The organism is Rhodococcus sp. AD45-ID (assembly GCF_003023755.1).
GTDB classification, from domain to species: Bacteria; Actinomycetota; Actinomycetes; order Mycobacteriales; family Mycobacteriaceae; genus Rhodococcus_F; species Rhodococcus_F globerula.
In genome coordinates this window covers 967,990-1,198,675 of record NZ_PYHL01000002.1, presented here as the reverse complement: position 1 = coordinate 1,198,675, position 230,686 = coordinate 967,990, and the positions used below count along the sequence as shown (strand labels likewise).

Here is a 230,686-nt window from a genome sequence, read left to right as displayed (position 1 = left end):
GGCGTCGGCAACGCGGGAGAGTCGATCGGTTGTCAGAACCACGTCGGCCGCCTCCGACGACGCTGTCGCGCCGCGCGCGCCCATCGCGATTCCGACCGATGCTGCCGCCAAGGCCGGTGCGTCGTTGATTCCGTCACCGACCATCAGCGTCACCGCCTGGGCCGACTCTTCGCGGACACGTGCGACTTTGTCGTCCGGTTCTTGTTCTGCATGAACGCAATCGAGCCCCAATGCAGATCCGACCTCGACTGCGGGTTCTGGTCGGTCACCCGTCAGCATGACAATCTTGCGTATCCCGGCTGAGCGCAGTCGCCGTATCGTCCACGGCGCGTCCGTCCGTATCGGGTCGAGCAGTAGAATTGCGCCACTGAGAGTGCCGTCGATACTCACCCAGGCAATCACGGCGCCGTCCAGACGCGCACGATTCTCCACTGCGGCAACCCACTCGGGACGATCGACAGTCCCGTCAATTCTCCCCACTGTGACGATTCGGCCGTCGACCGTCGCAACAACACCATAGCCGGGTCGCTCAGTCACCATTTCTGGTGTGCTCAGCGATAATCCACGTGAGCGGGCACTGCGAACGATCGCTTCGGCCAAAATATGTGACGACACCTGATCGGCAGATGCCGCCAATCGAAGGAGCGTCGCACTGTCGTAGCTATCACCACATACAACATCTGATTGTGTCGGCCGTCCGCTGGTCAGAGTACCTGTCTTGTCGATAACGAGGGTGTGGGCGCTTCCGAGCTTCTCGAGCGCTCCACCCGACCTGACGATCACGCCGATGCGCGAAGCGCGCGAAAGTCCGGAGACAATGGCCACGGGAGCGGCCAACAACAACGGGCACGGCGTCGCGACAACCAGCACCGCGACAGCCCGAGGGAAGGAGTCACTGATAGCCCACGCGGAACCGGATATGATCAACGTGGCCGGAAGGAACCAACCCGCTACCCGATCAGCGAGTCGCACAACCGGTGCGCTCTCGGCTGCCGCGTCCTGCGCCAACCGAACGATTCCTGCGTAGGTGCTCGATTGCGCATCGCGACTTGCCTCGATGCGGCAGGCCCCACCGGCATTGACCGCACCGCTCCGCACGGCGTCGCTCACAGGTCTTTCCACGACGTTGGCCTCGCCGGTCAGTGCAGATTCGTCCAGCAGTGCCGGCTCGCCGACAATCCAACCGTCGGTGGGCACCACGCTGCCAGGCCCGACCAATATCAGATCTCCGGGACCGATCTCGTCGAGTTTCACTGTCTCGAGTTGTCCGTCATGCTCGCGTTGCGCAGTGCCCGGTACGTGGTCGCGAAGAGAACGCAGATCCCGCGTCGCTCTGCGGTTGGCTGCGGCGTCGAGCGTGCGACCGGTCGCCAACATGACGGCGATCAACGCGCCGGCGAGATATTCGTCGATCCACAGCGTTCCGAGGAGGGAAAGGACGGCGATGACGTCCACGCCCACTCGACCTCGGCGTAGCGCATCGATGACCCACCATGCTGCGGGGATCACGGCCACGATCGCCCCCGCTGCCCACAATGCCTCCGCTGACGGACGACTGTCGAATACCCAGGCGAGAGCGCCAGCAGTCAACGTCGTGACCGTTACGACCAATAGGACCGTCTCTGCGTTGGACAGCAAACGCGCGAGCAGGTCTCGAATCACCGGCATGTTTCCAGCGTGGCTTGGCCGATCGAATATCCGGTAGTGCCGTAATGCCTGGTTCGATCACCGCAAGACCCCGTGACAACCGCCCCGGCTTCCGAACACACTTGAAGGCAAGAGGGGTAGCGAACCGACACTGTCTCGGCAATTCGAGGAGCAAATTCAGGTGGATACGCGGGACTCGTACATCGATGTACACGAGACGACTACAGGTGTGGTCCTTCTTGTCCGTGAGCGCGCGTACAAGATCAAAAAAGCGCTATCGACCGCCTACCTGGATTTCGGAACACCTACGCAACGACAGACGGCGCTGCTCCGCGAACTCGAACTCAACCGCAGGATGAGCCCGGACGTGTATCTGGGCGTAACACAGCTCAACGATCCGCTCGACGCAACAAGAGAGCCGATACTGGTGATGGCCCGGATGCCTGAGGACCGGCGACTGTCATCGATGATCACCTCAGGTCAGGACGCCGCGGGCGAAGTGCACAGTATCGCTTCCCTGATAGCCGATTTCCACCGCCGAGCTATCCGAGGCGCGTGGATAGACGAGCAAGCGACAGCGGAGAGTGTCGGCGCCCGGTGGAAATCGAACATTGCCGAACTACGAGAATTATGTGTCGGCACCGTTCCCGTCGGCAGCGTCGATGAGATCAGCACAATGGCCGAGACGTTCTTGTTGGGCCGAACAGTGCTGTTCGACAGGAGAATTGCCGACGGACATATCGTTGACGGACACGGCGACCTGCTGTCCGACGACATATTCGTCCTTCCTGACGGTCCCCGAATCCTCGATTGCCTCGACTTCGACGACCAACTCAGATTCGTCGACACGATAGACGATGCAAGTTTCCTCGCTATGGACCTGGAATTCCTCGGGCGAGAGGATCTAGCGGACGAGTTTCTCACCACGATAGTCGCGCTGTCGCAGGATCTTCCACCGCGGGCGCTGATCGACCACTACATCGCATATCGTGCGACTGTCCGCGCGAAAGTCGATGCACTGCGTATGAGGCAAGGTGGAACGGGCAGCATCGCGCGACTCGAACGCCACCTCGCTCTTGCCTGTTCTCACCTTCGGCGTGCCGAGGTGCGGTTGTGCCTGGTCGGCGGACTCCCAGGTTCGGGTAAATCAACACTGTCGGTCGGTCTCGCCGAACATACTGGCGCTGTTGTCATTTCGAGTGACCGAGTGCGTCGCGAACTGATGGAGGATGGCACACTCACCGGCGCGGCAGACGAGTACCGGCAAGGTCTCTACTCCCCCGCAGCTCTGGACACGGTCTATGCCGAGATGTTGGCACGGGCGCACCGGCAGCTGACGATGGGACAGTCCGTCATCCTGGATGCGACATGGTCAGATTCCAGGTATCGACACAACGCTCAGGGATTGTGTTTGTCCACGTCGTCGGCGTTGATCGAAATCTGCTGCAGTACGCCGTTACCTGTTGCTGTACAACGAATTGCGATGCGCACGGAGTCGCTGTCCGACGCCACCGCCACAACGGCGGCCGCTATCGAAGCCGGACAGGATCCGTGGCCTGAATCCGTTTCGATCGACACCAACATCGACATCGACGTCAGCATCGAAGCCGCGGTGAATGTGTGGAATTCATCAGGGCATTCACCCGTCGACGGTGCGTAATCACGGTACGACAGTCAGGACCTCCTCGACCGTGCGCCTACCCGAGACAACTGGTTCTGTAGCTCCCAACTGCGCTTGCCCCGATGCTGTCTCCGCGGAATGCGATGATAATCCGATCCGGATCATGATCTGCGGATTCTGGAATGTCTCGCCCGACCTACATGCGACGTCGCGCACGATCTCCCGACTTGCCTCCACCTCCGTGAGGTGTGTCAGTGGACAGGTGGCGAGATGCGAGGCAGTTGCGTGTAGCAATACCGACGACAATGCCTGTCCCGCGTTCAACCAGTCTTTCGGCGTATCCGATGCAGTGCTGAGCAGAACCAACGCAGCATTATCGCGTGCACCGCGTTGGATCTTCAGGTGCCCGGAAGGGAATGCTCGGGCGGATACGTCCTCGTGTGAGGAGAGCGCATCGGGCAATGCACCAAGAGGAACGCCGGCCTCGGCACCATCCGGAGTAGTCCACGCCTCGAGTTCGTTCCAATAGGCGGTATCACTGCGGTGCTCCTGCGCGGCGATCCTGGACGCCTTGTCGAGCATCGCGCCGTAGCGGCGCACGATGACCGTCATCGACGCCTCGAATTCGCGCGCGTTCACTACCAAACCGGTCAACGCCCCAGCCCGAGGTGGATCGAATGGGCGTCTGTCGGTCCGTCGACGCTCCAAGGTCGAGAACAGGGCTGCGCTCGAACCTATCGGTTCCGCTCGACCCCGGAACGTGATCGAGGCCAACAGATCCGGGTCGGTGCGGTCCGGGAGTGTCGCAACGATCGGTTCGAGGAGATTGTGTTCCAGAGCAACTCGCAGGTGATGGAGCGCTGCGCCACAGCTGATGACCAGTTGCCTACCGCTTGGGTCCTCGATTGGGATCGAGCGGCGACGATCGACGTACAGACTGAGTTCACCGCGCCGCAATCGCCAGGACCACGGTTGAATGTTGTGGACGGACGGGGCCAGGCATGCGTATGAAACGGCACTCGAGATCGTTTCGGCATCCGCGCTTGCGTAGTGCACCATGTTCGATCACTCTCGTCTGGAATTTCCCACGGCAGAGCGCACCGCGGGCATCTTTCGATCGTGCGCCGATCGCCACTGGTCTCGCTACGGCCGTTGGTCATCATGATCATCACCCTGGCTTCAGGGCGAGTTCTCGAGTTCGTTTCGAAGGTTCGTGACGATTCCCTCGGCCCATTGTTCGATGTCGGACCAATCTCGCGCGTCACCGTACTTGCCGCCCATGAGGGCAAACACGCATCGCCCGAACAGTGGCCAATCGCCGCGTCTGACTACGCCGGCAAACTGTCGATGGTCGCGTAGGTCAGACCCTGACCTGAGTCGCGCGACGGTATTCGGCTCCCTGGCCGTCGCGCGAATGCGCCGCGTAAGTCGGTCAGCAACAAGACTCGATGTCTCGCCCCAGGTGGACACCGAGAACGCCCACACCGGTGGTACCTGTTCGCCGGCGAGCAGTCGATCCACCGCCGTGCGAGCCGGGGGCAACCAGTCCCGATCGTGTACTGCACTGCCCAATATCACAGCGTCGAACCGGCCGAGATCTGAATCTTGTTCCGTCGAAACAATTTTCGTGTCCGCTCCCAGATTCTCACAGCATTCTCCGATCCTTCGGGCGATTCCTTCCGTGGATCCTTTGGCGCTCGCGTACTCGATCAGAATTCGGGGCATCGTCATTCGCCCCTGTCCGGGAGCGGAACGGACCACACCAGGGTGGTGCCAGACCGGGTAGTCGTTCGCACATCGAATGTTCCGTCGAGTTCAGCTGCCCGCTCAGCCAAGTTGCGTAGTCCCCGCCTGTGGATTCCCAGCGGAATCCCGACTCCGTCGTCGGCTATCGTCATCGTCAGATCATCGAGCACCTCGACGGCAACCGTTGCCGACGACGCCTGCGCATGCTTGACCACATTGCTGAGTCCTTCACGCAGTACGGCTTCGACCTGGTCTGCGACCTTCGGACCTATTACGGTCAGTGGACCTTTCACCTGCAAAGAGACCTTCAAGTCGGTGTCCGCGGTAACCTCGGCGATCACGCTGTGCAGACGGCCGCGAAGGGTGGGGACTTCATCCCCGAATGCATGCAGATCGAAGATAGTCCTACGTATGTCCTGAATGATGTCCTGCAAATCGTCAATAGTTGCCGTGAGCCTGCGCTGAACCTCCGGTGTCCGCGCACGTTGCAAGGTGCCTTGAATCGACAACCCGACGGCGAATACGCGTTGAATGACGTGATCATGGAGGTCACGCGCGATCCGATCACGGTCGGCGAGTACGTCGAGCTCACGTAACCGACGTTGATTGTGGGCCAGCCGAAGCGCGACCGCTCCTTGATCGGCAAATGCCGACATCTTCTCCACGTCGTCCGGTCGGTAAGCTTGGGATTCCCGAACTTTCAGGACAGCCAGTACTCCTGAGACCTGTTGTCCATCGCGTAGAGGGAGAACGATTGCCGGACCGTAATCGTGTTCGTCATCAAACCCCGGATCGAATGCCAGCGAGTTCGTGCTGATCGGCTTCTTCAGCCGGTAGGCCTGCCCTGACGTGGAGCAGTCCAACGGAATGCCGTGGCCGACGAGTAAGTCGGTGCCAGGGCCGCTCGCGACCGTGATGACCAATTCGACAGGATCAGCGGACGTCAGTTCCGGATCAGGTGGCACTGCCAGGAACGCGCAATCCGATTGTGTGAGTGACAGAGATCTGTCGGTGATGAGCTGAAGAACCGCGACTGGATCCGCACCTGCAAGCAAGGCCGTGACAACCTCGCCTGTCGCATATTGCCACTGTTGCTTGATGTTTGTCTGTGCGTAGAGCTGTGAGTTTTCGATCGCGATCCCGGCTGCCGACGCGAGGATCTTCACGATCATCTCGTCGTGCTCGGTGAAGGACTGCCCGTTCGTCTTCTCTGTGAGATAGAGATTGCCGAACACCACCCCTCTGGTTTGGATGGGTACACCGAGAAAACTGTGCATCGGGGGGTGGTGGTGAGGGAACCCGACAGACGCCTCGTGCTGGGACAGATCGTCCAGACGCAAGGGTTTCGGGTCCGAAATCAGCACGCCGAGCACACCACGACCACGCGGGAGGTCCCCGATCTGCGCGCGAGTCGCCTCGTCGATTCCCTCGAACACGAATTGCTTCAACTCGTGACCTTCACCCAGGACACCGAGCGCACCGTGTTTTGCGTCGACCAAGGAAATTGCGGATTTGACGATGGTACGCAGCGTTACATCCAGATCAAGTCCTGCCGAGACTGCAAGCAACGCTTCCAAAAACCCGTCGACGCGAATGAGTTCGTCTGATCGGGCATCACATTCGTTTTGAGGATGCCCGAACAGTCTTTCGTGATCCAGCTCGTCGTTAGTCATTGCGGTGGCAGATGCTCATGCATTTTCGTAGCGAGAATCGCAGCTTGGGTGCGACGTTCGACACCCAGTTTGCTCAACAAACGCGAGACATAGTTTTTCACGGTCTTCTCCGCCAGGAACATCCTCGCGGCAATCTGCCTGTTCGTCAGACCCTCACCCAGTAGACCCAGTAACACGCGCTCCTGATCGGTCAGTTCTTCGAAGGGGCCGTTCTTCTCCGCCGCATCGGTCCGAAGCTTCGCCATCAGCGCCGCGGCGGCACGGTTGTCGAGCAGCGACTTTCCCGATCCGACGTCATGGACGGCACGGGTCAGATCCAGCCCCTTGATGTCTTTCACGACATACCCACTGGCTCCGGCCAGGATCGCGTCCAGCATCGCCTGATCGTCTTCGAAGGAGGTGAGTATCAAGCAACGAAGTGCGGGCAATTTCGACAGCAGTTCCCGGCACAGTTCGATCCCGTTTCCGTCTGGCAGGCGAACGTCGAGGACCGCGACATCAGGCACAAGAGCCGGGATCCGCGCCAGCGCATGCGCGTAGCTCGACGCTTCACCGACGACGCGGAGATCCGGATCGTCGTCGAGCAACTCCGCAAGACCACGACGTACAACTTCGTGGTCGTCGACCAGAAATACGTCGATCATCGATACGTCCGTTCTCCCGCGTGGATAGGTGCGATTACCCACACTTCCCGGCTACCCATCGCAGAGTGAACGAATCAGTAACTCGAGAAGACGTCGGTCACGGGCCGGCGCGGCGTCGGTTGTGGGCGGGTACCGGTCGGGGCCCGGCCGATACGCACGAGCATCTGCGGTGTTCCGATTTCGGGCACCATCCGTTGAATTATCGAACGACTTCTCGGCACCTCGGTCACATGCGACAACGGACACGTCGCTGCCCCTCGCACCGTGGCTTCGAGCAGAATTGACGAGAGGGCGTGGCCACAGCGCAACCAGTCCATGCGACTGTCCGATGGCGTACCGAGCGCGAGCACTGTCGACTCGTCGGCGAATCCTGTCGGATCGGTCGGCGCATTCTGCCGCGTGGGAAAGGTTCGGCCGATCGGAACCCCACCTGAACCTGCCACCAGCGACGTCTCCGGGATCCCTCCTGATGTCATGGAATGCCCAGCCCACCAATGCAGCTCGGTTTGATATTCCACGTCGTAACGTCGAGCAGCCGCTGTCGACCGCGTTGCCTCGACAAGACCTTCCCTCTGGGCTTCATCCAAGGCGATAACGCTGACGTTCAACTCCTGCGCCTGGTCGACAGCGCTCTCGACCAGAGAGCTGATTTCGTCGAAGATGCCGAAGGCCCGGCGATCAGTCCGACGACGGCGAATCGCCGTCAGCATGTCGAAGTCATGTGAGCGCGGACGCGCATCACGCCGGAAGCCGATCGTGGCAAGCAAGTCCGGGGACATGGCGCGGCGTTCGTATCGAATGTCAGTAGTCCACCGCAACCCAAGCAAACCAACACTCAGATGGTGCAGCGCGGCACCGCAACTGATGTGCAATTGGCGACCGGTGGGATCAGCCGCCGGAAGTAGCCTGGTGCGGTCACCGAAAAGCTTCAGCTCACCACCAGAGTGCTCCCATCGCCACGGCTGGCTGTTGTGCAAAGAGGGTGCCCGACATGCTAACTCGACGGCAAGCTGCAACACGCTCGAATCGGGTCTGGTGATGTCCATTTCCCCTTCTCCTCCAGTGTCAACCGAACAAAGCTTCCGGATACTGCTGTCAGTAGAAGCGTCGCAGCACCGAGGCATCTACAGAAGTGCCGATTGTCACCGCCTCACAGATATCGGAAACCAGATAACGCGCAGAAGGGGAATGACACCGGAAATGACTTTCTCCTCTGCTATCAGGACTGCCACTAGCCGACGATTCAATAACAGTCCCGTCGTTCTTGCCGCGAGCCGAAGGAGATCAGCCGTGAGAATCAAACCCCCTGTAGTTGTCGGATACGACGGATCGGTGCAATCACGTCAGGCAGTGTCGTGGGGTGCGCGCGACGCTGCTCTTCGCAGCGCGCCCCTGCTTGTAGTGACCACCATGTTCACCCCCTCGAACTACGGTGTTCCGATCGGCATGCCTGCTCTCTACTTCGATGAGCAGGCGGCATCGGCGAAAAGACGCTTGGCGGACGCTACCGAACTGGCGACCGATGCAGCGGGAGAGCATGAACTCGACGTCGACGTCGAACTTGCCAGCGATCCACCTGTCGTTGCACTCCGTGAAATCTCCAAGACTGCAAGATTATTGGCTGTAGGAACCCGGGGTCATGGTGAATTCACGGGCGGGTTGGTAGGTTCGGTGAGCTCGTCCCTGGCGGTGCACGCACTGTGTCCCGTGGTCGTCCTTCGTGGAAACTTCGACGAGGACCAAGACGCCGACACGCGTCCTGTCGTCGTCGGTGTCGACGGAAGCGTGCACAGCGAACCCGCTATCGCTGCAGCTTTCGAGGAAGCCTCGCTGCGAGGGGTCGACCTCGTCGCGGTGCACGCCTGGTCGGATGTGGCTCTCGACGTTGTTTTCTCGAAGTTCAGGGATGCCGATTGGGAGGCACGGCAGAACACCGAACAGGCGCTCACGGCGGAAAGCCTCGCCGGATACGGTGACCGATACCCGGACGTACGTGTGACAACCATTGTGGTCAAGGACAAGCCAGGCAAGAATCTGATCGACCATTCCGGACGCGCACAATTGATTGTTCTCGGTCGCCGTGGGCGCGGCGGATTCAGTGGAATGCTCCTCGGAAGCACCTGCCGAGAAGTTCTACACGAGGCACAGTGTCCACTGATGATCGTCAACAGTCATCGGTGACCGACGTGAGCCACAGCGCCCGACCTTCGGCATCTATGACAGCGTGGCAGGCACGCAACCCCGGAACGATCAGAACCCATCCCCTGGTCGAGGTACGGACCCTGCGCCCGACGATCGGAGTCGGCGAAATTCTGGTTCGAGTTCTCGCGTGCGGGGTGTGCCGCACCGATCTCCATGTCGCCGAAGGTGATCTACCGGCACACCGGGCCTGCGTGATCCCGGGCCACGAAATTGTCGGGGTGGTCGAGGAGGTCGGAAGCAGCGTCGAGTCGTTCGCTCCAGGTGACCGCGTCGGAATTCCCTGGCTGCATTCGACGTGCGGCCGATGCCGTTACTGCCTTCGCGGCGCAGAGAACTTGTGCCCGCATTCGACGTACACCGGATGGGATGTCGATGGCGGATACGCCGAATACGTCTGCGCATCAGCAGAGTTCGCGCTCTCCCTGCCATCCGGATACTCCGATGTCGAACTGGCGCCGCTACTCTGCGCAGGAATCATCGGGTTTCGTGCCCTGAACCGTGCGTCCCTGCCAGAGGATGGTCGACTGGGAATCTACGGCTTCGGCGGCAGCGCCCACATCGCCGCCCAGGTAGCACTTGCCCGAGGAGCAGAAGTACATGTCATGACACGCAGCAAATCTGCGCGTGCCCTTGCGACCAGCCTGGGTGCCACCTCCGTACAGGGCGCGTACGACCGCCCTCCAACGGTGCTCGATTCGTCCCTCCTCTTTGCACCGGTCGGTGACCTCGTTCCCACCGCACTCGAAGCGTTGGACCGAGGTGGAATCCTCTCGATCGCCGGCATACACCTCTCGGACGTCCCGTCTCTGAACTATCAGAGGCACCTGTTCTACGAACGCGAGATACGTTCGGTCACAGCGAATACTCGCCGCGATGCCGTCGAATTCCTCGACTTCGCCGGGCGCCATCACCTGGACATCAGCACCGTCGCCTACCCTCTCGACCAAGCCAATCGCGCCTTGGTCGATCTTGCAGCAGACAGAACTATCGGTGCCGCAGTGCTCGTGCCATGACAACCCAGGACCGCAATACACCACGATGAGCGATGAACAGACGGCCGAAAAGACCCAGCCGCTAGGTCAGTTGGACTGTGGCGCCCGGGTGAAGTTGCACGACCTGACCACGGCACTCGACCTCGATTGGTGGCTGCGTCCCCGCCGCGGCGCTGACCCGCACTACCTTGCGATTGATACACAGACGCAGTCGATGGCCCCGGTAGAAAATGGGAAACTCGAGGGTGCCTAGTTGCTCCGGCCAGTGCGGGGAAAAGATAAGGCGGTCACCTCGCGTCTCGAGCCCGGTAAAACACCGTTGCAGCAGATCGACACTGCCGGCCATGGCAGCTAAGTGAATTCCCTCCGCGGTGGTTCCCCCCTGAATATCGGCGATGTCGGATTTGAGCGCCAGGTCGAAGAACTCCATCGCTCGATCGCGGTTTGCTCGTGCCAGCACCCAGGAATGGACAACGCCACTCAGCGTCGAGCCGTGCGAAGTGCGTGCCATGTAGTAGTCGATGGTTCTCGGTATGGCGTCACCGGCGAACTCATAGCCCAAACCGTCGAGGATGTACCGTAACTCGTCGGAGGAGAGCAGGTAGAACAGCATCATGACGTCGGCTTGCTTCGATGCCTTGTAGCAGTTGACGTCGTCACCCTCGGCCTCGAGGATTCGATCGAGGCGTTGGATGTCGCCGTAGCGGCGGCGATACTCTTCCCAATTCAGTTCCGGAAGGTCGGCATATCCCTCGAACTGGCTGATGACCTGATCGTGAAACGGGACGAACATGTGGGCAGTGATATCCCTCCAACGATCGATTTCCACCGTGGTCAGTCCCAGCGCCTGAGTCAGGTCCGAGCGAATCTGAAGCGGGACCACGTCGAGCGCGTCGAGTGCCCGCAGCATCACCCAGACCGACATGACATTGGTATATGCGTTGTTGTCGATCCCACCGAAAGGGGCGTTCGGGTATCCGGAGTGGAACTCGTCAGGTCCGATGACGCCTCGGATGACATAACGACCGAGCGCCTGGTCGAAGGAGGTGAGGCTGGCATAGAAACGTGCAATTTCCACCAAAACCTCTGCACCGCAATCGATCAGGTACTCCATATCTCCAGTGACCTGATAGTACTGCCATACGTTGTAGGCGATCGCGATGCCGATATGGTGCTGGCGCCGACTTGGGTCCGGGTGCCAGCGACCGGATCTCGGATTGAGATGCAATTGCTGGCTCTCCTCCCGACCGTCACTGCCCGACTGCCACGGGAACATCGCGCCCTGGTGACCGGCTTCGCTCGCCGCCCGGCGGGCCTCCCCCAAACGGCGGTACCGATACCGCAGCAATGATCGGGTCAGCGTGGGCATCCGAAGGTTCAGCACCGAAAAAACGAACAACTCGTCCCAGAAGATATGGCCTCGATACGCCTCCCCATGCAGTCCGCGTGCCGGTACGCCTACGTCACGGTCGGCGCTGTTCGGTGAGACCGACTGCAACACGTGAAGGACATGGAACCGTACGACGCGCAGCGCGTGGCCGTGGCCCTCGAAGTCGATGCCCATACGGTCCCACAAAGACACCAGCGCCAGCACATGACGGTCGAGCACCACATCGAAACGGCCTAGCCGGGAGAGCCAGCGCTCGGCTTCGTCAGCCGGCTCGGACACCGCGTGATCACGGCCGGTGAACACAGTCACCATTTTCTCGAGAGTGACAGAACAGCCCGTGTCGAGGTCCACGGTGATGTCGTGCCCGATCCGGCCGCCGCCCTCGACTAGCCGGTATCGACTTGGGAAGGGATCGCCGTCACGCCACACCGTATTCCGGGCTGCCATCGCCACCGGTATTCGAGATTGGTTGGTCTGCACCACAAGCAGCACCGAGTCGTTAGAGAGTGCGGCGGCCTTCGTCAGTGCGAGGTGACGGCTGCTGAGTCCGCGGTAGCGCTCGACCAGTGTGTTTTCGACCGTGCCGTCGAGTTCCGAACGGATCTCGAGTCGGCCCGACCAGTTTTCGGCCACAATTGTCATCTCGAGGGCACAGGCATGCGAGAGGTGCATGGCAACAAATCTTCGCTGGACGATCGAGGTGGTGTAACCCGCGTTGTCGCGGATCCGGAAGCGGCGAGTGAGAATGGCCCGGCGAAGATCAAAGTACTGCTGGAACTCGAGCACTTCCGCAGCGTCGATGTCGAACCACGACCCGCCGTCGATCCGGAATGTCACCGGCAACCAGTTCGGCAGGTTCACCATGCTTTCGTTGTCGAGGGTGCTCCCGGTCATTTCGTCCTGGAGACGGTTGAATATGCCGGACGCGTACGTACCCGGGTAGTGCCCGGCACCTGCGGAGGATTCAGGTGCGCAACCGCGAGTGGCGACAGCACCGTTACCTACCGTGCAGAGTGCCTCTCGAAGTTTCTCGGCCTTCGGGTCGTACCCGTCGAAGAACACTGTCCAAGGATCACTCGGCTCCGGCACTGTCGCCGAATGGCTTCCCAGCAGATCGGCCAGCCATTGCAACAGGTGGCAGACCTCGTCGGGGCTGTCGACCGCGAATCTGGCAGCCGACCGTCGATCGCCGTCCTCGAAGTGGCGCACCACGATACCGACTCCGAGGTCCGCCACCGCGGAAAAGGCATCCTCGTCGGTGAAGTCGTCACCGATATAAATCGGCAGTACGTTGCCGGTGTCTGTGAGGTGGTCGAGAATCCAGTCCAGTGTCTGGCCTTTGTCCCAGTCGACGTCGGGGCGAAGCTCGACGACCTTGCGCCCGCTGGTGACACGGAGCCCGGCTCGATCCGCGACTTTGTGGACCGTGGCGACCACCTCGTCGACCATGTCCATATCCACCGTTCGGTAATGGACGGCAACAGTAAAATTCTTGTGCTCCAATACAACTCCCGGAACGCTGGACAGGCGGTCCCGAAGCATGTGCGTGGCACGTTCGAGATCCGGCACAGACGACAGGGCTCTGTCATTCCGGTAGTGATGTCCGCCTGGTCCGACGACTTCGAAACCGTGACTCCCCGCATACCAGATCCCGGTCATGCCAACTCGAGTCTGTATGTCTGACAGATCGCGGCCGCTGATCACACCTACCGGGCAGCAGTGTGCGAGCCGGGCAAGCTCGTGTGCGACACCGTCGACCAGGGTGGCAGCGGCCGGGTCGTTCACGATGTTCGAGAGTGTGCCGTCGAAGTCCAGGAAGACTGCTGGCTGCCGGGAACGCACAAGGGCGGTCAACTGATCTCGGGACGCCAAAGCTTCCGGTATCTCCGACATTCGGCGGCCGAGAGGGCTTGCCGGAGCCCGTGTCATCGAGTCAGCTCCAACGGTGTGTGCACAATGTTCTCTCTCCTGGTTTCCATGATGTCGGAGTGGTTCGGTGGCCATGCCTCAGTTGACCGGTCCCACCACAAACCCTGCTTTCGCAAGATCTGCAAACGCAGGGTCCGTGCGTGAACCGTCGTCCCGAACCTCGACGTATCGCGCGGAATACCCACGCGGGTCGGGGGTGCTGCCGACCTCCGGTCGCCTCTCGAGCACCACGGCGCCCGGCCACCGTGCATGCACAGCGGCACTCAAGAGCGTTCCGTCGACGACGCCTACCGAAATCGGGCCACCCTCACCGACCGCTACTACTCTCCGGCCGTCGGTCAACATCCACACACCGACGGGAAACGACCGAACCTCACCCGGTCCGCCGATGACCACCATCTCACCTATCGCGCTCACACAGTGTGCAGACTCCCGAGATTCCATTGTGCTTGTGCCCTCCTGCGTTGGCGTCATCGATCACACGGTGATCGTCACTCTCGACGTTAGTGGGATAACCCGCGTCAAACCCGTGCCGTCGGAACACAAGTGAGATGGTCCAAAGGCCCTTTTTCATGCACCTGGTGACTCTCGCGTCAGGCAAGTCGCCGCGGAACAATTCGAGTTGAAGGCCCCGCCCTCGAGTCGCGAGGCTTACGGCAGCAGCCAGATTCAAGCATCGGCACCAACCACTTGCACGGAGGCATTCATGAGGGCCCTGGTCACCGCTGCTAGTCGGCACGGCTCGACTACTGAGATCGCCGCCGTTCTCGCTGAAACTTTCCGTGGCAACGGCGTGGACGTTGATCTTGTCGCCCCAGGTGAAGTACATGAACTCACCGGTTACGACACGATCGTCCTCGGCAGTGCAGTCTATTACGGCCGCTGGATGAAAGAAGCCAAGGACTTCGCGGATCGCTTCTCCGATGCGCTGCGGCTACGGCAGGTTTGGCTGTTCTCGTCCGGACCGATCGGGCCGGACGAGCCCTCAGGCGGCGATCCCTCCGACCTTGCCTCCCTGGTTGACAAGACCGGCGCCGCCGAGCACCGATCGTTCTCCGGCAAACTCGATCGCACTGTCCTCGGATTCAGCGAAAAGCTCGCATCCCGGGCGGTGCACGCTCCGGAAGGGGACTTCCGCAATTGGGCGTCGGTGCGCAGTTGGGCAGAGTCGATTATCGACACACCCCGGCGAACACGCCACTTGGAACCGGAAGGCAACTCATGACCATGCGCGCACCGATTGTCGTCGGAGTCGACCGTTCCGACGCCGCATCGAACGCCGTTCGGTGGGCTGCTCGAGAAGCCGCACTACGGGCACGCCCACTGCACCTGGTCGCCACGATGCCCGGTACGGAAACTACTTTCCGAAACGCCGTAGCGCTGCAAGCACCTGAGTTCCCGGATCAACGCTACGAAGGTGAGGAACGGCTCTCGAAAGCCCATGCGGAGGCACTGAACTCAGCCGACTCCACACGACTCACCATCGTCAAGCACTTGAGATTCGGCAATGCTGTCGAACTGCTGCTGGACGAATCGCACGACGCCGCAATGCTTGTCGTGGGGTCGCACGGGCTTGATCAATTCGCATCAGGTGTTCTCGGCTCCACAAGCGCGGCAGTGGTGTTGCATGCTCCATGTCCGGTGGCGATCGTTCGACACATTCCTGGCGCGAACCGATCGCCGCTCGACGGTCCGGTGGTAGTGGGTGTCGACGGCACGGAAAACAGCGAACCTGCCATCGCCGAAGCATTCGAAGTTGCATCCCTGCACGGAGTCGATCTCGTTGCAGTCCATGCCTGGCGCGATTCTCATCTCACGACCGCCTTCACCTCCGACCCCAACGGTGTCGCCCTCGACTGGGACGCGATCGCTACCGCCGAACACGCCGTGCTCGCTGAACGACTCGCCGGGTGGAAAGAAAAGTACCCCGATGTCGCGGTTCGGCGGGTCGTCGTCAAAGACCGCCCTGCACGGCAGTTGAATGCCGAATCGACATCAGCACAACTCGTCGTCGTGGGACGACGCGGGCGCGGCGGAATTTCTTCGATGCTTCTCGGTTCCACAAGCCGGCACCTCATGCATACGGTGTGGTGCCCTCTGTTGATCGTCCATTCCCCCGTTGCATCCTAACCGAAAATCCGACAACAAATGAGCACATCAGACTGATCGGGCTGGCAATGACCACACACTTCGAACCGTCCGCATCCCCAGAGACATCGCGGTCCTCACAGCGATCGCTGACTGTCAACCGCCTCGCCGCCGAGTTCTCCGGACGCATCTCCCCGGAATGTATCGACATCGTCGTTGAAGGCTGTATTGCCGACCTGTCATGGGCATCGTCGAAGGCTCTCCCCGAATTGAGCGAACGCCTCGCTCGTCAACGGATCATCAGTTACCTCGACAGCAAGGCCAATAACTTCGACTGAGAGGGCGCCGTGAACGACGTCAAGGGAAAAAGTGCACTCGTCACCGGTGGCGCGCGCGGGATGGGCGCAGCTATAGCTAAAGCCCTGTCGGAAGAAGGTATCGGAGTCCTGATCGGAGACCTCCTTGATACGGAAGGCGAAAAAAGCGCAGCGAAGCTGGGCAACCAGGTGGCCTTCCAACGTCTCGACGTCACACAAACCGAGAGCTGGAAATCTGCCATCGACACAGCAGAAACGACATTCGGCCCCCTGTCCGTTCTCGTCAACAATGCAGGCATTCTCGAGTCCGGCAGCATTCAAGAGCAACATCCGACGCAGTTCAGACACGTCCTGAACACCAACCTGTACGGTGCCTGGCTCGGAATGCATTGCGCTGCACAGTCACTGATGAGATCGCACAGTGGCGCCATCGTGAATATTTCCTCCACCGCCGCTCTGACCGGCTACGGGGGACTCGGAGCGTACGTTGCAAGCCAGTGGGGCCTTCGAGGGCTTACGAAGACTGCCGCGCTTGACTTCAGCCCGTACAACATACGGGTCTGCTCAGTTCACCCCGGACCCATCGACAATGCAATGACAGCGCCGTTCGGTTCCTCATTCGTTGCCGGGCAACCGATCCCGCGCTGCGGAAGCCCTGGGGAGGTTGCCTCGATGGTGCGGTTCATAGTCTGCGAAGCGACGTACTCGACCGGCTCCGAATTCATCCTCGACGGCGGGTGCACATCGGGATTCACTCACCCCGTTCCCGATGGGAAATAACGATTCGCACCCAATGAGAAAATCCATTGACACGGAACCGATTTCGCGGGAGCGAATGGGCGGTTAGCTGCCTCTCGTCTCGGTGACCAATCTCGCGAACGAGGAAGCAGAGAAAAAAATAGAACAGACCCCGCTGACCGGGATGGGAGTCACAATCAGCGGGGCCCGGCACCGTCGACAACGTCGATGACGCGAAGATGAACTTAATGCCCCGCGTTGGGGTCCGCCACTTACATACCGGTAACTACGAGGTGGTCACAACCTCACACCGAGGTTACTTTCTGTCATGTCGGGACCGATACCGGTACCCGGGTAGGTACTTCTGCCCGTGTACATTGCTTTTTTCACTGGCAGTATCAGAACGTACCTCCACGCAGTGATCGAAGGTGATGGCATGTCGACCGTCAAGGCCCAACTGGACAATTGTCAGTTTCTGCTGAACCGCGCCCAGCTTGCCGGCAACGACGATGCGATTCGGCAGCTCTCGGAGCGCCGACTCACGTTGGTTAGGCAGCTAGCCAGCATAAGAACTCACCTTCACCTGGTGTAGGTACGCAGCCGGGCTGCATTGCAGCCCGGCTGCCCCGTGCCAATACCCCCGACCTCACACCGAGGCCAGGGGTATTAGCGTCATCCGCGCCGAGCACACGACACGGCGACCCACTATCCACACCAAGACTCGCCCCCTCATGTTGAATCTCGACACAACGACCATACGGTCGTCAACGACGTTTCGACGCAGGATCATTCGAATAGATGACGAAAGACCCATCATCAATTACTTTCGGCCAATCAGCACAAACGTTTCGTCGTGCGGTGACTCATCCGTATCAGACACGTGACGGTACCGATCTGGGTGGACTGATGTGTGCCGCAGCCGGCAACGACAGGTGCGTATCTGGGTGACCCATCTGGGCGGTCGTCAGCATCAGCCACGTGGATCGGTGCACGCCGAGACATCGCCAACCATTGACATCTCTCGCCCAACCTCGACACAGGTGCAGAGAAACCGTTGTAGCCCAACATCATTGCTGACATCAGACTAGAAGAATGAGGCTGAGGGCTCGGCTGAGCGAACCACTTCCGGGCAACCCGGTCAAGTTCGGAAGTTCACTCGTCATCGAATCGAGGACAGTTGACCCTACTGACCCCACCCGGTGAGGAGTGAAATCGGAGGCATCAGCAACCATTTCCATCACAGGAGTCAGCTATGAGCGTTCTTTCCCCCAGAAGCTCCCGCCCGGCAATGCTACCGGCGTGGCCGTCACTTCCCGACTGGTCCGATTTGATGGCCAGATTCGAGGCGATGCCGGCATGGTCCTCGCTCGAAGGCCACATGATTCGCGTCGAGGAACACCTCGAAAAGGGCCGATACGTCCTGCGCGCCGAACTCCCCGGAGTAGACCCCGAACACGATGTCGATATCAGCGTCCGCGACGGCCAACTGACAATCAAGGCAGAACGCACCGAGAAGCAGGAAGAGGGCACCCGGTCAGAATTCCACTACGGGAGCTTCTTCCGGTCGATGTCCTTGCCCACTGGCGCCCAGGAAGACGACATCGCCGCAACCTACGACGATGGCATCTTGATGGTGACGGTACCGGTTTCCGAAGCACAATCGCCGGAAAAGCACGTCGAAGTCAAGAAGGCAATCGCCAAGGGCGGCAAGAAGAACTGAACGATCAATCCTCTGTCCGTCAAGGCTGGTACAGTCCGCCGTTCTCGATCGAAGCAGGTATGCCTAAATCAGTGGTCTCCCTGATCGTTGCGCTCTGGCTCGCACTGGCAGCGGTAGCGGCGTGGAGCACCGTCGCCTTCGTGATCGCTACGCTCAGCGCCCTCACTCTGGGTCTGTGCACACCGGCGCGATTATCGAATCCAGCAACCAACAGCCAAGGCTGAAAACCACGAAAAGAACCTCACCACTAGTCAGTCCTCTTCGGATTCTTCCGGGCTGCCTTCGCCAGGATTCACTGGCGAAAGCCATTACCCACCAAAGAAACCAACCGATGCGGACGATATGTTGTCCACCGCATTACCGAGGAGATGAACACAATGTCATCTACCCACGCACCCATGCACACGCATCCAGACATCGTCGCACTGCGCGAGCGCCACGATCAGGTAGCCCAGGAACCTACCGCCCAAATCACCGACGGCATGATGATGATGTCCGGACTGTACGGCGCTGCATCCGCGTGGATCGTCGGCTTCGACAACCAAACTCCCCTGACCGTAACGAACCTGATCACCGGTCTGGCTATCGCAGTGCTCTCGGTCGCGTTCGCAACCGCATACGGCCGCAGTCACGGCCTGACCTTCGTCGCACCGTTACTCGGGATCTGGTTGATCGTCTCCCCCTGGATCGTTTCCGGTGTCGATACCAGCACGGCGATGATCTGGTCCAACTCCGTTGTCGCAGCACTGGTGTGCCTTCTTGGGCTTGCCACTGCAGCAGTAGGAATGGGACCGCGCATTCAACGACGGGAATCGCATGACCAGTGACCCGAACGCGATTGCCTCCGCCAAACAGAGACACGGTCACGTCGAATGGTTCAACCAGGCGAGCGGGTTCGGGTTCATTGCACCCGACGGCGACGGCCCTAGCGTCTTCGTGCACCATTCCGAGATCGCAGGAAGCGGTTTCCGCACGCTTGATGACGGAGAGCTAGTTACCTACGACCTCGACCTGACAACACACCCGCCCCAGGCCCGCAATGTCCACAAAAATACGCGTACCCGGCGCACACGAGCCGAAATAACGTGAACATCGTTGCGAACCAATATGGTCCGGTGCATCGGCGGGCAGAGGAGTGAGTCGAAATAAGAGCAGTTCCACCAGAACATCTGCGGGCAGACCGGAACAGGTCTTTCGGAATCGTCGAGAAGCAGGTCGCATGCTCGGGGAACTACTGACGGTTTACCGCGGCAACTCGGATGTCGTCGTCCTCGGCCTCGCACGCGGAGGCGTTCCCGTGGCATGGGAAGTAGCGGCAGCGCTGGACGCTCCTCTCGATGCGTTTGTCGTGCGCAAACTCGGCATCCCTGGGCATGACGAATATGCCATGGGAGCCCTCGCCAGCGGCGGGTCCGTGGTCCTCAACGACGACCTTCTCCGAGACCTCGCCATCTCCTCGGCGCAACTGAGCGAAGTCGTGGTCAAGGAAGGCCGCGAACTGGCACGACGCGAAGCCGTGTACCGGGAGAATCGGCCGCCACCCGAGGTCGCGGGCAAGACAGTGATTCTTGTCGACGACGGTCTCGCCACCGGCGCCAGCATCTTCGCCGCGGTCGACTCGATCCGTCGACAGGAGCCTGCGCGGATCGTCGTCGCGGTGCCAGCGGCACCAGAATCGACGTGCCGCGAACTCGGCGCAATGGTCGACGACATGGTGTGTGCGACCATGCCCTTTCCGTTCCGCGCGGTCGGCGCCTCGTTCTGGGATTTCAGCCAGGTGACGGACGAGGAAGTATGCACATTACTGCGCACCTCGACCCGCGGCAGGAACACAGATGGCGCCAGGATTCACGAATTCACCTCGGCTGCGGGAATTATTCGAATTGCCAGCGAAAGCGCGCCAAACGGTGTTCCCCCTCGTGACGCCCTACTCGATCTTGTCGGTGATGCACGCGTAGTGCTGATCGGCGAGAGTTCACACGGCACTCACGAGTTCTACGCTGCACGTGCCGAGATGACACGAATCCTGATCGAGGACAAGGGTTTCAATGCTGTCGCTGCAGAAGCCGACTGGCCGGATGCCTACCGAATCAACCGATATGCTCGCGGGCAGGGGCAGGACACTTCGGCGGAGCAGTCACTGCGCGGCTTCGAACGATTCCCTGCCTGGATGTGGCGCAATACGGAAGTACTCGACTTCGTTGCCTGGCTACGCGAGCACAACACGGCCAGCGCAGCAGTCGACGGTCACCAGGTGGGATTCTACGGACTCGATCTCTACAGCATGCACCGATCCATCCAGGAAGTGATCGAATACCTCGAACGCGTGGATCCGGATGCAGCACGACGCGCTCGTGATCGATATTCCTGTTTCGACCAGGTAGCAACAGAGGACGGTCAGTCCTACGGCTACGCAGCAGCTTTCGGCGCCGGCGAATCGTGTGAGACACAGGTCGTCGAACAGCTGAAAGATCTTCAGTGCCATGCCATCGACTACGTTGGCCAAGACGGCAGCGCCCCGGAGGACGAACAGTTCTATGCCGAGCGCAACGCGGCCACGGTGCGTGATGCAGAAGAGTACTACCGCACCATGTTCCGAGCCAGGGTCTCGTCATGGAACATGCGCGACCGCCACATGGTCGACACACTCGATGCACTGGTCAAGCACCTCGACATTGGGGCCGAAACGCCGTCGCGTGTGGTGGTGTGGGCCCACAACTCGCATGTCGGCGATGCCCGTGCCACCGAGGTGGGAGCGCACGGCGAGCTGACGGTCGGGCAACTGGTCCGCGAACGATATCCTGACACCTGTCGTCTGATCGGCTTCAGTACGTATGAAGGGACTGTCACTGCCGCCGGCGAATGGGGCGGACCGGCCGAACGCAAAGTTGTCCGCGCGGCCTTGCCCAGTAGCGTCGAGGAACTTTTCCACGAGGTCGGCAGAGGTTCATTCCTCATACGCACCCACCACGGACCTGCTGCCGACGCACTGCGGACTGCACGTCTGGAACGTGCTATCGGTGTGATCTACCGTCCCGAAACGGAAAGACAGAGCCACTACTTCCATGCCAGGTTGTCCGACCAATTCGACGCGGTGGTGCACGTAGATACGACAAGGGCCCTTGAACCGCTCGACCGCACAAGTTTGTGGATAGAAGGAGAACGGCCCGAAACCTATCCCTTTGCACTGTAACCCTTTACGCCGTGCCAGCCGGACATCTACCCCTGTCACTGACTCCATGCGAGAACTACTGCGATGATCGCGATGTCGACGGCGACGGCGACGGCGACGGCGAACGAGAGCCGGCGGGGAAAGAAGACAGGATTCGGGAGGTACTGCGGGCCCTGTTCCACGGATCTTCCGATACCCGATATCGAACGGTCCGAACCTGAGGTCGGTAACCACAGTGTGCGCAACACCGGGCAGATGTTTGTCGACTTCATGCGCGTTCGATCCCGACGAATACCGCGGTTCCGGACTCCTTCGCCGAGGCGCGCAACAGAATCCTTCCGACATCATCACCGCGAGGCCAGATTGGCGGTACACGGACGTACGCAATCGAGCTGCGGGGAGACCAGGGCACCGGCCTTCGTCCGGTATACCTCGGCGGGAGTGGTGAAGTACTCGTCGTGGCGCTGGTGGAAGTAGAACCGGCCCCGTATGGCGGTGGCGATCAGCATGACCATTCCGATCAGCGATAAGACACCCCACCGACGAGCAAGACTATTTTGTGCCGGTATTCACTTGAACCGCCTTCCGACAGGGCATTCCCACACGGTGTCCATCCGCTGGCAGCGAGATGCGATCGACCAGGGCCGCACGGTGATCACCGGCCACACCGCAATCGAGCGCCTCACCGGGGTACTCGGTCGCAACGGTCATGAGGACAGCAGTGAGGGAACTGGCAGAGAGGAGCCGCTGGTTTCCTACATTGCTAGAGATGCATCGGATACCCCTGAAAGCGAAGGCAGCGTACATGTTCGCCGAGGAAGGGGAACAAATGCGATCTCAGGACGGTATGCGAGTGGAAACGTAGTCAGTGATATTTGCCAGCGTGACTAGTGCGGCATAGTCGGACTCCGGAATATCGACTCCGAGCCTCGAGTGCAGTCTGACAAGGAAATTCAGCCAGTCCATCGAATCGAGGTCCACTTGACTTCGAAGCGATTGATCGCGGACGAGTTCGCTGTCGTCGATTTCGGGTGCGATGTCTTGCAGCGCCGCGATCACCGACGTCTCGATGTCGGATGCGTTCACGTTCAGCTCCTTTACAGATCTTGCGGATGTTGCAGCAGTTCACTGATTGCGGTCAGGAACTGAGCTCCGCGATGCCCGTCGGAAGCTCTGTGGTCGGCTGCGAGCGATGAGGTGACCACTTTGTGAACACACAGTTTTCCGTCATCAACCCACGGCCGCTCGGCGATCTGGCCGAATCCGACCAGCGCCACTTGCGGCGGGTATATGACTCCGAGGACTGCTTCGACGCTGCGTTCGCCCAGGTTCGTCACCGTCAGTGTCGGATCCGACATCTCGGAGCTGCGCATCGACCCGGCACGTGCGCGTGCCACCAAGTCTGTCAACTCGGTCATCAGTTGTCGGAGGGGTTTGTCAGCGGTGTCGTGAATGGCCGGGGCGACCAGACCTCCTTGACGCAGAGATATCGCAACACCCACGTGCACGGACTTGTGGGTTCGGAACTCGCCGTCCTGCCAGAACCCGTTCATCTCGGGGAAGCGTTGCGCTGCAAGTGCAACCGCCTTGAGTTGCAGCACAGCGGCCAACAGGCGCTCAGTCACCGGGCGACCGGTGTTTTCACGTTCGAGCCAAGCGGCAGCTGCTTCCAAGGGGATGTGGTCGGTCAAGTAGTAGTGCGGTATCTCGCGCTTGGACCGGCTCATCGATGCTGCGATTGCCCGGCGCATCTCCTTGGCCTTGTCTGCGGCAACGACCTCGGTCGGTTCCGAAGTCCTCGAATGCGCGGCATTGAGCACATCGTTCAGTGTTACTGACGAGAGCGGTCCTGTTCCCTCGAGTGAGGCGATGTCGATGCCGAGTTTCTCAGCTTCTCGGCGCGCCACCGGGGATACACGAATTCGTCGTTGCGGTTCCGCTTTGTCCTGCAATGGTTTCGGCTCCGGAGCCGTGTCGGGAGCGGACTCGCCTGGTGCGAGGAGCGTTGCCATGGCAGTCCCCACCGACACGGTCGTCCCGGGTTCGATCAGCAATTGATATATCGTTCCTTTCTGCCAGATTTCCACGTCCACTGCTGCTTTCACGGTGTCTACCGTTGCGACGGCTTGACCGCGTTCGACTTCCTCGCCCGGCTTGACCAGCCAGTCGGTGAGTGTGCCCTCCTCCATATCGGAGCCGAGGGAAGGCAGTACGAAATCAAACATGGGGGTTCCTCACGTCACCGATCACCTGTCACGTTCCGCGCCGTGGACACGATCGTCTCTATCTGCGGGATAGCAGCCTGCTCGAGGTGTTTCGGGTACGGCACGGGAACTTCCGCGCTGCATACTCGACGCGGTGGCGCGTCGAGTTCGTAGAACGCTGTCTCCACGATGCGAGTCATAACTTCAGATGCCAGACTTCCACTGCGCCAACCTTCGTCGACGACCACAGCTCGGTGAGTCTTGCTCACAGATGATGTGATTGCCTCGGTATCGAGTGGTCGTAGGACGCGGAGGTCGAGCACCTCGGCATCAAGGCCCTCCTCGGCGAGTGTGTCTGCTGCAGCCAAGGTCTTGGGCATGGACCCGCCGTAGCTGATCAAGGTGATGTCCTTGCCGACTCGACGAACCTTCGCGGAGTCGATATCGACGGGCTGCGGCCAGTCGATATCTGCGACACTGTTGTATAGCCCGACGTGCTCGAAGATGATCACCGGATCCGGATCCGCGAGGGCTTGGGCGAGCATGCCGCGGGCGTCGGTCACCGTTGCGGGAGCGAGCACACGAATCCCGGGGATGTGGGCATACCAATTCTCGAGACTGTGGGAGTGCTGGGCCGCAAGTTGTCGACCTGCACCGGTAGCCATCCGGATAACGACCGGCACCGAGAATTGTCCGCCGGACATGTGTCGTATCGACGCTGCTGTGTTCACGATCTGGTCAAGTGCCAGCAAGCTGAAATTGACCGTCATGATTTCGACGATCGGCCGCATCCCACCGATCGCCGCGCCGATCCCGACACCGACGAATCCCAATTCCGACAGTGGCGCGTCTCGGATACGGTCGGGTCCGAACTCGGCGAGCAGCCCTTTCGAGACTGCGTACGTGCCTCCGTAACGACCGATGTCCTCCCCCATCAGGAAGACACGGTCATCTGCCGACATCGCTTCGCGGATCGCCTCCCGCATCGCTTCGCGGTAACTTGTCTTCATCAGATCTCCTTCGCCGCATCCGCGGGAGTCAGGACATCTCGCAGGAGGTCCTCGGGTGACTCCCAGGTGCCGGCTTCAGCGAAAGCGACAGCGGCGTCCACTTCCGCTGCTACGGCATCGTCGATTCGAAGGAATTCCGTCTCGCTGAACAGGCCCAGCCCTTTCAGTCGAGCTGAGAATGTGTGGATCGGGCCACGTGCCTTCCACGCGTCGACTTCCGCTTTGTCTCGATACAGTTCCGGATCGAACATCGAGTGCGCGCGGAAGCGGTAAGTCTGAAACTCTACGAAGTGAGGCCCCCCAGTTGCCCGTACATGGGCCGCGCCCGCCCGCGCGGCTTCGAGGCTCGCAATGACATCCATTCCGTCGGCCCGCAGGGTCGGGACGTCGAAGGAAGCAGCCTTGACGCACAAATCTGTCTGGGACTCGGACCGTGCGAGTGCGGTACCCATGGCGTACAAGTTGTTCTCACAACAGAACAGCACCGGAAGTTGCCACAGGGATGCCAGATTCATCGATTCGTGGAAGGCTCCTTCGGCCATGGCTCCTTCTCCGAAAAAGCAAGCGGTAATGCTCTTTCGTCCCTGCATCTTGTCCGCCATCGCCAGCCCTACGGCAAGGGGGATGCCGCCGGCGACGATAGCGTTGCCACCGTAGAAATGTGTCTTCGCGTCGAACAGGTGCATGGAGCCGCCCCTGCCTCGCGAGCAGCCCTCGCGTTTTCCGAACATTTCCGCCATGATTGCGTTCATCGGCACCCCATGGATGAGTGCGTGGCCGTGTTCGCGATACGTGGCAACCACCGAATCTTCTGGCAGTAATGCGTGTAGTGCGCCAACTGCGACAGCTTCCTCGCCGACGTACAGGTGCAGGAACCCGCGAATCTTCCCCGCGCCGTACAGTTCTGCGGCCTTTTCTTCGAGTCGTCTGATACGGAGCATGTCGGTGAGAAGCTCGACTGCGAAGGCCTTGTCGTAAGCAAAGGTGTTCACAGTCATTCACCTTCGCTCGTCTGCGTCGACCTACTGTCGTCGCTCTCGAGCGTCGATGTGTCACCCTCCGGCAACCCGAGTTCTCTGGCCTTGAGCAACCGCCGCATGATCTTGCCGCTTCGTGTGTGGGGCAGCACGTCGACGAATTCGATTTCTTTGGGTGCGACCGCGGCTCCGAGCTTTGTTCGTGCATATCCGAGCAGTTCTCGACGGAGCGCGTCGTCGGGCTTCCACCCACTCTTGACCGCCACGAAGGCTTTCACAACCTCGCCGACGATCGCGTCCGGTTTTCCGATCACTCCTGCTTCGGCAACCGCCGGATGCTCGGTGAGGACGTTTTCTACCTCGAACGGGCCGATAAGGTGCCCTGCCGATTTGATGACGTCATCAGCGCGGCCGACGAACCAGAAGTAGCCGTCGGCATCGCGTTTGGCGAGATCACCGGTCAGGTACCATTCGCCGGAAAAGCACTTACGGTAGCGTTCGTCGTCGTGTAGATACCCGCGGAACATGGCCGGCCACCCACGTCGGAGGGCGAGTTCACCCTCGACGCCGGGTTCTTCGACGACGGAGACCGTGCCGTCCGCGGATCGGGTGACGATACCGGCGTCGACACCGGGTAGCGGACGCCCCATCGACCCTGGTTTGATGGCGAATCCTGGGGTGTTGGCGATCATGATTCCGCCGGTTTCTGTCTGCCACCAGTTGTCGTGAATCGGGTGGCCGAGTACGTCTCGGCCCCACAGCACTGCATCGGGGTTGAGGGGTTCGCCGACACTGGCGATGAATCTCAGTGTCGGGAAGGAAAATTCGCGCGCAAGATCCGATCCGTATTTCATCAACATACGAATGGCTGTGGGGGCGGTGTACCAGACCGTCACCTTCAACTGTTCAAGGATGCGGTACCACCGCTCGGCGTTGAACTCTTCGGTGTCTACGACGGACGTGACGCCGTGCAGTAGCGGGGTGATGACGCCGTACGACGTTCCGGTTACCCAGCCGGGGTCGGCGCTGCACCAGTACGTGTCGGTCGAGTGCAGATCAAGCGCGTAGCGCCCGGTCGCGAAATGTGTTGCGACAGCGCCGTGGACATGGATGGCGCCCTTGGGTGTTCCCGTGGTTCCGCTGGTGAAATGAAGCAGAGCGATGTCGTCAGCGGTGGTCGGTGTGATCTCTGCATCGTCGTCGACTTCCGACATCGCGGTGTGCAAGTCGATCGTTCCTGGAAGGTCGGTAGGTGTATCACTTGTACCGATCAACAGCACGTGGCGCAGCGTCGGGAGATCTGCGCGAATCTTCTCCACACGTTGGCGGTAGAGGCGTTCGGTGGTGACGAGGACCCTGGCGCCACCGAGCCTGATACGGGTTGCGAGGGGTTCCGGACCGAATGCGGAGAACATCGGTGAAACGATGCATCCGTTGCGTAGTGCGCCGAAGAACACGGTGTACAACTCCGAAATGCGTCCCATGTAAAGGAACACCGGATCACCTTTGTCGACCCCGAGTTTCCGGAGCACATTGGTGAAGGTCCTCGACCGTTTGGATAATTCACCGAAGCTGATATCACTCGTTGTCAAGTCAGTGGACTCGCCCGAGGGCCCGATGACGCGGAAGGCTGTCTCGTCCCGCAGTGGTCCGTCGGCATGCCTGTCGACGGCATAGTAGGCGATGTTGCATCCCCCAGGGGCCCAACCGAGTTCACGGTTGATCTCGGTCCAGGAAAAGCGTTTCCGTTCGCCTTCGTAGTCCATGAAGTTCGGTGGACGATCGACGTTGAGTGAACGGTCGATGATATCCATGGGTGGCCCCGTCGGTTCGGCGTAGTGCGTGTCGATCGTTTAGGTTCACTTCCAGCGTTGTCCGTGCACTGTCAGCCGGATAGGGGCTAAGGACCGTAGGGGGCCTCTGAAAAGTCGCTGGCCGATGTCTGCGCGGCCCCTAGGGAATCGGATGCTCGTACGGTGCGGGGCCGCGCTCGCGCGGGTCGCAGAATCTGCATCAGCGGCGGTACACACGCCACTGCCAAGCACCGTGTGTGCACATGTCGAGCGTCGGCGCTACCCAGACTGGAATTGTGGCCAAACTGATGGTCCGGGGATGCACCTGAGCTGTTGAGGTATCTCGGCGTCAGCGTCACGACTTCAGGGACCTGAACAATGTCGTGCCGTCGACACGAGGATACGGTTTCGACACGGTGAACGTCCTTCAAGCGCCACTCACCCACAAGAGACCAGATATCACCTCTCCCTGAGCCAGACCCCCATTACCTGGAACGACGAGAGCGTCGACCAACATGCGCCGAAGATGACTTTCTCCTCTGATGTCGATACAGCGCTCCTCTCAGGATGGAAGAGCAGCCCACCGGAAGTTCGACCGCTACCGAGTCCCGCCGACAGTCGGAGGCATCACGTGAATACCAATCCACCCATTGTCGTAGGCATCGATGGAACGCCACAGTCGGATGAGGCTGTGTGGTGGGGTGCACGCGAGGCGGAGCTACGCGAGGCCCCGCTGCTATTGATAACCGCGTTTCTCACCCCCACCACCTACGGAACCACGTTCAGCATTCCAAACGTCTTCTTCGACGACCACGAAGGCAGAGCAGAACAGAGGTTGGCGCAGGCAACAATACTCGCCCGAAAAGCCGTCGAGGGCCATCCGCTGAACATCCACTGCGAACTGCGCACCGACCTCACGATTCCCGCACTCCGCCGCGCATCGCAGGACGCCGCGATCCCGATAGTCGGATCTCACGCGCAGAAGGAATCCGTTGGCAGCATCGTCAGCTCGGCGCTAGCTGTTCACTCATTGTGCCCCTTCATTATTGCCAGAGGATTGACTCAGACCCCGGCCAACCACTCTCGGCGCCCGATACTGCTGGGTGTCGACGGAACCGAGCACAGTCGACCTGCCATCACAGCAGCATTCGCGGAAGCATCTCTGCGCGGTGTCGACCTCCTCGCAGTGCACGCCTGGTCCGACATCACCATCGCTGTGGTATTCCCAACATTCCGCGATGCCGACTGGATCGATCACCAAAAACGATCAACGAAACCGTCTCGAGGAAAATCTCCGAGAATTCCGAGACCTGTATCCCGAGGTAACAGTGCGTCCGCTTTTGGCCAAGGACCAGCCGGGCAAGTGCCTGATCGAGTACTCCCGGCGCGCGCAGTTGGTGGTGGTGGGCCGACGAGGCCGCGGCGGATTCAACGGCATGCTCCTCGGAAACACTTGCCGTGAAGTCATCCACGCCGCCCAATGTCCAGTGATGATCGCCAACAGCGGCCGATGACATGACTGCCTATAGCAAGCGCCGTCGTTTCCACGCTGGGCGGAGAGCCCTCGAAGCGATCCATATCGACGGACCGGTATGCCAGCGCCCGCCGTGCTGTCACCTCGTGGTCGGAGTCGACGCACACCCTGGCATTCATCCTGCACTGGCGTTCGCGATCGGCTTCGCTCGGCAACTCAACGCTGAACTGCACGTGGTCCACAGCATCGATCTCGCCGACTACCCCATCGAACCCGACTCGCCACGCTACGAACACGAGTTCGCCGAGACACTCGAATCCGAACGCGCTCGAACATGCGCCACACTCGCATCGTTTGGCGGTCCCTGGTCCTACGAGCTCTCACCGGAGGATCCCGTGAGACTGCTGACAGCCACCGCAAACGCATGCGACGCGGTGATGATTGTCATCGGAACACCACGGAGAGGGATCACTTCGATCATCGAACGCATATCCGGTGAGTCTGTCTTAGCCCACCTGATCCACCACACCCATCGTCCGCTGCTGATGATCCCGGACAGTGCGGCATTTCCCGGCCAGCCCGCCAGCCCACCGGCGTCAGCCCCATGACGTGTCATCCACTCCTGCGGCGACAAACAGTGACGCATCCCGTTATGAATCAGTGAATCTGATTCATAACAACAGTTTCTCCGGTTTCCAGAGGAACCGATTTCGCCGTTTCTGCCGGGCGGCGCGTGCGACGCGGCCTGGTCAGGCCGCGCTGACGGTTTGGCTCGACGCCGGTGGGCGCTCGGTTCCGCTAGCCGCCGTCGAGGGGTTACCGGCGGGTAGTTCCTTCACATCTGTTGTCTCGCAATGCCGCACGGCCGCATTGATTCCCATAACCCCACACCACCACGCTTCACGTTTCTCGGATTCGGTCCACACCACTAGATCGACGTCACGTGAATCTATGTCACTCTCCTTAAACCATCTCGTGTGGTACCCAGTTCGCATCAAGCGAAACGGTGCCTAAGGCGAAGACGAGATGCTGAGCCGACTACTCCAGCGATTGCTCCACGTTTGCTGTGCGGCGACTGCGGAACGTGTCAGGGAGCGGTCTCGACGCCGGATCGCTGGTCCTTAACGATGATTCTTCCGTGACGCCATAGTCGCCTCGCCATCTTCTCCTCAGGTATCGGCGGGCCGTCGTACAGGGCGGCGCCTGCGGTCACACCCGCTCCCACTGCGACGAGCACTGTGCGTGCACGTGTCGAACGTCCGCGTTCTTCCCTCTCCAAAGCTGCGATCAGTGCAGCGGTGTGCATGTGCTCGTCGTCAGCCACGGTGACGCGCGACTCCGGCATTCCCAGCTTTGCTGCCAGTGCGGCCCGAAACCCAGGGCGGGCGGGCGCGGCCACGACGGAATCGACCTCTGCCAGTTCCAGTTTCGCCTCCTGCAGACATGTGGCGACTGCTTCGTAACCCGCCGCAGCGTAGTCCTCGTCGAGCGAACTTGACTCATGGAAACGCAACACATTCCGGTTGTCGTTCTGACCAACCGTCGCCCGGAACGAGTCCCCTCCATCGATACGATTCACCCAATGCACCTGGCCGAGCCCATAGTGATCATCGGTCCAGCAGCACAACGCCGCTCCCCCCACTGCCGAGAAGGGAAACCTCTCGCTGAGCCCGTGCCCCGGGTCGGCATCACTGGCGACGATGAGTGCGCGTTCGATCACACGGGAACGAAGAAATCCGTCAACAATCTGCAGCGCGGTCAACACGCCACAGGTACCGTTCGCGACATCGAAGGAGAACGTTCCATGGTCGCCGGTGTGCGGATCCTCTGGATGGGCGCCGATGTCGTCTTGAATGAGAGCGGCAAGGGCCGGTTCACCGAGATTTCGGTCGCGATACAGACCTGCGTTCAGGAGGAGATCGAGGTCGTCGGGGCGACATCCGGCCTTGTTGAGGCAGGACCGCGCCGCCGCTGACGCGAGGTGAAGTGCACTGTGCCGACTCCGCCATCCACCCCGGGTGAGGGACAACTGCTCAATGATCGTTCCCATAGCGCGCCACCAGTTCTCCGTCGATTTCCACTAGAACTACCCCGATCTCCAACCCAGAGGCCAAGGAGATCAACGCGACAGTCTCTCCCGGCTGGATACGGCCGGCCTCGAGTTCCTCGACCAACGCCACCGTGTGAGTTGTCGACGCTGTGTTCCCGTATCGGTCGACTGTGATGACCGCGTCATGCCGCGGACTGTCTCCGAACGACGCCTCCATCTGAGCCATACCCTTCTTGATTGCCCGCGCGGAAGTCTGATGAGTGATCACATGGTCGATGTCGTGTATCGACAGCTCGAGTGAGTCGAGTACCTCATGTAGGAGCAGCGGGGTGTCGGCGATGGCTGCCTTCTGAATCGCGCGCGAATTGGTAAACATGCGAGCGCCCGGAGCACCGCCCTTCGGGTAAGCGAGACATAAACGGCTGTAATCGGCCACGGTGGTGAATCCGGCAAGTCGGATCCCGGCGGCACCGGCGGGCGCCCGTTCGAGGACAAGCGCTGCGCCCGCATCGCCCAATGTCAACGAGGCCAACTCTTTACTCATGATGTTGTGGATATGCTGCGCGGCATTGCGGCCGAGTTGGGAAATATATTCACCACTCACGATCAAAGCCCGCTCGACGACACCCTGGCGTATCCAGTTGTTGGCCACCATGACACCGGTGAGCATCCCTGCGCATGCATTTGAAAGATCGAACGTCATGGTCTTGTTCGCTCCGAGAGCCCGCGCGACGACACCGCTCATCGTGGGTTCAATCCATTGAGTGAGACCATCACGAAACTTGGTGATGCTGCAGCTGATCACTACGTCTATCGACTCAATCGAACGGCCCGACTTCTCCAAGGCATCCCGTGCGGCCGCGGTTGCAAGGGTGTAGGAATCCTCATCACCCACACTGACGCGGCGCTCGTGAATCCCGGTCAAACGTTCGAGATCGATATGGGTCGAATGCCGTGTTGTCGTCATCAATTCGTCGGTCGTGAGCCGTGTGACGGGAAGGTGCCGACCTGCCCCCGCGATCCGCGTCCGGTAAGGCTCTCGGATGTCATTGCCTTCAGCGTCCGTCACCAGCCAGTGCTTGACCATTTCGCTCTATTCCTCGGTTCGTCTTGCGCCGTACTTTCTGCCACTGGGCATCGCATCGTGTTGACATTCAGCAGTATTCGCGCGGTGACCACCCTGGACTTCTCGCCTGCTTCCGCGCTGAGCGGCAACGTCGACCTCAATCCGCTACGAGACGGGACGTGCCAGCGTTCGGCTAATTCATTGCACTGCTCGAATTACATTGCAAATCATATGAATTGACTAGTCACATCATCGGCATCATGTGCATGGGCGGAAGTACGCCCAAACTGTGAAGACACATCATGAAGGTGTGACACATCTGCATCGCGTTCACTGCGATCACTCCTTTCGTTACGCCCTGTGGAGTCACTCAGGGAGATGATTGTGTCCTGAGAACGGTCAGGCGGTTCTTGTACTCGTCTTCGTCGATCTCTCCACGTGCGAACCGCTCGGCAAGCATCGTCTCCGCACTGTGGCGCGGTAGGGATCCAGGTGGAGGATCCGCGGATCCATGTCCGACATAACGAATCAACAGAAAGATTCCGACGATCAACAAACTCCAAAACAGCGCCATACCTATGAACATCAGTGCGTAATCCCAACCCCAACTACTGAGATGGTGGTTATACATCACAGCGAGGCCTCCTGCATTCTCCCTTCGGCAATGAACACGCCCGGTCTCGCAGCGCCCCACGCCTCTTCTCCTATCGTGCGCTCTTTCCCGATCGGCCCACAGGGTCTTTCTGCTCGTCTTGACAGGCGGCCCGAGTTCTCGATCAACATGCCGGAAGTCCTTGCCATGAGAGTTCTTCGGCCCTACCTGTCCGGATGTCCGGGGCGGGATTCTCAGGGTCAAGTGCGTTCCGGCAACTCCTGGGAGGCCTGATGCCATGGTCACGCGCAGTTCTCCCTGCGCTAACAGGGAATCCCGCAGCTGTATTCGGTGTTGCACATAGCGAGGTAGCAGCCAACGACCTCCGATCGAATGAGAAGTACACATCATGACAAGTCCCCGTGAGGTCGAGAGCATCCGCCCGACTCTGATCCCGGTGCCGATGCGTTCCGAGCTTTCCGGGCAACGCGTTATGCTCGTCGATCCTCGTTTCGGTCAGCTGGCCGGGCAGTTCTTCCGACTCTTCGAGCGGCCCTCGAGCGGTGGCGGCGCTCTTGCGGTCTACTTCGGCGGCGAGCCAGTTGTCGACATCTGGTCTGGGTGGGCGACCCGTGACACGCGCTGGCAACCAGAGACAGTATCCATGTCCTTCTCCACCGGAAAAGGTGTTGCGAGTACGGTTCTGCACCGTGTCGCAGAACGCGGGATGATCGAATACGACACACCTGTCGCCGAATACTGGCCCGAGTTCGCGAGTGCTGGCAAGGACGCCGTCACGGTACGGCAACTGTTGACTCACCAAGCCGGATTACATCGTGTACGTGGCCTGGTTCCGGGACAGTTGGCTCTGCTCGATCACGACAGCATTGTCAGCGCTCTCGCGTCGGCTACACCAGACCGACGAGGCCTCACTACGCCCGGATATCACGCAGTCACCTTCGGTTCCCTCGTCGCAGAACTTACAAGCCGGGCAACCGGTACATCGTTCACCGATCTTGTCCGCACCGAAATCGCGGAACCCCTGGGAATCGACGAGTTCTGGTTCCAGGTACCCGAGGATCAACGCCATCGAATTGCGAAACTCTTCCCCCAGATCAACCCCTTCAAGATGCCATGGGACACCGCTTCCTCCACGCTGGCACGGATGCCGGCATTCCGAAATATCGCCGATGCAGGTATGCCGGAGGGATTCGACAAACTGGTCCACAATCCTTCCATCCACGATTACGTCATGCCCGGATGGAACGGCGTTTTCAGTGCACGCGCCCTCGCCCGCATGTACGCAGCACTCGCGAACCGAGGTGTCGTGGGAGGTAACCGGTTCCTAGGGGAAGAGACCCTCGAACAACTCGGTGAGGTGCAGACAATTGCACGTGACTACGTCCTTGGAATCCGGATGAACTGGCGACTCGGCTATCACTCGGCGTTCGTTGCCCACCGCAATCAATCGCCACATGCCTTCGGGCACTACGGACTGGGCGGATCGGGCGCATTCGCCGACCCGGAAACCGGCCTGGCACTAGCCTTCGTCACAAACAGAATGGGTGGCGCTCTCACACCGTTCGTTGACCTGAGATTGGCCAGATTGGGTGCCCAAGCGGAAGCGATCGCCCACTCTTTGTGATGTGAACCCGATCGATTCAACTCCATGTTCCTACGACCATCCTCTCCCGAATGGAACGCTCCGGAACACGGTGACGGCAGCCTTCTCTCCTGCATCGACAAGGTTCCGTGATAGACGAACCTTGTGGCCTACTAGGGGGCGACCGATGATCTGAGTACGACATGCGACAATGGGGGCTGAAGAACGTCCTCCATTGCGTCGAGCGGCACAGGTTCGTCAACGAGAGTTGCCCACGGATATTTCTCACTCGTTGCGGCGAGGAACGCAACTGCCTGACCGAGATGCCGCGGTTCGTAATTGTGCACACCAGTGATGGTCAGCCACCGACGAACAACATCCTCCGGGTCCACTGCAACGGCAGGGCCCGGGCTGACTGATCCGGCGAGTACAAGACGACCTCCGAGGTCGAGGCGTTGCAGGGCGGCGTTCACTGCAGCCGGGGCACCGGAGAAGTCAATTGCGATGTCGGCAAGTAATCGGTCATCATCGTCGGAGGCACCGAACTGATGAGATTGACTTTGCCGCAACGGATTCGGCTCGACCATCTGCACTACGGCACCGGCCTCCGTTGCAGCAGCGGCAGCCGTGACACCAAGCATCCCAGCCCCGTAGATCAGTACTCGTTTGTCAGTGAGATCCCCCGCCGCTTCGAGCGCTGCCATCACGGTCGCGGTTGCACACGCTGCCGGTGCGGCCACCGCGTCGGGCAATGAATCGGGAACCAGCGAGATCGCGGTCCCGCTCGGCAGAACGATATGTGCGGCGTACGACCCACTCAATGTCCATGGCCCTAGCGCTGATTCGTGCCCAACTTTGCGCACGTTCACGCATTTGGCGGTGAAACCCTTGGCGCAGCGTGGGCAGCGATGGCACGGGACCGTCACCGACCACACGACTCGGTCACCGACAGCGAGTGGGCGCACGCACTCCCCCACAACCTCAGGGTTTACGCCACGACCGATGGCGACTACTCGCCCGACGGCTTCGTGCCCGAGGATCGACGGACACGGCGCGTCGCGGCGTCCGGACACAGTGTGCAGGTCGCTGCCACATACCGTGGCGAGGCTGACACGAACGAGGACCTCCCCCGGACCCAGTTCGGGAATCTCCAGTTCCCGGATGTCGACGCCATCGCGTGTCCATACGGCTGCCCGCGTCAAACGAGGAGTGATCTGATCCATCCGGAAATCCTTTCCACGATGTAGACGATGACAAAAATGACGATGACGATCGCACCGGCGATCTGGAAGTTCAGAGTGCGAATCGACTCGAACAGCAGGAATCCCACGCCGCCGGCGCCAACGATGCCCAAGACGGTCGACGTGCGGATGTTGACGTCGAGTAGATACAGACTGGATCCGACAATCGAAGGAATAGATTGTGGCAGAACAGCACTGAAGATTCGGTTCCACCAACCGCCACCCACCGAGGTCACTGCGTCGAGCGGCCCCGGGTCGATCTCCTCGACAGCGTCGGCAACAAGTTTGCCCAGAAATCCCACCGAGCCGATCGCCAGGGCGCACGTACCCGCCACCGGGCCAAGCCCGACAGCTGCAACGAATACGACGGCGAGAATGAGTTCTGGTACGGCACGCACCACGACGATCCACGCCCTCGCGAGCCAATAAAGCACAGGATGCGGCGTCGCATTGGCAGCAGCCAGGATTCCGACCGGGATCGAAAGTCCGACGCCGATAGCCGTGGATACGACGCCGATTGCGACAGTCTGGACGGTGGCGTCGAGCAGTTCGGCACCGAGCGAGGAGAAATCGGGCGGCACCATGCGCCCGAAGACCTCCACGGAAGGCCCAACCCACGTCAACAGCGCTCGGGGGTCGATGTCGAGTACGACAAACGAGGCGATGCAGGAGGCAATTAACAGCGTCGATGCACCCATACGCATCGCTCGATCACGTCGGGGTCCACCGATCGACGGGACTAGCAGCGTGCGCCGTACAGCGATCGCAACCAATTCCATCGCGGCGATGATGGCCAGAATGACGAGCACAATCCCCAGGGCGCGCGGGTAGATCAGTCCGCGCAACGCATCTTGTAGCGCAAACCCGATTCCGCCGGCACCGACAAATCCGAGAACCACCGACATGCGCAGGTTGATGTCGATGCGGTAGACGAACGCGCCGATCCAAGCGGGAACAACCTGGGGTACAACAGCATTGATCATTTCACGCAGGTATCCGGCGCCGGTGGCTCGGATCGCTTCCCGCGGTCCGCTGTCGGTTTGCTCGATGGCATCGGCAAACAACTTGCCGAGCATGCCGATCGAATGCAGCGCCAGCGCAAGAATCCCGGGGAGGACACCGATGCCCAGTGCTCGGACGAACAGCACTGCGAACAGTAGGTCGGGCATGGCCCGACAGAACGTGATGACGGCCCGCGCGACGCTGTACACCCACGGATGCGGAGTCGTATTGCGCGCAGCGAGGAAAGCCAAGGGAATGGAAGCGATCGCGGCCAGGACAGTACCAAGCACGGCCATCAGCAGCGTGTCGAAGGCGAGCGAGACGATACGCCCGGTGTCGTCCACGCGGGGCGGGAGCATGCGTCCGAGTAGGCGCTGAACATCTTCGAGGCCGTCGATCAGTGTCGCGGGTGCAAAGTTGATGTACTGCGCCGACAGAAGCGTCGCAACCACTGCAGCCACACTCAACGCGGGTAGTAGCCAACGTCTATTTCGCGTAACTGTCTGCGGGGAATCAGTTTTCGGTGGTGGTTGACCGAGCGTGGTGGTCACGTCGATCTCACAACCGACAGCGCGTCACGCTCGGGTGCGAGGCGTTGATAGATCGGCATGACATCCTCGCGTAACAGCCCGCTCGCCGGACGATCGAGAACTACTTCTCCATCGCGAAGGCCGACGAGCCGGTGTGCCCAGCCCAGCGCGAGGTCGACCTGATGGAGCGTGCACACGACGGTCAGCTGTTCCTCGGTGCACACCCGCTGCAGCAGATCCATGACAACACCGGCGTTCTCCGGGTCGAGCGAGGCCACCGGTTCGTCGGCGAGCACGATGCTCGGCCGCTGCATCAGGGTGCGCGCGATAGCCACGCGCTGTTGCTGTCCGCCGGAGAGGGTATCGGCGCGGCGCTCGGCCAGATCTGCGAGTCCAACCCGGTCGAGGCAGTTGAGAGCCTCGATGCGCATCGACTTCGGATACGTCAGCGTCCCGTAGCGCGGGATGCGCAGTCGTCCGAGACCTCCGACGAGAACATTCTCGAGACAGCTGAGGCGTCCGACGAGATTGAAATGCTGGAAGATGAATCCGATGTTCTTGCGCAGTTCCCGCACGTCACGCGCCGGAGCTGAGTCGATGCGGGTGCCCAGCGCGGTAACGCTGCCAGAGGTGATCGGATGGAGTCCGTTGATGCAGCGCAGCAGCGTGGACTTGCCGGAGCCCGAAAGACCGAGCAGCACGAGCATTTCACTGCGGTGCACGTCGAGGTTGACGTTCTGGAGTGCGGTGGTGGAACCGAAGGTCTTCGTGACGTCGCGTGCGCTGATGACTATGTCGTTCGGGGGTGTGGGCATGATCAGCCTTGGCACTTCTGCGAACCGGTGACCTCGCACACGTGGCGGACGCCGTCGTAATCGCTGTCCTGTGCCGGTACGACGCCCCAGGCGCGCTCGTCGGTGATGCGGCATTCGTCGGAGCAGATGCCGTCAGCCTGGAAGGCCTTGGCGTTCATGCCTTCGCTGAATACAGCCTTCAGCTTCGCGATCGCGTCGGCACCGAGTTCGTCGTTGGCAGCGAACAACGATCCTGCGATCATCTCCGACTTCCAGACAGTCTTGAGCTCACCTGGCTTCAGCTCACCGTTGTCGATCATGGTCTTGTCGACCATCGTGTCGAATGCAAAACCGGCGTCGCAGTCACCGCTCTTGACTGCGAGCGCCGACGCGTCATGTCCGCCTGCGTAGATGGGTGTGACCGCGGCGGAGATGTCTGCCTCCGAACCGGAGGCGATCACGCCTTCTTCGATGAGTCCGGCAGTGGGATACAGAAATCCGGATGTCGAACTGGGATCGACGAAGCAGACCTTTTTGCCTGCATAGTCGGTGAGACCGTTGACGGACTGGTTGTCCGAGCGGGTGATTGCGTAGGACTGGTATCCGGGAGGAGTTCCTTCGTTCTTCACGACGGCCCCGAGGGGTGTCATCTGTGCACCGTTGATACCGGCGACAACATAGGCGAAGGGACCGAAGAACGCGAGGTCGACGTTGCCGGCGATGAGACCTTCGACCACGCCCGCGTAATCGGATGCCTGGACGAATTCGACTTTCGCCCCGGTCTCGCGTTCCAGTCGTTCGATCACCGGGTCGTAACTGGATTTGAGGTCGGTGGAGTTTTCAGCCGGAATTGCGGCCAGTGTCAGGGTTTTCGGGAATCCCTGTTCAGTTGTGGTTTCAGCACCTGAGCTGGAACAACCGGCAGCGACAAGTGCGGCGGTGGAAAGAAGGGCCGCAGCAATGCTGGCGCGGCGAAGAGTGCGGGTACTCATGTCGTGGTCCGTTCGGTCGAGTGAAGGCAGGGAAGATAAGGCATCAGTCGAGTTCAGGGCTGAGCGAACTCAGGGCTAGCGAATTCAGCGAAGTACGAGGCTCGGGAGATCGGTGATGCTGTCGAGGATGTGGGTCGCGCCGGCATCGATCAGAACCTCACTCCGGTGGGCGCCGGTGCGGACGCCGGCGACGACGGACGCACCTGCGCGTCGACCCGATCGGATATCGCTCGCGGTGTCACCGACCACGGCGACAGCCGCCATGTCACTGACTCTGCACTGCAGTGCAGCAGCAAGCACGAGATCCGGATGCGGACGCCCTCGGAACGAATCCCCCGGCGCCAGATAAGCATCAGCGACAGTGCGCCACTCCAAAGCGTCCAGAATTCGATGCTGCGTGGCCGGCGAAAAGCCGGTCGTCAACACCACTGCAACGCCGGCCTCCCGGAGTTGTGTGATGGCGTCTGCGGCACCCGGTACCGAGGTCACGCCGCCGTCGATGCGCGCGTCGTACGCCGCTTCGAAAGCGTGATTGGCGGCTTGGGCGCGGTCTTCTGCGCCGAAGAGTGCTCGAAAGACTTCGATTTTGGACTGGCCCATCGTTTCGAGGACGTAGCGGCGAGCGTCGTCGCGGTCTTCGCCGGACTCGGCGAGACCCACCGCAGTGGCCGCGGCATCAAAGGCGTCGATGACGAGACCATCGTCGGCGACGGTGGTGCCGGCCATGTCCATCACAACCAGTTCAATGGCAGGTCCAACTAGGGCAGTTTCGCTAAGCGCTTGTGTCGCGGTCGAATTCGTCATGACCCATACGATGCATGTTGGTATAGACCAAGGCGAATCCGTTGCGTGAACTGACAATGAACTAACAGTGACATCTTGGTCTAGACCAAGAAATGGTAGTGTCTGACGCATGGTGGTCGACGCAGAACCTCGGATGCTCAAGCATCAGATCGTGCGCAAGAATCTCGACGCACTTCTCGACGACCTGTCACCAGGAGACTCATTTCCCTCCGAACGAGATCTCGCCGAGAGATACGACGTGTCTCGGGAAACCCTGCGTCAAGCGATGCGGGAATTGCTCGTTGCCGGCCGCATCGAGCGGCGCGGTCGAACAACCGTTGTCGCAGACCCTAAAGTCGTTCTGCCACTAGCTATCGGCTCCTACACCGAAGCCGCGCGCAACAAGGGCATGACCGCTACCCGAATTCTGGTCGGATGGTCCGTCGACGGCGCTGACGACAATCTCGCGGATCTCCTGCACATTGAAACGGGTGACGCGGTCGTACAACTCGAGCGAGTGTTCACGACCGACAACGTCCGAGTCGGACTGGAAACAACCCGCATCGCCGCCCACAGAATCCCCGGCCTCATGGAGACCTTCGACTACAGAGATTCTCTCTACGCCGAACTAAGCACACGCGGAATACAATTCGATCGCGTCGTCGACAGCATTGAGACCGTACTGCCCGACGCCCGAGAAGTATCACTGCTCAACGTCGACCCGCGGACCCCGATGTTCCTCCTCAACCGAGTGTCCTACGACATCGACGGTGTTCCAATCGAACAGAGACGATCCCTCTACCGCGGTGACCGCATGACCTTCACTGCAGTCATGCACGCGTAAACACACGCGCGATCAATCGTCGCCGACTAAAGTTCTGGTCATGGAGCGAAGCAGCGACGCTGCTCAAACCCGCAGTGGCGGTAACCGCCGCTCGCGGTTTGACGTGTTCGTCGAACATGCAGAGTTGCGAGTCAGTCAGGCACCGTTCTTCTTCCTGTGTGTCGCCATCGTGGTGGCCTGGTTTATCAGCTTGCCGTGGTGGACGGATCTCAAGACCTGGCAGGTTGCCATTCATACAGTCGCGAGTGTTTTCACACTGCTGTTGGTAGTGCTGCTCGAGAATGCCGGCCGCCGCGCGAGCGAAGCGTCGCAAGAAAAGCTCAACGTCATCGCCGAGGCACTGGCAGCAATGCTGGATTCATCCGCATTCGATGATCCCGAGCTCCGAACTGCCGCCAAACGACTCCGGGAAGCTGTTGGACTCGAAGAACGCCACTGAAATGTGACTGTCCATTTCGCCCGAACCGTCGCGACGAGTCCGAATTTGCGGTTCTATGGACGTGCATGCTCGTTCGTCAGATTTTCCATCGCTGTGGCAATGGAGAAGACGTGAAGGAAGTGCACAGTGGTCGAACACATCGGTAGCAGCGCCGAGGACATCCTGCTCCGCGGCGGGCGCTTCTTCACTCCTGGGAAATTCTCGGACGACCTTCGCACCGTGAACCGCACGGGCGGCCGCGAAGGCGATATCTTCTACCGCGATCGTTGGAGCCACGACAAAGTGGTGCGCTCTACGCACGGGGTCAACTGCACCGGGTCGTGTTCTTGGAAGATTTATGTCAAAGACGGCATCATCACCTGGGAAACGCAGGAGACCGACTATCCGACAGTAGGGCCGGACCGCCCCGAGTACGAACCGCGCGGCTGCCCACGCGGTGCCGCGTTCTCCTGGTACACGTACTCGCCCACGAGGGTCCGCTACCCCTACGCACGTGGTGTTCTCGTCGAAATGTACCGCGAGGCACTCGCCCGACTCGGTGATCCCGTAGATGCGTGGGCCGACATTCAAGCCGATCCGGAACGTCGGCGAAAGTACCAGCAGGCCAGGGGAAAAGGTGGCCTGGTCCGGGTCACGTGGGGCGAGGCCACCGAGATGATCGCCGCGGCACACGTGCACACCATCAAGAAGTACGGGCCCGACCGCGTTGCGGGGTTCTCCCCCATTCCGGCGATGTCGATGGTGTCGTTCGCGGCGGGATCGAGGTTCATCGAACTCATCGGCGGCGTCATGACGTCCTTCTACGACTGGTATGCGGACCTCCCGGTGGCGTCACCTCAAGTGTTCGGTGACCAGACAGACGTGCCCGAGTCCGGGGATTGGTGGGACGCGTCGTATCTGTTGATGTGGGGATCCAACGTCCCGGTCACCCGCACCCCAGACGCTCATTGGATGGCCGAGGTTCGGTACCGCGGAACCAAGGTTGTCGCTATCAGCCCCGATTACGCGGACAACACCAAGTTCGCCGACGAGTGGATGCCGTGCGCCGCCGGCACCGACGGAGCCATGGCGATGGCGATGGGCCATGTCGTCCTGTCGGAGTTCTTCGTGAAGCAGCGTGAGCCGTTCTTCGACGACTACGTGCGGCAATTCACCGACCTTCCGTTCCTCGTCACGATCGAGGAACGCGACGGCCGACTTGTCGCCGGCAAGAACCTGACCGCCGCCGATCTGGGTGAGACCAGTGAAAATGCCGCGTTCAAGCCGGTTGTGCTCGACCGCACCACAGATGAGGTGGTTATACCGAACGGCTCTCTCGGTTTCCGCTTCGGCGACGAAGGTGTCGGAAAGTGGAATCTCGACCTCGGCGACATCGTTCCTGCTCTGAGCGTCGACACCGATTGGGGTGAAACTGCAGAAATACATCTTCCGCGCTTCGACACACCGGATGGTCACGGCGAAACCATGGTCCGGGGTGTACCGGTGCGCCGTGTGGGTGATCGACTGGTGTGCACTGTCTTCGATCTGATGCTCGCCCAGTACGGGGTGCAGCGCGACGGAATGCCGGGGCAGTGGCCGTCCGGCTTCGACGACCCGGCTGAGCCATACACCCCCGCGTGGCAGGAATCGATAACCGGCGTCAGCGCCGCGCAAGTGATTCGCATAGCGCGTGAATTTGCCACCAACGCAGTCGAATCGGGTGGCCGATCGATGATCATCATGGGTGCGGGTATTTGTCAGTGGTTCCACGGCGATGCCACCTATCGAGCAGTTCTCAGCCTCCTGCTGCTCACCGGGTCGATGGGACGCAACGGCGGCGGGTGGGCGCACTACGTCGGCCAGGAAAAATGCAGACCCGTCACAGGTTGGGCGACAGTGGCAATGGGGACGGATTGGCTCCGTCCGCCGCGTCAGATGGCCGGGACTTCCTACTGGTATGTCCACACCGACCAGTGGCGCTACGACGGTTACCAAGCTGATGCACTCTCCAGCCCCGTTGGCCGAGGTAATTTCAGTGGCCGACACACGATGGACGTGATGACATCGGCCGTGTCGATGGGATGGACACCTTTCTATCCCCAGTTCGATCGATCGAGCCTCGATCTGGCTGACGAGGCAGATGCACACGAATGTGACGTCGCCGAGCACGTTGCTAACCAATTATCTTCGGGTGCACTCAAACTCGCTGTCACCGATCCCGACAATCCCCAGAACTGGCCGCGAGTGCTGAGCGTATGGCGCGCAAATCTTCTCGGGTCGTCGAGCAAGGGAAACGAATACTTCCTTCGCCACCTACTCGGCACGGATTCGAACCTGCAGGCCGAGCCGACGCCGGAGAACCTGCGCCCCAATGACATAACGTGGACCGACGACATCCCCGAGGGGAAACTCGATCTGTTGATGTCGATCGACTTTCGGATGACGTCCACAACTTTGCTTTCCGACGTGGTGCTGCCTGCGGCAACGTGGTACGAGAAACACGACCTGTCGAGCACGGACATGCATCCGTTCCTTCATGCATTCTCCCCCGCTATCGACCCGCCGTGGGAAACCCGCTCGGATTTCGACGCTTTCGGCGCGGTTGCCAAGGCATTCAGCGTGCTGGCGGAAAAGCATCTCGGAAAACGCCGGGACGTCGTGATGGGAACACTGCAACACGACACACCCGGCGCTATGGCCTACGCCTCGGGTAGAGAACAAGATTGGCACTCGCAAGGAAAGACACCCGTCCCGGGCAAGACGATGGGTCCCCTCGTCGTCGTCGAACGCGACTATCCCGCCGTCGCGGAGCAGTGGGCTGCACTGGGCCCGCTGGTCGAGAAGGCCGGCCTCACCACCAAGGGCGTCACGACACATCCGAAGCGTGAGGTGGAAGAACTCGCCGCCAAACACGGGGTCTTCGATTCGGGTGCTGCCGCAGGTAGACCGGCACTCGATACTGCCGAAAAGATGGCTGAGGCAATCCTCGCGCTGTCCGGAACTTCGAACGGCAGGCTCGCAGTACAAGGGTTCGCCGAACTGGAGAAACGAACCGGAAGACCACTGACACATTTGGCGTCGGGCAGTGAGGAACGCCGAATCACCTTCGCGGACACACAGGCTCGACCTGTCCCGGTGATCACCAGTCCGGAATGGTCAGGCAGCGAAACCGGTGGCCGACGCTACGCGCCGTTCACCGTCAACATCGAGGAGCTCAAACCCTTCCACACGCTCACCGGTCGAATGCACTTCTACCTCGATCACGACTGGATCGAGGAACTGGGCGAACAACTACCGATCTACCGCCCACCACTCGACATGGCAAGCCTGTTCGGCGAACCTGCTCTCGGAGATCGCAACGGCGGAATCGGTCTCAGCGTCCGCTATCTGACGCCTCATTCGAAATGGTCGATCCACTCCGAGTACCAGGACAACCTGTTCATGCTCTCCCTCTCGAGGGGCGGGCCGACGATGTGGATGAGCCCCGGCGACGCCGCCAAAATCGAGGTATCGGACAACGATTGGGTCGAAGCCGTCAACCGTAACGGTGTCGTCGTGTGCAGGGCGATCGTGTCGCATCGAATGCCGGACGGCGTGGTCTTCGTTTATCACGCCCAGGAACGCACCATCGACGTGCCGCTCACGGAGACAACGGGAAAGCGTGGCGGCATCCATAATTCGTTGACCAGACTGTTGATCAAACCTTCCCACCTTGCCGGCGGCTATGCCCAAACGTCATTTGCCTTCAACTATCTCGGGCCCACCGGAAACCAACGCGACGAAGTAACCGTGGTGCGTCGTCGCTCGCAGGAGGTGACGTACTGATGCGAGTCATGGCGCAACTGGCGATGGTGATGAATCTCGACAAGTGCATCGGCTGTCACACCTGTTCCGTGACGTGTAAGCAGGCGTGGACCAACCGATCAGGTACCGAGTACGTGTGGTTCAACAATGTGGAAACCCGTCCGGGCCAGGGTTATCCGCGCACGTACGAGGACCAGGAGAAGTGGAACGGCGGGTGGGTTCGCGACAAGAACGGCCGACTTCGACTGCGTGACGGTGGCCGATTGAAGAAGCTCTCGCGCATCTTCGCGAATCCGAAGATGCCGTCCATTCAGGACTACTACGAACCCTGGACCTACGACTACGAGAATCTCACCCAGGCTCCCCTCGGGGAGCATATGCCGGTAGCCGCGCCGCGAAGCCTCATCAGCGGTGAACCCATGAAGGTGGAATGGTCCGCCAACTGGGACGACGACCTGGCCGGCTCACCCGAAATCGTTCCCGACGACCCGATTCTGAAAAAGATCAGCGCGGAGGTCAAACTCCAACTCGAAGACACGTTCATGTTCTACCTGCCGCGTATCTGCGAGCACTGCCTCAATCCGTCGTGTGTTGCGTCCTGCCCGTCGGGTGCGATGTACAAGCGGTCCGAGGACGGGATCGTGCTCGTCGACCAGGACAAGTGCCGCGGCTGGCGCATGTGCGTGTCCGGATGCCCGTACAAGAAGGTGTATTTCAACCACAAGACCGGTAAAGCCGAGAAATGCACGTTCTGTTATCCCCGCGTCGAAGTGGGCTTGCCGACGGTGTGCGCGGAGACCTGCGTCGGCCGTCTGCGATACATCGGCCTCATCTTCTACGACGTGGACAAGGTTCTCGCAGCCGCGACAGTTCCGGATGACAAAGACCTGTACGAGGCGCAACTCGACGTGCTACTTGATCCGAATGATCCCGAGGTCGTCGAAGGTGCTCGCGCAGAGGGCATCTCGGACGAATGGATCGAAGCAGCACAGAAATCTCCCATCCACGCACTGATCAAGGACTATCGCGTCGCGCTGCCGCTTCATCCGGAGTTCCGCACCATGCCGATGGTCTGGTACGTCCCACCGCTGTCCCCCGTCGTCGACGCCGTGAGCCGCGACGGTCATGACGGTGAAGACGTCGGAAATCTTTTCGGGGCTCTCGACTCGTTGCGCATTCCGATCGAATATCTCGCCGGCCTTTTCTCCGCGGGCGACACCGATGTGATCGACGGAGTTCTGCGACGGCTGGCTGCTATGCGGTCGTACATGCGCGACATCAACCTAGGACGCGAACCGCAGCCGCATATACCCGAGGCCGTGGGAATGACCGAGGAAAGCATGTACGAGATGTATCGCCTCCTTGCCTTGGCGAAGTACGACGAGCGGTACATCATTCCCACCGCCTACGCCGTCGACGGGCACAAACTCGAAGAGAGCGCCACCGAGTGTTCGCTCGATTTCGACGGCGGACCCGGCATGCACGAGTCCGGCCCGTTCGGCGAAGCCAGTGGCGGTCCGGTCCCGGTGGCAGTCGAGACTTTTCACGCGCTACGCGAGCGTCAAACCACTGGCGAAATGTCCGCCAACTCGACCAACCCGTCCCGGGTCAACCTTCTGAACTGGGATGGCAAAGGTTCGCCGAGCGGACTCTTTCCTGATCGAGGCGAGAACCAATGATCAGCTTCGGCCGACGTCGGCGCAGCGCCGGGCAGGACCGCTTGGTGTGGCACGCTGCCGGTTTGTTGTTGGCGTACCCCGACAGTGGACAAGGCGAAAGGCTCGCGGTTGTCGGGGACATTCTCGGGCATCTCCCGTCAGCTCCCCGAGAGCAACTCACTCTCACTCACCGCTTTCTTCGCGACAGCGAGGAATTCACAGCGGCGGCGCAGTACGTCGAGACATTCGATCTGAAACGGCGCAGCACGCTGTACCTCACGTACTGGACGGCAGGTGACACCCGCAATCGCGGGCGTGAAATCCTCGCCATCGCCGACGCCTATCGCGCGGCCGGAGTTGATCCGCCGAAAAGCGAGTCGGCAGACCACCTGACTGTCGTCCTCGAATTCGCTGCTCTCGTCGACCCGGATACCGGCGCGAAGCTGCTTTCGGCGCATCGCGTCCCATTGGACATGATCCGATCGTCACTGACCGACGTGGACTCGCCGTACGCTCCAGTTCTCAGGGCAGTGTGCAACACACTGCCCCCAGCTTCCGACAACGACATGCGTCGCGCCCAGCAGCTCGCCGCCTCGGGGCCACCCGCCGAATCTGTCGGACTCCCACTCTTCACCCTGACCGTCCCACCCCGCCGCGAAGGAGTGACGTGAGATGTCTGCCGGTGAAATCTACTGGGACATAGTGCCGTACGTCGTGTTGGCAATCTTCGTGAGCGGCACATGGTGGCGTTATCGCTACGACAAATTCGGCTGGACAACGCGGTCGTCGCAACTGTACGAGCATCGATTGTTGAGAATTGGCAGCCCCCTGTTCCATTTCGGCATTCTGGTGGTCATCATCGGACATGTCATCGGCCTGGTGATCCCGCAATCCTGGACCGACGCAATCGGGGTAAGCGACCACATCTATCACCTGCAGGCCCTCGTTCTCGGTTCGATCGCGGGCCTGGCAACCTTGGTCGGCGCCGGGATCCTGGTGTATCGCAGGCGGACCCGGGGACCGGTGTTCATGGCCACGACCTGGAACGACAAGCTGATGTACGTCGTACTGATCGCCGCAATCGTCGCTGGTCTCGCCACGACAGTGCTGGGATCCGGAGCGTTCGGCGAAGAATCCAACTACCGGACGACGGTCTCCCCGTGGTTCCGATCCATCTGGATCTTCCAGCCCCGTGGTGATCTCATGGCACAGGCGTCACTCGACTTCCACATTCACGTCACGATCGCGATGGTGTTGTTTGCACTGTGGCCGTTCACGCGCCTGGTACACGTATTCAGCGCGCCGGTCGCATACCTGTTTCGGCCGTACATCGTCTACCGCAGTCGCGACGACGCCCGGAAGGGCGAACCCGTCGGCTCACGCCCCCACCGTCGGGGTTGGTGAACTCACAGTCCACAATCGCCACACAGATGCGATCAGCAGAACTACGCACAGGACTACTGCCGGCCACACCAGAATTTCGCCAACTATCTTCAACCACGGGGTCGACGCCGTCCCCGCAACGGTTAACGACGCCGCCGACGTCATCCCCATCGGGAAAGCCGTCGACCAACGTCTGACGTCGTATTCCAGTCGAGGCCAGATCAATTCGCATATAAACAACACGCCGTAACAGCCGAGCACGAGAATCATGAGCACGATGCTCAATCGTTGAAACGACAGGTGTAGCGTTTCCGACCAGCCCACGACGGGCGCTGCCGCTGTGAGTTTTCCGGCCGCGAGCGTCGAGATTGCCAGGGCGCCGCCGAACACCCAGTGATCACCGGCCCCGACTCGGAGCTGATTGAACGAGAACCGTACGAGCACCGACACGTAGAACCCCAGGCCGAGCACAAACGCAGCCGCCGACGGAAGCGCAATCCAGTGCGCCGTCGTCGTGGCCGCGAGCGTCGCACCGAGTACGGCCAAACCCTGCGTTGCTACGCACAGCAGAAAGTGCACGCCGACGGTTGGCGAGGTCCAGTGTCGAATTACCGCCGGTATGAGCACGATCCACGCCACCAGCGCAATCGCGAGCGCGACATAACCGACCGAGTCCCAGTCGAGCAGTACAACCCGAGTACCCAACACGGTTGTCGCGGCCACTCCCGTGAGAGCCGGCGGAGTGTCGGCCTCGTCGATCCACCGGGCGCGATTGTCGACCAACCGCGATACGAACACCACAGCCAGAACCAGCCAGATTGCTGCGCCAATCCCCAGCCATACCAGCGAAAAGACCTCGAATCCCACCAGATGCAAGGCCACCGACACGATTCCCGAAGACATCGCGGCGGCTCCCGCACCGGGAGGAATTACCTCGAGCGTGCGGTTGGCTGTCGATCTCGCGCGATGATCGCCGGTCACATCCTCAATGATGAGCGATGATGCGGTGTATGTCCTGATTTCGACTCCACGTACTTCCCCGACAGCATTCACCCAGATTTCTCACGGCGAACGTCGAGAGCAGTCACAGTGAACATGCAGGTATCGCAAATACTGTTGGCTCCATGATGATCCGACGCTCTCCGAGTACTTCCTCAGCCAGTCCTGGTCGCCGCCGCATTGCCTTCGTGTCCGTCCTGCTCGCCGGCGGGCTGCTTCTGGGCGGGTGCACCGCCGAGACAGCCGGTACCAACTCGGCAACGTCGGCGTCCACGTCGACGGTGTCGTCCACTGTCGCGTCTGCGAACTCGACTGACTCGACGACCACAGCCGAAACGATCACCGACACCGCAGCAGCGACCGAAGCATTTCTGCAGACATTGTCAGCCGAGCAGCGCGAGGCGGTTCTCTACGCCTACGACGACGAAACCAAAACGACGTCGTGGTCGAACTTTCCGGTGACGTTCGTCGATCGAGCGGGACTCAATATCTCCGAACTGACCGATGAGCAACGAGCGGCCGCCATGAAGGTACTCGAAGCACTGCTGAGCGAGGCAGGTTACGACACCGTCACCGGCATCATGGGCGGCGACGAATATCTGCACGAGAACAGTACGTCGACGGAAGATTCTCTCGGTCAGTACTACATCGCATTCTTCGGCGATCCGTCGAACACGGATGCGTGGGCAGTTCAGTTCGGCGGACACCACCTCGGCATCAACGCAACGCTCGACGGCTCCGCCGACTCCATCACGTTCGCACCGACTCACCTGGGCATACAGCCCGCCGTCTACACCGATGCCGACGGCAACGAGGTTCAGCCGTTCGATGGTATCTACACGAGCGCGTTCGCCTTCTACGACAGCTTGTCCGATGAGCAGAGGGCTCAGTTGTATCAGGGCGAGACCGTAGCGAATATGGTGTGCGCGCCGGGCAGTACTTGTGACTACCCGACTGGCAGAGGGCTTTCCGGTTCAGACCTGACGGACGAGCAGAAGCAGTTGCTGCTCGGCGTGATCGCGAACTGGGTTGGCATTGCAGACGAGGAGACCACTGCGGACGCGCTCGCGAAGATCGAGGCGAGCCTCGACGAAACGTACGTGAACTGGTCCGGTGCAACCGAGTACGACATGACGCAGGGCGATGGCATCTACTTCCAGATCTCCGGACCGGATGTCTACGTCGAGTTTGCCGCGCAGCAGGGATCTGCCGGCGCGGACGTCGAAGGCGTGAATACCTCAGGTTGGGGCCACGTTCACACCATCTACCGAGACCCGAGTAACGACTACGCCGGAAGTGTTGTCCAGCAGGAAGCTACGGGTATGGGCGGTGGCGCGGGCGCACCCGGCAGTGGCGGCGCACCAGGTACAGGTGGGCCCGGTAGCACGCCCCCGAACGGCAGCTAGGTCCCGGAGCCAGAAAGGTGAGCCTCCTCAGTCGGTGCCCGATTCACGGACGAGATCAGCCGATGAACCGCCATGTAACAGGAATCCTTCCGTCCGAAAGATTACCCAACCTCTTGAACGCGGCTGGTGAAAGATCAAGATCACCGGCAGCGCAGCCTGGACAGGTATCTACGATGGTGACAGTTACGGATCTCGGCCCGCTCGAGGCCAGAATTTGTTTTCCGCACAACGCTCTGGTCCAGATCCTTGCGGATATCGCAACCACGTAGTCGGTATCTGCTGACATACCGCCGCAACTACCGAGACCGGCATGAAAGTACGTCGCATCGCCACTGTGTGTTGTCGCGTCGTCGGTTGTATCGCCTGCACTACCCGCACTACCTGTGGAGGCGCCTCCCAGTAGGTCGAACATTGTGGGCTGCGCCTCCGCGACAGAGGTTCCCGCCAATACAGCAGCGGACGCCGTCACCGCGACGGCCACGGATACCGCAATTCGTCGCACCGAACATCGGGACAAAGCGACCTCCTGTTTTCAATCGAGAAATCGGACATTTCCGATGTTGGGCGACGGTATCGGCCGGCCGGTACTCCCGCTGGGTAGGCTCGCCGGACATTCCGACTGGGTTCGGTAATAGTGACGATGGTCCCGGGCGTCAATGCGCTCCTGTCACTGCCTAAGGCAGCGACAGCTCGTGAATCGACGGTCCGCACATAAGCAGATGATCCTCACCCATGCCACCCGTTTAGGTGGTCCCAGGTCGAGGCCATTTCGGCGAAGGCCCGGCCCGCGGCCGTGCGATAGGCACCCTTCCGTCGGAGCAGGGCCACCGTACGCGGGGGCAATGCCGGTGACAGCGGAATCGAGGACAGGCCCCGTTGTTCGAGGGTGATCGCGTCAGGCAGCACCGTCGCGAGACTGCCGCGGCGGACGATCTCCACGATCGCGCCGATCGAGCTGACCTCGATAGCCGTCCGAGGTGTGATGTCCTGCTGCTTGAAGTACCGATCGATGTGAAGCCGCGTCGCGAAATCACTGCTGAGCAACACCAGGGCCTGATCCTCCAGTGTCTTCGCAGGCAGCGGTTTCGACCGACCGGCATGCGAATGCTCTTCACCGACAACGAGACTGAGAGTTTCGACAAACAGCGACTCGCTCTCGATCTCCTCCGAGCGCACGTCCGCAAACGCAATGCCGACGTCGAGTCCGTCGCGTGCCAACTCCGCCTCGATTCGGTCCTGAGTCATCTCCTGAACGGTGACGGCAATGCCTGGGTGGCGCGTCGTGAATCGGTCCATCAACGGACCCACCAGGTAGGCCGCGAAGGTGGGCGTCGTCGCCAGCCTCAGCGAGCCGCGACTGAGGTCCTGGACATCGTGGATCGCGCGCTCGGCGGCATCCAGATCCTGCAGAGCTCGCCGCGCGTAATGCAGGAAAGCCTCGCCGGCGTCGGTGGTTCGTACCGTTCGCCCGGACCGGTCCAGCAACTGCACCCGCAGAGCGGATTCGAGCTGCTTGATCTGCTGGGACAGAGTCGGCTGCGACACATGCAGCGACTCCGCCGCCCGGGTGAAGTTTCCATGTTCGGCGACCGCAAGCAGATAACGGATATGACGTAGCTCCATCACTAGAACTATAGGCACTGTCTATCGAAGTAATGAATAACAAGTCTTGGACACTATCGACCATCGAGGTCATCCTTGAGTCATCACCATTGCAAGGAGGCAACATGCACGACATCATCAACGGCTTTCTGACATTCCAGAAGGACGCCTTTCAGAAACGCTCCGGACTTTTCAAGGAACTCGCGACGACTCAGAACCCGCAGGCCCTATTCGTCAGCTGCTCTGACAGCCGAGTGGTCCCGGAACTGGTAACCCAACGCGAACCCGGCGATCTGTTCGTCATCCGCAACGCCGGCAACATCGTCCCGTCGTACGGGCCGGAACCGGGCGGCGTATCCGCCACCGTCGAGTACGCGGTCGCAGTTCTCGGTGTCACCGACATCGTGATCCTCGGCCATTCCGATTGCGGCGCGATGACGGCGATCTCCACCGGCAAGCCCCTCGACGAGATGCCTGCCGTCGCGCACTGGCTCCAGCACGCAGACTCCGCGAGGGTCGTCAACGCCGCCCGCACGCACGGCTCGGCAGCCGAGAAACTGAACGCACTGGTCCACGAGAACGTCATCGCCCAGTTGACCAACCTCGCAACCCACCCCTCGGTCGCTCTCGCACTCGAACAAGGTCGACTGAACCTGCACGGCTGGGTCTACGACATCGAAACCGGCTCGATCGAAGCCCTCGACGGCGGCACCCGCCGGTTCGTCTCGCTCGTCGAACACCCCCAGACCTGCGCCGTGACAACAATGCCCGGCGTCCCCGCTTGATCCCCCATCCAAAATAAAGAAGGAAATCATTATGATTCAGTCACAGTTCACCCAGGGACCCCGCGAAGAACTCGCCGCAGCCGTCATCGACGCCAAAGCCCGAAAAGACCTGTCCTGGCAGGAGCTGACCGACGACACGGGGCTGAGTGTGGCCTTTGTAACCGCAGCCCTCCTCGGTCAGCATGCACTTCCCGCCGCCGCCGCGAAGGTCGTCGCGGACAAGCTCAGTCTGGACGAAGACGCGGTGCGATTGCTACAGACCATCCCTCTGCGCGGTTCCATCCCCGGCGGCGTGCCCACCGACCCGACCATCTACCGCTTCTACGAGATGCTTCAGGTCTACGGCACCACCCTCAAGGCATTGGTGCACGAGCAGTTCGGCGACGGCATTATCAGTGCAATCAACTTCAAGCTCGACATCAAAAAGGTTGCCGATCCGGATGGCGGCGAGCGCGCGGTCATCACGCTCGACGGCAAGTACCTGCCGACCAAGCCCTTCTAGCTTCGGCGTGACGGCGGCCTTGCTCCCGAGGCCGCCGCCCCTGAACACCTTCCTGAAACACACTGTCAGACAAGGACTGTCATGGACCCTATTCAACGAACCATCGATATCGCGAATGCCAATGTCGCCGAGGGCGGCCGGCCCTTCGCCACCGTCATCGCCCGCGACGGTGAGATCCTCGCCGAAAGCCCCAACCTGGTGGCCCAGACGAACGACCCGACAGCGCACGCGGAGATCCTCGCGATCCGTGCCGCCTGCACCGCACTGGGCACCGAGCATCTGACCGGGTGCACCATCTATGTGCTCGCGCATCCCTGCCCGATGTGTCTCGGTTCGCTGTATTACTGCAGTCCGGACCGGGTCGTATTCCTCACGCAACGCACCGACTACGAACCGTATTACGTCGACGACCGCAAGTACTTCGAACTGAGCACCTTCTACGGAGAATTCGCCAAGGACCCGGTTGAGCGCCGACTACCGATGGACTACCAACCCCACGACGGCGCAATCGAGGTCTACCGCGCCTGGCAGGAGCGGAACTACTCCACTACCTAGTTCCAGTTGTCGATCTTGACGTCGCGGGGATCCGGTGCGCCAGTGCCGGTTTCGACCTTCGACTTCAGGCTCATCAGGAAGAGCGCCCACTTGGTGCTGCAATGGTGCAGAAACTCCACCGGCTCCTTCCACCCTTCATGCGCGAAGAGGACGACGGTGAAATCGCCGTCGCGTCGGAGGTCCCACACCACGCGGGTCCCGAGCCATTCTTCCGGCCCTGCGGTCACCTCCCACAGCACTCGTTTGTCGGGCTGGAGTTCTACCACTTTCATATCAATCCGGCCTTCACCGAAGCGGAATTGAAGCGTGCCTCCGATATTCGGATCTCCGTCCGTATCGCTGGTCCACCAGCCGGCCAGACCGTCAACTGTCGTCAACGCTGCGTAGACATCGCCGACAGAAGACGACTTGATCCCAACCCTGTGCAGAATGTCGACCATCGCGGGTTCCTCCTTCTTCTCATTTCCGGTTGTTATGTTCGATTGCTTCCGCAATCCGTTTGATGCGCTGCAACCGGGCATCCCACGACGAACCGACTGCATTCAGCTGCGCTACGGCGCGGGCGAGTTGCGCGGCATCGACCCGGTAGAGCCTCTCCCGGCCGGCGGGCGTCACATGTACCAAACCAACGCGGTCGAGAGTGCCGAGGTGTTTCGCGACAGCTTGACGGGTTACGGGTAGCTGTTCACTCAGAGTGGTCGCCGTCCCCTCCCCATTTGCCAACAGCAAGTCGAGCATTCGTCGGCGTGTGGGGTCCCCGATCGCTGTCCAGAGGTCGTCGTCGATAAGGCTCATCCGCTCGCACCCAGTCGGGCTGCGCACTCGACAAGCCGCGGCAGATGCCGGTTCCACCCCTCGACGTGTGAGTTGTACTGCTCCTCGAGAACCGCGACCTCCCATCCCATTTCACGGAACCCGGTTTCCGTCATACGCAGCGTCGTGCCCTCTCCCGAGGGACTGAGTTCGAATGTCACCAACAGACTGTTCATTGGGGGCACCGCGTCATCGGACAAGTGAGCCCATCGGAATGAAAACAATCGGGGTGGCGCAGCGTCGACCACCTCGATCCGGGCAACATGACTGTCAGGCGAGGTCCGCTCTCCCCACACGAGTTCGCCGACAGAGCCCGGAACCGGTTCCAGGTCGACAACCTCGTCGGACCACCACTCCTTCAAATGCTCAGGACTGCTGATGACCTCGTAAACCACGTCGGGTGCGGCGTCGACGTAGATTGACCGCTCGATTTGTCCGTACTCCATACCGGCACCTCTTCTGCAACCTTTGGTTGCATATCAGAATACCCAGCTGAAGTCGCATACGCAACCGATCATTGCGCTTCGCGAAGTCGCTACACCGGACCATCATCCGATGTAGCGACTTCGCTACGCCTGTACGGGAATTCAGGACCCCGCGACTCCACAGTTTCCGCATGTCCTGCGGCGCACCGGAGTAATGTCGACACCGTCAGATCAGATTGCAACCGTGCGACGCCGCCTCATTTCAACGGCGACGGCAAGGCCGTCTGCCCCACGTCGGGAGACCGGAAGTGACACAACTCCTGAACGCGGCAAGCGTGTCTCACCGGCAAAAGATCGCACACGGCAGGCAGCGTTCACCATCGCCTGACTGATTCTTCCAGTGAAAGGGTTTTCGATGACAACAGAACATCAACAACACTCGGAACATGAACACAGCCATGGTGAAGGGTGCGGCCACGTCGCCGTTCCGCACGGTGACCATGTCGATTATGCGCACGACGGGCACCTACATCGTCCCCACGGCGATCATGTCGACGAATGTGAGACGTCGGAGCACGTCGTCCACGAAGGCCATGATCACGTCCACGGCGAAGGGTGTGGCCACGTCGCCGTTCCGCACGGCGATCACACGGACTACGTCCACGATGGCCATCGACACGCCGCACATGGTGAGCACTACGACGAACACTGACCGCCACGTTGGCCACGTTCGTACGGGACTGGCGCTCACCACATTCCATGAGGTCAATCGTTCCGATTCGGTTGACACGAAAGGCTTTTCAATCTTCATCCCAGACCCGACTGGCATGTCCTGCGATAACCGGTATTTTGGTCAGCCTTCTGAAAACCGTTGACAGTTGACCAATCGCGACTTCTCAGTCCCCGCTCGTCCACGACAGCACATCGACCCCAGTGGCCCCTGTCGGTACCCGATGCAAAGATCTGCCCATGACATCCGAAGCGTCCGTCTCGTCTGAGAATTGCACCAGGTCGAAGGCTAGTCCCATGCGTAGGTGCATCATGATCGTCGGACTGCTGTGGGGCGCAGCGATGCTGACCGGTTCCGCGACTTTGTCCACATCGTTCGCAGTCCGCGATGGACAGCCTTCCGAGTATTGGATAGTCACCGCTATGACGGTCATCTCGGTACTGACACTCGGTGCTGTTGTGGTGTTCTCCGAAAACAAGTGGGTTCGACGATCATCAGTGGCAGCGCTCGGACTGCTCGGAGCACTCGGCGCAATCGCCAACTTCTTGTTACTCGAGTCGCCAGCCGCTTCTTCCACTCCACCTCTCCCCGATGTCATTCGTTGGATGATCTTCGGAACAATCGCACTCGCTGGTCCGGCGACAGCCCACGCGGTGTCGATCGTCTACCGTGCCGCCAACGAATTCTCCGACCGAAACGACGCCATCCTCTCCGAAGTCGCACTCGCCCGGTGATCCACTGACTTTCGTTACACCGGTAGCCCAACAGATACGCACCCTGCCGTGCGCTCATCCAAGATGAACCAGCATTGATTAGTGAATGCCTCGACTCTTGGCCGCCCTAACCAGCGTGTTTGCGAAAGATCCGCGTATCGCACGATCACCTGAGAACGCCGACGCCGAACCGTTTGCGAGTTTCGGGTTGCGAAGGGGTCAATTCCCAGACACCGCGGACACGCACTCTCACGACGATTGACAATAACGAGTGATCATTCGGCCATCGCCGTCATCCGCGCGTGGTTATTCGATGTACCCGGATTCGGGGTCGATCATGCCGAGGAAGTTTCTGATCGACCTGCGGTGATCGTCAATCGTCGACAGGTACGGCTCGGCGTCCGGAACCTCGCCATCCGGAACATCGAAACCCGGAACACCGGCCACCTGGACTGGGCCACCACCGAACCCGTAGTTCTTGTTCGGTCCGGATTCCCAGGTGTAATCCTCACTGCCATTTTCGCGCACCGTGACGGCGAAAACCTCGCCCTCGACGATGAGAGTGAAGGGACTGTCTTCAGCTTGCGGGCGGTAGCCGTCTGCCCACTCGTTGGTGTTCACGCACCGACGCTCTCACGAATGAACGAGAGGAGCAGCGCGAATGGTAACGAAGGAATCGGAAAACCCGAACCACTCAAACATAGATTTCAAGGTTACTGGTCGAGGCGGATCACTGACGAGCATCGTCTGATTTACACAAAATCGCCGACGACCAGATCCGAATCGCTGCGTGCCGCTACCACTACGGACGCTGAACACGCTCACCCGATCGTCCAGGCAAGTAGCGCGGCGCCGCACATCGACGGCCCATGAGGGACCTGCGACCGCCGCGCCAGCAGAACGGCCACCACTAATGTGATCACCGGAGCCAGAAAAGCGGAAAACAGCCAGACCTGCGCACCACCCAACCCCGTGATCGCACCCAGCGGAAGTGCCAGCTTCACGTCACCTGCGCCCAGGGATCCCGGCGAAATCAGGCGCAGCACAAGGTGGATTCCCGAGAGCATTACCGATCCCATCAGCGCTGCCCACAGCGTTCCCGCAAACAAGGCGCCGGCGATAACGACACCATAAGCGGGCACAGTGAAAGTGTTCGGCAACCGCCGCACAGACACATCGACAAGTGACACGGCCACACACCACCACACGAACGCCAGGCCCGAAACAAGCTGTAGTGCAGATGAAGTCGCTACACCGACAAGCAACCAGCCCACCGCGACGCACAATTCAGGCACACCGCAACGGACTGAAATCCCGGCATACAGGTTTCGGCGCAACCAATCGTCAGCAAGAAAACGCGCACCAAAACCGCCAACAGCACCCGCAGTTGCCAACCCCACCAACATCCACATGGCATTGAGCATGAGCCGACCGTCGACCGGCCGCAGCCTACGAAATCGTGCTGTGCACTACGGCGGCACTGTGGATAAAGCTAAGTGGTCATCGCCAGAAGTTCGTCGGGGGTCACGCGGCATCCCGGAGCGTGGCGTCGTGCTCAAGGCGCTGCAAGTGTCTATACAGGTGGCCGCAGGTGTAGCTCCATTGGAACGGCGTGGCTGTGGCGTTGTAGCGCTCCGTTTCTTGTCACCAGACCCCAAGCGTTACCGAACGATCGGTATGCGGCAATGTAGTGCGTTCGACAGTCTGGAGATTGGCGCCCGGCTACCGAGGCGGATGGTTTGTTGGCGTCGGAAACGTACGTGTCGGGGCGTGTCGGTAGGTTGTCGGGAGGTTTGTCGGGAGGTTTCGGAAACGGGGAGTGGTTGTGGCTGATGACGTTTGGACCAGTCTGTTTGAGGACATCCAACTGGTGCTGTACCCGGACTGGGATGACGACGAGACGCTGATTTCGCCGACGGATGGCGACAGCCTTCAACTGCGCGACACGTTGACCGGGCAGCGGATCCTGTTCCGAGAAGATGACAAAGGACTTGATATCAGGGTGACGGTGCCCGATGAACCGGTGACGGCTGCCCGATTACGGGCGGTGATCCAGTCGCAGCGGACCACCTTGTTTTCCCAGGTCCGTGACCGTGAGTCCGGTCGTTGGGTGCCACGCGACCAGCCGTTGTGGAAGTCTGTCGAAATCCATATCGGCCGCGATCACGACGTCGAACACGAGGGCCAGCGTGTCGAGGAGTATGCGCGGGAGTGGAGAACGGGATGGCGCCACAATGCCGACGACCAACGATACGAGATCGCCGCTGCAATCGTCGCGGTGTTGCGCGACGGACTGGGTACGACTCCTGACCGGCTCCGTGTCAGCTCTTACAACGACTTCGGCCCCACCCGCACACAGGCCGTGGGCGAGGTCGCTTCCGACCGTCCGACGTTGTCCGGCCTTCCGGCACGGTGCTCAGGGTGGGACGAGTTCGTCACGCGGTTCGAGTGGGTTCTGGCCACTTTGCCGTGGCTGGGCAATGTCATCCTGGATGCCCCTCAAAAAGGATCGAACAACCAGGTTGACGTACAGTTCTACAACTCCGGTGGTGGTGACATCGACAGCGCGTGCGGTTTCGGGGATGCTGCAAGATCGGACCTGAAGGAAATCAACCGGCTGATGAGCGTTCTCGGGTGGCAGTGGACGCCCGATCACCACGGGGCTGTCGACGCGCCGATCTGGCTGGGCCCGCCGACCGGAAGGGACACGACGCATCCCACCATGCACGAACTGGCCGTTCGGACAATGGTGACCTTGCGCGACGTCGCTGGAGTGGCACATCCCAACGAGCTTGCTTTCACGGCATTCTCGAATGCCCAGGGCGTCGACGACATGTCGTACGTGGGTGCGGAACTCGGTATCGCCCCGGCCTGAGGACCAGGTACCCACCTTCACCGATAACCGCGGGACTGCAATCGGCACATCTACCTGACGGCCGAAGACGTAGACCGACTATCGACCGAGGCAGACCGTCACGGGCACGGGCTCCTTGTGCTGGTGCTCGCCTACTGTGGCTGCCGCTGGAGTGAGGCCATCGCACTGCGAGTCCGCGATATGAACTTCACCCGGGCGCGACTGACGGTCTCCGACACCGAGGTTCAGTTGGGCAGCAAGCACTACAGCGGGACCACCAAGGGCAAGACGGTCCGGTGAGGTCGCGGTACCGAAATTCGTCCTCGACGGACTCAAAGAGTGCTCTACCTCGCCGACCCCACCGCCTGGAAACCACCCCCGACGAACTTCTGACCAGGACCACTAAGCGATAGCGGCAGCCATCGCCTCACGTGGTGCGGGCTTACCCGTGAACTGCTCAACCTGCCCGAAGGCCTGATTGAGCAACATCGCCAGGCCACCGATCACGGTGCCACCGGCGGCCTCGACGGCCGAGGCCAGCGGCGTCGGCCAGGGGTTGTAAATCGCGTCGAGGACAAAAGGTGCCTTACCCAGTTCCGCGGCAAAGGGTGCCGCCGCATCAGCGGGAACGGTGCTGACCAGAACTGCCGAATCGGCACAGATTCCGCCGAGACGAGGATCATCGAAGGCAACAAGATCAATGTCCAAGCCAACCGCAGCGCCGCATTCGATGGCGCCCGATGCACGACCCGGATCGCGGGCGACGACAGTCACGTTGCGAACACCCATATCCGCCAAGGCAACCAGCGACGGCCGAGCCGTTCCGCCGGCCCCGACCACCACGGCGGGGGCACCGGTGAGATCACCGACACCGCCGGCGATCAACGCACCGCTGACACCGTCCACATCGGTGCAGTCAGCCCGCCATCCACCGTCGATGCGCACCAATGTGTTTGCCGACCCGATGACAACGGCGCGCGCAGTGCGCTCCGACGCGTATTCGAGGGCTGCGATCTTGCCCGGCATCGTGACCGACAGCCCAACCCATTCGGGCCCGAGCCCGTCGACAAGCGCGGGCAACTGCTCCCCCGTGCATTCGATCCGCTCGTAGGTCCAGTCGGTCAGACCCAAGGCCTCGTACGCCGCGAGATGCAGCAACGGGGACTTCGAATGCTGAATGGGGCTGCCGAGAACTGCTGCCTTGCGTGCGGTTGAGGTGCTACCGACCACTGTCGAGAATCCCGCTTTCCTGCGCTAGAACGATGTTGGCGAGGTGCTCGTCGTAACTGTGAGTGAAGAGCGTTTCGCCTTGCATGTTGATGGTGACGAAGTACAGCCAGTCCCCGGGGGCCGGAGATTCGACTGCCTGAAGCGCTTCGATGCTCGGTGACGCAATCGGGGTCGCGGGCAATCCCGGCATTGCGTAGGTGTTCCACGGCGTCACCCGTGCGCGATCATCATCCGTCGTTGCAACTTCGGTGGTGTCGAGCGAGTAGTTGACAGTGGAGTCGAACTGCAACGGCTGATCTACGGCCAAGCGGTTGACGATCACGCGGGCGACCTTTGACATGTCGTCGGGCAGAGCCTCACGCTCGACCAGCGACGCCGCGACCAACAGTTGGTACGGCGAGAGTCCGACGCCGGATCCGGCTGTCAGAATGCCGGTGCTTTCGTACTTCTCGGCGCTGCCTTGGACTAGTGTCCGCAGGATTTCCGTCGGCGTTCCGGTGGGATCGAAATCCCAACTACTTGCCGCAATGAGACCTTCGAGTTGACGGTCTTTGTCCGGCACACCCTGCACGGACGACATCGCCCACGAGGGAACTCCCAACGCCGCGAGATCGGAAGATGCTCCCGCAGTATTCAATTCGTCGGCCGTCACACAGGTCTGCGCGCTAGCTGATCCGACGCAGCTGGCTTCCTCGATGAGGTTGTAGATGCCCTTCTTGAGAGCACCGGTCTGCGCGTCACTGCTGTCGTGGAGTTGACGCCCTGCGGCAACGACGACCAGGCCGACACGAGATTCAGGAGCGACCAGGGTGTCCAGAGCCTCTGCTGCACTGCTTTGCACAGGAACCTGGTAGAAACCGGGCTGAACTTTCTGGATCTCCGCCGAGTTACTCACGGCCGCGTTGTAGAACGCCGCCGAACTGGCAACCACGTCCTTCTCGGCAAGCGTGGCACCGATCTCCGAGGCAGTTTCACCCGGAAGGATCTGGATCACGACGGGCGCCCCGCCCGGCCCGGCGTAGTCGGCCGCCGCTTGAGTGCGGTTCATGTACCACGTCGCACCGTAGGCACCCACGCCCAGAACCGCGATCACCAAGACGAGGAGCGCGAGGACACCGACCTTCTTGCCACGCTTGGCTCGCTTGGACTGCGCTTCACGTTGTTTGCGCGCTTCAGCTCTGGACATGTGCGGCGGCTCGATGGTCTGTGGCAGCGCACGCATGACCATGGTCTCGTCGTTGTCGAAATCGAATGAACCGGTGGGCCGGCCGGAGCCGCCCTCATCCCACCGCCCGCTCACCGATCGGACTCCGACACAGGCGTGTCCCCCGACGACTCCCCTGGTTTCACTGCTCTACTCCGCTCGTCCAGCCAGCCTTGCAGGATCTCCACTGCCGCAGCCTGATCGATCATCGGACGCTGACCGCGAGCTTTGACTCCACTTTCGCGGAGGTTGCGCGCAGCCGTGACCGTCGTCAGTCGCTCGTCGGACAGTCTCACCGGGATCGGTTCGACGGCCCGCTGCAGTCGTTTTGCGAATGCAGTGGCGATGCCGGCGGCTTTGCCTTGCTCGCCGCGCAGCGTCTGTGGCAGTCCGACGATAACCTCCACGGCCTCGTATTCGGACACGATGTCGATAATCCGCCGGATATCCGGCGCGTCGGGTCCACGTTCCTTCGAGCGAGGCACAGTCTCGACCGGTGTCGCAAGAATCCCGTCGGGGTCGCTGGACGCAACCCCGATCCGGACACTGCCAACATCGATCGCGACGCGGCGTCCGCGGCCAGGGTCGTCGACGCCGGGGCGATCGGGACCCTGCACAGCCGCTGCCACCGTTAGCTGCCGCCCGCCAGTTCTGCGACCCGGTCCCGGATCGCATCGAGCGCCGCCGGGATTCCGGAGGCGTCGGAACCCGACCCCTGAGCCATGTCGGGCTTTCCGCCGCCTCGACCACCGATCTTCGGTCCGAACGAGCCGACGAGGTCGCCTGCCTTCACGCCGAGCGCCTGCGCAGCCTTACTGGTGGCAACCACGAAGGGCACCTTGCCGTCGGTGTCGCCGAGCAATGCGACCACTGCGGGCTCCGAGCCCAGGCGACCCTTGATGTCGGTGACGAGCGTGCGCAGGTCGTTGGCTCCGACACCGGCGGGTGCAGGTTCTGCGATCACGAGCACACTGCCGATGCGCTTGGCCTTGTCGACGAACTCGCCGGCTGCAGCCAGAACAGCCTTGGCCTTGGTCTGCTCCAGTTCCTTCTCGGCCACCTTGAGACGCTCGACAAGCGCTTCGACGCGAGCCGGAACCTCTTCGGACGGAACCTTGAGCGATGCGGACAGTCCGGCCAGAAGCGCGCGCTCCTTGGCCAGATAACGGTAGGAATCCAAACCGACGTACGCCTCGACACGGCGGATGCCGGAGCCGACGGACTGCTCACCGAGCAGAGTGACCTGACCGATCTGAGCGGAACTTCCGACGTGCGTGCCGCCGCAGAGTTCCATCGAGAACGGGCCGCCGATTTCTACGACGCGAACCTCGTCGCCGTAGTTCTCACCGAAGAGTGCCATGGCACCCATCGACTTGGCCTTGTCGAGGTCCGTCACAAACGTGTTGACCGCGAAGTTGGACGCGACAGCCTCGTTGGTGACAACTTCGATGTCCTGCTTCTGGGACTCGGAAAGCGCACCCTGCCAAGAGAAGTCGAAGCGGAGGTAGCCTGGCTTGTTGAGTGAGCCGGCCTGTACGGCGTTGGGGCCGAGCACCTGACGCAGCGCGGCGTGCACCATGTGGGTACCGGAGTGTCCCTGGGTTGCACCCTTGCGCCATTCGGCGTCGACATGTGCGAGAACGATGTCGCCTTCGGTGATCTCGCCCTTCTGGACGGTGACCTTGTGCGTCCAGACCTTCTTGGCGATCTTCTGAACGTCGTTGACCTTGGCTTCGAGTCCCGGCGCCGTGAGCGATCCGATGTCGGCGATCTGTCCACCGGACTCTGCGTAGAGCGGGCTGCGGTCGAGGATGACCTCAACCGACTGCCCCGCCTTGGCGACCGGCACACGAACGCCGTCGACGATGAGCGCGAGGACGTGAGCTTCGGAGACCAACTCGTTGAAGCCGGTGAACTCGGTGGGACCGCGATCGAGCAGTTCCTTGTAGACGGTGAGGTCGGCATGCGCGTGCTTACGAGCCTGAGCGTCGTCCTTGGCGCGCTTGCGCTGCTCGGCCATGAGCGTGCGGAAGCCGTCTTCGTCGACGGTGAGACCGGCCTCGGACGCCATTTCAAGCGTCAAGTCGATCGGGAAGCCGTAGGTGTCGTGCAAGGCAAATGCCTGATCGCCGGCGATGACCGACTTTCCGGACGACTTGACCGTCTCGGCAGCATTCTCGAACAACGCCGATCCCGATGCCAGAGTCTTGAGGAACGCTGTTTCCTCACCGACGGCAACATTCTCGATGCGCGTGAAGTCGGTTTCGAGAACCGGGTACGACGGAGCCATGGTGTCGCGGACGACGATCATGAACTCGCGCATGGTGGGCTGCTCGCTGCCGAGCAGTTTGGCCGAGCGCACGATGCGGCGAAGCAACCGGCGCAGCACGTAGCCGCGGCCGTAGTTGCCGGGATTGACGCCGTCCGCAATCAGCATCGCGGCGGTGCGGGCGTGGTCGGCGATGACGCGGAAACGAACATCGGACGTGTGATCGGTGCCGTACACGCTGCCGGTCAGCTCAGCGGCCTTCTCGATGACGGGACGGAGAAGGTCTGTCTCGTAGACGTTTTCGACGCCCTGCAAGAGGAAGGCAACACGCTCGACGCCCATGCCGGTATCGATGTTCTTCTTCGGCAGGGGGCCGAGGATCGGGTAGTCACCCTTGGTGGTGCCTTCGCCGCGCTCGTTCTGCATGAACACGAGATTCCAGATCTCGATGTAGCGATCCTCGTCGGCTTCCGGGCCGCCCTCTACGCCGTACTCGGCGCCGCGGTCGTAGAAGATTTCCGAGCAGGGTCCACACGGTCCGGGGATGCCCATCGACCAGTAGTTGTCTTTCATGCCGCGACGCTGAATGCGCTCTTCCGGCACGCCAACCTCGTCGCGCCAGATGGCAAATGCTTCGTCGTCGTCGTGAAAGACGGTGGCCCACAGGCGCGTCGGGTCGATACCGTAGCCGCCGTCGTCAACCGAACCGGTCAGCAGCGCCCAGGCGTGCGAGATGGCTTCCTTCTTGAAGTAGTCACCGAAGGAGAAATTGCCGGCCATCTGGAAGAACGTGTTGTGGCGGGTGGTGATGCCCACCTCTTCGATGTCCAAGGTGCGAACACACTTCTGCACAGACGTCGCACGCGAGTATGGCGGCGTCTGCTGGCCGAGGAAGAACGGCACGAAGGGAACCATGCCGGCGTTGACGAACAGAAGGTTCGGATCGTCGAGAATCAGCGACGCGCTGGGCACCTCAGTGTGGCCGGCCTTGACGAAGTGGTCGAGGAATCGCCTGCGGATCTCGTGGGTTTGCACTAACCGGTCCTTACCTTCATGAGCGTCGAACTGTCGTTGTCCAGCCTAGCGTGCAGGGACCTTACAGCTTTAACCCCGCACGATTACAGCTTCAACCCCGCACGATTCGACGCAATTTTCCCACTCGATCGGCGATCTCCCGCTCATTTCCGTGGCCAGTCGGCTTGTAATAGTCGACACCGACCAGTTCGTCCGGTGGATATTGCTGCCGTAGAACGCCGTCGCGGGTGTCGTGTGGGTACTTGTATCCGACCGCGTTTCCCAATTTCTCAGCCCCCTTGTAATGACCGTCACGTAGATGCGGCGGCACGAGACCTGACTTTCCGGCAGCCACATCGGCCATGGCCGCACCCAGCGCTTCGATGACGGCACCCGATTTCGGCGCGGTCGCGAGATGGATCGTGGCCTGGGCAAGCGCGAGACGTGCCTCCGGCATTCCGATCAACTGCACGGCCTGAGCAGCAGCCATCGCCGTCTGCAATGCCATCGGATCGGCCATCCCGATGTCTTCGCTGGCGTGAACCACCAGTCGCCTCGCAATGAATCGCGGGTCCTCCCCCGCAGTCAGCATGCGCGCAAGGTAATGCAGCGCCGCGTCTACGTCGGAACCTCGAATGCTCTTGATGAATGCGCTGATGACGTCGTAGTGCTGGTCGCCGTCACGGTCGTACCGAACGGCGGCTTTGTCGACACTGGCCTCCACGGTCGCGAGATCGACTTCGACGGGTCCGGGTTGGCCGCCAGCGGTGTCGAGCGCAGCGCCTGCTGCTGCCTCGAGAGCAGTGAGCGCACGGCGGGCGTCACCGGACGCCAGCCGCACCAGATGTTCCATCGCGTCGTCGGCAATGGTGACTGAGCCACCGAACCCACGCTCGTCGATCACTGCCCGCTCGAGAAGCTCCTGAACATCGGCTGCGGTGAGCGCCTGCAATTGCAGAACCAGCGAACGGGACAGCAACGCCGACACCACGGAGAACGACGGATTCTCGGTGGTAGCGCCCACCAACAGGACGATCCGATTCTCGACAGCGGCCAACAACGCATCCTGCTGGGTTTTCGAGAATCGGTGTACCTCGTCGATGAACAGGACGGTCTGCTCGCCGTTCAGGAGCCGTCGCCTAGCCAGTTCGATCACACCGCGAACCTCTTTGACACCGGCCGACAGTGCAGACAGCGCCTCGAAACGCCGACCGGTCGCGCCGGAAATCAACGACGCCAGTGTGGTCTTGCCGGTACCAGGAGGCCCGTACAGAAGTACCGATGCGGCACCGGATCCCTCGACCATTCGCCGCAGCGGCGCACCGGGCCCGAGTAGGTGCTGCTGGCCGACAACCTCACCAAGAGTGCGCGGGCGCATGCGGACAGCCAGCGGAGCACCGGGCGGCAACGAGGACAAGGCGCGCTCGGCTACCGAGACGACATCTGGTTCATCCACGATCTCGGATTCTTCCGGAGTTGCCTCGAACAGGCCGTCATCTGCCACCACGCTGTCTTCAGCTTGCCAATCGCTCACAAAACGACGCTACTAGAAGGTACCGACGCGTCGAAGTCCCAACTGGAAAGCACGGTCGGGCCGAATTGGATAGCGTGTCGCCATGAGCACTTCTGAGATCGCCACCGTTCTCGCGTGGCATGACGCACTCAACAGCCAAGACATCGACACGCTCCTGCAGTTGTCGAGCGACGATATCGAGGTGGGTGGAGCCGACGGGGCAACGCAAGGATTAGCAGCACTGAGCGAGTGGGCGTCGAACGCCGGTTTGACGCTTGTTCCCGGCAAGATGTACGTCCACCACGGAGTTGTCGTTGTCGAGCAGACTGCGACGTGGGCCGCAGAACCCGGCAAGACCGCCACCATTGCGTCGGCGTTCCGGGTGGTCGAGGACCAGGTCACGTCTACCTTCCGGCATCCCGATCTCGCGACGGCGCTGGCGGCAACGGATCTGTCCGAGGCGGACGCTCTCGCCGACAACTGAGCTTCGACATGCAAAAGCGCCCGTGCTCCGGCACGGGCGCTTTATCGGTTCGTGTGTGCGTTACTCAGCGTGTGCGCGGAGTGCAGCGACAACCTCGTTCGCGTGGTCATGCACAGCGACGTTGCCTGCGAGTTCGGCTGATCGCGCCAACCGTGCCCAACGGCGCAGCAACGCATCCGAACGCGGAATCGACAGATGGTGCTCGCGCACTGCGGCTATCCGCGAATGATCATTGGGCAGGAACATGTAGGTGCTCAGCCATACCCAGATGAGCTGAGCCTCGACCAGTCCTCGACCCAATTCGGCTTCGTCGGCAAGCGCCGGCCACAAGCCCACCACTTCCGAACGCCACGCGTCGACCATCGCCGACGCGCGTTCCTCGGTCAGGTCGACGTTGCACAGGCATCCCGGGAACGACACGAGTGCGTACGTGATGTCGAGAAGCGCGTCTCGGTATCCACCCCACTCGTAGTCGAGGAATCGAACACCTTCGCCGTTGACGATGATGTTGTCCGGACACAGATCGGACGGACTGAAGGCGCGGAATCGCCCACCGCTGAACAGATTCTGCGCGTGGTGAACCTGTTCGAGAATATTCGGATCGACAACAACACCCAGTGTGTCCGCCAACATCGACGGCACGTCGGTGATGACGCGCGCCACCTGATCAGCCACTTCGTCGGAACTGTGGACAACCTCGGCACGTCGAAGCAGGGCTGTGAAATCTTCTTCACGTCCTACGGTGGCGGCGTGCATGCGACCCATTGCCTGGGCCATTGCCATCAGGGTATTCGTGACGGTGTCTGCGTCGCTGTCCTGGAAAAGAACGCTGATCGCGGTGGCGTCACCGAGGTCGCTGAGCACGAGGAGCCTGGCGTCCAAGTCGTATGCCAGCAGTTCCGCGCCGGGACGGGCGTCCTTGGCCAATGCGTTGGCGAATTGGTACGACACGGCTTCACGCAGGAACGCGGTATCAGGATCGAACACGTGGATTGCCTCAGCGGGCGGGGTAACGCCGTTCTTGACACCCAGATAGGGATCACGGACCTGCTTGATCACCAATGTGCGAGGTAGGGAAAACGGGTTTTCGGCAACTCGAACGCGCAGCACGATGGTGCGTCCACTGCCACCCAGATCCGTGGGATCCACGAGGGTAACGGGTGCTCCGGTGCGGCGCGTGAGCAACTGCTCGGCAGCTGCCACGACTTCGGATACGGGGTCTGCCAGTAATACGGTCATCACTGATCAACTTACCCGTAAGTTACTGGAATCATGCGTCTTCGCTCTCTACTGTCAGCGCGCTTTCTCGTCGCCGATCAAACCTGAAATGCCTTTCAGCGCTGCAGCAAACTCTTCATCGGCTCGGGTCTTGAACCACAATACGAGTGTGCAAGCGGTGACAATTCCCAGCATGTTGACGGCGAGCTGAAGCGACGACAGCCCGGCGATACGCCATTCACCGTTAGCCGCAGCAACTACTGCGAAACCGGCCGCCGGGACTGTAGTCACTGATATGAACACGCCGACCAGTGCGGCGGATTTCGCCGATATCAAGGCCAACATGCCCGCAGAACCGGCCAGGAGGGCGACAACAAACGAGATCGGTCCCACTTTGTAGATGAAGTCGACTTGATGCAGTGATTCGAGGGTGGTGACGTCCATCCAGTCGAAGAACTTCACCACAAAGGTGGCGAGCAGAGTGATACCCATCGCCACCGGGAACGCGACGACCAACGCAAGAATCGAACGTCTACGTAGCTTTCGATCACGTCGAACCAGGGCAACCGAGAGCGCGGCCAGCGGGCCGAATTCCGGCCCCACAACCATCGCTCCGACGATGGTGACCGGTGAATCCGTGACTACACCGATTGCGGCCAGGAGGCAGGCGATAGTCAGGAAAGCGACAAACAATCCATTGAGAGTCGATTCCTCCCGAGTCCGGGACAACAGTTCTTCCCAGACCACAGTCTCGGCGCCGTCACCAGGTGCATCGTGTTCTGCTTTGCGTGCCGCGGCCGACAACACTGTCTCCACGGGAACCAGCGTCACCGCGCCGTGCTCGGGGATGCCGAGATCCTGCATCGCGACTATGACGTCGTTCGCAGACTCGCGGGCAACATCGGCCTGCACGACATCGCCGCGCGGATCGATGGCAATGCCACGCGACACCACAATGTGGGTAGCCCCGCATTCCGCCTCGAGCGCACCGAGAACTTCCTCGGTGCGCTCGGGCGGGCAGATCACCCTCAGGTGCAGCATGGCGATCTGGGGTCGGTCTACTTGCCGTCTGCGGTGTCGCCACCGGCAGCGTCAGCCTTCTTCTCCGGCTTCGCATCGACGCCGGATTCCTTACGCTGCTGCGCCGTGATCGGGGTAGGTGCGTCCGTCAGCGGATCGACACCGCCACCCGACTTCGGGAACGCGATGACCTCACGAATGGAATCCATGCCGGCGAGGAGCGCGGTGATGCGGTCCCAACCGAAGGCGATTCCGCCGTGCGGGGGTGCGCCGAAGGCAAAGGCGTCGAGCAGGAAGCCGAACTTGTCCTGCGCCTCTTCCTCGGAAATACCCATCACCTTGAACACTCGTTCCTGAATGTCCTTGCGGTGGATACGGATACTGCCGCCGCCGATTTCGTTGCCGTTGCAGACGATGTCGTAGGCGTAGGCGAGAGCGGTTCCGGGATCGGTGTCGAACGTGTCGAAGAACTCGGGCTTGGGCGAGGTGAACGCGTGGTGCACCGCGGTCCAAGCCGAGTGGCCGAGAGCAACGTCACCGGACGCGGTGGCGTCGGCGGCCGGCTCGAACATGGGAGCGTCGACGATCCAGACGAAGGCCCAGGCCTTGGGGTCGATGAGATCCTTCTTGCGGGCGATCTCGCCGCGGGCAGCACCGAGAAGCGCGCGCATCGGCTTGGTTGCACCCGCCGCGAAGAAGATGCAGTCACCTGGCTGTGCGCCGACGTGAGCGGCCAGACCCTCGCGCTCGGCGTCGGTGAGGTTCTTGGCAACCGGTCCGCCGAGCGTTCCGTCTTCGCCGACCAGCACGTAGGCAAGTCCCTTGGCGCCGCGCTGCTTGGCCCATTCCTGCCACGCGTCGAGCTGCTTACGCGGCTGGCTTGCGCCACCCGGCATGACAACAGCGCCGACGTACTCGGCCTGGAACACGCGGAACGTGGTGTCCTTGAAGAACTTCATGCACTCGACGAGTTCGATGTCGAAACGCAGGTCGGGCTTGTCGCTGCCGTAACGACGCATCGACTCGTTGTAGGTCATGCGCGCGATCGGCGTCTTGATCTCGTGGCCGACGAGCTTCCACAACGCGGTCAGGACTTCCTCGGCCAACAGCATGACGTCGTCCTGGTTGACGAACGCCATCTCGATGTCGAGCTGAGTGAACTCCGGCTGGCGATCGGCGCGGAAATCCTCATCGCGGTAGCAGCGCGCGATCTGGTAGTAGCGCTCGATGCCACCCACCATGAGGAGCTGCTTGAAGAGCTGGGGGCTCTGCGGCAGAGCGTAGAAGCTACCGGGCTGCAAACGCGCCGGAACCAGGAAGTCGCGGGCACCTTCAGGGGTGGAACGCGTGAGTGTCGGGGTCTCGACCTCGACGAACTGGTGGTGCGCGAGGACGCCACGCGCAGCGGCATTCACCTTGGAGCGCAAGCGAATTGCGTGTCCGGGTCCTTCACGACGCAGGTCGAGGTAGCGGTACTTCAGACGCGCTTCCTCGCCGACCTGATCGTCGAGCTGGAACGGCAGCGGAGCACTCTCGTTGAGCACCTCGAGCTCGGTGGCGTTGACCTCGATTGCGCCGGTGGGGATCTCGAAGTTCTGGTTTCCCTCGGGGCGGACCTCGACGACACCGGTCACGCGAACGCAGTATTCCGCGCGCAGACGGTGCGCCTGCTCGGCGACGTCACCTGCCCGGAAAACTACCTGCGAAACACCGGATGCATCACGGAGATCGATGAAGATCACTCCGCCGTGATCACGACGCCTGGCTACCCAACCGGTGAGCGTTACGGTCTGCCCTGCCTGCTCGGGTCGCAATGAACCGGCGAGATGTGTGCGCAGCACGGGATTCCTTTCGAACAACTTCAATAACCGACGACCGACTACTTTGCCTGCGATCCTACGGAGCGAACAGCCCAGACCGGAAACGCGCACCCGCCTCGCATGCGAAGCTATCCACCAGAAGTGACGGCAAGCACTTGTTCACGACAGCAGAAAGCGGACATAGATGACCTTCAACGAGGGGGCCCGCGGTGAAGCGGGACGCGTTCAGGTTCAAGGCGGCGGGGGCGGTAGCCGGGGCAGCAAGGTGGCAATCGGCGGCGGCGCCGGTGGCATCATCGTGCTCATTCTTGCCCTTCTGTTCGGCGGAGATCCCGGTTCGCCACTGGGAACGTCCACCGAAACATCGAGTTCCTCGAGCGAACTCAGTTCGGTCGACGACTGCACCGGTACCGATGCCAACAACGACGTGAACTGCCGCGTCACACTTACCGTCGGTAGCCTCGACGACGTCTGGGAAGAACAACTGATCAAACAAACTGGGACGGCGTACGTACGCCCGGCAGTGCGATTGTTCAGCGGATCGGTCAATACGGGTTGCGGTCAGGCAACCAGCGAAGTCGGTCCGTTCTACTGCCCGGCCGATCAGACCGCGTACTTCGACACAAGCTTCTTCCAATTGCTGGTCGACCGATTCGGATCAAGCGCCGGCCCCTTGGCGCAGGAGTACGTCGTTGCCCATGAATTCGGTCACCACATCCAGAATCAACTCGGGGATATCAGCCGCGCGCAGGCCGACCCGCAGGGCGCAGAGTCAGGCGCGGTGCGCACCGAACTGCAGGCAGACTGCTACGCCGGCGTGTGGGCACATTACGCCGACACCATCCCCGACGAAGCGACCGGCCAACCATTCCTGAAGACGCTGTCGCAGAACGATATCCGCGATGCACTGTCGGCCGCATCGTCGGTCGGCGATGACCGGATCCAACAGTCGACCAGCGGGCGAGTCAACCCCGAAGGCTGGACTCACGGTTCATCCCAACAGCGGCAGTTGTGGTTTGCAGCCGGATACAAGACCGGCCAGGTGTCTGCATGCGACACCTACTCGGCGCGTGATTTGAACAATCCCGCGGCGCTGAGCAAGTAGAGCTTGCCCAACAACCATCCCACCGACAAATTATTTTGTCTTGACAAGTAATTCTGTCGGTGGGATGGTTTTCTCATGTTGGAAGTCGCAGTCATCGACAAACCTGCTGCCGCGGAAGCGTCACTCGACCCGGTTCGGCAGCAAATCCTCGCCGCGCTTGTGAACCCGTCGTCGGCTGCTGCGCTGGCACCCCTCGTCGGACTGACCCGCCAAAAGGTCAACTACCACCTGCGAACCCTGGAAGAACACGGGCTCGTTCATCTCGTCGAAGAACGCAAACGCGGAAACATGACCGAACGAGTCATGCAGGCAAGTGCCGCGTCGTACGTCATCTCCCCCGCCGCGATGTCCGCGCTGGCTCCGGATCCACGGAAGTTCCCAGACCAACTCTCGGCGCGATGGCTCGTCGCGGTGGCAGCGCGGGTCGTCCGAGAGGTCGGCGAGTTGATCGCCGGAGCAACCGCCGCCGGAAAGCCCCTCGCTTCCTATGCCATCGACAGTGACATCACATTCGCGACAGCCTCCGACCGAGCGGACTTCGCCCGCGAACTCGGCGAGGCAGTCAACGGACTGGTTGCCAAATACCACGACGGCAACACCGCGACCGGCCGCCCGCACCGCCTCGTCGTAGCGCTTCACCCAAGCCTGAAACCGTCCACACACTCAACCGAATCGGAGAACTAGCCATGTCGAAGAAGTTCGAAATCCGCCGCGAAGTTGTTGTACCCGGAACCCAGGAGCAGATCTGGGCCGCCATCTCCGCCGAGACTGCCGGATGGATGTTCCCATCGCCTCTCGAGATTCCGGCCGACGGCTCGCGCCCCGACAGTCCCGTCATCGCTACCTGGGAACCGCCCACCGAACTCGGCATCCACATGGACGGCCCCGATGGCTGGTTCAATCACCTCGAATACCTCGTGGAAGCCCGCGACAACAGCACGGCCGTCGTGCGCTACGTCCATGCCGGCGTCTTTGCCGACGACTGGGACAACCAGTACGACGGGGCAAGCAAGCACACAGACTTCTACCTCCACAGCCTTGGCCAGTACGTGCGCTACTTCGCCGGGCAGAGCGCCACCTACGTGAGCGCCGAAGGTCCGGAAGCATCCGGCACACCCGCAGCGATGGCAACTCTGCGCAGCGCACTCGGAATCGGATCCGACACCGCCGTCGACGACACCGTGACTTTCGACGTTCCCGTCATCGGCACGATCACTGCTGTGGTCGACTACCTCAACGACTGGTTTGTCGGACTGCGTACCGACGACGCGCTACTTCGGTTCTACGGCCGAAATGCCTTCGGCGGCAATGTCGATGTGGCACACCACCTGTTTGCAGCCGGCGCTGACGGCGAAGCAGCCAGCGCAGGCTGGAAAGGCTGGTTGGACGGCGTCTATGCCTAAGCGCGATATGCAGAGAAGCGCCCTGTGGTCTGCTGTCGAAACCGAGCGCACCGCTCTGCTCGGTGAGCTTGTCAGCCTGAATCAGGCACAGTGGAATCAGCAGTCGTTGTGCGGGCGGTGGACTGTCGAGGACGTCGTCGCGCATCTCACAGCGGCTGCGAGCGTCGGTGCACTTCGTTGGCTTGTCAGTGTCCTGGGCACACGGTTCGACTTCGACCTACACAACGACCGGCGCCTCGCCGAGTACCGAGGCGCGACCCCGGACGAGACCCTCGATCGGTTCCGACGGGTGATCACCAGCAGAACCTCGGCGCCAGGGCCCACTGTGGCGTGGCTCGGCGAGGTGGTAGTCCACGCCCAGGACATCCGGCGTCCGCTCGGTCTCTCGTACATTCCAGCCGTCGAGACGCTCACCGAAGTTGCTCGTTTCTACGCTCGACGGGACTTCACTGTGCCCAGTCGCAGCACGATCAAAGGTCTTCGCGTCGAAGCGACCGACGGGCCATTCTCGACTGGAGACGGTCCACTCGTCAGCGGCACGACCTTGGCTCTCACCATGGCCATGGCTGGTCGGCGCGTGTACTGCGACGATCTCACCGGGCCCGGTGCTGCGACGATGCGAGAGCGTTGCACAACCTGACGGCCCTCCAGCAATTCCTGGGCGGGTCAGATTCCGGTCTGTGCGGTCACCCGTCCCGTGTCGATCGCTGTCATAAGTGCGGCATGATCACGAGCATTTCGTTTGGTGTACGCCGCTGCAAACTCACTGATCGCGAGATCGAATTCCGTTCCCTCGCCAAGATATTCGGCAATCGCAATGCGGTCGCCCGAACGAGCGTGTGCATAGGCCAGAACCCGCGCGCATAAGCGGCCGTACGCTTCCATGCCTTCGGGTTTCATGCCTTCGATCACCGCTGAGCCCTTGCCGTCGCGAAGTTGACGGATGTAGAAGTCATGCTCGAGCTCGTCCGGACCTGGCCCTCGCTCCCAACCGAGAAAGATATCGCTGCTGGCCTGCATCAGCCGCTGACCATTCACCACCCGCTCCCCCTCATTGCGGAATATCGGGCCGTTCACATAGCCGGACAACACCGACGGCAACGCCTGCTTCACCTGCAGGATCAGTGGATCATCGGCGTCGCGTCCCTTCATCAAGATCATCCAGGCTCTCGTGCCGACACTGCCGACGCCGACCACCTTGCGCGCGATGTGCATCATCTCGAAGCTCTGTAGCAGCACGCGGCGATCCCACTGAAGGGTGCTGCGGTACGAACGAATTCGTCCGTGGAGCACCTCCTCGACATCCTCGAGATCCCGCCCGTCGTATAGCTCCTCGACCGGCACGATCAACGGTGGATCACTGATGAATCGCCTTCTGCCATCGACAATCTCGGTGAATTTCGACGCGGCTTGAACGCTGTCCCGTCGGCGTGCCTTATCGAGAGTGGAACGCGCCCGTTCAAGCATTCGTTTCTTGATCTGAATACTCAGTTCTTCGAGGCCGTCCTCTGGTTCGATGTGCGAATACCACACCGCAAGGTTTCCCAATTCCGCCTGGCGAATCATCGTTTCCCGATATTCGGCGGCACAACCAACAGTTATCTTCCTTCGTTCCTTACCCGAATAGCCGTTGTCCTTACCCGCTATCGCCAAACTCGCAGCCAAGCGTTTGACGTCCCATTCGAATGGACCTGGGTAGGTCTCGTCGAAATCGTTGATATCGAATGCAAGTTTGCGCTCCGGCGTGGCGTAGACCCCGAAATTACTCAGATGCGCATCTCCGCACAGTTGGGTATTCATGTCGGAATTGCGATTGCGTGAAAGGTCGTCGCACATAACCAGGGCCGCGCCACGAAAGAACGAGAAACGCGACGCAGACATGCGGCCGTAACGAATCGGCACCAATTCAGGCACCCGCGCTTCGGCCTGAGATTCCAGGAGTGAAATCGGGTCGCGGTCGCTGTCGGCAAGTTCGGCCAGCATCGCGAGCGGCGTATCTCGGCGAGCCTGCCGACCATCTTCCCTCCGCTCGTCAACGGTGGGGTGCTGCGCAGGAACTGCCTTGTCAGCTGGCGCAACCTTGTCAACCGGTACTGCAGTCATCTGCCCGACCTTTCAGTCCTCGGTGGGCCTGCGGAGTCGACGGCCCTTGCTACGGCTGCGAGGCGTCGGACGTCGCGTCCCCACCTGATCCGCGTGCTGCGCGGGCCAGCAATTGGGGACTCGACACCAACGCCTTGCGCCATGGAAGTACCCCGTCGATCTCAATCTGAATCGACAGGCTCAGAACGGTTCGAATCAAGACGATCATTCCGAGTACTGCAGCATCTGTCAGAGAAGGCGACGACGTCACGGTTTTGACTAGATCTGCGGCAACCAGAATCTCCAGTCCGAGAAGAATGACGGCGCCGAGGGTTTCGCGGAGAGTCTTGAACGCGGCACTACCGTTGCGAGTACGGAACCACGACCGGCCGGCAATGCCAAAGGCGAATACAAACCCGAAAACCATCGCGACAACACCGAGTACTTCGAACAATTCGGTGACCCACTCGAAGAACTTCACGGTGTCCATGGTGTTGATTCTCGAGGTATATCGCTCAGAAGTCGAGCAAGCGCGCCGGTTCTCTCCAACCCACCACCAGATCGTGTGCTGTAATTGGCCGGTGACGACTTTCGTACAGCTCTGGTGGCCGCATTCACTGCGGCCTTGAACTGTGCACTTTCCGGCCGCCTCGCGCGCGGCCGACGATCGTTGCCTACATCTATCCCGGTTGACGCAGTGAGGTGCCCCCTACTGTGAGGACCACACATGACCTTTGAAAATGACAACCGCGTCGACGGGATCGGCAAGATGCTGATCAGTTCTCGTTCGCTTGCCGAATACCAGGCGATGTTCGCCCTCACCGACGATGACCTGTCCGTGCGAATCCTCGACTGCCCCAGCGGCGCCGCGGATTTCACCAGTGCGGTGAGCAACCTCGGCGGCAACGTAACTGCATGCGATGCAGCCTATTTCGGAAACAGCCCCGACAATCTCGCTACTATTGCCACATCGGAGACGGAGCGAGGCAATCGATATGTCCGCGCACACGCAGAAGAGTACGAGTGGACTTTCTTCGCTGATCCCGATGAACACCAACATGTCAGGCAGCACGCCGCCCACCAGTTCGCAGCTCATATTCGCCAACACCCCGGTCACTACATCCCAGGTCGGTTGCCCGCACTGCCTTTCCCTGACGACGCCTTCGATCTGGTACTCAGCTCTCATCTGTTGTTCAGCTACGCCGACAGCCTCGACCACGCCTTCCACCTCGACGCGATTACCGAATTGATGCGCGTCACCTCAGGAGAGCTGCGCATCTTTCCGTTGGTGGCGATTGGATCGGCGGAGCCGTACTCACAACTTGTCGAGCTGCTGTCCGAACTGCGAGCTCGCGGCATCGCCGGCCGTAACGTCGAGGTCGACTACGAATTCCAAAAAGGCGCCAACCACATGCTGGTATGCCATCACGAATCGTGATCCGGCACAATATATCTGGTACTTACATCAATTTTCTCGGCCTGGTCGACAGAGGCTTCAGCGCGAATTTCGATTGACGCGCGAATTCCTGGAGATCCCGTACGATCTGTCAGTGACCAATACAACTCCCGAAAAGTCGGGTTTCTGGAGCCGCCCCACCCTGTGGAAGCTGCTGTTGATAGTCGTCGTCTATCTAGCTTTCTACCTCGCAGTTGGACAGGTGATCTCGCGCGTTTTCTCCGATCAGATCGATAGCGACAACGTGGTCGCAAGCGCCTCGAGCATCATTTTCGGCCTCGCATTGCCTATCGCGATCGGTGCTGTCGCGCTGCTGATATTCATAGTGAAGCTGGGCTGGCTACGCAGTATTTTCGGCCCGCAACCTATACGTGGCCGCGGCTGGATGTGGATCGGACCGATTCTCGTAGCCGCCGCCATTGCAGCGCACCTGACCGGAACCGACTGGAGCGCGTGGTCAGCCGGCGAGATCATCTCGCTACTTGCCCTCGGGGTGTGCGTTGGCATTGCCGAGGAACTCCTCACCCGCGGTATTGCGGTGAAAATGTTGCGTGACGCCGGCCATGGCGAACGCTTCGTCGCGGTCGTGTCGTCGCTGCTGTTCGCGCTGATGCACACGGTCAACTTCATCTCCGGGATGGAAGTGTCAACCGTTCTGGCGACCGTCGTCTACACGTTCGGTTTCGGGATGTGCATGTATCTGACTATGCGCGTGACGGGCACAATCTGGGCCGCGATCGTGTTGCATGGCCTCACCGACCCCACAACGATCCTCTCGACGGGCGGACTCGACACCTCCGTGACTGGAGCCAGCGGCGCCACCGTCGTCGCCACGTTCATCACAATCCTGCTGGTCCTCTTCGCCGTCGTCGCTATCTTCTTCGTCCGAGGGCGAGTCAGCCAAGAACAGCCCGCGAACGCGACAAGCTGACAGCTCCTCGTTTCGCCGATCCTGAATGTGGTGAAGCCGCCGGACACCGTAAGGTGCCGGCGGCTTCGTCATATTCGGGAAGGAGGGCGACCATTCGGCGCCACCCGTACTCGTAGCGGTGAAACTACCTCCCTCAGCCGAAGATTCGCTCGATGTCATCGAGGCGTAACTGAACGCGCGCGGAGAGTAACCAGAACCCCAGAGGTTGTCACCTGACGCCTGGACGAATGAGGACAGCGAACCAGGCCGAATTCTGTTGCGAATACAACACACGTCATCCACAACACACGTCGTCGTCGTATTCTGATTCTGTTGCAGCACCGTCTTCACTGCATGATGGTTTTTGCCTTCAGCGCCCGGAACTCGTCCTCGTTGATCGCGCCGGCATCGAGAAGGCCCTTGGCGGCTGTGATCTGATCAGCCGAAGATTGTCCAGCGACCTCGCGCACGTACGCGCCTTGTGCCTGCATCTGCTTTTGCGCTGCGGCAATCGAGCGCTGAGTCATACCGTCATTCCGGACGATCACATAGATCATCGCCGACAGGAAGGGCACGACAAAGAGGAAAACGATCCAGATCGCCTTGAACCAGCCTGACATCTCATGATCTCGGAACAGATCCGTGATGATCGAGAACAACACGCTCAAGTAGGCGACAAATGCGAGACAGACAAACATGAACCAGAAAAACTCCCAGAAGCCTTCCATTTTCGCCAACTCCGTACTGTCGGTGTTTCCGGATAGGAAGTCAGGTCACGACCTATGACGTCCTACTTGTGAATCAACTGTTGCCACTGCGCCGGTAACCGCCCGTTAGCCGACCGGCACTCGGCATCTCCCGAAATGCATTATCTCCGTTGGTAATACGTACCGAGAATTCGTACCGATAATACGTACCACAGATGAATGACAGAGGTACTACATAGCGGGTACTACATAGCGATCTCGGACGCAGCGCGGGCAATGTCACTTCGCGCCGCCTTTTCAACGAGGAGCGGGACGAATGCTCGTATCCGTCCTCTTTTGAATCGTGCGTGAATCATCCGCACGCTTCGTTCGATATCTGCGGGTGAGACGGTCGGATAGCGGGTGATCAGCCGTGCAATCACCTGTTCGACCTGGAGCAACTCTTCGTCGCCGGTCATCGGCTAATCGTCTGTCCGGAAGCCCGCTGCCGTCAAGACTCGAAATAGATTCGAAAGCATCACGATTCGGGATTCGATCAAGCCAGGAATAACTTTGCCAATCACGGGGCATACACAAGCAAAGGGTGTGTTTGATCAAGAACGTCCTGCGTGGAAGCACTGTCCGGAATATGGGTGTCGAGGAGCGAGCGTGGGAAAGAAGTCGAAGCACAAGAAACACAAGAACTCTGAGCTCGAAGCTCCCCGAGTTGCCGGCGTGGAACCCTCCTCAGCCGTGACAGAAAAGCCGATGAAGTACAAGGAATACCGCCGTGATCTCAAGCCTGTTCACGCAGAACTCGTCGCATTGCAGGAGTGGGTCAAATCCTCCGGCGCCAAGGTCTGCATCGTGTTCGAGGGCCGTGACACTGCAGGAAAAGGTGGGGTGATCAAAGCGATCACCGAGCGAGTGAGCCCTCGTGTCTTCCGCGTTGTTGCCCTCCCGGCCCCGACTGAACGGGAAAAATCCCAGATGTACATCCAACGGTATGTGCCGCATCTACCCGCAGCCGGCGAGATAGTCATCTTCGATCGCAGTTGGTACAACCGTGCCGGAGTCGAACGGGTCATGGGCTACTGCACCAACGAGCAAGCACACGAATTCCTCCAGCTCATCCCGACAGTCGAACGCGCAATTGTGGAATCCGGGGTAATTCTGTTGAAGTACTGGCTCGAGGTGAGTGAGGAACAGCAAATGCTGCGCCTGCAGAGCCGGATCGACGACCCGCGGAAAATCTGGAAGTTGTCGGGCCTCGATCTGAAGTCGTACAGCCATTGGTACGACTATTCACGGGCCCGCGACGAGATGTTCCGCTATACCGACACCGGATGGGCGCCTTGGTATGTCGCGGTCAACGACGACAAGAAGCGCGGCCGGCTCAACATCATCAGCCACATCCTGAGTCAGATTCCGTACGAACCTTTGGAACATCCCGATATCAAACTGCCACACCGACAACGCCCCGACGGATACAAGACACCCCAGCAACCGCTGCACTGGATTCCTACCCCCTACTGAAAATCCTGCCCAGGGAAAGGACGTGCGGCACATGAGCCCCACGGAAGCCGCGCCGCAGAATCGAGCGCACACAGACCCGGCCGAGAACACGCCCTGGCATGCCCAGAGTGCCGAATCCGTCCTCGCAGCACTGACTTCTGATCAGGAGTCGGGACTGAGTGCCGAGGACGTGGTGGACCGTCGACGTCAGCACGGGCCCAACGAAATTGCGTCGACGCCACCACCCTCGATGTGGTCGATAGCGCTGGCGCAGTTGAGGGACCCGATGAATCTGATGCTTGTCGCGGTAGCTGTGGTCAGCATCGTCATCGGCGAAATCCCCACGGCCATCGTCGTTGCGGTACTCGTCGTACTCAACATCGTGCTCGGCACCCGGCAGGAGGTGAAGGCCCGCGCCAGCGTGGACGCACTGGCGAAGATGCAGACGCCCCAAGCACGGGTAATCCGCGATGGGACTCTGATCCAGCTCGACGCTACTGAGTTGGTGCCTGGCGATATCGTCGAACTCGAAGCGGGCGATATCGTCGCCGCCGACGGACGCCTTCTCACCTCCACCACCTTGGAAACTCAAGAAGCAGCGTTGACCGGTGAAAGCGCACCCATCCCGAAGGATCCGAAGACGCTGGGCAGCACAGACATTCCCCTGGGTGACCGAAGCAACCTGGTGTTCCAGAACACCTCGGTCACCCGCGGTACCGCCACCATGGTGGTCACCGAAACCGGGATGCACACCCAGATAGGGCAGATCGCGTCGATGTTGTCGGCAGTTGCACCCGGCAAATCGCCGTTGCAACGCGAACTCGACTCGCTCACCAAACTACTCGGGATCATCGCGTGGGGCGCAGTGACAATCATCGTGGTTATCGGCGTGATCCGTGGCCAAGATCTGACAACGCTTCTCCTGCTGGGTATTGCCATGGGAGTTTCCGCAATCCCGACCGGCCTTCCCACTTTCGTCCAGGCCATGTTGGCGTATGGAGCTCGTCAGCTGGCCGACGCGAAGGCCGTCGTGAAAAACCTCACCGACGTCGAGACACTCGGCGCGACGAGCGCCATCAACTCGGATAAGACCGGCACACTGACGATGAATCAGATGACCGTACGGTCGTTGTACGTCCACGGCCGGTGGTACATCGTCGAGGGCGAGGGTTACGCCAAGAGCGGCAGAATCACGCAGGTCGCGGGTGAGGCGCCGCCGGACTTCACGCTGCTTGCCTACGGTCTGTGCCTGGACAGCGACGCCACAGTCTCCGATGCCGGCGAAGTTGTGGGCGACCCCACCGAGGCAGCGCTTGTTGTTCTCGCGGCAAAGATCGGCGTCGACGCCCCACTCACCAGAAAGACGTACCCGCGGGTCGCGACGGTTCCCTTCGACTCGGCATACAAGTTCATGGCGACGTTCCATCATCTCCAGGTGGACGGCGGCAACCAATTTGTGGAACTGGTCAAGGGCGGTCCGGACGTGGTCCTGGCTCGGTGCGGGGCAGCGTTCCTGCCCGGCCGCCGACCTGTACCGATCGACGAGGTCCGCGAAGAACTGACTGCCGCGAACCGGGCTATGTCCGAGAAGGGTCTCCGGGTGCTGGCGTTTGCCGTTCGACGACTCGACGGGCAGGAATCAGCCGTTGGGGCTGACCCCATGTCGTTTGTCGAGGACCTCACGTTTGTCGGCATGGCCGGCATCATCGATCCCCTTCGCGCGGAAGCGATCGAGTCGGTGCGCACTGCCCACACGGCGGGCATCCATGTCCGCATGATCACCGGCGATCACGCGATCACCGCGTCGGCGATCGGAGCCGAACTCGGACTGGGACCAGGGGCGATCGGCGGCGGCGAACTTCAAGCCATGACCGACGAGGAGCTGTCGGACGCAATGCCGAACCTGCATGTCTTCGGCCGCGTCACCCCGCAGGACAAACTGCGTCTGGTCGACATCATGCAGAAAAACGGTGCGGTTGTCGCGATGACGGGTGATGCCGTCAACGACGCCGCCGCACTGAAGAAAGCCGACATCGGCGTCGCCATGGGGTCAGGCAGCGAAGTGACAAAACAGGCGGGCAAGATGGTGCTCACCGACGACAACTTCGGGACCCTCATCACCGCAATCAGCTTGGGACGCAATATCTACGGCAAGATCGTGTCCTACATTCGCTACCAGATGTCGAAATTGTTCTCGCTGGTTCTGCTCTTCCTGGCCGCGAGCATCTTCAATATCAACGAAGGTGTTGCGCTCACCCCGCTGATGGTGCTGTTCCAGCACTTCTTCATCACCCTGTTCCCCGTTGCGGTCATCATGCTCGACCCGCCGCCGCCGGACCTGATGAAGAAACCACCCCGTGACCCCAAGACGCCGATAGCCAACCGACGGGCGGTCATACAGTGGCTGGCTTACGGCATCCTGCAGTTTGCCGTCACACTTGCCGCAATGCTGCTCGCCCCAGGCGAGATGAGTACCACCGAGGCAAATATTCCCATGACCATGGCGTTTGTGGTGCTGTCGTTGGGCTCCATCTTCGCCGGACTGACCATGCGCCGCGATCCGGAATCCGGCCTCATTCCACCGGTGCTCGGCGCGCTCAAGATCTTGGCTATCCCGACCGTCGTCACGGTCTTCGCCGTCGAGGCCGGAGTACTCCAGGATCTCCTCATGACCACCTCATTGACGGGTAGCCAGTGGCTCGCCTGCCTCGGGTGGTCGCTGATCATTCCGATCGTCGTGGAGTTGGACAAGGCATTCCGACGCCGACGCCTCCTGAAGTCGCACACCATTGTCTCCCCCACCGCTGCGGTAGCCCCACAGCGCGCTCACGCGCAATGATGCACACTCGTCGTACCCACTCCGGGCGACCGATTCAACGGATTTCTGAGCTTTGTGGCTGCGACGGGAAGGAATCGCGATATGTCGTGGACAAAGGGGCTGGGTCGGCTGCCTGGGATCGCAACGGCCCGGGGGTATCACCGCGAATGGCTGCGTACGGACATCACCGCCGGACTTGTCCTCACAGCCCTGCTGATACCCGCGGGCATGGGGTATGCCGAAGCTGCTGGCCTCCCGGCATACGCCGGCCTGTACGCCACCATCGTGCCGCTCCTCGCGTACGCACTCGTCGGGCCGTCGAAAATCCTTGTCCTGGGGCCAGACTCGTCGCTCGCGCCACTTATCGCCGCCGCGATCCTGCCACTGGCGATCGTCGGCGATGAAGACAACGCACTTGCCCTGGCCGGCGTCCTGGCCATCCTCGTCGGGCTCATCCTCCTGATCGGGGGGTTCCTGCGCCTCGGTTTTGTCACCGAACTGCTCTCGAAACCCATCCGACTCGGCTACCTCAATGCCATTGCGCTAGTCGTTGTTATCGGTCAGATTCCCAAACTGCTGGGGTTCTCCGTTGACGCGTCCGGTCTGCTCGGCGAAATAGGTGAGATCGGAAAGTCCGTGGCAGGCGGGGATATCGACCCCGTTGCTGCCGCGGTCGGAATCGGGTCGCTTGCTGTCATCGTCGCGTTCCGACTCTGGGTCCCCGTTGTCCCCGGAGTCCTGGTGGCCGTCGTCGGCGCAATCATTTTGTCCGCCGCGGCCGGCCTCACGGATGACATCGGAATGGTCGGTGCTCTCCCTGAAGGTCTCCCTCTGCCCTCCGTAGGAGGCGTCAGCTGGCAGGACGTAGGACACCTGATCGGACCTGCGGCCGGTATCGCTCTGATCGCATTTGCCGACACCGGCGTTCTCTCCCGGACCTTTGCCGCCCGGCACGGTGAAGACGTGAACGGCAGCACCGAAATGAAGGCAATCGGCGTCGCCAATGTGGCAGGTGGACTGTTCGGCGGGTTCCCCATCTCGGCGAGCGGCTCACGAACACCTGTAGCCGAACAAAGCGGCGCCCATACACAATTGGCAGGTGTTGTCGGCGCGCTCGCCGTGCTGGTCTTTGTCCTCGTCGCCCCAGGCCTCACCGCGTACCTACCCGATGCAACACTCGCAGCCGTGGTCATCGTCGCGGCCTGCGCGCTGATCGACGTGGGTGGAATGGTCCGGATGTGGCGCATGAGCACCGTGGAGTTCGGCCTCGCTGTCGCAGCCTTCCTCGGCGTTGCACTTGTCGGAGTACTCCAGGGCATTCTCGTGGCGATCGGCCTGTCGTTTGTCGCGGTGGTAGCGCAAGTCTGGCAGCCACATCGCACCGAACTCGTGGAGATCGCACACCTACAGGGATTTCACGACGTCGAACGACATCCAGATGGACAGCGCATTCCCGGCCTGGTGCTGGTGCGCTTCGACGCTCCCCTCTTCTTCGCAAACGGTGAGATCTTCGACGAGTACGTACGCTCCGTAGTCGCCGATGCGCCGGCGCCCGTCGAATGGGTAGTCATTGCAGCAGAGCCGATTACCGGCCTCGACACCACCGCAGTCGACGAGTTGGTCGACCTCGACACCTACCTCGAAGGCAAAGGGATCCGGCTGGCGTTTGCCGAGATGAAGGGGCCGATCAAAGACAAACTCATCAGATTCGGCGTCGGCGACCGATTCGACGCGACGCATTTCTTCCCGACCATCGAAGCTGCCGTCAACGAATTCCGCAGCCGAAGTGGGAACTCCAACCACTCGACCGACCACTGATCCCGGGAGCGCGAGACATGGATTCTTTCTGGACGGTCTTCTGGCTCAGCGTCATCTCTCTCGCGCTGCTGTCTTACCTGGTACTGCTGTTCGAGATCAGCGCCGATCTGTTCCGTGACCGTCAGACATCGGGGTGGATGCGCGCACTCTGGGTGTGTTTCTTACTCCTCGTCCCCTTTGTGTCGGGACTGGTGTACGTGATCGTGAAAAGTGACGGCATGGCCGAGCGATCCCGAATCGCGAGCGGAGCACCCCGGAGTTGACGGGGTTCGTCAGACCTTCTTGACGACGCTCGACTTCAGCTGCATCGGGCCGATACCGTCGACCTTACAGTCGATGTCGTGATCACCGATCCCCTTGACCAGACGGATGTTTCGCACCTTCGTGCCGGATTTGATTCCGGTGGGGCTGCCCTTGACCTTGAGTGTCTTGATGACCGTCACGGTGTCACCGTCGGTGAGTACGTTTCCGACGGCGTCCTTGATGACGCCATCTTCTTCGGCGGCCGAGTCTTCCGTCGACCACTCGTGTGCACATTCGGGGCACACCATGAGCGCACCCATCTCGTAGGTGAACTCACTGGAACATTCAGGGCACGGCGGCAAGGTGTCTTCCACCCGATCAGCCTATCCGCCGCCCCGTCTGTCCGACTTTTGCACTTCATAACCAGCGATTGGGAAATATTTTGCACTCGATGAAAGTTTGCACTCTGTGCAATTATTGAAGGCATGGGTAGCGAAACACTAGGGCTTCGAGAACGTAAGCGAATTGCGACACGCGAACTGATCGAACGCACCGCCGTCGAACTCGTGCTGGAACTGGGTTACGACGAAGTGACCGTGGAACGAATCTGCGAAGCCTGCGATCTGTCCACCCGCACATTCTTCAACTACTTCCCTACCAAGGACGCCGCGATTGGCGGAATCGCGATAGTCGTCCCGCCCACAGAGGTGATCTCCGAACTACTCGACGCCCACCCGAATGACCCACTCCACGGAGCGCTGGCCGTCTTCGCCGAAGCGATGAAGATCATGGACGAACGACCCGATCTCCTCGTCCACCGACGCCAATTGTTCGAGCGACACCCGACCTTGCTCCAACAGCATCTGGCCACGTTCCACGAACTCGAGGACACGCTCACCCGGATGCTCACGGAGGAACTACTCGAACGACCAACCCATGGTCGACTACCCGCCGATATGGCGGCGGCCGATGAGGCCACCGCCACCGTGATCATCGCCGGAGCCTCGATGCGATACGTGTTTCGTGCCTGGCAGAAAAGCGAAAGAGATCGTCCGCGAGCCGAACTCGTGGATCCCGCATTGACGTTGATGGCCCACATCCTGCGGTCCGCCCACTAGCTCGTCTACCGCTCTCGTCACCAAGGAGCCCTATGTCCACTCGAGAAGCTGCACCCACAAGCGCAGACGAACCCGACACCACGTCGGACAAAAGATCCATCATCCTGGTGTTCGTCGGCCTGATGATCACGATGCTTCTGGCATCCCTCGACCAGATGATCTTCAGCACGGCGTTGCCCACCATCGTCGGCGAACTGAACGGCGTCAACCACATGGTGTGGGTGACAACGGCATACATCCTGGCGTCGACGATCATGATGCCGGTCTACGGAAAAATGGGCGATCTGATCGGCCGCAAAGGGCTGTTCATCGGTGCGATCAGCATTTTCATCGTCGGTTCTGTGATCGGCGGTTTGTCCCACGACATGACCACGCTCATCGCCGGCCGCGCAGTTCAGGGACTCGGCGGCGGCGGTCTTATTCTGCTGTCGCAGGCCATCATCGCCGACGTCGTTCCGGCCCGGCAGCGCGGCCGCTACATGGGCGCGATGGGCGGCGTTTTTGCCCTCGCGTCGGTTGCGGGCCCACTCCTGGGCGGTTGGTTCACCGAAGGCATCGGTTGGCGGTGGGCGTTCTGGATCAACGTCCCGTTGGGTCTGCTCGCGATAGCCAGTGCCTCGGCCTTCCTGCATCTACCCAAGCCCAAGCTTGGCAAGCCGTCCATCGACTACCCCGGCATGATCCTGGTTGCAACCTCGGCAACCTGCTTGATCCTGTTCACGACATGGGGCGGCAACACCTACGACTGGGATTCGGCCGTCATCATCGGGCTGATCATCGGCAGCATCGTCAGCGCAATTGCCTTTGTCATGGTCGAGCGACGAGCAACCGAACCGGTCATTCCCATGCATCTGTTCTCGGAGCGCAACTTCGTACTGACCACCACCGCCGGACTGATCATCGGCATCGCAATGTTCGGCGCTCTCGCCTACCTTCCTACGTACATTCAGATGGTGACCGGCAAGAACGCCACCGAAGCCGGCCTGATGATGATTCCGATGATGGCGGGACTGCTGGTGTCCTCGATCGGTTCCGGGCAGATCGTCAGCAAGACCGGGCGCTACAAGGCCTTTCCGATCGTCGGCACGTCCATCGTCGCCGTCTCTTTGGTCTTACTTTCCAGGCTGACTCCGTCGACCTCACTTGTCGTGTTCGGAATCTATATCGCGATCATGGGTGTCGGTCTCGGTCTGGTCATGCAAATCCTGATCCTGATCGTTCAAAACACCTTCCCCGCAGCCGAAGTCGGCACCGCAACAGCGTCGAACAACTTCTTTCGCCAGATCGGCGCCTCATTGGGTAGCGCGATCGTCGGCAGCCTCTTCGCATCCCGGTTGTCGAATCTGCTCGCGGAGCGGTTGCCAGCCGGCGGCGGCGGTGTCGGCGGTGAAGAGAACTCGTTGACTCCGGGAATCCTCTGGAAATTGCCGGATCAAATCCGCGAAATCATCGTAGGCGCCTACAACGACGCGCTCGCCCCGATCTTCATGTACCTCGTTCCGCTGGTAGTCGCAGCGGTGATCCTCCTGCTCTTCGTCAAGGAGAAGCCGCTGGCCACCACTATCGACCGCTCGGCCGCGCCGATCGAGTAGAAACCGATTGTTCGCTATTGTGGCGTGATGTCAGCAGACAAGAATCCGACCAGATCCACGTTTGTGGTTCTGGTCGGATTCTGCGCTGTGCTGGCAATTGTCATCGCCGGCGGATTCTGGTGGGTCACGCGTAGCAACGACGCGCTTGCCGGCGAGACACTCGACGCCTTCCCCACCCTCGACCGCAGCACACTCAGTCAGTCACAGAGTGAACTACTGGCGACACTCGAGAAGGAATGGGAATCCGGTGCACCCGGCACCACGTATGCCGAAGGTGTCGAAGAATCCTGGTGCGCTGACTTCGTCAGTTGGAATATGAACAAAATCGGCATGCCGTATTCGAACCCCAATTCCGGTTCGTGGCGAATCCCCGGCGTCTACACACTGCAGGAGTACTACGAATCCGTCGGAACATTTGTGCCGCTCGGTCAGGACTATCGACTGAAGACCGGCGACACGATTCTGTACGACGATTCCAGCCCCTTCGGGCAGCACGTCAACATCGTGCTCCGCAATGACGCCGGCATTGTCACCACCGTCGGCGGCAACGAGAACAATTCAGTGATGCTTCACCGGTTCAACCCTGATGATGTCGCCGGCATCGTGGGGTTCGGGTCGTTCTGACGGCCAACTCCCTTCTCGTAGATGTTGCGATGTGAGTGGAGGGTTGGTGACATGGTCAGTTTCTGGTGTGCGTTGGGTCGATCGAACTTCGGAAATTTATTCGGTAAATTACCTGTTTCCGTCGCCCACTGACTATTTGCCTTTGCGAATGAAACTTTCCGCCAAAGGGAATTCGCCAATCTGATCTAGCTGAACCTGGCCGCTCTTCCCACAAAACGGAATGGCTGGCAGATGCTCTGCCAACCCTTCCGACGATGTGACTGCAAGCGAGACGACTCCCCTGACTCGGAGCTACTACGCGCTGTCTACACCTGGAGATTCACGTCCGCTTGGATCACGAAGCACGTGAGACTGCGGTGCTCAGCGCGTTGGTGATTCGGTCCGCTCCCCACGGCAGCGAAATCGGGGACGGAAATCCAAGGGCATTCGGCACTCCGGAGTTGCGGGCAATCGACACAACCGAACCGCGCTGGACTGCAGACAGATTACGCCACTGCTCGTTGTCGCGCATGTAGTCGATGTCCCCCGCTGGTGAGATGACAACCGCGATGTCGGTGTCGAGTTGGGCGACATACTCGTAGCTGATCACTCCTCGCCCGTCAGCATCGGTCGGCACTGTCTGCGCCCAGTCGGTCAGTTGGAAACCCAAGTCATTCATGAGCATTCCGATACCGCGATCCTCACCGGCGAGGATGTACAGCTGCCCGTTCAGATCTCCGATCACCGCGTTGAAATTCACGCCCTCGAATTCTGGGTGCGCTGCGCGGACGGCAGCCAGGTCGGCTTCGGCCGATCCGACGGCGGCCTGCGCTTCATCCTCTCGACCGAGTGCTTTGCCGATCTTGCGCGTCGAGTCCTGCCACGGTTCCACGTTTGCCTGTTCATCGAAATGCACGACCGGGGCAATGCTCGAAAGCTGCTCATAGGCACGCTCATTGAGACTCCATTGCCCCGTGGCAACGATGACGTCAGGATCAAGGGCCACAATTTGTTCGACGTACGACTGCGGGTCACCCTCGAACAGCAGTGTCGGAATCTCCTTGTCACCGGCGGACAACAGCGCGTCGACGCCACCACCGGGGTTCGGCGGCAACACCTGATACCCCATGTCGGCCAATGCATCGACCTGCCAAGGCCACGCCCCGACGCCGTTTGTCGAGACGAGAATGTTCGTATCGGTGGGCAGTGCAATGGGTGCGACACCCATCGAGATCACCATGTCCGCGTCCTGCGGCGACAACGGGAGCACCCGCTCGGCGCCGAGTGGTACCTGGGCTTCACCGAATTTGCCGGTGACGGTGACTGTTTCCCCCTCGGCAGTGTCGAGGGAGTTCCCGCCGCACGAGGTCAGGAGAAGTGCGAGGGCAACAAATGCGGCGGAGAGTGCGCGCTTCACAGCGGGTGTCCATTCGGTCCGCCGGGATTACCCGGGACGGTGCACGTGGCCATAGCGCGATGCGCCAGGAAACAAAGACTGTCGTTACTCAATTTCCACTGCCCGTCGATCCAATACCATTTGAGGGTCGCTTGTCCCGGCGCAGAGCCGGGCAACGAGGTCACGAGCTGGGCGCGCGCCACCTCGTCGGTCACCGTGACCGGGTCGGTGAGATCCCAGCGGTAGATTCCGGCCGCGATGTTCAAGGCGCTTCCCACAGCGCGCACGGTGGGCACGCCGGCCGCGCCGCCTTCGAGTGCGGAGGCGACGTCCGCGTCACTTGTCGCCGAGTTGAGGCCGCGCTGCAGTTGACTGTTCAGTTCGGCGATGTCCGGCGTCGACGGCCCTTCGGGTGCCGATGCAACCGCCGGCGCGGCACTCGCCGCCGGAGCGCTGGCCGAGGCAGGTGCTGCGCCCGCTGCCGGGGCGCTGACCGCCGCCGACGCTGCAGGTGCGGGGGCGGCCGCCGGCGCCGGAACCTGAGGTTCGAGCACCGTGACGCCGTCGTTGGCCGCAGCGGCGGTCGAGCCCGCGGTGCCAGCCCCCGCCGGAGAAGCCATGGTCACGACCACTTGACGTTCCTGGTCGCCGAGGTTCATACCAAACAGAACGAGTCCGGGGATCGCAATCCCCACAACCATTGCCGCACACGTGGACACCGCGACTGTCGGCCAATGAACGCCGCGGCGCGGCGCGGCGGTTTGTGGATGGCGACCGACGTCCTCGTCTCTCGACTCATCGAGGTCGTAGTCCGTCTGAATGCTCATCGCGTCGTCTCCGTTAGGCGCTCGGGTCTTCCTGATGGCCCAATTCGTTGAGGCCGTTGCGTGGTGAGTGGGTTCTCACCATCACGTCAGGATTTAGGTTAGCGTAGGCTAACATTCGCATAACGGTCGACCGTACACAGGCCCGTAACCAAGGGGTTGAGCGATCCCCTGCGAACACTCAATTCACAGATTCAGCCGCCGTTCGGCGGGGTGCCCATCGACCCTGCCGGCGCTCCCCCGCCGCCCATGCCGGAAGCTTCCTGCTGCGTAACACTGTTGGCATAGTCATTGGTGGGGTCTCGGTAGATGGTGTGGATGTGACCCCAACCCGCGGTTGTGTATCCCGCGACGTCAGCGCCGGCCGATCCCTGCTGATTAGCGAAATCTCGCGCTGCGTAACTACTACGGGCGGTGCGGGTTCCGCGAGGTTGGTCGACGCGATTTCGACGCAGACTCGTTGAGCGTCACATTGTTCGAACGAACACTCGGATAACGAACTTCGACCGCTCGACGCGTATGTCTGCAGCGCGTAAGGCCGCAGACTTCGCACGGTTGGCGAAGAACGGAACTTCCGTCAGTAGCTCCGATGACTGCGCAAGTTGCGCAGCGGTACTCAATCACGAATTCGGCTGTCACTGAATGGGTTTTTCGATCTGTTCACGAAGGATATCGGCGTGACCTGCGTGCCGGGCGAACTCTTGGGTCATGGCAAGCAGTGTCCATCGCATGCTGACTTTTCCCTCGCGCGGGTTGTCCACGTTGTCGTCAAGGTCGAAACGGGACACGATCACCCGTGATCGTTGGCTGGCGCGCTCGAATTCCGCAATGACATCTGCCAGCGACTCGTCGTCGGCGACAGCGAAGGTGCCCTCGTCGCGACGCGAGTATCCATCACATTCGGATTCATCGAGTCCTGCCCAAATCCGTTGAAACCAGATCCGTTCCGCGGCAGCGGCATGCTTGATCAACGAGATCGGTGTCGTCAGCGAGGCGACGAGCCGTCGGCGGGAGTCAGCTTCAGACAGGCCTCGTACGGCCTCGATCAATGCCTCACGGCTTTGGTCGAGCATGTTCTCGATGATCGAACGCTCCGTGCCGATAGTACTTGTGTTGATGGACATAAGATTTCACTCGATTCTGTTGTAGGGTTGGTCAAGCCAAGACACCCTGTGCCAGTCAAAGTGAGTAATGGAACGCAGCGATCCGCTCGCTGTCAGGGAGTACGCGCTCGAGAGTTCCGCCAGAATGGCCAGCGCCAGTACCGCAGCCCAGGATGCTTGTGAACTGCTGCCAAAGCGCAGCTTATCGCACAGGTGCGATTCGGGAAAGGAAATTGACCCGAACGCTGCCGGGATCTGATCGGACGCCTTCCGTGTGCGCACCCACCTAGGCTAAGGATGTCTTGACAGCCTGTTCCGTGAAACAACCTCGAACAGGTGCAGCGAAGGTAGCACTGGCGGGGCTGCCGAAAATCTATCGCAGGGAAGGGATTCGGAGCCTGGACAGGCAAGCGCTTCGTCGAGTTGTCTCAACTGTCCGACGATGCGCCAGATGTTCAGATACTGAGGGCGGACATGATCTCGCCGAATGCACCTTCACGCCCCGGCAAGATGACCTTCTGAAACAGCGTCAGCACGCACTCGTCGATGCCGTCGGTCGCGGACAAACTCTTGCGCGACACCTCAATTGCACGAAGTCCACGCGCACGCACGTACCGAGCCAGCTCGATTCCGTCGCGCCGCGCTGCTGCCTTACGACCTGACGAATGTTCGAACCGATAGTGACGCCCAGCGACCGCAACTTCGCAGAGTTTGTTCCTGCGCCGCATCCCATGACGCTTCTCGTCCGTAACGCTCACAGCGGTACCGTCCGGGAATCGTAAGGTCGCGGGCGTACTCTTGGTCAGCGCGGGGCCGAATCGATCGATCCGTTCGGCCAGCGTCTCCCGCTTCAACCTGCCGAAATGCGCGTTGAACTCGTCGCCTGCGGCTGGAAAGAGTTCGGCGCGCACTATTCCGGCAGGATCGAATATCGCGACGGACGAGAGGTCCGCCGCGATACGCACAGACCATCCTGTCTCGGTGGGACTCTTCCAATTCATGATCCGCAGTATCCCACCGCGGCAGTGGCCAGACTGACATCACGGGTGCCACCGACTCGCGGGTCTGATCATGGTTCAGGAGCCGACGCATGAAGTTGGAATGTCGCGCCCTTCTCGAGTTCGTCCGTGGTGAACTCCGGTGACGTGAAACTCCCCGCGTAGGGCGCTGAACTGCTGACCGTGAGTGAGTAATTGCGTTGATTCGCGGGGATGGCATCGAAGCGCGCCACATACGTGCAGGTACCGGTGCCATCGGGATTCTGTTCCACGGAGTCGACTTCCAGCACAGACCTTGTCGATGCGGCGCCGCTTCCTCCATCAACGAATATCGTGTCGTTCGGCGCGACCGCGATTGTTCCGACGATGCACTGTCCGGAATCCGGATCGACTCGTTCAGCGTCCCCGATGACGGTCACCACGGCAGCAAAGGTCTTCGGATCATCTGTATTGGACACACAACCGGTCAGCGCAAACGTCCCGATTGACAGCAATACTGCAGCGTGTCGGCCCCTTCGCCCCATGGACTCACAGTAGACCGACACGAGCGGATGGAAGGTTGATGTCCGAGAAAGTCTGAAAATCAGGGCACAGGCGGAAAATTAACGACTGCCCCGTCGAGCGGCAACTGGTCGGTGCGGTCACCCTCGTTCGGTCCCTTGACGAGAGCGCCGGTATCTGCCGATCCGACAAACGTGAAGCTGTCGATCTCGTAGGGCACATTGTCGCCGGACAGCGGCACCGCCGCCCGTGACACATGGAAGTGCAGATGCGCTTCTGAGGTGTTGCCCGAGTTGCCGAGGTTCCCGATCACCTGACCCGTGGTCACCAGATCCCCTACATTCACAGTCGCCGACATCGGTTTCAGGTGGGCATAGAACGCATAGTTTCCGTTGCCGATGTCGATGATGACGTAGTTGCCACCCAATTGATCGAACGGCATGTCCTTCGGAACTTGTTGCGGCATTTGATCCTGCTCGCCCGAGACGACAGCCACGACGGTGCCGTCGGCCACCGCCAGCAGAGGCGCGCCGTAGGCGAAGTAGTCCTCATTTTTCGATCCGTCACCACGAGACCTGCTGAGCGGGACTGCATCCGGGTCGATCCTCAGCCAGTCGACGGCAAATCGCTCGGTGCCGTTGATCCTGCCACCGACCGCCATCATCCCGGCGCGATGCTGCGAGAGCCCGCAGCAACCGTCCCCGACCACCCAACTGTCGCCGGCTAGTGGCGGACCGATAACCACCGGCAAGTCTGTGCTGGTCATCACTGTTCCGCCGAACTGCGTGACGTTATCGGGATATCGTGCAGCACTGGCAGCGTCCTCCGGCGTTGCTTGGCCAAACGTCGCAGTCAGTCGATGGGTCACCACAGACGGAACATCGTCGGGGCTCTCGTATTCGTCGTCGAGCACCATCAGCACAGTGCGCCCCACCGGGATCTCGGTGAACGGCGTCCAGGAAAAGTTCCCTACCAGAATCGAACGCGCAGATACTTGGCCCTGATCGAGGGTCGATACGACGGTCCCGTCCGGTCCCCCGGCCAGCGTTTCGATCTTTGTGATGGTCGCGGGCCGCGGTGAGAAGTTCAGCACTTCGATCTCGTAGGCCACGTGCAGCATTCCGTCAGTCCCGGTGACAGGGATCGGATTCGGCCCGAGCGCCGAGATCACCAACGGCGACGTGACGTCGGTTTCGGTCGGATAGCCGCGCGGGATCCCCCCTCGACTGTCGATGGTCGACGTCGTGAGCACGGTCGGTCCGGTGGTGTCGATCGACGATGAACACCCGGCGATGACGAGCGTCATTACTGCGGCGGCGATTGCCCACCCTGCCCAAGGGCTGTGTGAAGTCGTCATGCGAACTCCAGAGCAGGCCCCTGCCCAGTGCGTCGGCCCAGTTGTTTCGAGCCTAGGCACGAAAGACCCTCTTTGTCCTGATTTTGTGGATCAGGACAAAGAGGGTCAAATCCTCGTGATCAGGCGCCTACGTACGACGCGAGATGCTGGCCGGTCAGGGTTGAGCGATCGGCGACAAGATCGCTCGGCGTGCCCTCGAACACAATCCGTCCACCGTCGTGACCGGCACCGGGACCAAGATCGATAATCCAGTCTGCATGTGCCATGACCGCTTGGTGATGCTCGATGACGATAACCGACTTCCCGGAGTCGACGAGTCGATCCAGTAGTCCGAGCAGCTGCTCGACGTCAGCCAAGTGAAGGCCTGTGGTCGGCTCGTCGAGGACATACACGCCGCCCTTTTCGGCCAGGTGCGTGGCAAGCTTGATGCGCTGACGTTCACCACCCGACAGCGTCGTGAGGGGCTGGCCGATGGTGAGGTAGCCGAGCCCCACATCCACGAGTCGCACCAGAATCTTGTGTGCGGCCAAGGTTTTAGCCTCACCGTCACCGAAGAACTCTTCAGCCTCGGCGGCCGACATCGCTAGAACCTCGCTGATGTCCTTCCCTCCGAATTTGTACTCCAGGACATCGGCCTGGAACCGCTTCCCCTCGCACTCCTCACACACCGTCGCAACGCCGGCCATCATCGCCAGATCGCTGTAGATGACGCCGTTGCCGTTGCATGTGGGGCAGGCGCCCTCGGAGTTGGCGCTGAACAGCGCCGGCTTCACACCGTTGGCCTTCGCAAACGCCTTGCGGATGGGGTCGAGCAGACCGGTGTACGTTGCAGGGTTGCTCCGACGCGAACCGCGGATCGCGCCCTGATCGATCGACACCACTCCCTCCCGCTTCGCGAGCGAGCCATGGATCAACGAACTCTTCCCGGACCCGGCGACGCCCGTCACCACAACCAGCACACCGAGTGGCACATCGACGTCGACGTTCTGCAAGTTGTGGGAGGTTGCGCCACGGATTTCCATTGCGCCCGTTGACTTTCGCACGCTCGCTTTGAGTGCAGCTCGGTCGTCGAAATGACGTCCCGTGACCGTGTCACTGGCCCGCAAGCCGTCGACGGTGCCCTCGAAGCAGACAGTTCCGCCCGCGGCACCTGCGCCGGGGCCGAGATCGACGATGTGATCGCCGATAACGATCGTCTCCGGCTTGTGCTCGACGACAAGCACCGTATTTCCCTTGTCACGCAACTGCAGCAGTAGGTCGTTCATGCGCGCGATGTCGTGGGGATGAAGGCCAGTCGTGGGTTCGTCGAACACGTACGTGATGTCGGTGAGCGAGGACCCTAGATGGCGAATCATCTTGGTGCGCTGAGCTTCACCACCGGACAGTGTCCCGGACGGCCGGTCAAGGCTCAGATAGCCCAGTCCGATCTCCACGAACGAGTCGAGCGTTTCACCGAGCGTCGTCAACAAGGGCGCCACTGACGGTTCTTTCAAACCGCCGACCCACTCCGCGAGATCGCTGATCTGCATCGCACACGCATCAGCGATGTTGATGCCTTTGATCTTCGACGATCGCGCACCCTCACTCAGCCGTGTGCCATCGCACTCGGGGCATGTGGTGAACGTGATTGCCCGCTCAACGAACGCCCGAATGTGCGGCTGCATCGCGTCGACATCCTTGGACAGGAACGACTTCTGGATCTGCGGAATCAGTCCTGTGTACGTCAGGTTGATTCCTTCGACCTTGATCTTCGTCGGTTCTTTGTAGAGCAGGTCGTTCAGTTCCTTCTTGGTGTACTTCTTGATCGGCTTGTCGGGATCGAAGTAGCCGCATCCCCGGTAAATCCGGCCGTACCAACCGTCCATGCTGTAGCCGGGAACAGTGATCGCACTATCGTTGAGCGACTTGGTGTCGTCGTACAGCGCTGTCAGGTCGAAATCGTTGACCGAGCCGCGCCCCTCACAACGCGGACACATTCCACCGGTGATGCTGAAGGTCCGCCGTTCCTTCGTCTGACGGCCACCGCGCTCCACGGTGAGCGCACCCGCACCGGAGGCTGACGCGACATTGAACGAAAATGCCTGGGGCGAACCGATATGCGGCTTACCGAGACGACTGAAGAGAATACGAAGCATCGCGTTCGCGTCGGTGGCAGTACCTACCGTCGAGCGAGGGTCGACGCCCATCCGTTGCTGATCGACGATGATCGCCGTGGTCAAACCGTCGAGCACGTCGACGTCCGGCCGCGCCAGAGTCGGCATGAACCCCTGAACGAAGGCGCTGTACGTCTCATTGATCATCCGCTGCGACTCCGCGGCGATGGTGCTGAACACCAATGAGCTCTTGCCCGAACCCGAGACACCGGTGAAGACCGTCAGCCTGCGCTTGGGAATTTCGACGCTGATGTCCTGGAGGTTGTTCACGCGCGCGCCCTGCACGCGGATCAGGTCGTGGGTGTCCGCAACATGTAGCTCTCGCTCCGCCATTTCAGCCGTGCTCATCATGTCTCCATCTCTCAGGTGAGGGCCACCCACACAGTGTCGCCCTGTGTGGGTGGCCGCGGTTCTCTTCAGTTGACTCAGCGGAGCTCTTGGATGCGGATCAAGTTGCCTGCTGGGTCGCGGACGGCGCAGTCCCGAACACCGTACGGTTGCTCGGTCGGCTCCTGGACGACGTCGATGTCGCCGGCCTGCAGCCGCTCGAAAGTACCGTCGAGATCCTTGGTGGCCAACAGAATACCGGCATAGGTGCCCTTGGCCATCATTTCGACGATGGTGCGACGCTCCTCGTCGGTGATACCCGGATCGACGGCCGGGGGATGCAACACGATCGACGTGTTGGGCTGGTCGGGCGGGCCGACGGTTATCCAGCGCATCCCGTCGTAGCCGACGTCGAGGCGGACCTCGAAACCGAGCAAGTCGCGGTAGAAGGAAAGGGCGGCCTCCGGGTCGTCCTGCGGAAGGAAACTCGATGCAATGGTGATGTCCATGAATGTCACGCTATCTGCGGCTGGGGGCCGGCGCTTCTCGATTCCTGATCGGTCTTGTCACCTGTTTCGACACGCAGGACGGCATGCCCTCGGTCACGCCGGCAGCCTCGTCTCGATAGACGCTCGGTGGAACGCCGACCAACTCGGTGAAACGAGTGCTGAAGGTACCGAGCGATGAACAGCCAACGGCAAAACACACCTCGGTGACACTGAGATCACCGCGACGCAGCAGCGCCATGGCGCGCTCGATGCGTCGTGTCATCAGATAGGAATACGGCGGCTCGCCGTACGCCAGCCTGAACTGGCGACTGAGGTGCCCGGCCGACATGTTCACTCCGCGGGCAAGCGCCTCCACGTCCAGGGGTTGCGCGTACTCCCGGTCGATCCGGTCACGAACACGCCGAAGAAGCGCGAGGTCGCGCAGTTGTTGCGTGGTCGCGGGTCTACTTGTCACAGGTTTGATCGTGCCACGTCCGCGCCCGTTCTCGCCGATTTCCGCGGGGAAGCGAACAATGATTTCGTCAAGCTGACACGGCTTCCAGCACGCTGAAATGTGTGCTCACTGTTTGCAAGCCGTGTTAGCTCCGACGCATCTACTACCGCAACATGGCCACAAACGCCGCGATGTTCGTAACCACGCGGTCAGCCTTCTCCTGCTCGGTGAGATTTTCCTGGTACCGGTTCCCTGCCGACGGCCGACGCTTGTTGCGCGCATACAGCGGACAGGCCAGGTCAGTACACATATAGGTGCCAATGGTGTCGCCGCGTCGGCCGGCCTCACCGATCTTGGCCGCGGTCAGCAGTGATACTCCCCCGCTGCCGTGCGTCGTGAGGCAAATCGTGCACATTTGCGCGCGACCTGATTTGCCGGTTTGGTATCGGAGGGCGATGCCGACCAATTCGTCGCCCTGCGGGATCACCAGATATCCCCGCCCGGGCATGGTCGGATCATTCCACCCGAAGAAATCCAGGTCTTCCCATGGGCGCTTCTCGAGATCCCGTGGCACCGGCAATCGTTTTGCGTCGCCTTTCGAACAATTCACGAACGACGCGCGGATTTCGCGTTCGGTGAGCGGCAGCACGGTGGAACTCCATTTCGACAGGTGGATCAAGCCGAACCGACGCTACGCACGATCGTTACCTCGCGCAACGTATTTTCCGGGCTACGCGATCTAATCCGTCTCGAGGTCGACCACCAAGAAATCCTCCCGGCGTGGCCCCCACTCCCGGTCTGATAGTTGATAGGAACGCAGCCCCTGCGGCGGGTGCGCCAACTCGTAGAACTGTTCGGTCCCGGAAACGAACTGCATCGATGCCCACCCCCAGCGCGAACCGTGCGGTTGCCGCGGATCAGGCTGCATATCCGAAACGATGGACACGAGTCGAAGTCCACGAACAACTCCTGTAGCAACGGCGTCCGCGTCGAAATCCTGCCAGGCCTGCGACGCATTCGAATTCTTCCGCATCGTGCCCGCACGTAGATGCAGCGCACCGGACACCTCGATCTGCGACGGAATCGGTAGATCAGCGTTGAACGTGAACTGCAGATTGCCCACACCGCCGATCGAAGGTTGTTGTACCACATCAATATCCGGGTCTGCAGTCAACCGCCGCACTATCGGATTCGAACTGTGGCGAACGTCCGCGACACACGACCAGGTCGGCTCCAACGCAGCCCACCTCCGCGGACTGTCAGGGTTCCACGACAATCCCCAACGGATGGTTTCTCCCAGCTTCGGCGGCACAAACCACCGAAACCGTAACCAGTCGATCACCACCGGAGTGTTCATGCCTGACCGTACCAAGCAGCGTTCTCAGAAAAGCGTCAATGCCGCTCCGGCACCGACCAATTCGCGTTCAACCCGTGGACCCTCGAGCTCACGATGCTGCGACGGTCCCGCCAATCCATGACGCTCCACCAGCGGTTCGACGCGCTTCTTGAGCCAACTCTTGTACTCCGGCGTGACGTAGGCACCGCGTCCGTAAAGTTCGCGATACCGGCGGATCAGCGCGGGATGCTCTTGGGCCAGCCAGTTCAGGAACCATCCGCGCGTACTGCCGCGAAGGTGCATCGGAAAGACCGTCACGCCGGTGGCACCGGCGTCGGCGAGTGCGGCAAACAGTTCGTCGAGGTGCTGGCTCGAATCTGTGAGGAACGGGATGACCGGCGCGACCATCACGTTGCACGAGAATCCGGCGTCGGTGATTGCCCGGATCATCTCCAGTCGAGCGCGCGGCGATGGTGTGCCAGGTTCGATCTGCTTCTGTAAGACGGGATCGTTGATCGCCAGCGACACTCCGATGCCGACATCGACCTGGGTGGCAGCCATTTTGAGCAACGGCAGATCTCGGCGCAGCAAAGTCCCTTTCGTAAGGATCGAAAAGGGCGTACCGGATTCTGTCATCGCTCGAATGATGCCGGGCATCAATCGGTATCGGCCTTCGGCCCGCTGATACGGATCGGTGTTGGTGCCCAGCGCTACGGGTTCACGCTTCCATGACTTTCGCGCTAATTCCTTGCGCAGAACCGCCGCAACGTTGGTCTTCACGACAACTTGCGAATCAAAGTCCCGGCCGGCGTCGAGGTCGAGGTACTCATGGCTCGGCCGCGCGAAGCAGTACCGGCACGCATGGGAACAACCGCGAAACGCATTGACCGTGTAGTTGAATGGCAACGTCGATGCTTCCGGCATCTTGTTGAGCGCACTCTTACAGAGCACTTCGTGGAACGTGATGCCCTCGAACTCAGGCGTCTGCACCGAGCGGACCAACCCGGCTCGCTCGAGCCCGGGCAACGCTCCGTCGTCTGCATCCAATGCCTGACCCGACCACCTCATAACCCCAAGTCGAACACTTGTTCTATGCTATGTCAAGATGAACCGTGGAAGCGACCCGTGCTTCACCACGGTCGATCAGTTGTTGGCAGAATCAACGCCATGTCCAACAGAATCAACATCTCGTCCGGTTCCGAATGGGAACCGAAGATCGGTTACTCCCGCGCCGTCCGCATCGGCAACCAGGTTGCCGTCTCGGGCACCACCGCCCCCGGCGAAACCCTGAACGATCAGACCCGTGCCGCCCTCGACACCATCAAGGCCGCACTCGAAGAAGCCGGCGCTTCGCTCGGTGACGTCATCCGCACCCGCATGTACCTGCGCGACATGTCGCAGTGGGAGCAGGCCGCACTCGCTCACGGTGAAGTATTCGGCGACATCCGCCCGGCTACGACAATCCTCGAGGTCAGCTCGTTGATCGACCCCGCTCTACTCATCGAGATCGAAGCCGACGCAGTTCTGAGCTGACTGCAGTTCCGAGCTGATTGCCAACCCGGCAATCATGAATCGGTTCAACTACTGTGAGCCGATGAAATCGAGCCGAATCGTGACCACAGCGATCGCACTGAGTTTCACATTCGCTCTACTCTTGCCCGGATCCGTAGCTGCGGATCCGGGCAAGAATCTATCCATAGCCTGCGGAACTCCACTGACTGCCGGCGAGGTCGAAAGAATTGCGTACCTCAGCGACGTATCGATGCTGCACGGAGAAGGCCTCGAACGCTTGGAGTCCGCAGTCGAGCGGCATCACCAAATCACCACAATCCTTGTATCACATCATGATTGGCGCGGACTCTTCTCGATCGGTCTCGATGCCGTCGAGCATGAGGCGGTCATGCCTCTACAGCGCGATCCGGGAGTATTCGCCAACAGATCCTGGGCACATTCGGTCAGTTTCGAACTACTACGCCGTTATCTAGCGAATATCCACGCCGAATTCACCGGCGCCCCTACCGATCCCGCATGGTCCAACTATTTCTCGTTGACGCGCCAATGCGATATCAGTCCCGCACGCGTCGCCATGGCTGGCTACAACGCACACCCCACAGTCGATCTCGCCTACACCGTGGCCACCGCTACCACCCAGCCCGTCGATATCCCAGATTTCTACAAGATCGTCGATTCCATCGCGACAAAAGGCGGTTCGATAGTTTCCGACACCAAAGCCGAATACGGCGCCGACTTGGGCCCACTGTGGCGGTTCTACTTCGTCGGTGAGGGGCTCGATCGGCTGACCGGAAACTCCGAACCGTCCCAGCTTCTGCTCAGGGCCGCCGACAGTGGATACAACACGATCACGTTGACCAACGGTTTTGCACTACAGAACCCGTATACGAAGGCCGGCACCGAACAGGAGATCGACGCACTGTGGCGCACTACCGACGTCGCGCTCGACGCGCTCGCACGCCTTGGCGGCCTGTGACGCCGCGACCGACATGACGATCAATCGGACATGCCTGCGACAATGGAGCCATGACGGGCTACACCGCGCGAATCTCGGTACCGAACCCAGCCATGCGTGCGGTACGAGATCTGTTGCGGGGACCGGCAATTGTATGTTCCGGGGAATCCTCCATCCGCGATGCCGCTGTACTGATGACCGAAGCCGGGCGTCGAGCCGTCGTAATTCCCACAGATGCAAGCACTTACGGAATCTTCACGGAGGGCGATCTGCGCAGCCGAGTTGTTGTCGGAGGAATCGACAGCGCTCGCCCGGTCTCCACGGTGATGACGCCGTCTGCCGTGACGGTGGATCCGGATCGACTCGGAGCCGACGCTGTCACGGACATGCTCGAACACGGATTGCGCCACCTTCCCGTCGTCACGGCGTCCGGCGAACTTCTGGGGGTGCTCGAACTGAGCGACCTTCTGACGTCGGCAACAAATCAGGGCTTCGAACTTCGCGCCGCCCTTGCGACTGCCAAGACCGACGTCGAACTCATTGCCACGGCCCGAGCTGTACCTGAGCTGGTCACCGGCCTGGTCGACGCACGGGTCTCACCCATCGATATCAGTGGCACGCTATCGGTCTTGATCGACGTGACGGTGCGGCGCGCAATCGAACTGGTGGTGGGCGGCGACGAACGCCCGGACTTTGCCTGGCTGTCACTCGGCAGCGCGGCCCGGCGCGAGGCTCTGCCGTCGTCGGACATCGACAGCGCGTTGGTGTGGGGCGGAGAGTCGCACCGCGAAGGTGCGGATGCGGCGCAGCGGATCCACGAGATTCTCGACCGGTGTGGATTCCCTCGCGACGCGCAGAACGCAGTCGCAACTCAGGCACGATTCGCACGTACGCTCCCGCAGTGGCGCCGCGCCTTACGCAAGTGGGTAGCCAATCCCTACCAGGACCAGGCCCTCGTCATGCTGTCGATGCTGGCAGACGCCCGCGTTGTTGCGGGAGATCCTGCCCTCGATCCGAGGCCCGAAGCCTTGGATCAGTTACGCCTCAACCCGGCCGTCATGCGACTACTACTTCGAGAAGCCGTGGGCGAGAAGGCAAAACTACATTCGTTGCGGGACGTGGTGACACGCCGTACCGGTACCGTCAACCTGAAATCCACAGCTGTTCAACCGATCGTGAATATCGCACGCTGGGCCGGCACGTCCGTAGGCGCACGTACGAGCACCACCGTCGAACGCCTGAAGGTTGCTGCCGACACCGGTTTCCTCCCCGCCGACGACACGCGGGTGCTCATCGAGTCTTTCGAGGTTCTCCAGCAGATCCGAGTCCGTCACCAGACGGATCAGTTTGCCGCCGGCATGATGCCCACCGACGAGATCGTGGTCGCGGACCTCACTCCCCTCTCGCGCAGCCTGCTCGGCAATGCGGTGAGAGAAGTAGCCGGGGTGCAACGCCGACTCGAGTACGAGGCATCAGCATCCGCGCTACCGGATATCGAACCCTAGATACATCCGAACTGCACAAACGCCGAATGTGTCCGGAGCGCAATCGCTCCGGACACATTCAGAAGTGTTCAACCACAAGGGTGGTTAGACGGACAGGCTCTGTCCGGGGAAGATCAGGTTGATGTTTGCGACCTGACCTGCAAGAGCGTCGAGCGAGATGCCGTGAGCTGAAGCGATCGAAGACAAGGTGTCGCCGACCTGGATCACGTAGTTGCCGCCGGTAGTGGCAACAGGAGCGGATTCGACGCTGGCCTCAGCCGTGACGGGTGCAGAAGCCTCCTGGTAGGTGGCTGCAGTGGTTCCGCCGGTCAGGTACTGGCCGCACACGGGCCATGCGCCGACGCCCTGGCCTTCGAGAACGTTCTCGGCGACGCGGACCTGCTCGGACTGGCTTGCGTTGGCAGCGTTGCCCGATCCGCCGTATGCCTCCCACGTGCTCTGCGTGAACTGCAGGCCGCCGTAGAAGCCGTTTCCGGTGTTGGCTGCCCAGTTTCCGGAAGACTCGCAGTTCGCGACTCCGGACCAGTCGTGGCCGGCTGCGGAGGCGGTGCCGGTGCTCATCGCGAGCGGGATGGCTACTACTGCGCCGGCTGTTGCAACTGCGCCGAGGGCGCGCTTGAAAGTAATGCTGGTCATCAGGTAAATCCTCTCCGCTACCGCGGACGACATCGGACCTGGCACATGTGTGCCGTATCGAACGACTCGCCTGTTTCACTCCTGCCCCGCGAAGGTTTGGGGAGTACCGGACCCGCGGGGCAGAAGCACGCAGTTGCGGGCCGGTGTTTGTCCGGCTGTTTCGGACTGCCAACGACGCTAGGCGATGGTCACGGAAAGGTCACGGGGCAATTTTTTGGCACGCCCGTATCATTAGCCCGCCCGAAATCGGCAGAAAATTGCAGGTCGGAGGTTTGATTCGAGCTTCAACCATACCGATCGTTATCCATCCGTTACGTGACGACCATCACAGACTTTTTGTGACTCGCCGCACGGAAATCACGGCCTTGTTATCAAATTTGTGCATCGAGAACCGTCGCCAGGTCCTTCATCCACACCAAGAACTCTTCCGGATCACTGAACGCAACCCCGTCGACTGCGGCAACTTCCGGCGCGATGTCGACGCCGCCGACTACCAATGCGTCGCCGCCGAGCGCCAACACGGCCGCAAATGCCGGCAAGTCACCCCGGTCGTCACCCGCGTATGCCACCGCATCGACGCCAGCGGCCCGGATCGCCCGCTGCAATCCCGTCCCCTTGTCCTCGTCTACAGGAGCGCGCAACTCCTCGACGAGCTTGCCCGGCTCGCGGCGCAGCCCGGTCTTCGCTGCGACCTCACGCACCACATGCTCCACGAACGCCGCAGCGGCAACTCTCTCGCGTGCCTGCCGCCAATGCACAGCGACGGCAAGCCCCTTTCCCTCGACGTGAATCCCTGGGACGTCTGCGGCATCAATCATTCGCCGTAGTTCGGCCTCGGCCTCGGCAACCGCCGGCTGCCACTGCGCTACGGCCGGTAATACTCGAATTTCCCCGTCAACCCACGTCTCGACTCCGTACGAGCCCATGAGGACAACATTCTCGCCGGGCACCCGCTCACGAAGGAAAGAGACGGGACGACCGGAAAGCAAGCCCACCATTGCGAGATGACGTGACAGCGCGTCGAGTACCTCGGCGGTGCCCGGCAAGAGAGCGCTCGCGGCCGGATCGTCGACTATCGGAGCGAGAACCCCGTCGAAGTCCATCACCAATCCGGAACGGGTGGGATCGGACGCAAGTCGGGCAATAACGTCCGAGGCAGTTTTCATGGGTTCAGTCTCTCAAAGGCGTCGGGGCACACGAACATGCACTCGATCTATTCATTCCGTTAGAGTCCTGCGAAGACGCTTACCAACTACGGGGGTAATGATGAGCGAGCTTTCTGTCGTCACCGACGACATCCGCACGTACGGCACTACAGCAGCAGAATCTGCCGGTCAGGTTGCCCACGCCGCGGTAATGGATCTGAACGCCAACCTCGCAGCCGTAGCACCGGCAGTCGGGCCCGTCGGACTCGAGTTCCTCGAAGCCTTCGCACGTGCACAGGCGACGCACACCAAAGACGTTGCGGCACTTGCCGCGTACTATGCCGGCACTGCTGCGACGGCCGGTGCGGCCGCGAGCACATACGACGGCACCGACCAATCGGGCGCCGCCGACCTCCGACGTACCGCTGCCACCAACGGGGACCTTGCATGAGCACTCCGGACGACCCTACGACGGTTCTCGAGTTTCTCCAGGGCAGTGCGCTTGCACCCGTTCTCGGCCTGGAACTGCCCGAGCCCGTCGAGAACTCGGCGATTCCTGATTTCCTCATGGCGCCGCCCACGCCGGAACTCCCGCAGGGCGCCGCCGATCTGATCATGCAAGGAATTTCACTGCCGTCCCTGCCCGGTGTGGACCAACTGTTCACACCGCTGATCCAGCTTGGGCAGAGCCTCGGTTCGGGGGTCTTCAGTGGTGTTGATCCGGTCAACGTCCTCAGTTCGGCCAGTGCACTCATCGACAAGGCAGCCGGACTGTCCACACAGGGGCTTTCCTCAGTGAGCCAAACATGGAGCGGCGCAGGTAACCAGGCCGCTACACAGATCAACGAGGTAGCTCAACGCAGCGGATCAGAGCTCAGCGATCGTGGGAATGCAATCTCCCAAACCACTGCTGCAGCGGCGGAATCCGTGCAGCGTGGCAACGCTCAATTGGCGACCATCGCACAATCATTTGCCTCGGCAGTGGTAGCGGCAGCGCCGATAGCGTTGACCCCGCCCGGGCAGGCCATGCTGCTCGCGGCAGCGGCAGAACACATGCAGGCGGCCATCGCAGCAGTAAATGCGACCCGCTCGGAAATGCTCGCACACACTGCCACGATGAACTCCCTTGCCGGTTCGATCCCGGTTCCGGCACCACCAGTCAGCGATGCACTCGCTGCAGCTGGACCGCTCGCCCAACAAGCATCAGAGCTGATGGACGGCGCTACCGGTGGAGCCACACAATTACAGTCCGCCACCGGTGGTTCAGCAGCCGGCGCCACACCATCCGGACCGGCGCAGACCAGCGCAGCGCACGCCGCAGCGGCATTGAACTCGGGCGTCGACAAACTCTGGGGCACTGGAAATCCGTTCGCCGCTTCGGGCGCAGGCGTCTCACACCAACTCGGAAGTGCGGGTGGTGCAATCGGGCCCGCAGCCACCACGCGCGCGGGCAGCGGAACGTTCGGAGCCTCCTCAGGTGGCGGTGGCATCGTCGGACCTTCAGGAATTGCAGCGCTACAACCCCTTTCGTCGACCAGCCAATCCCCTACCCCCTTTGCGCCGTCGGGAACTGCTGGTGGTGCAGTGACCGGCACGAGCCCAGGAGGCGCCATGATGGGTGGTGGAGCAGGCGCGATGGGTGGTGCCCGGGGGCAACAGGACAGTTCGAGGACCACACCGGGTTACCTGATCGAGGTATCGGACAACAACGCTGTCATCGGGGATCTCCCCATGGTCACTCCCGCGGTGATCGGATCAGAAGATCCCGACCAGGCATTGTTCACCGGGCTCTGAGACAACCCACACACTCGACGGGTACGTGCACACTACGTTCGAGAGACGTTGAGCCAGCGGGTGACTGGAGTCGATTTTGTCCGATATGAGTAACACCGGCGAATGTGGGGGCGATTGAATCCGTGAATGGTCGTCCAAACGAGAGCAGGAGTGTGCATATGGGTTCCATCGACATTCTCAATTGGCTTCACGAGGGAGCAAGTGCCGGAGACCCCATCAGGGGACCGCTCTACGTTGTGGCGTTCATCGCGATCGGACTGGTCAGCGTACTTAGCGGCGGAGCCGTGATCTAGGCGCACCTGGCAAGTTGATCGTCGGTGTGAGAAATTTTGGGTCACGAGCGTCGGGGGTCGAGGTCCACACGGTCAGCCTTGTATCAGTCAGTCTTCGACGTACTCGACTGATAGACCTCCCCCTGACGCATTCCTTCGCAGCGAAGTCGGCGATCGCCAACGCCGCAATCGGATCTGGGATCAGCCGAACAGGCTGTTGAGCACAAGGCCTACCAGCAGGACAGTCGCGAGATACGTAAAGCGAAGTGTCGGCTTCGAATCCGCAACTGCCGACGCCGAGCCGAGTTCGCGGTGCGTCGACCGACACGTACGAAGCCAACGCGAAAGCGAAGATACTGCGCCATCAGCAATATCCGTCAGTATCAGTATCAACGAGACCGATCACATCCTCGAGAGCGCGTCCGATCCGTGGATCAGTAGGTTCATATCTACCTGGGCCTGGCTTGTAATTACCATAGTCAGACCCTAGGGTTCTGACTATAGAAAGCACAAGTCAGATGTCAGCCGAACTACGGGAGCCCTCGATATGACTGTCACCACCACGACATCGCACAGCGCCACTTTCGAGGCGAGCTGGAAGAGTTTCGACGGAATCCATGGTGGCCTCCTCGTCGCGAGCATGATCCGAGCAGCAGTCGACGCCACCGGCGCCTCGCCTGCCGCGGTCAGCGCGCACCTCGATCGGCCGGTCCCACCCGGCGTAGCCGCCCTGACAGTCGATGACGTGCATGGCGGCCGTACCGTCAGTTGCCGGGTCGCACTTGCCGATTCCGCTACCGCGCTCGTTCGTCTCGCGCGCGATGTCGGCCACACAGTCCGGACGACCTCATCAGTGGAACCGGCCTCTGACGACCCGTCGACTCTGCCACGCCTCGAGATACCGATCGACTTCGTACCGTTCTCACAGCATCTCGACATTCGCCCGATCAACGCCGCCCGACCGTTTGCAGGTGGCGACTCCCCCGAGTTCGATGTCTGGATTCGCTTGCTCGACAATCTCGATTTCACGACGACAGAGCGCTCTGCAGTCCTACTCGACGCATTGCCGCCCGGGCTTTTTGCGACCCTGACGATGCCTGTTGCAATTCCCACCGTCGAGTTCAGCGCACATTTTGCTCCCACCACACCGTCGGATTCACCGTGGCACCGCCTGCGCCATCGCACCGTGTGGGCAACAGACACGCTGTGCGTCGACGAGACCGAATTATTCACCGCAACAGGCGAACTCGCGGCCCAGGCGAGACAGCTGCGTCGGATACTGAACTGAGAGCCGGACCTGACCGACTTCGGCGCAACACTGCTCTGATTGACCTGGTTTTGCTACGAGCCGTCCTCGAACTGGTACCACGGGCCGCCGACATTGATGAGCGAGAGCAAAAATCGCGTGCCACCGGGTAGCTTCACCAGCCATGCCAGCTTGGCCGCGACGATAACCAACAAATCCGGTGCGGCGACAACAACGATTCGTGTCGTACCCCAGGTATGGAAAGGCCACCATGCGAAGTACGGGCCGAGCAGAACAAACATTGCAACCACGGCGCCCACTGGAACGACGTATCGGTGAGGGTCTCGTCACGAAAGGTGTAGTGCTGGGTAAACAACGGAAATCACCTAACCTACGCGACACTCGGAAGCGATGGAAACCAATTCGGGAGCATGGCAGATCAGTAACCCAGCGACCCAACTACTCCAATCCGAGAGCTCGGACTCGCCTTGCCACGCCTGCAGTCCGGGTGAAGGATGGGCGCGACACCTAATTTCCCGCCTGCTGGAGGGCACCGTAATGAATCTCGTTCGCCGACTGGCCATCTGCTCGTCCGTAGTGATCGGTTCGGCTCTGGCGCCGGTAGCCGCGGCCTCCGGTGCAGTCACCGTTCCGTTCCAGATCGATCCGGCTCCGTACGGGAACCCGAATGGCAGCTTCGACGCACCCGCGGTCCGCTGTGTGGCCGTGGTCGGCGAACAAGCGGGCACGCTGAGGATCACCGGAGGTAAAGAAGGCCGGTGGGGGTGCCTGCTCTCGTCGGAAGTGCGCTGGTTGAACTTGTCGACCGGGACGTCCGGAACCGCCCGACTGTCTGACGGACTGCACGGATACCCGGCCGAGGCGACCCTGCAGACCGGCACCGGGCAAATCGCAGTCGCGGTTCTATCTACGGCCGGAACGATTACCCCTGGTGTCGCAACCTTTTTCGTTCCGTAGGTGATCGCCACACTCTGAGCCGCCGGACCCCCGATATCCAACGGGCGCAAATTTACAGCCATGCACCTCAACGATTCCGCAGACGGGTCTCGCGGCCTGAAATAGTGATGTCCCCCGCGGGTTGCGGTCCAGCGCTTTTCGAGCGCTGGACGCTAGTCTGCTCGGCAAACTCTTCAATTCAGATCGTTATCGCAATTCACAGGACCGATGGACGGACTCGGGCGCTTTGCCGGCCCGTTGCTTGTCGTCCGAGCCGGGCGCAGACCGCGTCTATTCCACGTCGTGCGAGACCGGCCGGATCGCCAGGCCTTTCCATGAGCGTCTTGAACAGTTCCCGCTCGAAGTTCGCGTGGTTCCACAAGCCGCTGTCAGCGGTCGGGCCGGGATGCTCGACGTAGGTGACGGTCAACGGTGTGGTCATGGTGTCCACAATGCACAGGCAACAGAGAGGAACTCGTCGCCACGGGCGTAGCCGTCATCTTCGAGTAGGTCTACGAATGCATGGTTGAGCGCCACAGCGCATCTCTGAACACCTGCATCTCTGACCACCCAAAGATTGGCAGCATGGGTGTATCCGGTGTACCTGAGATAGGATCACTCATAGTTCCTCGTCAAGCCGCGGCAACGAACTGTCTTCATCAGCCATTGCAATATTGCAACGGCCACGCCTAGACAGGTAGGACAGCCATGCCCCTTACGAAGAAATTCTCGGAAAAGTACAACGACGCACTGATCGCTTTGGCCACCGCTACCCATCGCCCCGCCAACGTGGTCAACCTTGCCGGTGACTACGCCATCCGCGTCGACCTCGAATACAACCGCTACGTCTTGGCCACCAACACCGGCCGGGGCCTCTCGGACGAGCCCGATACAAGTGGATCCTGGACGGTTCGCGTCTTTCAAACCAACATCGAGTCGATACCGGACACACTGCTCGGCGAGGCTGCAGACCCATGGCTCGTAGACGCGTTCGATTCCGCACTCACCCGCCTCGAAGCCGACGGTAACAAGATTGTCGCGGACGCAGACTTCGGTGACATGGCACGGCCTGATGCAACCGCATCAACCGATGTCATGGCACCATCTCAAGCCGGGTCGTCAGTCGTGTCGCTCAGCTGAGAGATCGCGGCCAGAATCGAATTCTCGGCTTCCAGCAAGAAATCGTTCGATTCCAACGAGCGTGATTCCGTCATCGATCACCTCAGTGCTGGGCCCATGTCGGTGTGGGCATCGAGTTGCCTTCATGGTTCCAAAACTTCTGTTGCGGAGGAGCATTGGGCAGGACTGAACCGATAGGCGGCACTTTGCCATTCAACGGGCACTTGCCATTCAACGGGCACTTCTCCGTGAGACTGCCGTCCGGTCGGGCGAAATCGGGAAACAAACCCGCCCGGACACGCTATGGAGACCCCGACGGTCGATCCGCTCTCGAAGCCATCGAACAACGTTCGAGCGATAACCCCTCAGAGATTTGGACCTGCGAGGATTTGGACCTGCGAACCCGGCCTAGGATCAGCGAGATATGGCGTTAGCCGCAAAAACCGGCCAGCGTGTTGTTTCGGCCACCCGCTCAGCCGATATCCACGGTCAACTCTTCTGATACGGGATGCCCGAATATCTTGGCGGCGATTCCTAGCGCGGGTTCCGGCGTGTTCACGGTGGAACTGCCCGAGGCAATGTCGCCGCTATGAGCGAACGGGATGTCGATCGCCGTCATCGCGTTCGCGAGGTGAAGGGATGTACGAGCGCCCGTCTAAGCATCCACGTTCTTTAAATCTACATCGGCCAACACAGATAATTCGCATGCCCGAAAGAGCAACAACTTAGGCGAGACATTTCCCGAAAAGACTGATGCGCGCCCTGAACAGCTGAAATGCAGGAAACTCTGGAGGTCAGCCAGTGCCGACTGGGCCAAATCTACACCCATAGATATAGATTTTATAGTCACAGATGTTAAGGTCGCGTGACAACCCATTACGATCAGCCGATTACGATGAGGAGGTTCACCGTGACTTTCGAACGTCAACCGCCCTCACTGCGCGGCGTGTACGGGATCTCGGTGATGTCGGAGTTGTCCGGCATCGGACCGCAGACCTTAAGGCTCTACGACCGAAGAGGGTTGTTGACCCCGACGCGCACCGATGGCGGAACCCGCCGCTACAGCGAAGCGGATCTGACCACGCTACGTCGCATTAGCGAATTGATCGCCAACGGAGTGAACTTAGTCGGAATCGGATTGATCCTCTCACTCGAGGCCGAGAACGCAACTCTTGCGACGCGGATCAATCAGATGCACTAATCGGCCGACGCGCAGCTTTGATTGTCGAGACCGGCGACATCAGCTGGGAGTGACGTCGCGGGGCTGCTGATACTCCCGAAGTCAACATCGGCAACAACTTGTTGCCGAGAGCCTCAAGGTGATGGAGGGCAGAATCGAAAGCGTCGACGAGCCTTTGGTGTGTCGCTTCGGCGAGACGTTGATCCGATACGCCGTCGATTTCGGCCTGAAAGAATCGAACCAACGGGGCCGAACTAGGCGCACTCCCTGCCTGATGGGGCGCCGGCCACGCATCCATCACGCAGAGAGCAGCGAAACTGCTCTGCCACAACATTTCCCAGCGAAACACTTCCCATATTCGGCGTTACTCGTTACCAACCGGAACCTCGCGGAGGACCACCCTTTCCGCCAACTCGAGCACGGACACGTTCATCTCCTGCGAGAGCGTTCGAAGCATCTGAAACGCCGCTATGGCATCGACGTCGAAACGTTCCATGAGCATGCCCTTGGCTTGACCGATCAGATCACGTGAGGCCAGCGCACTGCGAAACTGCTCACCGCGACGTGCACTCGAAAGCGCAATGGCCGCATGGGTAGCCAGATTGATCGCCTGCTCCTCCATTTCGGCGTCGAACCCGCCGGCATTGTCCGAGAACAGGTTCAATGCGCCGAGTTCGTCGCCATCGGTATAAAGCTGGATCGACAACACAGACCGAACCGGAGTCTGCTCCCGCACCGCAGTCATAAACGCGGGCCACCGCGGATCCGAAATTACGTCGACTATCCGCACCGTCTGACGAGACCAGATCGCATCGAAACACGGCCCCTCACCGTGCTCGTGCTGCAATTCGTCGAACCGCGTCGGCACTCTACCGGTCGCTGCAGCCGACTCGAAATGCTCAGGACGATGTCCAGGACGATGGCGGCGCACCAAGGTGATCCCCGCATGATCGACACCATGGAGCAGTTTCACCGCAGCCTCGGCGACCTCCTCGAGCACCTCCGACGGTGCCATAACACCACCGGTAAGCGTTCCGTGCACCGTCCGCGCCACCTGCGAAATCCGCCCATAAACATCCAGAACCGACTTCTCCGATGTCTCCACTGCCATTCTTCCTTCCACCCGCAGTGTCACCATAAAAATCATCTACGCGCAGGTCGGCGCCGACTCCCGACCGGGATCGAAGAATACTCGAACTCCCAGCCCACTCCATCATCCGGTCCGACGAACTGCCGGCACATAGTGAGCCCGCCACATATGGCGATCGACGAATGCCACCGGTGCCGGGCACCCGAGAACACACCGCCGCGAGTCTTACCGCACAGTCGAGCGTCTCACCCAGTATCGGCCGCGCCGGATCCCGCAGCCTTGTCGATCGCCCATATCGACTCCGAAGGACCGCACATCCGACTGCACTAACTCGCCGCAGAGGAGACCCGGCCCCTGGCACCGCTCACCTCTCACAGTCGATGCGTCAACTACCGCGAGTGGCGTCGACATTCGGCTACTGCCGACAATCAATGCCGAACCTATGACGGCGCAAGCGATTACGCAGCGACTACGTTCCCAATTGCGAGTGTTTTTCACCAGATAACGTTCGGCTGTATCGGTGAGCCGGAAACATCTAACCCGCCGTGGAAATTGGGGTCCACCGCCAGCTCCGCAGCAGACTCTTCCTACTCAGTGAAACTGTCGGATAATCCATTGCGCAACACGTTTCTCGCCCCAATCTCGATGTGCACTGCACGACCGGCAGGGCATCAAGCAGCACCGCTTCAATGTCACTGCAGACGTTTCAGGCACAATCTGCGACCCGGAGCTCATCAATCGACAGCAATAAATCTATCCCGTAGGACACAGATTTTACGGAAGGGGAAGGGGAGGTTTCGCCCCCCAAATGCGACATAAACAAGCATTTCATCTGGCAACGGCCCAAAAACTGGTGATGCAAACCATGTTTTCGCCTCCAGTTTCGCCCGTCCAGGCTTGCCAATTATCTACTTCTCCTGGTATAGATTTAGAGCGCCTGAAACTGCACATACTGCCGCTACTGCACACTTGGCTTCAGGAGGACGATGACAGCGATCGACATCCAGTCCGCTCGGCCCGGCGCGATCAAACCCCGGAAGTTCAACTGTGAACACCGGGAGCTCGAGTTCCGGATCGCCCCGATGTTCGGGGACCCCATGAGGAAGGAATTGGCCGCAAGCATCGGCTGAACAGACAGAGACGATCTTTGGATGATGCCGCAACTGCACGCACACATTCGCGCGAACAGTTCGACATCTCAAGAGAGGAAGACGTATGTCCGATTCACGATACCGGGACTGAGCACTGACGACGGCGCGAACGTGGCTGCAGTGCCGCAGAAACGACTGAGCGCATACAACCATCCACACCTCACCGAAGACTTACTCATCAGCCAAGAGTCAGCCGACAAAGCGCGCCAAGACTGAACCCGCCGTTGTACGGCGTTCAGCCGGATAGCTACCGGCGATAAGTGAGGAGAACTCCGGAACCGTGACGCAACGCGAACATCGCATCTTCCAACGGCAGCAACGCTTGTTGCCGGGTTCGATCATGGCAGAACATCGCTCGGCGCCGCAGCGATCGCTTCCTTCTAACAGAACGACATCAATGGAGGAATTCACACAATGAGCGCAATAACCAAAGCAATGTACAAACCGCTTTCCCTCGCAACGAGCGTGATTGGTGGAATCGCCGCTGGAGCGGTGTTTCAACAGATCTGGAAGCGCGTCGGGCATGACGAAAAAGCCCCCGACCCGCAAGATCTCAACAGATCGAGCAAAGAAGTCCTGATCGCGGCGGCGCTCCAGGGAGCAGTTTTCGCCGTCGTGAAAGCAGCAGTGGACCGAGCTGGCGCAAAAAGCTACCGGGCTCTCACTCACGAGGACCCGATGTGAACTTCAGCCACTTCGCGCATGAGACACGTCGAGCATCGTCGCATCTCGAATAACTGAATGCCAGGCGCGAAACATGGACGGCAGCAACGATAGTCGATTCCCCTCGGCCGACGAGCCGAGATGAACCCCGGAGGTACTTTGACCGACAAGCAAGCACGTACAGGCGAGGGTCCACCCGACGACATCGAGACTGTCCACACAGATCCCAGCAGCGAAAACGCAGCCGGGGACGTGCAATCGGATCCTTCCGGCGGCGAAACCTGGTCCGACGAGGGCGGCGCCACCACACAAGGACCTGCAACCGATCCACACTCGCGATAGAGCGGACCAGAGGCGATACCCGCACCGCAGGAAGGTTTTCTTGGACAAGCTACCGCACCGTACCCGACGTGCGTGATGATCAGAAATAGGCAGCGTTCGGGGATTCCAACGATATTCGCTGATCCACAAAACATCACTGGCCCGTACCACCGGGCTGAACAGCAACACGCATCGCTGACGGAGTGAAATGCGGGCGAGCCAAAATTTCCGCGATTGATCCATTCGTCGAGGTTCACCCCGTACCGGCACTTCATCGGGAACGGAACAAGCCCTACCGCAAAGTGCGCTCCCGCGCTCTCTCCACGACACATATTTCTGACAAGTTTCTGACAGAGAATCGAGGAGTCATCGTGTCCAAAAAAATCTCTAAAAAGAGCCCTCCGATCTCCGGAGCGCCCGGCCAGGCGACTCCGCCGCTGGAGGAACCGGTCAAGCCACGCATTCCGTTGCCCCCGAAGGCCGATCAACGCGCCCCACAACTTCGCACTGCAACAGCCGAAGTCGTCGACGGCCCTGACTACGCGCGTGGACAGCAGGGTGAATATCTGACCACCGCACAGGGCGCCCGCCTTTACGACACAGACCACTCTCTCAAAGCCGGGGAACGCGGCCCAACTCTGCTCCAGGACCACCACTTACGGGAAAAGATCACCCACTTCGATCACGAGCGGATCCCCGAGCGCGTCGTTCACGCCCGCGGCGCCGGCGCCCACGGAGTGTTCCGCGCCTTCGGCGCCGCTGAAAAGGTCACCAAGGCAGGCTTCCTCCGCAGAGGAGTCGAAACCCCCGTATTCGTCCGTTTCTCCACAGTGCTCGGCTCACGCGGCTCCGCAGACGCAGTCCGAGACACCCGCGGCTTCGCCACCAAGTTCTACACAGCCGAAGGAACATTCGACCTGGTCGGCAACAACATCCCGGTCTTCTTCATCCAAGACGGAATCAAATTCCCCGACATCATCCATGCCGCGAAACCACATCCCGACCGCGAGATCCCGCAAGCACAAAGCGCACACGACACATTCTGGGATTTCGTCTCCCTCCACACCGAAGCCACCGCGCACACCCTCTGGAACATGTCCGACCGCGGTATCCCCCGGTCGTATCGAATGATGGAAGGATTCGGCGTTCACACCTTCCGGCTTCTCAACGACGACGGAGAAACCTCGCTCGTGAAGTTCCACTGGAAGCCCCGCCTGGGCGTGCACTCGGTGGTATGGGAAGAAGCACAACTGATCAACGGATTCGATCCCGACTTCCACCGCCGCGATCTCGCCGACGCCATCGAAGCCGGTGCGTACCCGGAATGGGAACTGGGCATCCAAATCTTCCCCGACACCCCCGAGCAGATGTTCGAGGGCATCGACCTCCTCGATCCCACCAAATTCGTTCCCGAAGAACTGGCCCCGGTGCAACCGATCGGGGTGATGACGCTCAACGCGAACCCGACCAATTTCTTCGCCGAAACCGAACAGATCGCCTTCCACCCAGGGCACCTCGTGCCCGGTATCGACGTCACCGACGACCCGCTACTACAGGCCCGCCTGTTCTCTTACCTGGACACCCAGATCAGCCGGCTGGGTGGACCCAATTTCGGTCAGATCCCGATCAATCGCCCACATGCACCGGTCAACGACATGTTCCGGGACGGAATGCACCAAAGCGCAGTACATTCCGGTGTCGCCCCCTACAAGCCGAATTCACTGGACGGGGGTTGTCCCTTCATGGCCGGCGCAGAGTCCGGGGCGTTCGTCGAAGTACCGGTAGCGCTCGAGGCCGGTACGAAACTTCGCGGCGCGCCAGCCACTTTTGACGACCATTACTCGCAGGCGCGTCTGTTTTACAGCAGTCTCACTGTCATCGAACAAGACCATGTGGCACAGGCGTACACCTTTGAACTAGGAAAGTGCTACGAACAAACGATCAAGGAACGAGCCCTCGGTGTGATCGCCAACATCGATCCCGACCTGTGCGCGAGAGTCGCCGCCGGCCTTGGCCTCCCGGCCCCGCAGCCGTCCGTCCCGTTCGACGACGCACCGATGCCTAGCTCTGCCCTGTCCCAGATCGGCGCGCAGTGGCCGGTCACCGGCCGGGTGATCGGCATCGTCGCCGATGAGAACTCCGACCTTCCCGCCGTCGAAGCGATAGTGTCAGGTCTCGCAGAAAGCGGGATAGTGCCGCTGGTGATCGCCCCGCACGGCGGCACATTGGTCTCGGACTCGGTCACTGTTCCCGTCTCGCGCACCTTCGACACTGCACGATCGATCGAATTCGACGCGCTTCTACTCGCCGGGGCACCTGCAGACCCACGCCTGGACATTCTCCTCTCGGAAATGTTTCGGCACGGCAAGGCCATCGGCGCATGGAATGACGCGACGGAACTTCTCGAAACCGCAGAACTCACTGCGGCGGACGGCGTCGTGACCGGCGAGGACAGCGTATCGGTACTTGAACAAGTGGTCACACTGCTCAAGTCGCATCGAGTATGGAGCCGACTCTGACAAATTGTCAGTGAGCGGCTCCCGGTGCGGCCGAAATCGGCAGTCACGCTGCACCGCCGAGGAAGATCAGTTCTGTAACTGCAGAGGAGCCATTCTCCGTCGTTCTTCTTCGTACATGGGGATGGTTCCCCATGTAAACCCATAGCCCTGGAGACTCCAGGGCACGTGACGAGCCACTGATGGCCCGGCCGATTTTGTTTGCACTTCAGTCGTTTAGGGCAGGCGAACGGCGACAACATTCCAGCGAGAAGAGGTCGATCAACGTGCGCGCAGTTACATGGCAAGGTAAGCGGAAGATCAGCGTCGAAACAGTTCCCGATCCCACCATCGTCGAACCCACCGACGCCATCATCAAAGTCACCACCACAAACATCTGTGGATCCGACCTACACCTGTACGAGACCTTGGGCGCGTTCATGAACCCGGGGGACATCCTCGGTCACGAGCCCATCGGGATTGTCGAGGAGATCGGATCCGACATCACTGATCTCGAAGTCGGTGACCGTGTCGTCATCCCCTTCCAAATTTCATGCGGCAACTGCTTCATGTGCAACTCCAGCTTGTACACGCAGTGCGAAACGACGCAGGTCCGTGACCAAGGCACCGGCGCGGCATTGTTCGGATTCTCCGAACTTTACGGCTCGGTACCAGGCGGACAAGCTGAGTACTTGCGGGTCCCACAAGCGCAGTTCACTCATATCAAAGTGCCTGAAGGACCTGACGATTCACGCTTCGTGTACCTTTCCGACGTGCTGCCGACGGCCTGGCAATCGGTTGAGTACGCCGCAGTGCCACCGGGTGGTTCCGTGACGATCCTCGGCCTCGGACCGATCGGAGATATGTCCGCTCGCATTGCTCAACACAAAGGGTTTCGAGTCATCGGCATCGACCGGGTACCCGAACGCCTCGCACGCCTGGAAAAGCGCGGCGTTGAAACACTCAACCTCGACGACTACGGCGACAAGATCGGCGACGCCGTCCGCGCTCTCACCGACGGCCGCGGAACGGATTCCGTGATCGACGCTGTCGGCATGGAGGCTCACGGGTCGCCAATCGCGAAGCTAGCGCAGCAATTCATCGGACTACTTCCCGACGCGATTGCCGCACCGGCAATGCGCACCGCCGGTCTCGACCGTTTAGGCGCGTTGTATTCGGCAATTGACATCGTCCGACGCGGCGGAACGATCTCGGTGATCGGCGTGTACGGCGGAAAGATCGACCCACTTCCTCTGATGACTTTGTTCGACAAGCAGATTCAACTGCGAATGGGCCAAGCCAACGTCAAGAAGTGGGTCAACGACATCATTCCGCTCCTGACGGACGACGACCCTCTCGGAGTCGACACCTTCGCAACCCACCAACTGCCATTGGAACAGGCACCGCACGCGTACGAGATCTTTCAGAAAAAGCAGGATGGAGCAGTCAAGATTCAACTGAAGCCTCACCTGTAGCAACCTGCGAGCACCTGCTCGGCTTCGCATGTCACGCAGTAGGTGGTCGCACAGTCTGGAAACGCCCCACCTCGCAGACTCACGCGGTGGGGCGTTTCCGGCCACAATCGATCAAAAGCTCCCCCACCGGCATCCGACGCCAGAATTTCACCCGAACACGGGCGGTCCGCGGTTCTCTCAATCCCGCACCGACCGCGTATCGACGGAGCTTCTTACCGAACCGCACAACCACCGCTCACGGACGCGGTCGACATAACGACGAAAATCCTTGTGTCCGAGGAAAACAAGATCGTTGCAGACGCAGAATTCCAGCAAATCGCGTGTTCAATCAAGCAAGGCTGTCGGCAGATTCACTCAACTGAGCAATCCGCGCCGCAAGCACCGAATTCTCCGCCTCGAGCGAAAGAATCAACCGCACACCAACCAAATTGACCCCGTCATCGACCAACCCGGTAATACGACGCAAAGTCTCCAAATCTGACTCGCTGTACCGACGCGTTCCACCACCAGTGCGAGTAGGCGTCAACAACCCCCGCCGCTCGTACAAACGCAACGTCTGAGGCCCGACTCCGGATAGCTCCGACATCACCGAGATCCCGTAAACACCGCGCAGTGAATGCGACTGAGACTCCAACGCCACTGCACACCTCCTCACGGATACCTGGGCACTACGCCGATTTTAGCATCCGACATTATAGAATCTCGACCACCAGATACAGATTCCTTGCAGCCAGAGAGACAAATCATCCATGCTTCCGCCTTATCCACCTCGGCAAGCAGATTCGGCTACCAGAGGGAGAACTAACATCGAGAAATCGTAACCGACATCACGCCATTGTTGATGGACGCACCTCTCGTTTCCCAACAGATCAGGGCAATTTGCACTGCAAGAGACTGTCTCTGATCGGTGTTTCGCCCCGGACGCTCAGACAGTGCAGAAGTTCCGCTCAATTTCCGTCACAAATCAAATTCCGCGGCCGGAGCTAATGATTAACTGTAAGTTCGGGGCAACTCACAAGTCGAGTACCGCTGAAATTTTCAGTAGTGAGACAGCAGAACAGTGAGACAGCAGAACCTAGACTCCGCAACCCCCTTGCCGGCAATCACCCAACTAAACGATCGACCCAACTGACCGAGCGGCGCGGCAGACACGCAAGCGATCATCTCGAACCTCGACCTAGCCAAAATCTGCCTCGACAAAGCGGAACTCCGAGCGTCTATGTCGTCGGTCGACGAGGCGCTCGACGCGAACCGGCGACCGCGCGACCATCTCGCGACAATAACCCCCAATGTCTACGCGAAGTTGAGAGTGCCAGGCACGAGGCCATCAGCGTCAGTAGTCAACCCGCGCTGTAGTGCTCGATTGCCGTCGCGGCAAAAACAGAGCATCCAACGATTGTGAACTCGAGTTCGTCTGCGTCGCCATCCGCCAAGAGATCCACCAGCACCGCCTGGTCCGTGACAACCAATTCTTCGCTCCTGCTGTGGTCCACCACATGAGAGACGATCAATGCAGATTGGCCGTTCGGCGCTTCGATAACTATCGCTACCGGCTCGCGCAGTATTCCATCGCTCCGTTGCAGGACTACGCGAGTGCATTCCTTGCCGCAAGTGCGTACGCGACCTCTGGACACATTTCGCGCCGAGAAAGCCGGCCGTCGAACAACTCTAACTGGAGCTAGACGGCCGACGTAAAGGTTTGCCATCACGGTGATCAACGACTGCTGACAACCGGGCTTGACCTTGACACAGTGACAAGCACTCAAATGGTCGACGAAGGAGGTGGTTGTCGTGAACACAACCAATAACGGTGGGTCGAATACCCATCTCGTCGACGCGCTGGCTGCAGCGGATTCGTCGGACCGGCTTCGGGCTGCACTCGCTCTAGGTACCCGGGGTGATCCGGGCTCGATGGAAGCCCTTGTCGATCGGTGCGCTGTTGAACCGGATTTCTTTGTCCGCGACATGCTTACCTGGGCATTGTGCCGACTCCCCGCCGAAGTGACAGTGCCGAGACTGACCGGCGAGCTCGAATCCGACTCCGTCCAGGCTCGCAGCCAGGCGCTGCACACCCTGTCCAAGATCGGGGACCCTGACTCCTGGCCTGCCGTGATAGCACTGCTGCATGACGACCACGACGAGGTCGCGCGCAGCGCCTGGCGGGCGGCCGTGGCACTCGTACGACCACGCGACGAGGCCGCGCTTGCGACTGATCTGGCCACTGAACTCGGACGAGGCGACACGGACATGCACCTCAGCCTCAGCCGGGCGCTGGTGAGTCTCGGGGATTCCGCTATACCGATCCTCGACGCGGCTGCGACGAGTCCTGATCCAAAGGTTCGCGCACATGCAGTTGCAACTAAGCGGCTTTACTTGGATCCCGACAGTGGCTTCACCCTCGCAGTGGAATTGGCGCAGCGTGTAGCTATCGTCGGGCCGCACACGTAGAGAACAGGAGTAAAGATGTTGATCGGCGAAGTCTCGCGGCAGTCCGGTGTCAGTACGCGAATGTTGCGTCACTACGACGCCTTGGGCCTGGTGGAGCCCACCGGCCGCACGTCCGGCGGCTACCGCGAGTACTCAGCCGACGACATCCGCCGGCTCTTCCATGTCGAGAGCCTGAGGACGCTCGGGCTCTCGTTGGACGAAACCAGACGCGCCCTGGACGAGCCCGATTTTGCTCCCGCCGATCTGGTGGGTGATCTCATCAAACACACGCGCCAGCGCATCGCTGCCGAACAGGAACTGCTCACGAAACTCGAACGCGTCGACGCCACGGCACCGTCGGAGTGGGAGGACGTTTTACGAATGGTCACCCTGTTGCGTGCGCTCGAGTCGGAGTTTGCTGCCCGCCGTCAACAAGCAATCCTGAATCAGGAGGGCAATGCGTCGTTGCCCATCGACGCATTGGTCGAGGCTGCATTGACGGAAGACGACCTCAATGTCGCCGGCGCGCTCCAGTGGTCGTTGGCCAGGGCCGCCGGTCAGGGAGTCACAAATCTCGCCGTCGGCCTCCAGTCACAGGAGGTCGACGTCCGACGCCGCGCCGTTGCCGCAATTGCAGCCGTACACACCTCGGAGGCAACCACACATCTGAGACAAGCACTCGAGGATTCCGACGCCACCGTCCGCTCACGCGCGGCTCTCGCTCTCGGCGCTCGGGGAAGCGTCGACGCGATCCCTGCCCTCCTCGAAATGGTCTTGACAGGCCAGCTCGACGTCGAGGCTGCCGAAGTTCTAGGCGTCTTGACGGACGTCTCGCCATCACCCGACACCATCGTCGATCAGATGCAGATCACGCTCGACAGCATCGCCGACGCACCGACGCGGTTGCGAATTACTCAGGCGCTTGCGGAGATTCCCGGTCCATCGGCACTCGGAGCTCTCGCCCGGCTGACTCAGGACAACGATCGAACGATCGCGGCCACTGCGGCTGCGATTTTATCCACCCACGAGCGCGGGCATAGACAGCGTTAACCGCTAGTTGCCGAGATTCGGTGAAAACAAAGCCCCACAACATATTCCTGGCCCACATCACGTTTATCCGGGTTATTCCGGGGAACCGGCCGGATCCCGCGCGCCACCTGCGTTAGCGTGGGATTGCGAAGAACGTCTTCGAGACACCTCTTCAGAGATACGAGGTCACCACGGTGACAAAGTCGCTGGCAGATGACCCAACCGCGGACAATGTCTCACGACGCGCCGGCTACGAACCCGAACTGAAGCGAACTCTGAACTCATTCCAGATGTTCGCGATCTCGTTTGCGTTCATCTCCGTGGTAATCGGCATCTTCGGAACCTTCGATTCCGTCCTTGCCAACGCAGGACCAGTCGGAATCTGGTTGTGGGTCGTGGCAGTATGCGGGCAAATCCTGGTGGCGTTGGTTTACGCGCAATTCGCAGCCCGCATTCCGCTCAGCGGGTCTTCCTACCAATGGGCGTCGCGGCTGGCGAACCCCAAAGTGGGCTGGGTATTCGGCTGGCTGGCAGTCTGGGCGTTGGCGATCGGTGTGAGCGCAATCGACAATGCGCTTGCCAGTCAGTGCCTCATGCCCCTGCTCAACATGGAACCGAACGAGGACACGGCACGAGTAATCACCGTAGTCATTCTGCTGATTCAGACTGTGCTCGCCATTGCCTCGACACGGATTGTCGCACTGGTTAACTCAGCCGCTGTAGGTGTCGAATTGGCGATTGTTGTGGTGCTCGGCATTGCGCTGATCGTTGCTGTGGTGGTGACGGGAAACGGCACAGCCGACAACCTCACATCGCGTGGTATCACCGAAGGCGCTCCCGATTACTTTGCCGTCGGCGGCGGGGTGATGGCTGCGATGATTCTGGGTTTTGCCACGCTCCAGGGATTCGACGCCGCAGCGAACATGGCTGAAGAGGCCAGAGACCCGTTTCGGAGTGTCCCCCGCGCAATCGTCGGATCGGTAGTGGCAGCCGGGATTCTGGGAATGTTCTTCCTGATCGCGCTGACCGTCGCCATCGACGATATCCCCCAGATAACCGAAAGCGGCTCACCGGTTGCGGCGATCATGCGAGATCAACTTGGTCCCGTGGTGGAGCGAATATTGTTGGTAGCGATATCATTAGCGTTCTTTGCCGCCGGACTGGTCGTGATGACTGGAGTGTCACGAATAATTTTTGCGATGTCACGCGATGCACGCTTCCCTGCGCACCGACTGATGCGGCGAGTCAACCCTCGTACCAAGACACCGATCCCGGCGACGATACTGGTTCTTGTCATCGGCGTCGTCTTGATGATCGCACTACCAGGTGCCGCATTGCTCGAATTGATCCTGGCATCAACGATCATTCCGTTCCTCCTCTACGGCATGACGATCGTCCTCTATCTGGCCGTACGCAGGCGACTCGATCACAAGCCGGGCGCGTTCGACCTCGGTCGCTTCGAGTTGCCGATCGCGATTGCCGCGCTCGTGTGGATACTGTTCAGCTTGTTCGTACTGATTGCGTCGGGAACGTTGACCCCGGTATTGGTGGTGGCCGGCTTGATCACAGTAGGAGCGATGTACTTCTGCTATCTGCTCAAATTGAAACCCGAGACACTGAACAACGAGCCTGGACTCGAGGATGCTTTCGAAATCTAGTTGAACCGGCGCATGCGTGTGGGCCTCGCATCGTCTTAGCTGGTGATGCGAAGCTTGGGCGCGGTATCTATTTCCGGCGCAGCCGGATTCAGTCTCGGTGGACTGGTCCCTGGCGGGCGGTGGAGCGTCGGCGTCGTTGTTTCGGGTCAATCGCAGCTGGTGGGATGAACCACGGTTTATGATCATCGCCCATCTTGACTTCCCAGATCCCGCGAAACCCACTGGTGCTGTGGATCAGCCGGTGGTGGCTACGGCAGAGGAGGGTGAGATTGTCCACCACCGTCAGACCGCCCACTGACCACGGTTTTATGTGGTGGGCGTCGCACCAAGCCGGAACCGCATCACAGTTCGGGAAGGCGCAGCCTTTGTCCCGAGCGATCAGCGCAGTCCGCTGCTCGGGTGTGACGAGGCGTTTGTGCGGCGTCGCATCGAGCGGTGCACCGTTGCCGTCCATCAACACGGTGGAGAGCATGCAATCGCAGGCGAGCATCCGGGTCAGGCTCACACTCAGCGGACCCATCCACGGCATGTACCCGACATCAAGATCCTCGACCTCAGGCTCGTCGCCATCGAATGCACTGCCGTAGAACTCGCCATCATCCGATGCGGTTTCGCTGCGCATGGTCGCGCATTCGCGATGCTCGGCAAGATCTTTCGCGGTGATATGCACATTCACGTGCGGACGCTGACCCCCGTCAACACCGGTCATGGCATTGTCGAGATACCGGCGAATCAATTCCGTGAAGGCGTCGGCGGTGCGTTTGGCTGCCGATCGCTGATCCGGGGTTCCGTCCGCGGCCGGTTTCGGCATCGACAACCCCGAGAGGGCCGACAACAACATCTCACCGGTCAACGCGTCGAAATCACCCTTGATCGCCACGCGCCCGTTGAGCGTCGGCGAAATCCGCAACACATTGAGATCATCATCCTCACCGGGCGGGATCTCATCGGATTCGAAGATCCGCTCCAAAACCGCAATCGCATACCGCAGCTTGATAGTGGTCGCCTCCACCCCGGATGCCGCAGCCAACAGAGTCTTCATACAGGACGGTAACGCCCTGTCCGGCATTCCTTTTGGTGGAGATTCACAGAACGCGACGATCATTGCCGCATGATCGAGCGAGAGATCGCCGGCCTCGAATTGGGCAGTAATATCCGGGAACCCCCGCAGTGCGGCACCGAGGGCGGCGATCTTGTTACCGGCCGCGTTCTGCAGCATCGTGTTCGCCGCCAACCAGCGACCAACACCGCGGTAACAGAGCACCTGTTCATCCGGATTGAGCGCCAATTCGTCGACTGCGGCAACTCGAATCGCTTCCAGCCGAAGGATTTCCGCAGATACACTCACAGCAACATCCCGAACCTCGGCCGGTCGCAATCGCCACAACCTGCCCCGCACACCCACAGCCGAACCGGCAACAACATCCCCCACCGAAACAAAATCGTTCACCGCAGTCATCAGAGCCTCCCCACCCTCGACCCAATTATACTCGAACAACCATTCGACTCAAGGGATATTCCGGACAGGTTTCAAGAATATCCACTCGAGAGTGATTGATGCACAGCAATATTCGTCATGGAGGCTGCTGCTGCGGCTTGGCTCGTTACCCCGAAATCACCGAAAACAATCGAGATTCTGTCACGTTGTCGCCGCCGCAGCATCCTGCTCGTCGAAGCCGGCGAACATGTCTACCAGCCCCTGCGGCGAATTCTCACTGAAGAGAATTTCGAGGCTCTCGGCAGATTCGACAGCAGCCTTGGCTGCTCGCGGAAATAGCTCTGCTTCATAGGCAGCGAGCGCAGATTCGACGTCACCGGAGTGTTCGCTGACTGCCAGGGCGAGCAACGCACCGTCGTACATCGCAAGATTCGCGCCTTCTCCTGCGAATGGGGACATCACGTGCGCGGCGTCGCCAAGGAGGGTGACGCCGGGGACGCGCTTCCAGGAATGATCTATAGGGAGGGCGACGATGCGGCGCGGAGTCAAGCCGGTGTCGGCACGGGCAATCAAGTCACGAAGGGAGTTGTCCCATCCGTCGAGCAATCGGAGAATCGCACTCGTTGCCGCGGGAACATCAGTGAAATCGATAGTGTCAATCCAGTTCTCATCGGCACGGACACCCAAGTAACTGTGCAGACTCCCATCACTTTCGCGGTGGCCCAGGATTCCGATGTTTCCGCGGAATGCAAAAAGCATGCCGCCGCCCATGACCGCAGCCGCCGAGGGGTGACGTTCATCGGCGTCGAGCAGGTCCGCTTCGATGAAGGAGATCCCGCTGTACGTCGGCCAGGCGTCGGAGACGAGCGGCCGGACTTTCGACCAGGCGCCGTCGGCACCGATGAGGAGGTCGGTAGTGATGCTCCCACCGTCCGCAAAGGAAACCTCGTGGCGACCGGCAACGCCCTCGACCTGACTGATTCGGGTGACTTTGTGCCCCCAATGAATAGCCTCGTCGGGTAGAGAATCTATGAGCATGTCGCGGAGGTGGCCGCGGTCTACCTCGGGTCGCGAGAGAGTGCCGCCATCAGCCTCTTCCCGAAGGATTGTTCCGGCGTGATCGAGTATGCGCATTGCTTCGCCACCAGGGTGAATCAACGCGCAGAAGGGTTCCCACAAACCGGCGGCGCGTATGGCCTTCTGGCCGTTGTGGTCGTGGATATCGAGCATGCCGCCTTGCACTCGGGTGCTGCGGCTGGGCTCGAGTTCGAACACAGCCGACGTGATGCCGTGAACATGGAGGACGCGGGCAGCGATGAGGCCACCGAGCCCCCCACCGATGATCGCGATGGGGTAGTGAGTAGTCATGGTTCTCCTCGAAAAGTAGTTTCAGTCAGGGCGATTCGTGGTGTGTGAGTGATGTCGGAGTGGCCGCGATACCGGCAATGAGCGCTCGTATCGACCACGTCATGCGCTCGGTGGGCGCGCCGGCGAGAATCGCATCGGCATGCTCGGCGATGCTGGGAAGTTCCTTGGGGTCGGCAGTTCGAACCGCGCGCACAAGGCCTTCCCACGCGGCCTCGTCATCAACGGATGCGTCGATGTCGCTCGGACTGGGAGTGCTGTGCTCGGCGGCGGCCGCGGTGGCATTCTGGAGAAGCAGATCAGCACCCCAAGCCGCACGCGCAGGATCAACCCCGCCGTCGATCAACAGCCCGAGCACCCGATCGAATATCCGGAGCGAATTCGGGCCAGACGGACGAAGCACGAGTGCCGATCTCGCCAAACCGGGGAACGCGAATAGAACGTCCGCGTAGTCGCGCAGTAGCGTCACCAGCCGATCTTGCCAGTCTCCGTCGGGTGCCACTTCCAGCGTCCGAACGAGTTCGTCGAGGACGCCGCCATGCAGTTCGGCAGTGTTCGCGACATAGACGTACAACGCGGAAGGACCTGTGTCGAGCGCTTGCGCGACACGACGCATGGTTGCCTTCTCGAGCCCCTCGGCGCGCACGATCTCGATAGTCGCGGCGATGATCCCCTCGCGAGAAAGCGCGGGTTTTGCCGGCCGTTCACGGCGACTGCGGTTGGGGGTTGACATACCGAAACTCTACACGAACATGTTCGTTACGAACATGTTCGTCGGGTCTCTTTTTAGGAAAGCGTCGCGGTTTCGCCACCACGCAAGACGAACCAGTTCACTCCCGCAGCACAAATGAGCCCCCGCAGCATTGATCAGGCGCGCGGGGGCGCAATCAGCGCGCGACGCGGCGGAACCACACCAAGCGCTGCAACAGCAAACGGCTCCGCAAATTTGGGCCCGAGTCCGGTTCAGGCAAACCCGAGTTCGCGCACCGCGTTTCGTTCTTGTTCCAGCTCGTTCACCGAAATATCGATGCGAGCGCGCGAGAATTCGTCGATCGACAGCCCCTGAACGATGCTGTACTCGCCACCGGCACACGTGACGGGGAACGACGAGATCAAGCCCTCGGGAACGCCGTACGAACCATCCGACGGAACCGCCATCGACACCCAGTCCCCCTCGGCCGTTCCGCCGACCCAGTCGCGGACGTGATCGATCGACGCACTTGCCGCACTCGCCGCTGACGACGATCCACGGGCCGCGATAATCGCCGTACCCCGCACCTGGACCGTCGGGATGAAATCGTTCTCCACCCACTCGCGGTCATTGATCACGTCGAGCGCCGGCTTGCCCTCGACCGTCGCGTGAGACAGGTCCGGGTACTGGCTCGCGGAGTGATTACCCCAGATCGATACCCTACGAACCGACGCTGCCGCCGCACCGGTCTTCTTGACCACCTGCGCAATGGCGCGATTGTGATCGAGCCTGGTCAAAGCTGTGAAGCGTACGTTCGGAACATCAGGAGCGTTGTTCATCGCGATCAGCGCATTGGTGTTGGCGGGGTTGCCCACTACCAGCAGCTTCACGTCGGAGGCCGCATTGTTGTTGATCGCTTTGCCGTGTGCAGTGAAGATCGCGCCGTTGGCACTGAGCAGATCGGCGCGCTCCATGCCCTTGCTGCGCGGCCGAGCGCCCACCAACATCCCGACGTTTGCGCCGGAGAACGCAACGTCGGGATTGTCGGTGATGTCGATAGAGTCCAGCAACGGGAATGCGCCGTCTTCGAGTTCCATCGCCACCCCCTCGGCAGAGGACACGGCAGAAGGAATTTCGAGCAGTCGCAAGCGAACCGGAACATCGGGTCCGAGCATGTCACCTGCAGCGATCCGGAAAAGTAATCCGTAGGCGATCTGACCCGACGCTCCGGTCACCGTGACGGTTACTGGCGAAACACTCATTGCCGACTCCTCCACTTGCCGTTCTGCTTTCACTTCTGCGAACGACTTCCACGCTAGTCCAGCAAACCCGCCACTTCGTGGTCCGTGAGTGTGGTTCTCGGCACTCTTCCCGTTGCGCTCACCAGCTCCACTGCCCGGTACAGTGGCCGCTCCGCCAAACCGGCACCACGCGCTTCCGCGCGCAGTTGCTCGATCAGCACCGACGACAAAGCTGCCGCGGGCACCAACTCACTCGACGCCAAGGCGTCGGCCAGCTTGCGGAGCGCCAGGATTTCCAGCTCGCGCCCTCCCCCTGCGGTGTAGAGAGCAAGGGGAATTCGCACGCTGGATCGCGCGTCGGTCAACTTCATACTGACTTCGCTGATCCGCCCCGTGCGCACCATGAGCTCGGCGGTGACCACCTCCGCCGCGTCGACCTCACCGGTGCGGAAACCCGCCTGCGCCCGAATCTTCTTGCCGTACAACGTGATGTGTCGACGCAAGGTCATCAAGATCGCAAGCGACGTCGGAACGGCGATGATGAAGCCGACCAGCAGCGCCACCGTCGTCGAGGCAAAGACGCTCACGACCAGGCCGACCACAACACCGAGCACAATCACCGCGACGGCAATCCGCTTGAGTCTCGGCGCAATCAGCGCGATCGGGACAAGATCAAGCGAAACCGGTTCTACGTCACGAGACAACGAGAGTCCCGAGCCTGTCGACGATTTCATCGAGCGAAACCGACTCCTGCTCACCCGTCGAGAGGTGCTTGAGGACAACAACACCTTCTTCGAGTTCACGCTCACCCAGGACAAGCGCAAAGGCCGCACCGGACTTGTCGGCAGCCTTCATCGACCCCTTGACGCCACGGTTTCCGTAGGCCAGATCGACACGAATGCCATTGCCACGCAACTGATGTGCAATGGCAACCAACTTACCCTTCGCTTCGGATCCCATCGGCACGCCGAACACATCGACGCGCGCCGGCGGAGCGACGGACTTGCCCTCAGCTTCGAGTGCCAGCACCGTGCGGTCGACACCGATACCAAAACCGATGCCGGACAACGGCTGTCCACCCAACTGCTCCATCAGACCGTCGTATCGACCGCCGCCGCCGATACCGGACTGCGCGCCCAGACCGTCGTGGACGAACTCGAACGTCGTCTTCGTGTAGTAGTCGAGGCCACGGACCATGCGCGGATTGACGACGTACGGAACACCCAACGCGTCGAGGTGGCTCAGGACCTCGTCGAAGTGCGCCTTGCAGCTGTCCGACAAGTGATCGAGCATGAGCGGCGCATCTGCCGTCATCGCCCGGACATCGGGACGCTTGTCATCTAGGACGCGCAGCGGATTGATCTCGGCGCGGCGACGGGTTTCTTCGTCGAGAGGCAGCGCAAAGAGGAACTTCTGCAGCAGTTCACGGTACTGCGGGCGGCAGGTGTCGTCGCCGAGCGAGGTGATCTCGAGACGGAAGCCGTCGAGTCCCAACGAACGGAACCCGGCGTCGGCAATGGCGATGACCTCGGCGTCGAGCGCCGGATCGTCGATACCGATGGCCTCGACGCCCACCTGCTGCAGCTGACGGTACCGACCCGCCTGCGGACGCTCGTAGCGGAAGAACGGGCCCGCGTAGCTGACCTTGACGGGAAGCGTGCCACGGTCGAGGTTGTGCTCGATCACGGCGCGCATGACTCCGGCCGTGCCCTCGGGGCGCAGAGTCACGGAACGATCGCCGCGATCGGCGAACGTGTACATCTCTTTGCTGACGACGTCGGTCGACTCGCCAACGCCGCGGGCGAACAGTGCGGTGTCCTCGAAGATCGGCAATTCGATGTGGCCGTATCCGGCCAGACGTGCGGCGCGCGTCAATCCGTCACGGACGGCGACAAATTCGGCGGATTGCGGCGGAACGTAATCCGGGACGCCCTTGGGTGCAGAGAAGGTGCTGGCTTTACTCACGAGTGGTTACTTTTCCTTATTTCTGTCCGCTGAGTCCAACGAGAAACGGATTGGAGCTTCTTTCGGCGCCGATCGAACTGTTGTCGCCGTGCCCGGGAAGGATGACTGTCGCGTCGTCGAGAATCAGAAGTTTCTTCGCGACGGAATCGAGCAATTGTTCATGGTTGCCACCGGGAAGGTCGCTTCGCCCGATCGAGCCCTGGAACAGGGTGTCGCCTGTGAAAGCCAGATCGACTGGACCTTCTGCAGTACCCGCCTGGGTGCGGAAGACAACAGAGCCCTGTGTATGGCCCGGCGTGTGATCGACCGCAAAGGACATTCCGGCGAGCTCGAACGAGTCCCCGTCGGATAGTTCGATGACCTCGTCCGGTTCGACGAAGGACATTTCCTTGATGAAGTCCTTCATCGTCGGACCGATTCCCCGGGCAGGGTCGGTGAGCATGTAGCGATCATCCGGGTGAATGTAGGCCGGCGCCGAGTACCGCTCGCAGACCTCACGCGCAGACCACATGTGATCGAGATGCCCGTGCGTCAGCAGCACGGCCGTCACCGACATGTCCTTGGAGTCGAGAAACTCGAACAGCGGCTCAGCAGCGTCCTGACCCGGATCGATCACCACACACTCGCAGGCATCGTCCTGAGCGAGTATGTAGCAGTTGGTCTGGAACATCCCGGCCGGAAAACCAGTCACGAGCACTTGAGGTAACTCCTCTTCGAAGGGCGAATCAGGCAACACGGTGTCACGTACAGCCTAAAGCTGCTGCCCCGCCAGTAAGTTCTCAGGTTGCAGTGGGAGACTTTCCGACAACTGAAGTTATACCGACCAGACGCAGTTCCACCCGTGAATATGGAGGACTCCAGCAGTGCCGAGTAACGAGCAGCGCCGCCAGGCGGCAAAACGCAAGCTCGAGCGCCAGCTCGAACGCCGCGCCGAGCGGGCGCGCAAGCGCAAGCAAATGACAATCGTCTACACGGCTGCTGGTGTCGTCGTGGCTGTTGCCGTCGTCGCCGGGATCGTCCTGCTCACCCGAGGTGACGACAGCAGCACCGAGAACACCGCTGACGACGCCACATCGACGTCTGAGCAGACGGCCGGCGCCATGCCTGCCGGTTTGCTCACGCCCTTGGCAGAGACCGTCTCGTGCGCTTACCCGACTGACGCTGCGCCGGCATCCAAGCCGAACAACCCGCCGCGCGCGGACGGCATCCCCACTACGGCGCCGGACGCGACGCCGAGCATCAGCATGGAAACGTCGCAGGGAAATATCGGCCTCGTCCTCGACGGAACGAAGTCGCCGTGCACGGTCAACAACTTTGTGAGCCTCGCGGGTCAGAACTACTTCGACGCCACGACATGCCATCGCCTGACGACGAGCCCCTCATTGCAGGTTTTGCAATGCGGCGATCCGTCGGGCACCGGTAGCGGCGGACCCGGTTACCGCTTCGACAACGAGTACCCGACCACTGCGTTCGACGCCGCAGACCCGGCCGCTCAGATGCCGGTGACGTACAGCCGCGGAACGATCGCGATGGCCAACGCCGGAGCCGGCACAAACGGCAGCCAGTTCTTCCTCGTCTACGGCGATTCACAGCTCCCGCCTGACTACACCGTATTCGGCACGATCGACGAGACCGGGCTTGCGACGCTCGACAAGATCGCAGCGGGTGGCAGCACACCCGAGGGCGACGGCACGCCGAACCTCACCACCGATATCAAGACTGTAAGGATCGACTGATGAAACGCACGTCCCTTCTGATCGCGGCCGTCGGCGCCACCGCCCTCGTTCTCGCCGGATGTTCCAGTAACGACTCCACGACCGATTCGGCGTCGTCGAGCACTCAGGCGAGCGCGAAGTCGACCACGAAGTCAGCGCCCCTGGACATGTCGCAGTTCGAGCAGTTGCCCGCCGTTCCGGCGCCTGCTGGTGCCACGGTCGACTGCACCTATGCCCCGGCGGCGGGTGCAGCCAAGACGGTTGACACGCCGACTTCCACCGGCGTCCCCGCCGAGGGCACCGTAAACGTCCAGTTGACCACCACCGCCGGACCGATCGGTATGGAACTCAACCGCACCGCCGCCCCGTGCACCGTCAACAGCATGGTCAGCCTGGTCGAGCAGAAGTACTTCGACGACACCCCGTGCCATCGCCTCGTCACCAGCCCGGGCCTGCAGATCCTCCAGTGCGGAGATCCTTCGGGCCAGGGCACGGGCGGACCGGGATTCGGCTTTGCCAACGAGTACCCGACCACCGTGTACGCCGAGAACGATCCGGCGCTGTCGTTGCCGGTCGTCTACCCGCGCGGCACTCTGGCCATGGCTCATTCATCACAGCCGGACAGCAACGGTAGCCAGTTCTTCCTCGTATACGACGATTCACTCCTCCCGCCCGACTACACCGTTTTCGGGACCATCGACGAGGCCGGTCTTGCAACCATCGAGAAGATCGCCGCCGACGGTGACGACGGAAGCATGGGAGCCACCGGCGGCGGTGCCCCGAACACCCCGATCACCATCGAAACAGCAGTAGTCGCCTGATCTGACAGCACAGAAAGGGGCGATACGAGAGATTCCTCTCGTATCGCCCTTTTCTGTTTTGTATCACCGACAAAGCGGGATCATCACTGCATGAGGATTCTGATCGCAACAGCGAGCAAGCACGGATCGACTGCCGAAATCGGTGAGCAGTTAGGCCGCGCGATTACTTCGGGGTTACGGGCACGGAATATCGAGCCTCAGGTCGATGTCAAGAAAGCCCACGACGTCGACACGGTCGAAGGCTATGACGCCGTCGTTCTCGGCAGCGCGATCTACCTCGGGAAATGGCTCAAGGATGCGACCCGTCTGGTGGATCGCGATCTCGATGCCCTGCAGAAGCGTCCGGTGTGGTTGTTCTCCAGCGGCCCAATCACCCCTGGTGACAATGCCGACAATCTCAAGTGGATCAACACCCCCTGGGCCGTTGAGCACCACATGTTCGGCGGCAAACTCGATCCGTCGGTGCTCTCGTTCACCGAGCGCATTGCGACCAGAGCGGCAAAAGCGACCGAGGGCGATTTCCGATCGCCGGACGACATCGCCGCTTGGGCCGACAGCATCTGCTCGACCCTCGCCGCCCACCCGGATCGGTGAAGGTCGAAGGACACACGTGACCGCCGTAGATCTGTACTGGCTTCCGCTCGGCGCTGGCGGACATGTGGTGCGCTTCAACGGCATTGTCTACGAACGGTTGAGCGCCTGGTTCACTCATCGAACACCGGTGCCGCTTTACCATTGCGCGCTGCGAATCACAGTGCCGCCCAACGTCTATTCGATCGAGATGACTCCGGTGTGGCAGCACAAGGAACCCGATCGCGGTGTTGTCGCGGAAGGTCCGGTCGGCGCGCACTGGGCCGGTGGATCGAAGTACTTCCGGTACGAAGTGCACTGTTGGCGGAACGGAACGGTCGACGATATCGAGGAAGCTGTCGAGAGTCCGCTGCGTCTATCGGCGGATTCGGCAGTTGCCGAGCAGATCCTCGACGAGATTCGAACGGTTCCCACCTTCGTCTGGGGACGGGATGCCGTCGGCGTAGGTGACATGTGGAACTCGAATTCCGTTGTGGCCTGGGTCTTGACCCGATGCGGCGTCGACCTTTCCGGAATCGAGCCACCGCGCGGCGGGCAGGCTCCCGGCTGGAACGCCGGAATCGCTGCAGCGGCAAGACCTTCCAGGCGCACGTAAGCGACTGGCGCCGAGCAGGGAATCTGCTCGGCGCCAGTCGGTGTGAGAGAACTACGACGCCGACGTCACTCGATACACGTCGTACACGCCTTCCACATTGCGGACCACGTTGAGAACGTGGCCGAGATGCTTCGGGTCACCCATCTCGAAGGTGAACTTGCTGATGGCAACTCGATCACCGGACGTGTTGACCGACGCAGACAAGATGTTGACCTTCTCGTCTGCCAACGCCTTGGTCACATCGGAAAGCAAGCGGTGACGATCGAGCGCCTCGATCTGGATCGCGACCAGGAACACCGACGACGCGGACGGTGCCCACTCGACGTCGATGATCCGTTCGGACTGGTCGTGCAGCGAATTGGCGTTGGTGCAATCCGTGCGGTGAACACTGACCGCGCCGCCGCGCGTGACGAAGCCCAGAATGGAATCGCCAGGCACCGGTGTGCAGCACTTGGCAAGCTTTGCCACCGTGCCCGGAGCACCGGGAACCAGGATGCCGGAGTCGCCGGTACTGCGAGTACGCACCGGCATGTTCGACGGTGTGGACCTTTCGGCCAGTTCCTCCTCGACTGCGCCGACGCCGCCGAGATGAGCCACCAGACGCTGTACGACGTGGTGCGCACTGACCTGGCTCTCACCCACCGCCGTGTACAACGCCGAGACGTCCGGGTACCGAAGCTCGTTCGCGATCGTGCTCATCGACTCGGCATTCATCAAGCGCTGCAACGGAAGTCCGACGCGTCGTACTTCCTTGGCGATTTGATCCTTACCGGATTCGAGAGCTTCCTCGCGTCGTTCCTTCGCGAACCACTGACGAATCTTTGCCTTGGCCCGCGGGGAGACGACAAACGACTGCCAGTCACGGCTGGGGCCTGCGGTGGCCGCCTTCGACGTGAAGACTTCCACCACCTCGCCGTTGTCGAGCTTGCGCTCGAGGGCGACCAGACGTCCGTTGACGCGGGCACCGATACAGCGGTGGCCCACCTCGGTGTGCACGGCGTAGGCAAAGTCGACCGGCGTCGAACCTGCAGGCAAGGTCACCACGTCACCCTTGGGGGTGAAGACGAAGATCTCCTTGACGGCAAGGTCGTAGCGCAGCGACTCGAGGAACTCCCCCGGGTCGGCCGCTTCACGCTGCCAGTCGAGTAGCTGGCGCATCCACGCCATGTCGTCGACCTCGGCGATGTCGCCGGCGTGCTTGCCCTTGGTCTCCTTGTACCGCCAGTGCGCGGCGATACCGAACTCGGCCGTCCGGTGCATGTCCTGCGTACGGATCTGGACCTCGAGGGGCTTGCCCTCCGGACCCACGACCGTGGTGTGCAGCGACTGATACACGCCGTACCGCGGTTGCGCGATGTAGTCCTTGAACCGCCCCGCCATCGGCTGCCACAGTGAATGCACAACACCGACTGCCGCGTAACAGTCACGGACCTCGTCACACAGAATGCGGACGCCGACCAGGTCATGGATGTCGTCGAAGTCGCGGCCCTTGACGATCATCTTCTGATAGATCGACCAGTAGTGCTTTGGCCGTCCTTCAACCACCGCATTGATCCGCGACGCGGACAGCGTGGAGTTGATCTCGGCCCGCACCTTCGCCAGGTAGGTGTCCCGCGACGGCGCGCGATCGGCAACCAGACGCACGATCTCGTCGTACTTCTTGGGGTGCAGGATCGCGAACGACAAGTCTTCGAGTTCCCACTTGACTGTCGCCATTCCAAGCCGATGAGCAAGGGGTGCAATAACTTCGAGAGTTTCGCGAGCCTTGCGCGCCTGCTTCTCCGGCGGCAGGAAGCGCATGGTCCGCATGTTGTGCAGGCGGTCGGCAACCTTGATGACCAGCACCCGAGGATCACGCGCCATCGCGATGATCATCTTGCGGATGGTCTCGCCCTCGGCGGCGGTGCCCAGGACAACCTTGTCGAGTTTGGTGACGCCGTCGACCAAGTGCGCAACTTCGTCGCCGAAATCGCGCGTCAATTCTTCGAGCGAGTAACCGGTGTCCTCAACGGTGTCGTGAAGCAATGCGGCCACCAGTGTGGTGGTGTCCATCCCCAACTCGGCGAGGATGCTCGCGACAGCCAGCGGGTGCGTGATGTAGGGATCGCCGGACTTACGACGCTGACTGGAGTGTCGTTCCTCCGCGACGTCGTACGCGCGCTGGAGAAGCGCCAGATCGGCCTTCGGGTACAGCTCACGATGCAAACTGACCAGCGGCTCGAGAACCGGGCGGATAGTGGCATTACGCTGCCCCGTGATGCGCCGAGCAAGGCGAGCGCGAACGCGGCGAGACGCCGACGCCGGTACGGCTGCACTCTGACCGATCCGATTGCCTGCTGTTTGCGACGAAGCGGAACTGTCGTCCGGAGCACCGGACTTCGATGGTGTCGTATCCGGAGCCGGGTTGGTACCCGATTCCTGCGACACTGCACCCGAGTTCTGTGATCGATCAAGATTCGACGTCATGTCGCCACCTCCTACCACCGAGTTGGTTAGGCAACCGCCCTGCAACGGGAAATTGCCCTGGAGGTCTACCAGACCCCCAGGAGCCAACTTTAGTACTCAGACCTTGACCAGGGACGTCAGCGGGTACTTTACGAACCGATCACGGCCCCTGAGTTCCTCGATCTCGAGCACCACGGCCACCGCGACGACGGTGGCGCCGGCCAGTTCCACCAACTGCACGGCTGCTTCCAATGTCCCTCCGGTAGCCAGAACGTCGTCGATGACCAGAACATTCCGTCCGGTGAGATCGAACCCGTTTGCCGGAATCTCGAGCGTCGACGACCCGTATTCGAGGCTGTACGAACGTGAGAGAACAGGTGGCGGCAGTTTGCCCACCTTGCGCACCGCAACCACACCGGCGCCCATTCGAGCGGCAGCACCGGCTCCGAGCAGGAAACCACGCGCGTCGACGGCCGCAATCGTGTCCACATCGGGCGCACATGCAATCAAACCGTCGAGAACAGCACTGAAACCTTCGGCGTCCGCGAACACCGGCGTCAGGTCTGCAAAACGCACACCCGGACCTGGGAAATTGTCGGCCCACCGTGTCAACCGGACTACGGCATCCGACGCGGCCAGATGCACTGCCTTCAATTCGTCTGACGTCATCCTTGTCCCACCCACACTGATTTCATTCGAAATCGTCATCTACGCAATACCCATCTGTCCATGTTCCAGCCGCTGGCCGATCGAGTCGGATTGGCCACCACGGCACTCATTCCTTGAGCGACGGCAACAGTTCGCACCTGATTGAACAGAGGAATAGTAGGCACCTGCGTCCAGAGGATGTTCTCCGCCTCCACCGACAGTCCCAATTGCGCAGCTATTGCAGGATCGGTGTCCAACTGGTCGATAATCTGATCGACCCGCACATTTCCGTATTCACCGAAATTCGAGGAGTTACCCGACCGCAGTGCTCCGCGCGCGTCGATCATGTCCGCCATGCCCGCCGCACCCGCTTGACCGGCGGTGCCGGCCAGGACCGCGTCGACGCCACCCGTGCGCAGTGCGTCCGGTGTGAAATCCGGGGAGCTGACGTCCTCGATCGTGACTCCGGCAGGTTCGCACGCCGCCTTCACGTCGGCCACGATCTGGGACCGCACCGGATCCGGAGCCAGGTACCCGACACGCACGGTCAACGCATCCAATCCGGCCTCGGACAACGAGACCTTGGTGGCTGCGACGTCCGCTGCGCTGTATCGATTACCGTCGGTCGCCGCGGCATCGCTGTACACCAACGAATCGGGGACTACGAGACGCGAATCCACCGTTCCGGATCCGACGCCGACCGCCGGCGCGTCGGGCGTGCTTCCGTACTGATCGAACAGCGTCGACCGAGGCACACAATGCCCGAATGCCCGCCGGGCTGCTTCGTCGCCGAGAACCCCCGACGTCGACAAGATGAATTGCTCGATGGACCTCGACGGGATCTGCTCGCTGGTGAAACCGGAGAGCGCGCTGAGGTCCCCGGCCGAACCGGAACCGACGTCGATCACTTCGATCGATTGGTCGACAGCATCCTTGGTGAGGTCCACTCCACGGGGCCACACCACGATGCGGTCAGTGGCCGGTGCATTGCCCCACCACCGCTCGTTGGCGACCAGCACCAGCCCACCGTCTTCGGTGTAGTCCTCGACTCGGTACGGGCCCGAGGACGGCAATACCGACGTATCCAACTGACCGGGCGTCATGTTCCACCCGGTGTTCCAGAATTCGGCGATCTTCGTCAGTGCCTCGGTGTCATCCGAGTTCACGGCCGACACCAGGTCTGGCACGCCGGCGCGTTGCATCGCGATGTGCGACGGCATCAGTGCCGTCGCCCCGAACAGGGAACGCCACTCGGTGAACGCGCGGCCGGGTTTGAACACGACGGTCGCGTCTTTTGCACCGGGCTGGCACTGCACCTGGTCGATATCGGAGTACCCCAACGTGTTGGCTACATCGAACATCGGCACGTCCGCGCCGTCGACGGTTTTCGTGAATCGGCCACTCGATGCGGCCCACGTGAGAACCAGGTCGTCGCAGGTCAGCGGAACACCATCGGAGTACACGGACGAGGGATTGAGCGTGTACGACACCGTCAGCGCCTCACCCGGCAACTGCGCCGCGGTACCGATGTCTGTGTCCGATACCGGAGCGCCGACCGGCCCGGTGAAGGTGAAGCCGGGTAGCACCCGGCTGAGCGCCGCCATCGTTCCCGAGACGGCCCCGGCCGTCGTGTTGCCGTTGTACGTGGTGATCGTGTTGTCGATTGCGTATCCGATGGACGGAGCCTGCTCGGTGTCGTCCTCCGAGCAGGCCGCCAACGAACCTGTGACCACCGCGGTGGCAGCAACAAACGACAGTGAGCGAACTACTGCTCGCCTCGCTTGGAGCATGATCAGTGAGCCTTCTTTTTCCGCTTTCCGGTCGGCCGAGCGCCAGGCGCGGGAGCAACTGCGGCACGTTGCGTTACCGATGCTCCGGCACCGACAGACTCTGCGGTCTTGGCACCGAGACCCTTTTCGGCAAGCGTAGCCCGGCGAGCGAGAACCTTGCGGGTGTGAACGGCCACAGGTCCCCATCGTTCCTTCATCGACACGAGGAGCGGGGTCGCGAAGAAGATCGACGAGTAGGCGCCAACGACGATGCCGACCAACTGGACGAGGGCCAGGTCCTTGAGCGTTCCGACGCCGAGCATCCACACCGCGACCACCATCAGGGCAATCACGGGCAACACACTGATGACCGTTGTGTTGATCGAGCGCATGAGCGTCTGGTTGACGGCGAGGTTCGCCTGTTCACCGTACGTGCGACGCGTCAGATGCAGGATGCCTCTCGTGTTCTCCTCCACCTTGTCGAACACGACGACGGTGTCGTACAGCGAGAAGCCGAGAATGGTGAGTAGACCGATCACCGTCGCGGGTGTGACCTCGAAACCGACGAGTGCGTAGATACCCGCGGTGACGATGATGTCGAAGAACAGCGCGATGATCGCGGCTACCGCCATGTCTCTCTCGAAACGAATCGCGATATAGATACTCACGATGACCAGGAAGACGATCAGCGCGAGCAGAGCCTTCTTGGTGATCTGGCCACCCCAGGTCTCGCTCACATCGGCAAAGCTGATGGCATCGCGGGACGGATTACCGTTTCTGTCCTCGGGCTGGAATTCGTCGAAGAGTGCATTCTGGAGCGTCACGATCTGCTGCGCATCGAGCGTTTCCGAGCGAATCTGCACGGTGGCACTCGAACCCGAACCCACCGTCTGCACGCTGACCGGTTCGAAACCGAGTGCTTCGGAGTACACAGTTTCGACCTGCGATGTCTCGACGCCGTCTCCGGCCGGGAACTGGATGCGCGATCCGCCCTCGAAATCGATACCGAACGTGAAACCGCGGATCAGCATTGCAAGCAGTGCGATCGCTACCAACGCGCCGGTCAGGCCGTAGTAGAACCGACGCTTGCCGACTACCTCGAATGCGCCGGTGCCGGTGTACAGACGCGACAGCAGACTATGTTTCGGCATCGAGGCCTGGTCGACCCCGGAATCTGCTGTTACGGAACGTGCTTCGCGGTCCGCCGAGGAATTTTCGGCAGAGTTGTTGTTGGACTCACTCATGCTCGTGTCTCCTTAGCCGACGCAGCGGCGGCAACCTTACGTTCGCGGGCTACCTCTTGGACTGCTCCCAATCCGTTGACGCTGGGCTTGGACCAGAACGCCGAACGGGAAGCCAGATGAACCAGAGGCCACGTCACGAGGAAGACAACTACGACGTCGAGGATGGTGGTCAGGCCGAGGGTGAACGCAAATCCGCGCACCTGGCCCACCGCCAGTAGGTACAGAACGGCGGCCGCGATGAAGCTCACGGCGTTGCCCGAGAGGATGGTGCGGCGGGCACGGGCCCAACCACGGGGTACTGCGGAACGGAAGCTGCGGCCCTCTCGCATCTCGTCCTTGATGCGTTCGAAGAATACGACAAACGAGTCGGCTGTCATACCGATACCGATGATCAGACCTGCCATGCCGGCGAGGTCGAGGGTAAACCCGATATACCGGCCGAGCAGCACCATGATGGCGTACACCATGATTCCCGAGAGGACGAGCGACAGCGCGGTCAGCACGCCAAGCATTCGGTAGTAGACGAGGCAGTACACGAGCACGAGAACAAGGCCGACTGCGCCCGCGATCAACGCTGCTTGCAGAGACGCCAGTCCGAGCGTCGCCGATACTGTCTCGGCTTCCGAAGCCGCGAACGAGAGCGGCAGCGAACCGTACTTCAGTGTGTTCGCCAGTTCCTCCGCGCTTTCCGCGGTGAAGCTGCCGGTGATCGAGGTGGCGCTACCAGCGGGCGTTGCGCCTTGAATCGTGGGCGCGCTGACAACCTTCGAGTCGAGGACAAAGGCTGCCTGCTTGCCGATGTTTGCCGCGGTGAACTGTGCCCAGGTGTTGCTGCCCGTGGTCTTGAACGACAGGCTGATCTCGTGGCGAGACTGCTGGGAGTTGAATATCGACGACGCGTCGGAGATTTCCTGGCCGTCGATGATCGAGGGGCCGAGGAGGTAGATGTACGCACCGTCCTGGGAGCATGCGACGAGCGGAAGCGTCGGATCGTCGTTGCCACGCAGCGGATCGGCTACCGAACAGTCGAGATTCGCGACGGCCTGCTCTTGAACCGTGGGATCGGTGCTCTGACGCAGCGCGCGCGCAGCAGCGATCTCGGCTGCGGCGGCGTCACTGGCGTCGGCGGAGTCACTCGGAGCGGCCGGTGCCGGCGGCTCTGTTGTTGGCGCTGCTTCCGATGTGGGAGCGGGTTCGCTGGTTGCCGGTTCTTGTGCTGGGAACGGGCGGTTCTGCGGAGCCTGTGTGGCCGGTGCCTCCGTTGCGGGCGCCTCTGCTGCCGGTGTTTCTGCCGCCGGTGTTTCGGTGCCGGGAGCGACCGTCGTGCGGTTGGCGTCGCGAGTGGCGACATCGATCGATCCGGTCACCGGACGGATGTACAGGCGAGCCGTCTGACCCAACGACCGCGCCTGTGCACTGTCGTCGCCTGGCACCGTGATGACGAGGTTGTCACCGTCGATGAGTACCTCGGATCCGGACACGCCGAGCCCGTTGACGCGGGTCTCGATGATTTCCTTAGCCTGCTTCAGACTGTCCTGACTGGGCGCGCTGCCGTCCGGCGTGCGCGCGGTCAGCGTGACACGCGTTCCACCCTGCAAGTCGATACCGAGCTTCGGTGTGGCCGATTTATCGCCAGTAAAGAACACCAGTGCATACAGCGCCACGACCAGGACCCCGAACAGGGCTAGGTAGCGGGCCGGATGCACCGTTCCGGTGGAAGGTGCCACGATCTTTAAGTCTCCTCATTAGGTGCCGGACGTGAGCGGTCCACGACCGCTCGAGTTGCGCCGTTCGAACGTGCGGCGATGCGTTAACTACACAGTAACTCTAGAGCAGGGTCACGACGTGACTGCGTTCAGGAATCCTTGGTGAGTCGGATTTCGGTGTCAGTCGCCGATTCTTCGAACTCGGAAGACGCGTCTTCGTCGTCACTGTAATCCTCGACGACATCACTGACACGCTCGCGGATAACCAGACGCGACCAGGTGGTGACGACGCCGGGCGCGATCTCCAGTTCCACGGTGTCGTCGTCCAACGACGTGATGGTCGCGTACAGGCCGGCCGTGGTCTGCACACGGTCGCCCACCTGCAACGAATCCTGCATCTCGGAAGTCGCGGCCATGGCCTTCTTCTGCTTGCGCATGCCCAGGAACATCGGCACCAGCAGTGCGAGGATCAGGAGGGGGAAAAGCAAACTCGACATGTGTTGATCAACCTCGGTTTTGTAGCATGTTTTTCGCCACGCGGGCCCCGGATGGACCTACGCAAGACACCAGTGTGCCACTAGTTCCTTAGGAAACCCGACAGTTCACCACTAACGGGAGGCTCCGACAACGCGAAATCACTCCGCGTCCGGGTCGAACAACGACGCTTGTGGCTCCCTTACGCGAACCTCGATACCACCCGCAGCGGCGTCCGGTGGCGGCGTCATGCCGAGCTGTTTCCAGGCTGCAGCAGTGGCTACACGACCGCGCGGGGTCCTGGCGATCATGCCGGCGCGAACCAGGAACGGCTCGCACACCTCTTCGACAGTCGACGGTTCCTCACCGACCGCAACCGCCAAGGTGGACACTCCCACCGGGCCGCCGCCGAATGAACGCACGAGCGCACTCAACACAGATCTGTCGAGACGATCCAGTCCGAGTTGGTCGACGTCGTAAACGGCGAGAGCGGCGCGGGCGACCTCCATCGTCACGATCCCATCTGCCCTCACTTCGGCAAAATCTCGCACTCGCCGCAGCAACCGGTTGGCGATACGCGGCGTCCCTCGCGAGCGTCGAGCAATTTCGGCACTGGCATCAACTTCGAGATTCACGCCGAGGATGCCCGCCGATCGCATCAGAATCTGTTGCAGCTCATCGGGTTCGTAGAAATCCATGTGCGCGGTGAACCCGAACCGATCTCGCAGCGGACCGGTAAGGGCGCCGGATCGGGTGGTCGCCCCAACGAGAGTGAACGGCGCGACTTCCAGCGGAATCGAAGTAGCACCTGGACCCTTGCCGACCACGACGTCGACTCGGAAGTCCTCCATCGCGAGGTACAGCATTTCCTCGGCGGGACGGGCGATCCGATGAATCTCGTCGATGAAGAGAACGTCACCCTCCACCAGATTGCTCAACATCGCCGCAAGATCACCGGCCCGCTCGAGAGCCGGACCTGACGTCAACCGCAGTGAAGAACCCAGCTCACCCGCGATGATCATCGCCATCGACGTCTTGCCGAGTCCGGGCGGTCCGGACATCAGAATGTGGTCGGGTGTTCCGCCGCGCATCTTTGCCCCGGTGAGTACCAGTTGCAATTGCTCGCGCACGCGCGGTTGACCGATGAAATCGTCCAGGCTCTTGGGCCGGAGACTTGCCTCGACCTCACCGTCCCCCGCCACCAATTCGGCGCTGACCTGGGATTCGTCGTCGAAGTCGTCGATCGGGTCGAAATTCATCGAGTTTTACCGAGCAGGGAGAGAGCGGATCGAAGTGCGACGGACGTAGTTGCGGCGGGTGTTTCCGCGAGCACGGAATCCGTGGCTTGTTCGGCTTGCTTGAGCGGGAACCCGAGCCCTTCCAAGGCCTCGACAATCTGATCACGGATCGCATTTGCTGCGACTGCCCCCGACACCCCGGCGGTCGTCGGTACTGCGTCGACCTTGTCTCGCAGTTCCACAACCATGCGTTCGGCACCACGTTTTCCGATGCCAGGCACTCTCGTCAACGCGGTGAGATTGCCCTCCGAGAGCGCTCGCCGCAGCGCATCCGGCTCGAGTACCGCAAGCGTGGCCATCGCCAGGCGAGGGCCGACGCCCGACACCGTCTGGAGAAGGCTGAACAGATCCTTGGACTCGAGATCGGAGAAACCGTAGAGCGTCATCGAATCCTCACGCACGATCATCGTCGTGAAAAGCCTCGCCTCACTCCCCCGGTGCAACGCACCCAGCGTCACCGGCGTTGCGTTGACGCGGTAACCGACACCCGCAGCCTCGATAACCGCATGATCGAGAGCTATGTCGAGTACCTCGCCGCGAACCGACGCGATCATCGTGAACCTGCCTTCTTCGTGGTCTCGGCCAATTTTGCCTGATACTTACGCATCTGCTCCGCAGCCATTGCCTCGGCGCGCGCCATTCGTTCGATCATGGGTGCCCGCCAACAGTGGCAGATCGCCAGCGCGAGTGCGTCCGCCGCGTCGGCGGGTTTCGGAGCGGTTTTGAGATTGAGGATTCGAGTCACCATCGCGGTGACCTGCGCCTTGTCTGCAGTTCCACTCCCGGTGACAGCCGCTTTCACCTCGCTGGGCGTGTGAAAGAACACGGGAATGCCACGGCGCGTGGCCGCAACCGCAACAACACCACCGGCTTGCGCCGTCCCCATTGCCGTACTGACGTTGTGTTGCGCGAATACCCGCTCGATGGCAACGACGTCAGGTTTGTACTGCTCGATCCACAGTTCCGCCGCATCCGAGATTCGGAGCAAGCGAGGTCCGAGGTCCATGTCAGCAGGCGTACGCACCACGTCGACGGCAATGGGACGCACAACTCTGCCGTTACTCCCATCGACCACACCCAACCCGCAACGGGTCAAGCCAGGGTCCACTCCGAGCACGCGCACTTTTGTCACACCTCTCCACACCGAACAGCTGTTCGATAGCTTAGCGGTGTACGGGCGAACTGCCGACATCAACACGCAACCCGGCCGCGACGATTACCGTCACGGCCGGGTTGAGCATGGCTGCGTCGAACTAGTTCAGCGTCGACCTAGTCGGCGTCGAGTGCTGCAAGCACCTCGTCGGACAGATCGATATTCGTGTAGACGTTCTGCACGTCGTCGGAATCCTCGAGCGCGTCGACGAGCTTGAAGATCTTGCGGGCGCCGTCGACGTCCAGCGGAACCTCTACGGATGCACGGAAATCGGCTTCGGCGGAGTCGTAGTCGATCTCGGCTTCCTGCAGAGCACTGCGAACCGCGACAAGATCTTGTGGCTCACAGACGATTTCGAAGGTCTCACCGAGATCGGTGACCTCTTCTGCGCCGGCATCGAGTACTGCCATCAACACGTCGTCCTCGGACTGCCCGTTCTTCTCGAGCGTCACGACGCCCTTGCGAGCGAACAGGTACGAGACCGAACCCGGATCGGCAAGGTTGCCGCCGTTGCGCGTCATTGCGGTACGAACTTCACCAGCTGCACGGTTGCGGTTGTCGGTCAGGCACTCGATCAGCACAGCAACACCGTTGGGCCCGTAGCCCTCGTACATGATGGTCTGCCAGTCCGCGCCGCCAGCTTCTTCACCTGCGCCGCGCTTGCGCGCACGCTCGATGTTGTCGTTGGGGACAGACGTCTTCTTAGCCTTCTGAATGGCATCGAACAACGTGGGGTTGCCCGTGGGATCGCCACCGCCGGTTCGTGCCGCCACCTCGATGTTCTTGATCAGCTTCGCGAAGGATTTGCCACGACGTGCGTCGATCACAGCCTTCTTGTGCTTGGTGGTGGCCCATTTTGAGTGGCCGCTCATGCGATTCAAGCCCCTTTCCTGCTGTGTTGCGCACGCCGAATGCGCTTCTTTCAGCTCTGACGATGTTACCCGTCCCACGTCGCCACATGCTGCATCCCCCGCACACTAATTCGTCAAACACGAGATTGTTTGCATAGAATGCAAACATGTTGATTCGCATCGATCACGCCTCGGCGACGCCACTCGCCGATCAGATTGCGGCCGGAGTGCGCGGGGCCGTCATCCGCGGCGAGGTCGGCCCCGGCGATCGACTTCCGTCCGCTCGCGCACTCGCCGAGTCGGTTGACGTCAATCTGCACACCGTTCTGCGTGCGTACGCGGCGCTGCGCGACGAGGGCCTCATCGATCTACGACGCGGGCGCGGCGCCGTCATCCGCGCCGAGTTCGATTCCGGCGCAACAGCTCTCCACGAATCAGCACGAGAGTTTGTCCGCCAGGCCCGCAATCTGGGTCTCGACACAGCCCACATGCTCGACCTCATCAAGGAGACCAGCACACAATGACGACCAGCAAGGTCCGGCTCTGGACCGCAGCCTCGTTGACCTTCATCCCCACGGCGGTGTTGATCGTGGCACGCCTACTGTGGGGCGATCAGCTTCCGCACACTGTCGCCAGTCACTGGTCCGGATCGACGCCGGACGGATTCGCCACAACCACAACGTTCTTCGCCATCACACTGGTGGTGTCGTTGATCGCCTCCGTCGTTGCCGCGGTCACGGCGATTCGTGCGGGCGACTCCGCTCCCCTGCTGTTGTCCGTCACAGCCACCGCAGCCGCGACGTCAGCGACGATCTGGATCCTCAGCGTTGCCTTGACCCTCGACGCCGGCGCCCCGGAGAACGCACGTATCGGGTGGTGGATAGCTCTTCCCATCGCTGCGGCAATGACGGGAATCGCCGCTTGGGCGCTCACCTCACGGGGCGGAGCCAATGTCGAACCGCTGCTCCCCACCCCGACGCTGGACACACCGCTCACTGCCACCGAACGCGCAGCGTGGATCGGCCGCGCACACAGCGTCTGGCCGTGGGTCCTCTCCGCCGGTCTGACAGCACTCACGGTCGGCACCGCCGCATATTCCGACTGGTGGGTAGCTGTCATCCTGCTCGCCGCCACCGTCATGACAGCAGCTTTCGCGTCCGTCACGGTCCGCGTGGATAATTCCGGACTGAGCATCAGCTCGTGGGGCATCCGGTGGAAGAAGATTGCCATCTCGAGAGTGAAGTCCGCGTCCGCCGACGCCATCCGGCCCATTGAGTGGGGTGGATACGGCTATCGCATCACTCCACGCGGCACGGCGGTGACACTGCGCTCCGGCGAGGCAATCGTGCTCACGCTCGAGACCGGGCGCGTTTTCGCCGTCACCGTCGACCACCCGGAAGATGGTGTCCGACTCCTCAATTCACTCGTCCAACAGGCTGGCGCTCGCGAAATCTAGCCCCGAACCAGGTCGACGAAGAGCTCGTGCACACGACGGTCCCCCGTCACCTCCGGATGGAACGACGTCGCAATCACCGAACCTTGCCGAACAGCCACGATCCGGCCGGCAGCTTCGCCTGCTGCCGCCGGCACCTGGGCAAGAACCTCGACGCCCGGGCCTACCCGTTCCACCCACGGCGCGCGAATGAACACGGCCCGGACAGGATCTCCGACAATGCCCTCGAATTCGAGGTCCGATTCGAACGAATCGACCTGACGTCCGAAAGCGTTGCGGCGCACGGTCATATCAATAGCATTGAGGTGCTCGGCATCGGGCCGGGTGTCGAGCACCTCGCTGGCCAGCAAGATCATGCCGGCGCACGAACCGTAGGCAGGCAACCCACCGCGAAGCCGTTCGCGAAGCGGTTCGAGCAGTTCGAAAACCTGCAAAAGCCGGCTCATCGTTGTCGATTCACCGCCGGGAATCACGATGCCGTCAACCTTGTCGAGTTCCTCGGGACGGCGCACGCCCACGGCGTCCGCCCCCGAATCCGCCAAGGCAGCAAGGTGCTCCCGCACGTCACCCTGGAGTGCGAGTACGCCGATCAACGGACGAGTCATGCCTGTGTTCCTACCTTGTCTTCACTACCCGAGGGGTCTTCACTAACCGAGGGCTCGCGTTCGATCCGCGACAAGCCTTCCTGGACTACCGCTGCCACCATATTGCCGCTTCGATCGTAAATGCGCCCCTGCGTCAGCGCTCGCCCGAACCCGGCCGACGGCGACGTCTGGTCGTACATCAGCCATTCGTCGGCCCGGAACGGACGCAGGAACCACATCGCATGATCGAGTGAGGCATTCTGCGTCTTCACGTCCTTGTGCGGCACATTCGAGGTGTTGAGCAGCGTCATGTCACTCAGATAGGCCAAGGTGCAGATGTGCAGAAGTGGGCGATCCGGCAAGGTGTTGCGGTAACGGATCCAAACCCGCTGCTGCGCAGGCATATCCGGTGCCGAGTTCGCAACGTCTGCAGGCACGATTCGCAGATCCCAGTTCCGCCACTCCTCGTGAAGCGGTGTTCCGGCAAAATCGGGAATGGTCAACGGGTCCGGCAGTTCCTCCGGCATCGGGACATTCGGCATCCGGTCCTGATGCTCGATGCCCTGGTCTTCGACGTGGAACGACGCCGACATCGAGAAGATCGTCTTCCCGTCCTGGACGGCGTTCACCCGGCGTGTACAGAACGAGCGCCCGTCACGGATCCGGTCCACGAGATACACCGTGGGAATCTTGGGATTACCCGGCCGCAGAAAATATCCGTGCAACGAATGCACGTGGAAGCGCTCGTCAACGGTGCTGACTGCGGATACCAGAGACTGGCCGGCTACCTGTCCACCGAAGGTGCGCTGCATGACAGTGGGGTGAACTGCCCCTCTGAAAATATCCTTTTCCAGCGTTTCGAGCTCGAGGATCTCCTCGATACCAATCATGTGTCCTCCGGCAGAGTAGAGGCCGACAGCGCCGGCGGGCAACGGGTTCACATTATCGGTTCGCCGCCCGCACACGGCACCATGGTGGTGTGAACGCCTTCATCCCCTCGACCCCGCAGGCACTGGCCGAACAGGTTGTATCGCTGTGTGAATCACACCCGACAGTTGCGGTGGTGGCGCTGGACGGTGCTGATTGCGCTCGGCCGGTCGAACTAGCCGAGTTGATCGGTGTTGCCGCGCAGGCGCGGCAACGTCCGAGTGCTGTTGTCTCTCTTCACGACTACGTGCGGCCGGCGTCGTTGCGGCTCGAGTTCGGGCACGAAGATCCGCTGAGCTATCGAACGATGTGGTTCGACTACGACGCTCTGGACCGTGAAGTCGTGACGGCGGCGCGGGCGCGTCGTACGTGGCTTCCCCAACTGTGGGACGAGACAGCAGACCGGTCGGCACGCTCATCCCGCCGAACCGTTCACGAGCGAACGGTGATCATTGTCGCCGGACCGATGCTGCTTGGCCGCGGTCTCGACTTCGACGTCACCGTCCGATTGAACATGTCCGAGGCGGCGATCCGGCGGCACACACCGCCTGCACAGCTGTGGACCGTCGACCCGCTACTCGAGCATCAGGATGGTGTGACCGACCGGATCGATCTGGACGTGCGTTACGACCACCCCGCTCGACCTGCCGTTCGCGTCTACTGAGTACGAAGGTGACGCGTCAAACCTTCCTGAACCACCGCGGCGACCATGTTTCCGCGTCGGTCGAAAATCCGTCCCTGAGTCAGCGCGCGACCGAACCCGGCCGACGGCGAGGTCTGGTCGTACAACAACCACTCGTCCGCCCGAAACGGGCGCAGGAACCACATTGCGTGATCGAGCGATGCGGCCTGCATTGGTGTGTCCTTGTGCGGGATACGAGAGGATCCCAGCAAGGTCATGTCGCTCATGTACGCGAGGGCACACACGTGGAAGACCGGGTCATCCGGTAGTGCCTCCCGCGAGCGGAACCACACTTGCTGCTGAGCCGCGGCGCCTGGACGCTTGCTGATATCAGCTTGTGGGACGAGCCGTAGGTCCCAGTCTGCCCATTCGCGAGCCAGCCACGCGGTCTCGCCGTCGTCGGAGTCGGTGGCCAGGCCCAGCGTCTCAGGGTCGGGCACAGGCGGCATCTCGTCCTGGTGCTCGATGCCCTCGTCTTGAACGTGGAACGACGCCGACATCGTGAAGATCGCCTGCCCGTCTTGGATTCCTGTCACCCGTCGTGTGGCAAAAGATCGGCCATCGCGCACGCGGTCGACCAGAAAGACAGTGGGCTCCTTCGGGTTTCCGGGTCGGAGAAAATATCCGTGCAGGGAATGAACCAAGAATTCCGGATCAACGGTGCGCACGGCCGAGACAAGTGCCTGACCTGCCACTTGCCCACCGAATGTTCGGGGCAGCGTGGTCTCCGCAATTATCCCTCGGAAAATGTCGCGTTCGAGGCGTTCCAGTTCCAGAATTTCTTCGATCGTCGCCATCGCTACTCCCGTTCTCCGCATCCGCCGAATTCTCACCGACAGTCACACAATGCCTGATGGTGGACAAATTCAGCGAATTCAACCAGCGCAGACACGCGAAACACCTAAAACGGACACGGTCGTTCTTTACGATTCAAGTTACAGCTGAATTCGCGATCGCAGACCGGGAGAACCCATGCGCCGTCACAGCACAACAGCAGCCGTCGCTTTGACGATGAGTCTCGTCGCCCTGACCGGGTGCGGCACCTCGTCGGAGGAGAGCGATTCCACTGACGTGTCGCAGACTCAGGTCACGTCGTCAAACAATGCCCCGGCACCGGCGTACGCGGCAACCTTGCAGCCGACCATCGAGAAACTGATGAAAGACAACGTCATTCCCGGCGTAGTGGTGCTGATCTCGTCGCCGACGCAAGGCGACTGGACCGCGACATTCGGCACACAGGTCATCGGCGAGGACAAACCCATGTCACTGGACGACTATTTCCGCGTCGGAAGCAATACCAAGACCATGACGTCGACGGTCATTCTCCAGTTGGTGCAGGAAGGAAAGCTCAGCCTGGACGATCCCATCGGTAAATACATCGACGGGGTGCCCAACGGCGATACGATCACCATTGCGCAGCTATCCGACATGCACAGCGGGCTGTACAGCTATTCCTTCGACCCACAATTCAACGCGACGCTCGACAACGACCCGCAGAAGGCGTGGACACCGGAGGAATTGCTGGCCATCGCGTTCTCCCACCCCGTCGATTTTGCTCCGGGCGAGAAGTTCGAGTACAGCAATACCAACATCGTGCTACTCGGCCTGGTCATCGAAGAACTCACCGATATGACTGCGGCACAGGCATTCCAGGAGCGCATCTACGAACCCCTCGGGCTGACACACACGTCGTTACCGGCCGCAACCGATTCCTCGATCCCCGACCCCCATCCGCAGGGCTATTCCTTCGGTACCAATGTCTCCACGATCGACACCTTCGCACTACCCGAACCAGAACTGAGCGCAGCGCTGGCCGGCACCTTGAAGCCGAACAACGAGACCGATGCCAACCCGTCCTGGACGTGGACGGCGGGCGGCGCAATTTCGACGGTCGGAGATCTGGCTACCTACGTCAAAGCCCTTGTCGGCGGCGGGTTGCTGAATGACGACATGCAGAAGATTCGCCTCGACAGCATTCAACCCACTGATCCGAGCAATCCCTCGGCCGCCGGCTACGGTTTGGGCATCGCACGCTTCGGACCTGCCCTGATCGGCCACGACGGCCAGATTCCCGGATTCATGTCGTTCATGGCCCACGACCCGAACACCGACCTCACCATTGTGATCGCCACCAACCTGGCGACGGTACCGAGCGGTGAGGGATCGGCGCTGGTTCTGGCCAAGGGCATCATTCCCACCTTCTACGGCGGGGGCGGCGTACCGGGCGGTGACCCCGCGGCGGTACCCGCGGCGCCAACACCGACCCGCTGACTAGTGATCTTCGTCCAACTCGCCCGATTAGTCCCCTCTCGCGTGAGAAAATAAGACATGACCGCCAACGATCTCTCCTCGAACTCACCAGTCGCCGTACTCGCAGCCGAAGAAAGCTGGAAGCTGCTGAGCCAAGCCACATTGGGCCGGATTGTGGTCGGAGCTTCCGGACACGTGGACATTTTTCCGGTCAATTACGTGGTCGATGACAACCACATCTACTTCCGCACCGCGGAGGGAGCCAAACTCGTCGAACTGACCATCAACGATCGCGTTCTGTTCGAAGCCGATCACGTTGGCCCAGAACAGGGATGGAGCGTCGTAGTACGCGGAACCGCTCGCGTGATCACGTCATTCACCGAAACCGCCAGGATCGACGAATTGGGGTTGCGGTCCTGGATTCCGACGCCCAAGTACAACGTTGTCGAGATCACCGCATCCGAAATCACCGGCCGCGCCGTGAAATTGGATCACACCCAGAGCTGAGCGAAAACGCGGACATAGCACTGCCAGGTCAACCCACCGCCCCGGCCGCCAGTGCAGCTTGCCAACCTCCGTACTCGCTGATGTCTTTGCCCGTGGACGCTACTTCCTGGTCACAGCCGAACCCGGTTCCCCAACTGCCGTCGTCGAATTCGACCGATCCGAGCATCATCGGCGTCGGCAGTGCCGCGAGAAATGTGCCGAGTGCGGCGGGAGTGAGTTGCCAGCGCTCCCCCACAATCGACTCGCCGCCCTCGCTCACCCGGATCAATCCTGGTTTAGGTGGCGCGGTGTCCAGCGCACTGAGTCGGTAGCGCGGAGCGGTGGCTACCGGCCCACACCAGCGGGCACCGAGTCCGGTCAGCTGATGCTCGAGCGGCTGACCGCGCAGGTGAGCGCCGAATACTGCCAGCTCGACCGTGTCCGCGGGCGCTGAAGTCCATCCGGTTGCCTGGTCGCCATTCACCATCGCCGCGATGTCAGCAGCGACGCCGTCCTCGAACGCACGCGCCAGCACCGTCACCCCGAACTGCGCATCGCCTGCCCTACCAGCTGGAACCGCGACAGCTGACAGGTCGAAGAGATTGCAGAAGTTGGTGTACGTGCCCATACGGGAGTTCACGCCGATCGGATCGCCCGCAACGTCGGCGATCGTCGGATGTTCCGGGGCCGTCGGCACCATGAGGGCATCGAGTCCGTCGAGCTCCTTCATCGCCCGGTTCCGCAACTGCGCCAACAATTCCCGGTCCGCGAGTAGTCGATGTGCCGGTATGACTCCGGCCGGCGCAATGATCGAACGTACCGTCGGGTCCACCGCATCGGCGTGCGCGTCGACGAATTCGCCTACCGCCGCATACCTTTCAGCGACAAGCGCACCGTCGTACAGCAGCTTCGCGGCGTCGAGGAAAAGCGTCAGGTCAATCTCGACTACCTCGGCACCCGCAGCCCGCAGCTGTTCGACAGCTGCTCCGAACGCTGCCGCCCACTGCTCGTCGAGTCCGGGCAACACAGCTGGAACTGCGACGCGTGGCCGCGGCGGCGCGGCCAACCGGACGTCGCTCGGCCACTGGCGGCCCGGTGCGCCTGATGCCATCACGGCCATCGCAGACTCGGCGCCGGCCAGATCCGCCGCGAAAATGGTCACGCAATCGTAGGAACTGCACGCCGGGACCACTCCCTCGGTCGAGACGACCCCGACGGTCGGCTTGATGCCGACAATGCCCTGCAGACCTGCTGGAACACGGCCGGACCCTGCGGTGTCGGTACCGATCGCGATGTCGACCAGCCCGAGCGCAACAGCTACCGCGGATCCAGAACTCGAGCCACCCGAGATGTACTCCGGCCGACGCGAGTCGCGCACAGCGCCGTGGGGGCTGCGTGTGCCGACCAGTCCGGTGGCGAACTGGTCGAGGTTCGTCTTACCCAGCACTACTGCGCCCGCCGCCCGCAGAGCCGAAACGGCGGCCGCGTCGACCGCGGGTGTGTAGGCGAACTCGGGACATCCGGCGGTGGTGGGTAAGCCTGCCACGTCGACGTTGTCCTTTACTGCAAGCACCAGACCTCGTAGCGGCAGGTCAGCGGTGGAGGCATCGACGCGCGCGGCCTCGGCCATCGCGTCGACCTCGGGGCGCAGGTGTATCCAGATCTCCGGCCGGTCGACGCGCTCGATCGACCGATATGCCGCCGATACCCGCTCGGTCGCGCTCACGCGGCTACCTCCTTGACTGTTGTTGTGGTGCGGGCAAACTCACCTGCAGCTGACCACGCGTCCCGCTCGGCGCCGAACGCTACGGCCTGAGTTGCACGGAATGCCGCAATGGAGTCCGCATTGTCGGTCAGGAACTGCTCGTGTTCGGCGAGGGAGAAACTGCCGTCGGTGATCTGCACGCCGCCAGGCCCACCTGCCGCCGTCTCGGCGCGCAGTTCGAGCAACTCGTCCGGCTCGACGGGATACCAGGAGATCCGGTCGAAGAACCGTAGCAACCAGGGCGTACCGTCCTCGAACGGTCCGGACTTCTCGGGATAACGGTGGTTCCACACCTGGGTGGTGCGTCCCACGAACTGGTAGCCGCCTGGCCCCTCCATGCCGTAAATGCACAGGTACGCGCCGCCGATACCGACCGCGTTCTCCGGCGTCCAGGTACGTGCCGGGTTGTACTTGGTGGTGACCAACCTGTGTCGCGGGTCGAGCGGAGTGGCAACCGGCGCACCGAGATAGACGTCGCCGAGTCCGAGGACGAGGTACTCGGCGTCGAAGACCGTGTCGAAGACGTCAGCGACCGAATCCAGCCCGTTCATGCGCCGAATGAACTCGATGTTCCACGGGCACCACGGCGCATCGGCACGAACACCGTGCATGTAGCGCTTGATCGCCTCGCGGGTGGACGGGTCGTCCCAGGACAAGGGCATCCGCACCGATCGGCTGGGGACCACGAGTTCGGACGAATCCGGGATCTGTTCCTCAGCTTCGGCGAGCAAACCCATCAGCTTCGACACCGGAAGCACATCAGGGTCGACGCGCACCTGCAGCGACCGGATGCCGGGGGTGAGATCGAGTAGCCCAGCCGGCTTCTCTGCCTCGAGACGCTGATGCAGCGCGTGCGCCCGCGCCCGGAGCGCGAGGTCGAGCGTCATGTCCCCGTATTCGACAAGAACGTTGTCGTCGCCCGAGCGGCGATACGTCACCGCAGTCTTGCCGTCGCGGCGGGCGATCACTCCGTCGTCCCCGTCGCCGCCGTCGCTGAACACTGCCGGCAGGCTCGCGCGCCGACTCAGGCCCAGTTGACCTTTCGATGCGGCACGATCGGCGCGGATCGGCACAAATCGAACCGTATCGCCGGGGCTCAGTTGGCCGAGCTTCCACCGTTCCGCGGATACGACGGTAACCGGGCAGACAAATCCACCCAGACTCGGACCGTCCGGCCCGAGCAGGATGGGGGTGTCACCGGTGAAGTCCAGTGCGCCAACCGAATAGGCGTTGTCGTGAATGTTCGAGGGGTGCAGTCCGGCCTCGCCGCCGTCGTTGCGCGCCCAGTCAGGCTGCGGGCCGATCAACCGGACGCCCGTGCGATCGGAGTTGAAGTGCACCTCGTAGTCGGTGGCGTACAGCGTGTCGATATCGTTGCGGGTGAAGAACTCCGGTGCGCCGTGTGGACCCTCGGTAACGGCGATCTCCCAGCGGCCACCGATCACCGGTACGTGTTCCATCGGAACTGGTTGGGCGGCACCGGGGTTGCATGGCCCCGCTCCGCAGCTCAACACGTCACCCTCGCGCAGCGTCCGCCCCTCGTGACCGCCGAACTTGCCGAGCGTGAACGTCGCACCGCTGCCCAGGTAGTCGGGCACGTCGATCCCGCCGCGGACCAACACGTAGATCCGTAGTCCCGGACCTGTTGTCGCCCCGACGTCGAGGACACCGCCGGCGGGAACCTGCACCGGCGCCCAGGCCCGGACCTGCAGTCCGTTCACTCGGACAGTGGCAGGTGCGCCGGTGACACACACGACGGTGGCCTCGGCGAATCGCAGTGCTGGTCCGGCCATCGTGCATTCGAGCCCGGCGGCTCCCGGTTCGTTCCCGAGTGCTTCGTTGCCGAGCCTGAAAGACAGGTCGTCCATCGGGCCTGACGGGGGAACACCGATCTGCCAGTAGCCGACGCGGCCTGGCCAGTCCTGGACGGTGCTCAACATACCGGGGCGCTGAACGGTGATCTCGGTCATCGCTCTTCCTCCGGACGGGTCACGATCATCCGTACCTCTGTGGGGTCGAAACCGTTGCAGGGGTTGTTGATCTGCGGGCAGTTCGATACGAGTACAAGCGTGTCGATCTCAGCGCGCAGGGCGAGGCGCTTACCCGGCGCGGAGAGCCCGTCGACAATGCCGAGTGTGCCGTCCGCGTCGACCGGCACGTTCATGAAGAAATTGATGTTGGAGACCAAGTCTCGTTTACCAAGGCCCCACTTGGCTCCCTCGATCAGGAAGTTCTCGACACACGCGTGCTGATGCTTGGTGTGGTGGCCGTAGCGCAGGGTGTTCGACTCCTGCGAGCACGCGCCACCGACGGTGTCATGGTTGCCGACCTCGTCACCGACAAGCGTCATCAGAGCTGTTCCGTCGTCGGCGCGAAGCACGGACCCTGTCGTGAGAAACAGATTGCGCTGAGCTGCAACAGTTGCGGCGGCCGAGTACCGAACAGCATGATCATCGGCAGCATAGAAGAGGGAGTCGACGGCCTGATTGCCGTGCAGGTCGACGATGGTCAGGACGTCACCGGCCCGCACGATCGCGGACCAGGGTCCGCGGGCGCCGACAGTGTCATCGAGGATCACGGCTCCGGGGACAAGAGCGGGAGTGTCTACGGCGGTGGTCATTTGGCGTCCCTTCCGAGCTGTGCTGCATTGACGGGCTGTGCTTCATTGACGGGCTGTGCTTCATTGACGGGCTTGGCGGCGTTCCAGGCGTCCTCGGTGTTGAGGACTGCGCGGCGGTACTCGGGATCGTTGTTCGGCAGAGCCTCCAGATCCTCGGGTGCCGTCCATGCCACTACCTCGAGGGATGTGGTGCCGAACGTTGTGGCCGGGTCAAGCGGGTGTGCGGTATTGGCGATCAGCACGATCACCGGGAGATGAATCAGCAGCTCCAGCTCTGTTCCGGCGCCGGCATTTCCGGTGCTGGTGAGTCCGCCGTCGGACTCGACGCGCACTCCGTGGAACAGGGACAGCACCGGCGGCAGGTCACGCGCGGTCAGACCGTGTTTGGCCGCAGCCAGTGTCAGCAGTTCCCGGCCCGCGGGCGCACCCGAATGGACGGATCCTTCGCCGTACTTGGCTGTGTTCGTAGCCAGTGAAGTGGTTCCGCAGAACGCGTCGTGGTGACCGGAGGTATCGGCCACAACGGTGGCCAGCACCCGTCCCTGGTCGGAGAGCAGCGGATGCCCCACCCTCAGGTACGCCTGCCACGGAACCTTGACGGTATCGGCGATGTTGAGCCGCTCGTGCGGAGCGTCGGCCCGGTACAGCAGCAGGTTCGCGCAGGCACTGCCGGCGATGTCGCGCAATCGGAGCCGCGTGCCGCGGGCCAGCACCTTCGAGGTGTAGCGGCCGCTGGGCACAGTCTCCGCCCAGGTGAGCCGGTCAGCGTCGATACCCGCCGGAGGCGTGGGCCAATCGGAGGCGGGAAGGACGGGCATCGAGTCGGTGATCGCACGGGCCTGCGAGCGGGCGTGTTCGCGGGCGGCTGCTGTGGTGTCGGTGGCAGTGTCGGTCGTGGTCACTTCGTAGCTCCAATCGTGACGGGGTTCGGAACGGTTTTGCCGCGCGGGTAGCAGAGAGCGCCCACCAGGACGACGGCAATCACGGTGATCGGGGCGGCCCATTGCAGGATCGGCATGTCACCGGACGGGTTGAAGATTTCGGCGCGCGGCCAGGACAGGTTGATCACCATTGCGGCTCCGTACAGCACCGCCGCGATGTTGACCGGGACGCCGAAGACGCCCAGTGAGAACAGCTTTCGGCCTTCGGAGTCGTACTGGACATCTCCGTGCGGCCAGCCTTGCAACCGTCGACGCAGCAGCGGAACGGTGACCATCAGGTAGGCAAGGTAGATCAGCACGATGCACACACTCGACAGTGTCGTGAAGATTGCCGAGTTCCCGACGTTGACCGCGAGCACCAGGATGCAAGCGATACCGATCAGGACGGACGGCGCGATGGGAGTTCCGGTGCGGGCGTTGACCTTCGAGAGGGTCTTCGATGCGGGCAGGCGGCCGTCGCGGGCCATGGAGAACATCAACCGGGACGCAGCGGTCTGAATCGCGAGGGTACAGACGAATACCGCGATAGCGACGTCGATCAGCAGCAGGGTGCCCCACGGGGAGCTCAGGATTGCGCCGAGCACGTACGGCAAGCCTTCGGTGGCGAGCCGACCGTCGGTGAGGCTCGGCGCTGCCATCAGCGCGCCGACGATCATCAGGCCACCACCAAGAGCAGACACCGACAGTGCCAACCGAATGGTGCGCGGTGCGACGCGACGCGGATTACGGGTCTCCTCGGCGAGCTCGCCTGCCGAGCCGAAGCCGACCATGACGTACGCGGCCATCAATCCCGAGACGATCCAGGCCCAGATGTAGCCGGGCTCGCTGCCTGCGGCGCCGGTGTCGAATACCACCTGCGGGCCACGCTGGGCGTGGGTGAAGAACATGCCGATCACCGCAATGACGCCGATGATCTCGCAGGTCACGCCGATATTGTTGATGCGCGACATCCAGTTCACGCCAACGCAATTGATCGTTGTCGTGAGCACCAACAGCACCGAACCGAGCAGTACCGCGTTGGTCGCGCCACTCGACGATGTCAGCGAGCTGTCCTCGCCGACGATCTGAAATCCGCTCCACACGTTTGGCAACACCACCTGCAGGGCGATCGCCGCCGCAGAGGCGGTAACGATCTGCGCGATGATCATGAACCATCCGGCAAACCACCCGATGATCTCGCCGCCCATCCGCCGGGACCACTGGTAGATAGCCCCTGAGATCGGATACCGCGCAGCAAGTTCGGCGAAGCTCAGCGCCACCATGAACTGGCCCAGGAACACACAGGGCCACGTCCAGAAGAATGCCGGTCCGGCAAAGCTGAAGCCGAGTCCGAACAACTGGAAGATCGTGGTCAGGATGGAGACGAACGAGAAGCCCGCCGCGAACGACGCGAACTTGCCGAGCGAGCGGTGCAGTTGCTGCTCGTAGCCGAACTCGGCGAGGTCGTTGTCGTCGCTGGGCTTGGATGCCGCGATCGTCATTGATTCTCCTGGGGCCTGGGGGCTGTATTCCTGTCAGTTGACAGTTTTCTGCGCTCCCGTTCCCTACTGGTGTCTCTCATGTTTCGCTGTGTAGCGATTGCGTTGCGAGTCGATGACATCGGTTACCGGAACGTTTCCGAACCCTCACGCGGGTAGTCGGTGACACCCGACAGAGCGGCACAGCATTAGATAAGGGCCATGAACGTCGTCCGCGATCCATCGATGCTTCCGGTGGGCGAGTTGTTGCGTGGTCCTGCATTGACCTGCGGCCCTGAGACAACCGCCGCCGACGCTGCCCGCGCCATGACCGCAGCCGGCCGACGGTACGTACTTATCCCCATCCGCGGGAATGCGCTGGGCATCTTCACCGACGGAGACCTCCGTCGGAGGATTGTCGCGGCCGGACTGGGCACCACCACCCCCGTTTCCGAGGTGATGACCACTCCCGTACACACGGCCGACGCTGACCGGCTCGGCGCGGACGTGCTGCTCGATATGCTCGAACGCGGCGTGCGGCACCTGCCGGTACTGTCCGCTCGCGGCGACGTTCTTGGTGTGGTCGAGGACGCGGATCTGTTCGCCACCGCAACTCGGAGCGGATTTCTGGTGCGCAGCACAATTTCTCAGGCCGCCGACGCCGACGAACTCGTAGCTGCGACAGCACGGATACCGGAGCTTGCAGTGGGACTCTGGCGAGCGCGCGTAGCGGCGCTCGACGTCAGCGCGATCGCGTCGGTACTCATGGACGCCGCCGTCACCCGAGCCGCGAGCTTGCTCGCCGAAGGCCATCCCGGTTCAACCTGGCTCTCACTCGGCAGCATCGCCCGCCGCGAGGCCATGCCAAGTTCCGATGTGGACAGTGCCCTGATCTGGGCGAACGACGACAGTCCCGAACAGCAGGCCCGCGAAACCGCGTACGGAAAGCGGGTGCACGAACTACTGGAACGCTGCGGACTCCCCTCGGACGCCAACGGGGCGGTAGCGTCGAGCCCGCGGTTCGCGCGTTCCGAATCCGACTGGCTGCGGGGACTGGACGGCTGGCTCGCCGATCCTTATGCCGATCAGGGCATCGTCATGGTGTCACTGCTCGCCGACAGTCGCGTTGCGCTCGGCGACAACCGACTTGCTCTGTCCCCCGTCGTATCCGAGCGACTCGATCCCGACGCGCTTCGACTGCTGCTCAAGGAAGCAGTCGAAGGTAAGGCGCGGATGCATTCACTGCGCGAGCGTCTCACCCGCCGCACCGATTCCGTCGACATCAAGGCACAAGGCGTGATGCCGATCGTGAACATCGCGCGGTGGGCTGGGCTCGCCGCAGGCTGCGCGGACCCGTCAACCACCGTGCGACTGCGAACGGCAGCGAACTCGGGAATCCTGCCCGACGACGACGCGACGATGCTCGCCGAGTCGTTCGACGTGCTGGCTCAGATCCGGCTACGGCATCAGTGCGAGCAGATCGAGCGCGGCGAGGCCCCGACCGACGTCCTGGCACTGGACTCGCTGACGCCCCTGTACCGGAGTCTGCTCGCGAGCGCCGTCCGCGAGATCGCAGGGATACAACGGAAACTCGCATACACGGGGCCGCCGGCATGACGGAATTGACCGCCGCTCAGCGTCACGCGGTCCTTCAGACCGTGGCGGCCGAGCGACTCGAGGGATGGCAGCCCACTGGCGACGACCTCACCGATCTGGACGCGCTGGCCGTCGGCATGTTCACGTACGAGGACTACATCGAACGCCACCGTAGTGCCGCGTCGACGCGCGCGGTCCCACGCCGGAGGTTACGACTGGCGCTACCTCGTCCGTACCTTGTCACCGGGACTTCTGTGCTGCGCAACAACTTCGGATTCAGAGACCGGACCCAGCTTCGGGACGTCGAGTACGTCGCGACCGCAGCCCGACTGCTCCAAGCGCATCTGCAACAAGCGCCGACTCCGCGCCAGGTGGACGCCGAGTACATCTTCGGGTTGCACGGGCGTGTGTTCGGTGACGTGTTCGGATGGGCGGGGCAGCAACGCATCGTCGACATCACCAAGAACGGGGACGGTTTCGCGCCGGTCGGGACGATCGGCCGTTATCTGCGTGAAGTCGAGATCGCGGTTGCCGCGACGGACTGGCACCGCGCGGACCGCGGACGCCTGGCCTACGCGCTGGCCACTGTTTATGTCACCTACAACCACGCGCACCCGTTTCGCGAAGGAAACGGCCGTACCGGCACCCTGCTCCTGCACCAACTCGTAAGCTCGACCGGGTTCCTCCTCGACCTGTCGGGTATCGATGCGGCGGAATGGGTTGCCGCCTCTCGTGATTCGTCTCCCTTTCGCCGCACCGGCGCACCGTCGCCGCGACCCATGATTCCCGTGTTGCGGCGCGCACTCGTAGACCGCAGTGATGGAAGGATGGTGTGATGACCACAACCGGAGCCGGCCGCCCACGGCTGTCGACACGCAAGCGTCCCGGAGCAACGGCACGCGATGAGATTCTCGATGCCGCGGCCGAGTTGTTCACCACCGGAGGCTTCACCAGTACGTCGACCCGAATGATCGCCGACGCAGTGGGCATCCGGCAGGCGTCGCTCTACCACCACTTCGCAAACAAGGACGACCTGCTGACCGCGCTGCTTGTCGGGACAGTCACCTCCCCCTTGGCTTTTGCGGAAGACATGCGCGAGAGCCCGGAATCCGCCGCAGTGCGTATGTACGCCCTGACCTGCTTCGACGCGCAGCAACTCGCAAACTCGCGATGGAATCTTGGTGCCCTTTACCTGCTACCGGAGCTACGGACCGAACGATTCGAACCGTTCCGAGCGCAACGCGGAACACTCATGGATCTGTACACGGAATTCGCCCGTGACGCGCTGGTCCAGATCAATCCTGACGCCGAAGTCGATCTCCGCATTGCGCAGCTACCGTTCCGACTCGTCGAGACGGTGATCAACACAAGGTCGGACGCTGAAGCGGAAGGTTCCAGTGCCTCACCTTCGCCGGAGGTGATCGCTGATGCCTCGATTCGGATCCTCGGCTGGACAGGGCCGACCGCTGAACTTGCTTCTCGTACAACGGCACTTCTTGACGAGTACTCCGGCGGACAACGTTAGTGCGCCAGTGTGGGAAGTTCGTCGAGCAATCTGTCGAGCAAGTTCAGGTCGTAACGATTCGGGCGCGGTTGTGCCGGCGTGGCGATGTCACCCTCAGTGGGGAAACCGTGAATGACCCGGCCAATCTGCGAATCCGAGTCGACGCTGTGCAAACATCTGCCGAACTGCGGCGAACTCGTGCTCGAATCGGGTAATCGGTTCCACCCCTACAGCGGCCAGACACCAGCTGTAGTGCAGTTTCAGCGGATCGCTGTCGCATATCGCGTCACTACTCGCATCCTCGAGCGCTAACGCTTGCATCCAACGGTGTGCATTCACCCGCGCCCAGTATGCCGCCTGTTCCATAGCGTCGGATCCGTCCGGTTCCTGACCCGTCGGGCTGTATTCAGCGACGAACCGCCTGCGACTGGCTCGGCACCACGTGGTCTTACCTGCGGCACTAGGCCCTTCGACGGCGATGATCACCGGCACACCCTACCTACGGCTCGTCGACAGTGCCGCGCTTGCACAGCCTCCTCGATGAGCGACGTTAGGGCACGATGGTCGAATGGCGGTTTCTCAAAACGGATTCGCGCGTACAACCGGTGCGGTCGCGGTGGCGACCGCAGCAAGTCGCGCAACCGGCTTTATCCGCACCCTTGCCTTGGCCGCGGTGCTAGGCACTGCTGTGGTCGGTGACGCCTACAACGGCGCAAACAGCATGCCGAACATGGTGTACGAACTGCTCCTCGGCGGCGTGATGAGCAGCGTCCTGATCCCTGTTCTGGCAAGGGCACGACTCCGCGGGAGAACCTATTCGCGGGTTTTCACCCAACGCCTGCTGCTGGCGACGATTCTCGGCGCCGCTGTCATCACCGCCATAGCGGTGGCGTGCGCCCCGTTCCTCGTCGCCGCCTTGGTGTCGGATACCGAACAGACACAGCTGACAACCGCGCTGGCGTACTTGCTGTTGCCCGAGATCTTCTTCTACGCGATCGCAGCGACCGCGACAGCCGTGCTGAATATCCGCGAAAGCTATGCGCCGGCGGCCTGGGCGTCGGTGGTCAACAACGTGATCGTGCTCGCGATGGTCGTGGTGTTCGCTGCGATACCGGGACCTGTGACGTTGCTGCCGTCGACGATGACCACCGCACAGGTTCTCGTCTTAGGCATCGGGACAACGATCGGCATCGTGGGACAGGCCGTGTGGACGGTGACCGCGTTGCGTCGTACCGGATTCCGGTGGAGTTGGCGGGTACGCCCGGTGCCGTACACGTGGCGCCCGGTCCGCGTCGGGGCAAGGCTGCTCGGCTGGGTGCTGCTGTATGTCGCGATCAGTCAGGCAGGCGTCACGTTCGTGCTCAGAGTTGCATTCAGCCATGGCGGAGTCTCGACCTATACGTACGCCGACCTGCTGTTCCAGGTGCCGTACGGCATCCTCGGGGTGTCCCTGCTGACCGTGCTCATGCCGCGCATCTCCCGCGCGGTGGCGCTCGGGGACCGTGACGCTCTGGTCACCGACATGGGCCGCGCTGCCCGGTACTCGGTTGTTGCGCTCGTCCCCGCCGCAGTCGCGATGACCCTTCTCGGGCCGATACTGACCACGGTAATGTTCGTCGGACGCGTCGATGTCGATGCCGCTCGCACTATCGGTGTGGCGCTGGCACTGTCGGCATTCGGGCTTCCGCCGTTCGCGTTGGTCATGCTGCAACTGCGGGTCTTCTACGCCGGCAATGACATGCGCACGCCAGCCTTGATCAACGCCGCAATGGTGGTCACAAAGGTCTCCGTCGTTACACTCGCTCTCGCATGTCTACCAAACCAGGTGATCGTGGTGATGCTGCCGGTCGCAAGTTCACTGTCCTACGTCGTCGGTGCCGTCAGCGGGCACTTCGTGTTGCGCCACCGCTACGGCTTGCTCGGCTTCCACACAGTGCTTGCAACATTCTCGAAGGTGCTATGGGCGTCGATAGCCGCCGGCGGGGTCTGCGTCATGACAGTCTGGGCCTCACACCAACTGATCGACAACCCTCGCACGGCCGCAGCAGCATCACTGGTCGCCGTACTCGTCCTCGGAGCACCGACATTCCTCGTCACAGCCACAAAGATCGGCATCCCCGAAGTCCGCACCGCCAAGGCCCTGCTCAATCGTTGAGAAAGCAGGCACCGCACCCACCGAACTGACGTGGTACGGCGCTACCCGCCGGGCATTCCGGCCGGTAGCGCAATGGTGGTCCCGCTCGGGTCTGACTGTGCGGGACCACCAACGCACGACGCTAGCCCTTGATGAACGCGAGAATGTCCTGGTCGAGGGCATCCTGATATGCGCCGTAAATGCCGTGCGGGGCTCCCGGATACACCTTGAGGGTGCCGTTCTTGACGAGCTTGACGGACTTTTCGGCAGCAGCGGCGATGGGAACGATCTGATCGTCGTCGCCGTGCGCGATCAACATCGGAACGTCGATCGCCTGGAGGTCCGCCGTCTGATCCGTCTCCGAGAATGCCTTGACACAGTCATAGGCCGCTGCGAGGTTCACCAACATTCCCTGTCGCCAGAAGTCGTCCTTCGCGCCCTGCGAGACCTCAGCGCCGTCACGATTCGCGCCGTAGAACGACTCGCTCAGATCCTTGTAGAACTGCGACCGGTCTTTCAGCACACCAGCGCGGATTCCGTCGAACGCCTCGATGGGCGTGCCTTCGGGATTCTCGTCCGATTTGACCATGATCGGTGGGACCGCGCCGGCGGTGATCACCTTTGTCACACGGCCCTTTCCATGCTGCGCCGCGTACCGTACCACTTCACCGCCACCCGTCGAATGACCCACGACTACAAGCTCTTTCAGGTCCAAGGTTTCAACGAGCTCGGCGAGGTCGCGAGCGTACGTGTCCATGTCGTTGCCGGTGTAGGTCTTCGACGAGCGGCCGTGTCCACGACGATCATGCGCAATGACCCGGTACCCGGCGTCCGCGAACAACTTGAGCTCGACTTGCCACGCGTCGGAACTCAGTGGCCACCCGTGGCTCAGTAGTACGGGTTGGCCGGCGCCCTGCTCCGTGTAGTAGATCTCGGTTCCGTCAGAGGTGGTGATGTACGGCATCCTTGGCTCTTTTCTCGTGTGATGGAAGGAGATCTGAAAGCGTGCACGTGCCGACTGTCCGACCTCCCTGACGCTACGGATGCCCACACCGGCGACACTAGAGACAAAGATCGACAACTTTTCCTACAAATGTCGAACGCCACGTGAGCGTCCAGTCTTCATGTGCACGACTAAATTGTCTGCCACATCCCAATCCACAGCCACGCGAAACCGCCGAAGCCCGGTGTGATCTACCGTTCTGACTCCGTGAGAGTAATCGCAAGAGCGGAGCGATCGAGCTTTCCCCGCGGAGTGCGCGGCAACTGATCGACTCGGAGAATTCGCACCGGCATACTCGGACTGGGAAGGGTTGTTCTCAAATGCCGCCAGATCGTGTCGGTGTGCAAACCTTGATCGCTGACAACAATCGCGACCGCCGGGGCCTCCCCCATGCGTGCGTCAGGAACACCGATGCACGCGGCCTCGGCAATCCCAGGCAGTGAGGTCAATGCCGCTTCGACGGCCGCTGGTTCCACTTTGAGGCCCGCACGGATCAGCATCTCGCTCTCACGACCGAGCAATTGCAGACGCCTGGCCTCCACGTGCCCTCTGTCGCCGACAGTCATCCACCCGTCGACCGGGCCGTTTACCACCCCGGTTTCGGTGAGGTAACCGTCGAACAGCATGTCGCTCTTCACATGCACAAGCCCGTCGCGAATCTCGGCGTCGACGCCGCCGAACAGCTCGCCGGCCGAAAACTCGTCGAGGTCACCGAGCCCTCGATCGAAGGACACGAAACTCAATTCCGATGCGCCGTAGAAGTGCACCAACGAAGCATTCGGCAATATCGCCTGCAGCGCGTGACGCCCGGCACGCGGCCACCGAGCGGCCGACGAGATCACTTCACGGACACAGTCGACCGGGCCGATGCCTGATCGCACGAGGTCCCAGGCGATCGTGGGAACCGAATACAGATGGGTTGCACCCGTTTTCACCGCTGTTTCCGCGCCACGGAGATCGACAGTGGCACCGCGGGTGAGCGCATGGAGCGCCCCGTACAGAAAGTGGGTGTGGTCGAGGACGCCCGGTACAGACACTCGATCTCCGACACCGACGTCGAACACGGCATCCGATCGATCAAGAGTTCGTGCCCAGGACAACTGATTTCGGACGAAGAGCTTCGGCTCGCCGGTAGTACCCGACGTGACACCGATCAACAGTTCGGAGTCGGCCGACGCCTGATTCGACGCCCCGTCACTTTCGAGATCAACCGCGGTGACAAGTTCACCCGAGAACCCCAGCCTGCGCAACCGCCTGTGCTGCTTCGATTCCGCGACAACGACTCCGGGAACAGACAGCTCGAGCACCCGCTCCAACTGCGACCCGAGCAGATGTCGATGAAGCAGGACCACACTGGTACCCGTCCGCATCGCAGCCGCGACAACCACCAATGATTCGACGTCCGAGGTCGGCAGTACCGCAACTCGGTTCATCGACGCCAGTCCCGCGGCGACCCGGCACACCCGCGTCCAGAAATCGGCGTAGCTGATCTCGTCGCGCGACGAGGCAACTGCGACCGTCGACGGATTGATGCGAACTCGTCGAGCAATTCGTTCCGCCAGAAGTTCGCTCATCGTTGCAGCCTCACGAAACACGCTCGACCAGCATCGCAATGCCCTGACCGCCGCCGATTGCGCATGCTGCGAGCCCCAGTTCCGGGCCGCCGTCGGCGAGCATCTGACTTGCCAAGCGCACCAACAGAACAGCTCCCGAAGCACCCCACGGATGGCCCATCGCAATTGCCCCGCCTTGCGGGCAGATGATGGATTCGTCGAGTCCGAGTTCGTCCGATACTGCCAGGACTACGGAGGCAAACGCCTCGGTGATTTCGACAATACCCAGGTCGGACGCACCGATTCCGGTTTTTGCGAACAGCGAGCGAATGGCGGGTACCGGACCGAGTCCCGGCAATGCCGGATCGGACCCGGCAACAGCAGTGCCGAGAATTCGGAGCGCCGGCATTCCCTGCGCGAGTGACTCTGTCGTCACTGCCAGCACTGCGCTGCCGTCCGAGATGCCACACGAGTTGCCGGCCGTTGCGGTGCCGTCGACCCCAAAACTTGGACGAAGCCTCGCCAACCGTGCTTCGGTCATGCCGCGGCGAATCCGCTGGTCAGCGGCGACGGCCCCGATCGGCACAGTTTCGGACGAGAAATCCGACGCTGCCGCGAGCGTGTGCGAACGCGTTGCATACGCATCCTGGCGCTCGCGGCTGATGCCACGCAATCGCGCGAGATCATCTGCCGCACAACCCATATCGGGATCGGCAAAGCCCTGCGGAGCAAACGGCGCCCGGGTGTATCGCGTCAGTTCACCGCCCGAAGTGGGCGGCCAGTATCGCCACGGAGCAGTACTGGCGGATTCGACGCCACCCGCCAGGATCAGCGTGTCGTTTCCACTGCGTACGCGCAGCGCGGCCTGCATGACCGCATCGAGGCCCGAACCGCATTGTCGGTCAACGGTGACGCCCGGGATAGAGAATCCCAGCCCGGCCGCAAGCGCTGCGATACGAGCAGGATTGCCGCCGGGGCCCATGCAGTTTCCGAGAATAACGTCGTCCACGTCGGCCTCGATGCCGGATCGACGCAGCACAGCATCTACTTCGCCGAGTACCGGGGCGGCGAGGTCCGTCGTTGTGAGGTCTGCAAATCCATGGCCTGCATTACCGATCGGGCTTCGCCGTGCGGCCACCAGAACAGGAGCGGAATTCATGAGTGCAACTCTTTCACGAGCCCTCGAGCGACTTTGCCACTACCGGTACGAGGCAGTTCGTCGACGGTGATCCAGCGACTCGGCATGGCTTCTCGTGCCAACAACGCACGCGCCTGCGCGCGAATTGCCTGGAGAGTGACGGCGTCGTCGTGCTCGATCACGGCCGTGATCGTCTCTCCGAGAACCGAATGCGGCGAACCGATTACGGCGGCGCCTCTGACGCCGTCCATTGACTCCAGGGTTCGCTCGACGTCCTCGGCCATGACCGTGGTTCCGCCGACGTTGATCGCAAACTCCCCGCGCCCGAGAATCGTCAACTCCCCGTTCGAGCCGAGGATCGCTCTGTCCCCGACACCGAACCACTCCGCCGCACCCAGCACTCGATACGGCGAACGGACAAACAAGAGTCCGTCGCGAATCTCGGCGTCGACGCTGTCGAGTAGACGCATCGGCTCAGGCACCCGCCGAGCAGCGACAATGGAAAGCTCTGCAGCGCCGTAGTATTCGACTATCTCGATCCCCGACGCTGCGGACCGGGCACCGTCGTCCAGCATGGTCCCGGCAACAACGGCGGTCCGCAATCGCGGCGCCTCGAGCACAACGCGTCGCAACACGGCGGGAACCGCGTGTACAACCGTCGCATCCGTTGGGTCGTCGGTGACACACGCGCCTCGCCACAGTGCATGAACAGCGCCGAACAGGTGCATTGTTGCGTGAAGTGGCCCGGTGATCAGCACTCGATCGTGTGCCTCGATGCCGGTGACGGTAGTGAACTCGGGGAAGCTGTCGAACCACGACGCCGCCGTCCTGGCCAGCGGACGTGGCCGGCCGCTGGAACCCGACGTGGCAACAAGCAGGAACGACGACGGATCGATTTCGCCGCGCTCGGGTCGCGTCGCCGGATCCTCCACGATCACCGCGGTTCCACGACGCGCGGCAGCAAAGATGCAGATCAGCGCTTCCAGCACCGGCAGCGCCGACGCGTCACACACGGCAGCCTGCGGCGATCGCTCGATGGCGGCGTCCAGTTCTGCATAGGTGAGAACTGTGCCGCCGAGATCGAGCGCCCGCTGGTCGCCGTGTCCCCCGAGTGCTCCGATCACCGACGAATCAGTCCTGGATATGCTCGGTGTACCCCCTTGGCGACAACACTCGCGACAACCACCTTCAACGCATCGCCGGGGATAAATGCCACGTTAGTACTCAGTGCCGCACCGATACCCATGTCGGTTCGCAGGATGAGCCCTGCCGTGCCGAACAGATACACGACAACAATTCCGCCAAACGCGTTGATCAAAATACCCAGCACAAGCGGATACTTCGGCAAGATCCTGGCAGTGAGCCAGCCGATGCACAGTACCGCGGGAATCCAGCCGATCAGGTAGCCGGCGCTAGGCCCAGCGAGGGCAGTGAGTCCGGTGCGTCCGCCTGACAGCAGTGGCAATCCCATCAGTGTCAGTGCCATGAAGACGGCAACTGCCGCAACACCTTTCCGTGCACCGAGGATCGCACCGGCGAGAATAACTCCGAGCGTCTGCAGCGTGATAGGCACGCCGCTGATACCGATCGAGATAGCGCCGGGAAGACCCAATGCAGCGATCAGCGCCGCGAACACCGCGATCTGAGCCATTTCCCTTGCTTGAATGCCGACCGGCGACGCCTGGGCGCCCTCGAGACTTGACATGCCCACTCCTTCAGATACTTGAACGACGTTCAAGATAGCAGGTCTGCGACTACACCAGTAGTCCCGGCATTCGACATAAAACTGCTGGACGCGTGACCAATCACATCGGTCACGCGCCCAGCGGTTTCATTTCCTCTCACGCGAACTCAGACGAGAAGCTTGAGTTTCAGCTTGATGATCGTTTCCACGTCCAAGCCGAGTCCGTCGACGAGATAGCTGTCGAAGGATTCGTAGTTGTTGTCCAGTTCGTCGAATGCCGCCTGCAGATAACTGGCATCGACCCCGAGGAGCAACCGATAAACCTCGGCGTACTCCTGACCCTTTGCGGCGGCAATACGAGCCACCTTTGCGTCGATCGACGCCGCGGAGTACTCGTTGGTGAGCAGATAGTCCTCCATGACCGTCTCTCGAGATACACCTGCAATGCTCAGTAGCAGCGCCGATGCCCAGCCGGTGCGATCCTTGCCTGCGGTGCAGTGGAAAATCTGCGCACCGGGGGTATCTGCGAGCTGGGTCAACAGCTCACCGAATCCGACACGGGAGACGGAATCACTGACGGTCGACCGGTAGCCGGACTGGACATACGCCAGCGCTTGCTCTTTTGTGGCAATGGAGGCGACGTCGCCGCTCGGATCAGCCGCAAGGACCTGAATTTTCTCGTAACGAACCCCGCTGGGCAGAGTGTTCGGGTTCGCCGCGATCTCGGCCTCGGTCCGCAGGTCGTACACCGCGGTCAGATGGAGCGACTCGAGTGTCGCGAGGTCCTCGGCGCTCGGGGTTATCGCGTTGGCGCGGTAGAACACTCCCTGGCGCACATGCAGGCCGCCGGTTCCGATGTAACCGGCTTCCCGACCTGCCACATCGCGAAAATTGTCCACCGATGCAAGTCGGGGTGCCACGACGGCAGCCGGCGCACTCGAGCCGAGTTCCGACGATCCTGAGAACGGTAGATCAATCGGCGTCGCGGTAGCAGCGCTTGCGCCGGCTAGCACGAACGAACCAGCTGATGCGAGCGCAACACACGTTCGGGCCGCTCGACGCAAGCTCGTGGGGCGATATGACATCTGATCAATCCTTTCCACAAGGAGCACAAGAAGTTTCGGATATGAACCGCGGTTAGACCGTCGGCGGGGGAAGCAGCTTTCGTGCCGCAGCCTGGGATGCCAGAAGCAACTCGGCCCGATTGTGGCCGCTATTTCTGATTGCCGCCGTTTCGTGCTCTTTCACCACCACGACGGGACCGTTGGCGATATTCGCAAGCCCTTGGGCGGCAACATCGCGAGGGTCCGAAATGCGAAGGCCCGGCGTGTCCATGTTCAAACCTGCGCGGGCCATAGCCGGGGTTCGAGTGAGGCCGAGAACCAATTCGAGCACATCCACGCCATGGTCTTGCATCTCGAGCCACAGCCCTTCGGCGAAAGTTCTGCAGAAAGATTTCACCGCCGAATAGACGCTGATCTGGGCCGAGCCCAAATAGCCGCTCAGTGAGCCCACCAACAAGATTCCACCACGTCCGCGTTCTCGGAGCCGACATCCGAAGTGGTGGACGAGCAGCAGCTGACTGGTGATGTTCAGATCGATGACGGACTGAAACCGAGTGAGATCGCCGGTGGCAAATTCGTGACCGTAGGTGTTGGCTCCCGCGTTGTAGATGAACAAGCCGACGTCGATGTCATCTGTTATCTGCCGAATGCGATCAAGTGCATCCGAAGCCAGGAGATCAACCGACAGCGTGCGAACCTCGACGCCTCGAGCGCGGCCGGCATCAGCTGCTTCCGCGAGTGGCCCTTCCTTGCGCGCCAACAGCACCAAGTTGAAACCTTGATCGGCCAACTGGGTGGCGAATTCCGCTCCCACGCCTTCCGATCCACCTGCAATTACTGCCCACGGCCCGTACTTCGCGATGTCCATTGCTCTCCTACCTCGTCATGTGTAATGGCTGCCTGTCATAGTGCAGAGCCCGCTCGGGGAGCGAGAGCGCCCAGCCCGCTGACCGGGACGGAACGACGTTTGTCGGCAACTGATCCCCCAGCGATACTTGAAACTGTTGTAAGGCATAGCCGTACACCGCCAACGGGCCAAGCAGGCGCGTTTCACAGTCATGCCACAGTGTTGCGCACAGGGATTCTCCCCGAACCTTCGCGCATCAGAGCGAAAGGGACCATGATGAAGACGGACGCACGCCAGCCATAACTCTGCGTCCCGTGAAGTAGTCGACTGATGCGAGGAGTAGTGCAGATATGGGCACCATGAAAGCTGCGGTTGTACATTCGTTCACCGAACCGTTGACGATCGACGATATCGAAGTCCCGGAACCAGGCCCCTTCGAGGCTTTGGTTCGCGTCGAGTATTCCGGTGTCTGCCACACCGATTTACATGCAGCGCACGGCGATTGGCCGGTCAAGCCGTCGCCACCGTTTGTCCCTGGCCACGAAGGCGTCGGGACGGTCATCTCGGTTGGCGAGTCGGTTACCCGGATCAGCGTCGGAGACACTGTCGGAAACGCCTGGCTGTGGAGTGCGTGCGGAGAATGTGAGTACTGCGAAACCGGGTGGGAAACCTTGTGCCCCAACCAGAAGAACGGTGGCTACTCGGTTGACGGATCATTCGGTGAGTACATGCTCGTCGACTCCCGCTACGCGCCGATCATTCCCGCCGGGGTTGATCTCTCCGCGGTGGGGCCGATCCTGTGTGCCGGCGTCACGGTCTACAAAGGACTGAAAGTCACCGACACACGACCAGGGCAATGGGTACTGATCTCCGGAATCGGCGGCCTCGGACACATCGCGGTGCAGTATGCCGTCGCGATGGGGCTCCGCGTGGTTGCCGTCGACGTCGACGACGCCAAACTGGAACTCGCCACCAAACACGGCGCCGAACACACCGTCAACGCAAGCACAGTGGATGATCCTGCCGCAACCATCAGCGCCCTCACCGGCGGCGGAGTTCACGGAGCACTGGTCACAGCCGTCAACGCACACGCCTTCCCCCAAGCGGTCGGCAGTTTGCGCCGCGGCGGCACCGTCTCCCTGGTCGGGCTCCCACCCGAGAAATTCCCCCTCGACATCTTCACCACAGTGCTCTTGGGATTGACTGTGCGTGGCTCGATTGTCGGTACCCGTAAGGACATGACCGAAGCTGTGGACTTTTTCGCCAGGGGGCTGATCAAACCCACCTATTCTCTTCGGAAGCTCGAGGACATCAACAGCATTTTCACCGACATGGAGGCCGGTCAGATCGACGGCCGTATCGTCCTCGATTACACCGCAGGCAAGTCCTGAACTGAACTAGCGACGAGTAACCGTCAGTGCAAAGCCTCGCGGACGCATCGTGAGTTGCTCCTGAACCTCGAGTTCGTAGGACGGGTCCGCTGTGAACTCGTAGCGATGCAGGATCACTGCGAGTGCCATGAGCATTTCGTGATATGCGAACTGGCGTCCGATACATGCGCGCGGTCCGGTGCCGAATGGTTTGTATGCGGCACCGGACCGCGCCCTGACCTGTTCGGGGAGAAATCGATCCGGACGGAATTCGTCTGCGTCCGCGCCCCACACTGCTTTGTCGCAGTGCACTCGCTGCAGGACAACCATGACCCAGTCGCCCTTCTTGAAGGCGTATTTCCCGCCGAGGAGAGTGTCTTCCTTGGCTTCGCGGAAATACCCCGGAGCCGTCGGCCACAGCCGAAGTGTTTCGTCGAGCACTCGCCGTACCGCGCGCAACTTTCCCACCTGATCGAACTCGACCGCCGGAATCTCCCGGGACGGCCACAACGCGTCAACCTCCGCCCGAGCCTTTACGGCTTCCTCGGGATGCTGGGACAACAGCCACAGGGCAAAAGACAAAGCGCCGGCTGAGGTCTCGTGGCCGGCAACGAGGAAGGTCAAGATCTGGTAGCGGATGTTGACCGGATCAAGCCTTTCCCCGGTGGCCGGGTCGACCGACTCCAGCATCAAGGTCAGGAGGTCAGGTCGATCGGCACTGTTCACTTGCCGATCTTCGACAACTCGATCGACCACCGCGTTCAGATATTCGACGTCCGTGGTGTGGCGGCGACGGCGTCGGCGGTCGAATAATGCCCGGCCCGGAATCGGGAGGCCCTTCTGCTGAATGTATTCCAGAGCTCCGAGCATCGCCGTCACAAACGGATCGATATCCTCGCGATCGTAGGAATTGAATCGATAGCCGAATCCTGCTCTGCCAATTGTCTCGAGGGTCAGTTTGCTCATCTCCTCGGACACGTCGACGGGAGCATCGGCATGGTCCCAGGCCCCGACCATCTCCCTGACGACATCGAGCATGGTGTCGTGATAACTGCGCATCGCCGCTTGTGTGAAGCCGGGCATCAAGATCGCGTGAGCTTTGGACCAGTTCGGTTCGTCATTTTCGGCTGTGAACAATCCGTCACCCGAAATCGGCCGCAGCTGACGTAGCGGCCGGGCAAGGTTCTTTTGCCAGCGCTTTTCGTCATTCACATCCTCGGCCAGGTCGACCCCGCCGATGAAGCTCAATCGCATTGTCAGAATTCGACGCTGGTAGATCGGACCGAGCGACGCCAGAATCCGTGCCGTGTTCTGCATCGGCTTGACTGGGTCCAGCCCGATGATGTCGCCGAGAATCGGCACTCGCCGCGGAGGGTGGGGCGGAACTTCGATGCTCACTGACGACTCCTGGCTGTTGGCACTGACATCCGCCGGAAGTCTACGGGGCAGCTCGGTGACACCCACTTCGCGAGACCCAAGACTGCTACCGACATCATGAAGCCGCTGGATTCCGTCGGGTGCCGACGGCCCTCTCGTGCGAAGAGTCAGTCAGGTATCGACATTTCAGTGCATCAATAGCACTGTGTACCACCGAGTTCGCATGGGATGGCAATCGACAGCGCAATTCGCCATTCCCATGGCAACGGAAGGAACCAGATCCAACCACCTGCGATCATCGCGAACCCCTCAATCCCCTGCATCGCACTACGTCGAATTCACGTATCCACCGTTCGACCGACCTCACTGAGATTTTCCGACGGTATCGAAGGGCGACAGAGGACCGTCAAGACCGTTGATCCGGTTGAGTCGGGCTTCGAGCATCGCGGCATGTTCGGGTCGGCAGTGGGTCGTAAGCCGCATCAACAGTGCGCGGAGCCGATCGACGGTCATGGGTGACGTAGTGGCGCTGGCGATCACGTCATCGAGCCCGATCTGGACATAGTCGTCCAGAGTTGGGCGAGACAGCACTACTCGGACGTGCCCGGAAGAGTCGGTGATGTATGTCGGCGCGGTGTCGACAGACGCCACGCGGGTAAGCAGATCTTCGATTTCGTCTAGAGCTTGCACCGCGGTGGCCGGATCGTTGACGGCCGGAGACAGGGCTCTCAGAGCGATGTCTGCCAAGAGCCGGAGCGCGAGTAACGGGTCACCGTCGAATGTGCGTTCGTGGCCAGTGACCAGAGCATCGAGAAATGTTGGTGCCGAGAGTGACCCACGATGTACGTCGGCAACGGACGCACCGTACAGCAGTGTATCGCCTTGCATGACCTGAAGAACGACGACTACCTGAGCAACTGTCGCTGCCTCGAGCAAATCGTCGATGATGATCTCATGCAGCACGGCTGGCGGGTTGGGCCATATGATGGTTGTGTGATCGGCAGGCAGCGCCAATGGCGGTGACGGTGATTCCGAACCCCTCGTGCTGTAGTACGCGCCAAGGACTGCGCGGCCCCGACTGCCTATCGATTTCAGAACCGGTGCCAGCTGGATAGCGGCAAAAGAGTGAATCTGAAGCGCTCGCAGAAATGCCAGCATGGCGAGCAGGAGTAGTACCGCGATAATGGGAACGACCACGGAAACTCGGGCGCGGTTGCCGATGGCGAGTGCTGCGGTGATGGAGAATACGGCCTGCCCCACCGCGAAAGCGAAGGTTCGCCACACGATCGGATCGTCGCGGAACAGCGTCAGCCGGGGTGTGAAAGTTGTTGCTGCCCACTGTACAACAAGAAACAGCAACGAGAATATAACCGCGATGGAACCCAGCAATCCCAGCCCTACCGCAACCAACATATCGGTCACCTGGCGGGCTGGGACTGTTGGCCCGAATTCGACGAGTGGCATCAAAAGACCCAAACTCACACCGGCAAAGATCGAAACAAGCTGGCTCAACCCCGCTCGCCACCGACGGCGTCCGCGAATAAATCCATGCTCGACCGGCTTGCTCATCGCCCTATCCGCTCGAAGTCATCGAAGCTCACTCTCGAGCATTGCCCGCCCCCTGGTGCTGTTGGCGTGATACCGCAACCCTCGAGATGCCCGACGAGCCGATGAGGCGGATCTGGGGTACACCGGTGAGCTGATCAGATCGTTTTTGTAGCGTCGGGCCGCCAGGTCGCAACTGCCCAGATCACCACGACATCGAGCGCAATGATCACGATCGACCACAGTGGGTAGTACGGCAGCCACAGGAAATTGGCCACGATCGAGAGCGCTGCGATGACAAAGGCCATCCCGCGGGCCCATGTCTGTCCCACGAACAGCCCCAACGACACCGCAATGCCGATGATTCCGAGGATGATATGTATCCAACCCCACGTCGTGACGTCGAATTTGAACGCGTAGTTGGTTCCGACCACTACGATATTGTTGTCGGCGAGAGCAGCGATACCTTGCAGGAGAGCAACGACACCTGCGACAAACAGCAGGGCAGCCGCCGCTACCGTAGTACCAATCGCAAAGCCCTGTCGGACAGGATGGTTCGCGGGAGCTTGGTTCGGAGCAGTCATGACGTCCCCTTCATCGGCAGAATAGCGTGTGAACAGTTTCCCGAGATTCAGTAGGGCGAACATCACCCCGAACGGGTGAACCCACACTCATGTATTGGTTGGAACGGTATGTCGCTGCCGCACGTCCGCAATGTACTCACGGATCGCGTCGCGATTCTTGACGAGAAAGTGAATCTTCTCGTCCAGCCCGGACGCTTCCGCCTCGAGCATCGCCAGCATCTCCGGTGTTACATCATTCATATGGATGACGCGTTCTTGATCCAGACACGGAAGGATCTGCCGAATCACTCGCGTCGGAAATCCCATCTCCAACAGCCCTCGTATCTGGAAAACCCGATCGACCATACGTTCGTCGTAGTCCCGGTAGCTGTTTTCGGATCGTCTCGGAGCGATCAGGCTTTGTTCCTCGTAGTAGCGCAACAGCCGCCGAGATACCCGCGTGGCCGTCGAAAGCTCGCCTATCTTCATGTAGTTGAGGATGTTTCGAGCGAACCGAGGTGCAGGCGCTCACGCAGCGTGCCGGTCAGGCGATTCGATCCGAACACTAAGCCGAGTTGCTGAAGGACGAGTGGGATATCCGAGCCGTTCACCGCCGGCCGTAGTCGCGCACCGTCTGCACCAGCTGCCACAAGCTCTTCGATCCGACGGACGAGTTCACCCACCGAACCGACAAATATTTCGGTGTCCGACGAATACGGTGCGCCTGACAGTTCGTCGAGTGCCCTCTTCATGGTCACTGCCTCGTGGCGAGTCGCACCGAGGAAGACGACAAGATCCACCAGGATAGTCAGCGGTCTAGCGATCAAGTCTCGTTGCACTGCAGTGCATTCAGTTTCCACAGCGTTCAATACGTCGCCGATGGAGACCCCGTTCGCGCTCGGAGTCGGCGTCACCAGAATCACGTCGGCTGCCGCGGTCGCCAACTTGTAGGGGACGTTGGCGTGATGTGCCAACGCGAGAACGACGGGTTGCATAGCCGTGGTGACCGGGACGCCGAGTGGGCCTGCGATGTCGTAGGTCGCGGTCGTGATTGGCTGGGCCGAGATCTTGTTGACATCGACGAATCGTCCGTCCGTCCCGTCCAAGAGTGCGTCTTCCGTCCATGTCGACCACAGTGCTCGGAGTATCTCAATCGACTCGGTAGCTTTCGAGAAAACTGGTGCCAGTCGGGTTCCGATCTTCTCGGGAAAGTAGATGTCGGACTCTTTCAGTTCCGGAACGGGCTGTGGGCGAACGAAATGATGTGTGTCGATGCTTCGCGAAGTGATCTGGGCACGAAGCCCGACTCTGCCTCCGCTCAGGACGTTGAGCGATGCTATTTCGGTGGCGATACTGTATGGCTCACTGTGAGTGAGGTTTCTCGCGGCAATCACGCCGAGTTGCTGCGTTCCGAATACGGCCAGCGCGGTCAGTGCGACCGGCGACAGTCGGCCGCGCACCTGGTCTTCTTTGCCGTCCATTGTCCGGAAGTCCGACGACTGAAGCCCGATCGATTCCTCGAAGGTCACGAAATCTACGACGGATGCATCGATGTCACGCAACAACGCCAACCAATACGGAGCAGTGAACAGTTCGGTCGGCGTGTGACCCTGTAGTCGCCACGCCGCTGGATGCCATCCGGCAGGTTCCAAAGCGATGCCGATTATGGGTAAGCGGTGGGACTGTGGTGCGTTCATATGTGAACCTGATCTTCCTGATGGATGTGTGCGGGAGATCGGAACCCGCCACCGCGAGCGGTCAATATGATCACTACGGAGAGTAGGGCGAGGGTCACCGTCCACCACGGCAGAGATCGAGCGCCGTTGAGGGTCAGTAGAACTCCGCCCAACACCGCTCCTGCAGCCATAGCACCATTCCACAGCGTTGTAAGAAGTGCCTGAGCGTCGTCTGCATGCGAGCCTGCGGCAACCGCTGCCGACGTTTGCAGCAGAGTCGGAATTCCTCCCCACCCCAGGCCCCATATTGCGGCAGCGACATAGACGAGCAGTGAATCCTCGGTAGTGACGGCCAGAACGGTTGCGGCAACTGCAATCGAGACGGCACTGACCACGGAGAAGGTCCGAAGCTTCGTGTGAATATGTTGACCTACAACAACAATGCTGATCAGGCATGCCACTCCGAACGCCAATAGAATGAGGTCGGTATCGCCTCCCATACCGATCGCCTCGAGGAACGGGGCAATGTACGCGTACATGATCGTGTGCCCCAACACCACAGTGAAGGTCACGATCAGAACCGCGTCGACACCGGGGATTCGTGCGGCCCCGAACATGCTCCGCTGTTTCCGGTTTCGCGGCCGGCCAGGACGATCCGGAACTGTCAACCCGATCGCAACGAGTAACGCAACAGCCAGACCCGACATGAGATAGAACGGCGCACGCCACCCGGCGGCGTTTCCCAAGAATGTTCCGAACGGAACGCCGAACGCCAGAGCCAGCGGAATTCCTGCCATAGCCACCGCGATGGCGCGGCCCTCGAGATGTTTCGGGGCAAGACTTCTGGCGTACCCGGCAAGCAACGCCCACGCAATCCCCGCAGCAACTCCCGCGACAAAGCGAGCGGTCATCGTCAGAACATAGTCGGAAGAAAATGCGGTGACGGTGTTGGCGACCGCAAACCCGAGAATCGCACTCAGCAGTAGCACTTTCCGGGACCATGACGCCGTCGCTGCAACCAGAGGAACCGTCGTCAGCGCCGTTCCCAGCGCGTAGACCATGATCGTCTGCCCGGCAGCGGATTCACTGACATCGAGACTGTCACTGATTGCGGGTAGCACTCCAGCCGGGAGAGTCTCCGTCAGGCTGGTGATGAAGACGCACGCGAACAAGGCCAGTAGCGGGACTCTCGGAAGCTTGTCCGGAAGACGTTGGTTGGTGCCGAGAACTTGTTGCTGTGAAGCGATGTCATCTGCCATGGACCGATTGTCAACCCTCACATCAATGTGAGGGTCAAGCATTCCACGCGTATCGGATCGCGAGCCAATCAATGTGATGCCGTGTGAGTTTCGTTCGTCCAGTCGAGAAACTGGCCATGGGCACCGGCTAACCCATGAGGTACACCGTCGAGAGAGACGACAAACTTACCGCGACGCGTCTGCGTTGACGTCGTCAACCGGTTGTCGATGGCCGGAAGGACTCCGACCCCCTCATTGGCAATCCAGTGACATGGAAGCGAACCCACAGTGTCCACGAACGCCGCTCGATCCGACGGGGCGAGATAGCTGAGAACAGCACTGTGAAAGACCACCACAGTTGTGCCTCGAGGTGTCTGCTCGACGAGGTCCGCAATAGTGGAATTGAGATCACCGCGAATCAGATGTGGCGGATCCTCTCGAGCGAGGGCGGCAGCGTCTCGCAATCGCTGTCTGCGATGCTTCTGCTCGGGCCACACGAGACTCGCCAACCAACTCACGTCGTCGGCGTTGGTCACATCGAGTGGATTGAGGTCGATGCCCGCCCGGTACACCACTTCTGGGGCCTTTTGCGGAATCGGCGGATTTCCGGTCGTCGCACATTCGAGCAGCACCGTGGACGGACCGTCTACCGGATGCAGATACCGGTTGCCGTCGTAGAGGTAGCTGTACCGGTCCGGATACAGACACAGGCCAGCGGACGCGCCGACCTCTATCAGGGCGAACGGACCCTTCAACAGTCCGAGGACGGGAAGCAGCACGGCGTCGCGACCCGTTTCGTTGGTCTGGGTAGTCCGGGTGCGTGCGAGTTGTTCGACCTCGAACCAGTGCGCACTCACCCACCGACGAAACGACTCGTACGGAGCTATCGGGGCACCGAGATGACGGCTGGCGCCGAAGACCAGGTTCGGTTGCCGTCGGGGTTCTGGAAGTCGATCGATGAGGGCGAGGACCGCTGGGTCCTGTGAGACCCCGAAACCCCAGTCCTCGTAGATCGCCGAATTTCCTCGCGCTTCCACTTCCGCGAATGATCGGTACCAGAGCGAAGTGTCCACCATCGATGTCTACCGAACGTGGTGGGGTTCGGGAAGGTTTTCGATCACGCTGAACAAGAACGACGGGGCCGCCGAGTGGATTCCCCACTGAGCGGCCCCGCATCTCGCTTTCCTACGACGTCGAATCAGGTGTGATCCAAGCGTTTCCGAACAGCATGATGCCGTCGGCGCTCGGCGTGATTCCGTAGACGTTCTTGCTCCACGGAATGAAGTACTTACCCGTGTTGACGACCAGCATGGGAGCCGTCTCGTTGACAAGGGTCTGGATTTTCTCGATCACTTTCGTGCGATCTTCGTCGGTCGGCGCCGATTGCATCTCGATCAGAAGGGAATCCATGGTCGCGTTCTTGTACCCGATCACATTCGACGACGATTCGCTGTACAGGTTGCCGTACATCCGGACGAACGGCGATTCGTCGAGCACGTTGAAGCCTGCATACCCGATGTCGTAATCATGTTGGGCGTACATGGTTTTCACGAGGTCGTTGATGCTGGTCGTGTACACGATCTCGACCGTGAATCCGACGGCCTGCAGCATTGCCTGGAACGCCAGCGCACTGCGCTGGGTGGCCGGGTCGTTCAAGCCCACATAGGTGAGCTTGCCGTCGTATCCGTCCGCCTTTGCTTCGCCCAGGAACTTCTTTGCAGCCTCGGGGTCGTACCCGTTTCCGGCGACGGATCCGTGCCACCGCGACCACGACTGGAACATATCGCTGCCGGGCATTCCGTAGCCGGCTTCGACCCGCTCGTTGAACGTATCGGGGTTGAATGCCGCCACGATCGCCTTACGAACCCGGACGTCGGACGCCGCTCGTCCCTCACGCTGATTGATGTTGCCGACACCGCCCATATTCACGGTGTAGACGTATCCCACGTCTCCCGCGCTCAGAGCGTTATGAACAACCTCCGCGCCTCGTAGGTATGCGGCCTGGACACCACCGGTGTGCAGGGCGTCGAGTTTGGCCTGCTCACTGACGATCGCCGGGAAGCGCAATGTGTCGAGATTCGGCTTGCCGTTCCAGTACGCGGGGTTGGCCGCGAGCACCAGTTCATCCTGAGAGGCGAACTTCTCGACGACGAAGGGGCCCGCTCCGATCGGCGCGAATGCTCCTGTTGTCATCGACGACGGTGCCACGATCATCCCGGGACCGGTGGTGAACATGATCGGGAACTCGTTCCACGGCTGCTTCAACGTGAAGACGACGGTAGCCGGATCGGGCGACTGTACGTCGGCAACGGTTGCCTTCCACACCTGCGTGTGGGTCCCCTTCTTCTCCAGATAGTGGTTGATGCTCCACAGCACCGCGGCGCCGTCAACCGGTGTCCCGTCGCTGAACTTCGCTCCGTCGCGAAGCGTCAACGTCCAGACGCTGTTGTCTCCGTTGGCTTCGAGCGATTGTGCGAGTTGCGGTTCGAACGCCTTCGTTTCGGGGTCGTACCGCACGAGGAGGTCGTAGATCGCGGCCATTTCGTTGCCGCCGGTCGCACCGCCATCCTGCCGGTCGGCTGGATCGAGGCTGCTGACGCCGTTGTACGTCGCAAAGGACAGCGTTCCACCAGACGTCGGTTCACCTCCGTCCCCCTGATCGCCGACCAGTCCGGTCGTCACGTCCGACGTATCGGTCTCCGAACCCGATCCGCCGCCGGCACAGCCTGCAACAAGCACAGTCGCCGCCGCCAGAGCAGTGAACGTGGTCGCGGCACGAGCGAATGAACTACGACGCATGTAGACCTTCTTTCCTAGGGTGTTCGGGAGGATATACCGTTCAGCGCGTGATTGATTCGGGAATCGGCCGAGCGCCACGCACCAGTCGTCCTGGTAGGGCGCCGGTGTGCTCGCCCTCCTCGAAGACAACTTCACCCGCGACAACAGTTGCGACATAGCCGGTCGCGGTTTGCATCAACCGACGACCACCGGTTGGCAAGTCGTACAGCACTTCCGGTTGGTCAGCCTGTAGCCGGTCGAAATCGATCACGTTCAGGTCCGCCCGGTACCCCGGCAGTACCTGACCGCGGTCCAGTAGACCAACCACCGCGGCTGTGTCTACGGTGTGCCGCTTGATCAACCACTCGATGGGAAACAATAATTCGGGGTTCCGGTGGTCACGACCCCAGTGCGTGAGCAGTGTTGTCGGAAAGCTTGCGTCGCAGATAGCGCCGCAATGCGCACCACCGTCACCGAGCGCCGGCACGGTATCCGGCCGAGCGAGCATCTCGCGGACGGCATCCAAATTCCCACCCGCGTAGTTGAGCATCGGGAAATACAGCAGACCACGACCGTCTTGCGCCATCATCGCATCGTAGGCAACCTCGACCGGCGACACACCGGAACGCTCAGCAAGCGCAGCGACCGAATCATTCGGTCCCGGTTCGTAGTTGGGCGGGTCGCCGAGAAGGTAGACGCTCTCGAACTTGGTCGAGAGTCTCTGCACGAACTCACTGTCCGTTACCGGATTCTCCGCCAGAAGAGCCGCTTTGACCTCGGGGCGAGACAGCTGCACCACTCTCTCCTCACGAGAAAGATCCGCGAGCGCCTCGTAGCTGGGATACGCCATGAACGGATGCCAGCTCAGCTCCCAGCCGAGCATGACTCCGACAGCTCTCGGTGCCACCTGGCCGGTGATCGGAATATTCTGTTGCGCAGAGACTTCCGCCAGCCCATCCAGCAGCGACCGCCACTTGTCCGGCGCCCGGTCGCTCTGGACGATGGACACGGACATCGGCCGCTGCGCTGCCTCGACTATGGCGCTGACAAACTCCATCTCCTCAGGTTCGTCCATGAAATCGGAGATGAAGTCGATGACACCGGCCCCCGCCTTCGCCAGACCATGTGCCAGCCCGGTCAACTCCTCCCGAGACGCCGTCAGACTGGGCGTCGGCTCGCCGGCAGACGTCTTGTGCACCGCAGACCGCGACGTCGACCAACCGAGCGCACCAGCCTCGACTGCCTCGGCAACAAGGTCACGCATCCGGTCCATTTCAGCGTCGGTCGGCCGGGCCAGATGGTCACCTCCGCGCTCCCCCATTACATACGTGCGAAGTGCGCCGTGTGGCAGTTGCGCGGCAAAGTCGATGGCATGCGGCGTATCGATCGCGTCGAGATAGTCGGGAAAAGACTCCCAGTTCCAGCTCATCCCTTCAGCGAGAACACTTCCGGGAATGTCCTCAACGCCTTCCATCAAGCTGATCAGCCAGTCGCGCTGCTCGGGTTTGACGGGTGCAAAGCCAACTCCACAGTTACCCATCACCACGGTGGTGACGCCGTGCAACGACGACGGTGTCAACAACGTGTCCCACGTGACCTGTCCGTCGTAATGCGTGTGGATGTCGACAAAACCGGGGGTGACAAGCTTTCCGGACGCGTCGATCTCACGACGCCCTGCCTGGGGTACCTCACCGACGACGGTGATCGTGCCGCCGTCGACAGCCACGTCTGCCCGCCGCGGCACGCTGCCCGTTCCGTCCACAACGGTCCCACCGCGAATCACCAGATCATGCATGGTCTACTGCCTCCGTCGAATCGGACTGCTGGGCAACGCCTTCGAACAAACGCGCTGTTGCTGCTGCGACTGCGGCAGCGGCCGCTGCCGCAGCCGCCGATACAGCCGTGAACTGGAGAAATCCGTGCGGCAGGCTTGGGAGGTGCTGCACCTCGACGGGCACCCCGGAACCGCGCAGCCGCTCGGCATATTCGAGGCCCTCGTCCAGCAACGGATCGTGTCCACCGACAACTACGACGGCCGGCGGCAGCCCGGACAGGTCCGCTGCGCGAATCGGTGCAAGATCGGGCGAGGTCCGGGCGTCCACGTCGGGGCAGTAATGATCGAGAAACCATCCCATCTCCCGTGCACCGAGGAACACTCCTGAGTTGGCGACGTAGGAATCCCGCGTCAGATCGGCGTCCACCACCGGATAGATGAGGACCTGCCCCAGAAGGTTGACGGCGTCATCGGACCGCATCAATTGCGCGCTCACCGCTGCGAGATTGCCGCCGGCGCTGTCACCCGTGACGACAATCCGTGGATCCAGCCCTTCGGATTCTGAAGCGACCCAGCGCAGCACCGTCAACGCATCATCAACGGCGGCCGGGAACGGGTGTTCCGGTGCCAGCCGGTAATCCACGCTCACTACCGGGACGCCAGCAGTCACGGCGAGCAGCCGGCACATCGGGTCCGCGTAATCGAAATCCCCGGTGACCCAACCGCCGCCATGGAAATGCACGACGGTACCGGCGTGTGTCTCGTCCACCGGCCGGTAGATCCGCACCGAAACCCCGTCACCTACTGCATGCGTTTCGATCGACGCCACCTCGGGCCCAGGTGCGCAGGCCTGCAGCGCACCTCGTATCCGCTCACGCGCATCCGCTGGAGACAGCTCAACCATCGGCGGAAGCCCTGCCCCCGACGCCGCGTCCGCGACGGCCTGAAATGCCGGATCCAACGCACTTCGCTCCTGCACACCACTTGTCATGAACTAGAATCTAACTCTAGTCTGTGAATATGACAACGGTCACATCAAAATCGCGAGTCGGCGTGCGGCTGTGTTTACGAGCGTCGAACGCCGCCTTCGCTCAGACCGTGCCGTTCAACGAAAAAATCATGTCGACAGTGCGATCGAGCAGTCGATGAACCTCGGCGGCTTCCTGACGTCCCAATCCGAAAAGTACCAACTGATGAGTCAACACAGCGGTCACAATCGACACGATGTCCGCAGCGTCGCCCGCGGGCAGATCGGCAAGTTGCGCGCGATACGAGATCAGCACCTGGTCGGAGAATTCGGCAAAGATCTCGGACACAATCGGATCCGTCGACTGACGGAGTGTGCTTTGCAAACGAAGAAAACTCGGATACTCCTCGAACCGACGGACCGAGTGGTGCAAGCGCACCCGTATCCGTTCAGCGGGCGGGCGGGACGTATCAACCGGGTTTCCGTGCTTGATCGGATCCGTCGCCGACCAGTCTCGCAACACCGCCGCATACAGGTGCTCCTTGGACGTGAAATACCGATATACAGTTCCGAGCGCAACACCGGAACCCTCTGCAACATCCCGGATTTGGATGCGCTCGAACTCGTCCGCAACCAACAACTCGCCGGCGACATCGATGATGTGTTGGCGCCGCGCCTGTTGACCTTTGGGCAACGACGCAGGATCCAATTGCGCCGGCCTGTCGTTGGGCCCTGCGTCCACGTTTGCATTCCTCCCGTTACATCCGAACAGCGTGCGGCGTACTCACAGCCTGCACTGATGCTACTGGCACATCCCTTCGTCCCCGCCCCTCACCGTGAATCGAGGCAGTCCCCATGCTGAACAACCCTCCGCAGACTCCAGATTGCGACGCAATTGTCGTGGGCGCCGGATTCGCCGGCCTCTATGCGCTGCATAGCCTTCGGCAACGAGGCCTCTCCGTTCGAGGGTTCGAAGCAGGTAGCAGCGTCGGCGGAACCTGGTTCTGGAACCGCTACCCCGGCGCCCGGTGCGATGTCGACAGCGCCGACTACTCGTATTCGTTCGACGACGACCTTCAGCAGGAATGGATCTGGACAGAACGCTTCCCCGCGCAGCCTGAGATTCTCTCGTATCTCGAGCACGTCGCCGATCGATTCGACCTGCGCAAGGAGATCACATTCGGAACTCGTGTGACATCAGCCGATTTCGACGAAACGGCGGGATTGTGGACGATCACGACCGACGACGGAGATTCCGTCACCGGTCGGTGGGTCGTCATGGCAACCGGTGCACTCTCATCCGCGCGAATGCCAGAATTAGCCGGCCAGCAGGATTTCCGCGGCGTGGTCCATCACACCGGACACTGGCCGTCTCAGGGCGTCGAGTTCACGGGTAAGCGCGTGGGCGTCATCGGTACCGGATCGTCCGGGGTACAGGCGATCCCGCTCATCGCCGAGCAGGCCGAACACCTCACCGTGTTCCAGCGGACCCCGGGATTTGTCATCCCAGCGCGCAACCGGCCACTCGGACCCGACGAACTCGACGAGATCAAGGCCGACTACCCCACCCGCCGCCAGAACCTGCGTGAATCCCACGGTGGCTGGATTCTCCCGCCGCCCGTCGGACTGGCACTCGAAACCGCACCGGAAGTCCGTGACAAGGAATACGAGAGCCGCTGGGCCGGCGGCGGAATCGCCTTCCAGAACACCTTCGGCGACATCATGATCAGCGTCGACGCCAACGAGACCGCCGCTGAATTCGTACGATCGAAGATCCGCGATACAGTCGAAGATCCCACTACGGCAGAGGCACTGTGCCCCAAGGGGTATCCATTGGGTTCGAAGCGGTTGTGCATCGGAACCGACTATTACGAGACTTTCAACCGCGACAACGTCACGCTGGCGGACCTCCGCGCCGCACCGATCGAGCACATTGTGCCCGAGGGAATCCAGACCTCAGCGGGACTGCACGAACTCGACATGATCGTCTACGCCACGGGATTCGACGCCATGACCGGCGCGTTGAACGCCATCGACATCCGCGGGCGAGATGGCATAGCACTACGCGAGACCTGGGCGGCTGGGCCACGCACGTATCTCGGCGTTGCGGTTGCGGGCTTCCCCAACATGTTTGTCCTCACCGGACCAGGCAGCCCCTCGGTCTTGTCCAACGTCGTGGTCTCGATCGAACAGCACGTCGAGTGGGTAGTGGACTACATCGACCATATGCGCCGCGTCGGCACGCAGTTCGCCGAAGCTACCCATGCCGCTCAAGAGCAGTGGGTAGACCACGTGACCTCCATTGCCGCGGATAGTCTCTATATGCAAGCGGATTCGTGGTATCTCGGCGCCAATGTTCCCGGCAAACCGAGAATTTTCATGCCATATCTCGGCGGCGTCGGAAACTATCGAAACCTCTGTACTCAAATCGCCGCCGACAATTACCGCGGGTTCACAACCACCCCCGAACTCGCGTAGCTGTGTATAGCGACGGCGCTACGTCCTGAATTGCTTGCTCACCGAGGCTGGACGTGTTCGTCCAGAAACTGCTGGGTCATGTCGGCAATCTCGGACGCGTTTGCGTGAAACAGGTAGTGGTGGCCGTCCAATATTTCGACCCGCTGAATCGACGGGTTGGTAATTGCCGCGCGGTGCGACGACTCCCATTCCGGGTCGGCTGTGAGTGACGACGACGCGAGAATAGACATGGCCGGCATAGTCGGAGGCAAGGTAGCGCCCTCGACGCCTCGTACATTCTCAGCTTCGTGCGCGGTCTCGGCGAGCATCGTTGAATTCAATACCCACGAGTAGGAACGCAAATAGAGTTCTTGCTGCTCAGGGGTATATTCGGCGGCGTCGCCGAGACTTTCTCGGTAGTCGGCCGCGAGCCCCAGGTAATCGGTATTCATATCCAAGTAGATCAAGTCCCGTACCCCGCCGAGCGCCGTGACCGTAGACATCCAGCCCGGCCACTCCGGCGCACCTTCGGCAAGTTCGGACGTATATCGCTCGTCGTCGACTCCTACTACCGCGGCCACCTCGTCAGGATGGTTGGTAACCCACCACATCGCGTACAGACCGGAAAGGGAATGCGGCATAAGAACATAGGGTCCGTTCAACCCCAGGGCACTCAGCGCAGAACGGGTCTCGTCGACGATTGCTTCGCTGGTTCGCGGTGCGTCTGTGCCGTCACTGAGTCCCAACCCGAAGTTTTCGACGGTAACCACCGTGTTCGCCTCAGCGAGGCGTCGTGCGAGGGGCGCAAAATCGAGGATCGGCTCAGGTGTACCCAGACCTGGCATGAGGACGATGGTACGTGGGCCGGAGCCTTGAATCGCAACGCTCATCCGATGTCCGTCCACCTCGACGTAACGGTGCGAGGGACCGATCAGCGCCTCGATGGCTTGCTTGTCCCGTGGAGTTTGCCACCGATGATTGATGGTCGAGATCGCAACAGCACCAACAACTATCGCGAGCACGGAGACGCAGATCCATCGCACCACGCGAAGGAATCGCCGCCGCGGCTTACGGCCCGTCGAATCACCGACCTGCTCCTGCGATTGCGGCTCGACGACAATTGGATCAGTTCCCCTGGTGTCCCCCACACGACTAACCTAGCCGACGCCGCTTCTGGAGATCAGGCAGAAGGCAATTGTCGGAATTTGCCGTCAACCGGGCAGCGTTTCTCCGCCGATCGGCGCAAGCACCTCCCCGGAGTAATAAGACGACATAGTTTCCGAGGCAAAGAACACGTACGAGGGTGCGATCTCGTCCGGCTGGGCTGCCCGCCCGTACGGTGCCTGTTGACCAAAAGACTCCACCTTGTCCTTGTCCAATGTCGCCGGTATCAGCGGCGTCCATACCGGGCCAGGGGCAACACAATTGACGCGAATCGATCGCTCACGCAACGACTGGGACAGTGAGTACGTCAGCGCAATGACGGCCCCCTTGGTCGCCGAGTAGTCGATCAAGCTCTTATTTCCGCGCAGGCCGTTGATCGACGCCGTGTTGATGATCGACCCACCGCCTCTCAGATGGGGAACCGCTGCCTTGCTGACGTGGAAATAGCTGTCGATGTTCACCGCGAAGGTCCGACGCCACTGCTCGTCCGACAGCTCGACGAAGTCATCGACAGGTTGTTGGTAGGCAACATTGTTGACGAGGATATTCAAGCCTCCCAGCACGTCCACCGTCTGCCCGACCACATCATTGCAGTGGTACGGATCCGCGAGGTCGCCCCGCATCAGATGACACTTTCTGCCTTGATGCGCAACAAGTGCGGCGGTGTGATGGGCGTCGGCGTCTTCCTCGAGATAGGCAATCGCGACATCGGCTCCTTCCTTGGCAAATGCAACAGCCACAGCCCTTCCGATACCGGAATCGCCACCTGTGATCAACGCACGCTTGCCGTCGAGCAGGCCCCGCCCGACGTAACCGTTCATCTCGTCGCGGGGTTTTTCACTCATGTCGCCGGTGTGCCCGGGGTATTCGATTCGCTCGCGCGGATGCTCACTCATCACAAGCCCCTCTCGTTGTGCTGCTGTTCGCGCTGCCAGCGATCAGCTACCCGGCGAGTCCAACACTGAAACCCGAAACCCACCTCAGGGTTGGCGAACGGAGTATTGGGGAACACGACCGGCATGATCGATCCTTTTGCGTTGGCGTACAACACCCCGTCGGGTACCGGGCCCGATCCGGTTCCGCCGAACCCCGTGCCTGAACCAATCCCGCCAGCGCCGGAACCCGTACCGCCGACGCCACCGCCGGTACCCCCGACTCCAACGCCGCCCAACCCCTATCCACCGGACCCGATTCCCCAGATCCCGTAAACGACGCATCTCTAGGAGTAATCGCGCAAGACCAGTCGACAGATCTCCTCCACATTGCGCAGCGCCTCTGGATAGCCGATGCGACCAGTGGTCCACAAGATCAACGAATTAAGCATCACACTGCCAATGGAAAGCGACGCCAGACGAGCCAACTCAGCCGGGACTCCGTCCATCAGTCCGAAAATCACCGAGCGGTTGGCGGCGGCTCGCTCGTCCATCGTGTCCCGAACGTAAGGGTCGTCCGACGTCTGCATGTCGACCTCGAGCCGCGCAAAGTGGGGCCGGCGGTGGAATGCCTTCATCTGGCGGCGATACAGGTCGAGGACTCGATCAAGGACTGAGTCGTGGCCGCCATACCGCGCACGTCCACTCGCTTGTTCACGTGCAAGCCGATCGGCGAGGATGTCGTTCCACGCAACTATCGACGCCGCCAAGAGTTGCTGTTTGGCCGGGAAATAGCGGTACACCGTTCCGAGCGCGACGCCCGACCGTTCGGAAACCTCGCGCATCTGGACCTTGTCCGGGCTCATATCGGCGAGCATCTCGATAACAGTGTCGGTGAGCGCCTTACGACGTTCGAGCTGGGACGTCGTCATGTCGTCTGGGTTCAGCGGAAAGGCGACAGATGCATCGGTCACCGTGCGATCACTCCTTCAACTTCAGAACCTTGCGGGCGTTCAGATGCAGGAACTTCGGCCACACATCCTCGTTGAACGGCACATGCGGCATGTCTGCGAAGATGCGGTCCAACGTCAAGCCGGCCGGAAAGTAGCCCGCATAGATGATCTTGTCGGCGCCACGCGAGTTTGCGTAATCGACTATCGCCTTGGGGTAGTGCTTCGGCGCGAAAGCCGACGTCGAGTAGTACAAGTTCGGCCACTTCAGCATCAGCTTGACTGCCAATTCCTCCCACGGTTCACAGCCGTGCCTGGTGACGAACACCAAATCGGGGAAATCGAACATCACGTCGTCGATGAGTTCCACATGCTGCACAGCAGATTTCAATCGCGGCCCCGCGATACCGGCGCACGCAAAGATCGGGATATCGAGTTCGACGCACTTCGCGTAGATCGGATACATCTGGGGCGCGTTGAGAGCCACCTGCGGAAAGGTGCCAGCGGCAAACGAACTCACCGATCTGATGCCAAATTCCTCGTACTCACGCGTCATTGTCGACAGGGTGCCCATGATGTCGTTGGGGTCCACAGCGGAGCCTTGTGGCACAAAACGGTCGGGGAACCGTTGCACTGCAGTCCTACCCGACTCTGTCGCCACGGTAACCATACCGATCTCGATACCGTGCTTGTCCATCTCACGCAACGTCACCGACACCGGGTCGTCGGTGGGCAATTCCTTGGGCACACCTTTGAACATGTACTCGGCCGGAAACTCGAACGACTCCCGACTTTCCCGGTCCTTGGTCTGCTTGGTGATGAAGTCGTACTCGTGCCCACCGGCTTCACGGAAGCCAATGAGAGTGTCGATGATCGGAATGTCCTCGTACGACGCCATACTTGCGACTCCTCCGCCGTCGGTTCACCTACCAAATCGAATTCGAGAAATGAAACTGTGTTCTATCTATTAGTGAGCCTCAGAGTAGAGCTTGGTCGCGTAGATGTCCATCGCCGCCGGATCACGAAATATACAGATAATATGCTGATTCGGATGCCGGTGATACATCATGTTCTGACCGACCAGCGCATCGCGCATTTGCAAAGACCTGAAATATTGTTCTAGATCATGGACGCCACGCCTGAGTGAGTCATCCTGCCCGGACGCCTTTACCCGACACACCAGCCTCGGGTGCGGTCATATGTGCCCGTTGAGGCAACAGGAGCGGGGCGGCAAGTAGGAGAAGGCCTGCCATCGTGATCCCGGCCAGCGGACTGGTGAGTGTCGCGAGCACGCCCCACACCAACATGAGCGTCGCCTGGGCGAGTTTGCTGCTGACGCTCCATGTGGTGAGGACCTGCGCGGCGTGATCGGCAGAAGTGCGCTGCAAGCGTTCGGTCGCATTAATGGGATTGAAGATGCCCATACACGTGATCAACAGGCCCTCAACGATAATCACCGTGATAAGTCCGGCGACGCCGGGTTGGGTGAACGCGAGGCCGAGCGGGAAGATCGAGCGCAGCCAACCGGAGACGATCATAACGCGGTAGCGCCCGTACCGAGCGACGAGTGGCGCGGAAAGGCGGGCACCCGCGAAACCCCCGAGTGCTGGGATGCCGAACGCAAGACCGTATTGCCAAGCGGGGAAATGGTATTGACCGAGAAGGAGGACGGCCAGGAGGGGGCTGGTTGCCATGATCAGGCCACTGACTATCACGGAATTGAGAAACAGACGTTGTAGGACGCGGTCGGCGTGAATGTGCCGCCAGCCGTTCAACAGGTCAGTGGCGCGCACTCTGGTGGGCGCGCCTCCAGGCGCCTCGACGTCGTCGCCACGAATGCGGAGAACCCCGAGAGCGGACAGCAGAAAGCTGAAGGCGTCGGCCGCGACTGTGACGACTGGACCGAGCAGTCCGATGAGCGCGCCGCCAAGGGGCGGCCCCGCCGCGGTTGCCACCCAACTCGTGCCTTCAAATCTTCCGTTTGCGACAAGGAGGTGATCGCTGCGAACGACATGTTTCAGATATGCGCCCGAAGCGGCAGAGAAGACGATACCTGCGGTTCCGGAGACAACCGAGACAACCAGCAGTTGCCCATAGGTCAGGATGTCGAAGAAATACGCGATCGGAATACTCGCCATTGCGAAGAATCGGGCCAGGTCCGTCGCGATCATCACCGGCCGTTTTGCCCTGCGCTCGACCCACGGCCCGAGCGGGAACGCAACGATCGCGGCAACGGCAAGTCCCGCCGATCCCAGGAGCGCGACTGCAAATGCCGATGAGTGCAGCACTTGCACAGCAATGAGGGCGAACGCTCCGAAGGCAAGCCACGTGCCGTAGGTGCTGATGGCGTAGGCCGTCCACAGCCAGCCGAAACTGCGCCCCAAGTCCACCCGCATACAACTCCCCTTTGCAACGCCGACGTCGGCATGAATCACACCAGCTGTACCGACGCACGATCAAACAACCGACAGTCGGCGAGCCACAACGATCAGTTGTGCATGAATAGGCTGGGTGAATGGATACCGAAGCAGTGCGATCATTCGTACGGGCGGCAGAGCTCGGACAGCTGCAACATGCAGCCAACGAGCTGGGTGTGACACAACAAGCCGTCTCGAAGCGTATCGCCGCCCTGGAACGCGAGCTGGAAGTTCGGTTGTTCACCCGTACCGCCCGCGGAGTCGAGCTGACGCTTGATGGTCAAGCATTTCTCCCGCATGCGCGGGACATCGTCACTGGAGTCGAGCGCGCCATCACTGCAGTCCGACCAGGTTCGCGGGCACTTCGAATCGACGTTCTCGGCCTGCGTAGCGCGCAGGCCGTAATTCTGCACGATTACTGGCGGTCACATCCCGAGATCAATCTCGACGTAGTGACTCTCAGAGTCAACGACCCGCGCGTAGCCGTCGCCGCCGTCGAAGCGGGCGAGATCGACGCCACGTTCCGCACCGTGACAGATCCGACGATGTTGCCGCACGACGTGCGCACGATTCACGCTTTCGATTCCCCATTGGAACTCCTTGTCGGACCACGACATCCACTTGCCTCCTCGCGAACACTGACGCCACCTCAGCTGCGCCGGCATCGGATCTGGGTACCGGGTATCGCGCCCCGCACCGAATGGGGTGAGTTCTACGATCAGCTCGCCACCGAATTCGACTTACGCATCGACGCCACCGGCCCGCACTTCGGCGACGAAGTCCTTCTCGAGACCCTCGCGGACTCCGCGGACGTGGCCACTCTCGTCGGTGCGCGCGACCGCTACATCTGGCCGACTAACTACGACCTGCGCCGCATACCGATCGTGAATCCAACTCTCGCATATCCGCTTTCGCTCATTCTCCGCACCGCGAATCCACACCCTTCACTAGCGGCGATCATCAAGCACTTCGGAAACCTGACACCGCTCCCGGAAGCGGTATGGCGTCCATCCTGGGCAACGTCGGCGCCGCAATGACTGCGATCCTAGTGCGCCACGGCTACCTCGAAGTCACGCACGAAGGCGTCGAAAACACTGCGACGTTGCTCCGGCGGTCCACGAAGTATCGCGGAGGGATGAATCGTCGCAAACACGGCCGGGTCGCGCGAAACCGGAATGTCATCACCAAGATGCAGTTCCTCCTGGCGATGTGCGGCGTTGCTGATGTAGACCGTATCCATCTCGATCTGCGCGGAATCGAGCGCCTGGTGCAAGATTTTGCCTGCCGCCCCGACAAAGGGCTTGCCCGCACGGTCCTCCTGGCCCCCGGGCTGTTCACCGACCAGCATGACCGTCACAGAACGCCTTCCTTGTCCGAGGACAGTCTGCTGCGCCGCATGGAAAACCTGACACCCACGACAGTCGGCTGACGCCGCTCTCAGCGTAGAAAATACTACGACTGTCCGGTACAAACTCCTGTGCCCCGATTGCTCTCGGTGCTCGATTGTCGGCGACCATGGTTTCGTATTCCCCTGAACAGCAACAACAATCATCACTCCGAAAGCGTGTCGTAATGGCACCAATCGGTGGTTTTTCACACCTGGCGACGGGTACACCGAAAGCGAACACATCCCAACTCGGTAGGAGAGCACCGCCATGCCTCGCAAGGGATCCGATCCCCATCTCAAAGACCAGGAACTGTACGAGGACCTGCGCGACAAGGGCGAATCCAAGGAGAAAGCCGCACGAATATCGAACGCCGCTGCCAGTCGCGGGCGTGGAAACGTCGGCAGAAAGGGCGGTGAGGCAGAGAACTACGAGGACCGCACGGTGACGGAACTGAAAAAGCGCGCCAAGGAAATCGGGCTGTCCGGCTACTCCTCGATGAAGAAGAGCGAACTGATCGATTCGCTCCGCAACCACTGACAGTGCGAACGGTACCCAATCCCATGGCAACTACGACATCGCGGGAGTCCCAAATCGCTGTTGGAAAAATTCAGTGGCATCGGACCGGTCGGCGCCGACAAACTTGCCTCTCTAGTCGGCAGCAACGAGACCGCACGCCTCGCAGCAGCGTTGATCCGGGCATCTCTCGACGATGAACTTCGCGAGAAGGTCCTGCAGTGATCCAGACTTCGAGGCGTTGACTTCGATATTGTGCCCGCGTTGACTGGATAGCGAGGACTTGTCGCCTTATATGCACTCCGATGTGATCGTTCCGGAGTTCGATCACGAAGTCGAGAGGACGGTCATGACAAATAATGCACCCGGTGAGCATCTCTCCGAGGAACCTCAATCCGAGCGAGGCGAACCTGGCTCTCGCGATACCGGTTCGAACGAGCCTGGCGGCGGACCCGTCGACCGGCCGGAAGGATCGTTCGATCACGAGGAGACCATCTCTACCTCGGACACCGACGACTCCGATTCAGCGTCCGAGTAAGCCGGCCTGAAAATAGCCCGACAGCCGACCTCTGATTCAGGCCACCCCCACTACCCTCAGCACCGCCGTCGTCGCAGCTGCGCCCACCACAATCACCACGAATGGTGCACGGCGCCAAATCAGTACGCCTGCGACAGCAACACCGAGCACCCGCGCCCACCCGGCAAAACCGTCACCGGAGTACACGGTCTGCGTAGCGGCCAGCGATACCAACAGTGCGGTTGCGCCCAACCCGAGCATGCGTACCGCCCCCGGACTGAGATGAATTCGATCCCGCAACAGTGGGCCGGAAATACGAAAGCCAAAGGTTCCCAAGGCAATCAGGCCGATGATCCACCAACTCATCGGTTACGGCCCGCAGCGATCAAACCGAGCAAGCCGGCGATGACGCCGAGACCGGCAGGCAACACGGGCGTCAGAACCACCGCAATGGCCGCCCCCAGCAACGCAACCCGGCGGTCGAGCCGGTCTCGCCACGCTCCGGCGGTGAGCGCCAGCAGTGCTGCCGGAAATGCCGCGTCGATACCGAGCGCGTTGGGATCGCCCAGAAGATTGCCGCCGACTGCGCCGATCGCGGTACCGATATTCCACGCAAGAAACAGCGTGATTCCCGCAGCGAAGAACGTCTTGCGGGCACGAGCCACGTCACCGTGCGACGCAAGCTCCGCTGTGGTGAAAGCCGTGGCTTCGTCGGTCATCAGGTGCGCGCCGAAGATGCGTGAGCGCCAACTCCCCCGCAGAACGTCGGCAAGCACCAATCCGTACGGCAGGTGACGCGCGTTGAGAAGCAGCCCACCAAAAACGACAGCGGCGGGGGCTGCACCTGCAACCACCGCCGCCACCACGAGAAACTGAGCTCCGCCCGCGTAGACGATGCCCGACAGAGCAATAACCTGCGGCAACGACACCCCCGCCGCTACCGCAACCGCTCCGAACGAGGCACCGACCAACGCCATCGCCAATCCCAACGGGAGTAGAGCCGCAAGGGATTGACGATCAGGCACCAAGTCAGATTACCGCCCTGGAAAAAATCACCAACCGCGCTCGGCGAGACGATGTCCGACGGGCAGGTCGTCGACGTTGATGCCGACCATTGCTTCGCCCAGACCGCGAGAAACCTTGGCCAGCACGTCCGGGTCGTCGAAGAACGTCGTGGCCTTGACGATGGCCTCGGCACGCTGCTGCGGGTTACCGGACTTGAAGATGCCCGATCCGACAAACACGCCCTCGGCGCCGAGCTGCATCATCATCGCGGCGTCGGCCGGGGTGGCGATGCCACCGGCGGTGAACATGGTGACGGGAAGCTTGCCGGCCTTGGCAACCTCGACGACGAGCTCGTACGGAGCCTGCAATTCCTTTGCCGCGACGTACAGCTCGTCCTCGCTGAGCGAGGTGAGACGACGGATCTCCGCGCGGATGGTGCGCATGTGGGTGGTGGCGTTGGAGACGTCTCCGGTGCCGGCTTCACCCTTGGAGCGGATCATGGCCGCACCTTCGTTGATACGACGCAGTGCTTCACCGAGGTTGGTAGCACCACAAACGAAAGGAGCCGTGAACTTCCACTTGTCGATGTGGTTGGCGTAGTCGGCCGGGGTGAGAACTTCGGACTCGTCGATGTAGTCGACGCCGAGGCTCTGCAGGATCTGCGCTTCGACGAAGTGGCCGATACGCGCCTTCGCCATGACGGGGATGCTGACGGTGGAGATGATGCTGTCGATCATGTCCGGATCGCTCATACGCGAGACGCCGCCCTGGGCGCGAATGTCTGCGGGGACGCGCTCGAGTGCCATGACAGCTACAGCGCCGGCGTCTTCGGCGATCTTGGCCTGCTCGGCGGTGACCACGTCCATGATCACACCACCCTTGAGCATCTCGGCCATACCGCGCTTGACGCGTGCGGTGCCAACGGCAGTGGTGGGGGCGGAATCGGGGGTGCTCACAGCAAACTCCTGCAATAGTGGCGTGATGATCGAACCCCAGAACTGTAGAACGAACCGGCCTTTGATTCCGTAGCCAATTTGCCATTGCTGGCCTTAAATGCGATCAGCGGATCGAGCGTACTTCCGGATCTTCGGTGCCATCAGCGACGGTCGCAGCTTCTGCCAGCAGGTTTGCCAAATCGAGCGGATACACCGGCTCCCCAGCCTTTGTCAGTTCACGAATGACGTCAGCGCTGCACCACCGGTAGCCGGAAATCGCACGTTGTTCCAATTCGGTGTGGCCCTTGAACACCGGAGTGAAGCCAGAGGTACGAGTGGTGAAGAACAATTCCTCCGAGCGGATCAATTCGCCGTCGAACGGGAAGATCGCGACGCGGCGCCACAGCGGTCCACGGAGGTCTTCCGGCGCGATCGTCAACCCTGTTTCCTCGGCCACCTCACGAACTGCAGCGGCCCGAATTTGTTCGCCACGCTCGATTCCCCCGCCGACGGTGAACCAGAACTGCCGGTCCGGGATCTTCGGATCGTGGCCGCGCAGAAGCAGCACGCGGTTTTGTCGATCGAGCAGCACCACTCGTGCGGACGTCCGAGCCGTATCCACGGTAATGCCCTCGGGAACTGCGGCCGCGGTGGTCCGTTCGGTGATCTCGAAATACTGTGGCAGCGGCGCGGTTCCACCCAGGTGAAGCCAACGGACCAACCTACGGGTTCGCAACGCGAGGGTGTCACGGACAGCGTCGTTGTGGAACCGCCGAGCGATCAGTACCCGAGCCTCCGCGTCAGCCAGCTCCGCAACCAACTGCGGCCGCAGCGACGTCGTTCCATATGCGGCAAGCGCATTGGAGAGTCGGTTCTCCGCCAGCTCACGGTCCTGCCGATCGGCACGTTCGGCAGCATCCGCCAGCTTCACGAACCGTCGAGCATCCTCGGCACTCATGTCGACCGCCGCAGCGCGAACCACAGCGGCCCGACGCGACAACGCCGCATCGAGCGCCAGCCACGACTGATCCGACCGGACGTGCAAGCGGTCCAACCGGTTTGCCGTTGCGTACGCCCAGAGCCCGATGACCAGAACAACCGCAGCGATGAGCCCGAGGACAAAAATTGTCAGTGCAGAAAAAGTCACGATCCCACCACATGCACGCCGGCGCCGCCCACGGTCACGGTCTCGTAGACCCGCAGGATCTGTTCGGCCACAACAGGCCAGTCGTATTCGGCAACCACCGCGGTCGCAGTATTGACCAAAGCTCTACGACGGTCAGGATCACCGAGAACCGAATCGATAGCCACGGCAAGTGCGTCGGAATCCCCGATCGGAACCAACAATCCGGCCTGTCCGTCGCGAAGCACCCGGCGGAAGGCGTCGAGTTCACTGGCCACGACTGCGGTCCCCGCTGCCATCGCCTCCACCAGCACGATCCCGAAGCTCTCCCCACCGAGGTTGGGTGCGCAGTACACGTCGGCACTACGCAACGCCGACGCTTTCTCCTCGTCACTGACCTGACCGAGCAGACGCAAGTGGCGGGAGTACCGACCGGCTTCCTTACGAAGCTTGTCCTCGTCGCCGCGCCCGACGACAATGACCTCGAGGTTCGGATGACGCTCGACCAGCGCGGGCAATGCACCCAACAGCACCGCCATCCCCTTGCGCGGTTCGTCGTAGCGACCGAGGAACAAAATGGTTCCACCTTCGCGCGGATAGCCCGGCAGAAGTTCCGCCCCCGCAAACGCAGCAACGTCGACGCCGTTCGGGATCTCGACGGCGTCGGATCCCAGGGACTCGACCTGCCACCGACGGGCCAACTCCGAGACAGCGATGCGGCCACTGATCTTTTCGAGGTAGGGAGCTAACACGCCTTGGAAAGTGCTCAGTACCAACGACTTCGTGGTCGACGTATGGAACGTCGCGACAATCGGCCCCTCCGCAATGCGCAACGCGAGCATCGACAGACTGGGCGCGTTCGGCTCGTGAATGTGCAGAACGTCGAAGTCACCTTCGGCGATGAACTTACGCAAACGCGCATTCGCGGTAGGCCCGAAGGACAACCGCGCGACGGAACCGTTGTACGGAATCGCAACGGCTTTGCCTGCCGAGACGACGAACTCGGGCAGTTCGTCGTCATCCGACGACGGCGCCAACACACTGACCTTGTGCCCGCGCTCGATCAACACCTCGGCCAGATCCACCACATGCGCTTGCACCCCACCGGGTACGTCGAACGAATACGGGCAGATCATGCCGATTTTCATTCACCCTCCATGCGGGCAAGCCGCGATTCGGAAAGGTCGGAACGCCAGAGTGGTTGAAGCATGTGCCAATCCGCCGGGTGCGCTGCGATGTTGATCGCAAACTGGTCGGCTAGCGCCTGAGTGGCCGGGCCGACGCCTTCGGACACGTCGATCGGCGGATCGATCTTGAATCCCCAACCGTCGTCGGTGAACCAGCAGTGCACCGGCAACAAGGCCGCTCCGGTGTCGATGGCAAGCTTTGCGGGGCCGGCCGGCATGCGAGTGGGTTCGCCGAAGAACGTCACCGGCACGCCCTTTTTCGCCAGGTCGCGCTCCCCCAGCAGGCACACAATTTTGTTCTCGTGCAGATCTTTCGACAGTTCGACGAACGGTGGATGCTCCCCGCCGCTCAGCGGGAAGATCTCGAAGCCGAGGCTCTCGCGATACTCCACAAATCGCTCGTACAGCGATTCCGGCTTCAACCGCTCCGCAACCGAGGTCAATCCACCCCACTGCTGAACACACCACACGCCGGCCATGTCCCAGTTGCCGCTGTGCGGCAAGGCCAACACAGCGCCCTTGCCGTCTGCCATTGCCTTCTCGAGGTACTCCTGACCCTCGACCAGATCGCTCAGTGCCTTGCCCGTCACCGCCAAATCCATCGACGGCAATCGGAACGCCTCACGCCAATACCTCGCGTACGAGCGCATCGACTCCTTGATCAGCTGATCCGGAACCTCAGCCGGCGTCGTTCCGAGAACTCTGGCCAGGTTCTTGCGCAGTTGTTCTGGACCACCTTTGCGCACTGCAAAATCCGCGCCGGCGTCAAAAAGCTTGACCGCGACGGACTCCGGCAGACTGCGAACCAGTCTCCACCCGGCGGCGTAACCCAAATCGGTAGCGCGCTCGGCAACACTCACTTGTCGGACTCACCTTCGGTGTCGGATGCAGCCGGTGCGATCGGTAGAAGCTCCCGTGCACCAGGCGAATTCCGCACCGCAAGCACACGCTGGAAAACAGTCACGATACTGCCCGCGGCAAGGACCCACATGGCGATGTGGATCGCCCACGGCAATCCGAGGCCGGTGAGGCCGGAACCGACCAAGACGATGACCAGACGATCCGGACGCTCGATCCAACCGCCATCAGCCGTCAGACCGCTCGCCTCGGCTCTGGCCTTCGCGTAAGAAATGACCTGGCTGGTAACCAAACAGATCAGTGTTGCCACCAGGAGCCACTTGTTGTTCTCGTGGTAGACGGCCCACCAGGCCAGGCCCGCAAAGATCGCACCGTCGGCAACACGGTCACACGTGGCGTCGAGAACCGCGCCATAGCGTGTTCCGCCGCCACGGGCGCGAGCCATCGCACCGTCCAGCATGTCGAACATGACAAAGAACCAGATGAAGATGGTTCCCCAGAACAGATGACCGGACGGGAACAGTGTCACGGCGCCGGCGATGCTCGCGACCGTGCCGATGATCGTGACCGCATCGGGCGTCAATCCGGTCTTGATCAGAGCTTGGCCCATCGGTGCCGTCACCTTGGACACCGATGCGCGTCCGAAGAAGCTCAACACCTCTGGAAACCTCCACCTCGTGAGTCCCGAAGCGGGACCCGTCGAATCAACTCGGTTCGCTCACTCTTGCCAAGCACGAGCGAGTAATCCCCTGGTCTCGCGCAACAACTGCGGCATCACTTTCACACCACCCAAGACAGTGATGAAGTTGGCGTCGCCACCCCAACGCGGAACCACATGCTGGTGAAGGTGCTCGGACAGCGATCCACCCGCGGCAGCGCCGAGGTTGAGACCCACGTTGAAACCGTGCGGGTTGGACACACTCTTGATGACCCGCAGCGCGCGTTGCGTGAACGCCATCAACTCGGCGCTTTCCTCAGGCGTCAGGTCCTCGAGTGCCGCGACCTTGCGGTACGGCACCACCATCAGATGGCCGGGGTTGTACGGGTACAGGTTCAGGACCGCGTACACATGCTCACCGCGGGCGACGATCAACCCTTCTTCGTCCGACATCTTGGGAATGTCGATGAACGGTTCACCGGTCGTGCCGGGCGTGTTGGGCGCCTCCGTGATGTACGACATCCGGTGGGGCGACCAGATCCGCTGAAGATGGTCTGGATCACCGACACCCTGATCGATCAACGAACCTGGACCGTCGCTACCGGGCATACTCATGGCGCCACGCTTGGCTGAACCAGTTCCGCAGTCGGAGAAGCATTTTCGCGTCGAGCGATCCACTCCGTGATGATCCGAACCGCGTCGTCGGTGGGAATGCCGTTGATCTGAGTTCCATCACGGAAGCGGAAGCTGACGGCGCCTGCCTCGACGTCGCGCTCACCGGCGAGCAACATGAACGGAACCTTCTGCGTGGTGTGGTTGCGGATCTTCTTCTGCATCCGGTCGTCGCTGAAATCGACCTCGGCTCGAACGCCGGCCGCCTTGAGCTTCTTGGTGACGTCGAAGAGATGATCGACAAACGCCTCGGCGACCGGGATGCCGACAACCTGCACCGGCGCGAGCCACGCCGGGAACGCGCCCGCGTAATGCTCGGTCAGTACACCGAAGAATCGTTCGATCGAACCGAAGAGCGCACGGTGGATCATGACCGGCCGGGTCTTGACGCCGTCACTGCCGGTGTATTCGAGGTCGAAGCGCTCAGGCAGGTTGAAGTCGAGCTGAATGGTCGACATCTGCCACGTGCGGCCCAGCGCGTCCTTGACCTGAACGGAAATCTTGGGGCCGTAGAACGCGGCTCCACCCGGGTCCGGCACCAAAGTCAGACCGGATGCTTCGCCGACCTCGGCGAGTGTTGCGGTCGCCTCTTCCCAGACGTCGTCGTTACCGACGAACTTGTCCGGGTTCTTGGTGGAGAGCTCCAGATAGAAATCGTCGAGACCGTAATCCTTGAGCAAATTCAGCACGAACTGCAGCGTGGTGGTGAGCTCGTCGCGCATCTGCTCGCGGGTGCAGTAGATATGCGCATCATCCTGAGTCATGCCGCGCACGCGTGTCAGACCGTGGACGACGCCGGACTTCTCATAGCGGTACACGGAGCCGAATTCGAAGAGCCGCAACGGCAATTCGCGGTACGAGCGACCACGTGCACGGAAGATCAGGTTGTGCATCGGGCAGTTCATCGGCTTGAGGTAGTAATCCTGGCCCGGCTTGCGCACGGTGCCGTCCTCGTTCAGTTCCGCGTCGATGTGCATCGCGGGGAACATGCCGTCGCGGTACCAGTCGAGGTGACCCGAAACCTCGTACAGATGCCCCTTGGTGATGTGCGGGGTGTTGACGAACTCGTAGCCGGCCTCGATATGGCGGCTGCGCGAGTAGTTCTCCATCTCGGTGCGGATGATTCCGCCCTTGGGATGGAAGACCGGCAGACCGGAGCCCAACTCGTCCGGGAAGCTGAAGAGGTCGAGTTCACTACCGAGTTTGCGGTGATCGCGGCGCTCGGCCTCGGCCAAGATCTCCAAGTACTCATCCTGAGCCTCGGTGGATTCCCATGCGGTGCCGTAGACGCGCTGCAGGTCGGCATTGTCCTGGTTGCCGCGCCAGTAGGCAGCGGAGCTTCGGGTCAACTTGAAGGCCGGGATGTGCTTGGTGGTCGGGATGTGGGGACCACGGCACAGGTCGGACCAGATGGTGTCGCCGGTCCGCGGATCAAGGTTGTCGTAGATGGTCAGTTCATTGCCACCGACCTCCATGATCTCCGGATCGTCGATGCCCGACTTGTCGTTGATGAGCTCGAGCTTGAACGGCTCGTCTGCCAATTCGACGCGAGCGTCTTCGATGGAATCGACCACGCGGCGGGAGAATCGCTGCGATCCCTTGATGATCTGCTTCATCCGCTTTTCGAGCTTGGCCAGATCCTCCGGGGTGAAGGGACGATCGACAGCAAAGTCGTAGTAGAAACCGTCGGTGATCGGCGGACCGATACCCAGCTTCGCGTCGGGGAATTCCTTCTGCACTGCCTGCGCCAAGACGTGCGCGGCCGAGTGGCGGATCACGCTGCGGCCGTCCTCGGTGGACGCGGCTACAGGCTCAACCTCGACGTCGACCTCCGGGGTCCACGACAGATCCTTGAGCGTTCCCTCGCTGTCACGAACGACGACAATGACGTCCGGTCCCTTCGAGGGATATCCGGCCTCACGCACTGCAGTCCCGGCGGTCGTCCCCGCGGGCACCCGAAGTGGGGCGGCTGAGTGCTCTGGCGCGGGACTGGTCACGGCGATGTGCTCCTAATGTATTGCGGCAAGTAAGACGTGCATCGCACCCACAGCGAGCACGTGCACGATCATGTTATCTACCCTGCCGACCCGACGAGTCAACCGACTGAAGTTAACAAGCCACTTTCACCTCAGAGTGGCGACTCGAGCCAGGAGTAGTCGAGGCCAACCCAAGTCCCGATCAGGCCGAAGGTGCCCAGAAGCCACAATGTTGCAACGACGACCACTGTGGTGAACAGAACGCCGATTCCCTTGACGAACAGGGACTGTTTGCCGAACCACGTCATGAAACGGTCGTACCGTGCCTTGGCAAAATGCAGCAGTCGATGCGCCCAGGCAAACTCCGACGCCAGGATTCCGAGGCCGGCAAAGACGATAAGCCAGCCAGGTCCGGGATAAGGGATGGCCAGTACACCGGCCGCCAATACGACGAGACCGACAAAACCAACCGCGATTCGATACGCGAGATTCAAGCTCGGGCGGGCAGCTATGTGCGCGCGCCACCTCGACCAGCGGGACTCAGCTTCGTGGATACGAGACTCGGCTTCGCGAAAGAGCGTCAGGTCGGAGTCGTCGACGGGAGGGTCGACCTTTTTGGTAGTCAACTTCCCTCACCTGTTTCCATAGAAGAGCACGTCTTTGCGACCCAGGTTACCGAAATCTCGAGTGCGCCCGGATTGGCACGTCGGGCGCAGAAACGACTGAAGGCGTCCCCGATCTCTCGGGAACGCCTTCAGTCTGTACTTGTGGTCCCGGCTGGGATCGAACCAGCGACCTTCCGCGTGTGAAGCGGACGCTCTCCCACTGAGCCACGGGACCTTACGAACTATTCGAACGCATGCGCTCGAACGAGTTGGAACATTAACACGCTCGCCCGCCGAACACGAATCACCAGGTTGGCATTCATTCTCCTCCCAGAACGCCCAATTTCACCCATTTAAGAACTTCACGAACGCACTCGACCGACCCGTAACATCGCAATTTTGAGCGATTCCACTACCGAAACGCCTACTGAGCTGGTGATTTGTATGAATCCGACACCGTCGGCTAATGTTTTCAACGCACCGAGGAGAGCAACCAACTCCCCAAGCAACACGGTGCAATGCGGACGTGGCGCAGCTGGTAGCGCACAACCTTGCCAAGGTTGGGGTCGCGGGTTCGAATCCCGTCGTCCGCTCGAGAGGTGTAACTCAACCTTTTACGGTGGAGTGGCCGAGTGGTGAGGCAACGGCCTGCAAAGCCGTGCACACGGGTTCGATTCCCGTCTCCACCTCGCGCGATTAGCTCAGCGGGAGAGCGCTTCCCTGACACGGAAGAGGTCACTGGTTCAATCCCAGTATCGCGCACCACGTCAGGCCCTCGGGCCTGATGGTCAAGACTCGCTTGCGGGTCTGATAGGTTAGACACGCACTGAGCGCCGGTAACGGAGTTCAATGCACATGCGGACGTGGCGCAGCTGGTAGCGCACAACCTTGCCAAGGTTGGGGTCGCGGGTTCGAATCCCGTCGTCCGCTCCATTTTCATCTCCAGACCCGCGCGATTAGCTCAGCGGGAGAGCGCTTCCCTGACACGGAAGAGGTCACTGGTTCAATCCCAGTATCGCGCACCACGGAAATACCCAGAAAGCCGGAATCCTTACGGGATTCCGGCTTTCTGCGTTGTGCACTAAGACTTGCTGCACCACTCACGCTGATACAGAATCCCGACAAGTGTTCCCGTATCAGCGTGAGCGAGCAGTAAAGGCGACGCTTCAGTTCGAGAAACGGTTTGCTGCCGACGTCATCGCGCGCAGTGACGACTCTGTTGCCGACTCACCGATGCCCATAGCCCAATTTCGACGACCATTGCACTCCGTGAAAATGAAGGTGGCTGTGCGGTGGCCGATCTGGTGCTGGTGAAATGACAGGATCTCCAGCGCGATTCCTGCGTCGTGCAGCATCGACGTCATCGCAGAAATTGCTCCGGTTGCGGTGGCGGAGGCCGTCGCGATGCGCTCCCCCAAACCGAGAGTTGCTTCGTACGTCCAGCGACCGGGCGCAATCTTCTCGCTCGACCATGCGCCCAGACGGATCGGGCCACTCATTGCCGCATACGTCGATTCGAATTCGTTCCACGACATCTCAGCGCATTCGGCACGCAGGCCGGCAGGCAAGGATTTTCCGTGACGCGCAGCAAAAGGATCGCTGGCAAAGGAAGAAGAGGAATCAGAAGCGAAGGCGAAGTTGTAAGTCATTGTCGTGGTCTTCCTGAAATGAAGTGGAGGACCAACTGGTAGCACGACGACCCGCAGCGGGGGGTCGGTCCGATTCAGACCCCGCTACGGCGGTGTACTACGAGAATGCGCTTCATGTGAGTGAGGCTAGGCGGCTAGATGCCAGAATGCAAACCTGACCGCTAAACCTGCGCTGCCTTATGGGCCGCAATAAGGTTGCGATACCACTCGAACGAGGCCTTCGGTGTGCGCTTCTGGGTATCGAAATCGACGTGGACCAGGCCGAATCGTTCCTGGTAGCCGGCTGCCCACTCGAAGTTGTCCAGCAGCGACCACACAAAATAGCCGCGCACGTCGACGCCGTGGTCCATGGCCGATCGCAGGGCCCGTAGATGTGCGTCGTGGTACTCGATTCGAGCAGTGTCACTGACCTCGCCCGAACTGTTCAAGGCGTCGTGAAACGAACATCCGCTCTCGGTGATGTAGATCGGCGGCAGGGACTCACCGAACCGCGACTGGAATGTTCGCAGGATCTCGCCAAGTCCTTCGGGAACGATCGGCCATCCGAAATCGGTTGTGGGGTAACCGGTTATCGCCACCGGAGCAAAGGGAAGTCCCGGCGGTAGATCGATCTCGAGAACGCCGGCGGTGCCCTGTCCCTCAACGGGGGCGGCAATCATCGTCGGCTCGTAATAGTTGATGCCGTACCAGTCGAGGGGCGCACTGATGATCGCCAGATCCTCGTCGACCGGTCCGGTGAGGATCTGCGCAAATTCGTCGGCCGGATATTTTCCGAGCAGTATCGGATCGGCGAACATCCAGTTGACGACGTGGTCGTAGATGTCTGCGGCCATCACGTCTTCCGCCGAATCCGTTGCGGCGCGCACCGGAGCGTGATTGGACGCGATGCCAATGCCCGAGCAGCCCGCCGACCGCAGCGCGTCGACTGCCAGACCATGCCCGAGGAGCTGGTGATGTGCGGCCTGGAAGGCGGCGAATCCCAAGGCAAGTCCCGGGGCATGAACTCCTAGGGCGTGGCCGTACAGAGTGTGGACAACAGGCTCGTTGAGTGGCATCCACAGGCCGACACGATCGGCAAACCGTTCGCCCACAATCTGCGCGTACTCCCCCAACCGATACGCGGTGTCGCGATTCATCCAGCCCCCTTGCTCTTGCAGAGCTGACGGCAGATCCCAGTGAAAGAGCGTGACGGCGGGCGTAATTCCGGACTCGCAGAGCCTGTCGATCACGCGGTCGTAAAAATCGAGCCCCTTCTGGTTCACGTCACCTGATCCGGTAGGGAGGATTCGCGACCACGACAGCGACAGGCGATACGCGTCAAGTCCCAGCTGCGCCATGAGAGCGACGTCGGATTCCCAGCGGTGGTAGTGATCAGCAGCAACGACGCCGGTCTCGCCACGCACCACAGCACCGGGTTGAGTGCAGAAATCGTCCCAAATCGACGGTCCCCGACCGTCTTCGGTAACTGCGCCTTCGATTTGATACGCAGCCGTCGCGGTTCCCCACACAAACTCGGGGGGAAACATTGCAGTTGGATGTGCACTCATAGCCGTCAGTTAATCAAAGAATGCTGCGCGACACGCGACTTTGTTGGACACTCGACCAGTAACAAGTATCAAGTAGCGTTCGGCGGGCAGTGCCCAACCACAGACAAGGCCACATTCGATGACGGATCACACCCGCAGCCTGAAGAAGGCTCGGATCGCCACCTCCGTGGCTTTCGGACTCCAGGGTTTTCTTCTCGCGTCGATTCTGACGCAACTGCCCGCGTACCGGGACTTGTTTGCGCTCAGCGAGTCGTTGCTGGTCGTTGCGGTTGTGTCGGTGTCAGTCATCGCCGGACTCGGCAGCGTTCTCGCCGAGCGACTCGCAGTTCGAACGTCGAGCAAGACCACGCTCCGCACCGGACTGGCCGTCATCGCGGTCTTCGGCGGCGCCACCGGACTGGCCCCCAACTCTGCACTCTTTTTTGTCTGCCTCGCTGTCTACGGAATCGGCCTCGGCATCGTTGATGCGGCAGCAAACATGCAGGCCGTCTCGATCCAGCACGCCAAGGGACGCTTCATTCTCAGCTCGTTCCACGCAGCCTGGAGCGTCGGGGCCATCGCCGGCGCGCTCTACATCTCGGCAACCGCAGGACTCGACATCTCGGTACGGGTTACCCAGGTGGTCGCGGGAGTGATTGTGGCCCTGCTGCTTCTGGTATTCGGACCGTCATTGCTCGATCGAAGCGCAACCTCCGTCGCGGATACGAATACCGGTGGCTCCGTCACGCTCACGGTCCCGATGCGAGCGTTTGTCCTGCTCGGCATCGCGATGGCACTGTTCTACGCAGTCGATTTCAGCATCGGCAACTGGTCGACCCTGTACCTCGAAGACGTCCTGCTTGCCGACGCGAGCACTGCCGCTCTGTCGATGGCTGCCTACCAAATCGCAGCTTTGATTGCGCGATTGACCGGCGACTACTGGGTGGGCAAGTTCGGTGAAACCGCCGTCGTCCGCATGGGATCAGTGATCGGCGTGATCGGCATGACCATTGTCGTGACGGCGCAATCTCCTGCGATTGCGATCGCCGGGTTCCTGATCGTCGGCCTTGGCCTTCCGGTGATCGCCCCGATCTGCTTCAGCGCTGCCGGTCGGATGGCGCCACCCGATCAGGTGGATACCGTCATCGCTCGCATCAACCTCTTCAACTACGTAGGCACCGTTGTCGGCGGCGGAATCGTCGGAGCTGTCGCCGCATTCAGCGACCTGCGGATCGGGTTCCTCATACCGCTGGCGTTCTGCGTGATTCTGATTGCGCTTGCACCCGCGTTTGCCCCGAAACGCGCCGAGAGCCTGGCGGCTGAGAAAGCCGGATAGCCGTCACTGACACGGCAAGTGGTGTACTTGAGCGACCATTGCGCGTGCAGGGAAGGACGAAGTGACGTGAGCATCACCGTTGACCGGGCCGGAATCTGGGATTCCGAAGCAATCGCCGACGTGGCCGCGGTGACGTTTCCGCTCGCCTGCCCGCCCGATGCATCCGACGACGACATCAATGCCTTCATCGACAACGTGCTCTCGGTCGACAAGTTCTCCGAATACCTGACCGACCCGAAGCGGACGGTTCTCAAAGTGATCTCGAGCGACGCCATCGTCGGCTACGCAATGCTCATCGACGCCGAACCGTCCGATCCCGACGTGCGGGCAGCACTCACGCTTCGCCCGACAACAGAATTGAGCAAGCTGTACGTGCTTCCCGGGAATCACGGAAGCGGCGCCGCAGCATCATTGATGGCCGCGGTGGTCGCTCACGCCCACGAAAGTGGCAGTGCGGGAATCTGGCTCGGAGTGAACCAGGAAAATGCGCGAGCGCAAAAGTTCTACGCAAAGCATGGCTTCACACGGGTAGGGACCAAGACCTTTGTCGTGGGCACCCAGCTCCATCACGATTTTGTGATGGAGCGACCGGTGAACTAGGTCGCGGCAACCTCGAAACGAGACAACGCAAGCAGACGCGACATGGCGCGCAGGTACTTCTTCTTGTAACCGCCGGCAAGCATCTCCGGGGTGAAGATCTCGTCCAGGCGAGCGCCGGACACTGTCACCGGAATGCTCGCGTCGTACAGGCGGTCGGCAAGAACCACGAACCGAAGCGCAACCGACTGGTCTGTCGCGGGGTGGACGCCGTCGATGTAGACAGCACGAACACCCTCGACCAACTTGTTGTATCGCGACGGGTGCAACGTGCTGAGGTGCTTGCACAGCTCGTCGAAGTTGTCGAGCGTTGCGCCGTCGACAGACTCTGCGCGCGCGACCAACTCTTCGGAGGAAATCGGCTCGGGAGCGGGCGGCAGATCGCGGTGACGGTAGTCGGGACCGTCGACGCGAATGGTCTCGAAGATCGAGCCGAGCTTCTTGATCTCGCGCATGAAGTCCTGCGCGGCAAAGCGGCCCTCACCGAGCTGACCCGGGAGTGTGTTGGACGTCGCGACGATGGACACACCGCGCGTCGACAGCTCGGACAGCAGGCGAGAGACCAGCATGGTGTCGCCCGGATCATCGAGCTCGAATTCGTCAATGCACAGAACGCTGTGCTCGGAAAATGCCTCGACGGCCTTGTTGAAGCCGAGTGCGCCGACCACGTGCGTCAGTTCGACGAACGTGCCGAATGCCTTGGGCGACGGAACGCTGTGGAAGATCGACGCCAGAAGGTGCGTCTTACCGACACCGAAGCCGCCGTCGAGGTACAGACCGGCGCCCGTGGCCTGAGTCTTCTTACCGAACAATCCGCGACGACCGCCGGCCCGAATCTTGGCTACGCGCTTGGAGAATTCCTCGGTCTTGGCAACGGCAGCTGCCTGACTCGGCTCGTTGGGATCCGGGATGTAGGACGCGAAGCTCACGTCGTCGAACATTGCGGGTGGAACCATTTGAGCGACCAATTGATCGGCGGGTACCACCGGACTGCGATCGACAAGACGTTGAGGCATCCATCAAGGGTATCTACGTGGTGTGATCTCTCATATGCACCATCTGGATTTTGCGACCTACTTCACACCCGATCAGCCGCAGCGGCTCCGAGAGCTCTATTCATATCCGGAAGACCTGCAGCGTCCGTGGGTACGGGTGAACTTCGTGTCCAGCATTGACGGTGCCGTCTCCGTCAGTGGGCTCAGCGGCGGTCTGGGCACCCCGGCGGACAAGACGGTGTTCGACACGCTGCGCGAACTCTGCGACGTGGTTGTCGTCGGAGCCGGAACCGCGCGCGCGGAGAACTACGGCGGCGCCGTGATGAACGACGACGCTCGGGCACGCCGGGTCGCGTCGGGGCTCGCCCCGGTGCCCCCGATCTTGGTTGTCTCGTCACGCGCGTCGATCGACCCCGAAAGCCGGCTGTTCTGTGACGCCGAGGTCCCACCGATTCTGCTGGTCGGCTCCGACGCAGACGCCGCTGCCGTATCGAGGTTGAGCGATGCCGGTGCCGACGTTCACCGAAGCGTCGGCGCGGCGGTACGCAGCGTCGACATCGAGAACACAGCATCCACTCTGAATTTGCCGCGAATTCTGTGCGAAGGCGGACCGTCCCTGTTCGGCCAACTGATCACGGACAACGCCGTCGACGAACTATGCGTGACGACGTCTCCGCAACTGGTCGGCGGCAACGCGGGGCGGATTTCCCTCTCCGCGCAGTCCCTTCCCACCCCGATGATGCCTGCACATATCCTCACGGACTCCGACGGCACGGTGCTGTCGCGGTGGGTTCGTCAACGTCCTCGGCACTGAACCTGGCACTCTGGTCGGCATGCGCAGAGCGGCTTTGATTGCAGTTGTCCTGGCGACCTGTTGTGCCTGTGGCGCAGGGCCCTCCATTCGCCCGGACGTCGCCGTCGAAGGTCACACCGGTGGCACCCCCGGGAGTTCCGATACGTCACAGGCGACACCTCCCCCGGTTCCCGCTCCGGCCGTCCCGACCAGCGATCTACCGTGGCGCGACTGCAGCGGGACATCTCTTGCCGACGCCGCGTTGGCGGCCGCCAGCACGGGCGTCATCGTCGAATGCGCCGAATTCAGCGCTCCCATCGACACCAGCGGCCGCATCGACGGAACATTCACGGCCGCGGCGACCCGGGCCCGAACGTCGGCTACTCCTGCTGACGCCTACCCGATCGTCTTCACCTCCGGGACCGATCGGTCGTCGGGAAGCACCTTGGCCATGCTCTCTGCCACCGGACTGACGGCCGTCCTCGCAGCCCACCCGGTTGTGGCTCTCGACCGCCGCGGTATCGACCGCTCGACGCCCATCGAATGCATGGAACCCGATACTCGGCGCGGGCTCGCCGATCTCGGCCAATTCGAGCTGAGTTCGCGCGGAGACGCAGCCGACGCCGTCGCCACCCTCGGGCACGACGCCACAATCTCCTGCACCGACTATCTCGATCCGCAGGAACTCGAATTCGGAGCCGACGCCGCGGCCGACGACATCAACGCACTGCGCACGAGGTGGGGCGTCGACACCATCGCGCTGTGGGCTGCAGGCTCCGGTTCGGACATCGCATTGAGTTACGCCGCAACATATCCCGACAACATTGCACGATTGATCCTCGACTCGCCCGCACCGATCGCCACCGATGCCACCACCGAGGAGGAAAGCCGAGTCCAAGGCCAGGAAGCAGCGCTGACGGCGTTTGCCACTCGCTGCGCGGCGCTGTCCTGCTCACTCGGACCCGACCCCCGCGCCGCCGTCGTTGCCTTGATGGAACGCGCGCGAACTGGTGAGTTCCGGCCCTTGTCCGCGGCGTCGATCACCCGCGCAATCTCGGCAAGTCTTGCCATCGCGAGCCAGAATCGCCAGCTGGACACAACGTCTCTGGCCGATGCTCTCAGCGCACTCGGAACGGGAAACCCCGTACCCATGCGCGAACGTGCCGCAGCCGCGGAGAAAGCACTTGCCAGTGACGGTCAGTTTGTCGGACGCTGCACCGACGGCGTTCAGTGGCCGGGAGTGGGGCGCATCCGCGAACTGCAACAAACGTGGGGTAAGTCCTACCCCGTGTTCGGGAACGAAGCCGCACTCGGATTGTCGGCCTGCGCAAGTTGGCCGACAACCGCTCCGACGCCCTTACCCACCGCGTTGAAACCGACTGTTCTGGTCCTCAGCGGTCAAGCCGACCCCGCCGTCGGCAACACCGGGCTGGCCACCGTCACCGGAGTTGTCACCAACGCCGGCGCCCGGTTCGCCAGCCTCGATTGGCAAGGCTCCGGACACCCCGCGATGCAATCTGCCTGCGTGCAACAGGCCGCGGTGTCCTACCTGGACAATCAGAGCCTGCCGGCCAACGGCAATGTGTGCCCGGCCTAGTCGAATATGACGGCCGTCACCCACCATTGCAGGGTGCATCCCCAGATCTGTTTGCGTCTCGGTGTACCGTTCCGAAGTGTTCCTTAGACAAATCGAGCCTCGCACCGGGCGGACAACCCAACAAGTCGTCAACTACGTTTTGTGGCCGATCGCCGTGATGACCGTGATCAATCGCGTTGTCGTCAAAGCCGTCAACGGGTCGATCACCGATGATTTCCGGCCGGTCTACAACGCCGCGCTGGCATTCTGGAACGGCCGCGAGGTCTACACCGCGGACTTCAACACGGTAGATCCGCACTACTTGTATCCCCCATCGGGATCCTTGCTGATGGCACCACTGGCCATCCTCGATCCCGAGCGCTCGCGCTGGCTGTTCATCGGCACCAATGCGATTGCGATCCTGGTCGCGCTCTATCTGCTGCTACGGCTGTTCGATCTGACAATCAGCTCCATCGCCGCGCCAATTCTCGTACTGGCCGCGTTCTCGTCGGAGACCGTCACCAACACCCTGGTGTTCACCAACATCAATGGCATCGTGCTGCTCAGCGAGATGGCGTTCCTGCTACTCCTGATGCGCCGTAAAGATCTATGGGCAGGCGCATCGATCGGCATCACTCTGGCCGTCAAACCCACTCTTGCGCCGCTGCTACTGCTCCCCTTGGTTCGTGGTCAGTGGAAGGTTTTTGTCACAGCACTCGGCATCCCGTTCATCCTCACCGTCGTCGCAGTGCCTCTCTCGGCAGATCCGATGGCATTTGTCGAACGCACGGTTCCGTACCTGCTGGAATCACGCGACTACTTCAACAGCTCGATAGTCGGTAACGGCGCCTACTTCGGCCTGCCCGATTGGTTGGTCCTCACCCTGCGCGCGGTCTTCGCCGCCATGGTCCTGATCTCGCTGTGGCTGCTCTACCGGTACTACCGCAATGACGATCTGTTCTTCCTCACCACCACAACGGGCGTGATCATGACCGCGTCGTTCCTGCTGCCATCGCTCGGCCAGATGTACTACTCGATGATGCTGTTCCCGCTCCTGATGTCGGTGATTCTCAAGAACTCCGTCATGCGGAACTGGCCGGCCTGGCTTGCCGTGTACGGGTGCATGACATTCGACGACTGGTGGTCCTTCCGTTGGCCCGCCTTCGGCCGGGCAGCGGAGTACATGAAGAGCACTCTCGGGTGGAGCCTGCTGCTGATCGTGATCTTCTGCGTCCTCGGTTACCGGTATCTGGTTGCCCGACGCGAGGGACGCCTGGACCGCGGAATCGATCCCGCCTACCTCCTCGATCCTCCTGTGGATGCCGTCCCACCTGCAAGCAAAGCCGAACCTGCAGTAAAGGATTAGCGTGTAGGCATGAGTTCTACAGATAACGCCCCCGAAGTCACCTTCACCGACGAGCAGTGGCGCGAAAAACTGACCCCGGCCGAGTACGCGGTCCTGCGTCAGGCCGGTACCGAACGGCCCGGCGTGGGCGAATACACCGACACCACCACCGAAGGTGTGTACTCCTGCCGGGCGTGCGGTGCCGAACTTTTCCGCAGCACCGAGAAGTTCGAATCGCATTGCGGGTGGCCGTCGTTCTTCGATCCGGCCAACTCCGACGCCGTCATCCTGAAGGAAGACGTGAGCCTGGGAATGCGACGCGTCGAAGTTATCTGCAAGAAGTGCCACAGCCACCTCGGCCATGTCTTCGAAGGCGAGGGCTATCCCACTCCGACGGATCAGCGGTACTGCATCAACTCAATTTCACTGGTACTGAATCCCGCACAGTAGTCCGGATCCCTGAGACAGGTACAAGTGCACACAAGTCTCCCCTGCGTGGCTGGATCAGCCATCCGAGGGAGACTTGTGTGCGTTCCGGCCCGACCGGGGTGTCAGCGAGCAGGGATAGGAGCTTCGGAAGCAACCTCGATGCGATGAATACGGCGCGGCTGATCCGCGTAGTCGTAGATCGCGTTGTGCTGGACGAAGTGGTTGTCCCAGATAGCAATTTCGCCAACAGTCCAGCGGCGACGGACCGTGAATTCCGGCCTAATCGACACTGCCTTGAGTACGCCCAGGATCGCGGCGCTCTCTTGTGCGTCGAGTTCGTTGATATGGCTGGTGAACAGATCGTTGACGAACAGCGCTTCGCGTCCGGTCTCGGGATGCCGGATCACCAACGGGTGGTCGGCTTCGGGCACGTTCTCCCTCGGTGCGATGCGGTGTTTGGCGGTCAGGCCGTAGAGGAGTTCACGCAACGGTTCCGACAGAGCGTCCAGTGCGTCGGACTGGTTGGACCACATGGTGTCGCCGCCGAACTCCGGGAGGACCTGCATGTGCAGAACGCTGAACCTGGACGGCGCGTCACGCCATGACACGTCGCAGTGCCAACGATTGGCCTGGTACGCGCTTCCGTTCTCGGTGCCGATCACACTGATCTCGCGGTAACCCTCGTCGCCAAGGTTCAACAAGTGCTCATGTGGGAGAACAACCTCGCCGAAGTGCTGCGCAAACGCCCGGTGGATCGCCGGATCGAGGCCCTGTTCCGGAAAGAAGAGCACGCTGTGGCGATACAGCGCGTCCTTGACCAGTTCGACATCGGCGTCTGTCAGGGAGTCCACCCGCAGACCCCGCACTTCGGCGCCGATCTTGCCGGCGAGGGGCACGATTGCAGGTGTCGTAGGTTCTGCGATTGCGGTCATCAAACTTCCTCGAAACGTCGACGCGGTGTCAAAACTGGACTGCGTTCAAAGTAATGAGCTTTTATTATTTTGAGGATCGTTAAAATTTCGATGATTTAAGCATTGACGAGCGTCATCTTGATCCCTCACTGGTCGACCACTGCCAGGTGCCCGCCGTCACGTCGCCTTAGACCCGACCCACAACGACGGGAGGCCCACACGGTCGCCGGTAGGGTCGTCGAGCGTGACCTCAAAACGTGGCCGATACCGCGCGGGAGAACAGACACGCGTACAGCTCATCGAAACCGCAGAGCGCCTATTTGCACTCAGCGGTTACGAGGGCGTCTCCATCTCTGACATCCGCATCGCGGCAGGCCAGCAGAATGCCTCGGTAATCGCCTACTACTTCGGTTCGAAGGAAAATCTGCTGCACGCGATATTCGCTTACCGCCTACCCGCGATCAACGCCGACAGGCAAGCAATGATGCTCCAGACAAGCTCACAGGGCGCGAATATGACTACGCGCGAGGCTTTATGGGCAATTGTGCAACCCCTGGCCAACAGCATCAGCCCGGACAACCACTACGTCGCACTGCTCGATCGGCTGATGGAGACGGCAATTCTCGGCCGCGTCTTCACCACCGTAGATCCGACCGCGACAACAAGCGGATCCACCGTGAATCAGAGTCTCAACGACAGCCTTGACGAACTCGCGGAAGATGTTCGGCTGCAGCGCATTCAGATCGTCTACACCAGTTATCTCCGGGTATTGGCGGGCTACGACAGACGCGGCACCCGACCCACCCACGCTGAACTGTCCGCCCTGATCGACGGATGGGAAGCCCTACTGCGCGCCCCCGTATCTCAGGAAACTCTCGACGCCCAGCAAAACCTAACTCCGTTGAACCGCTAATTCCCCAACCCCGTCAACCGAGCGAAAACTGCACACAAGTCTCAGCACCAGGGCGCATCCGGCCACGCGAGTGAATGTTGTGCGCACTCAGGCCCGGTTACGGCGTCAGAAATTCCAGTTCAGTGCGCCGCCGGATGTGGACAACTCATCCACCGCGCCCGTGACAAACCCCTCGCGCCCCTCGGTCACGACCTTGCCGACATCCACGGACTCGCGATGGTCCATTGTTATCTGGCCCAGCTGAATGGCCAGGCCGGAGAAGACGGCCGACGCTGCTTCCACCGCAGCGGCTTCGAGCACCCCGGTCAGTAATTGGCGCAACAGCATTCGGACAGTAACCGCGGTAGCGACCTCCGCTGCGCCTGCTCCTACCGCACTCAGCCCGAGAGTGGGAATCGCTGCCGCTGCCATGGCCGCCAACTCGAGCGCCAGCGCGATCAACGCCGCGATGATCGCAAGTTTGGTGTACTCGATCTCCGTCGCCGTAGCGTTGCAGGATTCCGCTAATTCCGTTGCGGCAGCATTCAATCGATCAAAGACATCAGCGACGCCACCGGAATCCTGCCAGAATGCATCGAGTGAATCGTGCGTCTCACCGGTGATTGCTGTCAGTACTCCTCTCAGTGTGACATCACCACCCATGGATGCACTGGTCAGATGGTCTGCAATCTCGGTCCACGCGTCACCCAATCGCCACAAGGAAGTCTCGTCCCCCTCCGGCCAGTCGCTACCCACTGCCACACTGGCAACGGCCTGCAGGTATCCCGGTATCTCGATTCCCATCAGAGACCACCTGCAAAGTTGTCGGCAAGTTCCGCGTCGACGCCCTCGAAGTTGTCCGAAGTCCGGTACAGCGCATCCGTGAGATTCCGCATGACGCCGGCCATCATCGAGATACCGGCAATCACCGACTCTGAGCCCGGAAGGTAGGCGGCGGCAAAAGTGTTGCCGACCTCGTCATTTCCCCAGCTCGAGCCTTCGGCAGTCATTTCCCGTTCGAGATCCGCTTTCGACCTCTCGATGTCTTCGGCGAGTCCCACGAATCGCGGTGCCAATGCACGCACAATCTGAACATCGATCCACAGTTCAGACATTGCCCGCGCTCCTGAGAACGGTCTGATCCCAATCCTGTTCCGTGTGCTCGGCTATCTGAGGCACTGCGGACAGACCGCGCACGCTGGGCGCTCCGGTTATCAGATCTGGAAGATCCAACTGCGTCGCAGTGGTGAACGGCTTCAATATCTCGGCGTTTTGCCGACGCATGTCTGCCGACGCTGCCGTCGACGCCGCCAGCACCGACGCACCAAGCTTTTTCGGCGTTGATTTCGCACACGCGTCCGATGAGAATTTCACGCCGACAACGGCTCCGGAGGCATTGACGACAACCTCCACCAACCCGTCAGCCGACTGAGCACGCGCAGTCGACAACGCGATCTTCTCCTGCGCGAGCGCAAGTAACCGCGTCCGCTCGTGCAGGTCCTCCATCATTGAATCAATCTGCCCGCGAAGGACTTCCGATCTACCCCGTGCCGTATTCCACTGCGCTGTACTCACGATGGCCCCCACCTCGCTCGACGTGCTCACCCGGATATCAGGTGCTCACCAAGTTCGACGCGGCCTGGCCTCGATCGGTTCCGTCAGCGTGGATTCAGCACCGGCGGATCAAATGCGCGAACAGGGGGAAGTTCCCCCTCGAACTTCTCGATCTGCACCAGGACGTGTTGTCCGGTGCATCCGTGTGACAGCAGCGACGTGCCGACGTCCGGGGTCAGAACATTGGGATTTCCGTGGACACACAGCGAGTCCGGGTCGGCCGGATCGAGTGGGTCGTACCAGGCTCCCGTCGCAAGTTGGACAACGCCCGGGTGAAGGTCTGCGTCGACGACAACACCTGCCAGGCACGCGCCGCGATCATTGAACACCCGCACCACGTCCGCGCCGACAATGCATCGCTCTGCCGCTGCATCGGGATGCATCCGAATCGGTTCTCGCCCGTGAATTTTCGACGCCTGGCTCACGGCACCGTGATCGAGTTGGCTGTGCAGCCGCGTCTTGGGCTGGTTGGCGATGAGGTGCAGCGGAAAAGCCTCCGCACGTGGACCTTTCAGCCATTCATCAGGCTCGTACCATCGGGGATGGCCGACGCAGTCGTCGTAGCCGAAAGATTCGATGGTTTCGGAGAATATCTCGATCTTTCCGCTGGGTGTGCCAAGCGGATACTTCTCGGGATTCTCGCGGAAGTCGCCGAACAGAACCTCGTCGCCGCGCGTACGCATCCGGTAGTGACCATCGGCCCAAAAGTCCTCGAACGACGGGGTGTTTCCACCGTCCGCGTCGACGCTCGGCTGCCACTGACCGTAGAGGTGCTCGATCCATTGCTGCGACGATCGTCCCTCGGTAAACGTGTCACCGAATCCGAGCGCGTCGGCAAGTGCCGCGAAGGTCTCGTAGTCGTCGCGCGCACCTGCAAACGGTTCGGTGACCTGGTGCATCGCGACCAGCAACGCGTCGTTGCGCGTACAACTGAGATCGGAGCGTTCGAATGACGTGGTCGATGGCACCACGATGTCGGCGTGTCTGGCCATCGGCGTCCAGTACGGATCATGAACGACGATCGTGTCCGGACGTGCCAAAGCCCGCCGCAGCCTCGGGATGTCCTGATGATGGTGGAACGGGTTGCCGCCTGCCCAGTAGACCAGGCGAATGTCGGGATAGGTGAGGCGTCTGCCGTCGTAGTCGAAGTCTTCGCCGGGCGAGAGCAGAAGATCCGATACCGCAGCGACCGGAATGAAGTCCGTGACCGGATTCCGTCCTTGCGGGAAGGTGGGCAGCGGGTACGGGATCGACGTCATTCCCGGCTCGTTCATCGAACCGTAGCCGTGTCCGAATCCCCCTCCGGGAAGCCCTATCTGACCCAGCATCGCGGCGAGAGTCACCCCCATCCACGGGGCTTGCTCACCGTGTTTGATGCGTTGAAGTGACCAGGTGACAGAGACCAGCGTGCGACCGGCGGCCATGCGGCGGGCCAGGTCGACCAGTATCTCGGCAGGGATTCCTGAAATCTCCTGGGCCCAGTGAGGATCCTTCGCGATACCGTCACTGCGTCCGAGCAGGTACTCCTCGAATCGCTCGTAGCCGACGCAGTACCGGTTCAAGAATGCGATGTCATGCAAACCCTCCGAAGCGAGGACATACGCCAGCGCCAACATGATCGCCACGTCGGTCCCGGGAATCGGTGCGATCCAGTCACATTCACCGTCGAGATCGTCACGCAACGGGCTGATCGAGACGATCTTTCCGCCGCGACGACGGAATGCGTCGATCGCGCCGCGAGTCGGATGCTCACTGGTACCACCGGCATTGACGCCAGTGTTCTTGATCGGCACCCCACCGAAGCACACCAACAGATCGGAATGTTGCGCGATGACGTCCCACGAAGTGGAGCGTTCGAACAATTGACTGTGGGTCCCGACCACACGGGGCATGATGACGCCCGTTGCTCCGAGCGAGTAGCTGTGTACCGATTTGGTGTAACCGCCGAGTTGATTCAGGAACCGGTGAACCTGGCTCTGCGCGTGGTGGAATCGACCGGCGCTGGCCCATCCGTATGAACCACCGAAGATCGCGTTGTTGCCGTGAGTGTCAACGACCCGGCGCAATTCGCGGGACAGCAGTTCTGTCAGTTCGTCCCACTCGACCGAGACGAACTCGTCAGAGCCCCGCTTTTCCGTGGGGCCTGGACCGTTCTCGAGCCAGCCACGACGCACTGCCGGGCCGGCCACTCTGCTGCGACTGCGCACCGAACCGGCGAAGTTGCCGAGCATCGGCGAAGGATTGGAATCTCCCTCGTACGGATGCACCGCAGTGACTTCGCCGGCTACCGATTCGGCAGTGAACATGCCCCAGTGAGACATGTGCTGATGACGCCGATTCGGCGTGGTGTCCACAGCAGCTACTTTCGATCAGGGAAGGGAAAGAACCAGCTTCTCGATGTCGACACGCGGTCCGGTGAAGAACGGAACCTCTTCGCGCACGTGCAAACGAGCCTCGGTGGCACGCAAGTCGCGCATGAGATCGACGATGCGAATGAGTTCCGGTGCCTCGAAGGCAAGAATCCACTCGTAGTCGCCGAGCGCAAACGACGGCACCGTGTTGGCGCGAACGTCCTTGTATCCGCGTGCCGCCATACCGTGATCGGCGAGCATCTTGCGACGGTCCTCGTCGGGAAGCAGGTACCACTCGAGCGACCGAACGAACGGGTAGACGCAGATGTAGTCGCCCGGATCCTCGCCCGCGATGAACGACGGCACGTGGCTCTTGTTGAACTCGGCCGGACGGTGCACGGCGGAGTTGCTCCACACCGGAGCGCTGATCTTGCCCAGTGTCGTGGTGCGGCGGAAGTCCGAGTACGCGGCCTGCAGCTGCTCGATGCTGGCTGCATGGGTCCAGATCATGAAGTCTGCGTCTGCGCGCATGCCGGCGATGTCGTAGATTCCGCGAACCACGACGCCCTTGTCTTCGAGACCTTCGAAGAACAAGCGGGCGTCCTTGACCGCAGCTTCCCGATCATCGCCCAGCACACCGGGTTCCACCTGGAACACGGAGAACATGAGGTATCGGATTTCAGAGTTCAGTTTGTCGAAATCAAGGCGTGCCATACCTCTATCGTGCCACCCGTTCGAAAATCCGTGTCGCCGCCGTCGTGCCAGTGGCAACACACGCCGGAACGCCGACGCCGTGTAGCCACGAACCGGCCACCTCGATACCGTCCAACCCTGCGACCGACTGTTCGATTTCAGCCACTTTCTGCACGTGACCTGGTGCGTACTGCGGCAGTCCCCCATGCCAGCGCTGGACAAAGGACGCAGCCGGACTCGCAGTGATTCCCGTCACTGTTGCAAGATCAGCGCGGGCCAGAGCGATCAGTTCGTCGTCGGCGCGATCGACGATGTCTGCGGCACCGAAGCGGCCGAACGACGCCCGCACGAGGTGCTCGCCCCGATCGGCGAGATGGGTCCACTTGCGACTGGACAGCGTGAATGCCTTGGCCGTGAGATCTGCGTCCGTCGCGACGAGGATTCCCGAATTCTCCGGCAACTCGACATTGCCCGGCAGACGCATCGCCACGACAGCCGAGGACGCCAGCTCGATCCGAGCCGCGATCCGGGCGACCTGTGGCGCGACGTCAGCGAGGAGCACTGCGGCGTTCGGAGCGGGAACTGCCAGGACAATCGCGTCGACCGCGCCGACCGGATCGATGAACCAGCGGCTCCCGTCGGCGCGCACGACTCCGGCCTCCGCGTGAACGACATGCGCGGCAGCTGCCTCCCGGAGTGCATCCAGGAGCACTCCGTATCCGTCCTTCAACGCACCGAAGACCGGCCCGGGAGCCGGCGTCGGTAGCGCCGCCGACACGGCTGCCGACAGGCTCCGCGCTCCGGCGTCCAACGCCGCCGCGAGGGTCGGCAATGCGGCCCGTATTCCGATGTTCTCCGCCAATCCGGAGTACACACCCCCGAGCAGTGGATCAACCGAGCGGGCAACTACCTGATCGCCGTAGCGATCCGAAACAAGTTGGGCCACACTGCTATCCGAACCCGGAGTCCAGTCGATCCGGCGCTCCGGTTCGGCCGCGATCCGCGCCAGGGTTGCGTCGTCGACTAGATCCTCGACCGCGTCGGCGCTCGCCGGAATGCCCATCAACGTGCCTACGGGGAGACGATGCAACGAATCCTGCGACCAGATCAACGGAGTGCGTCCCGCCGGATACACGATCTGGTCGGTGAGACCGAGCTCGGCCAGAAGTGCCGGAACCTCGGGCCGACGCGCAATGAACGCCTCGGCGCCGACATCGATCGGCCCGCCGCCGATATCGACCGTTCGCAACTTTCCGCCCAGCCTGCGGCTGTGGTCGACGATCGTGATCTCGGCGTCCGCTCCGAGGCTACGGCGAAGCCGGTAGGCGGCGACCAGGCCGGAGATTCCGCCCCCGATCACCGCTACCGACGGACGCGTTGTCCTCACAGCGAATGCACCAGCTCCACCGCCGCCGTGATTGCCGCCGGATCGGTATCCGGAAGAACACCGTGTCCGAGGTTGAAGATGTGCCCGATGGCGCCGGCCTCGATAGCGCGGTCACCTTCAGCCGCGATGCGTCTGACCTCACGGTCGACCGCCTCTGGACCCGCGAACAGCACTGCCGGATCGAGATTGCCCTGCAGCGCCTTGCCCGGACCGACTCGCCTCGCGGCAACGTCGAGCGGAATACGCCAGTCGACGCCTACGACGTCAGCCCCGGCTTCACCCATGGCGCCGAGCAGTTCACCGGTACCAACACCGAAGTGGATACGCGGCACTCCTGCGCTCGCAACCTCGGCCAACACGCGCTCGGAGTGTGGAAGTACGAACTCGCGGTACTGCGCGAGCGAGAGGGCTCCGGCCCAGGAATCGAACAGCTGAACGGCGTCGACACCGGCGTGGAGCTGTGCCTGCAGGAAGCAGATCGTGATGTCGGCGATCTTGCCGAGGAGCTGGTGCCACGTCGCCGGATCCGACAGCATGAGCGCCTTGGTCTTCTCGTGGTTGCGGCTCGGCCCACCTTCGACCAGGTACGACGCCAACGTGAAGGGCGCTCCGGCGAACCCGATCAACGGCACCGAACCCAACTCGGCGGTGAGCAGACGCACAGCCTGCGCAATTGCGCCGACCTCGTCGGGCACCAAGCGCGGCAGCGACGCGACATCGTCGATCGAGCGAACAGGATTGGCAACCACCGGACCGACACCGGCAACGATGTCGAGGTCGATGCCGGCTGCTTTCAGCGGCACCACGATGTCCGAGAAGAGAATTGCGGCGTCGACGTCGTGGCGACGCACCGGCTGCATCGTGATCTCACAGACCAACGCCGGATCGAAGCAGGACTCCAACATTCCGATTCCGGCGCGGATCTCGCGATACTCGGGCAGCGAGCGGCCGGCCTGCCGCATGAACCACACCGGACGCCGCACCGGCGTCCGACCGGTGGCCGCCGCCAACAACGGCGCATCCGGAAGCACGCGCCGTGCGCTGTACTCCGCTGACCTGATGGTGCCTGAATTCAAGTTGTCCAACCCGCTCATCAATCCTCGCGCTCTCCGCCAACATGTGTATCCGACCGCTCCCAATGCTGCCATGTTCGGCGCGCAGAAAAGTCCACGTCACATTTCGTGACGGTGCTCACACTTATCTGTGCGGAGCACGTCACAGTTGATCGGCGCGCCTCCACCTCAGGGACCTTTTCCCCGACTAACGTCCTGACCTGTGACAACTTCCGGATCCACCGCTGACCCGGCCGAATTCCGTGCCGCAATCGCCGCAATGGGCTCAGCACAGGTCCGGTCCGAGATCGAAGTCGGTCCGATACGCCCGCCACAACGACTTGCCCCGTACAGCCACGCAATCGGCGCCGAGGTGCTTCACCCCGAATCGGACACCGTGTCCGAGCAATCGGAAGGTGATGCCTTCGGCCGACTCATCTTGCTTTTCGACCCCGACGGGGACGAAGCCTGGAACGGCACCATGCGTCTGGTCGCCTACATCCAGGCCGATCTCGATGAATCACTTGCCGCTGATCCACTATTGCCCGAAGTTGCGTGGAGTTGGCTGGTGGACGCCCTCGAAGCCGGCAGCGCTCCGTTTGTAGCGCTCGGCGGCACGGTCACGGCAACAACGTCGGTTCGCTACGGCGACATCGCGGGGCCTCCGCGGGCGCATCAACTGGAACTGCGGGCCTCCTGGACTGCCACGTCAACGGAATTGGGACATCACGTCGAGGCATTCTGCGAAGTGCTGGCCTACGCCGCGGGCCTACCACCCGCCGGGGTAACAGAATTGTCGCGAAAGAACGACTGATCCCCAACGCCGGTTTGATCATTCCACCAAAATCTAACTAGAACCCGTTCTAAAATCGGTAGATGCAGCGTCTCAGCGGACTTGATGCCACCTTCCTGTACCTGGAAACGTCGACACAGCTACTCCACGTCTGCGGCCTGGTGATACTGGACCCGTCGACCATCCCGGGCGGTTACCGCTACCGATCACTACTCGGCGAGTTGGACTCCCGCATGGCCGCGATGCCGACGTTCCGGCGCAAGCTGAAAGATTCACGCTTGAACCTCGACTACCCCGTCTGGGTGGACGACCACGACTTCGATATCGAACGACACTGCCATCGCACATCGGTACCGGCGCCAGGTGGCCACGACGAGCTGGCAGAACTTGCCGGACATATCGCGAGCCAACCGTTGGACCGTTCCCGTCCGCTGTGGGAAATGTGGGTCATCGAAGGACTTGCCGACGGAACCATCGCCGTCATGTCGAAGATCCATCACAGTGCCGCTGACGGCATTACCGGTGCCAACATCCTGGCTCAACTGTGCAGTCTGGAACCGGAATCCCCCGCACTTGTAGACACCACAGCCGAGAGCGCCGGTGACGCCGGCACACTCGACATCGCTGTCGGCGGCCTCCTCGCCGTAATTTCCAGGCCTGCGCGGCTGGCGCGCCTCGTCCCCGGCGGTATCGCGATGCTGCCCAAATGGGTAACCCGCGCCCGCAAAGGCAGAGCGATGCCTGCGCCGTTCACCGCCCCTCGAACGTCGTTCAACGGCGCCATCACCGGTCATCGCAATATTGCCTTCGCCCAGCTCGACCTGGCCAAAGTGAAAGCCGTGAAGGACCGTCACGGCGTCAAGGTCAACGATGTCGTTCTTGCGCTGTGCGCCGGAGCGCTGCGCAACTACCTCGAGGAGCGCGGCGAGCTTCCCGAGGATTCGTTGGTCGCGATGGTTCCCGTGTCGGTTCACGGGAAATCCGACCGCGCCGGCACAAACCAGATCTCCGGTATGTTCACGCAACTGGGCACCCAGATCGTCGACCCACTCGACCGCTTGCGCGCGATCAGCGAATACAACGCGACCTCGAAAAACCATAACGAGGCGTTGGGCGCAAACATGCTTCAAGACTGGTCACAATTTGCGTCGCCGGCAGTTTTCGGCGCCGCAATGCGCGTCTACTCCTCGCTCAAGCTCGCAGAACGGCACCCCGTCGTGTCTAATCTCGTGGTGTCGAACGTTCCCGGCCCGCCGGTTCCGCTGTACTTCCTGGGCGCACGCATTACGGGAATGTTCCCACTGGGACCCATCTTTCACGGCGCCGGACTCAATGTGACGGTGATGTCGCTCGACGGCAAAGTAGATGTGGGCATTGTCAGTTGCACGGACCTGGCACCCCAATTGCACGAACTCGCGCAAGGATTCGCCCTGGCGCTCGACGAACTCCTGGGAGCAGCCGAGAAAGGCGACGAAGAAAGTGACGGGGAAGGTTGCGCAACTACGACGCCTTCTGCGACGTAGAGTTATCGATCATGTCCGAAGTCACCGATGATGCAACCGAGCCCACGTCCGATGTCGAACCACTCCTGGTGCCGCGTGACGGTGTGCCTGATGTCATCACCACCGCAGACGGGATCGCGAAGGCTGCCGCTGAATTGACAGCGGGCACCGGGCCTTTGGCTGTTGACGCCGAGCGTGCGTCGGGATTCCGGTACTCCGCCCGTGCGTATCTGATTCAGCTCAGACGCGAGGGTGCCGGCTCGTTTCTGATCGATCCGATCCCCACCGCCGCGGACATGGCACCGCTGGCCGAGGCGATCAACCCTCTGGAGTGGGTTCTGCATTCCGCAGATCAGGATCTACCCGGACTGGCCGAGTTGGGGTTGTATCCGGCTGTACTTTTCGACACTGAATTGGCGGGCCGACTGGCCGGATTCGAACGGGTCGGTCTGGCCGCGATCGTGGAACGCACGTTGCATGTCGAGCTTCGCAAGGGCCACGGCGCCGCCGACTGGTCGACACGGCCACTGCCGGCACCATGGCTGAACTACGCAGCGCTCGACGTCGAAGTGCTGCTGGAATTGCGCGACGCCATGGAAGCCGAACTGCGTGCACAAGGCAAATTGGATTGGGCAAAAGAAGAATTCGAGCACATTCGACTTGCCGGCCCGCCGAAGCCGAAGCCGGATCGTTGGCGCCGCACGTCGCACATCACGTCACTGAAGACCACTCGCCAATTGGCTGCGGTCCGGGCGCTGTGGCAGGCGCGTGAAGATCTCGCACGTAAGCGCGACGTGTCTCCCAGCCGAGTGCTGCCGGATTCGGCGATCATCGACGCGGCGCTCAAGGATCCCCGGTCGATGGATGCGCTGCGGTCGCTGCCCGTGTTCGGCGGACCGAGGCAACGACGCTATTCACGAATCTGGATGACTGCATTGGAATCAGCTCGGTCCCTGCCGGACAGCGAGCTTCCCCCGAAGACTCCGCCGAACATCGGCCCGCCAGCTCCCGGACGGTGGGCGCGTCAGGATCCCGAAGCCGCCGATCGTCTGACCGCAGCCCGCGCAGCCTTGTCGGATCTCAGTTCCGAGGTATCGGTCCCCGTCGAAAATCTGCTGCAACCGGAGCTGGTGCGTCGTCTGTGCTGGGACTGGACAATCGAGCCGGGATCGGACATCGCCGTGGTCACGGCTGCGATCGAGACGAAGCTCACGTCCGGCGGCGCCCGATTGTGGCAGCGCACCTTGACCGTGCCGGTCCTCGCCGAGGCGCTGAACTCGGTAGTTCCGGCAGAGGACGACGCGGTCGCAGCCGAGGAGGAAGCAGCGGCAACCGGCGAATCCTGACGGGGTTGCGGGTGTGGGTGGAGCAATTCGACCCGTTAAGTTACCGGTGAGTAATGGGCAGTAGTACGCTTGTTACAAGGCCGGACGCTTGGCCGTGATTGCCGAACCGTAAGTCCCATCCGCCCAGCGCGTGGTGGGCATCTCCATCAGGAGGAATCGCGTGGCTCCATCCACACACAACCAACGCAACGTCGTCTTTGTCGACGGCATTCGCACCCCGTTCGGCAAGGCAGGCCCCAAGGGCATGTACGCCGAGACGCGTGCAGACGACCTGGTCGTCAAAGCCATCCGCGAACTGCTTCGTCGCAACCCGCAGCTGGATCCCGCGCGGATCGACGAAGTGGCGATCGCTGCCACCACTCAGACCGGTGACCAGGGACTGACCATCGGCCGCACCGCCGCGATCCTCGCCGGCCTGCCCGAAACCGTCCCCGGATTTGCCATCGACCGCATGTGCGCCGGCGCGATGACCGCCGTCACTACCACCGCGTCGGGCATCGGCTTCGGCCAGTACGACGTTGTTGTCGCCGGTGGCGTCGAGCACATGGGCCACCACCCGATGGGTGAGGGCGCAGACCCCAACCCGCGCTTCCTCGCCGACCGTCTGGTCGACCCGAGCGCACTCGTGATGGGTAACACCGCAGAGAACCTGCACGACCGGTTCCCGACCATCACCAAAGACCGCACGGACGCCTACGCCGTGAACAGCCAGAACAAGTACGATGCTGCCAAGAAGGCCGGCTTCATCGCCGACACGCTGGTTCCCGTCGCGACCCGCAGCGCAGCCGGTTGGGGGCTCGCCACCGAGGACGAGCCGCCGCGCCCCGGAACTACCGTCGAAGACCTCGCGAAGCTCAAAGCACCGTTCCGCCCTGCCGGGCGCATCACCGCCGGTAACGCCGCAGGCCTCAACGACGGCGCCACGGCCGCACTTCTCGCCGGTGAAGACACCGCAGCGGAGCTCGGACTGCCCGTCGGCATGCGCATGGTCGGCTTTGCCTACCAGGGCGTCGACCCCGCGGTCATGGGTATCGGACCGGTCCCCGCCACCGAGAAGCTTCTGGCTCGCACCGGTCTGAAGATCGAGGACATCGGACTTTTCGAGATCAACGAAGCATTCGCGGTTCAGGTTCTCGCGTTCCTCGAGCACTACGGCATCGCCGACGACGACCCACGCGTCAACCAGTGGGGCGGCGCCATCGCGTGTGGCCACCCCCTCGCCTCGTCGGGCGTGCGCCTGATGACGCAACTCTCCCGCCAGTTCGCGACACGTCCCGACGTGCGCTACGGCTTGACCACCATGTGCATCGGCCTCGGCATGGGCGGCACCGTCATCTGGGAGAACCCGAACCACGCTGACTACCAGGCAGGAGTTAACTAAATGTCTGATATTGCAACAGCATTCGCCGACGAGGTCGTGACGAACGCGTACACCAAGATCATCTCGGTCCCCGGCATCGAGGGCCCGTTTGCACTGATCACCCTCGACAACGGCTTCGACCACACCAAGCCGTCGTCCTTCGGCCCCGGCGGGCTCGCATCCTTCGACGCCGCACTGGACGAAGCTTTTGCCGCGAACCCGGTGGCCATCGCCGTCACCGGAAAGCCGTTCATCTTCGCCGCCGGTGCGGACCTCAAGGGTGTTCCCGCGATCACCTCACGTGAGCAGGGACTCGAGCTTGGCCGCTTGGGCCACAAGGTGTTCCGACGCCTGCGTGAGTCCTCCGTTCCCACGTTCGCCTTCATCAACGGTGTCGCCCTTGGCGGTGGCCTCGAGGTCGGCCTGCACAGCCACTACCGCACGGTTGCCGCCAACGCGGGCGCACTCGGTCTTCCGGAAGCGTTCCTCGGTCTGGTCCCCGGATGGGGTGGCACGCAGTTGCTCCCCAACCTCGTCGGCCCGGCCAACGCCGTGACCGTGGTGATCGAGAACTCGCTCAACCAGAACAAGGTGCTCTCCCCCAAGAAGGCACTCGAACTCGGCGTCGTCGACGTCGTTCTCGATTCCGCCGACTTCATCGAGCAGTCACTCGCCTGGGCCGCGCAGGTTCTGGCCGGTACCGTCACTCCCGCTCGCCCCGAGATCGATCGTGGCCAGGGCTGGGACGACGCGATTGCCCGTGCGAAGGCCATCGTCGACGGTAAGACCAAGGGCAACGCTCCCGGCGCCGTCAAGGCTGTCGAGCTGCTCGAACTGGCTCGCACCACCGACATCACGGATGCGGCTTCGCTCGACAAGGGCTTTGCGGCCGAGGACGAGGCACTTGCCGATCTCCTCCTGACCGACGAGCTCCGCGCCGGCCTGTACGCCTTCGATCTGGTGAACAAGCGCGCCAAGCGTCCCGCCGGAGCGCCCGACCGTTCGCTGGCCCGCAAGGTCAACGGCGTCGGCATCGTCGGTGCCGGTCTCATGGCCAGCCAGCTCGCGCTGCTCTTCGTCCGCCAGCTCAAGGTGCCGGTCATCCTGACCGACATCGACCAGGAGCGCATCGACAAGGGTGTCGGTTACGTCCACACCGAAATCGACAAGCTCCTCGGCAAGGGGCGCCTGTCCCCCGACGCCGCGAACCGTCTCAAGGCCCTCGTCTCCGGCTCACTCGACAAGGCCGCGTTTGCCAAGACCGACTTCGTCATCGAAGCCGTCTTCGAGAACATGGATGTCAAGAAGAAGGTCTTCGCGGAACTCGAGCAGTTCATCGCTCCCGAAACCATCCTCGCGACCAACACCTCGTCGCTCTCCATCACAGAGATGGCGTCCGAGCTGAAGCACCCCGAGCGCGTGATGGGCTTCCACTTCTTCAACCCGGTTGCCGTTCTCCCGCTCCTCGAGATCATCAGGGGCGAGAAGACCGACGACGCTACGCTCGCAACGGCTTTCGCCACCGCAAAGTCACTGAAGAAGTCTGCTGTCCTGTGCGGCGACAAGGCCGGCTTCGTCTTCAACCGTCTCGTCACCCGCACGTTGGGTGAGGTCATGTCCGCCGTTGACGAAGGCACCCCCTTCGACGTCGCGGACAATGCCATCGCCGAACTCGGCATGCCCATGTCGCCGTTCACCTTGCTGGCCCTCGTCGGACCCGCAGTGGCTCTGCACACCGGCGAGACCCTGCAGGCGTCGTACCCGGACCGGTTCAAGAGCTCACCTGGACTCGAAGCACTCGTCGAGGCTCGCAAGCCCGGCGTCTGGACCTGGGGCGAGAACGGCCAAGCTGTCGATCCCGAGGTTGCCGCGCTGTGGCCTCGAGGCGACAAGGTGTCCACCTCGGAAGAAGTACTCGAGCGCACACGTCGTGCCTTCGCCGAGGAAATTCAGATCATGCTCGACGAGGGCGTCGTAGCGGCAGCCGAGGACATCGACCTCTGCCTGCTGCTCGGCGGCGGATTCGGATTCTGGAACGGTGGCATCACGCCGTACCTGGACCGCACCGGCACCTCCGAGGCCGTCAA

General features: G+C 61.3%; 224 protein-coding genes, 6 tRNA genes and 5 pseudogenes (2 of these 235 running past the window's edge). 99 read left to right on the top strand and 136 right to left on the bottom strand.

The window, feature by feature from the left end:
- Positions 1 to 1,668, bottom strand: partial view of a heavy metal translocating P-type ATPase gene (locus tag C7T36_RS21850; protein WP_045067640.1) — the 5' portion only. It extends 675 nt beyond the left edge of the window; only the first 1,668 of its 2,343 coding nucleotides appear in the window; the start codon lies at positions 1,666 to 1,668; the stop codon falls past the left edge of the window.
- Positions 1,669 to 1,828: 160 nt separating this feature from the next.
- Between C7T36_RS21850 and C7T36_RS21845 the strand changes: the two genes are divergently transcribed.
- Positions 1,829 to 3,307 carry an AAA family ATPase gene (locus tag C7T36_RS21845; protein WP_052683528.1) on the top strand — a complete coding sequence of 493 codons (1,479 nt, stop codon included), beginning with the start codon at positions 1,829 to 1,831 and terminating at the stop codon, positions 3,305 to 3,307.
- On the opposite strand, the gene C7T36_RS21840 is transcribed toward C7T36_RS21845, so the two are convergent.
- On the bottom strand, positions 3,308 to 4,327 hold the full coding sequence (locus tag C7T36_RS21840) for an Acg family FMN-binding oxidoreductase (RefSeq protein WP_045067638.1): 1,020 nt from the start codon (positions 4,325 to 4,327) through the stop codon (positions 3,308 to 3,310).
- Positions 4,328 to 4,387: 60 nt separating this feature from the next.
- On the opposite strand from C7T36_RS21840, the gene C7T36_RS30650 reads away from it, so the two are divergent.
- On the top strand, positions 4,388 to 4,627 hold the full coding sequence (locus C7T36_RS30650) for a hypothetical protein (RefSeq protein ID WP_239654758.1): 240 nt from the start codon (positions 4,388 to 4,390) through the stop codon (positions 4,625 to 4,627).
- Between the two features lie 114 nt (positions 4,628 to 4,741).
- Here C7T36_RS30650 and C7T36_RS30645 read toward each other — a convergent pair.
- The 4 genes and pseudogenes from C7T36_RS30645 to C7T36_RS21820 all read right to left on the bottom strand — a co-directional run.
- Positions 4,742 to 4,993, bottom strand: a pseudogene (locus tag C7T36_RS30645) (flavodoxin domain-containing protein); the annotation flags it as partial.
- Between the two features lie 2 nt (positions 4,994 to 4,995).
- Positions 4,996 to 6,687: a GAF domain-containing sensor histidine kinase gene (locus C7T36_RS21830; RefSeq protein ID WP_084702790.1), complete on the bottom strand. Its 1,692-nt coding sequence runs from the start codon at positions 6,685 to 6,687 to the stop codon at positions 4,996 to 4,998.
- Entirely contained in the window at positions 6,684 to 7,331 is a 648-nt protein-coding gene (locus C7T36_RS21825) for a response regulator transcription factor (RefSeq protein WP_045067635.1), read from the bottom strand. The genes C7T36_RS21830 and C7T36_RS21825 overlap by 4 nt, the downstream gene beginning before the upstream one ends.
- Before the next feature lie 74 nt (positions 7,332 to 7,405).
- The gene (locus tag C7T36_RS21820; protein ID WP_045067634.1) at positions 7,406 to 8,377 is read right to left on the bottom strand and encodes an Acg family FMN-binding oxidoreductase; all 972 of its coding nucleotides are present in this window, start codon (positions 8,375 to 8,377) and stop codon (positions 7,406 to 7,408) included.
- A 244-nt stretch (positions 8,378 to 8,621) separates the two neighbouring features.
- Between C7T36_RS21820 and C7T36_RS21815 the strand changes: the two genes are divergently transcribed.
- Complete coding sequence (locus C7T36_RS21815; protein ID WP_045067632.1) at positions 8,622 to 9,512, top strand: universal stress protein; 891 nt, start codon at positions 8,622 to 8,624, stop codon at positions 9,510 to 9,512.
- A 35-nt stretch (positions 9,513 to 9,547) separates the two neighbouring features.
- Positions 9,548 to 10,546 (top strand): zinc-binding alcohol dehydrogenase family protein, encoded by a 999-nt coding sequence (locus C7T36_RS21810; RefSeq protein WP_045067631.1) that lies wholly within the window; start codon positions 9,548 to 9,550, stop codon positions 10,544 to 10,546.
- 61 nt (positions 10,547 to 10,607) lie between these two features.
- On the opposite strand, the gene otsB (C7T36_RS21805) is transcribed toward C7T36_RS21810, so the two are convergent.
- Entirely contained in the window at positions 10,608 to 13,844 is a 3,237-nt protein-coding gene (otsB, locus tag C7T36_RS21805; RefSeq protein WP_045067630.1) for a trehalose-phosphatase, read from the bottom strand.
- Positions 13,845 to 13,922: 78 nt separating this feature from the next.
- Positions 13,923 to 14,318, bottom strand: coding sequence for a hypothetical protein (locus tag C7T36_RS21800; RefSeq protein ID WP_146153466.1), 396 nt, complete (start codon positions 14,316 to 14,318; stop codon positions 13,923 to 13,925).
- A 232-nt stretch (positions 14,319 to 14,550) separates the two neighbouring features.
- On the opposite strand from C7T36_RS21800, the gene C7T36_RS21795 reads away from it, so the two are divergent.
- From C7T36_RS21795 to C7T36_RS21755, 9 genes are all read left to right on the top strand, one after another.
- On the top strand, positions 14,551 to 15,069 hold the full coding sequence (locus C7T36_RS21795; RefSeq protein WP_045067628.1) for a flavodoxin domain-containing protein: 519 nt from the start codon (positions 14,551 to 14,553) through the stop codon (positions 15,067 to 15,069).
- Positions 15,066 to 15,974, top strand: coding sequence for a universal stress protein (locus C7T36_RS21790; protein ID WP_045067626.1), 909 nt, complete (start codon positions 15,066 to 15,068; stop codon positions 15,972 to 15,974). Before C7T36_RS21795 ends, C7T36_RS21790 begins: the two co-directional genes overlap by 4 nt.
- 47 nt (positions 15,975 to 16,021) lie before the next feature.
- Complete coding sequence (locus C7T36_RS21785) at positions 16,022 to 16,270, top strand: hypothetical protein (RefSeq protein ID WP_045067624.1); 249 nt, start codon at positions 16,022 to 16,024, stop codon at positions 16,268 to 16,270.
- 9 nt (positions 16,271 to 16,279) lie between these two features.
- Complete coding sequence (locus tag C7T36_RS21780) at positions 16,280 to 17,029, top strand: SDR family NAD(P)-dependent oxidoreductase (RefSeq protein ID WP_045067623.1); 750 nt, start codon at positions 16,280 to 16,282, stop codon at positions 17,027 to 17,029.
- Between the two features lie 1,210 nt (positions 17,030 to 18,239).
- On the top strand, positions 18,240 to 18,707 hold the full coding sequence (locus tag C7T36_RS21770; RefSeq protein ID WP_045067621.1) for an Hsp20/alpha crystallin family protein: 468 nt from the start codon (positions 18,240 to 18,242) through the stop codon (positions 18,705 to 18,707).
- A gap of 59 nt (positions 18,708 to 18,766) precedes the next feature.
- Positions 18,767 to 18,931 (top strand): hypothetical protein, encoded by a 165-nt coding sequence (locus C7T36_RS30235; protein WP_045067618.1) that lies wholly within the window; start codon positions 18,767 to 18,769, stop codon positions 18,929 to 18,931.
- A gap of 174 nt (positions 18,932 to 19,105) precedes the next feature.
- A complete protein-coding gene (locus C7T36_RS21765; protein ID WP_084702786.1) occupies positions 19,106 to 19,534 on the top strand; it encodes an SPW repeat protein in 429 nt (142 codons plus the stop codon).
- On the top strand, positions 19,524 to 19,796 hold the full coding sequence (locus C7T36_RS21760; RefSeq protein WP_045067616.1) for a cold-shock protein: 273 nt from the start codon (positions 19,524 to 19,526) through the stop codon (positions 19,794 to 19,796). The genes C7T36_RS21765 and C7T36_RS21760 overlap by 11 nt, the downstream gene beginning before the upstream one ends.
- A 130-nt stretch (positions 19,797 to 19,926) precedes the next feature.
- Positions 19,927 to 21,900: an erythromycin esterase family protein gene (locus tag C7T36_RS21755; protein WP_045067614.1), complete on the top strand. Its 1,974-nt coding sequence runs from the start codon at positions 19,927 to 19,929 to the stop codon at positions 21,898 to 21,900.
- A gap of 35 nt (positions 21,901 to 21,935) precedes the next feature.
- Here the strand turns inward: C7T36_RS21755 and C7T36_RS21750 are convergent, their stop codons facing one another.
- The 6 genes from C7T36_RS21750 to acsA form a co-directional block, all read right to left on the bottom strand.
- Positions 21,936 to 22,151 carry a hypothetical protein gene (locus C7T36_RS21750; RefSeq protein WP_045067613.1) on the bottom strand — a complete coding sequence of 72 codons (216 nt, stop codon included), beginning with the start codon at positions 22,149 to 22,151 and terminating at the stop codon, positions 21,936 to 21,938.
- A gap of 565 nt (positions 22,152 to 22,716) precedes the next feature.
- Positions 22,717 to 22,965 carry an acyl carrier protein gene (locus C7T36_RS21745; protein WP_045067611.1) on the bottom strand — a complete coding sequence of 83 codons (249 nt, stop codon included), beginning with the start codon at positions 22,963 to 22,965 and terminating at the stop codon, positions 22,717 to 22,719.
- An 11-nt stretch (positions 22,966 to 22,976) separates the two neighbouring features.
- Positions 22,977 to 24,104 (bottom strand): dihydrolipoamide acetyltransferase family protein, encoded by a 1,128-nt coding sequence (locus tag C7T36_RS21740; RefSeq protein ID WP_045067610.1) that lies wholly within the window; start codon positions 24,102 to 24,104, stop codon positions 22,977 to 22,979.
- Between the two features lie 14 nt (positions 24,105 to 24,118).
- Positions 24,119 to 25,093 carry an alpha-ketoacid dehydrogenase subunit beta gene (locus C7T36_RS21735; RefSeq protein ID WP_045067609.1) on the bottom strand — a complete coding sequence of 325 codons (975 nt, stop codon included), beginning with the start codon at positions 25,091 to 25,093 and terminating at the stop codon, positions 24,119 to 24,121.
- On the bottom strand, positions 25,093 to 26,091 hold the full coding sequence (pdhA, locus tag C7T36_RS21730; protein WP_045067607.1) for a pyruvate dehydrogenase (acetyl-transferring) E1 component subunit alpha: 999 nt from the start codon (positions 26,089 to 26,091) through the stop codon (positions 25,093 to 25,095). The genes C7T36_RS21735 and pdhA overlap by 1 nt, the downstream gene beginning before the upstream one ends.
- Positions 26,088 to 27,884, bottom strand: a complete 1,797-nt coding sequence (gene acsA / locus C7T36_RS21725) for an acetate--CoA ligase (RefSeq protein ID WP_045067606.1) — start codon at positions 27,882 to 27,884, stop codon at positions 26,088 to 26,090. Before acsA ends, pdhA begins: the two co-directional genes overlap by 4 nt.
- 505 nt (positions 27,885 to 28,389) lie before the next feature.
- Here acsA and C7T36_RS30820 point away from each other — a divergent pair.
- The 3 genes and pseudogenes from C7T36_RS30820 to C7T36_RS21710 form a co-directional block, all read left to right on the top strand.
- Positions 28,390 to 28,905, top strand: a pseudogene (locus C7T36_RS30820) (universal stress protein); the annotation flags it as partial.
- 196 nt (positions 28,906 to 29,101) lie between these two features.
- Complete coding sequence (locus C7T36_RS30640; RefSeq protein ID WP_084702782.1) at positions 29,102 to 29,377, top strand: universal stress protein; 276 nt, start codon at positions 29,102 to 29,104, stop codon at positions 29,375 to 29,377.
- Position 29,378: 1 nt separating this feature from the next.
- Positions 29,379 to 29,945 (top strand): universal stress protein, encoded by a 567-nt coding sequence (locus tag C7T36_RS21710; protein WP_045067605.1) that lies wholly within the window; start codon positions 29,379 to 29,381, stop codon positions 29,943 to 29,945.
- A 479-nt stretch (positions 29,946 to 30,424) separates the two neighbouring features.
- Here C7T36_RS21710 and C7T36_RS21705 read toward each other — a convergent pair whose 3' ends face one another.
- Complete coding sequence (locus C7T36_RS21705) at positions 30,425 to 31,387, bottom strand: 3-oxoacyl-[acyl-carrier-protein] synthase III C-terminal domain-containing protein (RefSeq protein WP_084702780.1); 963 nt, start codon at positions 31,385 to 31,387, stop codon at positions 30,425 to 30,427.
- Positions 31,371 to 32,474, bottom strand: a complete 1,104-nt coding sequence (locus tag C7T36_RS21700; RefSeq protein ID WP_045067604.1) for a 3-oxoacyl-ACP synthase III family protein — start codon at positions 32,472 to 32,474, stop codon at positions 31,371 to 31,373. The genes C7T36_RS21705 and C7T36_RS21700 overlap by 17 nt, the downstream gene beginning before the upstream one ends.
- Positions 32,475 to 33,508: 1,034 nt before the next feature.
- On the opposite strand from C7T36_RS21700, the gene C7T36_RS21690 reads away from it, so the two are divergent.
- The gene (locus C7T36_RS21690) at positions 33,509 to 34,690 is read left to right on the top strand and encodes a serine hydrolase domain-containing protein (protein WP_045068019.1); all 1,182 of its coding nucleotides are present in this window, start codon (positions 33,509 to 33,511) and stop codon (positions 34,688 to 34,690) included.
- Between the two features lie 131 nt (positions 34,691 to 34,821).
- On the opposite strand, the gene C7T36_RS21685 is transcribed toward C7T36_RS21690, so the two are convergent.
- The 5 genes from C7T36_RS21685 to C7T36_RS21665 form a co-directional block, all read right to left on the bottom strand.
- Positions 34,822 to 35,871 carry a zinc-binding dehydrogenase gene (locus C7T36_RS21685; protein ID WP_045067602.1) on the bottom strand — a complete coding sequence of 350 codons (1,050 nt, stop codon included), beginning with the start codon at positions 35,869 to 35,871 and terminating at the stop codon, positions 34,822 to 34,824.
- On the bottom strand, positions 35,847 to 37,442 hold the full coding sequence (phnE, locus tag C7T36_RS21680; RefSeq protein ID WP_045067601.1) for a phosphonate ABC transporter, permease protein PhnE: 1,596 nt from the start codon (positions 37,440 to 37,442) through the stop codon (positions 35,847 to 35,849). Before phnE ends, C7T36_RS21685 begins: the two co-directional genes overlap by 25 nt.
- Positions 37,439 to 38,236, bottom strand: a complete 798-nt coding sequence (gene phnC, locus C7T36_RS21675; protein ID WP_045067600.1) for a phosphonate ABC transporter ATP-binding protein — start codon at positions 38,234 to 38,236, stop codon at positions 37,439 to 37,441. The genes phnE and phnC overlap by 4 nt, the downstream gene beginning before the upstream one ends.
- A gap of 2 nt (positions 38,237 to 38,238) precedes the next feature.
- The gene (locus tag C7T36_RS21670) at positions 38,239 to 39,207 is read right to left on the bottom strand and encodes a phosphate/phosphite/phosphonate ABC transporter substrate-binding protein (RefSeq protein ID WP_045067599.1); all 969 of its coding nucleotides are present in this window, start codon (positions 39,205 to 39,207) and stop codon (positions 38,239 to 38,241) included.
- A gap of 84 nt (positions 39,208 to 39,291) precedes the next feature.
- The gene (locus C7T36_RS21665) at positions 39,292 to 40,011 is read right to left on the bottom strand and encodes a phosphonatase-like hydrolase (RefSeq protein ID WP_045067598.1); all 720 of its coding nucleotides are present in this window, start codon (positions 40,009 to 40,011) and stop codon (positions 39,292 to 39,294) included.
- A gap of 109 nt (positions 40,012 to 40,120) precedes the next feature.
- Between C7T36_RS21665 and C7T36_RS21660 the strand changes: the two genes are divergently transcribed.
- The 6 genes from C7T36_RS21660 to narI all read left to right on the top strand — a co-directional run bounded on the left by C7T36_RS21660 (position 40,121) and on the right by narI (position 48,118).
- The gene (locus C7T36_RS21660; protein WP_172935451.1) at positions 40,121 to 40,834 is read left to right on the top strand and encodes a GntR family transcriptional regulator; all 714 of its coding nucleotides are present in this window, start codon (positions 40,121 to 40,123) and stop codon (positions 40,832 to 40,834) included.
- Between the two features lie 40 nt (positions 40,835 to 40,874).
- On the top strand, positions 40,875 to 41,273 hold the full coding sequence (locus tag C7T36_RS21655; RefSeq protein WP_033236203.1) for a low affinity iron permease family protein: 399 nt from the start codon (positions 40,875 to 40,877) through the stop codon (positions 41,271 to 41,273).
- A 126-nt stretch (positions 41,274 to 41,399) separates the two neighbouring features.
- The gene (locus C7T36_RS21650) at positions 41,400 to 45,077 is read left to right on the top strand and encodes a nitrate reductase subunit alpha (RefSeq protein WP_045067597.1); all 3,678 of its coding nucleotides are present in this window, start codon (positions 41,400 to 41,402) and stop codon (positions 45,075 to 45,077) included.
- The gene (narH, locus tag C7T36_RS21645; RefSeq protein WP_045067596.1) at positions 45,077 to 46,735 is read left to right on the top strand and encodes a nitrate reductase subunit beta; all 1,659 of its coding nucleotides are present in this window, start codon (positions 45,077 to 45,079) and stop codon (positions 46,733 to 46,735) included. Before C7T36_RS21650 ends, narH begins: the two co-directional genes overlap by 1 nt.
- On the top strand, positions 46,732 to 47,385 hold the full coding sequence (narJ, locus tag C7T36_RS21640; RefSeq protein WP_045067593.1) for a nitrate reductase molybdenum cofactor assembly chaperone: 654 nt from the start codon (positions 46,732 to 46,734) through the stop codon (positions 47,383 to 47,385). Before narH ends, narJ begins: the two co-directional genes overlap by 4 nt.
- Position 47,386: 1 nt before the next feature.
- Complete coding sequence (gene narI / locus C7T36_RS21635) at positions 47,387 to 48,118, top strand: respiratory nitrate reductase subunit gamma (protein WP_045067592.1); 732 nt, start codon at positions 47,387 to 47,389, stop codon at positions 48,116 to 48,118.
- On the opposite strand, the gene C7T36_RS21630 is transcribed toward narI, so the two are convergent.
- Positions 48,092 to 49,078 carry a tellurite resistance/C4-dicarboxylate transporter family protein gene (locus C7T36_RS21630; protein WP_045068013.1) on the bottom strand — a complete coding sequence of 329 codons (987 nt, stop codon included), beginning with the start codon at positions 49,076 to 49,078 and terminating at the stop codon, positions 48,092 to 48,094. The two genes, narI and C7T36_RS21630, sit on opposite strands and share 27 nt — an antisense overlap.
- Before the next feature lie 143 nt (positions 49,079 to 49,221).
- Here C7T36_RS21630 and C7T36_RS21625 point away from each other — a divergent pair, with 143 nt between their 5' ends.
- Positions 49,222 to 50,502 (top strand): DUF3500 domain-containing protein, encoded by a 1,281-nt coding sequence (locus C7T36_RS21625; protein ID WP_045067591.1) that lies wholly within the window; start codon positions 49,222 to 49,224, stop codon positions 50,500 to 50,502.
- Between the two features lie 55 nt (positions 50,503 to 50,557).
- Here the strand turns inward: C7T36_RS21625 and C7T36_RS30815 are convergent, their stop codons facing one another.
- Entirely contained in the window at positions 50,558 to 50,788 is a 231-nt protein-coding gene (locus tag C7T36_RS30815) for an RlpA-like double-psi beta-barrel domain-containing protein (protein ID WP_372472230.1), read from the bottom strand.
- Between the two features lie 440 nt (positions 50,789 to 51,228).
- Positions 51,229 to 52,125 carry a transcriptional regulator CynR gene (cynR, locus tag C7T36_RS21615; RefSeq protein WP_045067589.1) on the bottom strand — a complete coding sequence of 299 codons (897 nt, stop codon included), beginning with the start codon at positions 52,123 to 52,125 and terminating at the stop codon, positions 51,229 to 51,231.
- A 104-nt stretch (positions 52,126 to 52,229) separates the two neighbouring features.
- Here cynR and C7T36_RS21610 point away from each other — a divergent pair, with 104 nt between their 5' ends.
- From C7T36_RS21610 to C7T36_RS21600, 3 genes are all read left to right on the top strand, one after another.
- On the top strand, positions 52,230 to 52,889 hold the full coding sequence (locus C7T36_RS21610; RefSeq protein ID WP_045068010.1) for a carbonic anhydrase: 660 nt from the start codon (positions 52,230 to 52,232) through the stop codon (positions 52,887 to 52,889).
- A 31-nt stretch (positions 52,890 to 52,920) separates the two neighbouring features.
- Positions 52,921 to 53,391, top strand: coding sequence for a cyanase (gene cynS / locus C7T36_RS21605; RefSeq protein ID WP_045067588.1), 471 nt, complete (start codon positions 52,921 to 52,923; stop codon positions 53,389 to 53,391).
- Between the two features lie 81 nt (positions 53,392 to 53,472).
- On the top strand, positions 53,473 to 53,946 hold the full coding sequence (locus C7T36_RS21600) for a nucleoside deaminase (protein WP_033236196.1): 474 nt from the start codon (positions 53,473 to 53,475) through the stop codon (positions 53,944 to 53,946).
- Here C7T36_RS21600 and C7T36_RS21595 read toward each other — a convergent pair.
- From C7T36_RS21595 to C7T36_RS21585, 3 genes are read right to left on the bottom strand one after another with little or no spacing between them, the layout of a single operon-like run.
- On the bottom strand, positions 53,943 to 54,386 hold the full coding sequence (locus C7T36_RS21595; RefSeq protein ID WP_033236195.1) for an SRPBCC domain-containing protein: 444 nt from the start codon (positions 54,384 to 54,386) through the stop codon (positions 53,943 to 53,945). The genes C7T36_RS21600 and C7T36_RS21595 overlap by 4 nt on opposite strands.
- 19 nt (positions 54,387 to 54,405) lie before the next feature.
- Complete coding sequence (locus C7T36_RS21590) at positions 54,406 to 54,741, bottom strand: metalloregulator ArsR/SmtB family transcription factor (protein ID WP_045067587.1); 336 nt, start codon at positions 54,739 to 54,741, stop codon at positions 54,406 to 54,408.
- Positions 54,738 to 55,205: an SRPBCC domain-containing protein gene (locus C7T36_RS21585; RefSeq protein WP_045067585.1), complete on the bottom strand. Its 468-nt coding sequence runs from the start codon at positions 55,203 to 55,205 to the stop codon at positions 54,738 to 54,740. The genes C7T36_RS21590 and C7T36_RS21585 overlap by 4 nt, the downstream gene beginning before the upstream one ends.
- Positions 55,206 to 55,599: 394 nt before the next feature.
- On the opposite strand from C7T36_RS21585, the gene C7T36_RS30630 reads away from it, so the two are divergent.
- A complete protein-coding gene (locus tag C7T36_RS30630) occupies positions 55,600 to 55,896 on the top strand; it encodes a hypothetical protein (RefSeq protein ID WP_072782512.1) in 297 nt (98 codons plus the stop codon).
- Between the two features lie 329 nt (positions 55,897 to 56,225).
- On the top strand, positions 56,226 to 56,648 hold the full coding sequence (locus tag C7T36_RS21575) for a hypothetical protein (RefSeq protein WP_045067583.1): 423 nt from the start codon (positions 56,226 to 56,228) through the stop codon (positions 56,646 to 56,648).
- Between the two features lie 285 nt (positions 56,649 to 56,933).
- Here C7T36_RS21575 and C7T36_RS21570 read toward each other — a convergent pair whose 3' ends face one another.
- A complete protein-coding gene (locus tag C7T36_RS21570) occupies positions 56,934 to 57,248 on the bottom strand; it encodes a hypothetical protein (protein WP_045067582.1) in 315 nt (104 codons plus the stop codon).
- A gap of 39 nt (positions 57,249 to 57,287) precedes the next feature.
- Here C7T36_RS21570 and C7T36_RS21565 point away from each other — a divergent pair.
- Positions 57,288 to 57,442: pseudogene (locus C7T36_RS21565) on the top strand (Txe/YoeB family addiction module toxin); the annotation flags it as partial.
- 6 nt (positions 57,443 to 57,448) lie between these two features.
- Here the strand turns inward: C7T36_RS21565 and C7T36_RS21560 are convergent.
- Entirely contained in the window at positions 57,449 to 58,051 is a 603-nt protein-coding gene (locus C7T36_RS21560; protein WP_045067580.1) for an A24 family peptidase, read from the bottom strand.
- A gap of 401 nt (positions 58,052 to 58,452) precedes the next feature.
- Between C7T36_RS21560 and C7T36_RS21550 the strand changes: the two genes are divergently transcribed.
- Positions 58,453 to 59,502 carry a hypothetical protein gene (locus C7T36_RS21550; RefSeq protein WP_141485836.1) on the top strand — a complete coding sequence of 350 codons (1,050 nt, stop codon included), beginning with the start codon at positions 58,453 to 58,455 and terminating at the stop codon, positions 59,500 to 59,502.
- Between the two features lie 381 nt (positions 59,503 to 59,883).
- Here the strand turns inward: C7T36_RS21550 and C7T36_RS21540 are convergent, their stop codons facing one another.
- The 5 genes from C7T36_RS21540 to C7T36_RS21520 form a co-directional block, all read right to left on the bottom strand.
- Positions 59,884 to 60,711, bottom strand: a complete 828-nt coding sequence (locus tag C7T36_RS21540; RefSeq protein WP_033236186.1) for a shikimate dehydrogenase — start codon at positions 60,709 to 60,711, stop codon at positions 59,884 to 59,886.
- Positions 60,701 to 62,011, bottom strand: coding sequence for an endolytic transglycosylase MltG (gene mltG, locus C7T36_RS21535; protein ID WP_045067578.1), 1,311 nt, complete (start codon positions 62,009 to 62,011; stop codon positions 60,701 to 60,703). Before mltG ends, C7T36_RS21540 begins: the two co-directional genes overlap by 11 nt.
- Positions 62,008 to 62,544: a Holliday junction resolvase RuvX gene (ruvX, locus tag C7T36_RS21530; protein WP_033236184.1), complete on the bottom strand. Its 537-nt coding sequence runs from the start codon at positions 62,542 to 62,544 to the stop codon at positions 62,008 to 62,010. The genes mltG and ruvX overlap by 4 nt, the downstream gene beginning before the upstream one ends.
- A 2-nt stretch (positions 62,545 to 62,546) precedes the next feature.
- Complete coding sequence (gene alaS, locus C7T36_RS21525) at positions 62,547 to 65,219, bottom strand: alanine--tRNA ligase (RefSeq protein WP_033236183.1); 2,673 nt, start codon at positions 65,217 to 65,219, stop codon at positions 62,547 to 62,549.
- A gap of 91 nt (positions 65,220 to 65,310) precedes the next feature.
- The gene (locus C7T36_RS21520) at positions 65,311 to 66,654 is read right to left on the bottom strand and encodes a replication-associated recombination protein A (protein WP_233363897.1); all 1,344 of its coding nucleotides are present in this window, start codon (positions 66,652 to 66,654) and stop codon (positions 65,311 to 65,313) included.
- Positions 66,655 to 66,814: 160 nt separating this feature from the next.
- Here C7T36_RS21520 and C7T36_RS21515 point away from each other — a divergent pair, with 160 nt between their 5' ends.
- Entirely contained in the window at positions 66,815 to 67,195 is a 381-nt protein-coding gene (locus tag C7T36_RS21515; RefSeq protein ID WP_033236181.1) for a nuclear transport factor 2 family protein, read from the top strand.
- A 60-nt stretch (positions 67,196 to 67,255) separates the two neighbouring features.
- Here C7T36_RS21515 and C7T36_RS21510 read toward each other — a convergent pair whose 3' ends face one another.
- Genes C7T36_RS21510 through aspS form a run of 3 tightly spaced genes read right to left on the bottom strand, consistent with a single transcriptional unit; the run spans position 67,256 to position 71,274 of the window.
- Positions 67,256 to 68,434, bottom strand: coding sequence for a kinase (locus tag C7T36_RS21510; protein ID WP_033236180.1), 1,179 nt, complete (start codon positions 68,432 to 68,434; stop codon positions 67,256 to 67,258).
- A 54-nt stretch (positions 68,435 to 68,488) separates the two neighbouring features.
- Positions 68,489 to 69,454 (bottom strand): DUF389 domain-containing protein, encoded by a 966-nt coding sequence (locus tag C7T36_RS21505; RefSeq protein WP_033236179.1) that lies wholly within the window; start codon positions 69,452 to 69,454, stop codon positions 68,489 to 68,491.
- Between the two features lie 17 nt (positions 69,455 to 69,471).
- The gene (aspS, locus tag C7T36_RS21500; RefSeq protein ID WP_033236178.1) at positions 69,472 to 71,274 is read right to left on the bottom strand and encodes an aspartate--tRNA ligase; all 1,803 of its coding nucleotides are present in this window, start codon (positions 71,272 to 71,274) and stop codon (positions 69,472 to 69,474) included.
- 163 nt (positions 71,275 to 71,437) lie between these two features.
- Between aspS and C7T36_RS21495 the strand changes: the two genes are divergently transcribed.
- From C7T36_RS21495 to C7T36_RS21480, 4 genes are all read left to right on the top strand, one after another.
- Positions 71,438 to 72,358, top strand: a complete 921-nt coding sequence (locus C7T36_RS21495; RefSeq protein ID WP_045067575.1) for a neutral zinc metallopeptidase — start codon at positions 71,438 to 71,440, stop codon at positions 72,356 to 72,358.
- 75 nt (positions 72,359 to 72,433) lie between these two features.
- Positions 72,434 to 73,042, top strand: coding sequence for a helix-turn-helix domain-containing protein (locus C7T36_RS21490; protein WP_045067574.1), 609 nt, complete (start codon positions 72,434 to 72,436; stop codon positions 73,040 to 73,042).
- 2 nt (positions 73,043 to 73,044) lie between these two features.
- A complete protein-coding gene (locus tag C7T36_RS21485) occupies positions 73,045 to 73,761 on the top strand; it encodes an ATPase (RefSeq protein ID WP_045067573.1) in 717 nt (238 codons plus the stop codon).
- Positions 73,754 to 74,401, top strand: coding sequence for a maleylpyruvate isomerase family mycothiol-dependent enzyme (locus C7T36_RS21480; protein ID WP_045067571.1), 648 nt, complete (start codon positions 73,754 to 73,756; stop codon positions 74,399 to 74,401). Before C7T36_RS21485 ends, C7T36_RS21480 begins: the two co-directional genes overlap by 8 nt.
- A 26-nt stretch (positions 74,402 to 74,427) precedes the next feature.
- Here the strand turns inward: C7T36_RS21480 and C7T36_RS21475 are convergent, their stop codons facing one another.
- Positions 74,428 to 75,864 carry a DUF2252 domain-containing protein gene (locus C7T36_RS21475; protein ID WP_045067570.1) on the bottom strand — a complete coding sequence of 479 codons (1,437 nt, stop codon included), beginning with the start codon at positions 75,862 to 75,864 and terminating at the stop codon, positions 74,428 to 74,430.
- A 49-nt stretch (positions 75,865 to 75,913) separates the two neighbouring features.
- A complete protein-coding gene (locus C7T36_RS21470; protein WP_033236173.1) occupies positions 75,914 to 76,333 on the bottom strand; it encodes a DUF1622 domain-containing protein in 420 nt (139 codons plus the stop codon).
- Between the two features lie 237 nt (positions 76,334 to 76,570).
- On the opposite strand from C7T36_RS21470, the gene C7T36_RS21465 reads away from it, so the two are divergent.
- On the top strand, positions 76,571 to 77,281 hold the full coding sequence (locus C7T36_RS21465) for a hypothetical protein (protein ID WP_033236172.1): 711 nt from the start codon (positions 76,571 to 76,573) through the stop codon (positions 77,279 to 77,281).
- Positions 77,282 to 77,393: 112 nt separating this feature from the next.
- Positions 77,394 to 78,230: a CPBP family intramembrane glutamic endopeptidase gene (locus C7T36_RS21460; RefSeq protein ID WP_033236259.1), complete on the top strand. Its 837-nt coding sequence runs from the start codon at positions 77,394 to 77,396 to the stop codon at positions 78,228 to 78,230.
- A 326-nt stretch (positions 78,231 to 78,556) separates the two neighbouring features.
- Here C7T36_RS21460 and C7T36_RS21455 read toward each other — a convergent pair whose 3' ends face one another.
- Both C7T36_RS21455 and C7T36_RS21450 read right to left on the bottom strand, forming a co-directional pair.
- Positions 78,557 to 78,937, bottom strand: a complete 381-nt coding sequence (locus C7T36_RS21455; protein ID WP_033236171.1) for an SHOCT domain-containing protein — start codon at positions 78,935 to 78,937, stop codon at positions 78,557 to 78,559.
- A gap of 224 nt (positions 78,938 to 79,161) precedes the next feature.
- Positions 79,162 to 79,374, bottom strand: a complete 213-nt coding sequence (locus tag C7T36_RS21450) for a three-helix bundle dimerization domain-containing protein (RefSeq protein ID WP_033236170.1) — start codon at positions 79,372 to 79,374, stop codon at positions 79,162 to 79,164.
- Between the two features lie 190 nt (positions 79,375 to 79,564).
- Between C7T36_RS21450 and ppk2 the strand changes: the two genes are divergently transcribed.
- The 4 genes from ppk2 to C7T36_RS21430 all read left to right on the top strand — a co-directional run bounded on the left by ppk2 (position 79,565) and on the right by C7T36_RS21430 (position 85,309).
- Positions 79,565 to 80,431 (top strand): polyphosphate kinase 2, encoded by an 867-nt coding sequence (gene ppk2, locus C7T36_RS21445; RefSeq protein WP_033236169.1) that lies wholly within the window; start codon positions 79,565 to 79,567, stop codon positions 80,429 to 80,431.
- A 31-nt stretch (positions 80,432 to 80,462) separates the two neighbouring features.
- Entirely contained in the window at positions 80,463 to 83,249 is a 2,787-nt protein-coding gene (locus tag C7T36_RS21440; protein WP_045067568.1) for a cation-transporting P-type ATPase, read from the top strand.
- Between the two features lie 81 nt (positions 83,250 to 83,330).
- On the top strand, positions 83,331 to 85,046 hold the full coding sequence (locus C7T36_RS21435; protein ID WP_045067567.1) for a SulP family inorganic anion transporter: 1,716 nt from the start codon (positions 83,331 to 83,333) through the stop codon (positions 85,044 to 85,046).
- A gap of 17 nt (positions 85,047 to 85,063) precedes the next feature.
- Positions 85,064 to 85,309 (top strand): hypothetical protein, encoded by a 246-nt coding sequence (locus tag C7T36_RS21430; protein ID WP_045067565.1) that lies wholly within the window; start codon positions 85,064 to 85,066, stop codon positions 85,307 to 85,309.
- A gap of 9 nt (positions 85,310 to 85,318) precedes the next feature.
- Here the strand turns inward: C7T36_RS21430 and C7T36_RS21425 are convergent, their stop codons facing one another.
- The gene (locus tag C7T36_RS21425; RefSeq protein WP_045067564.1) at positions 85,319 to 85,663 is read right to left on the bottom strand and encodes a zinc ribbon domain-containing protein YjdM; all 345 of its coding nucleotides are present in this window, start codon (positions 85,661 to 85,663) and stop codon (positions 85,319 to 85,321) included.
- Positions 85,664 to 85,774: 111 nt separating this feature from the next.
- Between C7T36_RS21425 and C7T36_RS21420 the strand changes: the two genes are divergently transcribed.
- Genes C7T36_RS21420 through C7T36_RS21410 form a run of 3 tightly spaced genes read left to right on the top strand, consistent with a single transcriptional unit; the run spans position 85,775 to position 88,623 of the window.
- The gene (locus C7T36_RS21420) at positions 85,775 to 86,407 is read left to right on the top strand and encodes a TetR/AcrR family transcriptional regulator (protein ID WP_033236164.1); all 633 of its coding nucleotides are present in this window, start codon (positions 85,775 to 85,777) and stop codon (positions 86,405 to 86,407) included.
- 32 nt (positions 86,408 to 86,439) lie between these two features.
- On the top strand, positions 86,440 to 87,999 hold the full coding sequence (locus tag C7T36_RS21415; protein ID WP_033236163.1) for an MDR family MFS transporter: 1,560 nt from the start codon (positions 86,440 to 86,442) through the stop codon (positions 87,997 to 87,999).
- A 27-nt stretch (positions 88,000 to 88,026) separates the two neighbouring features.
- Positions 88,027 to 88,623: a CHAP domain-containing protein gene (locus C7T36_RS21410; protein ID WP_106939785.1), complete on the top strand. Its 597-nt coding sequence runs from the start codon at positions 88,027 to 88,029 to the stop codon at positions 88,621 to 88,623.
- A 334-nt stretch (positions 88,624 to 88,957) separates the two neighbouring features.
- Here the strand turns inward: C7T36_RS21410 and C7T36_RS21405 are convergent, their stop codons facing one another.
- The 13 genes and pseudogenes from C7T36_RS21405 to C7T36_RS21340 all read right to left on the bottom strand — a co-directional run bounded on the left by C7T36_RS21405 (position 88,958) and on the right by C7T36_RS21340 (position 100,607).
- Positions 88,958 to 90,019 (bottom strand): ABC transporter substrate-binding protein, encoded by a 1,062-nt coding sequence (locus C7T36_RS21405; protein WP_045067563.1) that lies wholly within the window; start codon positions 90,017 to 90,019, stop codon positions 88,958 to 88,960.
- A complete protein-coding gene (locus C7T36_RS30225; RefSeq protein WP_045067562.1) occupies positions 90,016 to 90,825 on the bottom strand; it encodes a hypothetical protein in 810 nt (269 codons plus the stop codon). The genes C7T36_RS21405 and C7T36_RS30225 overlap by 4 nt, the downstream gene beginning before the upstream one ends.
- Before the next feature lie 191 nt (positions 90,826 to 91,016).
- Positions 91,017 to 91,211 (bottom strand): annotated as a pseudogene (locus tag C7T36_RS30620) (hypothetical protein); the annotation flags it as partial.
- Positions 91,212 to 91,457: 246 nt separating this feature from the next.
- Positions 91,458 to 91,946, bottom strand: coding sequence for a DinB family protein (locus C7T36_RS21385; protein ID WP_033236159.1), 489 nt, complete (start codon positions 91,944 to 91,946; stop codon positions 91,458 to 91,460).
- A gap of 434 nt (positions 91,947 to 92,380) precedes the next feature.
- Positions 92,381 to 92,926: a hypothetical protein gene (locus C7T36_RS21380; RefSeq protein ID WP_045067561.1), complete on the bottom strand. Its 546-nt coding sequence runs from the start codon at positions 92,924 to 92,926 to the stop codon at positions 92,381 to 92,383.
- Between the two features lie 68 nt (positions 92,927 to 92,994).
- Complete coding sequence (locus C7T36_RS21375; RefSeq protein ID WP_045068008.1) at positions 92,995 to 93,447, bottom strand: hypothetical protein; 453 nt, start codon at positions 93,445 to 93,447, stop codon at positions 92,995 to 92,997.
- Between the two features lie 59 nt (positions 93,448 to 93,506).
- Entirely contained in the window at positions 93,507 to 94,781 is a 1,275-nt protein-coding gene (locus tag C7T36_RS21370) for a M23 family metallopeptidase (RefSeq protein WP_045067560.1), read from the bottom strand.
- A gap of 119 nt (positions 94,782 to 94,900) precedes the next feature.
- A complete protein-coding gene (locus C7T36_RS21365) occupies positions 94,901 to 97,282 on the bottom strand; it encodes an excinuclease ABC subunit UvrA (protein WP_033236257.1) in 2,382 nt (793 codons plus the stop codon).
- Positions 97,283 to 97,359: 77 nt separating this feature from the next.
- Entirely contained in the window at positions 97,360 to 97,770 is a 411-nt protein-coding gene (locus tag C7T36_RS21360) for a VOC family protein (RefSeq protein ID WP_033236256.1), read from the bottom strand.
- Positions 97,771 to 97,780: 10 nt separating this feature from the next.
- Entirely contained in the window at positions 97,781 to 98,224 is a 444-nt protein-coding gene (locus tag C7T36_RS21355) for a helix-turn-helix transcriptional regulator (RefSeq protein ID WP_045067558.1), read from the bottom strand.
- A gap of 142 nt (positions 98,225 to 98,366) precedes the next feature.
- On the bottom strand, positions 98,367 to 98,852 hold the full coding sequence (locus C7T36_RS21350) for an FBP domain-containing protein (RefSeq protein ID WP_045067557.1): 486 nt from the start codon (positions 98,850 to 98,852) through the stop codon (positions 98,367 to 98,369).
- Positions 98,853 to 98,942: 90 nt separating this feature from the next.
- Positions 98,943 to 99,560 carry a hypothetical protein gene (locus tag C7T36_RS21345; protein ID WP_045067556.1) on the bottom strand — a complete coding sequence of 206 codons (618 nt, stop codon included), beginning with the start codon at positions 99,558 to 99,560 and terminating at the stop codon, positions 98,943 to 98,945.
- 24 nt (positions 99,561 to 99,584) lie between these two features.
- Complete coding sequence (locus tag C7T36_RS21340; RefSeq protein ID WP_045067555.1) at positions 99,585 to 100,607, bottom strand: Rv2578c family radical SAM protein; 1,023 nt, start codon at positions 100,605 to 100,607, stop codon at positions 99,585 to 99,587.
- Positions 100,608 to 100,706: 99 nt separating this feature from the next.
- Here C7T36_RS21340 and C7T36_RS21335 point away from each other — a divergent pair, with 99 nt between their 5' ends.
- The 3 genes from C7T36_RS21335 (at position 100,707) to C7T36_RS21325 (ending at position 103,511) form a co-directional block, all read left to right on the top strand.
- Positions 100,707 to 101,072 (top strand): RidA family protein, encoded by a 366-nt coding sequence (locus C7T36_RS21335; protein WP_033236255.1) that lies wholly within the window; start codon positions 100,707 to 100,709, stop codon positions 101,070 to 101,072.
- Positions 101,073 to 101,133: 61 nt separating this feature from the next.
- Positions 101,134 to 102,027, top strand: coding sequence for a DUF5995 family protein (locus C7T36_RS21330; RefSeq protein WP_045068006.1), 894 nt, complete (start codon positions 101,134 to 101,136; stop codon positions 102,025 to 102,027).
- 50 nt (positions 102,028 to 102,077) lie between these two features.
- Complete coding sequence (locus C7T36_RS21325) at positions 102,078 to 103,511, top strand: putative nucleotidyltransferase substrate binding domain-containing protein (protein ID WP_230590338.1); 1,434 nt, start codon at positions 102,078 to 102,080, stop codon at positions 103,509 to 103,511.
- 84 nt (positions 103,512 to 103,595) lie between these two features.
- Here the strand turns inward: C7T36_RS21325 and C7T36_RS21320 are convergent, their stop codons facing one another.
- Together C7T36_RS21320 and otsB (C7T36_RS21315) are read right to left on the bottom strand one after the other, a co-directional pair.
- A complete protein-coding gene (locus tag C7T36_RS21320; protein ID WP_033236152.1) occupies positions 103,596 to 104,147 on the bottom strand; it encodes a transglycosylase family protein in 552 nt (183 codons plus the stop codon).
- Between the two features lie 371 nt (positions 104,148 to 104,518).
- The gene (gene otsB / locus C7T36_RS21315) at positions 104,519 to 105,313 is read right to left on the bottom strand and encodes a trehalose-phosphatase (protein ID WP_045067554.1); all 795 of its coding nucleotides are present in this window, start codon (positions 105,311 to 105,313) and stop codon (positions 104,519 to 104,521) included.
- Between the two features lie 100 nt (positions 105,314 to 105,413).
- On the opposite strand from otsB (C7T36_RS21315), the gene C7T36_RS21310 reads away from it, so the two are divergent.
- From C7T36_RS21310 to C7T36_RS30615, 3 genes are all read left to right on the top strand, one after another.
- Entirely contained in the window at positions 105,414 to 105,743 is a 330-nt protein-coding gene (locus C7T36_RS21310; protein ID WP_045068003.1) for a type VII secretion target, read from the top strand.
- Positions 105,740 to 107,086, top strand: a complete 1,347-nt coding sequence (locus C7T36_RS21305) for a hypothetical protein (protein ID WP_045067552.1) — start codon at positions 105,740 to 105,742, stop codon at positions 107,084 to 107,086. The genes C7T36_RS21310 and C7T36_RS21305 overlap by 4 nt, the downstream gene beginning before the upstream one ends.
- Positions 107,087 to 107,244: 158 nt before the next feature.
- Positions 107,245 to 107,379: a hypothetical protein gene (locus C7T36_RS30615; protein ID WP_255285223.1), complete on the top strand. Its 135-nt coding sequence runs from the start codon at positions 107,245 to 107,247 to the stop codon at positions 107,377 to 107,379.
- On the opposite strand, the pseudogene C7T36_RS30810 reads toward C7T36_RS30615, so the two are convergent.
- A pseudogene (locus C7T36_RS30810) lies at positions 107,357 to 107,682 on the bottom strand (hypothetical protein); the annotation flags it as partial. The gene C7T36_RS30615 and the pseudogene C7T36_RS30810 sit on opposite strands and share 23 nt — an antisense overlap.
- Positions 107,683 to 107,905: 223 nt before the next feature.
- On the opposite strand from C7T36_RS30810, the gene C7T36_RS21295 reads away from it, so the two are divergent.
- Entirely contained in the window at positions 107,906 to 108,646 is a 741-nt protein-coding gene (locus tag C7T36_RS21295; protein WP_045067551.1) for a thioesterase family protein, read from the top strand.
- Positions 108,647 to 108,699: 53 nt separating this feature from the next.
- On the opposite strand, the gene C7T36_RS21290 is transcribed toward C7T36_RS21295, so the two are convergent.
- Complete coding sequence (locus C7T36_RS21290) at positions 108,700 to 108,915, bottom strand: hypothetical protein (RefSeq protein ID WP_146153464.1); 216 nt, start codon at positions 108,913 to 108,915, stop codon at positions 108,700 to 108,702.
- Positions 108,916 to 109,162: 247 nt separating this feature from the next.
- On the opposite strand from C7T36_RS21290, the gene C7T36_RS21285 reads away from it, so the two are divergent.
- On the top strand, positions 109,163 to 109,582 hold the full coding sequence (locus tag C7T36_RS21285) for a hypothetical protein (protein WP_045067549.1): 420 nt from the start codon (positions 109,163 to 109,165) through the stop codon (positions 109,580 to 109,582).
- Positions 109,583 to 109,778: 196 nt separating this feature from the next.
- Here the strand turns inward: C7T36_RS21285 and C7T36_RS21280 are convergent, their stop codons facing one another.
- Positions 109,779 to 110,003, bottom strand: a complete 225-nt coding sequence (locus C7T36_RS21280) for a hypothetical protein (RefSeq protein WP_146153463.1) — start codon at positions 110,001 to 110,003, stop codon at positions 109,779 to 109,781.
- 266 nt (positions 110,004 to 110,269) lie between these two features.
- Here C7T36_RS21280 and C7T36_RS21275 point away from each other — a divergent pair, with 266 nt between their 5' ends.
- On the top strand, positions 110,270 to 110,701 hold the full coding sequence (locus tag C7T36_RS21275) for a hypothetical protein (RefSeq protein ID WP_045067546.1): 432 nt from the start codon (positions 110,270 to 110,272) through the stop codon (positions 110,699 to 110,701).
- Positions 110,702 to 111,152: 451 nt separating this feature from the next.
- On the opposite strand, the gene C7T36_RS30220 is transcribed toward C7T36_RS21275, so the two are convergent.
- Complete coding sequence (locus C7T36_RS30220) at positions 111,153 to 111,299, bottom strand: hypothetical protein (RefSeq protein WP_155276695.1); 147 nt, start codon at positions 111,297 to 111,299, stop codon at positions 111,153 to 111,155.
- A 291-nt stretch (positions 111,300 to 111,590) separates the two neighbouring features.
- Between C7T36_RS30220 and C7T36_RS21270 the strand changes: the two genes are divergently transcribed.
- Complete coding sequence (locus tag C7T36_RS21270) at positions 111,591 to 111,881, top strand: MerR family transcriptional regulator (RefSeq protein ID WP_045067544.1); 291 nt, start codon at positions 111,591 to 111,593, stop codon at positions 111,879 to 111,881.
- Positions 111,882 to 112,224: 343 nt separating this feature from the next.
- Here C7T36_RS21270 and C7T36_RS21265 read toward each other — a convergent pair whose 3' ends face one another.
- On the bottom strand, positions 112,225 to 112,971 hold the full coding sequence (locus C7T36_RS21265; RefSeq protein ID WP_045067542.1) for a GAF and ANTAR domain-containing protein: 747 nt from the start codon (positions 112,969 to 112,971) through the stop codon (positions 112,225 to 112,227).
- A gap of 965 nt (positions 112,972 to 113,936) precedes the next feature.
- Between C7T36_RS21265 and C7T36_RS30215 the strand changes: the two genes are divergently transcribed.
- The 5 genes from C7T36_RS30215 to C7T36_RS21240 all read left to right on the top strand — a co-directional run bounded on the left by C7T36_RS30215 (position 113,937) and on the right by C7T36_RS21240 (position 119,055).
- The gene (locus C7T36_RS30215) at positions 113,937 to 114,080 is read left to right on the top strand and encodes a hypothetical protein (protein WP_155276694.1); all 144 of its coding nucleotides are present in this window, start codon (positions 113,937 to 113,939) and stop codon (positions 114,078 to 114,080) included.
- A 435-nt stretch (positions 114,081 to 114,515) separates the two neighbouring features.
- Positions 114,516 to 114,785 (top strand): DUF4235 domain-containing protein, encoded by a 270-nt coding sequence (locus tag C7T36_RS21255; RefSeq protein ID WP_033236141.1) that lies wholly within the window; start codon positions 114,516 to 114,518, stop codon positions 114,783 to 114,785.
- Positions 114,786 to 114,905: 120 nt separating this feature from the next.
- Positions 114,906 to 115,106, top strand: a complete 201-nt coding sequence (locus C7T36_RS21250) for a hypothetical protein (RefSeq protein ID WP_045067540.1) — start codon at positions 114,906 to 114,908, stop codon at positions 115,104 to 115,106.
- A gap of 362 nt (positions 115,107 to 115,468) precedes the next feature.
- Positions 115,469 to 117,604 (top strand): catalase, encoded by a 2,136-nt coding sequence (locus C7T36_RS21245; RefSeq protein ID WP_084702868.1) that lies wholly within the window; start codon positions 115,469 to 115,471, stop codon positions 117,602 to 117,604.
- Positions 117,605 to 117,867: 263 nt separating this feature from the next.
- Complete coding sequence (locus tag C7T36_RS21240; RefSeq protein WP_045067539.1) at positions 117,868 to 119,055, top strand: zinc-dependent alcohol dehydrogenase; 1,188 nt, start codon at positions 117,868 to 117,870, stop codon at positions 119,053 to 119,055.
- 328 nt (positions 119,056 to 119,383) lie between these two features.
- Here C7T36_RS21240 and C7T36_RS21235 read toward each other — a convergent pair whose 3' ends face one another.
- Both C7T36_RS21235 and C7T36_RS30210 read right to left on the bottom strand, forming a co-directional pair.
- The gene (locus tag C7T36_RS21235) at positions 119,384 to 119,695 is read right to left on the bottom strand and encodes a MerR family transcriptional regulator (protein WP_033234653.1); all 312 of its coding nucleotides are present in this window, start codon (positions 119,693 to 119,695) and stop codon (positions 119,384 to 119,386) included.
- 700 nt (positions 119,696 to 120,395) lie between these two features.
- Complete coding sequence (locus C7T36_RS30210; protein WP_179300714.1) at positions 120,396 to 120,551, bottom strand: hypothetical protein; 156 nt, start codon at positions 120,549 to 120,551, stop codon at positions 120,396 to 120,398.
- Between the two features lie 286 nt (positions 120,552 to 120,837).
- Between C7T36_RS30210 and C7T36_RS21230 the strand changes: the two genes are divergently transcribed.
- From C7T36_RS21230 to C7T36_RS21220, 3 genes are all read left to right on the top strand, one after another.
- On the top strand, positions 120,838 to 121,503 hold the full coding sequence (locus C7T36_RS21230) for a HEAT repeat domain-containing protein (protein ID WP_045067538.1): 666 nt from the start codon (positions 120,838 to 120,840) through the stop codon (positions 121,501 to 121,503).
- A gap of 15 nt (positions 121,504 to 121,518) precedes the next feature.
- Entirely contained in the window at positions 121,519 to 122,532 is a 1,014-nt protein-coding gene (locus C7T36_RS21225) for a HEAT repeat domain-containing protein (RefSeq protein WP_045067537.1), read from the top strand.
- 173 nt (positions 122,533 to 122,705) lie between these two features.
- Entirely contained in the window at positions 122,706 to 124,169 is a 1,464-nt protein-coding gene (locus tag C7T36_RS21220; protein WP_233365972.1) for an APC family permease, read from the top strand.
- Between the two features lie 88 nt (positions 124,170 to 124,257).
- Here the strand turns inward: C7T36_RS21220 and C7T36_RS21215 are convergent, their stop codons facing one another.
- The 7 genes from C7T36_RS21215 to C7T36_RS21185 all read right to left on the bottom strand — a co-directional run bounded on the left by C7T36_RS21215 (position 124,258) and on the right by C7T36_RS21185 (position 131,566).
- Complete coding sequence (locus C7T36_RS21215) at positions 124,258 to 125,628, bottom strand: HNH endonuclease signature motif containing protein (protein ID WP_045067536.1); 1,371 nt, start codon at positions 125,626 to 125,628, stop codon at positions 124,258 to 124,260.
- A 180-nt stretch (positions 125,629 to 125,808) separates the two neighbouring features.
- Positions 125,809 to 126,975, bottom strand: coding sequence for an NAD(P)/FAD-dependent oxidoreductase (locus tag C7T36_RS21210; protein ID WP_045067534.1), 1,167 nt, complete (start codon positions 126,973 to 126,975; stop codon positions 125,809 to 125,811).
- Between the two features lie 25 nt (positions 126,976 to 127,000).
- Positions 127,001 to 127,705, bottom strand: coding sequence for a TetR/AcrR family transcriptional regulator (locus tag C7T36_RS21205; protein WP_045067533.1), 705 nt, complete (start codon positions 127,703 to 127,705; stop codon positions 127,001 to 127,003).
- A gap of 230 nt (positions 127,706 to 127,935) precedes the next feature.
- On the bottom strand, positions 127,936 to 128,925 hold the full coding sequence (locus C7T36_RS21200; RefSeq protein WP_045067993.1) for a malate dehydrogenase: 990 nt from the start codon (positions 128,923 to 128,925) through the stop codon (positions 127,936 to 127,938).
- Positions 128,926 to 128,978: 53 nt separating this feature from the next.
- Entirely contained in the window at positions 128,979 to 129,638 is a 660-nt protein-coding gene (locus C7T36_RS21195; RefSeq protein WP_372472392.1) for a hypothetical protein, read from the bottom strand.
- A complete protein-coding gene (gene hisS / locus C7T36_RS21190) occupies positions 129,598 to 130,869 on the bottom strand; it encodes a histidine--tRNA ligase (RefSeq protein WP_045067532.1) in 1,272 nt (423 codons plus the stop codon). Before hisS ends, C7T36_RS21195 begins: the two co-directional genes overlap by 41 nt.
- A 16-nt stretch (positions 130,870 to 130,885) precedes the next feature.
- The gene (locus tag C7T36_RS21185) at positions 130,886 to 131,566 is read right to left on the bottom strand and encodes an MBL fold metallo-hydrolase (protein WP_045067530.1); all 681 of its coding nucleotides are present in this window, start codon (positions 131,564 to 131,566) and stop codon (positions 130,886 to 130,888) included.
- Positions 131,567 to 131,732: 166 nt separating this feature from the next.
- Between C7T36_RS21185 and C7T36_RS21180 the strand changes: the two genes are divergently transcribed.
- The 4 genes from C7T36_RS21180 to C7T36_RS21165 all read left to right on the top strand — a co-directional run bounded on the left by C7T36_RS21180 (position 131,733) and on the right by C7T36_RS21165 (position 134,591).
- On the top strand, positions 131,733 to 132,605 hold the full coding sequence (locus C7T36_RS21180) for a peptidylprolyl isomerase (RefSeq protein ID WP_045067529.1): 873 nt from the start codon (positions 131,733 to 131,735) through the stop codon (positions 132,603 to 132,605).
- A complete protein-coding gene (locus C7T36_RS21175; RefSeq protein ID WP_045067528.1) occupies positions 132,605 to 133,405 on the top strand; it encodes a peptidylprolyl isomerase in 801 nt (266 codons plus the stop codon). The genes C7T36_RS21180 and C7T36_RS21175 overlap by 1 nt, the downstream gene beginning before the upstream one ends.
- Before the next feature lie 90 nt (positions 133,406 to 133,495).
- Positions 133,496 to 133,999, top strand: a complete 504-nt coding sequence (locus C7T36_RS21170) for a flavodoxin domain-containing protein (protein WP_052683524.1) — start codon at positions 133,496 to 133,498, stop codon at positions 133,997 to 133,999.
- A gap of 16 nt (positions 134,000 to 134,015) precedes the next feature.
- Positions 134,016 to 134,591 (top strand): hypothetical protein, encoded by a 576-nt coding sequence (locus C7T36_RS21165; protein WP_052683523.1) that lies wholly within the window; start codon positions 134,016 to 134,018, stop codon positions 134,589 to 134,591.
- A gap of 51 nt (positions 134,592 to 134,642) precedes the next feature.
- Here C7T36_RS21165 and C7T36_RS21160 read toward each other — a convergent pair whose 3' ends face one another.
- The 10 genes from C7T36_RS21160 to C7T36_RS21115 form a co-directional block, all read right to left on the bottom strand.
- Positions 134,643 to 137,057: a bifunctional (p)ppGpp synthetase/guanosine-3',5'-bis(diphosphate) 3'-pyrophosphohydrolase gene (locus C7T36_RS21160; RefSeq protein ID WP_033234665.1), complete on the bottom strand. Its 2,415-nt coding sequence runs from the start codon at positions 137,055 to 137,057 to the stop codon at positions 134,643 to 134,645.
- A gap of 96 nt (positions 137,058 to 137,153) precedes the next feature.
- On the bottom strand, positions 137,154 to 137,705 hold the full coding sequence (locus C7T36_RS21155) for an adenine phosphoribosyltransferase (protein ID WP_045067526.1): 552 nt from the start codon (positions 137,703 to 137,705) through the stop codon (positions 137,154 to 137,156).
- A gap of 35 nt (positions 137,706 to 137,740) precedes the next feature.
- Complete coding sequence (locus C7T36_RS21150) at positions 137,741 to 139,474, bottom strand: ABC transporter substrate-binding protein (protein WP_045067524.1); 1,734 nt, start codon at positions 139,472 to 139,474, stop codon at positions 137,741 to 137,743.
- 2 nt (positions 139,475 to 139,476) lie between these two features.
- Positions 139,477 to 140,697, bottom strand: a complete 1,221-nt coding sequence (secF, locus tag C7T36_RS21145) for a protein translocase subunit SecF (RefSeq protein WP_045067523.1) — start codon at positions 140,695 to 140,697, stop codon at positions 139,477 to 139,479.
- A complete protein-coding gene (gene secD, locus C7T36_RS21140; protein ID WP_045067522.1) occupies positions 140,694 to 142,424 on the bottom strand; it encodes a protein translocase subunit SecD in 1,731 nt (576 codons plus the stop codon). The genes secF and secD overlap by 4 nt, the downstream gene beginning before the upstream one ends.
- 128 nt (positions 142,425 to 142,552) lie before the next feature.
- Positions 142,553 to 142,900 (bottom strand): preprotein translocase subunit YajC, encoded by a 348-nt coding sequence (gene yajC, locus C7T36_RS21135; protein ID WP_045067521.1) that lies wholly within the window; start codon positions 142,898 to 142,900, stop codon positions 142,553 to 142,555.
- 138 nt (positions 142,901 to 143,038) lie between these two features.
- A complete protein-coding gene (gene ruvB, locus C7T36_RS21130) occupies positions 143,039 to 144,136 on the bottom strand; it encodes a Holliday junction branch migration DNA helicase RuvB (protein ID WP_045067520.1) in 1,098 nt (365 codons plus the stop codon).
- Positions 144,133 to 144,729, bottom strand: a complete 597-nt coding sequence (gene ruvA, locus C7T36_RS21125) for a Holliday junction branch migration protein RuvA (protein WP_033234672.1) — start codon at positions 144,727 to 144,729, stop codon at positions 144,133 to 144,135. The genes ruvB and ruvA overlap by 4 nt, the downstream gene beginning before the upstream one ends.
- Entirely contained in the window at positions 144,726 to 145,298 is a 573-nt protein-coding gene (ruvC, locus tag C7T36_RS21120; protein WP_033234673.1) for a crossover junction endodeoxyribonuclease RuvC, read from the bottom strand. The genes ruvA and ruvC overlap by 4 nt, the downstream gene beginning before the upstream one ends.
- A gap of 146 nt (positions 145,299 to 145,444) precedes the next feature.
- Positions 145,445 to 146,200 carry a YebC/PmpR family DNA-binding transcriptional regulator gene (locus C7T36_RS21115; protein WP_045067518.1) on the bottom strand — a complete coding sequence of 252 codons (756 nt, stop codon included), beginning with the start codon at positions 146,198 to 146,200 and terminating at the stop codon, positions 145,445 to 145,447.
- Positions 146,201 to 146,346: 146 nt separating this feature from the next.
- Here C7T36_RS21115 and C7T36_RS21110 point away from each other — a divergent pair, with 146 nt between their 5' ends.
- Both C7T36_RS21110 and C7T36_RS21105 read left to right on the top strand, forming a co-directional pair.
- Complete coding sequence (locus tag C7T36_RS21110; protein ID WP_033234675.1) at positions 146,347 to 146,703, top strand: GntR family transcriptional regulator; 357 nt, start codon at positions 146,347 to 146,349, stop codon at positions 146,701 to 146,703.
- On the top strand, positions 146,700 to 147,635 hold the full coding sequence (locus C7T36_RS21105; RefSeq protein ID WP_033234676.1) for a hypothetical protein: 936 nt from the start codon (positions 146,700 to 146,702) through the stop codon (positions 147,633 to 147,635). The genes C7T36_RS21110 and C7T36_RS21105 overlap by 4 nt, the downstream gene beginning before the upstream one ends.
- Here the strand turns inward: C7T36_RS21105 and pdxT are convergent.
- Together pdxT and C7T36_RS21095 are read right to left on the bottom strand one after the other, a co-directional pair.
- Positions 147,632 to 148,237: a pyridoxal 5'-phosphate synthase glutaminase subunit PdxT gene (pdxT, locus tag C7T36_RS21100; protein WP_033234677.1), complete on the bottom strand. Its 606-nt coding sequence runs from the start codon at positions 148,235 to 148,237 to the stop codon at positions 147,632 to 147,634. The genes C7T36_RS21105 and pdxT overlap by 4 nt on opposite strands.
- Complete coding sequence (locus C7T36_RS21095; RefSeq protein ID WP_033234959.1) at positions 148,234 to 149,106, bottom strand: acyl-CoA thioesterase II; 873 nt, start codon at positions 149,104 to 149,106, stop codon at positions 148,234 to 148,236. The genes pdxT and C7T36_RS21095 overlap by 4 nt, the downstream gene beginning before the upstream one ends.
- Before the next feature lie 89 nt (positions 149,107 to 149,195).
- Here C7T36_RS21095 and C7T36_RS21090 point away from each other — a divergent pair, with 89 nt between their 5' ends.
- The gene (locus C7T36_RS21090; protein WP_033234678.1) at positions 149,196 to 149,807 is read left to right on the top strand and encodes a hypothetical protein; all 612 of its coding nucleotides are present in this window, start codon (positions 149,196 to 149,198) and stop codon (positions 149,805 to 149,807) included.
- On the opposite strand, the gene C7T36_RS21085 is transcribed toward C7T36_RS21090, so the two are convergent.
- Entirely contained in the window at positions 149,801 to 150,622 is an 822-nt protein-coding gene (locus C7T36_RS21085; RefSeq protein WP_033234679.1) for an acyl-CoA thioesterase II, read from the bottom strand. The two genes, C7T36_RS21090 and C7T36_RS21085, sit on opposite strands and share 7 nt — an antisense overlap.
- Positions 150,623 to 150,797: 175 nt before the next feature.
- Between C7T36_RS21085 and C7T36_RS21080 the strand changes: the two genes are divergently transcribed.
- Together C7T36_RS21080 and C7T36_RS21075 are read left to right on the top strand one after the other, a co-directional pair.
- The gene (locus C7T36_RS21080; RefSeq protein ID WP_084702772.1) at positions 150,798 to 152,096 is read left to right on the top strand and encodes a serine hydrolase; all 1,299 of its coding nucleotides are present in this window, start codon (positions 150,798 to 150,800) and stop codon (positions 152,094 to 152,096) included.
- 57 nt (positions 152,097 to 152,153) lie between these two features.
- Positions 152,154 to 152,582: a pyridoxamine 5'-phosphate oxidase family protein gene (locus C7T36_RS21075; protein ID WP_045067515.1), complete on the top strand. Its 429-nt coding sequence runs from the start codon at positions 152,154 to 152,156 to the stop codon at positions 152,580 to 152,582.
- A 28-nt stretch (positions 152,583 to 152,610) separates the two neighbouring features.
- On the opposite strand, the gene atzF is transcribed toward C7T36_RS21075, so the two are convergent.
- From atzF to C7T36_RS21050, 5 genes are read right to left on the bottom strand one after another with little or no spacing between them, the layout of a single operon-like run.
- Positions 152,611 to 154,287: an allophanate hydrolase gene (gene atzF, locus C7T36_RS21070; protein ID WP_084702770.1), complete on the bottom strand. Its 1,677-nt coding sequence runs from the start codon at positions 154,285 to 154,287 to the stop codon at positions 152,611 to 152,613.
- Positions 154,284 to 156,296, bottom strand: a complete 2,013-nt coding sequence (locus C7T36_RS21065) for a 5-oxoprolinase/urea amidolyase family protein (RefSeq protein ID WP_045067514.1) — start codon at positions 156,294 to 156,296, stop codon at positions 154,284 to 154,286. Before C7T36_RS21065 ends, atzF begins: the two co-directional genes overlap by 4 nt.
- Entirely contained in the window at positions 156,293 to 156,946 is a 654-nt protein-coding gene (locus C7T36_RS21060) for an urea amidolyase associated protein UAAP2 (RefSeq protein ID WP_033234682.1), read from the bottom strand. The genes C7T36_RS21065 and C7T36_RS21060 overlap by 4 nt, the downstream gene beginning before the upstream one ends.
- A complete protein-coding gene (locus C7T36_RS21055; RefSeq protein WP_045067513.1) occupies positions 156,943 to 157,848 on the bottom strand; it encodes an urea amidolyase associated protein UAAP1 in 906 nt (301 codons plus the stop codon). The genes C7T36_RS21060 and C7T36_RS21055 overlap by 4 nt, the downstream gene beginning before the upstream one ends.
- On the bottom strand, positions 157,845 to 159,368 hold the full coding sequence (locus tag C7T36_RS21050) for an amino acid permease (RefSeq protein ID WP_045067512.1): 1,524 nt from the start codon (positions 159,366 to 159,368) through the stop codon (positions 157,845 to 157,847). Before C7T36_RS21050 ends, C7T36_RS21055 begins: the two co-directional genes overlap by 4 nt.
- 198 nt (positions 159,369 to 159,566) lie before the next feature.
- On the opposite strand from C7T36_RS21050, the gene C7T36_RS21045 reads away from it, so the two are divergent.
- The 3 genes from C7T36_RS21045 to C7T36_RS21035 are packed head-to-tail and all read left to right on the top strand — an operon-like array spanning position 159,567 to position 162,465.
- Complete coding sequence (locus C7T36_RS21045) at positions 159,567 to 160,961, top strand: putative nucleotidyltransferase substrate binding domain-containing protein (RefSeq protein ID WP_052683522.1); 1,395 nt, start codon at positions 159,567 to 159,569, stop codon at positions 160,959 to 160,961.
- Positions 160,958 to 161,776, top strand: a complete 819-nt coding sequence (locus C7T36_RS21040; protein ID WP_045067511.1) for a Fic family protein — start codon at positions 160,958 to 160,960, stop codon at positions 161,774 to 161,776. Before C7T36_RS21045 ends, C7T36_RS21040 begins: the two co-directional genes overlap by 4 nt.
- Positions 161,776 to 162,465 carry a TetR/AcrR family transcriptional regulator gene (locus C7T36_RS21035; protein WP_045067507.1) on the top strand — a complete coding sequence of 230 codons (690 nt, stop codon included), beginning with the start codon at positions 161,776 to 161,778 and terminating at the stop codon, positions 162,463 to 162,465. Before C7T36_RS21040 ends, C7T36_RS21035 begins: the two co-directional genes overlap by 1 nt.
- A gap of 93 nt (positions 162,466 to 162,558) precedes the next feature.
- Here the strand turns inward: C7T36_RS21035 and C7T36_RS21030 are convergent, their stop codons facing one another.
- A complete protein-coding gene (locus C7T36_RS21030) occupies positions 162,559 to 162,930 on the bottom strand; it encodes a hypothetical protein (protein ID WP_239654721.1) in 372 nt (123 codons plus the stop codon).
- Between the two features lie 82 nt (positions 162,931 to 163,012).
- On the opposite strand from C7T36_RS21030, the gene murJ reads away from it, so the two are divergent.
- Entirely contained in the window at positions 163,013 to 164,599 is a 1,587-nt protein-coding gene (murJ, locus tag C7T36_RS21025; protein WP_045067505.1) for a murein biosynthesis integral membrane protein MurJ, read from the top strand.
- Between the two features lie 121 nt (positions 164,600 to 164,720).
- On the opposite strand, the gene C7T36_RS21020 is transcribed toward murJ, so the two are convergent.
- The 7 genes from C7T36_RS21020 to C7T36_RS20990 form a co-directional block, all read right to left on the bottom strand.
- Positions 164,721 to 165,542 carry an alpha/beta fold hydrolase gene (locus tag C7T36_RS21020; RefSeq protein WP_045067504.1) on the bottom strand — a complete coding sequence of 274 codons (822 nt, stop codon included), beginning with the start codon at positions 165,540 to 165,542 and terminating at the stop codon, positions 164,721 to 164,723.
- A 230-nt stretch (positions 165,543 to 165,772) separates the two neighbouring features.
- Positions 165,773 to 167,155, bottom strand: a complete 1,383-nt coding sequence (locus tag C7T36_RS21015; protein ID WP_045067977.1) for an AMP-binding protein — start codon at positions 167,153 to 167,155, stop codon at positions 165,773 to 165,775.
- Positions 167,156 to 167,165: 10 nt separating this feature from the next.
- A complete protein-coding gene (locus tag C7T36_RS21010) occupies positions 167,166 to 168,293 on the bottom strand; it encodes a thiolase family protein (protein WP_045067502.1) in 1,128 nt (375 codons plus the stop codon).
- The gene (locus C7T36_RS21005) at positions 168,290 to 169,396 is read right to left on the bottom strand and encodes an AMP-binding protein (RefSeq protein ID WP_045067501.1); all 1,107 of its coding nucleotides are present in this window, start codon (positions 169,394 to 169,396) and stop codon (positions 168,290 to 168,292) included. Before C7T36_RS21005 ends, C7T36_RS21010 begins: the two co-directional genes overlap by 4 nt.
- A complete protein-coding gene (locus C7T36_RS21000; RefSeq protein WP_172935402.1) occupies positions 169,393 to 169,977 on the bottom strand; it encodes a biotin transporter BioY in 585 nt (194 codons plus the stop codon). Before C7T36_RS21000 ends, C7T36_RS21005 begins: the two co-directional genes overlap by 4 nt.
- Positions 169,978 to 170,123: 146 nt before the next feature.
- A complete protein-coding gene (locus C7T36_RS20995; protein WP_045067500.1) occupies positions 170,124 to 171,041 on the bottom strand; it encodes a tyrosine-protein phosphatase in 918 nt (305 codons plus the stop codon).
- Positions 171,042 to 171,093: 52 nt separating this feature from the next.
- Positions 171,094 to 171,888, bottom strand: a complete 795-nt coding sequence (locus tag C7T36_RS20990) for an SDR family oxidoreductase (RefSeq protein ID WP_045067499.1) — start codon at positions 171,886 to 171,888, stop codon at positions 171,094 to 171,096.
- A 329-nt stretch (positions 171,889 to 172,217) separates the two neighbouring features.
- Here C7T36_RS20990 and adhP point away from each other — a divergent pair, with 329 nt between their 5' ends.
- A complete protein-coding gene (gene adhP, locus C7T36_RS20985; protein WP_172935399.1) occupies positions 172,218 to 173,258 on the top strand; it encodes an alcohol dehydrogenase AdhP in 1,041 nt (346 codons plus the stop codon).
- Between the two features lie 6 nt (positions 173,259 to 173,264).
- On the opposite strand, the gene C7T36_RS20980 is transcribed toward adhP, so the two are convergent.
- From C7T36_RS20980 to C7T36_RS20930, 11 genes are all read right to left on the bottom strand, one after another.
- Positions 173,265 to 174,635: a cytochrome P450 gene (locus C7T36_RS20980; RefSeq protein ID WP_181317496.1), complete on the bottom strand. Its 1,371-nt coding sequence runs from the start codon at positions 174,633 to 174,635 to the stop codon at positions 173,265 to 173,267.
- 342 nt (positions 174,636 to 174,977) lie between these two features.
- A complete protein-coding gene (locus tag C7T36_RS20975) occupies positions 174,978 to 176,183 on the bottom strand; it encodes a DUF2254 family protein (RefSeq protein WP_052683521.1) in 1,206 nt (401 codons plus the stop codon).
- A 134-nt stretch (positions 176,184 to 176,317) separates the two neighbouring features.
- The gene (locus C7T36_RS20970) at positions 176,318 to 176,743 is read right to left on the bottom strand and encodes a hypothetical protein (RefSeq protein WP_033234969.1); all 426 of its coding nucleotides are present in this window, start codon (positions 176,741 to 176,743) and stop codon (positions 176,318 to 176,320) included.
- Between the two features lie 87 nt (positions 176,744 to 176,830).
- Positions 176,831 to 177,211, bottom strand: a complete 381-nt coding sequence (locus C7T36_RS20965; protein WP_033234693.1) for a MerR family transcriptional regulator — start codon at positions 177,209 to 177,211, stop codon at positions 176,831 to 176,833.
- Positions 177,208 to 178,419, bottom strand: coding sequence for an LLM class flavin-dependent oxidoreductase (locus tag C7T36_RS20960; RefSeq protein WP_052683520.1), 1,212 nt, complete (start codon positions 178,417 to 178,419; stop codon positions 177,208 to 177,210). Before C7T36_RS20960 ends, C7T36_RS20965 begins: the two co-directional genes overlap by 4 nt.
- Positions 178,416 to 179,657 carry an MFS transporter gene (locus C7T36_RS20955; protein ID WP_045067497.1) on the bottom strand — a complete coding sequence of 414 codons (1,242 nt, stop codon included), beginning with the start codon at positions 179,655 to 179,657 and terminating at the stop codon, positions 178,416 to 178,418. The genes C7T36_RS20960 and C7T36_RS20955 overlap by 4 nt, the downstream gene beginning before the upstream one ends.
- Before the next feature lie 68 nt (positions 179,658 to 179,725).
- Positions 179,726 to 180,712 carry a DUF2332 domain-containing protein gene (locus C7T36_RS20950; RefSeq protein WP_258190629.1) on the bottom strand — a complete coding sequence of 329 codons (987 nt, stop codon included), beginning with the start codon at positions 180,710 to 180,712 and terminating at the stop codon, positions 179,726 to 179,728.
- A gap of 109 nt (positions 180,713 to 180,821) precedes the next feature.
- Complete coding sequence (locus C7T36_RS20945; protein WP_033234694.1) at positions 180,822 to 182,435, bottom strand: ABC transporter substrate-binding protein; 1,614 nt, start codon at positions 182,433 to 182,435, stop codon at positions 180,822 to 180,824.
- A gap of 40 nt (positions 182,436 to 182,475) precedes the next feature.
- Entirely contained in the window at positions 182,476 to 184,209 is a 1,734-nt protein-coding gene (locus tag C7T36_RS20940) for an amidohydrolase family protein (RefSeq protein ID WP_045067495.1), read from the bottom strand.
- Positions 184,202 to 185,179, bottom strand: a complete 978-nt coding sequence (locus C7T36_RS20935; RefSeq protein WP_239654720.1) for an alpha/beta hydrolase — start codon at positions 185,177 to 185,179, stop codon at positions 184,202 to 184,204. The genes C7T36_RS20940 and C7T36_RS20935 overlap by 8 nt, the downstream gene beginning before the upstream one ends.
- Before the next feature lie 100 nt (positions 185,180 to 185,279).
- Positions 185,280 to 185,897 (bottom strand): TetR/AcrR family transcriptional regulator, encoded by a 618-nt coding sequence (locus C7T36_RS20930; protein WP_045067492.1) that lies wholly within the window; start codon positions 185,895 to 185,897, stop codon positions 185,280 to 185,282.
- 113 nt (positions 185,898 to 186,010) lie between these two features.
- On the opposite strand from C7T36_RS20930, the gene C7T36_RS20925 reads away from it, so the two are divergent.
- On the top strand, positions 186,011 to 187,633 hold the full coding sequence (locus C7T36_RS20925; RefSeq protein ID WP_052683519.1) for an NAD(P)/FAD-dependent oxidoreductase: 1,623 nt from the start codon (positions 186,011 to 186,013) through the stop codon (positions 187,631 to 187,633).
- Between the two features lie 38 nt (positions 187,634 to 187,671).
- Here C7T36_RS20925 and C7T36_RS20920 read toward each other — a convergent pair whose 3' ends face one another.
- From C7T36_RS20920 to C7T36_RS20895, 5 genes are all read right to left on the bottom strand, one after another.
- Positions 187,672 to 188,760 (bottom strand): alpha/beta fold hydrolase, encoded by a 1,089-nt coding sequence (locus tag C7T36_RS20920; RefSeq protein ID WP_230590163.1) that lies wholly within the window; start codon positions 188,758 to 188,760, stop codon positions 187,672 to 187,674.
- Positions 188,761 to 188,823: 63 nt separating this feature from the next.
- Entirely contained in the window at positions 188,824 to 189,672 is an 849-nt protein-coding gene (locus C7T36_RS20915; RefSeq protein ID WP_045067491.1) for an SDR family oxidoreductase, read from the bottom strand.
- 323 nt (positions 189,673 to 189,995) lie between these two features.
- Entirely contained in the window at positions 189,996 to 190,580 is a 585-nt protein-coding gene (locus C7T36_RS20905; protein WP_084702864.1) for a TetR family transcriptional regulator, read from the bottom strand.
- A gap of 49 nt (positions 190,581 to 190,629) precedes the next feature.
- Positions 190,630 to 191,496 (bottom strand): amidohydrolase family protein, encoded by an 867-nt coding sequence (locus tag C7T36_RS20900; RefSeq protein WP_045067489.1) that lies wholly within the window; start codon positions 191,494 to 191,496, stop codon positions 190,630 to 190,632.
- Positions 191,497 to 191,746: 250 nt separating this feature from the next.
- Positions 191,747 to 192,994 carry an MFS transporter gene (locus C7T36_RS20895; RefSeq protein ID WP_045067488.1) on the bottom strand — a complete coding sequence of 416 codons (1,248 nt, stop codon included), beginning with the start codon at positions 192,992 to 192,994 and terminating at the stop codon, positions 191,747 to 191,749.
- 119 nt (positions 192,995 to 193,113) lie between these two features.
- Here C7T36_RS20895 and C7T36_RS20890 point away from each other — a divergent pair, with 119 nt between their 5' ends.
- Entirely contained in the window at positions 193,114 to 194,052 is a 939-nt protein-coding gene (locus C7T36_RS20890; RefSeq protein WP_045067486.1) for a LysR family transcriptional regulator, read from the top strand.
- 8 nt (positions 194,053 to 194,060) lie between these two features.
- Here C7T36_RS20890 and C7T36_RS30610 read toward each other — a convergent pair whose 3' ends face one another.
- On the bottom strand, positions 194,061 to 194,363 hold the full coding sequence (locus C7T36_RS30610) for a uracil-DNA glycosylase family protein (protein ID WP_239654749.1): 303 nt from the start codon (positions 194,361 to 194,363) through the stop codon (positions 194,061 to 194,063).
- Between the two features lie 307 nt (positions 194,364 to 194,670).
- On the opposite strand from C7T36_RS30610, the gene C7T36_RS20880 reads away from it, so the two are divergent.
- From C7T36_RS20880 to C7T36_RS20875, 3 genes are all read left to right on the top strand, one after another.
- A complete protein-coding gene (locus C7T36_RS20880) occupies positions 194,671 to 194,940 on the top strand; it encodes a Rho termination factor N-terminal domain-containing protein (protein ID WP_045067483.1) in 270 nt (89 codons plus the stop codon).
- Between the two features lie 60 nt (positions 194,941 to 195,000).
- The gene (locus tag C7T36_RS30205; protein WP_162487743.1) at positions 195,001 to 195,141 is read left to right on the top strand and encodes a hypothetical protein; all 141 of its coding nucleotides are present in this window, start codon (positions 195,001 to 195,003) and stop codon (positions 195,139 to 195,141) included.
- A 124-nt stretch (positions 195,142 to 195,265) separates the two neighbouring features.
- Positions 195,266 to 195,454 (top strand): hypothetical protein, encoded by a 189-nt coding sequence (locus tag C7T36_RS20875; RefSeq protein ID WP_045067969.1) that lies wholly within the window; start codon positions 195,266 to 195,268, stop codon positions 195,452 to 195,454.
- A gap of 36 nt (positions 195,455 to 195,490) precedes the next feature.
- Here C7T36_RS20875 and C7T36_RS20870 read toward each other — a convergent pair whose 3' ends face one another.
- The 11 genes from C7T36_RS20870 to C7T36_RS20820 form a co-directional block, all read right to left on the bottom strand.
- Positions 195,491 to 195,799, bottom strand: coding sequence for an AzlD domain-containing protein (locus tag C7T36_RS20870; protein WP_045067480.1), 309 nt, complete (start codon positions 195,797 to 195,799; stop codon positions 195,491 to 195,493).
- Positions 195,796 to 196,458 carry an AzlC family ABC transporter permease gene (locus C7T36_RS20865; protein ID WP_239654719.1) on the bottom strand — a complete coding sequence of 221 codons (663 nt, stop codon included), beginning with the start codon at positions 196,456 to 196,458 and terminating at the stop codon, positions 195,796 to 195,798. Before C7T36_RS20865 ends, C7T36_RS20870 begins: the two co-directional genes overlap by 4 nt.
- A 27-nt stretch (positions 196,459 to 196,485) precedes the next feature.
- Positions 196,486 to 197,394: a pyridoxal 5'-phosphate synthase lyase subunit PdxS gene (gene pdxS / locus C7T36_RS20860; RefSeq protein ID WP_033234706.1), complete on the bottom strand. Its 909-nt coding sequence runs from the start codon at positions 197,392 to 197,394 to the stop codon at positions 196,486 to 196,488.
- 103 nt (positions 197,395 to 197,497) lie between these two features.
- Positions 197,498 to 198,520, bottom strand: a complete 1,023-nt coding sequence (locus C7T36_RS20855; protein ID WP_033234707.1) for an NUDIX domain-containing protein — start codon at positions 198,518 to 198,520, stop codon at positions 197,498 to 197,500.
- Positions 198,517 to 199,644: a glycosyltransferase family 4 protein gene (locus tag C7T36_RS20850; protein WP_045067477.1), complete on the bottom strand. Its 1,128-nt coding sequence runs from the start codon at positions 199,642 to 199,644 to the stop codon at positions 198,517 to 198,519. The genes C7T36_RS20855 and C7T36_RS20850 overlap by 4 nt, the downstream gene beginning before the upstream one ends.
- The gene (locus C7T36_RS20845) at positions 199,641 to 200,543 is read right to left on the bottom strand and encodes a phosphatidylinositol mannoside acyltransferase (RefSeq protein ID WP_033234709.1); all 903 of its coding nucleotides are present in this window, start codon (positions 200,541 to 200,543) and stop codon (positions 199,641 to 199,643) included. The genes C7T36_RS20850 and C7T36_RS20845 overlap by 4 nt, the downstream gene beginning before the upstream one ends.
- Positions 200,540 to 201,199, bottom strand: a complete 660-nt coding sequence (pgsA, locus tag C7T36_RS20840) for a phosphatidylinositol phosphate synthase (protein WP_033234710.1) — start codon at positions 201,197 to 201,199, stop codon at positions 200,540 to 200,542. The genes C7T36_RS20845 and pgsA overlap by 4 nt, the downstream gene beginning before the upstream one ends.
- 60 nt (positions 201,200 to 201,259) lie before the next feature.
- Positions 201,260 to 201,814: an HIT domain-containing protein gene (locus C7T36_RS20835; RefSeq protein WP_080711748.1), complete on the bottom strand. Its 555-nt coding sequence runs from the start codon at positions 201,812 to 201,814 to the stop codon at positions 201,260 to 201,262.
- A complete protein-coding gene (gene thrS, locus C7T36_RS20830) occupies positions 201,811 to 203,868 on the bottom strand; it encodes a threonine--tRNA ligase (RefSeq protein WP_045067474.1) in 2,058 nt (685 codons plus the stop codon). The genes C7T36_RS20835 and thrS overlap by 4 nt, the downstream gene beginning before the upstream one ends.
- A gap of 131 nt (positions 203,869 to 203,999) precedes the next feature.
- Positions 204,000 to 204,401: a TIGR02611 family protein gene (locus C7T36_RS20825; protein ID WP_165826376.1), complete on the bottom strand. Its 402-nt coding sequence runs from the start codon at positions 204,399 to 204,401 to the stop codon at positions 204,000 to 204,002.
- Positions 204,402 to 204,615: 214 nt separating this feature from the next.
- A tRNA-Val gene (locus tag C7T36_RS20820) sits at positions 204,616 to 204,687 on the bottom strand.
- A 285-nt stretch (positions 204,688 to 204,972) separates the two neighbouring features.
- On the opposite strand from C7T36_RS20820, the gene C7T36_RS20815 reads away from it, so the two are divergent.
- The 5 genes from C7T36_RS20815 to C7T36_RS20795 all read left to right on the top strand — a co-directional run bounded on the left by C7T36_RS20815 (position 204,973) and on the right by C7T36_RS20795 (position 205,477).
- Positions 204,973 to 205,045 (top strand) — tRNA-Gly (locus tag C7T36_RS20815).
- 25 nt (positions 205,046 to 205,070) lie between these two features.
- Positions 205,071 to 205,141 (top strand) — tRNA-Cys (locus C7T36_RS20810).
- Between the two features lies 1 nt (position 205,142).
- Positions 205,143 to 205,217, top strand: a tRNA-Val gene (locus tag C7T36_RS20805).
- Between the two features lie 92 nt (positions 205,218 to 205,309).
- Positions 205,310 to 205,385: transfer RNA gene (locus tag C7T36_RS20800), tRNA-Gly, on the top strand.
- A 17-nt stretch (positions 205,386 to 205,402) separates the two neighbouring features.
- A tRNA-Val gene (locus C7T36_RS20795) sits at positions 205,403 to 205,477 on the top strand.
- 141 nt (positions 205,478 to 205,618) lie between these two features.
- Here the strand turns inward: C7T36_RS20795 and C7T36_RS20790 are convergent.
- Both C7T36_RS20790 and C7T36_RS20785 read right to left on the bottom strand, forming a co-directional pair.
- Positions 205,619 to 206,101, bottom strand: a complete 483-nt coding sequence (locus C7T36_RS20790; RefSeq protein WP_045067473.1) for an alpha-isopropylmalate synthase regulatory domain-containing protein — start codon at positions 206,099 to 206,101, stop codon at positions 205,619 to 205,621.
- A gap of 161 nt (positions 206,102 to 206,262) precedes the next feature.
- Entirely contained in the window at positions 206,263 to 207,648 is a 1,386-nt protein-coding gene (locus tag C7T36_RS20785; RefSeq protein WP_045067471.1) for a GH1 family beta-glucosidase, read from the bottom strand.
- Between the two features lie 118 nt (positions 207,649 to 207,766).
- Here C7T36_RS20785 and C7T36_RS20780 point away from each other — a divergent pair, with 118 nt between their 5' ends.
- Together C7T36_RS20780 and C7T36_RS20775 are read left to right on the top strand one after the other, a co-directional pair.
- On the top strand, positions 207,767 to 208,963 hold the full coding sequence (locus C7T36_RS20780) for an MFS transporter (RefSeq protein ID WP_045067470.1): 1,197 nt from the start codon (positions 207,767 to 207,769) through the stop codon (positions 208,961 to 208,963).
- 66 nt (positions 208,964 to 209,029) lie between these two features.
- A complete protein-coding gene (locus C7T36_RS20775; RefSeq protein ID WP_045067469.1) occupies positions 209,030 to 209,563 on the top strand; it encodes a GNAT family N-acetyltransferase in 534 nt (177 codons plus the stop codon).
- Here C7T36_RS20775 and zapE read toward each other — a convergent pair.
- Positions 209,560 to 210,576, bottom strand: coding sequence for a cell division protein ZapE (zapE, locus tag C7T36_RS20770; RefSeq protein ID WP_033234718.1), 1,017 nt, complete (start codon positions 210,574 to 210,576; stop codon positions 209,560 to 209,562). The two genes, C7T36_RS20775 and zapE, sit on opposite strands and share 4 nt — an antisense overlap.
- Before the next feature lie 34 nt (positions 210,577 to 210,610).
- On the opposite strand from zapE, the gene C7T36_RS20765 reads away from it, so the two are divergent.
- From C7T36_RS20765 to msrB, 4 genes are all read left to right on the top strand, one after another.
- Positions 210,611 to 211,369, top strand: coding sequence for a pyrimidine reductase family protein (locus C7T36_RS20765; protein WP_045067466.1), 759 nt, complete (start codon positions 210,611 to 210,613; stop codon positions 211,367 to 211,369).
- A gap of 19 nt (positions 211,370 to 211,388) precedes the next feature.
- Positions 211,389 to 212,945, top strand: a complete 1,557-nt coding sequence (locus C7T36_RS20760) for an alpha/beta fold hydrolase (RefSeq protein ID WP_045067464.1) — start codon at positions 211,389 to 211,391, stop codon at positions 212,943 to 212,945.
- A gap of 61 nt (positions 212,946 to 213,006) precedes the next feature.
- Positions 213,007 to 214,290: a glycosyltransferase family 87 protein gene (locus tag C7T36_RS20755; RefSeq protein ID WP_045067463.1), complete on the top strand. Its 1,284-nt coding sequence runs from the start codon at positions 213,007 to 213,009 to the stop codon at positions 214,288 to 214,290.
- A gap of 9 nt (positions 214,291 to 214,299) precedes the next feature.
- Positions 214,300 to 214,719, top strand: coding sequence for a peptide-methionine (R)-S-oxide reductase MsrB (gene msrB / locus C7T36_RS20750; protein ID WP_045067462.1), 420 nt, complete (start codon positions 214,300 to 214,302; stop codon positions 214,717 to 214,719).
- A 101-nt stretch (positions 214,720 to 214,820) separates the two neighbouring features.
- Here the strand turns inward: msrB and C7T36_RS20745 are convergent, their stop codons facing one another.
- Entirely contained in the window at positions 214,821 to 215,630 is an 810-nt protein-coding gene (locus C7T36_RS20745; RefSeq protein ID WP_045067461.1) for a TauD/TfdA family dioxygenase, read from the bottom strand.
- Positions 215,631 to 215,853: 223 nt separating this feature from the next.
- Here C7T36_RS20745 and C7T36_RS20740 point away from each other — a divergent pair, with 223 nt between their 5' ends.
- Positions 215,854 to 216,522, top strand: coding sequence for a TetR/AcrR family transcriptional regulator (locus C7T36_RS20740; protein WP_045067459.1), 669 nt, complete (start codon positions 215,854 to 215,856; stop codon positions 216,520 to 216,522).
- A gap of 105 nt (positions 216,523 to 216,627) precedes the next feature.
- Here the strand turns inward: C7T36_RS20740 and C7T36_RS20735 are convergent, their stop codons facing one another.
- From C7T36_RS20735 to hemE, 7 genes are all read right to left on the bottom strand, one after another.
- A complete protein-coding gene (locus C7T36_RS20735; protein WP_052683517.1) occupies positions 216,628 to 217,305 on the bottom strand; it encodes a hypothetical protein in 678 nt (225 codons plus the stop codon).
- On the bottom strand, positions 217,305 to 217,616 hold the full coding sequence (locus C7T36_RS20730; RefSeq protein WP_033234752.1) for a WXG100 family type VII secretion target: 312 nt from the start codon (positions 217,614 to 217,616) through the stop codon (positions 217,305 to 217,307). The genes C7T36_RS20735 and C7T36_RS20730 overlap by 1 nt, the downstream gene beginning before the upstream one ends.
- Positions 217,609 to 218,010, bottom strand: a complete 402-nt coding sequence (locus tag C7T36_RS20725) for a YbaB/EbfC family nucleoid-associated protein (RefSeq protein ID WP_045067457.1) — start codon at positions 218,008 to 218,010, stop codon at positions 217,609 to 217,611. Before C7T36_RS20725 ends, C7T36_RS20730 begins: the two co-directional genes overlap by 8 nt.
- 149 nt (positions 218,011 to 218,159) lie before the next feature.
- Entirely contained in the window at positions 218,160 to 220,436 is a 2,277-nt protein-coding gene (locus C7T36_RS20720; RefSeq protein WP_045067966.1) for a molybdopterin-dependent oxidoreductase, read from the bottom strand.
- 48 nt (positions 220,437 to 220,484) lie between these two features.
- On the bottom strand, positions 220,485 to 221,180 hold the full coding sequence (gene hemQ / locus C7T36_RS20715) for a hydrogen peroxide-dependent heme synthase (protein WP_033234754.1): 696 nt from the start codon (positions 221,178 to 221,180) through the stop codon (positions 220,485 to 220,487).
- Positions 221,181 to 221,184: 4 nt separating this feature from the next.
- The gene (locus C7T36_RS20710; protein ID WP_045067456.1) at positions 221,185 to 222,546 is read right to left on the bottom strand and encodes a protoporphyrinogen oxidase; all 1,362 of its coding nucleotides are present in this window, start codon (positions 222,544 to 222,546) and stop codon (positions 221,185 to 221,187) included.
- Positions 222,543 to 223,640, bottom strand: a complete 1,098-nt coding sequence (gene hemE, locus C7T36_RS20705; protein ID WP_045067454.1) for a uroporphyrinogen decarboxylase — start codon at positions 223,638 to 223,640, stop codon at positions 222,543 to 222,545. Before hemE ends, C7T36_RS20710 begins: the two co-directional genes overlap by 4 nt.
- Before the next feature lie 181 nt (positions 223,641 to 223,821).
- Between hemE and C7T36_RS20700 the strand changes: the two genes are divergently transcribed.
- The 5 genes from C7T36_RS20700 to C7T36_RS20680 all read left to right on the top strand — a co-directional run.
- Complete coding sequence (locus C7T36_RS20700) at positions 223,822 to 224,412, top strand: DUF3000 domain-containing protein (RefSeq protein ID WP_045067451.1); 591 nt, start codon at positions 223,822 to 223,824, stop codon at positions 224,410 to 224,412.
- 62 nt (positions 224,413 to 224,474) lie between these two features.
- Positions 224,475 to 225,914, top strand: a complete 1,440-nt coding sequence (locus C7T36_RS20695) for a wax ester/triacylglycerol synthase family O-acyltransferase (protein WP_045067450.1) — start codon at positions 224,475 to 224,477, stop codon at positions 225,912 to 225,914.
- 11 nt (positions 225,915 to 225,925) lie between these two features.
- A complete protein-coding gene (locus C7T36_RS20690; RefSeq protein ID WP_045067965.1) occupies positions 225,926 to 227,239 on the top strand; it encodes a ribonuclease D in 1,314 nt (437 codons plus the stop codon).
- Positions 227,240 to 227,399: 160 nt separating this feature from the next.
- Positions 227,400 to 228,620, top strand: a complete 1,221-nt coding sequence (locus C7T36_RS20685; RefSeq protein WP_033234758.1) for a thiolase family protein — start codon at positions 227,400 to 227,402, stop codon at positions 228,618 to 228,620.
- Positions 228,621 to 230,686 carry the 5' portion of a 3-hydroxyacyl-CoA dehydrogenase NAD-binding domain-containing protein gene (locus tag C7T36_RS20680; protein ID WP_045067449.1) on the top strand. Its footprint extends 40 nt past the window's final position, so the window shows 2,066 of its 2,106 coding nt (coding positions 1–2,066); the start codon lies at positions 228,621 to 228,623; its stop codon lies beyond the right edge, outside the window.

Bases quoted from the DNA above. Each gene is read 5' to 3' on its own strand.
- C7T36_RS20880 (WP_045067483.1), top strand. From the start codon at position 194,671: ATGCCTCGCAAGGGATCCGATCCCCATCTCAAAGACCAGGAACTGTAC.
- C7T36_RS20925 (WP_052683519.1), top strand. From the start codon at position 186,011: ATGCTGAACAACCCTCCGCAGACTCCAGATTGCGACGCAATTGTCGTG.
- C7T36_RS20990 (WP_045067499.1), bottom strand. From the start codon at position 171,888: ATGGACATCGCGAAGTACGGGCCGTGGGCAGTAATTGCAGGTGGATCG.
- C7T36_RS21310 (WP_045068003.1), top strand. From the start codon at position 105,414: ATGAGCGAGCTTTCTGTCGTCACCGACGACATCCGCACGTACGGCACT.
- C7T36_RS21010 (WP_045067502.1), bottom strand. From the start codon at position 168,293: ATGAATTCCGCTCCTGTTCTGGTGGCCGCACGGCGAAGCCCGATCGGT.
- C7T36_RS21800 (WP_146153466.1), bottom strand. From the start codon at position 14,318: ATGACGCCAACGCAGGAGGGCACAAGCACAATGGAATCTCGGGAGTCT.
- otsB (WP_045067554.1), bottom strand. From the start codon at position 105,313: ATGAAAACTGCCTCGGACGTTATTGCCCGACTTGCGTCCGATCCCACC.
- C7T36_RS21015 (WP_045067977.1), bottom strand. From the start codon at position 167,155: ATGAGCGAACTTCTGGCGGAACGAATTGCTCGACGAGTTCGCATCAAT.
- C7T36_RS21370 (WP_045067560.1), bottom strand. From the start codon at position 94,781: ATGACGACTTCACACAGCCCTTGGGCAGGGTGGGCAATCGCCGCCGCA.
- C7T36_RS21225 (WP_045067537.1), top strand. From the start codon at position 121,519: ATGTTGATCGGCGAAGTCTCGCGGCAGTCCGGTGTCAGTACGCGAATG.
- hemQ (WP_033234754.1), bottom strand. From the start codon at position 221,180: ATGGCACGCCTTGATTTCGACAAACTGAACTCTGAAATCCGATACCTC.
- C7T36_RS21655 (WP_033236203.1), top strand. From the start codon at position 40,875: ATGGAGCGAAGCAGCGACGCTGCTCAAACCCGCAGTGGCGGTAACCGC.
- C7T36_RS21195 (WP_372472392.1), bottom strand. From the start codon at position 129,638: ATGAAATCGTCGACAGGCTCGGGACTCTCGTTGTCTCGTGACGTAGAA.
- C7T36_RS20850 (WP_045067477.1), bottom strand. From the start codon at position 199,644: ATGAAAATCGGCATGATCTGCCCGTATTCGTTCGACGTACCCGGTGGG.
- C7T36_RS21735 (WP_045067609.1), bottom strand. From the start codon at position 25,093: ATGAAGACAAGTTACCGCGAAGCGATGCGGGAGGCGATCCGCGAAGCG.
- yajC (WP_045067521.1), bottom strand. From the start codon at position 142,900: ATGTCGAGTTTGCTTTTCCCCCTCCTGATCCTCGCACTGCTGGTGCCG.
- C7T36_RS20695 (WP_045067450.1), top strand. From the start codon at position 224,475: ATGCAGCGTCTCAGCGGACTTGATGCCACCTTCCTGTACCTGGAAACG.
- adhP (WP_172935399.1), top strand. From the start codon at position 172,218: ATGGGCACCATGAAAGCTGCGGTTGTACATTCGTTCACCGAACCGTTG.
- ruvB (WP_045067520.1), bottom strand. From the start codon at position 144,136: ATGAATTTCGACCCGATCGACGACTTCGACGACGAATCCCAGGTCAGC.
- C7T36_RS21160 (WP_033234665.1), bottom strand. From the start codon at position 137,057: ATGACGTCGAATCTTGATCGATCACAGAACTCGGGTGCAGTGTCGCAG.
- C7T36_RS21490 (WP_045067574.1), top strand. From the start codon at position 72,434: ATGTTGGAAGTCGCAGTCATCGACAAACCTGCTGCCGCGGAAGCGTCA.
- C7T36_RS20730 (WP_033234752.1), bottom strand. From the start codon at position 217,616: ATGTCTGAACTGTGGATCGATGTTCAGATTGTGCGTGCATTGGCACCG.
- msrB (WP_045067462.1), top strand. From the start codon at position 214,300: ATGAGTTCTACAGATAACGCCCCCGAAGTCACCTTCACCGACGAGCAG.
- C7T36_RS21705 (WP_084702780.1), bottom strand. From the start codon at position 31,387: ATGGGAACGATCATTGAGCAGTTGTCCCTCACCCGGGGTGGATGGCGG.
- C7T36_RS21295 (WP_045067551.1), top strand. From the start codon at position 107,906: ATGACTGTCACCACCACGACATCGCACAGCGCCACTTTCGAGGCGAGC.
- C7T36_RS20875 (WP_045067969.1), top strand. From the start codon at position 195,266: ATGACAAATAATGCACCCGGTGAGCATCTCTCCGAGGAACCTCAATCC.
- C7T36_RS21740 (WP_045067610.1), bottom strand. From the start codon at position 24,104: ATGTTTGATTTCGTACTGCCTTCCCTCGGCTCCGATATGGAGGAGGGC.
- C7T36_RS20760 (WP_045067464.1), top strand. From the start codon at position 211,389: ATGCGCAGAGCGGCTTTGATTGCAGTTGTCCTGGCGACCTGTTGTGCC.
- C7T36_RS21430 (WP_045067565.1), top strand. From the start codon at position 85,064: ATGGATTCTTTCTGGACGGTCTTCTGGCTCAGCGTCATCTCTCTCGCG.
- C7T36_RS20915 (WP_045067491.1), bottom strand. From the start codon at position 189,672: ATGAGTGAGCATCCGCGCGAGCGAATCGAATACCCCGGGCACACCGGC.
- C7T36_RS21360 (WP_033236256.1), bottom strand. From the start codon at position 97,770: ATGGACATCACCATTGCATCGAGTTTCCTTCCGCAGGACGACCCGGAG.
- C7T36_RS21420 (WP_033236164.1), top strand. From the start codon at position 85,775: ATGGGTAGCGAAACACTAGGGCTTCGAGAACGTAAGCGAATTGCGACA.
- C7T36_RS21075 (WP_045067515.1), top strand. From the start codon at position 152,154: ATGACCGCCAACGATCTCTCCTCGAACTCACCAGTCGCCGTACTCGCA.
- C7T36_RS21685 (WP_045067602.1), bottom strand. From the start codon at position 35,871: ATGGATCAGATCACTCCTCGTTTGACGCGGGCAGCCGTATGGACACGC.
- C7T36_RS21600 (WP_033236196.1), top strand. From the start codon at position 53,473: ATGGACCCTATTCAACGAACCATCGATATCGCGAATGCCAATGTCGCC.
- C7T36_RS21045 (WP_052683522.1), top strand. From the start codon at position 159,567: ATGAACGTCGTCCGCGATCCATCGATGCTTCCGGTGGGCGAGTTGTTG.
- C7T36_RS21590 (WP_045067587.1), bottom strand. From the start codon at position 54,741: ATGAGCCTTATCGACGACGACCTCTGGACAGCGATCGGGGACCCCACA.
- C7T36_RS21710 (WP_045067605.1), top strand. From the start codon at position 29,379: ATGACTGCCTATAGCAAGCGCCGTCGTTTCCACGCTGGGCGGAGAGCC.
- C7T36_RS20735 (WP_052683517.1), bottom strand. From the start codon at position 217,305: ATGGGAATCGAGATACCGGGATACCTGCAGGCCGTTGCCAGTGTGGCA.
- C7T36_RS21840 (WP_045067638.1), bottom strand. From the start codon at position 4,327: ATGGTGCACTACGCAAGCGCGGATGCCGAAACGATCTCGAGTGCCGTT.
- C7T36_RS21795 (WP_045067628.1), top strand. From the start codon at position 14,551: ATGAGGGCCCTGGTCACCGCTGCTAGTCGGCACGGCTCGACTACTGAG.
- C7T36_RS30815 (WP_372472230.1), bottom strand. From the start codon at position 50,788: ATGTCAGCAGATACCGACTACGTGGTTGCGATATCCGCAAGGATCTGG.
- C7T36_RS21385 (WP_033236159.1), bottom strand. From the start codon at position 91,946: ATGTCCATCAACACAAGTACTATCGGCACGGAGCGTTCGATCATCGAG.
- C7T36_RS20955 (WP_045067497.1), bottom strand. From the start codon at position 179,657: ATGGCAGATGACATCGCTTCACAGCAACAAGTTCTCGGCACCAACCAA.
- C7T36_RS20935 (WP_239654720.1), bottom strand. From the start codon at position 185,179: ATGACAAGTGGTGTGCAGGAGCGAAGTGCGTTGGATCCGGCATTTCAG.
- C7T36_RS21560 (WP_045067580.1), bottom strand. From the start codon at position 58,051: ATGCTCAATGCCATGTGGATGTTGGTGGGGTTGGCAACTGCGGGTGCT.
- C7T36_RS21210 (WP_045067534.1), bottom strand. From the start codon at position 126,975: ATGACTACTCACTACCCCATCGCGATCATCGGTGGGGGGCTCGGTGGC.
- C7T36_RS21510 (WP_033236180.1), bottom strand. From the start codon at position 68,434: ATGACCGTATTACTGGCAGACCCCGTATCCGAAGTCGTGGCAGCTGCC.
- C7T36_RS21325 (WP_230590338.1), top strand. From the start codon at position 102,078: ATGACGGGCTACACCGCGCGAATCTCGGTACCGAACCCAGCCATGCGT.
- C7T36_RS30630 (WP_072782512.1), top strand. From the start codon at position 55,600: ATGACAACAGAACATCAACAACACTCGGAACATGAACACAGCCATGGT.
- C7T36_RS21485 (WP_045067573.1), top strand. From the start codon at position 73,045: ATGTCGAAGAAGTTCGAAATCCGCCGCGAAGTTGTTGTACCCGGAACC.
- C7T36_RS21110 (WP_033234675.1), top strand. From the start codon at position 146,347: ATGTTGATTCGCATCGATCACGCCTCGGCGACGCCACTCGCCGATCAG.
- narH (WP_045067596.1), top strand. From the start codon at position 45,077: ATGCGAGTCATGGCGCAACTGGCGATGGTGATGAATCTCGACAAGTGC.
- narI (WP_045067592.1), top strand. From the start codon at position 47,387: ATGTCTGCCGGTGAAATCTACTGGGACATAGTGCCGTACGTCGTGTTG.
- C7T36_RS21205 (WP_045067533.1), bottom strand. From the start codon at position 127,705: ATGTCAACCCCCAACCGCAGTCGCCGTGAACGGCCGGCAAAACCCGCG.
- C7T36_RS21375 (WP_045068008.1), bottom strand. From the start codon at position 93,447: ATGGGGCGAAGGGGCCGACACGCTGCAGTATTGCTGTCAATCGGGACG.
- C7T36_RS21000 (WP_172935402.1), bottom strand. From the start codon at position 169,977: ATGTCAAGTCTCGAGGGCGCCCAGGCGTCGCCGGTCGGCATTCAAGCA.
- C7T36_RS21365 (WP_033236257.1), bottom strand. From the start codon at position 97,282: ATGAGCACGGCTGAAATGGCGGAGCGAGAGCTACATGTTGCGGACACC.
- C7T36_RS21085 (WP_033234679.1), bottom strand. From the start codon at position 150,622: ATGGCGACGATCGAAGAAATTCTGGAACTGGAACGCCTCGAACGCGAC.
- C7T36_RS20780 (WP_045067470.1), top strand. From the start codon at position 207,767: ATGACGGATCACACCCGCAGCCTGAAGAAGGCTCGGATCGCCACCTCC.
- C7T36_RS20720 (WP_045067966.1), bottom strand. From the start codon at position 220,436: ATGTCTCACTGGGGCATGTTCACTGCCGAATCGGTAGCCGGCGAAGTC.
- C7T36_RS21440 (WP_045067568.1), top strand. From the start codon at position 80,463: ATGAGCCCCACGGAAGCCGCGCCGCAGAATCGAGCGCACACAGACCCG.
- C7T36_RS21150 (WP_045067524.1), bottom strand. From the start codon at position 139,474: ATGCTCCAAGCGAGGCGAGCAGTAGTTCGCTCACTGTCGTTTGTTGCT.
- C7T36_RS20790 (WP_045067473.1), bottom strand. From the start codon at position 206,101: ATGACTTACAACTTCGCCTTCGCTTCTGATTCCTCTTCTTCCTTTGCC.
- C7T36_RS21265 (WP_045067542.1), bottom strand. From the start codon at position 112,971: ATGGCAGTGGAGACATCGGAGAAGTCGGTTCTGGATGTTTATGGGCGG.
- C7T36_RS21115 (WP_045067518.1), bottom strand. From the start codon at position 146,200: ATGAGCGGCCACTCAAAATGGGCCACCACCAAGCACAAGAAGGCTGTG.
- C7T36_RS21760 (WP_045067616.1), top strand. From the start codon at position 19,524: ATGACCAGTGACCCGAACGCGATTGCCTCCGCCAAACAGAGACACGGT.
- C7T36_RS21700 (WP_045067604.1), bottom strand. From the start codon at position 32,474: ATGGTCAAGCACTGGCTGGTGACGGACGCTGAAGGCAATGACATCCGA.
- C7T36_RS21155 (WP_045067526.1), bottom strand. From the start codon at position 137,705: ATGACGTCAGACGAATTGAAGGCAGTGCATCTGGCCGCGTCGGATGCC.
- C7T36_RS21750 (WP_045067613.1), bottom strand. From the start codon at position 22,151: ATGAAGTCGACAAACATCTGCCCGGTGTTGCGCACACTGTGGTTACCG.
- C7T36_RS20785 (WP_045067471.1), bottom strand. From the start codon at position 207,648: ATGAGTGCACATCCAACTGCAATGTTTCCCCCCGAGTTTGTGTGGGGA.
- C7T36_RS21575 (WP_045067583.1), top strand. From the start codon at position 56,226: ATGATCGTCGGACTGCTGTGGGGCGCAGCGATGCTGACCGGTTCCGCG.
- C7T36_RS20725 (WP_045067457.1), bottom strand. From the start codon at position 218,010: ATGATGGAGGACCTGCACGAGCGGACGCGGTTACTTGCGCTCGCGCAG.
- C7T36_RS21785 (WP_045067624.1), top strand. From the start codon at position 16,022: ATGACCACACACTTCGAACCGTCCGCATCCCCAGAGACATCGCGGTCC.
- C7T36_RS21345 (WP_045067556.1), bottom strand. From the start codon at position 99,560: ATGAACACTCCGGTGGTGATCGACTGGTTACGGTTTCGGTGGTTTGTG.
- C7T36_RS20940 (WP_045067495.1), bottom strand. From the start codon at position 184,209: ATGCATGATCTGGTGATTCGCGGTGGGACCGTTGTGGACGGAACGGGC.
- C7T36_RS21690 (WP_045068019.1), top strand. From the start codon at position 33,509: ATGCGTTCCGAGCTTTCCGGGCAACGCGTTATGCTCGTCGATCCTCGT.
- C7T36_RS21170 (WP_052683524.1), top strand. From the start codon at position 133,496: ATGAGGATTCTGATCGCAACAGCGAGCAAGCACGGATCGACTGCCGAA.
- C7T36_RS21495 (WP_045067575.1), top strand. From the start codon at position 71,438: ATGACCTTCAACGAGGGGGCCCGCGGTGAAGCGGGACGCGTTCAGGTT.
- C7T36_RS20900 (WP_045067489.1), bottom strand. From the start codon at position 191,496: ATGGCGTCGTACGAGGACATTCCGATCATCGACACTCTCATTGGCTTC.
- C7T36_RS21755 (WP_045067614.1), top strand. From the start codon at position 19,927: ATGCTCGGGGAACTACTGACGGTTTACCGCGGCAACTCGGATGTCGTC.
- C7T36_RS21475 (WP_045067570.1), bottom strand. From the start codon at position 75,864: ATGACTGCAGTACCGGTTGACAAGGTTGCGCCAGCTGACAAGGCAGTT.
- zapE (WP_033234718.1), bottom strand. From the start codon at position 210,576: ATGCCTCAACGTCTTGTCGATCGCAGTCCGGTGGTACCCGCCGATCAA.
- C7T36_RS30220 (WP_155276695.1), bottom strand. From the start codon at position 111,299: ATGACGGCGATCGACATCCCGTTCGCTCATAGCGGCGACATTGCCTCG.
- C7T36_RS21255 (WP_033236141.1), top strand. From the start codon at position 114,516: ATGAGCGCAATAACCAAAGCAATGTACAAACCGCTTTCCCTCGCAACG.
- C7T36_RS21335 (WP_033236255.1), top strand. From the start codon at position 100,707: ATGTCCAACAGAATCAACATCTCGTCCGGTTCCGAATGGGAACCGAAG.
- C7T36_RS21480 (WP_045067571.1), top strand. From the start codon at position 73,754: ATGCCTAAGCGCGATATGCAGAGAAGCGCCCTGTGGTCTGCTGTCGAA.
- C7T36_RS20765 (WP_045067466.1), top strand. From the start codon at position 210,611: ATGCACCATCTGGATTTTGCGACCTACTTCACACCCGATCAGCCGCAG.
- C7T36_RS21050 (WP_045067512.1), bottom strand. From the start codon at position 159,368: ATGACGATCGCGGCATCCAAGCCCAGCGACGACAACGACCTCGCCGAG.
- C7T36_RS30615 (WP_255285223.1), top strand. From the start codon at position 107,245: ATGGGTTCCATCGACATTCTCAATTGGCTTCACGAGGGAGCAAGTGCC.
- C7T36_RS21410 (WP_106939785.1), top strand. From the start codon at position 88,027: ATGTCAGCAGACAAGAATCCGACCAGATCCACGTTTGTGGTTCTGGTC.
- C7T36_RS21515 (WP_033236181.1), top strand. From the start codon at position 66,815: ATGAGCACTTCTGAGATCGCCACCGTTCTCGCGTGGCATGACGCACTC.
- C7T36_RS20690 (WP_045067965.1), top strand. From the start codon at position 225,926: ATGTCCGAAGTCACCGATGATGCAACCGAGCCCACGTCCGATGTCGAA.
- C7T36_RS30225 (WP_045067562.1), bottom strand. From the start codon at position 90,825: ATGAGCATTCAGACGGACTACGACCTCGATGAGTCGAGAGACGAGGAC.
- C7T36_RS21830 (WP_084702790.1), bottom strand. From the start codon at position 6,687: ATGACTAACGACGAGCTGGATCACGAAAGACTGTTCGGGCATCCTCAA.
- C7T36_RS20945 (WP_033234694.1), bottom strand. From the start codon at position 182,435: ATGCGTCGTAGTTCATTCGCTCGTGCCGCGACCACGTTCACTGCTCTG.
- C7T36_RS20835 (WP_080711748.1), bottom strand. From the start codon at position 201,814: ATGAGTATGCCCGGTAGCGACGGTCCAGGTTCGTTGATCGATCAGGGT.
- C7T36_RS21200 (WP_045067993.1), bottom strand. From the start codon at position 128,925: ATGAGTGTTTCGCCAGTAACCGTCACGGTGACCGGAGCGTCGGGTCAG.
- murJ (WP_045067505.1), top strand. From the start codon at position 163,013: ATGGCGGTTTCTCAAAACGGATTCGCGCGTACAACCGGTGCGGTCGCG.
- acsA (WP_045067606.1), bottom strand. From the start codon at position 27,884: ATGGATATCATCGACCGTTCACTCAACGTCGATCGTCCACCGAACTTC.
- C7T36_RS21825 (WP_045067635.1), bottom strand. From the start codon at position 7,331: ATGATCGACGTATTTCTGGTCGACGACCACGAAGTTGTACGTCGTGGT.
- C7T36_RS21465 (WP_033236172.1), top strand. From the start codon at position 76,571: ATGACCTTTGAAAATGACAACCGCGTCGACGGGATCGGCAAGATGCTG.
- pdhA (WP_045067607.1), bottom strand. From the start codon at position 26,091: ATGACTGTGAACACCTTTGCTTACGACAAGGCCTTCGCAGTCGAGCTT.
- C7T36_RS21040 (WP_045067511.1), top strand. From the start codon at position 160,958: ATGACGGAATTGACCGCCGCTCAGCGTCACGCGGTCCTTCAGACCGTG.
- C7T36_RS20895 (WP_045067488.1), bottom strand. From the start codon at position 192,994: ATGCGGGTGGACTTGGGGCGCAGTTTCGGCTGGCTGTGGACGGCCTAC.
- C7T36_RS21455 (WP_033236171.1), bottom strand. From the start codon at position 78,937: ATGGAAGGCTTCTGGGAGTTTTTCTGGTTCATGTTTGTCTGTCTCGCA.
- C7T36_RS21810 (WP_045067631.1), top strand. From the start codon at position 9,548: ATGACAGCGTGGCAGGCACGCAACCCCGGAACGATCAGAACCCATCCC.
- C7T36_RS20950 (WP_258190629.1), bottom strand. From the start codon at position 180,712: ATGGTGGACACTTCGCTCTGGTACCGATCATTCGCGGAAGTGGAAGCG.
- otsB (WP_045067630.1), bottom strand. From the start codon at position 13,844: ATGACACGGGCTCCGGCAAGCCCTCTCGGCCGCCGAATGTCGGAGATA.
- C7T36_RS21080 (WP_084702772.1), top strand. From the start codon at position 150,798: ATGCGCCGTCACAGCACAACAGCAGCCGTCGCTTTGACGATGAGTCTC.
- C7T36_RS21670 (WP_045067599.1), bottom strand. From the start codon at position 39,207: ATGAGTACCCGCACTCTTCGCCGCGCCAGCATTGCTGCGGCCCTTCTT.
- C7T36_RS21765 (WP_084702786.1), top strand. From the start codon at position 19,106: ATGCACACGCATCCAGACATCGTCGCACTGCGCGAGCGCCACGATCAG.
- C7T36_RS21610 (WP_045068010.1), top strand. From the start codon at position 52,230: ATGCACGACATCATCAACGGCTTTCTGACATTCCAGAAGGACGCCTTT.
- C7T36_RS20890 (WP_045067486.1), top strand. From the start codon at position 193,114: ATGGATACCGAAGCAGTGCGATCATTCGTACGGGCGGCAGAGCTCGGA.
- C7T36_RS21020 (WP_045067504.1), bottom strand. From the start codon at position 165,542: ATGCCGTACATCACCACCTCTGACGGAACCGAGATCTACTACACGGAG.
- C7T36_RS21770 (WP_045067621.1), top strand. From the start codon at position 18,240: ATGAGCGTTCTTTCCCCCAGAAGCTCCCGCCCGGCAATGCTACCGGCG.
- C7T36_RS21330 (WP_045068006.1), top strand. From the start codon at position 101,134: ATGAAATCGAGCCGAATCGTGACCACAGCGATCGCACTGAGTTTCACA.
- C7T36_RS21285 (WP_045067549.1), top strand. From the start codon at position 109,163: ATGAATCTCGTTCGCCGACTGGCCATCTGCTCGTCCGTAGTGATCGGT.
- C7T36_RS21105 (WP_033234676.1), top strand. From the start codon at position 146,700: ATGACGACCAGCAAGGTCCGGCTCTGGACCGCAGCCTCGTTGACCTTC.
- C7T36_RS21415 (WP_033236163.1), top strand. From the start codon at position 86,440: ATGTCCACTCGAGAAGCTGCACCCACAAGCGCAGACGAACCCGACACC.
- hemE (WP_045067454.1), bottom strand. From the start codon at position 223,640: ATGAGCGGGTTGGACAACTTGAATTCAGGCACCATCAGGTCAGCGGAG.
- C7T36_RS21215 (WP_045067536.1), bottom strand. From the start codon at position 125,628: ATGACTGCGGTGAACGATTTTGTTTCGGTGGGGGATGTTGTTGCCGGT.
- C7T36_RS20905 (WP_084702864.1), bottom strand. From the start codon at position 190,580: ATGACGACGTCCCAGCTCGAACGTCGTAAGGCGCTCACCGACACTGTT.
- C7T36_RS20960 (WP_052683520.1), bottom strand. From the start codon at position 178,419: ATGAACGCACCACAGTCCCACCGCTTACCCATAATCGGCATCGCTTTG.
- ruvA (WP_033234672.1), bottom strand. From the start codon at position 144,729: ATGATCGCGTCGGTTCGCGGCGAGGTACTCGACATAGCTCTCGATCAT.
- C7T36_RS21585 (WP_045067585.1), bottom strand. From the start codon at position 55,205: ATGGAGTACGGACAAATCGAGCGGTCAATCTACGTCGACGCCGCACCC.
- C7T36_RS21065 (WP_045067514.1), bottom strand. From the start codon at position 156,296: ATGACCGAGATCACCGTTCAGCGCCCCGGTATGTTGAGCACCGTCCAG.
- C7T36_RS21660 (WP_172935451.1), top strand. From the start codon at position 40,121: ATGGTGGTCGACGCAGAACCTCGGATGCTCAAGCATCAGATCGTGCGC.
- C7T36_RS21435 (WP_045067567.1), top strand. From the start codon at position 83,331: ATGTCGTGGACAAAGGGGCTGGGTCGGCTGCCTGGGATCGCAACGGCC.
- C7T36_RS21340 (WP_045067555.1), bottom strand. From the start codon at position 100,607: ATGAGGTGGTCGGGTCAGGCATTGGATGCAGACGACGGAGCGTTGCCC.
- C7T36_RS21470 (WP_033236173.1), bottom strand. From the start codon at position 76,333: ATGGACACCGTGAAGTTCTTCGAGTGGGTCACCGAATTGTTCGAAGTA.
- C7T36_RS21320 (WP_033236152.1), bottom strand. From the start codon at position 104,147: ATGACCAGCATTACTTTCAAGCGCGCCCTCGGCGCAGTTGCAACAGCC.
- phnC (WP_045067600.1), bottom strand. From the start codon at position 38,236: ATGCCCACACCCCCGAACGACATAGTCATCAGCGCACGCGACGTCACG.
- C7T36_RS21595 (WP_033236195.1), bottom strand. From the start codon at position 54,386: ATGGTCGACATTCTGCACAGGGTTGGGATCAAGTCGTCTTCTGTCGGC.
- C7T36_RS21035 (WP_045067507.1), top strand. From the start codon at position 161,776: ATGACCACAACCGGAGCCGGCCGCCCACGGCTGTCGACACGCAAGCGT.
- C7T36_RS30640 (WP_084702782.1), top strand. From the start codon at position 29,102: ATGCCGACTGGATCGATCACCAAAAACGATCAACGAAACCGTCTCGAG.
- C7T36_RS20970 (WP_033234969.1), bottom strand. From the start codon at position 176,743: ATGACTGCTCCGAACCAAGCTCCCGCGAACCATCCTGTCCGACAGGGC.
- C7T36_RS20745 (WP_045067461.1), bottom strand. From the start codon at position 215,630: ATGACCGCAATCGCAGAACCTACGACACCTGCAATCGTGCCCCTCGCC.
- C7T36_RS21625 (WP_045067591.1), top strand. From the start codon at position 49,222: ATGATGATCCGACGCTCTCCGAGTACTTCCTCAGCCAGTCCTGGTCGC.
- C7T36_RS21060 (WP_033234682.1), bottom strand. From the start codon at position 156,946: ATGACCACCGCCGTAGACACTCCCGCTCTTGTCCCCGGAGCCGTGATC.
- C7T36_RS30610 (WP_239654749.1), bottom strand. From the start codon at position 194,363: ATGCTGGTCGGTGAACAGCCCGGGGGCCAGGAGGACCGTGCGGGCAAG.
- C7T36_RS21820 (WP_045067634.1), bottom strand. From the start codon at position 8,377: ATGGACATCACCAGACCCGATTCGAGCGTGTTGCAGCTTGCCGTCGAG.
- C7T36_RS21790 (WP_045067626.1), top strand. From the start codon at position 15,066: ATGACCATGCGCGCACCGATTGTCGTCGGAGTCGACCGTTCCGACGCC.
- C7T36_RS21380 (WP_045067561.1), bottom strand. From the start codon at position 92,926: ATGAATTGGAAGAGTCCCACCGAGACAGGATGGTCTGTGCGTATCGCG.
- C7T36_RS20870 (WP_045067480.1), bottom strand. From the start codon at position 195,799: ATGAGTTGGTGGATCATCGGCCTGATTGCCTTGGGAACCTTTGGCTTT.
- C7T36_RS21665 (WP_045067598.1), bottom strand. From the start codon at position 40,011: ATGACGAATTCGACCGCGACACAAGCGCTTAGCGAAACTGCCCTAGTT.
- cynR (WP_045067589.1), bottom strand. From the start codon at position 52,125: ATGGAGCTACGTCATATCCGTTATCTGCTTGCGGTCGCCGAACATGGA.
- C7T36_RS21275 (WP_045067546.1), top strand. From the start codon at position 110,270: ATGCCCCTTACGAAGAAATTCTCGGAAAAGTACAACGACGCACTGATC.
- cynS (WP_045067588.1), top strand. From the start codon at position 52,921: ATGATTCAGTCACAGTTCACCCAGGGACCCCGCGAAGAACTCGCCGCA.
- C7T36_RS30215 (WP_155276694.1), top strand. From the start codon at position 113,937: ATGACAGCGATCGACATCCAGTCCGCTCGGCCCGGCGCGATCAAACCC.
- C7T36_RS21505 (WP_033236179.1), bottom strand. From the start codon at position 69,454: ATGCTGCACCTGAGGGTGATCTGCCCGCCCGAGCGCACCGAGGAAGTT.
- C7T36_RS20965 (WP_033234693.1), bottom strand. From the start codon at position 177,211: ATGAAGATAGGCGAGCTTTCGACGGCCACGCGGGTATCTCGGCGGCTG.
- secF (WP_045067523.1), bottom strand. From the start codon at position 140,697: ATGAGTGAGTCCAACAACAACTCTGCCGAAAATTCCTCGGCGGACCGC.
- C7T36_RS21305 (WP_045067552.1), top strand. From the start codon at position 105,740: ATGAGCACTCCGGACGACCCTACGACGGTTCTCGAGTTTCTCCAGGGC.
- C7T36_RS21095 (WP_033234959.1), bottom strand. From the start codon at position 149,106: ATGATTGGTATCGAGGAGATCCTCGAGCTCGAAACGCTGGAAAAGGAT.
- C7T36_RS21250 (WP_045067540.1), top strand. From the start codon at position 114,906: ATGAACCCCGGAGGTACTTTGACCGACAAGCAAGCACGTACAGGCGAG.
- pdxT (WP_033234677.1), bottom strand. From the start codon at position 148,237: ATGACTCGTCCGTTGATCGGCGTACTCGCACTCCAGGGTGACGTGCGG.
- C7T36_RS20975 (WP_052683521.1), bottom strand. From the start codon at position 176,183: ATGAGCAAGCCGGTCGAGCATGGATTTATTCGCGGACGCCGTCGGTGG.
- C7T36_RS21280 (WP_146153463.1), bottom strand. From the start codon at position 110,003: ATGACCACACCGTTGACCGTCACCTACGTCGAGCATCCCGGCCCGACC.
- C7T36_RS21175 (WP_045067528.1), top strand. From the start codon at position 132,605: ATGAAACGCACGTCCCTTCTGATCGCGGCCGTCGGCGCCACCGCCCTC.
- C7T36_RS20995 (WP_045067500.1), bottom strand. From the start codon at position 171,041: ATGTCATATCGCCCCACGAGCTTGCGTCGAGCGGCCCGAACGTGTGTT.
- narJ (WP_045067593.1), top strand. From the start codon at position 46,732: ATGATCAGCTTCGGCCGACGTCGGCGCAGCGCCGGGCAGGACCGCTTG.
- C7T36_RS21450 (WP_033236170.1), bottom strand. From the start codon at position 79,374: ATGACCGGCGACGAAGAGTTGCTCCAGGTCGAACAGGTGATTGCACGG.
- C7T36_RS30235 (WP_045067618.1), top strand. From the start codon at position 18,767: ATGCCTAAATCAGTGGTCTCCCTGATCGTTGCGCTCTGGCTCGCACTG.